This window comes from Ruegeria sp. S84 (assembly GCF_056583445.1).
The window spans coordinates 3434440-3658977 of the sequence record NZ_CM152618.1 but is presented as its reverse complement, the minus strand read 5'-3'; the positions used below and the strand labels follow the sequence as shown (position 1 = coordinate 3658977).

The window sequence follows — 224538 nt, the reverse complement described above, 5'->3', positions numbered from 1 at the left end:
CTCCCGTATTTCAGATGGGAATGCGCCGTCGATAAAAATTGCCTCAAAGTCGATGACCGCGCAAATAGACAGCGCAGCTTTGGCCAGTTCCTGCGCGGTGGTACCGATCCATGGTTCGACATAGCGCGAAATGCTGCTCCAGTCCTGCGGCTTTTTCCACAAAATTCCCGGATCAACACCCGCTTCTATCAACCTGTCCTCGAGCAGGAACAGCGATGCAGTGTCAATCAGTTGCTGGCTTTCACCCAAAGGACCCGTCGTTCGCATGGCACCCAAGGCACCGGCATTGCCTTGGTTGCCCTCAAATACGGTGCCATTCAATGCAACGCCTCCGCCAATCATTGAGCCTATGAAGAAATAAAAATAGTCTCGATACTCAGCCCCGCGGCCATAGAGGTGCTCCGCGTGACACGCGGCAGTAGCATCATTGACCACAAAGACCGGCAGTTCGCTGAACTTGGCCACCTCGGAAAAGAAGTTCACGTTTCTCCAGGACCTGAATTTCTGAGCCGCAAGCCCAGAAAGGTCGTGCCACTTCCACAGCTCGAACGGTGTTCCGATTCCAATCCCGCATACACGGTCCCGAAGTTTCTGGGGTTCATTGGCCAGAAGCTCTTCCAATCCTACCTCCAGAAACCCGAACACTGCTTCGGGTAGCGGGTAGTCATAAGTCGTCGAGAGCTGTTGGCGTGGCTTACCGGTGAAGTCGATCAAAAGAAGATCGGCGCTGCGGCGACCGATCTTCATTCCCACCGACAGAATGCCTTCGGGATTGAGCTCCATGGGGATCGAAGGTTTCCCAACTTTGCCCTTCAACGGCGTCCCACGTTTGAGAATCTCGTCCTTTTCGAGCTTACGCAGAATGATCGACACGGTCTGGGGTGACAGGCCCGTCAGCCGCGCGACGTCCGCCCCGGCAGCAGGTCCATGCCGTTGTAAAACCGTCAGAATGAGGCGTTCGTTATGATCACGAACACCGCTTTGGCTTACCCCGCCGGTTAGTATTTTCAACGCCTCTCTTTCCATAACCTTAAACATAAACACCTTGTTTTCTTATGAAAAGATACGTGGGCAAATTAATAAATAAACTTTATTTATTTATTGACACAGAGGCTAGAATCACGGTTTCTTGAACGGGACCTTCATTGGAGGATGGAGGCCCGCCTTGTCGCTATTCCGCGCGGGGCCACAACAGTTTTCTGGGAGGACAACATGAGAAATCTACTCAAGCTCGCCGCATCCGCGACTGCGCTGACTTTGGCCGCTGCATCCGCGCAAGCGGCTGGTGAAACCGTCTGCCTGATTACCAAGACCGACACCAACCCCTTTTTCGTTAAGATGAAGGAAGGCGCAACCGCCAAGGCAGAAGAGCTGGGCATGACGCTCAAGGCGTTTGCCGGCAAGGTCGATGGCGACCATGAAACTCAGGTTCAGGCTATCGAGACATGTATTCTCGATGGCGCAAAAGGCATTCTGCTGACGGCATCCGACACCAGCTCGATCGTTCCTGCGGTTAAACAGGCGCGAGATGCAGGCGTTCTGGTCATTGCGCTGGATACGCCGCTGAGCCCGATTGACTCGGCGGACGCGACATTCGCGACGGACAACTACAAGGCCGGTCTGCTGATCGGTCAATGGGCTAAGGCCAAAATGGGCGACGCCGCAGCCGATGCCAAGATCGCGACGCTGGATCTGAACGTCAGTCAGCCGACAGTGGACGTTCTGCGCAATCAGGGTTTCCTCGACGGGTTCGGCGTGGACCTGGCGGACCCAAATGTCATCGGTGACGAAACCGATGCGCGGCTGGTTGGCAGTGACGTGACCGACGGTAATGAAGAAGGCGGGCGCCGCGCGATGGAAAATCTTCTGGCCAAGGATTCATCCATCAACGTTGTTCACACGATCAACGAACCGGCTGCTGCGGGCGCATATGAGGCGCTGAAATCCATCGGGCGTGAAAACGACGTACTGATCGTTTCGGTTGACGGGGGTGCCCCGGCGTCCAAAACGTCGAAGCCGGTGTGATCGGGGCGACAAGCCAACAATACCCGCTATTGATGGCCTCGCTTGGGGTTGAGGCCGTGAAAAAATGGGCCGAAGAGGGCGTGAAGCCCGAAAACACACCCGGCAAAGACTTCTATGACACGGGTGTGGCACTCATCACCGACCAGCCGGTTGATGGGGTCGAGTCGCTATCTGTCGCAGAAGGCCTGGATCTCTGCTGGGGCTAAAGGCAGCCCTACAAGGTGAGGCGCGCCGCAGCGCCTCATCAATCCTTTCACCAGCAAACCTAAACTTCCTGTAAACTGATTTCGTGGACGCGATGCCAGCCACGAAAAGGGGGAGAGATGTCTGAAGCAAACCAAAACGCCCAGGAATTCGAAACCGCCGCCAACGCGTCAGAAACCGTAGCGGAATTTGAAGATCACCGGCGTGGTGTTCTGGGGAAGTTGCAGCATCTTCTCCATGTCAACCCTTCCTTTGTGCCGTTGATCGTTCTGGTCGGCGCCATCGTAATTTTCGGCCTGCTGCTGGGGTCCAAATTCTTCTCACCCTTTGCGATGACGCTGATCCTGCAGCAGGTTCAGATCGTGGGCATCGTGGCCGCAGCGCAAAGCCTTGTCATTCTGACCGCCGGCATCGACTTGAGCGTCGGTGCGATCATGGTGTTTTCATCCGTCATCATGGGTCAGTTCACCTTCCGCTACGGTATCCCCGTGCCCATTGCTGTGATGTGCGGGCTGGCAATGGGAACGCTGATCGGGGCTCTTAATGGCTGGCTGGTCAGTCGCGTAAAGCTGCCGCCCTTTATTGTCACGCTCGGCATGTGGCAGATCGTTCTGGCGACAAACTTCCTGTATTCCGCAAACGAAACAATTCGCAGCCAGGATATCGAGGCCAACGCCCCGTTCCTGCAATTCTTTGGCACCAAATTCAGCATCGGTGGCGCGACCTTTACGGTCGGCGTGATATTCATGCTCGTACTGATTTTCGTGTTGGCTTACGCACTCAAACACACGGCCTGGGGCCGGCATGTCTATGCAGTGGGGGATGACCCTGAGGCGGCTGAACTATCCGGTGTGAACGTGCACAGAACGCTGATGTCAGTTTATATGTTATCCGGTTTGATCTGTGCCTTTGCGGGCTGGGCCTTGATCGGGCGCATCGGGTCGGTTTCACCTACATCCGGTCAATTAGCCAATATCGAAAGCATCACCGCGGTTGTGATCGGGGGCATCTCTTTGTTTGGCGGGCGGGGATCCATCCTGGGATCGCTGTTTGGCGCGCTGATTGTTGGCGTGTTCACTTTGGGGCTTAGGCTTCTGGGCGCAGACGCACAATGGACCTTCTTACTTATCGGACTTCTCATTATCGCTGCAGTTGCCGTCGACCAGTGGATTAGAAAGGTATCGGGCTAATGTCAGACTCAACTCCAGTCGTCCAAGGCCGCGGGATCGTAAAGCGCTATGGCCACGTTACCGCCATCGACCATTCCGACTTTGAACTGCGCCAGGGGGAAATCCTGGCAGTGATCGGAGATAACGGCGCGGGCAAATCATCCATCGTGAAGGCGATCTGCGGCGCCACAATCCCGGATGAAGGCGAGATTCTGATCGAGGGCAAAAAGGTTAACTTCACCTCTCCGATCGATGCGCGGAATATGGGGATTGAGATTGTCTATCAGCAGCTCGCCATGTCTCCTGCCCTTTCGATTGCGGACAACATGTTCATGGGGCGCGAAATCCGCAAGCAGGGGTTCATGGGTAAATACATGCGTAAGCTTGACCGTCCAGCGATGGAGAAGTTTGCCCGTGAAAAACTGACCGAGCTTGGGCTGATGACTGTACAGTCGATCAATCAGGCGGTTGAGACTCTCTCTGGTGGCCAACGCCAAGGTGTTGCCGTTGCTCGTGCCGCTGCCTTTGCAACCAAGTTTATCATCATGGACGAACCGACGGCTGCTTTGGGCGTCAAGGAAAGCCGCAAGGTGCTTGAACTGATCCAGGACGTGCGTGCGCGTGGCATTCCGATCATCCTGATCAGCCACAACATGCCTCATGTTTTTGAGGTTGCCGACCGCATTCATGTTCATCGGTTGGGCAAAAGGCTCTGCACAATTGATCCCAAGGATTACACGATGTCCGATGCAGTCGCCTTCATGACCGGTGCCAAGGAACCCCCAAAAGAGGACGCAGCGTGATCGAGCAGGACGTACAGCGCGTTTGCGACCTGATCTCCTCCCGGCGGCAAGTTGGAGTCCGGACGATTATCGCAATCGCCGGCCCCCCGCATCCGGAAAGTCGACCTTAGCGGAAGCCGTTGTGCAGTCGCTGAACACTCAACAGAGCTCGGCGGTTCCGTCAGCCACACTTGTACCAATGGATGGTTACCATTTGGACAACTGCGTGCTGGAAACGCGTGGATTGCTGGCGAGAAAAGGCGCGCCAGAGACTTTCGATGGGGTCGGGTTTTGCGCTGCAATCAGAGAGCTTCAATTTACGCGCCACGAGTCCTTTCATCCCAAATTCGATCGCACAATGGACCTCGCTATTGCCAACGCCATTGCGGTTCACCCGGCAACTCCGGTCGTCGTCGTTGAGGGTAACTATCTTCTGATGGACAGCGACCCGTGGAGAAACCTAACGGATGTCTATGCTGCAACGGTTTTTGTCAGCCCAACTTTGGAAGAGCTTGAAAACAGGCTGCAAAACCGCTGGATCAGCCATGGATTTGACCCGCAAACCGCGCTGCAACGCGCAATAGCGAACGATCTGCCAAATGCAGAACTCGTCATCAGCGCTAGTCGAAATGCCGACCTAAGATTAAACCAGAACTACACCGAATTCGGGACGCACCACGCGTTCTGAATTTACGCCCTGGACCCCGCCATCCGTCGATGCAGCTCCTCTGGGTGAATTCACGTGCAACCAAAATTAGTTCACACACATGAGGAAAACTCATGAAGTTTTTTGCGGATACTGCAGAAGTAAGCGAAATCAAAGACCTGATAGACTTGGGACTTCTTGACGGCGTCACCACCGATCCAGGTCTGATTGCGAGATCCGGCCGCGATTTATGAGAAATCATTGCAAAAATTTGCACTCTGACGCATATGTCGGTCTCTGCAGAAATCGCGGCATTGGATACAGCTGGAATGATCGCCGAAGGAGAGCGTCTTGCATCGATTGCAGACAATGCCGTTGTCGCACTTCCGCTGACCCCGGATAACCTCAAAGCATGCGTCCATTTCAAAAGGAATAGCATCAGAACGAACATCACGCTCTGTTTTTCACCAAAACAGGCTCTTTTAGCAGCAAAGCCCGGCGCGACCTATGTGTCTCCGTTTTTTTGGCAGATTGGATGATACTAATTTTGGACGGAGCTGATGCGGTTTGGGAAGCAGGCATAGAATCCGTGGCTGCAGAAATCGAAAAGACCCGGACCTTCTTTGATTTAGCAAAGCGCTTCGGTGGCCTCGACACCGCTCTTCGCCGAGGCACGGCCAACGGACACGGAAGTGGTGGAAACAATCCTTCAGAAATGCTCGATGATTCGCCTATTGCGAAGGAATTAGTGATTTTTTGGGGAGCCGTTGCAAGATCCCAGGAAAGAAGTTGAAAAGCACGATCCCGTCTCATCACGCTTGCAAATGATCATCGAGAGGTTGGTCATGGCTTTGAAAACGGGCTTTGCTTGGTGCCTAAAAAAGGCCAACCTAATTGTCGATACTGCGATCAAATGGGCAATCCCGGCAGGCGGTACGGGTTATCTAGCGCTACAACCTGAAAATCTCGAAGCGGTGATAGAAGTGGCGAAGCGACTCCTCGGCTTCCTTTGACAACAGCAGGCGTTGTCCTTCCATATTCTACCGTGTCTGCTCCCCGTCAGTTCACAATCTAATCGCATTCCACTAATAGCCTTCACCGATTATCACACAGCGAAATAACAAAAAAAATGAAGGGGCTATCGCCAGTAGAACGACTTTGGATGCCAAATGACAAAACCTTTGATTCTAGGTCATTCAATTTTCAGTAACCGCATAGGTTTTGCCGTTTGCGAATAAAAGCTTTTCCTCTCAGCTATCGATCCCGCTACCACACTCCTATTCAGGCTGAGAATAAAATAGTCTGGACCCCAGCGACTGGCAGCGCGGCGAGCAAAGCAGTCAATTTATGTAAGACCGGAAAAACATGGCGCTTCAAGAACCTTTCACAGACCTCAAAATAAGAACTCGGCGGACCGGCTTTTACAAAGGGTATTGCCTTCCGATTGCGCTGGTAAGCAAACTCTCGGTTTCTCTACTCGTTCTCTGGGCGCTGGTTTGGCCACTATCAGCCAATGATACACTGCGATCTTGGAAGTCAGGAATTCTGTCCGAGTTCAATACATTCTACAATCTTTCCGTTGGATTGTTTGTACTTTTCCTTTTCCTTATCGCGCTCATTCCTTCAACCGGCCGAATGAGGCTGGGTTTAGAAGATGAGAAACCGGAATTTTCTAACTTCTCTTGGTTTTCGATGATGTTTGGGGCGGGTCTGGGCGTGGGCCTAATGGTCTATGCAACCGCTGAACCACTTGGCCTTTGGGAAACCAATCCACTGACTATTTCCGGGGAAGTCACGCCCAAAAGCGAAGACGCGATTGAAGGAGCCTACCGCTATACTTTTTTGCACACCGGATTTCACGCCTGGGCAATATACGTCGTCACCGGCCTTAGCCTTGCCTACTACGCATCTACCAGAGGCATGCCGCTGACAATCCGCACCGCACTGACCCCGTTGCTTGGAGAATATTCAAATGGTGTTGCAGGCCATGTGATCGATATACTCGGAGTCGTTGCGACAATACTCGGCGTAGCGGTAACGATCGGTTATGGCGTTTCTCAATTGGTGGATGGTGCGTTTCTAATTACCGGAGCGAATTGGCTTGTGGAGAAAGAAGTAACCAATATGATCCCGTCAACCGCCGGCCTAATAACGGCGTTGATCGTTGTTATGATTATGTCGACACTCTCTGCCGTCTCTGGCGTCGGGCGTGGTGTCAAATACTTGTCAAATATTAATCTTCTCTTTTCACTGGTATTGCTGGTGGTATTCATTGCTTATGGCTCATTCGTGTTTGCGGCGACGACCTATGCTACAGCGCTGGTTGACTATATCAAAAATTTTGTCCCTCTGAGCTTCCAAGCTTTTCGACCGATTTCCGAAGTCGAGTTTGCCTCAGTATTGCCTGCAGAAGCGGCACCCTTTGTCGGCGAACTCTTTGCGGGTGCAACTGATCCATGGGGAACAAAAGCAACCTTTCTTGAGGGTTTGAGCAACGAAACAGCCGGTCTTTCTGATGCGACCAAGACTGCAGTTTATAACGCGGGTACAAGCGGAAGGTTGTTTGGATGGCAGGCCGGATGGACTACATTTTATTGGGCATGGTGGATCGCGTTTTCGCCCTTTGTCGGACTTTTCTTAGCGCGTATCTCAAGAGGGCGGACTGTGCGCGAATTTATACTTGGTGCGGTCATTACCCCGTCCCTGGTTTGTTTCGCATGGATGGCCATTCTGGGCGGGGCCGCCATCGATTTGGAACTGAATGGAGATGCCAATGGATCAATCATTGCGGCATCAACGACGGCAACACTGTTCGTCACCTTGGGGGAAATGATATCGGGTGACCTGCTCGCGGTAGTGAGTGTCATGTGTATTCTGTTAACCATGACCTTCCTTGTCACATCCGCCGACTCTGGCATCCTTGTGATGAACACGATCATGTCCGGCGGGTCTGAAGACACGGGCCTGCTTCATCGTATCCTCTGGGGTGTTCTTCTAACCCTTGTAATTGGAACTCTGCTGGTCGCGGGCGGCGGTGGATTAGAGGCATTGACCAATTCGATGATCATCGGGGCACTGCCGTTCAGTGTTGTTTTACTGCTTATGTGCGTCTCTTTGGCCAAAGCAATGATCAACGACTTGCGTCGATTTCACCATGAGACACAGACGGATTCGTGATTGACCGAAGTTAGTTCCTAGTCACTTAAGTCACCTGCACCCGCGGATCGACTATTGCTAAAGTGTTTTGGAAATATCGACTGCAGCACAAACAGGCAGATCTTCAAGGCCTCCGAGGGTTTGAAGATATCCGAATGCAAATGGTAGTCGTTCCAAAGCCCTTCCAACAAAGCAACCAACGCGTTTGTTGCAAGTTTGACGTCTATGTCCTCGTACTCGCCTTCGTCCTTTATTTGTTCCAACAGCTCCAGGATCATCGCGCGGAAACCTTTGTCTCGCGAGTCGATGAAAGGAAAAACGTTTGGGTTTGAGAGCGCTTCAGCCCGAAAGGAAAACCAGATCGAAACGTCCCGCGCATTAAGGACCAAGGGGTCGAAATCTGCCTTAATGATAGAGATTAGCTTGTCTGCCGGGTCTAACTCTGGATTGATTGCAATGGCCTTCCACTGCCCCGCGTAGCGGACTGACAGTTCCTCAGCCACCGCAAGCAGCAGCTTTTCCTTGGAGCCAAAGTGTAGGTTTATCATCCCTTGCGACAATCCCGACAACTCTTGGATTCTTGCCGCGGTTGTGCCGCGAATTCCGTATTTATAGATGGCGTCTGCAGCCGATTGGATCAACTGATTTCGGTTCTGCAACCTGCTGAGTTCCCGTGCGTTTGCTGGAGTATCGGGCTCGAGAGTAATTTTACTTGTCCTTTGCTGGGGTGCGCTTTCTTGATCTTTTCGCATTTAACAGAGCGGAGGTTCAAGGATTGACATTGAATGAATGCTTGTTCATTTTGTGATATATATTACATCACGGTGGCCTATGACCCTATCGAACTCCGACTTTCAATCCATACGCAATTGGGACAACGAGAACTTTCTGCACCCGTGGGAGGGCATGGCACATCTGGGCCAAAACGAACGGACCTTTGCCGAAAGCGGTCTTGGCGTTCACGTCGTGACAGAGGACGGAAAGCGCCTGATAGACGGCCCTGCTGGTATGTGGTGCATTCAATTGGGCTATGGAAACACCGAGATTGCCGACGCGATGGCGCAGCAGGCGAAAGAGATGGCGTATTTTTCGCCGTTCAATAATGCCAACTCGGCTCCGGCCCGGTTGGCACATGAAATTGCCCAGAGAACCCCGGGTGACCTGAACCACGTGTTCTTTACAACAGGAGGTTCAACGGCCGTGGATAGCGCTCTGCGGTTTGTGCAATTTCGCAATAACCTGCTGGGAAAACCTGAAAAGAAAATCGTGATATCGCGGCAGAAAGCTTATCACGGATCGACGTATCTGGCGGCCTCGGTGTCCGGAAAAGAGCGTGACAAAGGTTGGCTGGACCAGGCAAGTCAGCTGACGCGCTTCCTGCCGAATGTTAATCCGTATACTCGTCGCTTCGATCAGACGGTTGACGACTTTCTGGACGAAAAAATAGCGGATCTGGAAAACATGATCTTACAGACCGGCGCAGACAAGGTCGCTGCTTTCATCGCTGAACCGATCTTGTGCTCTGGTGGCGTCATTGTGCCTCCACAAGGATATCATCAGCGCTGTCTGGAAATCTGCCAGAAATACGATGTCCTGTATATTTCAGACGAGGTCGTGACCGGATTTGGGAGGCTTGGACACTGGTTTGCTTCTGAAGACGTCTTTGGAATTCAACCCGACATCATCACTTGCGCCAAAGGCATGACGTCCGGGTACGTACCTATGGGGGCGTGCATCATCTCTGATCGGCTGATTGCAGATGTGAGCGGAGACCACGGGCGGAACGCTACTTTTTCAAACGGCTTCACCTATTCGGGCCATCCAGTGAGCGCGGCAGCGGGATTGAAAACTATTGAAATCATGGAACGCGACCGCATTCTGGAACATGTCCGCGCAATCACTCCGCTTTTTGAAGAGCGCCTACAGGCTCTGGCCGACTTGCCACTGGTCGGCGATGCCCGCGGTATGGGGCTGGTTGGATGCGTTGAATGCGTTGCGGACGCCGAAGCTAACAATTTATTGGATCTAGATAAGTCGGTTGGCGCTATGATTGATCACCATTGCCAGGAAAACGGGCTGATCCTGCGGCCCATCATCAACATGTGTGTGTTCTCCCCTCCGCTGATCATCACGGAGGGCGAGTTGAACGAGATGTTTGACATCCTTGAAAAAGGAATCCGGCTGGCAACCGACGACCTGACGCGCCAAGGCGTATTCAGAACATAGGAGCAACCGCGAAGCCTGCCCTACCTGCAGCAGCGCTTACCCAGCGCGCATTGCATCACGGGGCAATTTGATCGGGAACTTGGACCGAACCTCTTCGTCCGCCTTGCTACCAAAGTAATTCGGGTAGTGATTGGACAGAATGTCATCCACTACGGATCGGCTACGCTCGAACATGTCCTGACGACCCGCTTTCTCCCAAGTATCAGTCAGCTCGCGGTCCATCAGTGTCGGGTAGACATACTCGGTTTCCATGTACTGCAATGTCTGAGTATTACCGAGGAAATGTCCGGGATCGATCGCGCATTCATGGATGACGTCGACTGAAAGCGTTTCATCACTCACCTCAATCCCGCGAAGCGTCCGTGAGATCATGCCCGCAGCTTCGTTGTCGATGACCATCGACTCAAAGCTACAGCCCATCAGGCTGCCGAGCATTCCGCCAAACTCGCAGAGCCGGTTGGCACCGGCATGAGCCGCCAAAGCGAATGTCAGAGCTTTTTCTAGACCATATTGCGCATCGGGGATTTTGGAATCCGTCATACCACATCCGACGCTGGTCGGCAGGTTGTAGAAATTGCCCATTTGGATAGCTGCCGCGGATATCAACGCCTGCTCACCACTGCCGCCTGTAAACGATCCAGTGCGCAGATCGGTAATAAACGGCCAAGCTGCAAAGACAACGGGGGTGCCCGGGTTAATCAGGTTGGCAATGGCGACGCAAGATAGTGTCTCGGCGACGGCTTGCGCCAAAGTCCCGGCCAGAGGCGCAGGCGACGTCGCCCCAGCTTGCGGTGGAACAGCCAAATCGCAGACAAGCCCCATCTTCGCTGTATCAATCAGGATCTCCAAATTTTCCCGCCCGAACCGGAGCGGGGACACTATGGGACAACCGCCAAAAATGACTGAGGGTTTCTCGAAGAATTTGCCCTCCCCGCCTGATGCCAGATCGAACAGATGAATCGCGTCCTGAATGTGCTCTCGAGTACGGAACGTCAGGCAAGATGGTTTTTCGCTACCCGCCAGAATGGCGTAGAGCATGCTCATGTCATGCTCGTAGTCCTGCGGCACATCCGTTGCCAGAACCGTATCACCGGTCATGTGGATGTTGTCGAGCCGGTCAACCAATCGGGTAAAGTCGTAAATGTCCTTGAGTGTTGATGGCCGGAAACTGCGAGTCTCCGCGTCGAAAGTTGTCACAGCAGTACCGGAGTTTGCGTAATACACCTTGTCCTTGGTGCAGTGCATGTCGTCCTTACCGGCTCGCGAGCCGCGTGCGTGGACATAGAACTCGCTGGCAGCCTTCGCCAAAAGGTCTTCCATCAACGCGCGAGGGAAGCACAACCTACCATGCTCGTTCACCATCGCCCCTTTGGGCAGCACGAGATCAAGAACTTCCTGCGTTGGATCACCGACACCCGTACGCTCCAGAATGCCAAGAGCGGCTTGATGGATGCGCGACATGTCAGCGTCTGAGAGGGGCTTGTACCGCCCACCCGAAATGCCCGGCCAGATTGCTTGCGAGGCGACGTTGCTGGTTCGCACAGCTGCACGTGCTTCACGCCCACCCCCGCGCCGTCTTGATCTGCGCTTCGTTAACTCTGTCATAGTATTTCTCCGAATTCTGAGCGTGTCAGATCATGCTGAAGTAATTGCGATAAAACCCGGGGATGCTCCACTCCATCTCGGACAACGGCCCTGGGACGAAATGGTGCGAGTTCACGCCTTCCTGATTGTGTCGTATGATCCGCTCGTCATCGAGCGACGTGACATGCCAAAGCCACGTCAGAGTATCCTTGTCATAGTCGCGACCCTCTTCAGCGCCTCCGCCTACGTACCAAACGATCTGAATATCCGTTTCCTGCAGGGCGCGAGGGACGAAGCGATACCCGACCATGTGATCTGCATAGACAAGGAAGTAGTTCAGTGTGCCGATCCCCAGATCAGTTGCTCCGCCATCGTGGGATTTCAGTTCGCCCAAAGGCGGCGCCAGAGGCGCTCCATCCTTGCTGCCGGTCACATAGCCGGGAAACAAAGGGTAGCGCCGCCAATAAACATCTGCGCCTGGCGCGTCCGCATTTTCTCCTGTCAGATCAAGTTCCTCGGTGGGCACTCCGGCTTCTTTCATCCGTTCATTCAATGCCCCGATAAACTCAAGAACCTGGGCTGGGTCTTTCAGGGAATGGCTACGCGAATAGTCCTGATGGGAAGGCGCGCAGTGATAGCATTCCAAGTAGTTCTCAAGGGCCAGTTTCCAGTTCGCCGGAACCGGGTATGATGCCTCGTGCGCGACTTTCAGGTTTTCAAAATCGAACGGCTTTGAAAGCGGGGCCAGCCTTTCCAGGGCAGCATCCAGCGGCGGAGCATCTTCTGCCGCGCAGACAAAGATCAGACCCTGAAAAGTCTTCACCTGAACAGGGAACAACCCGTACTGGCTAGGGTCAAAGTCCTGTCCCATCGATCGCCCGTTTCGTAGCTTGCCGTTCAGGTCAAAAGTCCATGCATGATAAGGGCATATGAAGTTGCGCACCTTGCCTTGCTGTTCAATGCAAACCCGCGATCCTCTGTGGCGACATACGTTCAAATGCGCTCGCACCTCGCCCTCACGATCCCGAACGACAATAATGGACTCGGGCCCATAGTCGAACAGGAAATAGTCGCCCGGTTCAGCGACCTGACTAACGTGGCCGACCCAGATCCAGTTACGGTTCCAGAACGCGTCCATATCGTTCTCGTATACTGCTTGAGACGTATAGAAGTGTCGAGGCAAGGCGAACCCCTCCTGTTGCGCGTCCATCAAGTCGCGCATTACTTGCAAGTCATCTTTTGGCATTACGCACCTCATGCAGATTCAAGGGAAACGATTTCCCGGCGGAAGAATTCATGGTCGATGTCGTCCGCATTACGTTCGAAATTTCGAGCAGCCATGTGACCCGAATATACAGCGTCCGCGATCAAGCCCGGGTTTGCGGCATCTCCGATTAATTCCAACGTACGCAGCGGACTTTCATTCAACCCGCAAAGCTCGTCGTAAAGGGCGGTTTCTCGCATTCGTTGCGTCACCAGAATGACGGAGCCGCATTCAATGAAATTCTCTCGCCCCGTGTAGACGCACTGCAATGTCGCCTGACCTGGCGCGACATCGACCAAGGTCTGGGACAGATTTAGGTGAACGCCTTTTTCCAACAGACTGCGTTGCACTTTAGTCTGCTCCAACGTCAATTCGGTAAACGGCGAAACTATTGAGGCCGGCGTCACAAAGAAAACCTCTCGCCCGGCCTGAGCCAAATGATCCGCCAAGACTCCACCGAGATAGGCTTGATCATCATCGTAGACCACAATCGAGCCGTCCTGCGGCATGACCCCGGCCATAACGTCATCCGGAGTGAAAACCTGAGAACCTGAATCGATTGACACACCGTGGAATGCAGATTTTCCGCGCCCGTCTCGTCGCCATTTTGCGCCCGTTGCAACAAAGACGTTCGGAATACCCAGTTCGACGACCTCACTGGCTGACAGACGGCTGTCGGTGAACAGATGAACGTTCCCGCGTTGTTGCAGGTCGTAAATTCTGTGATCTGTCACGCGCTTCCAGGCGGATAGCCCGATCAGGCTAGCTTCCTGCAACACGCGGCCGCCAAGCTCTTGCTTTGCTTCCGCCAGAGTTACCTCGTAGCCCCGACGCGCCAATTGCATGGCGCATTCAAGCCCGGCTGGTCCACTGCCGACAACGAGCGCAGCTTCCTCTTCTACCCGACGCTCAATGATCTCAGGATGCCATTTCCTCCGCCACTCTTCGCCCATAGTCGGGTTTTGGGTGCAGCGTATGGGGACGCCGAGAGAGTCAGATGAAACACAGATGTTACAACCAATGCATTCGCGGATTTCTTCGATGCGACCTTCCTTGATCTTGTTGGGCAGAAACGGATCAGCGATGGATGGTCGCGCCGCGCCGATAAAATCAAGGATACCCTTCCTGACCAGTGACGCCATCAAGTCCGGAGACGTTAGACGCCCGACGCCGACAACAGGCTTAGAGGTCACTTGTTTCACAAATTCGATATATGAGGTTTGAAAGCCGTCGCGGGGCTCGAACCGGGTCGTCGCAGAATCGTTGCTCCAATCCGCCACGTTAACATCCCAAAGGTCTGGAAGCTCGGCCAGCAATTCGACTACAGCACGGCCTTCTTCCTGTGCTTGCATGCCGTCTGGCCCAAGCATTTCATCAACCGCAAACCGCAGGGCAATGGCGCAATTGTCTCCAACCTCCTCCTTGGTTTCTTCCAGAAGCTCGCGGGTCAGTCGCACCCGGTTCTCCAACGAACCTCCATATTCATCCGTCCGATCATTGAACTGTGGCAGCAGAAAATGATGAGGCAATGTCATGTGATGCCCGGCATAGACATACACAATGTCGAATCCGGCTTCGCGCGAGCGACGAGCCGCAGCGCGATGCCACTTGCGGAACTCACGAATATCCGACTTGTCCATGGCCCTTGCCTGTTTCGGGTATGGGGTCTGCAGGACAAGTTCTGATGGGGCCAGCAAGGGCGCACGGGTCAGGTGGTTTTGGGCATGGTGACCGTTATGCGCCAATTGGATTGCCGCAAGCGAGCCCTTCTCATGAATTGAGTCGGTTATTAGACGCAGTGCGGGAATATCCTGATCGTCCCAAATTCGGTTTTCAGAATAAGGAGACAAATCCGAAGTTGGATGAATCTCGGCCTCCTGAGTGGATACAACCGCCCAACCGCCCTCGGCTTTCATCGCCCGCATGGCAGCTTCGGCCTGAGGTCGCAAATGACCCAAACCATTGCAGTGGGGCACTTGGTAGAACCGGTTACGAGCCGTTACTGGCCCGATCTGAACCGGTTCGAAGAAAACAGAATATCCGTCAGCGCCTGACATTACCGCGCTTCCTCCAAGAAAATCGGAATTAGTTTCGTGGGAATGGAAGGTTTCCTACGTCCCCACCATTCCCGGCTGTGTTGTAAGAGTGCCTTTAGAAGCCAGCTTTGATGCGCTCGAATTCCTTCAACATCTTGGCCTCCAACTCGGGGTTAACAGCGTCAAAGAAAAGGCTGCCTTCAAAGAAGCTGTCCACATCCGAGAACCCGTAGGTTTCGATCAGTTCCGGGTCAGCTTGGGCAAACGCGTCCTCGTTGGCGTGTGCGTATCCCCAGCTTTCGATGATGTATTTACCGCTTGCGGCAGAGCTGAGCGCGTTCAGCATGTCATAGACTTGCTCATCCGACTGTTTTGCAGATTTCAGATGCACATAACCGCAGACCCAAGTTGCGATACCTTTGTCCACATCACGCATCATGACCGCTGGCGTTTCGTTCCAGATCAGGTTCAGTTCCGATTGGTTCCATCCCCAACCCAACGTGACCTCACCGCTGGCAATTGCCTGATCCAGTTGGCCGGCGTCAGACCAATAAAAGCGTACGTTCGGATGAATCGCGCGCAGATAATCTGCAGCTTTCTGGAATTCCTCGTCGCTCATGTCGGTATAGCTGGAGGCGCCGGTTGCCAGTGCCGCCATTGCAAAGGCACTGGAGGCGGCGTCTGGAATGGCAACTTTACCCTGATAGGCGGGATCGGCAAGTAATTGCAGTGAAACATCGTCCGCCGAAATCATATCGGTGCGATAGATCAGGCCGGTGTTGCCCCATTCGAAAGGCACCATGTAGGTCTGCCCGTCAATCGTGATGCCGTCGACCTCTTTGATCTTGGGCATCAACTTGTCCCAGTTCTCTAGCTTGTTGGTGTCGATCGGCTTGAGCATATCCGCCGCCACCCATTTTCTCAGAGCGTCCGTGCAGGGATGAGCCAAATCGGCTTCAAACCCGGACTGAAGCTTGGTAAACGCCTCTTCCACGCTGCCGAAATAAGTATAGCTGGGCGCGCCGCCGTACTTTTCGACATAGTCGCCGTAGAAGCCCTGATCCTCGTATCCGGACCAGTCAAAAACGGTCAGATCAGCGGCATTTGCTAGCGCTTGGCTGGCGGTAAAGATGCCAACTACTGCTGCCGTAAGTGATGCTGTTTTACTCATTTGTCTCCTCCCAAAGACTAGCGTTTGCCCAAGTCGATCACCGAGGCGCTTTGAACGCCAAGCCAGACGGTGTCGCCGCGGTTGTGATCGACTGTGTGAAAATAGTTTGGCACTGCGACGGCGATGCTTTCTTTCAGACGATCGACGCGCACATAGTAGTGGACGCTCTCACCATAGAAGGCGACGTCCGAGACCTCGCCTTGAACAAGAGCATCGTACCCATCCGGTTTTTCCGCACTGATTTCCAATTGCTCAGGCCGAACGCCGACAAGAAGTTCTTTGTCATGCACCTGAACATTTGGGTTCACTCCGATCGTCATCTGCCCAAAGCCCTGAACGTTGACTTCCAGCGCTTCAGGGTTCTCTGCCGTTACCTCGGCATCGAGAAAGTTCATTCCGCCGATGAAAGAGGCCACTTCCCGGTTACAAGGTTGGGAATACAGAACCTCAGGCTTATCCACTTGCTTGAGCTGTCCAGCGAACATGACGCCGATCCGATCGGACATGGTCATCGCCTCGTATTGATCATGCGTGACCATCACGAAGGTAATTCCAAGCTTCTGCTGCAGACGGCGCATTTCCAACTGCATCGCTTCGCGCAGATTTTTGTCCAGCGCTGATAAAGGCTCATCCAGCAGCAAAACCTTCGGTCGCATGACAAGCGCACGAGCGAGCGCCACACGTTGCCGCTGACCACCGGATAACTCATTGGCCTTGCGGTCCTGCAATCCGCCAAGCTCAACCATCTCAAGCGCCTCGGCCACGCGTTCTTTGATTTCCTTCCGCGAGAGCTTTGTCTTGCGTAATCCAAAACCAACATTGTCGCCGACATTCAGGTGCGGAAAGATCGCGTAGCTTTGGAACACCATATTGGTGGGGCGCTTGTTGGCAGGCACCTCTCCCATCGTTCGACCATCGATTCGGATCTCGCCTTCTTCGTGATCTTGAAAACCTGCAATAATGCGCAACGCTGTTGTCTTACCGCAGCCCGAAGGCCCAAGCAGCGAAAAGAACTCACCCTCTTTCAAGGTCAGGTTCAGATCAGACACAGCCACAAAGGAACCAAAGCGTTTTTCGACGCCCTGAATTTCGATGATGTTCTGTTCGCTCATCTTACTCGTTTCCTTTGGCTTCAATCAGAGGATTGGATGGAACGGCGGCGGAAGTATTCGGCAATCAACAGCAGCAGGACTGAAGACAGTAAAAGCAGCGACCCCAGCGCCAACGTGTTGGGCAATTTTGCCGGAAAGCGGATCTGGCTCCAGATATAGACCGGCAATGTCGGGCTGTTCCCGGATAGGAAAAAGGCCAGGACAAATTCATCAAACGACACGGTGAACGTCACCAGCAGGCTGGCGATGATGCCGGGCGCGACGATTGGCAAGGTAACACGCCGAAACGTACCCACGACGCTTTCACCAAGGTCGAACGCGGCCTCCTCCAAAGACTGGTCGAAATCGTCAAATGCAGATTTCATGATCGACACGGAGAAGGGCAGTGCCACGAACACATGCCCAAGGATCACCGTTGTCAGCGATGGCTTCAAACCGATACTGATGAACAGAACCAGCATCGAGCTGGCGACAATGATACCGGGCACGACCAGCGGGAGCATGACCAGACCTTCGGAGAACTCCCGTCCTTTGAAACGGTACCGGACATAGGCGCGCGCGGCGAACAGGCCCAGAGACGTCGCCATCAAGGCAGTCACACTGCCGACGATCAGCGAATTGACCATCGCCTGCAGCAACGTGTCTTGCTGACCCAACTGCGCGTACCACTTCAACGTGAACCCCTTTAGCGGGAAAGCCACGATGGTTCCGTCATTAAATGAAAACAGCGGCAAGAGCAGAACTGGCAGGTACAGAAACACCAGATAGGCGATCGCGTAAACAAGCAACCATGGGATACGAATAGCCTTGGTCATCTGATCCTCCGCCCCAGTGCGGTGACGACCACCACAAACAGGATTGCGACGCAACCGACCGAAAGCATTGCAAGCAGGGACAGGGTTGCACCCAATGGCCAATTATTGGCCGCGCCAAACTGAACCTGGATCAAATTGGCCACCATTTTTCCCTGCGAACCGCCGACCAGGGCTGGCGTGACATAGTCGCCAACCGTGGGGATGAATATGATCAAGCAAGCGGCGATGATCCCTGGCGCCGTCAGGGGCAAAGTTACGCGCACAAACCGTTCCAACTTGCTGCACCCTAAATCGGTTGCGGCCTCCAAGAGGCTGCGGTCGATCTTTTGCAGCGACACATAAATCGGCAGGATCGCAAACGGCGCCCAGGCATGTGCAAGTGTAAGGACAACGGCGAATTCATTGTAGAGCAGGAATGTAAGCGGCTCCTCTATCAGCCCCAGCGAAATCAATGCTGAGTTCATCACCCCATTGAAGCCAAGGATCAATTTCCAGCTGAACACCCGCAGCAGGTAGCTGCTCCAAAACGGGATGGTAATCAGCAATAGCCAGAGGGTTTTTTTCTGCGTCCGAAATGCGATGAAGTAGGCAATCGGATAGGCCAGACCGACCGTCGCCAATGTCACTGCCCCCGCAATCGCGACTGACCGGACCATCAGATGTCGAACCAGCGGGTCGGTAAACGCCTCTTGGTAATTCGCCCAGGTCAGTGTGCGGTCAATCTCGACATAGGTCTGGGTCCAAAAGCTGTAGGCGACAAGAATGCAAAGTGGAACAGCCACGAGCAGGCCGACATAGAGCGTCGCAGGCGCGCTCAGTGCCAGGCCCTTGCCCGTTTCACTTCGTAGTACTCCGGCCATGCTTCCCTGCTGAGCTTCGTTTTCGGTGGCACGACAATGTCGATCACAAAATGGACAATTGTCCATTTAAATCTGGATTTTTTGGACTAGCTGTGTCAACTGATAATTTCGCAACTGGGGATGGCCAATTTCACACTGGCCATTAGAAGACACCGCAAGAGACTGAAAACAAACAGAGCCGCCTGATCCAATGACTGGAAGACGACAAGAAATACGCGAGCGAAACCGCCTTTCCCTGATCGAGGCAGTACTCGACTCGGTTGCAGAAAAAGGGATTTCCGAGACTTCCGTCAGCGAAATCATTCAACGCGCCGAACTGTCCCGCGGCATGATTCACCTTCATTTTGGCGGTAAAGACAATTTGGTTGACGAAGCGGCCCGCTATTCATCCGAACAATACTACAATGGAATTTATGACCTGTTGGAAACGACTGGGCAAACCGGACAAGAACATATTGAGATGATTGTTCGGGGCGACTTGAGTGAAGCCATTCTCAATAAGAAAAATGTTTCCATTTGGTACGCGTTTCGAGGCGAGGCCCGAAACAGAGCGGCAATCGCTGCGTTTTCAGATACCCGCGACGCTAAGCTTCGTAATCTGGTTTTCAACGCTTTCGCTCGAATTGCGAAAGAAGCTGGAACCGAACACCCTAATCAAGTTGCTAGGGATGCTACGCACGGCACACTCGCAATGCTGGAAGGCATGTGGACAGATTACCTACTCCACCCGGATTCATTCGATCGCGACGAAGCAATGAGAATTGTTTTTCGATTTCTGCACGCAATGTTCCCGAAACACTTTGACCTACAAGGGGCCCTTTTGTTTGAGTAAAACTTGCGACAAGCTTTCTTTCTGGCCACTTTAGAAGTGGATAGTATAAGTCTTTCAACCAGCGAGATGGATACATGGAAGTGGCACATAATGTTCATTCGAACAGGCTGCAACATTCAGCAAAAAAGCCGCGTACGATCTTCCGGCCGAGGCCTTGACGTTGACCTAACTGCCATCACCAACAGCGGTCTCAGGAACACGGTCGTCTCGAACCAACTAACGTGGCGGTTAGCCAAATTGAGTTTCTGAGAAGGTTCATGGCACAAAACGACGAAATTCTTGCTGCGTCTGAAGAAATTTGTTCGGCGCTGAATAGCGTGTTCAACAAGAATCCGAGACCAATGAGCAGCGTATGGTTACTTAGCCATGGCGTTACAGCGATGCGCCCCAATGGTGGGAGCGAAGTGGGCTTGGATGCTATTTGGATTGCATAGAAGAATGCCGCAGAATTTTTTTGAATGTGGGATGGTTGAAATGAAGGAACGCATCATCTTCACATTTGGTGACTTTGTTTATGAAGTTGAGTTAGAAAAAGGGACTTTCCTCCCTTGAGGCAAACGGGTCGAAGTCGCACACAGAGCCACAAACGTATTTCGCCGTATTGGGGGCAGTTGGACGATTGCCCATCACCACACAGACAAATCAGATGGCGCCATCAAAGTTTTTGAGAGCTTGTAAACTTGACTCTAATAGACTTTCGGTGATTGGAAGAGCCAAGACAACTCACCGCCTTTTGTCAAATGACTGGTCAGGTTGTCCGACCAAACAGTTCAGCACCCATGGATAGCTTGTAGTGACATAGTAACCATACTCACCATCCACAGTCATGCCATTGCACTCATCCAGATCGCCAGCCCCGGTGAACTCGTAGTCGTCGATATATGTCCCGTCCGGAGTGCCACCCGGCCCTTTAGGCGGAGCAGGTCTCGGCGTGGTTTTAAGTTCATAGCCAGAGATCGCCGGTCTAATTTTGCCTTCGCTGTCTTTGAATATCGTCCCGTAGATCGGAAAGCCGTCAGCTGCGAAGCCAATAACTGGTGACGGCTTATCAAGGTCGTGATCCAAAAACAGAGCATTTGGATTGGAATGGTAATGATACCTTCCGTCGGGCTGGGCGTGGGCATTGTGAAGATCCACACCAAAATACTGATCGTAGGACGGGGGATCGAGCAGCCAAGGATCCGTGTCTCGACACCCCGCCAAAACGTTGCCATTCTTGTCTGCTCGCGGCCCGCTTGGGCGATAACACCCGGCCGAGAGCAAATCAACCGGCACGCCATTCAACAAAATGGCATCATAACTCCGTTGCGACAGTGCAGTTTGTTTGGGGGCTTTTTCTGGATTTCTGGGAACCCGAAAAGTGCCTGATAATTCCTTTACATCGTTGGCGAAGTTGGCTGTAGGCCCGTTGAAATCATGGTTAGGAATGCCATTGGTCTTAAGAGTACACTGCTGACTATCTGCCGAGATTTCGAGTTCGGAGTTAAAATGTTGCTGGCGGGTGACGTCTTCCACTGAAGCGGAATACACGCCAGCATAGTCCGCGCAATCTGCTGATCGGTTACTGAGCAAGAGATTGGTAATGTCCCGAGCTGCGTTTTGCGCATGAGCCTGAACCGCCGTAAATCCTGTCAGAAGCGCACTGAATGTCAGAACTTTCAATCGCATGGCTCAATCTCCTTGGGCTTTCGTAAACTCCAAAAAAATGTTGGTCGAAGAAAGTAGTCATTGGTCATCCTACCTTCAGAAAGCGACGCGGTCTCCGCCTTTCAAGTCCAGAATTTCCCTTGCTTCATCAGGGGTCGCGACCTGACTGCCCAGATCTTCTACAATACGTCGGATTTTAACGACTTGCTGAGCGTTGCATTCGGCCAGTTTTCCACGAGAGATAAATAGGCTGTCTTCAAGACCGACCCGAAGGTTACCACCCATCTGGCTTGCCGTCGTGGCAAGGGACATCTGTGCTCCACCTGCTCCCAAGACCGACCACCGATAGTCGTCACCGAACAGCCGGTCGGCAGTACGTTTCATGAAGATCAGATTGTCGACTTCGGGTCCAATGCCCCCGAGAATGCCAAAGATGAACTGAATGAAAATGGGTGCCTTAAACAGCCCGATATCCATGCAGAATTTCAGGTTATACAAGTGGCCCACATCGTAGCATTCATGTTCGAACTTGATGTCGTGCGGCGCAAGCGTTTCCGCCGCCTCGCGAATGTCCCGGAACGTATTGCGAAAGATGTTCTGATCGGAGTTCGCGACGTAGTCCTTCTCCCAATCAAACTTCCAATCGTCATCGCCATATCGGTGAGCCAGCGGATGAAACGAGAAGTTCATCGAACCCATATTCATCGAGCACATCTCGGGGCTGAAAGTCTTGGCCGGGTTGATCCGGTCTTGAATGGATAATGTCAGCGATCCACCGGTCGATAGGTTCACAACCGCGTCGGAGGCCTGTTTTATGCGCGGCAGGAATGGCGCAAAGTCATTAGGTTCAACCGATGGCGACCCGTCCTCAGGGTTTCGGGCATGCAGGTGTAGGATCGACGCACCGGCCTCGGCGGCTTCGATCGCCTGCCGCGCGATGTCATCATAAGTGTATGGCAGCGCCTCTGACATGGTGGGCGTGTGGATTGCTCCTGTTACAGCGCATGTGATGATCGTTTTTTTCTGACGAGCCATGGGTTCAGTTTTCCTTGGATTGCCCGATGTGCTTTACGCGATAGCCCAGCGGGAAAAGTTGCAGATCATAGCGGCTACGGATCGCGCCCCAGATGCCTTTTGGTGCCTTGAGCATGACGACAATTGCGACCACGCCGAGAACGATCAGGTAAGTTGTTCCTAGGTCGGCCAGCGTTTCGCGCAGCGCAAAGAAGACGAGTGTGCCGATGATCGGTCCTTCGATGGTGCCAATACCGCCGATCACAACGATGAATATGACGAAGGCGGTCCAGTCATTGACGCTGAACGCCGCATCCGGTGAAATGCGCAGCTTCTGAAGGAAAATAAGAGCGCCGATCATTGCCGTGAATGCCGACGTGACGACGTACACTATGAACTTCGTTCGCCAGATATCGATGCCGAGGCTACCGGCAGCCAATTCGTTGTCCCGAATTGCCGTCAACGCCAAACCTTGGCGCGAACGCAGGAAGAGATACACGGCGGTTACAACCAGCACGGCGGCCCCGAGTGCCAGCCAATAGCTCAGCGCCTCACGCATCGCGCGCCCGGACGCCAGTGATTTCACGATGGCAACGGGCAGCGAAGATCCTGACCCTCCGCCAAGCGTTGAGATTTGCGCGAAGCTCAGCCGGAAGACTTCAGCGATGACCCAGGTGCCTATTGCAAAATATGCCCCCCGAAGCCTGAAGATCAGGACGGCGACCGGGATCGAGATCAACGCTCCCAGGACCCCTGCGGCTGCGATAGCAACCAATGGATGCAAACCGCCCAGCATCGTCAATGCAAACAGCATATAGCCACCGAAGCCGACATAGGCCTGCTGACCGACCGACACGAGACCAGCGTAACCCGCCATGAGGTTCCAAAGGGTGGCGAGGGATAGGTAGAGGAAAAGTTCACCCATCAGGCGCATGTCCGCGCGACCTGCCCACCATGGGGCTGCAATTAAAACAAGCAAGCTGATCGCGGCCAGGATCGCAGCAACGCGGGCTGGTTTCGAAGAACGGGAAACCGAATATTCTTGCAGATTCATCCGGAAACCCTCGGGAACAGGCCGTTCGGACGAACGGCAAGAATGACAAGGAAAGCAATATGGCCGGCCAGCACTTGCCAGCCCGGATCAATCTTGGCTCCGATGGTTTGCGCGACACCAAGAATGACGCCACCAATGAGCGTGCCCCAAAGGTTGCCAAGCCCACCGATAATGACAGCCTCAAAGCCAAAAATCAGGCGACCGCCACCAATGGACGGATCAAAGCTGGTCCTAATGCCAAGCAGAATACCGGCGATTGCTGTCACTCCGAGGGCCAGCGCCATGGCCAGTCCAAAGATGTGCCGACGATTGAGGCCCATAAGCTGTGCGATGTCTTGGTTATCGGACACAGCTCGAAATGCACGACCAAGTGCGGTGTGATAGAAAGTCCATTGCAGCCCCCAGATCACCGCGATAGCGATCCCAAACGTCAGAAGCGGAAGGATTCCAAGTGTAAGCCCTCCGACGGCGACGCTTGCCGTTTCCAATGCGCCGGCATCAAGGTCCTGCGGGTCGGCGGTGTAGACCTCAAGCAACCCGTTCTGGATGATTACGCTCAGTCCGAAGGTGACAAGCAGGGGTGGAAGAATATCATCGCCCAGAGTTTGGTTCAGCAGGCCCCGTTGAAGGGCGTACCCGATCAACGCCATGGCGGGTACGACGATCACCAGCGCCGCCATCGGATGCATCCCCGTTGCGGTTGTGACGGTCAGGCCAAGGTAAGCGGCCAACACAATCAGATCGCCATGGGCAATATTGACGAGCCGCATTACTCCAAAGATCAACGACAGACCCGCAGCAAACAGCGCGTATAGCCCACCCAGCAAAGTTCCCTGCACGATAGCGTTCAGCCATTCCATATTATTCGATCCCGAAATACGCGCGCGAAATGTCTTCGCGCGAAACGGTGTCAGACGCGCTTTCCAGCGAAACGCGGCCCTCTTGCAGGCAATAGACCCGGCTTGAAACCGACAGTGCCTTGGTTATGTCCTGTTCGACGATGATTGCACTCATGCCCTCGCCGATGATGCCGGGCAGCGCTTCGTAGATGTCTTTGATGATGATCGGTGCCAGTCCGAGGCTGATTTCGTCGAAGAGGATCAGATCGGGGTTGGCCATCAGCGCACGCCCAATTGCAACCATCTGTTGCTGGCCACCCGAAAGCGATGTTGAGGCCTGATCTTTGCGCTCATCCAGGATCGGAAACAGGTCGTAGACAGCTTGCAGATCCCAGGGACCTTTGCGCCCAACCTGAGCACCGATCATTAGGTTTTCTTTGACCGATAAAGACGGAAACAGCTGACGACCTTCGGGCACCATCGCCAGACCTAATTCGGCGACTTCATCTGCGCGTAGGCAGCTGATGTCCCTGCCCCTGTATTGGATCTGCTCCGGTTGGTTCGCAAGCAACCCGGTGATGGAACGCATCAGGGTTGTCTTGCCTGCACCGTTCGCACCGATGATGGCCAGAACCTCGCCCTCGCCGACGTCCAGATCGACCTCATAAAGCGCTTGGAAATCACCATAGTAAGAATTCAAACCGCGTGTCTGGAGGATCGGATCAGGCATCAGCTTCGATCCCCAGATAGATTTCTTTGACTTCGGCGCTTTCCATGATTGCCTGCGGCTCTCCCTCGGCGATCTTCTTGCCAAAGTCGATAACGATCAGGCGGTCAACAACGGCCAGCAGCGCATGAACGACATGTTCGATCCAAATGATGGTAACGCCAGAGGCATGGATATCTTTGATGGTCTGAACCAGTGACTTGCACTCGGCTTCGGTCAAACCACCTGCAATCTCATCGAGCAACAGCAGTTTGGGCTTGGCACACAAAGCACGTGTCAGTTCCAGGCGTTTCCGTTCCAGCAATGTCAAGCTTCCGGCAAGAACGTTTGCCTTGGGCAGCAGCTCTGTCTGGTCCAGAACTTCCAGACAAAACCGTTCTGCCTGATGCCCACGCATGCCAGCTGATTGCGTGGCGGCGATCATCGCGTTCTCAAAAACGGTCATTCCCGAAAATGGCTGCGGGACCTGAAAAGAACGTGCAATACCAGCATGGCTGCGCTTTGCCGCGCTCCATTTCGTAACGTTCTGCCCACTGAATTCTATCACCCCGGAATTTGATTTGAGCGTCCCAGTGATCAGATTGAACATCGAGGTTTTGCCGGCACCATTGGGGCCGATTACCCCAAGCGCTTCGCCTTGTTGGACTTCATAGCTCATAGCATCGGCGACAGTGACTGCGCCAAATGCCTTGCTCAGGTCCTGGAGTTTCAAGATCGTCGTCATGCGTCTCTCGGATAGAGGGTTCGGCATCAAGTTTGGTGCCGAATTCCTGGTCAACCCAGCAGTTTCATGTCTGCTGTCACCGGCACTTCGGGCGCGGTGCTGTTTGCTACGATTTGCAGCTCATAGGCGTCTCCGGACTTCTGCCACTGGCCACCGACCAACGGAGTTTTGGTGACGTTGTTCATCGGCCCATCACCCCAGTTCACCGGCCCCACAATTGTGTTCAGGTTGGTGGATGTGATTGCCGAAATGATCGAAGACGGGTCTTCCAGATCATCAGCCCGTTTGATGACGTCCGCGACGACCTCGAACAGAGCGTGTTTAAAGCCAAGGGGTTGAGTCCAAGGACGGCCCGACTTTGCCGTATAACCTTCGGCAAGGTCCTTCGCAGAAATACCTGTGAGTGAGGACGAGAACGGATGATGCGGTGACCACCAGACCTCGGTCGATAGCCCGTCACCACGGTCACCCAGCGACTCAATGACGGATGGGAACAGAAGTGCCTTGCCAATGGTCACGACCTTGGGGTTGAAGCCTTGCTGGGCGGCCTGGCTCCAGAACGTTGCGAAATCGGGGGGGATCATGTTGCCAGTGACGATTTCGCAGCCAGCAGCCTTGAACGCTGCGATCTGGTTTGAGAAGTCATCGGACAGAGGCTGATAGCGACCGGGATCGGTGAGCGAGTATCCGGCGGCGGCGAGCGGTTTAGGCAGGCCCAGTTCCGCATCGCCCCAAGCATTACCGTCGGCATCGTTGGGGAAAAGACCACCAACTGTCTTGTTCACGCCAGTTTTGTCCCACATATCAAGGAATGCGGCGATCACATCCTCAAGGCCCCAGAAGAAGTGATAGGTGGTTTCAAAACCCTCACCGGGAACGCCGTTGCGACCAAAGAAATACGGCTGCCACGGACAGTCGGTAGTGATGCAGGGAACTTCGTTGATCTCTGCCTGGTCGGCGACAGGGTTCACTGTGTCCGGAGTTGACGCCGCCACGATGATATCAACTTCATCACCTAGGATCAGGTCTGCGGCGACTTCTGCTGCTCGGTTCGGGTTGGACTGGCTGTCTTTCGAGATGATCTCGACATTCCAAGTTTTTCCGTTGTTGTCCAACCCGGCTGAGAACACTTGTTGGATGGCCTGAAGCACGTATTCATCAGCCTCGGCAAAACCAGCCAGCGGTCCGGTGCGCGGGCTGACATTGCCGACACGCAAGGTCGGGTTCGCAGCATAAGCACGCGTCGCCCTCAGGATTGCCGGTGCCGCAATTGCTGCCGTTGCCCCGGCGATGAAACTACGCCTGGTGGCCGTTTTGAATGTCCTTGTCATTGCGTCCTCCCTTCACCGGCCTCCCGCCAGTGTTTGATTGATCTAACAAAGTCTTTTCGAGATTTTTCAGATGTTTCGCGACACGTTGGCGAACCTGATCTGCCTCGCCCTCGGCCCATGTCCTGAACCCTTCGCCGGATTTCATGCCCAGCTTGCCCGCTTCGACAAGCGACTTAAGATAGGATGAAGGGCCCCTTTGTGCCTCAAGATCGTGCAGCACGTTTTCGTGGATATCGAGCGTCAGGTCAGTGCCGACCAGATCCGCGTTCTCCAGCGGACCAAGAACAGCAAGCCTGCGCCCGAAGCTGGACTTGATCACGGTATCGACGGCTTCGGCGTCACAAATACCGTTTTCCACCAGACTGACCGCTTCGCGCCACAACGCATGTTGAAGGCGATTGCCGATAAAGCCGGGCACATCTTTTTCGACCATAACCGGCGTTTTCCCGGCATCTTTCAGCAGATCGAACATCGTCTGTGCGATCTCAGGGTCTGTCCACTGGGTCTTGATGACCTCGACCAAAGGGATCATGTGCGGCGGGTTCCACCAATGGGTTCCCAATGCTCGGTTTTTCAGCCGCAAACCGGACATGATCTGGGTGATTGGCATGACCGAGGTATTCGACGCGAGTATGCAAGTTTCTGGTGCATGCGCCTCGATCTCTGCAAAGATCGCTTGCTTGAGCTCGAGCTTTTCGGGTGCGGCTTCGAACACAGCATCAGCGTTTCGCACAGTACCTTCCGTCGTCGCAAAAATCTCAATCATCTTGAGGGTTTTCGTGATTGTAACCTCATCATCCCCCATTGCGGCCATACTGGCGCGAATGCGGTTGGGCACGGTGACGCGCGCTTCTTCCACGGGATCGGTAATGGCGACATATTGGCCCGCCTTCGCCAAGGTAAGGGCAATGCCGTGACCCATCAGGCCAGCACCAATCACTGCCAATTGCTGTTTCTTACGCACCATCCCTTAGCCCGCCGTATATCCGCCATCGGCATGCAGGATATGCCCGGTGTAAAAATCAGATGCGCGCGACGCGAGAAACAGGAGCGGACCCGCAAGATCTTCTGGCTCACCCAGCCGCCCCTTAGGAACACGGGTCAGGAAACCATCGCGCACTGCCTTCGCTTCGTCGGTGTCTTCAAACATCCAAGCCGTCAAAGGCGAACGGAACACTGTCGGTGCGATCGCGTTGACGGTGATCCCTGTCGGACCCAGCTCACATCCCAAGGCTTTGGTTATCCCGTTCACGGCGGCCTTTGACGCGCAATACGCCGTGTATCCGGCAGGGTGCCCAAGGATGCTGCGCGCGGAACTGACGAATATGATCTTGCCATATTCGCTTTGCTTCATGTGCGCTGCCGCTGCGCGCGCCAACAGCCAGCTTTGGTTCACGTTGGCGTCCATCACTGCACCAAAGGTTTCCGGCGCCATGTCGTTGATCAGAGCAACTTTGTTCATACCGGACGCGACAACGAGAATGTCGAGCTTGCCAAAGGTGTTGACGGCCTCATCAACCAATGCGTCACACGATGCTTCATCGGTCGGTCGGGTATTGATGGTCACGACCGTTGCACCAAGTGCCTCGCACTCTTTGGCAATGCTATCGAGCGCCTCTTGGTTTCCCGCCGCCAAAAGAAGGTTGCAACCAGCCCCGGCCAAGACGCGTGCCGCAACCATTCCAAATGCGCCCGAAGCTCCGGTGATCAATGCGACGTTGTCTCTGACGTCAAACATCTTGAGTGGATCAGACATTCTTTTCGTCCTTAGCTTTCTGGCGGATACGGAATGACCACCAGCATTTTGCAGGTGTGGTGGGCGCGGTTTTCAATTTTGCGCACTTCACCCGGTGCGATCGTGCAGCTGTCCATGGGTCCAAGACTGGTTTCTGTGCCGTCAACGATAACGGTCATTTCACCCTCCAGAACGATGTAGACTTTCTCAAAAGGCGTAGAGTCCGGCCCTGCGCCACCGCCCGGAAGGAACTGACTGAAGCCGACCCACTGATTTGTCGGCCCGCCTTCTTCAAACCCCTGCAAGCGAAGCCCGTGACATCCGAAGTGGCTCGGTGCTTCGTAAGGTTGGGCGTCCTGAAACCGCTTCAGATGCATGTCCGTCTCCGCTCAGTTGCAATGGCGGCCGCCGGCGAACCGGCGACCGGTCCGTGAGTGTTCAGAAATCTTCGCCAGCCTCGATGCGGTAGGATTGGTTCTTATCGATCATCGCCACCAGTCGGATAATGCAGCCATCGCCGCGGTCCCAATTCCACGGAAAGAACGCGAAGGTACACCGCTTGCCGGTCACCGCATCCAGATCCCCACCAACATTTTCGATGCCGAGAATGCCTTTGGAAAACAGCATATTGTGAACCGGTTCCCACTCAGGGAAATCAACCTCCCATGGCGTGCCGCCTGACCACTCAAGATACTCTTTTTCGAGGTGTGGCATGATCGGACCGTTTCGCTGCGGACCGATGGCAGTTGCCAGCGGGTGATCGTTCGCCTGGGTATCGTGGCCAACGACTTTCACACCTTTCTCGATCATCCACTCGGCAGCAGAAGGAACGAGACCCGGGCAATAAGCAAAATAGTCACCGTCTTCGTACTGCTTATGCCAACCGGTGTTGATGATCAGAACGTCGCCCTTGCGGATTGAGTGCCCGCAAGCCTTCTCCAGATCATCTCCCGTGATTTGCTCCCACTTCTTCTTGGGAACCGAGACTACCAATCCCGAACCGAAGAAATGCGGCAGCGGCACTTCGTCGATGAACGGCGTTCCCTGAACAACATGGGCCGGTGCATCAATATGAGTGGTAACGTGCATCGTCGTCGTAATCGTCTGAGACAACACGCCTGACTTGGCCATGTAGTGCTTTCGGTCGATCTGGACGTCCTTGAAATACGGCCAGTTGGGGCACTGAAACCCGTATCTGTGGCTCAGGTTATAAAACTCAAGCCCCATGTCGTTGTCGGTGTTTGCCTGAAACTCAATGCCACGGATTTCGACCATTGGGCACATCTCCTTTGTTCGCCGACAACGCGGCGGTGTTCGCTTTTCAATTGTCTGGGTGGCCTCCCCACCTGTCCCGTATGATGATGCATACGCACCGCATTATGGTCAACATAAAAACTCACTATACGGTTGACTTGCACCGCATTGTGATACAACACTAAAAAATCGCTAGGTATCCAGAGCTACGATACCAAGGCAGGATGAGGTAGGTTAAATGTCTGAAAAAGCGGATAAAGGTGGCATTCAGGTTATTTCCAGAGCGGCCTCGATTTTGCGTGTTCTGAAAGAAAACCAATCCGGAATGAGCTTGGGAAAAATCGCCGAGCGTGTTGACCTGCCCCGCTCTACGGTACAGAGAATCACAAGCGCTCTTGCCGAGGAAAACCTTGTCATAGCGGATGCAAATGGGGGTGGTTTGAGGCTCGGTCCCGAACTAAGCGCTCTCGCGGGCGCGGCGCAGTACAGCATCGTCGAACACTGCCGTCTGCTTTTGACGGAACTGACCCAAAAGACCGGGGAAACCACAGACCTAGCCGTCATGCGCGGTATCGGCATGGTTTTCTTAGATCAGGTCCCAGGCGTCTATCGATTGACGACCGTTTCGCAAGTGGGTGAGGTTTTTCCACTGACCACCACTGCAAATGGGAAAGCTTGTCTCGCTCAACTCGATGAAGGAGATGCAACAAAGCTTATTCAAAACGAATGGGAACGGAATGGTATCCAAAGAAACTTGGATGAGTTCCTTTCCGAACTGGACATGGTCCGCGAACGGGGCCTAGCTTATGATTTGGACGAGCATTCTGCTGGTGTATCGGCTATCGGGTTTTCTTTTGTCGACTGGGTGGGAGACCTGCACGCGATCTCAATTCCAGTACCAACGACGCGATTTGCACGGCAAAGAGCAACCATCGAACAAGCGCTAATTGAGACGTCCACAAACATTCATCAAACCTTCCAATAAGCTTGTGAAGCTGACTTGAGGCAGGTTGGGTCTCACGACCGATCTTGTCTGGCAGCCCGCGCTTCCAACGGAAAAAGTTCATACGTTGCAACCAACGGATTGCGGCTAGTTCCGCATGGTCGCGTAGGTTGAAATTCGTCTTGAATCGCAAGTATTGCAACCATTGGATATTTTGTGCCACCATAACGAACCATGAACATAGCAGAGCGGGTGTTATGTGAAGCGATCTCTGGTTGAGTGGTCCGTCCACAGCCTACCGGCCCAATCACCTAACACCACATTGAGCGGCTTTTTCCCGCCCCATTGATCTTGTTCGCTCAGTCCGATATTCAGACCGGCTGCGTTTTCGGCCGTCTATCCGAGCCCAGCCCAAAACCAACGAGCCAACCGATGGAGGGTGCCATGTAGTTCAGAAACTGCATGAAAGGCCAATGACATGGCCCATTACAAACGCAAACGTCCCCGTACCGTACTTGGGAACGGGGACTCACGCCTAGGTCTGAGCCATCGTCTCGGAAAAGACCCGGATGATGTCCGATGGCTTGGCAATTGGCCACGCTTTCACGACATCACCTGTCAAACGCGTCCGACGAGACACAAATCCAAGGCTCTTGCGTTCGGCATCCTGAAAGGCGCTGATCCTGACGACCTAGTCTGGCCCGATGGGCGCAAAGACGCTGCCTTCCCCCTCGGGCAACCCTATTAGACAAAACCGTGTCCTCGGCTACGCCTGCGGGCCGCACCACTATTGTCGAATAGCATTGCCTCGCCCCCATCCGCGTTCGCCACGTGGCAGATCAGCAGGAACAGGCGCCTTCGGCGTCTGATCTGCAAATCAGCCCTGATTTTCCCAAAAGGAAGTCAGGATCAATGAAATCAGTTTAGGTGCTGGATGAAGGAAGTGAGGCGAAAATGGCAAGGTTCTGTCGCTGGTGGCAGAACTATGTGTCGCCTTACAAAAAGGAAAGTGGCGGACCGAGGAGGATTCGAACCCCCGACCCCTTGATTCGTAGTCAAGTACTCTATCCAGCTGAGCTATCGGTCCGCGTTGGTGAGGCGGTATTTAGACCTGAGGCCGAGGGCGCGCAAGTCGATTCTTCAAAAAACTTCAAAAAGTCATATCACCGCGTGGAAGCCTTATTTCAAAGGTGGTTCCATCAGGCCCTGTGTCTTTCAGAAACAGATCTCCGCCGTGACCCCGCACCAATTCTTGCGAAATCGCGAGCCCAAGTCCCGAGCCGCCTTTGCGAACACCACCCTGAAATGGTGTAAACAGATTCTCTCGGGCCTTAGGAGGCAGGCCTGGACCCGTATCGCTGATTTCGATGCACCAGTCGGTATCAAGTTCGGATGCCGACACGGTTACACGACCCGCCTTGCCCGACGTCAGAAGCGCCTGCCGGGCATTGCGCACAAGGTTCATGATAACCCTGAAAATCTGTTCTGGGTCGGCACGGATAACAAGATCTTCGGGTACGTCGTTCACAATCTCAACGCAGGCATCGGCAATGGCGAGTTGCTCGCTGGCGACAACATCTGCGGTAACGTCCCGCAAGCGCACCATGGTCAGGGTTGGGGCTGGTTCTTCGGCGCGTCCGAACGCCAAGGTGCTTTCGCACAAGGAAACCGCCCGCGTGATCGAATTGACAAGTTTGGGTGCCATTCGCGCCACCAGGGGGTCATTGCTGGCCTCAATTCGATCGGTAAACAGCTGAGCAGACGTCAGAATGTTGCGCAGATCGTGGCTGACCTTAGCCACCGCCCCGCCCAACTGGGCCAGACGTTCACGTTGTTTCAGGGCCTGGGTCAGATCGGTTTGAAGCATCTGCAGGGCCTCTTCGGCCTCGCGCAGTTCGGTCACCTTGGAATTGGGGGAGATGATGCCGCGCGCATCCTCAGGTGCGCTGGCATAGCGCTGCATGTAGCCAACAACGCTTTTGATCGGACGCACCAGTACCACGCGCACAGCCAGAAACAGGAACGAGGCCGTTATGATTGAGATCACAAAGGACAGCCCAAGGATGCGGAGCCCATAATCCGTCATGGCCATGCGCAAGGGCTCGCTGTCCATTGTCACCTCGATCAACAGTCCTGCGTCTTTGACCGGCGCGCCGATCACACGAATGACCTCGTTTTCGGGGGTAAACAGCCTCGAGACAGCATCACGGATTAGCACCCAAGCGCTGGCATTACGCAAATCAAAGGTCTTGGTGATCTGGGTCGGGATCGGTGAAGACAGCATGAGCTGACGCACCTCGTCGCGGCGCAATACGACGTTATAGACCCCCGCATTTGACAGCAATTCCGCTTCAAGCTCATCAGCCAGCATATCGTCGGCCAACAAAGCAAGCGAGGCGATCTGGGCGCGTTCCAGCCGGTTCAGCAGAAAATCTTCACGGAAACGCGCGATCGAGGGCACAAAGATCAGTACTTCGGCCAACATGACGAAGACCGTCGTCAGGATCAGAAATCGGCCCGACAGCGAGTTCACTTTGCGCTCCTCCTTGGGTCAGGGAATCCAGCGCTGGACGAACCTGACCACTCGTTTAACCATTTGATTCTCAAACAGCCTTGGAGAGAAATAGGCTCCTGCCACACGTTTGTTAAGCTCTCCGACCGTTGGGTAAGGCGAAACCATCGCTGCGATCTGACCCATCTTGAGATTATTGGCCAGCGCCAGCGACCACAAGTTGATCAATTCTCCGGCCTGATATCCGACGATTGTCGCGCCCACAGGTCGGCCCTTTACGACCATCACCTTGATGAACCCCTTGGTCTTGCGCTCGGAAACTGCGCGGTCATTGTGGTGATAGTCGAACCGGGCAACCTCCACCGCGTCGCCATGCTGTTCACTGGCTTGCGCCTCGGTCAGGCCGACCTGCGCCAGTTCGGGATCTGTATAGGTGGCCCAAGGGATATGAGCGGTCTTCGCTTTCGACGGAAGCCCAAATAAGGCAGAGCGGATGATGATCCCCGCATGATATCCGGCGACATGGGTGAATTGCAGCCCACCTGCGACATCACCAATGGCATAGACCTTGCGATTGCTCGTGCGCAAAGAGTCGTCCACCTTGATGCCTGCCCGCGTGCTGTCGATCCCGGCAGCGTCGAGGTTCAGACGGTCGATATTGGTCTTGCGCCCGACGGCCAGCAACAGATGAGAGCCCGCGTAGACCTCATCATTTACAGTGACCACCTCAATGGTGCCTGCATTTTCTCGGATCTGGGACACCATGGCGTTTTCATGGATTTCGACACCTTCAGTCCGAAGGCTGTCCAGCACGACGGCTGCAGCTTCGGGGTCATCCTTGACTAGCGCTTTCAGACCTTCGATCACGGTCACTTTGCAGCCCAGCCGGATATGCGCCTGCGCCATTTCCATGCCGATGGGACCTCCGCCGATGATCAAAAGGTGTTCGGGCTTGTCGCGCAGGTCGAATATTGTCTCGTTGGTGTAATACGGCACCTGATCCAACCCGGGCAGTGGCGGTACCAAGGGCGATGAACCGGTGGCCACCACGACGCGTCGGGCGGTGATCAGATGATCTCCGGCCTGTACCTGCGTGGGTGAGATGAAACGACCGTACTCCCGGATTACCTTGACGCCAAAGCCCTCAAAACGCTCCTGACTGTCCATGGGTTCGATTTGAGCGATGACGTTTTGCACGTGTTCTTTGGCGGCTGCATAATCCACCCGTGGCGTCACATCCGCGACACCAAAAGCCGACGCGTGGGCCTGAGCATATGCAGCCTTGCCGCTGGCGATCAGAGCTTTGGATGGGACACAGCCGAAGTTCAGGCAATCCCCACCCATCTTGTGGCCTTCCAGCAGGATGACATCCGCACCCATCTGGCTGGCCCCTGCGGCTACAGACAACCCGCCTGACCCGGCCCCGATCACCAGGATATCGGTTTTCAACTCTTGCATGGATCAGGAACCCTTTCGACCACGGAGGGATTTGATGACAATCGGCAGCGCTGCCAGCGCGCACAAGCCAATAATTGGCCCGATCACGAAGGGTTCCCATAACAGCGAGACATCCGGGGTTTCGCCGCGATCAAAGACACCACCCAGCCCAACACCGATCCAGGTATAGACAATCCCACCAGGGATGATGCCCAGCGCCGTCGTAATCAGGAAGTTTCGGAACTTTACCCCAACCAATGCGGGCACCAGATTGGCAACGAAGAAGGGCACCACAGGTACAAGACGCAGCAGGAACAAAACCGAGATTTCATTCTCACGCAGCCCGTCCTTCAGTTTCTTGACCGTCCCTTCCGAGGCTTCAAGCTTGGCGGTCAGAGATTCACCCAAACCCCAGCGTGCGGCTAGAAAGATCGTCGAAGCGCCTATGGTTGCGGCAAAAACATTAAAAGCCGTTCCTGCAAGCAACCCGAACAGGAACCCACCGGTCATCGAAGCGACCGCAGCGCCAGGCAGCGAGAAGGCAACAATAATGATGTAAATCCCCACGAAAGCCGCAGCCATCGCCCAGTAGTTTGAATCGCGCCAGGCCAGCAAAGCCTCGCGATTGTCACGCAGGGTTTCAAAGGTCAGATAGTCGCCCAGCGCAAAGAACCCCACGGCGGCAACGGCAAGAATCACCGCTAAAGGGATATGACGCGCCAGCCCGTTGCGCGGGATCTTGGTGGTTTCGTTCATCTGGGTAGCAGGTTCTTGTTCATTCATCTTGCCCACAACATGCGCCGCCCGCGCGCGCTGCAACAGAGGCCTCACGGGGCCTTGATGTTTATGGCACTTAATGTGAGGGATACGCGCTCTGAACCCGGTTTTTGAAATCTTTTGCCCGGGCAGATTACAGATTTGTTGCAAAACGCACCAAAACCCCCACCTAGGGGTTTGACTTACCCCCCGCTACCCAGTAGAGGACGGGCTTCGAACACTAGGGCCAGGCGAATCCGCGCCGCACCCACCGCTATAGATTGGAGACGGAGCGATGAAACGCACCTATCAGCCTTCTAACCTGGTTCGCAAACGCCGCCACGGTTTCCGCGCGCGCATGGCCACCAAAGCCGGCCGCAAAATCCTGAACGCACGTCGCGCACGCGGCCGTAAGTCGCTGAGCGCATAAACCGCTCGACCTTTCAGGTTATGAACATGACGCCGCCGGAGGCCCCTGAGGATGGTAACAACCAGCCGAGGGTGATGCCCCCGGCGGCGTCCGTTTGCTCATCTGAATCATTGACCGTACTGCAGAATCGCTCGGACTTTCTGAAGGCCGCGCGGGCCAAACGGCAAGGCACTGCATCAATGATGGTGCAGGCGCGTAAACGTGGCGCTGATGAGGCTGCGGGTATTCGCATCGGGTTCACCTGCTCAAAGAAGGTCGGCAATGCCGTCGCCCGCAACCGCGCCAAACGCCGCCTGCGTGAAGCCGCGCGGGCCGTATTACCTATTCATGGGCATGCGGGCTGGGACTACGTATTGATCGGCCGCGCCGAGGTTACCGCCACCCGGCCCTTTGATGCGCTGAAAGACGATTTGCGCTATGCGCTGCGCAAAATACACGGGGGTGGCAAATGAGCCTCTTTGCCCATCTCCTCGCCCTGCCCGTCCGGGCCTACCGGTTGATCTTCAGCCCCTGGGTTGGATTTAACTGCCGCTATCAGCCGACTTGTTCCGCCTATGCACTGGAAGCGCTTGAAAAACACGGCGCCATCAAGGGCGCATGGCTGGCGGCGCGCCGGATCGGGCGCTGCCATCCGTGGGGTGGCGATGGCTATGACCCTGTGCCCGACGACGAACGACCCTGACCCTTGCCCGGTTCACCCAACTGCGATAGGCCCCGCCCATGTTTGATGAAGCCGACGATATCCATCCGCTTTTTACCGGTGCGCCTTCAACCACCGAGTTCAAGAAGCTGCGCAAGCGCATCGTGCGCCAGACGCGCGAGGCCATTGAGCAGTACGGCATGGTGGACCGCACCGCCGAAGGTAAAACACCCCGCTGGTTGGTCTGCCTATCGGGCGGTAAGGACAGCTATACCCTTCTGGCGGTGCTATACGAACTGAAATGGCGCGGTCTGCTGCCCGTGGATCTTCTGGCCTGCAATCTGGATCAGGGGCAACCGGGGTTCCCGGCAACAGTCCTGCCAGAATTCCTAGACCGTATGGGGGTGCCACATCGGATTGAGTATCAGGACACCTATTCCGTTGTGATGAACAAAGTTCCGCAGGGCCGCACCTATTGTGCGCTGTGTTCACGCCTGCGTCGGGGCAACCTCTATCGTATCGCGCGCGAGGAAGGTTGTTCCGCAGTTGTGCTTGGCCATCACCGCGATGACATCCTTGAAACCTTTTTCATGAACCTGTTCCATGGCGGTCGTCTTGCAACCATGCCACCAAAACTGGTGAATGAAGAAGGTGATCTGTTCGTCTATCGCCCGCTGGCCCATGTGGCCGAGGCGGATTGCGAGAAATTCGCCAAGGCGATGAACTATCCCATCATACCCTGCGATCTTTGCGGCAGTCAGGACGGGCTGCAGCGCCAGCAGGTCAAGCAGATCCTCGATCAGTGGGAAAAGAACAGCCCCGGTCGGCGGCAAGTGATGTTTCGGGCATTGACCAATGCGCGGCCTTCGCATCTTCTGGACCCAAAACTGTTTGATTTCGCAAATCTTTCGATCGATCCGATTCAAAAAGACGAAAATTCAGACGAAATTCCCCAGTTACGTTAACGCCTGACTCAGATTGATTTCCTACGGTTGGCTTGCGCGATCCTAGCCCAAGCTGAAGGCCGTAAAATCTATGCGGAAATTCCTGTTTGTCGACCGTTGTTCCGAAACGCTGCGGATACTTCTCACCGGACCGCAGGTTCTGGCCTTTATTCCTGCCGCGTGTTTAGCCGCCTTCTGGTTGGGCGGTGAACGTGCACTTGTTACCACGGCTTTGGGTTTGCCCCTTGCTTTTGCCGTCATCGGAAATTGGGGAAGCCGTTCTTATACAGCCCGCAGTTCAGGTATGCGCCCCAGCGGCCTGGTTCCATATGACGTATTCCAATCAGAGTTGGAGGCGTTGAGTGAATCGGTCCGCAAATCAGGTGAGAATGCCGCCTGTATCGCAATTGCTTTGGACGGCTATGCCGAGCTTCAGGATCTGCACGGTCAGGCTGCCGCCACTCATGTAAAGCAGCAATTCAGTGATCGTATCCTGTCGATCATCCGAAATCAGGACATCTTTTCGCAAATCGATCAGAACCGGTTTCTCATTGGCCTGCATCCCTCCCCACATCTTGATCTGGAAGCTTGCATTCAAATGTCCGGCCGCATCCAAAGCGCAGTCGAAGAGCCGCTTTTGTTGAATGGCACAGGAGTTTACCAATCCTGCTCGATCGGGTTCTGCCTGCATTCAGACCTGCGACAGGTCGAGGCTGATGAGTGGATTGGCGCCGCCACCGCTGCACTGTCCGAAGCGCAAAGAAGCGGTCCCTCGACCATACGCGCCTATTCAACCGGGACCCGTCGGCGATCCCTGGTCCGAGCCAATTTGAGAAAAGAGTTCGAGGCGGCATTGGACAATGGAGAGATTCGGCCCTGGTTTCAGCCTCAGGTTTCAACGGATAATGGGAACATCACAGGGTTCGAGGCTTTGGCAAGGTGGGAGCATCCAATAAAAGGTGTTCTCAGCCCGCAGGTATTCCTGCCCTTCGCCGAGCAAGCCGAACTGATGGAGCGGCTAGGTCAAATCATGCGTCACTATGCTTTTGAAGCGATGCAAGCTTGGGATCGTGCAGCATGCGTTGTGCCCCGGATCGGTATCAATTTCTCATCCGATGAGTTGCGCAATCCCGGCTTGATCGACCGCCTGAAATGGGAGTTGGATCAGTTTGATTTGACACCGGATCGGCTGGCGGTTGAGATTCTGGAAACCGTGTTCTCGCGCAGGCCGGATGACGTGATCACGCGGAATGTAACCGGCATGGCTGCGCTTGGATGCTGTATCGACCTGGATGACTTTGGAACCGGCCATGCCTCGATCGCCTCGATCAAGCGGTTTGACGTCTCGAGGATCAAGATTGATCGGACATTTGTCACCAAATCGGATCAAGATCCCAGCCAGCAGCAACTGGTCAGCGCCATTCTGACCATGGCTGAACGTCTGAACCTCGAGACGCTCGCCGAAGGCGTGGAAACGCCCGGCGAGCACGCGCTGATGGCGCAATTGGGCAGTAACCACGTTCAGGGGTTCGGAATTGCAGAGCCAATGCCATTTGAGCAGACCCTGGATTGGATCGCGGCGCATCGTGCCAAGATCAGGGGTGCATCCAAGATCGGTCGCAAAATGGGATGAAATCTGCAATTACGGTGCGCCAAATCCAGCGCTGGAGCGATTTGATGGGCGATTCCGCTTGACCTTTGGGGCTGCACTCTGTTGAACCCACCGGGTGTGTTTCACTGCTCAAGGTGGCTGTCCCCGATGGACGATCAGAACAAAAATCTCATCCTTGCAACCGCGCTCAGCTTTCTGGTGATCCTTGTCTGGTTCGTGCTGTTCCCACCGCCGGAATCAACCACGACGCAGGACGCTGCAGAAATTGCAGCTCTGGAAGGCGACGAGGTGCAAACACCCAGCGCGACCAGCACCGTGGGTGAAGCCACAGCGACCGCCGAGGAAACACTGCCAGAGGAACAAGCCCCTCGCGTCAACATCGACACCCCCCGTCTGAAAGGCAGCCTGTCCCTGTCCGGCGGGCGGATCGATGAGCTGTTTCTGAAAGATTATAAAGTCTCGATCGAAGAAGGCGCGCCTATTGTTGAGCTGCTGTCTCCGGTTGGTTCGGAATCGGCTTATTATGCCCTTTACGGCTGGGCACCGGGTACAGGAGTTGCAGGTGCGGATGTCCCGGGCCCCAACACGCTCTGGACATTGGAAGAGGGTGAGACGCTTGGCGTAGACAACCCCATCACGCTGGCCTGGGACAATGGCAATGGCCTGACTTTCCGCCGCACCATCGCGGTCGACCAGGACTACATGTTCACAGTTACCCAATCGGTTGAAAACGCGACCCAATCCGAGGTGGGCATGGCCCCCTATGGCATTCTTGCACGCCACGGTATTGGTGAAGATGGCGACCTTCCGGGCCTGAAAAACTTCTTCATCCTGCATGAGGGTGTGATCGGCATGGCGGACGGCACGCTGTCAGAAGTTGACTATGGTGATGTCCGCGATTTTGACATCGACCCGAACGAACGGGCGCAGGCCGAGGTCTATCAGGTCAAGGAAGATGGCTGGATCGGCTTCACGGATCACTACTGGATGACCACGCTGATCCCAGAGCCGGGCTCGACCTTCAAAGCAGCCGCAAAATATGACTCGCGCCGCAAAATCTATCAAACCGAAACGGTGCTGCCGACGCTGACTGTAGCGCCGGGTGAGACTGCCGAAGTGACCACACGCCTGTTCGCTGGTGCCAAGGAATGGGAAGCCATTCGGGAATACCAGGCGGAAGGCGTACAGAAATTCATCGACAGCATCGACTGGGGCTGGTTCTTCTTCCTGACCAAGCCGATCTTCTGGCTGCTGCACAACATCAATCTGTTGATCGGCAATATGGGCTGGTCGATCATCGGCCTGACCCTGATCATCAAGGCGATTCTGTTCCCGCTGGCTTTCAAATCCTACGTCTCGATGGCCAAGATGAAGGAACTGCAGCCCCAGATGGAAGCCTTGAAAGAGGCCGCAGGGGATGACCGCCAGAAGATGCAGCAAGGCATGATGGAGCTGTACAAGAAGGAAAAGGTTAACCCGGCCGCAGGCTGTTTGCCGATCCTGATGCAGATCCCCATCTTCTTCTCGCTGTACAAGGTGATTTTTGTCACCATCGAACTGCGGCAAGCCCCATGGTTTGGCCCGTTCCAGGACCTCAGCGCTCCGGATCCGACCTCAATCTTCAACTTCTTTGGTTGGCTGCCTTGGGCGGCACCGCAGCCTGAAAGCTTCATGGCGCTGATCTTTATCGGTATCCTGCCACTGCTGCTGGGTATCTCGATGTGGCTGCAGCAGAAACTGAACCCGGCACCGACCGATGCAACACAGGCGATGATCTTTGCCTGGATGCCATGGGTGTTCATGTTCATGCTGGGCGGATTTGCCAGCGGTTTGGTGGTCTACTGGATCGCGAACAACACGATCACATTTACCCAGCAATACCTGATCATGCGGAGCCAGGGCTATACGCCCGATGTATTCGGCAACATCAAATCAGGCTTCAAACGCACGCCAAAGACGGACGACAAATGAGCGGTTCGGTCACCAGCATTTGGCGGCACCCGATCAAAAGTCACGGGCGTGAACGCCTTGATCGCATTACCATGATCCCCGGGCATACCATGCCCGGGGATCGTGTTTGGGCGGTTGCACATGAGGCGTCGAAAGCGGATGGATCGGAATGGGCACCCTGCGCCAATTTCAGCCGAGGCGCGAAGGCCCCTCAGTTGATGGCAATCTCGGCGCAGCTGCAAGGCGACTCGGTCACGCTGAGCCATCCCAATCGCCCCGATCTAAGCTTTGAGCCCGACGCGCATCAGGACACCTTTCTGGACTGGGTCAAACCGCTGATGCCTGCAGATCGCGCTGCGTCTGCCCGCATTGTCCGCGCCGCTAATCGCGGCATGACGGACAGCGATTTTCCTTCGATCAGTTTGTGCAACATGTCGTCGCATCGGGCGGTCGAGCAGAAGCTAGGCAGGGATCTTTCTATCGCTCGCTGGCGCGGAAATATCTGGTTCGATGGCCTGCCGCTGTGGAATGAGCTCGACTGGATTGGCCGCGACATCCGGATCGGCGAGGCCGTTTTTCATGTGCGCGAACGCATCACGCGGTGTTTGGCGACAGCCGCCAACCCTGATACGGGTGAGCGGGATGCCGACACACTGGGTGCGCTGAGCAGCTGGGATCATCAGGATTTTGGCGTTTATGCCGAAGTTCTGGAAGGCGGCACCATTCACACCGGTGACGAGGTTCAGGTTCTATGACCCCACTTCCCTTTCCACTAGCTGAAACGCCAGATGAATTCGCAACGGAAACCGGTCGAAAGCTGTTTGCCGGGCCATCCGAATTCGTCAAAGGCGTCGTTGCCATGGATGGCCTGCCTGCCCCCGATCGGCTGGAGGTATGTTTCGCCGGGCGTTCGAATGTCGGTAAATCCAGCTTGATCAACGCGCTAACGGGCACCAAGGGGTTAGCACGTGCCTCGAACACGCCGGGGCGTACTCAAGAAATCAACTTTTTCACGCAAGGGCCTGAACTCTATTTGGTCGACCTGCCTGGGTACGGGTATGCGAACGCGCCGGTGAAGGTCGTGGAAAAATGGCAACGTCTGCTGAAACAGTATCTGAGTGGACGTCAGACCCTGCGCCGTGCCTTCGTCCTGATCGACTCGCGCCACGGGGTGAAACCTGTGGACGCCGAGATCATGAAGCTGCTGGATACCAGCGCAGTGACCTTTCAGTGCGTTCTGACAAAGGCCGACAAGGTCAAAGCAAAAGACCGGGAAAAAGTGCTGGACCAGGTGCGCGCCGCGCTTTCGAAACATCCTGCGGCCTTCCCCGAGATCGTGTTGACCTCATCCGAGAAGGGCGACGGCATTCCGACCCTGCGTTCGATCATTGCGCATCTGGAGTGACGTTGTTCAGCAATATCCAAGTCATGAGCTAAGGAAGCCGGGCTGCGCCCATCGGGTACGGCCCGTTCAGATTGGCTGTTTCCGCGATCCGGTCTTGGCACCATCCTCCAAACGCCCTAACACAGGGTCCCAGAGGGACACTCAGCCATGAAGACACGAGATATGAACCGGGATTGGATCGCCACCGCCGCCACATTGAACAGCGCCCTGCCCTATCTGCAGCGATACGACGGTGCGATTGTCGTCATCAAGCTAGGTGGCCACGCCATGGGCAGCGACGAAGCCATGGAAAGCTTTGCGCGCGATGTGGTGCTTATGCGTCAGGTTGGCGTAAACCCGGTCGTCGTGCACGGCGGTGGCCCAATGATCAATGCGATGCTCGACAAACTGGATATCCAGTCCGAGTTTGTGGGTGGTAAACGCGTGACGGACAAAGCCACAGTCGAAGTGGTCGAAATGGTCCTGTCGGGCCTTGTGAACAAGCGGATCGTGCAGGCGATCAATGCGCAGGGTGGCATGGCTGTGGGTCTGTCGGGCAAGGATGCCCATTTGATGATGTGCGAACAGACCGACGCCTCGCTCGGGTTTGTCGGCACACCGTCCGAGATGAACCCCAAAATCCTGCATGACCTGTTTGCGCATGATGTTATCCCTGTGATCGCGCCGCTGGGCGCAGGTCGGAATGGCGAAACCTTCAATGTGAATGGCGACACTGCAGCCGGGGCGATCGCCTCAGCTCTTAAGGCAGACCGCCTGCTACTGCTGACCGATGTAGCGGGCGTCAAGAACGCAGCAGGCGATGTCGTGACCGAGCTCAAAGCTGGCCAGATTCGTGAGATGACGCGTGAAGGCACTATTGCGGGTGGTATGATCCCAAAAACCGAAACTGCGCTGGACGCGCTGCATAATGGCGTTCGGGCGGTCGTTATTCTGGACGGGCGCGCGCCTAATGCGGTGCTGCTAGAGCTGTTCACCGAACACGGTGCCGGTTCTCTGATCCGACCTGACTGAGACGTCGGAGGTGGTATGGCGCGGCAGAGCGGGCATAATGCGGTAACAATGATGCCAATCACCGAACCCTATCGAATTGTTGAACAAGCTGCTCAGGATGTGGGTCTTATGGTCATGGGTGCACTTCATCCAAGGCCCAGTGAAGCAAAGCAACTTGATGACGGAACCCTAATCCTTCTGGGGGCTGCGGGGGCATTCTGGCCCGCTCTGAAGGCCTCGGCTGAGTGGCAGGATGGCCAACCCGACCCGGTTGATCGCTGGTCCAGACGGGTGATCGGCCAGCTTGCGCGGGACATGAGGGGCACCGCCTACTATCCGTTCGGCGACCCACCATACGCACCCTTCATTGACTGGGCACTTAAGTCCGGTCGCACCTTCAGCAGTCCGGTCGGGGCCCTGGTGCACGATACGGTAGGGATGATGATGTCATTCCGTGGTGCGTTGCATTTTGCGGATGAGTTCTCAATTCCATCCGTTTCTCAATCGTCACCCTGCACAGAATGCCCCGCGCCTTGTGCAACAACCTGTCCGGTTGGGGCATTGAACACCCACAGCTTCTATGACGTGGCAGCCTGTCATGATCATCTCGATACCAAAGCGGGACACAGCTGCATGAATAAAGGCTGCCTTGCCCGGCTCGCCTGCCCTCTCAGCGCCGGCGCAGAGCGCCAGCCAGAGCAATCTGCGCATCACATGAAAGCATTTCACCGATCATGACCCGCACACTGATCCTAATGCGCCATGCCAAGTCCAGTTGGGGCGATCCCTTTGCCGAAGATCACGACCGCCCGTTGAACAATCGAGGACGCAAATCGGCCCCCGCGATTGGGGCGTGGCTGCAAAGCAATGGCTGGCTGCCGGATGACGTTATCTGCTCAAGCGCCAAGCGCACCCGGGAAACGTGGGACAGATTGGGGCTGAGCACCCCGGAAATCCGCTTTACCCCCGCCTTGTATCTGACAGGCCCCGATGAGATGTTCGCCGAATTGGCCACAGCCACCGGCAATACCGTACTAATGCTGGGGCATAATCCCGGCATCGCTGCATTTGCAAATCGGCTGGTACGCAACCAGCCCGATCATTCGAGATTCTACGACTATCCGACTTGTGCAACGACTGTAATCCGGTTCGATATCCCCGACTGGAATGCGCTCGAATGGCATCAGGGTGAGGTTCTGGGCTTCACGATCCCACGCGAGCTGCTGGAATAGAAAAAGGCGAGGTCGACACCCCGCCTTCTTGGTTTTCTGATCCGAATTTAGTGTCCCAGTATCTGGCTGAGGAACAACTTGGTCCGTTCGCTCTGCGGGTTGTTGAAGAACTCTTCCGGTTCGTTCTGCTCCACAATCTGACCGGCATCCATAAAAATCACGCGGTTGGCGACCTGGCGGGCAAAGCCCATCTCGTGGGTCACACACAGCATGGTCATGCCTTCCTCGGCCAGTTCGATCATGGTGTCGAGCACCTCTTTGATCATCTCAGGGTCCAGCGCCGATGTAGGTTCATCGAACAACATGATCCGCGGCATCATGCACAGCGAGCGGGCAATCGCCACACGCTGCTGCTGACCACCCGATAGCTGACCGGGATACTTGTCGGCCTGCTCAGGGATCTTCACCTTTTCCAGGAAATGCATCGCGCGCTCTTCGGCCTCTTTCTTGGGCGTCTTGCGCACCCAGATCGGGGCCAGCGTGCAGTTTTCCAGAATGGTCAGGTGCGGGAACAGGTTGAAGTGCTGGAACACCATGCCAACCTCGGACCGGATTTTGTCGATGTTTTTCAGGTCATTCGACAGCTCGGTCCCATCCACAATGATCGTGCCCTGCTGGTGTTCCTCCAGCGCGTTCAGGCAGCGGATCAGGGTAGACTTGCCCGACCCCGACGGCCCCGCGATCACAATCCGCTCGCCCTGATTGACGGTCAGATTGATATCGCGCAGCACGTGGAAGGCACCGTACCACTTGTTCATATTGGTGATTTCGATGGCGATTTCGTCGCTCACCTGCATTTTGGAGCGGTCGATTTCGCGTTCAATTGCAAGTTCAGACATGTGTTGAACTCCTTAACGGTGGCCAGTCTGAAGCTTGCGCTCCAGGTACATGGAATAACGGGACATGGAGAAGCAGACGACAAAGAACAGAACGCCGATAAAGGCAAACAGTTCCCAGTAGACGCCGTTCCAGGCGGTATCGGCGCGGATGCCGTTGGTCAGGCCGATCACGTCAAACAGACCGATGATCGAGACCAAAGTCGTATCCTTGAAGATACCGATGAACGTGCTCACGATGCCCGGGATCGAGATTTTCAGCGCTTGTGGCATGATGATCAGCCGCTGCGCCTGCCAGTAGTTCAGGCCCAGACTGTCTGCACCCTCGTACTGACCCCTTGGAAGGGCAGCCAGACCACCCCGGATCACCTCGGCCATATAGGCGGCCGAGAACAGGGTCATCATGATCATCACCCGCAGGATGATGTCAAAATTGGTGCCCGGCGGCAGGAACAGGTTCAGCAGCAGCGATGCCACGAACAGCAGGGTAATCAGCGGCACGCCCCGAATGAACTCGATAAAGCCCACGCACAGGTATTTGACGATCATCAGATCGGACTGACGACCCAGCGCCAGTACGATACCGATCGGCAGCGAGACACCGATGGCCACAACACCCAACAGGATCGCCAGCATGAAGCCACCAAAGTCGCGGCTTTCCACCGACGCGATGCCAATCGGAATGACCGAATTGATCGCGTCTGCAACCAAACCAGAAGCAAACAGCCACCAAAGGATGGGCAGTGCGATCGAAAGGATGATCGCGGCAAGAGACCCGGCAACCGGAAGCGCAAACTTGTAGGCGAAATACCCGATGGCAAATCCGGCGGCGACCATGAGCGGCCCCCAGATCGACCCACCCCACATCAGCCAAGGCAGCAGGAACGGATAAGCCGCTGTTACGATCAACAGCTTCCGCGGCACCTTGGTGAACAACACCGGCGCAATAGCAACCAACAACAAGATGAAGGTCAGGTTCGGTCGGAAATATGCCGGCCAGCCGCCAGATTCGGGCGGGTTAGACCACGTCGCGTCCGGGTGCGCCGGATAAGGCGGATAAAAACCGTATAGCAACTGCAGCCAACGGTCCTTGATAACACCCCAGCAGGCATGACCATGGGTATCACCCCAGGTGGCCATCATGATCTCGCGACATTCCGACAGGGAATTGGCGTTCCAGACGGATTGGAACGTCCAGGCCAAAATGTTGGACAACACGTAGTAAATGAGGATCAAAGAGATGATCGTCAGGATCGCGTTGAGCCAGCTTGAGAACAGATTGTGCCTGATCCAGCCCAGTACACCGACCTCAGAGGCGGGCGGTGCCTTTTCCGGCAACATTTCTGTGCGGACAAATGAAACATCACTCATATTACCGCTCCACCAGTTTGACACGGTTGTTGTACCAGTTCATCACCGCCGAAATGCTCAGCGAGATGGACAGATAGACCAGCATCAGCAGCAGAACGCATTCCAGCTCGCGGCCGGTCTGGTTCATGGTGATGCCACCCAGCGTACCCGTGATGTCCATATATCCGACCGCGATCGCCAGCGACGAGTTCTTGGTCAGGTTCAGATAGTTCGAGATCATCGGCGGGATGATAACCCGCAGCGCTTGCGGCAAGATCACAAGGCGCATGGTCCGGCCCGGGCGCAAGCCCAGTGCGGATGCGGCCTCGGTCTGACCCTTGGAAATAGCCAGAATACCAGCACGCACGATCTCGGCGATGAAAGCCGCAGTATAAAGCGACAAGGCCAGCCAGAGGGCAATCAGCGAGTTCCGCAGATGGGTGCCGCCGGTGAAGTTAAAGCCTTTCAACTCAGGATAGCCCAAGTGAAAACCCAGCACGCCCAGCAGGATGGCCGACGGCACGAAGAAAATGCCCAGTTGGATGCGCCAGATGGTCGGGCGATCACCGGTCGATTCCTGCGTTGCATTGGCCCAGGCCGAAACCTTGCGCATGGCAAAGATGCTGCCGCCAAAGACGATCAGGAAAGCGATCAGGTCAAGCGAGACATCAAAGCGCAGGCTTGACGTGCCGAACAGGTGAATATCTCCCAATCCGCGCGAGAACAGAAACTCGGGGATATAGACCCCGCGATTGGTCACAGCGACTGTGCCAAAAAGATCCATTGTGGCTTCTGGGTTTTCACCCCGGAAGGCGCGCGGAGCGGGCAGGCTTTCGATCAGGATCGCCATGGCGAACACGATCCAAAGCAGCACTGGCACGTTGCGGAACATCTCGACATAAACCGTCATGATCCGCGCGATCAGCCAGTTATTCGACAGGCGCAAAACACCGACCATGACGCCGATGATCGTTGCTGTGATACAGCCCAGAACTGCAACAACCAGAGTGTTCAGCAGGCCTATGAACGCCGCGCGCAGATGGGTATCGCGCGAGTCGTATTCCAGCAGGCGTTGGTTGATGTCATAGCTGGCCGGTTCGGCAAAAAAGTCGAACCCGACTGTTCTGCCTAGCGTCTCAAGGTTCTGAATGGTGTTGTTGATAATCCAGGCTGCCAGAAGCATGAAACCGATCATCGCTATGACCTGAATGGTCGCAGATCGGTACCGCGTATCGTAAAGGAGCATGGACAGCCGGAAGTGCTCCTTCGGCGGGTCAGTGAGTGTCGTCATGACCTATGTATATCCCCGTGCATCCCGGATGTTGGCAGAGTTTGCCTCTGCTCAGATCGTTCCGGGCGTGTTTCTTATGGAAGGAAAAAGGGCGCGGGTTCCCCCGCGCCCTTTTCCGTGGATCTTAGCGGAAAGGCGGTGCGTACAGCAGGCCACCATCGGTCCACTGTGCGTTCAGGCCGCGTGCCAGACCGATCGGGGTTTCCTCGCCGATGTTCTTGGCAAACACTTCGCCGTAGTTACCGCCGACTTTGATCGCGCGCTGTGCCCAGTTCGCGTCCAGACCCAGCATCTCACCCAGCGTACCTTCGGTACCCAACAGGCGGTTTACCTCTGGGTTGTCGGTGGCACCGCTGGACATCTCGTCGATGTTCGCCGAGGTTACACCCAGCTCTTCCGCTGCGATCAGTGCGTTCAGGGTCCAGCGGACCACATCGCCCCACTCGTGATCGCCATGACGGACCAGCGGGCCCAGCGGCTCTTTCGAGATGATTTCGGGCAGGATCACGTGGTCGCCTGCGTTTTCAAAGGTGGCGCGCGTAGCAGCCAGACCCGATGCGTCGGTAGTGTAAACGTCACAGGCACCAGCCAGATACTGCTGCTGCGCTTCGGCGTTGGTTTCGATCGGAACCGGCTCGTAGCTCATGTTGTTGATGCGGAAGAAATCCGCCAGGTTAAGCTCAGTTGTGGTGCCGGTCTGGATGCAAACGGTTGCACCGTCCAGTTCCTTGGCCGAGCTGACGCCCAGTGCCTTGGGAACCATGAAGCCCTGACCATCGTAGTAGTTGATGCCGACGAATTCGAACTTCAGGTCGACGTCGCGGCTGAAGGTCCACGTGGTGTTACGGGCCAGCATGTCAATCTCGCCCGAAGCCAGCGCGGTGAAACGTGTTTTACCGGTGGTTGGGATGAACTCAACGGCGCTTGGGTCGTCCAGAACGGCAGCGGCTACCGCGCGGCATACGGCCACGTCAAAACCCTGCCACTCACCATTGGCATCGGGGCTGGCAAAGCCGGGTACGCCGGTTGCAACGCCGCAGTTCAGCTTGCCGCGGGCTTTCACGTCGTCAACGGTACCCGCTGCAGCTGCGCCAGCAGCCAGGCCGGCAATGGTTGCCACGCCCAAAATTACGGATTTTTTCATTTTTACCTCTTCCTGATTTTCCATCCCTGAATGGAACGGTTCGATCCGGCGCATAGGCGCCAGAAAGGTTACCCAAAAGGTGTCTCCCCTTTAGTGGCCCGAGTTTGGGCGTATTCATCAACAAACGTCAAGGGCTGGATCAGGGAAAACGATAGGTCTTTTCTGCCAGAATCGGACACAAATTCACGATTTGACGAGAATCCGTCTCAGAACGAGAGGTCAAAGAACTGCTTTGCGTGCAGAAAGGCGGCCCGTTTCACTTCGGCGGCAGCATGTGCCTCATCGTCGTGGCCCCATTGTTCGATCTGCCAAAGCTCGTCCAGCCGAGAAATGCGCCATATCTCGTCCGGTTTGCGCCAATTCTGGGCTGCCGCGAAACCAAGAATCAATGATCCCGACAGGCTGACGAGGTCATGAAACGCTGCCAGTTGGAACGCATTCAGTCCATGCACCCGGTCACGCAGGCCTTGCAGCACCTCGGCAGCTTGCGGTTGATGCACCACCCCTGCACGCGGGATCAACCGCGCGCCCAGGGCGTCCGCAGCCCAATCCAATGCAGGATCCCAGGCCTCGGACTGCCGCTGCTGCAACGTTTCGGGATGGGTCGCCCGATAACACAGCAGATCCGAGTCGCCGTAATCGGCCAGCATATCGGCAACCTCACCATGCTGGTGCCGCACCTTGTCGATCGCCGCATTGGCCGAACGGGTGAATGGCATCGTGGTCGGGTCGATTTCCTTTTCCTGTGCATCCCATTCCCGTGCAACGGCCTCGGCCATGGCACGCGTGGGCAGGTCTAGCGCAGCCTTGGCGGGCGTTTTGACCCGCCGACCATCCAGTTCAACCGTATAGCCCACGTCGGTCTCAACGACCGTGCTTGTCGTCCAGAAGCGTTTGGGTTTCCAGTCGCTCATCTCTTTAGCCCCAGATCTTGGCCAGTGCGCCTGGCAATTCTTCGAATGTTTCGATCACATGTGTCGCAGCCGTCAGTACCCGACGATCGTGATAACCCCAGCTGACACCGATCCCGGCAACCTGCGCGGCTGCGGCCATATCCATGTCAAAGCTGGTGTCGCCCACCATGACGGCTTGCGCAGCCGGCACGCCCGTTTCAGCCAAAGCTGTTTCTATCATCGACGGGTGCGGCTTGGACGGGTGGTGATCTGCAACCTGACGAGTAATAAAATGCTGCTGCAACCCATGCCCTTCAAGCAGCGCATCAAGCCCGCGCTGAGACTTGCCTGTGGCCACTCCCAAAAGTACCTCGGGCTGAGCGTGAAGAGCGTCAATCACTTGGCGCGCACCGGGATAAAGCGGCGAGCTTGCGGCGCCCTGCTCCAACCTTTGCGCGTGATAGGCCTGCTTATAACCGTCAACCAATGCGTCTTGTATCCGTTCGGACTGATCTGCTGCCAGACGCGCCATTGCATGGGGCAGAGATAAACCGACGATGGACAGGATCGCGTCACGATCCGGGACCGGCAGTGACTGCGCCTGAAAACAGGCGGTCATTGCCGAAACAATGGCACCCTGACTATCGACCAGAGTGCCATCCACATCAAACAGGACCAGCCGCAATGGAGCGTTCATCGCAACTCCTCAAACGGATCATCTGCAGCGAGGTCTTCGGTCCAGCCCAGCGTATCCCAGCTGTGTTTCATATGATCCGGTAAAGGCGCCGTAAGCGAGATGGGTTTGCGGGTCATCGGGTGTTCAAAGGACAGGCTGCGGGCGTGGAGGTGCAGCTTTTTGCTGATGATACCTCCCAACTGCGCGCCCCAGCCATCGCCGAGGTTTTCCTGCCCCGAGCCGCCATATTTCCCATCGCCAATGATCGGGTGGCCGATCGCCGCCATATGTGCGCGCAGCTGATGGGTCCGCCCCGTCACCGGCTCCATCGCGACCCAGGCTGCCCGCCCTGCAACGCGATAGAGCGTTGCATAGAGCGTATGCGCGCGTTTCGCGCCGGGCGTATCGTTCACCTCGCTCGGATGAACAGCGATCATCTTCTCGCCTTCGCCATGCTTACCATGCCCCGGTGCCTTGACCAGCCCGGTCTTGATTTCGCCCAGGTACGGAGTTGGAACACCAGCTACCAGCGCCCAATAGATCTTTTGGGTGTTACGATGCCGGAACGCAGCGGTCAGCCCCTTGGCAGCCTCGCGCGTGCGGGCCAACAGCAGTACGCCCGAGGTGTCTTTGTCCAGCCGATGCACAAGGCGCGGGTTCTCGTCATACCCAAAGCGCAATGCCTCAGACAGGCTATCCACATGGCGGGTCTGACCACTGCCACCTTGAACCGGCAGACCATGCGGCTTGTTCAGCGCCAGCACGTGATCGTCTTTATAAATCACGCAAGACTGGATCATCTTTGCGTCAGCGTCCGAAACGCGATGCTTCACGACTGCGGGCTTGTGATCCGCGTCCGGCAGCGGCGGCACGCGCACGGACTGCCCGGCCTCTAGCCGCGTCGAAGCTTTGACCCGACTGCCATCTACGCGCAGTTCACCCTTGCGGCACATCTTCTCGATCCGGCCCTGGCTGACATGAGGAAACAGGCGGCGCAGCCAACGATCCAGCCTCTGGTCGCCATCGCCCTCTGCTACGGTGATCACCTGTACGCCGCTCATGCCATTGCCCCTTGTTCCGCACGGCTGATCCGCCCGGATTGTGCTTGTTTCAGTGCCTTAGAAATCATGCGCGTCTGTCGCGCGCATCGGGTGCAGAGTCAAGTCTAGCCCTGATTGCGTTGCGTTCTCAGCTTGGCGAAGTATTCCAGCCGTTTTTTCAGCTCGCGCTCAAAACCACGCTCTACCGGCTGATAGAGAACCGGGCGCTTCATATCATCCGGGAAATAGTTCTGACCCGAGAACCCATCTTCGGCATCGTGGTCATAGGCATACCCTGCACCATATCCCTGATCCTTCATCAGCGATGTCGGAGCGTTCAGGATATGTTTGGGTGGCGGTTCACTGCCCGATTGCTTGGCCAGCCGCATCGCCGCCTTATACCCCACATAGGCCCCGTTCGATTTCGGAGCGAGCGCCAGATACACCAACGCCTGCGCCAGTGCCAACTCGCCCTCGGGCGAGCCCAGCCGTTCATAGGCTTCCCAACTGTGCAGGCAGATCGATTGCGCCTGAGGATCGGCCAAACCGATATCTTCAACCGCCATCCGCGTGATCCTCCGCGCCAGATAGCGCGGGTCTTCGCCGCCGGTCAGCATCCGCGCAAACCAATACAGCGCCGCGTCAGGGTCCGATCCGCGCACCGATTTGTGCAGGGCCGAGATCAGATTGTAATGCTCATCCCCCGATTTGTCGTATTTTGCGGCCCGTCGCATCAGGCGCGTCGACAATGCATCCGGGTCCAGATCGGCGTCCACTTTCCAAGCAGCAACCTGTTCAATCAGGTTCAGTAGTGCGCGACCGTCGCCATCTGCCATCTCCTGCAGCGCTTCGCGGGCGGCAGACGTTAGCGGCAAGGCGCGGTCAAGCTCATTCTCGGCGCGTTGTGTCAAACGCTCAAGATCAGCAAGGCTAAGGCGTTCCAGAACCAGCACCTGAGACCGGCTGAGTACCGCCGCGTTCAACTCGAAGGAAGGGTTTTCGGTCGTCGCGCCAACCAGGAGGATCGTGCCGTCCTCCATATGCGGCAGAAACCCGTCCTGTTGCGCTTTGTTAAAACGATGGATTTCGTCAACAAATAACAAGGTGCCCTGCCCGTTCTGACGACGGATTTTAGCAGCCTCAAATACCTTCTTCAGATCCGGCACACCGGTAAAAATCGCGCTGATCTGCACGAAATGCAGATCGGTTTCCTGCGCCAGCAACCGGGCAATGGTTGTCTTTCCCACACCCGGCGGGCCCCAGAAGATCAGGCTGGACAGGCTACCTGACGCGAGCATCACCCCCAATGGCGCATCTAGTCCCAAAACCTGCTTTTGCCCGATCACCTCAGACAGGGATTGTGGGCGCAAGCGATCCGCAAGCGGCCTGTGCGGCGAAGCGGTTGGTTCCGCAGAACCGGTATCGAACAAATCACTCACGGATCACAACCGAAACCGCAATGAGATTAACCGGCTTCCCCGCTCAATCTCCATCTGTACCCGGCGACCTGGATCGGTCAGGGCCTGAACGATATCCTCCGGTGTCTCGGTTCTGGTTCCGTTGATACCTTTTACGACATCGCCCACACGCAATCCTGCGCGGCCGCCATAGCGGTTCGGATCAACCACTACGACGCCGGTCTGAGACAGCGACAAGCCAAGCTTTACGATCACCGCCGGATTTACACCCGAAACGATCAGACCTGGCATGACCGTATCCTCGTCCAGCGTAGTCTCATCCGCCGCAGGCGTTTCAGGCGGTTTGATCAGCGCCACTTCAATATCCGAGCGGTCTTCGCCCCGCAGCCGAGTCAGGACCGACTTTCCACCCACCCCGGCAACAGCCATGCGAAATTTCATCTCGGCCGGAGAATTCACCTCGTCTCCGTCGACATGAGTGACAACGTCCCCGACCCGCAGACCCGCTTCTGCCAGCGGACTCAGTTCATGTAAGTCAGAAATCACCACCCCGAGAGGGATGGCCATACCCAGAGACTCGGCTATATCCGCGCTCATGTGTTGACCGGCCATTCCTGCCCAAGGACTTACGAAGCTTTCGTTGCCTGCCTGCGCCTGCCGCAGGAATTCGGCCACCAGATTGGCCGGAATGGCAAATCCGATACCGTTCGATCCACCTGACCGTGTCAGGATTGAGGTGTTTATACCAATCAGATCGCCATTCACATCGATAAGCGCGCCACCGGAATTGCCCGGGTTGATCGCCGCATCGGTTTGAATGAAGTACCCTCGTGCATTTCCCGTCGCTGTTCCGGTACGCGCCAGCCCTGAAATAATTCCTGATGAAACAGTTTGGCCTACGCCGAACGGATTTCCGATCGCCAGCGTCAGCTCTCCTACTTCAACCTGATCGGAATCGCGCATCTGCAGGAACGGCAGATCGTTTGCCTCTTCCAACCGCAAGATTGCAATGTCGCTTTCTTTGTCACCCAGAACGACTTCGGCAGTGAATTCACGACGGTCGGTAGTCACGACCTGAATTTCCGATGCCATCCCCACAACGTGGTAGTTTGACACCACATACCCATCACCTGTGAGGATCACGCCAGAGCCGAGCGAATTCTGCACACGGGGGCGTGGCGTCCCAAATCCACGGCCAAAGAAGTCCTGAAAGAACGGGTCAGAAAATAGCGGATTTGCCCGCCCTTCGCGCACAATCTTGGCGTAGATGTTCACAACCGCCGGGGCAGCCTGCTTTACGACAGGGGCGAACCCGAGGCCGATTTCGGTCTGGCTTTTTGGTACCTGCGTCTCTGCGGCTGCCGGTATTGCGCCCATCAGCAATACTAGGGAACACAATAGTCTTAGCATCATCGGCCCTCCGGCAATATCGCCAACCGGATATGCGGGGCCGGTGCAAAGATTGCAAGCGACATAACCCGCTGCCTTCGACAATGCCGAGGACCTACCGCTTTCTTTTGAGCTATTCGCACAAATACACAGCTTCAGCATTATGGCTTCGCAAAGCGTTGCAAAAGTTTCACAGGGAGTTGTGTTATGTGTTGGACTTGGCGCTGAATCCAATCAGAGGGAACGACCATGCACAAAGACCGGGAATTGACCTTTGCAACGGCCCTTGCCTCTCATCATCAAAAAAAGAGCTTTGTGCGGGAAGAGCACGCCCACGAGTATTACCAGGCCTCACTACTGAGTGCCGTCATGCAGGGGGTCTATGATGGGACTGTTTCCATCGGTCAGCTGCTGGAACACGGAGATTTCGGTCTCGGTACCTTCAACGCCCTGGACGGAGAAATGGTGGTGCTGGATGGTGTCGCTTATCGCCTGGATGGGGAAGGCAAAGCGACAATTGCGGATAACGGCGCGCTGACACCATACGCAGCCGTCATTGACTTTGAACCGACGATTTCGCTTGCGTTGGATTCTCCTGTTAACAAGTCCGATTTCGAGGAGGGTTTGGATGACATGGCCGATGCAAAGAACTTGTTTTATGCGGTTCGTTTCACCGGATTGATCAAACACAATAGGTATCGAAACGTTTTGAAACAGGAACGGCCATACAAACCTTTGCTGGAAGTGGTCAAAACGCAGGCCGAGTTTGAATTGGAAAACGTGGAGGGAACTATTCTCGGGTTCCGTTGCCCTGACTACGCAGTCGGGATCGGCGTACCGGGTTACCACTTGCATTTCATCTCTGACGACCGGACCACCGGTGGGCACGTACTTGATTACACATTGACCCGGGGAAAGATCGAAATCGATCACACCTCGTCTCTTCATCTGGAATTGCCAGAGACAGAGGATTTCTCTGACGCCAATTTGTCCGCGGGAGCGTCAGCGGATGGTATTCTGAAAGCCGAAAGCAATTAAATTTAGGCCGACTTGGATTTTCACACGGAGCAAAAGAAAACCCCCGCGTCTGCGACGCGGGGGCTGAGACTCAGATATAGCCAAGGCTTATTCTTCGTCTGCGGCCTCTTCGGCGGCAACACGAGCTTTGTCGGCCGCGCCTTTGGCGTCGATGTCGCGGTCAACGAATTCGATGATCGCCATCGGTGCCATGTCACCATAGCGGAAGCCAGCTTTTAAGATACGGACATAACCGCCCTGACGCTCGGCGTAACGAGGGCCCAGAACTTCGAACAGCTTGGCGACGTCTTTGTCTTCTTTCAGCTGTGCTGCGGCCTGACGGCGGGCGTGCAGGTCGCCGCGCTTGCCCAGAGTGATCAGTTTTTCAACGATCGGGCGCAGTTCTTTTGCCTTGGGCAGAGTTGTTTTGATTTGCTCATGCTCGATGAGCGAGCCAGCCATGTTTGCAAACAGAGCTTTGCGGTGCTCATGAGTACGGTTCAGGCGGCGATAACCACGTGCGTGACGCATTTTCTAGTTCCTTCTTTCGCGTTTTGCTTTGTCTGGCCGGCGATGCGTGTCACCGGCTCTCCTTGGGGCGGAAGTGCCCATATGGTCCCCGGCAGCCCGGGCATTTGTGAAGACGCGCTTAGAACGCGTCTTCGAATTTCTTGGCCAGATCTTCGATGTTGTCGGGCGGCCAGTCCTCGACATCCATGCCGAGGTGCAGACCCATGCCGGATAGCACTTCCTTGATCTCGTTCAGCGACTTGCGGCCGAAGTTCGGAGTGCGCAGCATCTCGGCTTCGGTCTTCTGGATCAGATCGCCGATGTAAACGATGTTGTCGTTCTTCAGGCAGTTTGCCGAACGGACCGACAGTTCCAGCTCGTCCACTTTCTTCAGCAGCAGCGGGTTGAACTCCAGACCATCGTCCTCGTCCTGGCGGCCAGCCGATTCCGGCTCGTCGAAATTGACGAAGATTGACAGCTGATCCTGCAGGATGCGTGCGGCAAATGCCAGCGCGTCTTCCGGCGTGATCGAACCGTCGGTGTCGATCTTCAGGGTCAGCTTGTCATAGTCCAGAACCTGACCTTCACGGGTCGGCTGAACGTCATAGGCAACCTTTTTGACCGGCGAGTAGATCGCGTCGATCGGGATCAGACCGATGGGCGCGTCTTCGGGCTTGTTCTTCTCAGCCGAGACATAGCCCTTGCCGGTGTTGACGGTCAGTTCCATGAACAGGTCTGCGCCATCATCCAGGTGGCAGATGACGTGATCACGGTTCAGAACCTCGATGCCAGCGCTCTCGCTGATGTCGCCAGCGGTAACTACTGCGGGGCCTTTGGCATTGATCGACAGGCGCTTGGGGCCTTCGACTTCCATGCGCAGGGACACGCCTTTGAGGTTCAGGATGATGTCGGTGACGTCTTCACGCACACCTGCGACCGAGCTGAACTCGTGCAACACGTTGTCGATCTGAACGCTAGTGATGGCCGCGCCTTGCAAGCTGCTCATCAGAACGCGGCGTAGCGCGTTGCCCAGTGTCAGACCAAAGCCACGTTCCAGCGGTTCGGCAACCAGGGTTGCCTGACGTGCGGGGTCGTTGCCCGGCTTGCCGTCAAGCTGGGTCGGCTTGATCAATTCTGCCCAATTCTTATGGATCATGTAATCCCTCCATTCCTGTCCGCGCCCCATGACCAACAAGGTGCAGACGCCCGAGGTTCAAAATGACGTGCTGGGGCCGTGCAGAAACACAGCCCCAGCTCAATTCAAAATCGCTTAGACGCGACGACGCTTCGGCGGACGGCAGCCGTTGTGAGCGATCGGTGTCACGTCGCGGATGGACGTGATGTTGAAGCCCACTGCAGCCAGCGCACGCAGAGCCGATTCACGACCCGAACCGGGGCCCTGAACTTCGACTTCGAGCGTCTTGACGCCATGTTCCTGCGCCTTTTTGCCTGCATCTTCTGCAGCCATCTGAGCGGCGTAGGGTGTCGATTTCCGCGACCCTTTGAAGCCCATGGTACCGGCAGACGACCATGCAATGGCGTTGCCCTGTACGTCCGAGATCAGGATCTTGGTGTTGTTGAAGGTCGAGTTCACATGGGCAACGCCCGATGCGATGTTCTTACGCTCTTTGCGCTTAACGCGAGTCTTGTCACGTGCCATCGGTCAGACCCTCCCTTATTTCTTCTTACCGGCAATGGCCTTTGCGGGGCCTTTGCGAGTACGAGCATTGGTGTGGGTACGCTGACCGCGAACCGGCAGGTTGCGGCGGTGACGCAGACCGCGATAGCAGCCCAAGTCCATCAGACGCTTGACGTTCATCTGAACTTCACGACGCAGGTCACCTTCGACGGTGAAGTTTGCATCGATGTGCTCGCGGATGGCCAGAACTTCTGCGTCGGACAGTTCGTTGACGCGACGGTGCGCTTCAATGCCTACGGCTTCGCAGATCGCTTTGGCCGAGGTGTTTCCGATACCGGTGATATATGTGAGGGCGATTGGTACCCGCTTTGCAGTCGGGATGTTTACGCCGGCAATACGTGCCACGTGTCACTTTCCTTTTTGTTGCGGTTCCGTAGCTCCGGAACCTTTTTTCACAACACTTGACCGTGGCAGTGACGCCAGAGGGTCCAGTATTATTCGAGGTGGTCGGGGCAATTGGGACGAATCCCGCATGCGGTCTTGATTCCCTTTAGGGATGGGGGTGCGTAGAGACTTTTAAGAGGATCGTCAAGCCATACAAAGTGAGGTTGGAATTTCATTCCCTCACCACATCGACCCGATGCGACATATCGTGGCAAATCCGGAGGCCTTGATCCGAAAATTTACATTGTATCTCTTCACGCTCTGCACTGAGTTTCCCTCCAAAAAATCTAAAAGCAAGGAATGGAAGAGAAAATAAGATGGCAACCGATATTGTCGATTTGAGCGGTGGAAAGAAACCGAGTATCGGACCAAACATAAAGATAGCCGTAAACACACAAATAGCAGGCAAGGTTCGTTGCCTGAACGTAGTGCTTTCCGCCTTTATAAGCTCTCCATATCTTTCGAATGCTTCTTCAAGATCTTCAGGAACCGGAACAGTCGTCGACTGCATCACCCCAAAACAGCTTCAATCGACGCCGTAACTTCCTTGATATCCGCCAGCCCGTTCACCGGACGCAGATCGCCTTTGGCGTAGTAGTAACCAATCAGCGGAGAGGTCTTTTTATAGTATTCCATCAACCGCGTGCGCAGGCTGTCTTCGTTGTCGTCGGCGCGACGGACAAAGTCATTCTCCTTGCCGCAATTGGTGCATTTGCCATCCGCAGGAATCGGCTTGGTGTTGTCGTTATAGACCTCACCACATCCGCCGCAGGTTGACCGCGCCGTGATCCGGTCCACCAGCGCGTCATCGTCCACACGCATCTCGATCACCGTATGCAGCGACTGGCCCAGCTTGGTCAGCAGAGCCGACAGCGCGTCTGCCTGTGCCAGCGTCCGGGGGAAGCCGTCAAAGATGAAACCGGCACCTTTTTCGGTGGTCAGTTTCTCTTCAATCAGGCCGATCACGATCTCATCGGTGACCAGCTTGCCCGCGTCCATGATCGCAGCAACCTTCTGGCCCATTTCCGTGCCCGAGGTTTTCGCCTCGCGCAGCATGTCTCCGGTGCTGAGTTGCACCATACCGCGGGTTTCAACCAGGTGACGCGCCTGCGTTCCTTTGCCTGCCCCCGGGGGGCCGAGAAGAATGATGTTCATCGACGAGCAGCTCCCTTTCTGCCGCGTTTCTTGCCTTTGCCGCGCAGCTGGGACTTTTCAATCAGCCCTTCGTATTGATGCGCCAGCAGGTGGCTCTGGACTTGTTGGATCGTGTCCATGGTCACAGAGACGATAATCAGAACCGAGGTGCCGCCGAAATAGAACGGGATAGCAAACTGGCCCCGCAGGATTTCAGGCAGCAGACAAACGGCCGCCAGATAGGCCGAACCCAGAACCAGCACGCGGTTGACGACGTATTCCAGATATTCGGCGGTTTTCTTGCCCGGACGGATACCCGGTACAAAACCGTTCTGCTTTTTCAGGTTGTCCGCCACATCGTCCGGCTTGAACGACACGTTGAACGTGTAGAAATAGGCGAAGAACACGATCATCGAAGCGAAGAACAGCAGATAAAGCGGCTGTCCGGGGCCGAAGTTGGCCAGCAGCCACGACATCACCGGGCCATTTGTGGCGCCCGACGAGAAGGTCGAGATCGTTACCGGCAGCAACAGCAGCGAGCTTGCAAAGATCGCAGGGATCACACCCGCCGGGTTCACTTTGACCGGCAGGTGGCTGGAGCCGCCTTCGTAGACTTTCATACCAGCCTGACGGCGCGGGTATTGGATATGGATCTTGCGCAGGGCCCGCTCCATGAACACCACAAAGGTGATCACGGCGATGACCATGATGATCACACCCACGATCACGGCGGGGCTGATTGCACCGCTGCGGCCCGAAGCGAAGAACTGCGCCAGAGCGGCGGGAACCTCGGCAATAATGCCAACGAAGATGATTAGAGAGATACCGTTACCGATGCCGCGTGCGGTGATCTGCTCGCCCAGCCACATCAGGAACATGGTGCCGCCGACCAAAGTGATCATGGTCGACATACGGAAGAACATGCCCGGATCGGTCGCAAGATCGCCCGATTCCAACGAAACCGCCAGACCATAAGCCTGAACGGTGGCCAGAGCCACGGTACCGAAACGGGTGTATTGGTTGATCTTCTTGCGCCCTTGCTCGCCCTCTTTCTTGAGCTGTTCGAGCGCGGGAACCATTGATGTCAGCAGCTGCACGATGATCGAGGCCGAGATATAGGGCATGATGCCGAGGGCAAAGATACCCATCCGCCCCAGCGCCCCGCCGGTGAACATCGAAACCATGCCGCCGATGCCCTGCCCCGCTTGCTCCATGAACTCACGCAGGGCTTGCCCGTCGATACCTGGGACCGGAATGAAGGTGCCCAGACGATAGACGATCAACAAACCCAGCGTGAACAGGATGCGGTTGCGCAGATCGGTGGCTTTGCCCAAAGCAGCCCAGCTTGTGTTGGCTGCCATTTGTTCTGCTGCTGATACCATAAATCGGTCTCTCTTATGAAAACACCGCCCGGAACCGTTTTCCGGCTCGGGCGGCGTCTTGGAAAACTCTGAGGTCTATGTAAGCGGGTCTGCGCCCGCTCACAAGCGCTTACTCTGCCGCAGCAGCTTTTGTGACCGTCAGTGAGCCGCCCGCTTTCTCAACTGCCTCAACAGCAGATTTCAGAAGCACCGGTGACTTCCAGGTTCACTTTGGCGGTGATTTCACCTTTGGCCAGAACGCGAACACCGTCCAGCTTGCGGCGGACCAGACCGGACGCAACCAGCGCGTCCTCGGTGATCGCAGCTTTGGCGTCCAGCTTGCCGGCGTCGACGAATTTCTGGATCAGGCCCAGATTGATAACGGCGAATGCCTTGCGGTTCGGCTTATTGAAGCCACGCTTGGGCAGGCGCTGGTACAGCGGCATCTGGCCGCCTTCGTAGCCATTGATGGCCACACCCGAACGGGATTTCTGGCCTTTGATACCACGGCCACCCATTTTACCTTTGCCAGAACCGGGACCACGGCCAACGCGGGTGCGTTTAGGTGCGGCGCCAGGATTGTCGCGCAATTCGTTCAGTTTCATTTCGCTTCTCCTAAGCCGGATGTGACCCCCGAAGCGTGATGGGCCAAACACGGCATTTCTTGATTTTGATTCTCGTGGATGGAAATCCACCGGAGCGCTCTACAGCGTTGTGCCCTGCGTTGCAAGGTTTGATCCATCACAATTGCCAAAACCAAAAGAGGCGCCAGATTGGCGCCTCTTCAACGGTGAGTGGTTCAGGTGTTACGCGCAATATGCGTGGTCGCGTGCAATATCTGCGATATCACAACGGCGAACGCCGATATCGTCCAGCTCGCGATTGCTCAGGCTTTGCAGTTCGCGATAGGTGCGGCTGTATTCTGCAGCCCGAGCGCGGTTTTCTTTTACGCGCTCAACAAAGCTCGCAATACGAGCACTCAGGTTGAAACCGCCATGTGTCAGTGTTGCTGTATGTGCCATATCTAATTTCCTTTCTGTTCCGAGGCGTATTCCCCGGGCGTTTCCATTTGTTCCTTTGTGGACAAGGCTCAGATAGGAGTGTTCGATATCGCTAACAACGCGCGTTTTGGTCTAGCCGATATGCGGTGGGGGAATGGCAAGCGGGAGTACGCAGGCTACTCTGAATGCAACGTATGTCCACTTTGCGGACAAAACCGACCTTGACTCCGTCGGATTTCACACGTCTTGATTTTTTAGGCACCTAATCACTGAGGCTTCAAGTAGTTCGCGATTCAACGGCATACTTTCGGCAGATGTGCCTAAGAGGACAAAAGCCGTCTTCCAAGTCGCATCGCAAAACCCGGATGCATTCATCCATGCAACAAAGGCAGCGAACCGCATTCCATTGAGTTGTATCTCGTCAGGTTCATAGCTCGTTTCAATCGGAAACAATTCCAAGTTCGGCGGTTGGCCTTGGGCGACGTCCAGAGCAAGCTGTAGCCCAACGCCATCAATCGTATCGTTGATATCACCATCTTTCGTTTCCGAAATCAGATATTCCAAAAACTCTTGAAGTGTTTCCTCTTTGGATTCTGGGCTCTCAAGCAGCTTTGTAAAAGTAAGCAGTCTTCTTTGTTGGTATCCGTCCGGCTCAAGACGTTGTGCGAAGGTGCGAAGTAGTTCGGAATCTCCGACTGCAATCGGCATATAGTATTGGCTTATTAGTGAGTTAGGTGTTGCGGCAAGTAATTCCAGCGCTTTCTCGACGCACCCGTTCAGCCAGTAAGCTGCGATGATCCTGCTTTGGTCTCTGGGGTTTGAGCGGGAAAAATCAATGAGTTGAATGACATCGTAAAGCGACCCGTCTTGTAGTTTCTTTCTTAGTGCCCCTTTATCGCCATCGAACTGCAACAAAGCCGTACGCATCAAAAGACGCTGTAACCCATCCCGCTGTTCGTGGGCGGGTTCTTTAGACATAAGCAACATATTCAAGCTGGCCCGCCTAACGTCTTGCTCCGTGCCATCGCCCAAACCGTCCAAAAATGACTGTGTAAGAGGTTCGTCATGCCATGTTGGCGTATCAAAGCATTCCGCAAACGCGGGCATGGTGGAGCACGTTGTTCCTAGAGCCACCAATAGGGTTCGAAAATTCATAGCGATATCATCCCGAATAAGTTTACCCCTATTACCAATGCGGAGGTTGGTACGCTATGGGCTCAAAGCGGACAAACACAATCGCAAACACGAAAAAAGCCCCCGAAACTTCGGGGGCCTTTCAATTCGCGAAAGAGACTGCGCTTAGCCGCGCTCTTCGATGATCTCAACCAGATGCGGGATCTTGTTGACCATGCCGCGGACCGAAGGAGTATCTTCCAGTTCACGGGTTTTGTTCATCTTGTTCAGGCCCAGACCGATCAGGGTTGCGCGCTGTTCGGCGGGGCGACGGATCGGGGAACCGATCTGCTTGACGACGATGGTTTTTGCCATGGGTCGCTCTCCTTATGCTTCTGCTTCAGCTGGGGCTTCGTCCCGCTTGGGCAGGATGTCAGCAACCTTTTTGCCACGACGCTGTGCAACCGAACGCGGGCTCTGCTCTTTCTGCAGGCCGTTGATGGTTGCGCGGATCATGTTGTACGGGTTCTGCGAGCCCAGCGACTTGGACACAACGTCCTTGACGCCCAGCATTTCGAACACAGCACGCATCGGACCACCGGCGATTATACCAGTACCTTCAGGTGCGGTGCGCATAACCACTTTACCGGCGCCGTGACGGCCTTCGATATCGTGGTGCAGCGTACGACCTTCGCGCAATTGCACGCGGATCATCTGACGCTTTGCTTGCTCAGTTGCCTTACGGATGGCTTCAGGTACTTCTTTCGCTTTACCTTTGCCAAAGCCGACGCGGCCTTTCTGATCGCCGACAACCACGAGAGCGGCGAAGCCAAAGCGCTTACCACCTTTTACGGTTTTCGACACACGGTTGATCGCAACCAGACGATCTGCGAATTCCGGAGTTTCGTCGCGGTCACGACCACGGCCCCGGCGGTTATCACGTTCTGCCATTTTGGCATCCCTTATACTGTGGCGCTATCGGCGCCGTTTGTTCAATCCAAGTGAGCCCCGACTGTTGCCGAGGCCCCCGGATCATCGGGGCAGCCGCAAAGCTGCCCGCAAGTCTTAGATCTTCAGACCACCTTCACGCGCAGCGTCGGCCAGAGCCTTCACCTTGCCGTGGAACAAGAAGCCGCCACGATCGAAATAGGCCTCTTCGACGCCTGCCTTCTTGGCACGCTCGGCGATGGCCGCGCCCACTTTGGTGGCCGCTTCGACGTTGTTCTTGCCAACGATGCCCAGATCTTTTTCCAAGCTCGAGGCCGAGGCCAGGGTCACGCCGCGCACGTCGTCGATCAGCTGAACAGAGATATTCTTGTTCGAACGGTGTACGGACAGACGCGGACGACCCGCGTTGACCTTGCGAAGTTTGTTCCGAACGCGCAGGCGGCGCTTCAGAAACAGGGTTCTTTTGCTGTTTGCCATTGTCTGCGTCCTTACTTCTTCTTGCCTTCCTTGCGGAAGATGAACTCGCCCTTATAGCGGATGCCCTTGCCTTTGTACGGCTCGGGACGGCGCCACTCACGGATTTTGGCCGCGACTTCGCCCACCTGCTGCTGGTCGATACCTTCCACAACGATCTCGGTCTGCTTCGGTGCGGTGATGGTGACACCTTCCGGAGCAGTGAAATCAACATCGTGGCTGTAACCCAGGTTCAGCTTCAGGGTATTGCCCTGCATCTGAGCCCGGTAACCAACACCCTGGATCTCCAGCTCTTTTTTGAAGCCGTTGGTCACGCCTTCAACAAGATTGGCGACCATGGTGCGGCTCATGCCCCACTGCTGGCGCGCGCGCTTGGACATCCCACGAGGGTTGATCTGCACAACGTTGTCTTCGACCGACAGCGTTACGTCATCGGTTGCGGTGAAGCTGCGGGTGCCTTTCGGACCTTTAACTTCGATGGTCTGACCCGACACAGCAGCAGTAACGCCGCTGGGCAGCTCGACCGGTTTTTTACCAATACGAGACATTGCAGACCTCCTTAGAAGACGGTGCAGAGCACTTCGCCGCCAACATTGTTGGAGCGTGCGTTCTGGTCCGACATCACACCTTTCGGAGTGCTGACAATCGACACGCCCAAGCCCTGACGGACCTGCGGGATGTCATTGACGCCCATGTACACGCGACGACCGGGCTTCGAGACCCGCTTCAGTTCGCGAATAACAGGGGTGCCTTCGTAGTATTTCAGGCTGATTTCGATGGCCGGATGACCGTTTTCACCGGTCGTCGCTTCGTAGCCACGAATGTAACCTTCGTCCGCCAGCACGTCCAGAACCCAACCGCGCAGCTTGGAAGCCGGGGTGGAAACGGTGGACTTGCCGCGCATTTGCGCGTTGCGGATACGGGTGAGCATATCGCCGATAGGATCGTTCATATCATTCTCTCCCTTACCAGCTCGATTTCACCATGCCGGGGATCTGACCAGCAGAACCCAGCTCGCGCAGCGCAATACGGCTGACCTTCAGCTTACGGTAGTAAGCGTGGGGACGGCCGGTGAGCTGGCAGCGGTTATGAAGACGGGTCGCCGAGCTGTTGCGCGGCAGTTTCGCCAGTTTCAGACGCGCTTTGAAACGCTCTTCCATCGGCTTGCTCTCGTCATTCGCGATTTCTTTCAGCTCGGCACGCTTTGCGGCATATTTGGCCACCAGGCGTTCGCGCTTCTTCTCGCGTTCGATCATTGCTTTTTTAGCCATGTCTCAATCCTCCCGGCGCTTACGCGTTGAACGGCATGTTGAATGCTTTCAACAATGCCTTTGCTTCAGCGTCGGTTTTCGCTGTGGTGGCAATTACGATATCCAGGCCCCAGACCTCGTCGACTTTGTCGAAGTCGATTTCCGGGAACACGATGTGCTCTTTCATGCCCATGGCAAAGTTGCCACGACCATCGAAAGACGGCTTCACACCGCGGAAGTCACGAACGCGAGGCATCGCGATGGTGATCAGACGATCAAGGAATTCGTACATCCGGTCGCCGCGCAGGGTCACTTTCGCACCCAGCGGCATGTCTTCTCGGACGCGGAAACCCGCGATCGACTTCTTCGCCTTGGTTGCAACGGCCTTCTGGCCAGCAATCGCAGTCAGATCCTCGACAGCAGCTTTCGCTTTCTTCGAGTCTTTGACGGCTTCAGCACCACAACCGATGTTCAGAACGATTTTTTCCAGCTTGGGCAGCTGCATGTCGTTCTTGTAGCCGAACTCTTCTTTCAGAGCGGCACGGATGGTTTCGGCGTACTGAGCCTTCAGACGCGGGGTGTAGGTTGCGTTATCAAGCATCGATCACGTCCCCTGTGGTCTTGGCGAAGCGCACCTTCTTGTCGCCTTCCATGCGGAAGCCAACGCGGGTTGCTTTGCCGTTTTTGTCCAGCAGTGCCAGGTTCGACAGCTCGATCGGGTTTGCCTGAGGCAGGCGACCACCTTGCGAGGTTTGCGACTGACGGGTGTGGCGGATGGCGATGTTGATGCCATCGACAACAGCTTTACCGGCTTTAGGGTCAACCGAGGTGATAGTTCCCTCTTTGCCCTTGTCCTTGCCGGCCAGCACGACGACCTTGTCGCCTTTGCGGAGTTTAGCAGCCATGATTACAGCACCTCCGGAGCCAGCGAGATGATTTTCATGAAGTTCTTGCCGCGCAGTTCACGTACAACGGGGCCAAAGATACGGGTACCTACGGGCTCGTTGTTGTTGTTCAAGATGACGGCGGCGTTGCGATCGAAACGGATCGCGGTGCCGTCTTCGCGACGGACTTCCTTGGCGGTGCGTACGACGACGGCCTTCCGGACGTCCCCTTTCTTCACGCGGCCGCGCGGGATGGCTTCCTTCACCGAGACGACAATGATGTCGCCTACGGAGGCGTATTTACGCTTGGAACCACCCAGGACCTTGATGCACTGAACTCGGCGTGCGCCGGAGTTGTCAGCGACATCCAGATTGGTCTGCATCTGGATCATGTGGTTTCTCCCGACCTGTGGGGGCTGGTCTCGTTAAATCCCCCAGGGTTTCGACAAATGGAAAAATCCCGGAAGCTTACGCTTCCAGAACTTCCCAACGTTTCGTCTTCGATTTCGGCGCGCATTCGATGATGCGTACGGTGTCGCCGACTTTGAAGGCGTTCTTTTCATCGTGAGCCCGGTATTTCTTGGACTTACGGATGGTTTTCTTCAGAACCGGATGCGTAAAGCGGCGCTCGACGGATACGGTTACGGTCTGTTCGTTGGCGTCGCTGGTCACGGTGCCTTGCAGGATACGCTTGGGCATCTGATTACTCCTCGGATGCCGCAGCAGCGGCCTTTTCGTTCAGAATGGTTTTGACACGGGCAGCATTGCGGCGGGCCGCTTTGATGCCGGCTGTGTTTTCCAGCTGACCGGTTGCCTGCTGAAAGCGCAGGTTAAAGCTTTCTTTCTTCAGGTTGGCCAGTTCCTCGCGGAGCTGGTCCGGGGTCTTGTCACGCAGTTCTTGGGCGTTCATCGCCTTTTTCCTTTGCTCAAAACACCAGAAGGCCCCCTTACAGGGTCACCTTTGACCTGGTGGATGAATGATAGACATACGAATCGCCCGACAACGCCGGGAGATCGCAGGATGCCGCCGTATAAGGGTTTGGGGAGTGGGTGGCAAGGGAAAGTTTCAAACCGTGTTCGGGCAGATGAAACTACCTGTTTCCAAATTACCGCCGCCCTCTGAAACCGGGCAGCAGATCACTACTGCGACCTTTCTGGATCCCGACAAACGCGGCCAAGTGCTCAGGCACCTTTCTCCTGCATTTTCCGAACCATTTTCAGGCGCGCGCGTCGCGGCAGCAACGGCATGACCCAACCCAGCACAAACGCGAGCGACTTATCGTTGATCACCGTGAGCTTCCCATCGATCATGGCGTCATAGCCGACTTTGGCCACGGCCTCAGCGGTCGCCCCTTTTTGGGCAACAAGCTTCGTGCCCTCAAGATTTGCCGCAGCAGCAAATTCGGTCACGACATAGCCCGGCTCCAGCGCCGTCACAGTGACGCCCTTACCTTTCAGCTCCTCCGCGAGCGCCTGACTGAAACTCGAAACATAGGCCTTGGTGGCAAAATAGGTCGCCTGCAATGGACCCGGCATATGCGCCGCAGTCGAACTGACATTCAGTATCTTTCCGCCACCGCCACTGATCATATCCGTGCCGAACAGATGACACAGAGAGACAAGGGCTTCGACGTTCAGCCGGATCATATCCAGATCGTCCGAAAGGCGGCGATCCAAAAAAGCCCCATGCCCTCCGAATCCAGCATTGTTGATCAGGTAGTCGACCGTCAGGTCTTTGCACTTGACGGCCTCATAAAGTTTTTCCGCGCCTCCAACAGCACCCAGATCAAGCGGAATGGCAGTGACAGTAACATCGTGGGCTGCCTCAAGCTCTGATCTGAGGGCATCTAACGCATCTCCGCGTCGCGCACTGATGATCAGATTGCCGCCTCGCGACGCATGATAACGTGCCAATTCCCGACCAATTCCGGCTGATGCGCCTGTGACGAGAGCTGTTTTGGTCATAGTATCCTCCGACGAAGTAGCTGGAGCGCTTTCACCTTGACGCTTTAAGACGCTTCACTCCCATTTATAGTTGAAGCTAACAGAAATCCGCTCGTCCTCAGCCATATTCATCGGCACCTCGTGGCGCAGCCAGCTTTCCCACAGCAGGACGTCGCCCACCTGTGGCTTCATGTAGATGAAAGGCTGTAATTCCCGACGCCCGCCTTTCAGCCTCGTCGGGGCGGCCATCATACGGCCCGAACGTGGGTCTTCCAGTTTCAGTGCACTGGCCCCTTCCGGCATGGACACATAGGTCGTGCCCGAAATGACACTGTGAGGGTGCAGGTGACTGGCATGCATTCCGCCCTCGGGCAGGATATTGATCCACAGATCCTCAAGCTTCAACGCGCGGTCGTCCAGATCAAACTCCAAATCCTTGGCGAAAGCCGCGACGTGCTGATCCAGCACTTTGACAAGATCGGCAAATATCGGAAATCGCCAAGGCAAATCGGTCAGCGAAGCATAACTGGTGTAGCCGGGATACGCGTTCGCTTCACACCAGTCCTGCCCGGCCTCATCATCTTCAGCAATAACAAGGCATGAGCTTTCCAATTCCTCCACGTCGATCCTGGGATCGAATTCGGACAAGTTTGCGCGATAGAGACGGGTGACGAAGAGTGATTCAATCTGTGCCATGGGCTGGGCATACCCCAGCCCTCTCGGCAAGACCAGCCGCTTAGGTCTTGATGGGCCCTTTGCCACAGCGTGGTATCGGGCGACCTCCGTCGGCATAGGCGAGGCACAGCACGATCTCATCCGGTTTCGGCGCATCTGGGATGTTCAGCGTCATCGTGTCGAAATGATCGAACGACCACGGATTGTCCTTGTGCCCCAGCGGAAGATCAATCGCGCAACCCGGCGCGCCCAGCTTGGCGTTGGACGGTATCACCGCCTCACCTCCGCCCACCGCAGCGCGCATGGGCGCACCGAGTTTGGGGTGGATCACCGCCCCGCCCTGCTCAAGATCGCCGTTCATGCCGACAATCGCGGCTTTGCCGTACGAAACCGGCGGCCCATCAAGCTGAGAAACTGCCTCAGCGGCGAGTTCCGAACCCAGAATGGCGCCGATCTCGAACAACTCTGAAAGATCGTCCGAAAATTGCCCGGCCAGAGGGTTCTTCATCACCGCCAGCGCTGCAACCCGACTGATCGGATCACAAGGCTGGCCCAACTGGTCGGTGGTTATGACTTCCTTAATGAGCATCTTTTTGCGTAGCTGAACCATAGGACCCTCCCATTCCTGCAAGCTAGCCTAGGGGTGCGGCAGAGGGAGGTCGACGTTTTTCACGATCCACGAAGCACGGGCTGCCGAACCAAAAGAAAACCCCCGTCGGTTTCCCGACGAGGGTCAATCTTGTGACGAGCGGGGTCAAAGCCCCAATCGCTTACCAGTCTTCGCGGACCACAACGCGGGTCTTAATCGGCAGCTTCATCGCGGCCAGGCGCAGAGCCTCGCGAGCGATGTCGTCATTGACGCCATCGATCTCGAACATCACACGGCCGGGCTTTACTTTCGCTGCCCAGAAGTCAACGGAGCCCTTACCTTTACCCATACGGACTTCGGTCGGCTTCGAGGTCACGGGAGTATCCGGGAAAATCCGGATCCAAACGCGGCCCTGACGTTTCATGTGACGGGTCATGGCACGACGTGCAGCTTCGATCTGACGCGCAGTGACGCGCTCGGGCTGCAGTGCTTTCAGACCGTAGGTGCCAAAGTTCAGATCGGAACCGCCTTTGGCGAGCCCCTTGATCCGGCCTTTGTGCATCTTGCGGAATTTTGTACGCTTTGGTTGAAGCATATCTTTCCCTCCTTAGCGACGACCGCCACCAGCACCACGAGGTGCAGGGCCGTCCTGGAGTTCCTGTGCTTTACGGTCACGTGCCTGCGGATCGTGCTCCATGATCTCACCTTTGAAGATCCAGACCTTGATCCCGATGATCCCGTAAGGAGTCATCGCTTCGGCATGTGCGTAATCGATGTCGGCACGCAGGGTGTGCAAAGGCACGCGGCCTTCGCGGTACCACTCGGTCCGTGCGATTTCGGCACCGCCCAGACGACCAGCGACGTTCACCCGGATACCCAGGGCGCCCATGCGCATGGCGTTCTGAACAGACCGCTTCATCGCGCGGCGGAACGAGACGCGGCGCTCGAGCTGCTGAGCGATGGACTCGGCAACCAGCTGCGCGTCAAGCTCGGGCTTGCGCACTTCGACAATGTTCAGGTGCAGTTCGCTGTCGGTCATACGAGCAAGCTTTTTGCGCAGTACTTCGATGTCTGCACCTTTCTTGCCGATGATGACACCGGGACGTGCTGTGTGGATCGTAACGCGGCACTTCTTGTGCGGACGTTCGATGATCACACGGGCAACACCGGCCTGCTTGCACTCTTTGTTGATGAACTCACGGATCTTGAGGTCTTCCAGCAGAAGATCACCGTAGTCCTTGGTGTCGGCGTACCAGCGGCTGTCCCAGGTGCGGTTGACCTGCAGGCGCATGCCGATCGGATTGACTTTATGTCCCATTAGGCTTGCTCCTCAACTTGACGCACCTTGATGGTGATCTCCGAGAACGGCTTCATGATCTTGCCGAAACGGCCACGGGCACGCGGACGACCGCGCTTCATGACCAGGTTCTTGCCAACCCAGGCTTCGGCGACGATCAGTTCGTCGACATCCAGGTTGTGGTTGTTCTCGGCGTTGGCGATTGCAGACTGCAGGCACTTCTTGACGTCCTGCGCGACACGCTTGTTCGAGAAAGTCAAGTCGGTCAGAGCCTTCTCAACTTTCTTGCCGCGGATCATCTGCGCAACCAGGTTCAGTTTCTGCGGGCTGGTACGGAGCATGCGCGTTTTCGCCATTGCTTCGTTTTCGGCCACGCGGCGGGGGTTCTTTTCCTTGCCCATGACTTACTTCCGCTTCGCTTTTTTGTCTGCGGCGTGACCGTAATAGGTCCGAGTCGGAGAGTATTCACCGAACTTCTGACCGATCATGTCTTCCGAGACGTTGACGGGGATATGCTTATGGCCGTTGTACACACCAAAGGTCAGACCCACGAACTGGGGCAGAATGGTGGAACGACGCGACCAAATCTTGATGACTTCGTTGCGGCCCGACTCGCGCGCTGCTTCGGCTTTTTTCAGCACGTAAGCATCGACGAAAGGACCCTTCCAAACAGAGCGAGACATAGATTAACGTCCCTTCTTCTTGGCGTGCCGCGAGCGGATGATCAGCTTCTGGGACGCTTTGTTCTTGTTGCGGGTACGCTTACCCTTGGTGTCCTTACCCCACGGAGTAACCGGCGTACGGCCACCCGAGGTACGACCTTCACCACCACCGTGCGGGTGGTCGATCGGGTTCATTGCAACACCACGAACCGACGGGCGAACGCCCTTGTGGCGCATACGACCGGCTTTACCGAGGTTTTGGTTGCTGTTGTCGGGGTTGGACACGGCACCAACGGTGGCCATGCATTCCTGACGGACCATGCGCAGCTCGCCCGAGCTCAGACGGATCTGAGCGTAGCCGCCATCGCGACCAACGAACTGAGCGTATGTACCGGCCGCACGTGCGATCTGACCGCCTTTACCAGGCTTCATCTCGATGTTGTGGACGATGGTACCGATGGGCATGCCCGAGAACGGCATTGCGTTGCCCGGCTTGATGTCGGCCTTGGCGGATGCCACGACTTTGTCACCAACAGCCAGACGCTGCGGAGCCAGGATATATGCCTGCTCGCCGTCTTCGTATTTTACCAGTGCGATGAATGCGGTCCGGTTCGGGTCATATTCGATCCGCTCGACGGTTGCCGCGACATCAAATTTGTTCCGTTTGAAGTCAACGATCCGGTAGAGACGCTTTGCGCCACCGCCGCGGCGGCGTGAAGTGATCCGTCCGGTGTTGTTCCGGCCGCCCGATTTGGTCAAACCCTCAGTGAGAGACTTGACCGGACGTCCTTTCCAAAGCTCCGAACGGTCGATCAGCACCAGCCCGCGCTGGCCCGGCGTCGTCGGCTTGTACGACTTGAGTGCCATGCTTTCTGTCTTCCGTTTAGCAAGTGCAGGGAGTTTCCCCACTATGTGATAGGCCCCCGTAGGTGCCAAGGGTATAGGGCCCCGAAGGTCCCCGGTTACAAATATCAGAGGCCCCGGAACGAATCCGAGGCCGCAAGATTGGGAGCGTGTAACAGGGTTGGGGGTGGGTGTCTATAGGTAGCGACTCATCTTTCACCAGAAATCAAAGCCTACTCGTAAAACGATTAATACGTCTTTCAGTCGTGGGTTCCTTCAAAACGCAGTGGCTTGGAATACTCCGAGTCAAAAACCTCATGGGCACGCTTGAGGACCATCGCCACTGTCAAAAGAAAATGTGAGTAGATTCCAATTAATAATCCGGCTTCCACGCTGCATGGAACTGGCGCAGCAAAGAAAACTAAGAATGTCGTAACGGCCACGCATGAAAGCAATATCAAATAGGAAACGTTCGCGTTGACCTCTCTCAGCAACTCACGCGCATTCTGAGCCTCCACCTGCGCATCAGCCTCTAAGATCGCATCGCCAGTCGCTTTTCTATCTGCGCGAAAAACACCGTACATCGCAACTTGAGCACTAAACAAAAGCGCCGAGAAAATAGAGAAAACGGAGATCGAGACGCTATATACTTCATCAGACAAACGCGCGCCGAAATACCATGCGATCAAACCAAGTAACGCGGGAATGGCAAAGAAGATCGTTAAATCAAGCTTGCTAACTTCGTTAGCACCGACATTACGCAGCGTTGCAATATGAGCATTGACGATGGCTCCAACCGAAATCTTCATTACAACATCCCATATTCTGCGCGAAAGTCAGTAATGACATTTGTCGCGACTTCCGAAATAGAGTCGAAAGAAGGATGCTGATCCTCATCCAAATCAACGTCTTCGGTGATGTCGATGACACCTGCGTTGTTTGAAGGACCAACAATACCAACTTTTCGATAGGTTTTTCCGATGCTGATCAGAGCGCTTGCTTCCTCAAACTCGATACCCTCAAACAAAAACGCCGTACCCCCTTGAGCCGCGCGAATTTGTGGGGCTACATCGGAGTACGTTCCGAACAATCCTGACCTGCCCGCAGAGAACGAAAGCTCAACATTGAGTTCTTCTGGAGGCAAGTTTCTCAAAATCTCAGCCCTGTCTTTTGGCACCCTCTTTTTCGATAATATAAGCTTCTTGACTGGAGAGTTTCGATACGCGTCATCGGAGGTCGGCATTACCTTTCTCGTTGTCAACCTAAGATGCTCAAATCTGTCGCTGAAATCCTTAGTTAGATCACCCAATACCTGAGACACACATGAACGCTCTCGAAAGGACTGGAGCGCTGCAAATCCATAGTTTCCAAAATCAGGAACCCAGAACTGATAATATAGCGGAATCTCTTCAACGTCCCCGGCAGTTCGGTCGTAGAGAACTTCGCTATTCGCAGGATTAACTATCTTGGAGCTAAATCCATAGGTGCCGTAATGAACAAGTCCATGACGACTACGCCCTTGATCTTCTTCCGGTTCCAAGCGCCAGCTTCTCTCAATGTTGTTATTTTGGAGGGTTGTGAACTTAGAAGCAACAAACTGCGGAAGAAATTCATGTAACTCCGATCCAGTCCCAGCATCAGAAAACGGAACCGACTGGTAGTTGTCTTTTCGACTAAGCATCAATTGATAATCATAAAGGCCAATTTTGCTCATAGGGCCCTCTCAACAAATTTAATATCAAGACTTGATAACTCTTAGGTCGAGATACGCAATACTTCCTCAACCTAAAGGAAAATTCGTCACACCCATTCTGCCCGTAGTTAACAAAAAACCCCCGCTTTCGCGGGGGCTTCTATCTCTCTCCAAAGACAGGTCCGATCAAAGACCAGTGGATACGTCGATGGTGTTAATCTCTTCCAGGGTCACATATGCTTTTTTGACGTCTATCCGACGGCCCTACTGGCTGCAGAACCTGCCTCTCACCCATAAAGCGCGCGCGCCTCGGCGAAGGATAACAGGCGACGACTTTGCTCATCCCACAGATGCAGCCGCGCATTGGCGAGGCTCTCGCGGATGGTCATCTGATTGCTGTTGGCCAGTTCGTCGTGATCCCGCAGCACCTCGGTCAGGCGGTAGAACGGAATGCGGCTGTACAGATGGTGCACGTGGTGGATGCCGATATTGGCGCTGAACCACTGCAACACGGACGGCAGAATATAGTGCGAGCTACCGTGAAGGGCCGCCTCATGCAGTTGCCAATCGTCGTCCGAATCCCAATGCGTTTCTTCGAATTGGTGCTGTACATAAAACAGCCATACTCCGGCAGTTGCCGCAATCAGGGTTGATGGCAGAAAGATCAGCAAGACCGGCATTATGCCGCCAAAGTAGTAGACGGCCAGAAGAGCGGCCAGGATGGCAACATTGGTGCCCATCGCGCTGACCCAGAACCTCACACTGCCCGTCAAACCCAGCGGGAGGCGGTTCTGGAACAGGAACAAATAACCGGGGCCAAGCACGAACAGAGTAATGGGATTTCGGTAAACGCGATACCAGAACCGGTTCATGGGAGACTTGGATTGGTACTCAGCCACTGTCAGCGTGTGGATATCCCCCATTCCCCGCTTGTCCAAGTTACCCGAACTGTTGTGATGGTAAGAATGAGTGCGGCGCCAGACATCATAGGGTGTTAGGGTCAGCACCCCGATCACCCGTCCAACCCAGTCGCTGACTGTCCGGTTCTTGAAGAACGCCCCGTGCCCGCAATCGTGTTGGATCGCAAACAGGCGCAGCAGGAAGGCCGCATTCAGGACCGCAATGGCAAATGCCAGCCAGTAGCTGATGGATAATGCCATCCAGGACAGCGCCCAAAGCACAAAGAATGGGATAATGCTGACACCCAGCTCAAAGGAACTGCGCCATTGATTAGGTTCGCGGTATTTGGCAAGCGTCGAAACCCAATCCCGCGCGGCAGTTCTATCCGGGTTTTCCCGGGTCGAGAGAGAGGTTTCGGTCATGCGCCTGCCATGTCTTTTGCTTGTTGGAAGCCGGATAGACTACCCGCGCGACATAGCAAGCGAATTGTGCAAAATATGAGAGTTTAGTGCTCAAAATTTTGTGTCGCCGCGTAAGAACAACCCCCATGAGCACGCCACTTACCTCTCCCCAAAGACGCGTCCAATCACGGACCGCCGGATATATCGATGTGTGGCCTCTCTTCCAGGGTTGCACGTGCTTCTGACGCGTTTCTGATGAGTCAACGAAACTCTTAGCCCAACGACCGCCTTCTGCAGAGCGGCTCAGACTCTACCGCGATACGTTGCTTGAGTTGGATATGACCCAAAACCTTGCGAAATGCGCGGTGCTTGGGTTTGCCTTCCAGATAATCCGCCAGTTTGAGCAGGTTGATCGGGTGCTTCGTAATTAACGTCTCGATCCGCTGCACCGCTTCGTCCAGCACGTAGTGATCCACATACTGGCAGGCCACCTGTGTAGGCGTCAGGAGACAGTAATCCTGCGGGCGTTTCTCAGTATAGCGCGTGATGTCGAAGGGCGACGCACCGAGGGCGTGGAACTTGGGGATGTGCACACGCATCTCGGCCTCGACGTGTTCCAACACCGTACCCGAGGTCTGGCGAAACCCCAGCGGACCAAGCTTATCGACCACATGATTGCGCATCGCCGGAGAGATCATGTCCACATCCGCCCGGTCGTATTTCAGATCGTCGAAAACCGACAAAAGCCCCAGCTTTTCATCGGCGATCTGAAAATAGGGCTCGGCGCTGAAAGCCCGCATCTTCTCCAACACCTGCGCACGCGCAGTTTCAGGGTCTAAAACGAAATCGGCCCCGGCGGGTTGAACCGCCGGGGCCGTGAATAGTCGCAGTAAGCGTCGGATCAAAGACCGGTGCTCACGTCGATTGTGTTACCCTCTTCCAGGGTCACATATGCTTTTTTGACGTCTTTCCGACGGCCCAGCTGGCCGCGGAACCGCTTGACCTTGCCTTTGGTCACGGTGGTGTTCACCGCTTTGACCTTCACACCAAACAGAGCCTCAACGGCCTCTTTGATCTGCGGCTTGTTGCTATCGATCGCCACTTCAAAGACAACTGCGCCGTTTTCGGACGCCATGGTCGACTTTTCAGTGATGATCGGCTTGCGGATCACGTCGTAGTGTTCTGCCTTCGCGCTCATTTCAGACGAGCCTCCAGTGCTTCGACAGCCGCTTTGGTGAGCACCAGGGTGTCACGCTTGAGGATGTCATAGACGTTTGCGCCCATCGACGGCAGGATATCCAGACCTTCGATGTTCTTGGACGCTTTCAGGAACCCTTCGTTCACGGTCGCGCCGTCGATGACCAGAGCACGTTTCCAGCCCAGGTTTGCAACCTGTTTGGCCAGAGCGGCGGTCTTGCCTTCGGCTTCGGCGTTCTCGATCACGACCAGTTCACCTGCCTTGGCTTTGGCCGACAGAGCGTGGCGCAGGCCAAGCTTGCGGAACTTCTTTGGCAGGTCATGACCATGCGAACGCACGACGGGGCCTTTGTAGATACCACCACCACGGAAGATCGGCGCATTACGGTCACCATGGCGTGCACCACCGGTGCCCTTCTGGCGATAGATCTTCTTGGTCGAATAGCTGGTTTCCGAGCGGGTCTTGACCTTGTGGGTGCCGGCCTGCGCATTGTTGCGCTGCCAACGGACCACACGGTGCAGGATGTCCGCGCGCGGCTCGAGACCGAACAGGTCTGCATCCAGCTCGATGTTGCCGGCTTTGCCGCCGTCCAGTTTGATTACATCAAGTTTCATGCTTCACCACCTTCCGCGGGAGCTTCTTCCGCAGGTGCTTCAGTTGCAGCACCTTTTACGGCTGCCGGGAAAGGCAGACCTTCGGGTGCTTTCTTCTTGACGGCGTCCTTGACGGTGACCCAGCCCGATTTCGGTCCGGGAACGGCGCCTTTGATGAAGACCAGGTTCCGGTCGGCGTCGGTTTTGACAACTTCCAGGTTCTGGGTGGTAACACGGGCAGCACCCATGTGACCGGCCATCTTCTTGCCTTTGAACACCTTGCCCGGGTCCTGACACTGACCTGTCGAACCGTGCGAACGGTGGCTGATCGAAACACCGTGCGAGGCGCGCAGACCACCAAAGTTCCAACGCTTCATTGCACCGGCAAAGCCTTTACCGATCGAGGTGCCTGAAACGTCAACTTTCTGACCTTCCAGGAAGTGTTCTGCCGAAATCTCGGCGCCCACATCGATCAGGCCATCTTCGGAGACGCGGAACTCGGCCAGCTTACGCTTGGGCTCGACCTTGGCAGCGGCATAGTGACCGCGCATGGCCTTCGAGGTGCGTTTTGCTTTGGCAGCACCGGCGCCCAGCTGAACGGCAGTGTAGCCGTCTTTGTCAGCGGTGCGCTGTGCAACGACCTGCAGGTTGTCCAGGTGGAGAACGGTCACAGGGATCTGCTTGCCGTCTTCCATGAACAGGCGGGTCATGCCAACTTTTTTTGCGATAATACCAGAGCGCATAATCTATACCCTCCGATCTTACGACTGCAGCTTGATCTCGACGTCCACACCAGCAGCGAGGTCGAGCTTCATCAGCGCGTCAACGGTCTGGGGGGTCGGATCAACGATGTCCAAGAGACGCTTGTGCGTGCGGATCTCGAACTGGTCGCGGGATTTCTTGTCAACGTGAGGGCCACGGAGAACCGTGAACTTCTCAATCTTGTTCGGCAGCGGGATCGGGCCGCGCACGTTCGCGCCGGTCCGCTTGGCAGTGTTGACGATCTCTTGCGTGCTGGCATCCAGAACGCGATAGTCAAATGCCTTCAGCCGAATACGGATGTTTTGGCTTTGCATAGATACAGCCTTTTATCAGGCGTTGAGGTTGAGAGGAGGACAGACGCGCATCGCCAACCCTCTTCGAACCCAAAAGGCGGGAATCATCCCGCCTTGATGTTCTTGATGAGAACTCGCGCGTATTAGTGGGGTTGGTGGGATTTGGCAAGGCCTATTTGATTGGACTTTCACCTGAAGTGTGCTTCTTAATCTGCTCTTCAGTGATGAGTTCTTCCGCAAGCGCACTCGCGAGACTATCAGCCACCCTCCAGCACTGAAAAAGCTCTTCATGCAACTCTTCTAAGTCAGCGACCATATCATCCCGCCCCACTTCGGACTGAATCTTAAAGTTATGACGCTCAAAAAACCCGTGAAAAAGTTTGTTTCTTGCGACCAAGCCTCGTTTGAACTGTTTGATGATTAGATCGTCTTCAAACCGCAATTCTTGTTTTAGCATTTCCAGGACTCTGCCCAACGTGCTGCATTCAATAACTTCTAGAGCCCTTGCGGCCGCATTTGGGTCCTGTTCGCTGTACCAATTGTTGTTATGTCCCTTGCTCGCCAACACAACAGTTCCGAGCGCAGTCTCGAATAGCTGTGCCGCTTCCGCAGTAATTCCGAACTTTGCATAAAGCTGATCTCTACTCGCCATACAAAAATCTATTTCAACTTCAGAAGCTGATTACAAGAAAAAGGCCGCCCCGAGGGACGGCCTTCTTGATTTCCTCACTGAGTTGCTCTCGGCAGATTTTTCCATGGAAAATCGCCTGCCGCAACCAGGTGCGACAAGCGCGCCTTTCTCGATGATTTTCGATACTACACCGGCGCCGACGGTGCCGCCGCCTTCGCGGATCGCGAAGCGCAGACCGTTTTCCATCGCGATCGGTGCCATTAGCTCAACGCCGAACGATACGCATGTCCACCTCGGCTCCATTTTCGGTCTGTTTCAATCAAAACTTAACCTAATTCCTCACTAACCAAGGATCTTCTACCTTCATGCCTTGATAAACCGCGTGCAGGAAAAGATGAGCAATCACAGGGTCATTTGAAAATGGCGAGAATTGCAAATTGCCCTCTCTGACGCCCTCCTCAGCTTCATAGACAACCTCATCCCCTTTGACAGTCACCAGCACCTCAAGTTCAGCCAGAGTCTCCGGATCGACTGCCGTGGGATCATCCGACAGGATCACAAAATCCGCCACTTTGCCGACCTCAATCGAGCCCTTCTCATCTTCCTCAAAATGCTGCCATGCAGGCCAGATCGTCATTGCCTTCAATGCCGTCATGACATCGACCCTCTGATACGGCCCCAGAATGTCACCTGACCGCGTGCGACGCGTGACCGTAGCCGCAAGAACACGCATGCTATCTGGAAAGGCCACCGGCGCATCGTGATGCGTGCCGAACATCATGTCACGTTCGCGTAGCCATCCTGTAGGAGAGATATTGTCTGCATTGACCGGCCCAACAGTATGATCTCGGTGCCAATCGCCCCAATAAAACGTATGCATCGGGAATAACGACGGAAACACACCAAGGCGCTTAAAACTGGCAACCTGATCCTCTCTTAGAAACTGACCGTGCACCAGAACGGGCCGGTTGCCAGGGTCGCCATACTTGATCTGCGCCTCTTCGAGCGCAGCAATCAGCATGTCAGATGCTCCTTCGCCGTTGGAATGCACAAGGATCTGGAAATCATTCTCGTAACACCAGTTCACAGCGTCCTGGAGTTGTTCCATGGTTATGGCGGCATAACCTGCGTACCCCGCGGCATAGTTTCCAACCGGATCATAGTAGGGTCGATCCCGCAAAGCCGTGAAGCCCTGCGGCGAACCGTCAATTGTCAGCTTGCAGCCCCCTATCCGAACCCGGTTGTCATAATCCGCCGAGGTGTTTGCTCCGATATACTCCCTCGACTCGAGAACATCCGGAAACGCTACAACGTCGATAGGAAGCCCTTCTTCTGCGGCAACTTTCTTAAGAACTTCGACGATTTCACCTGAAGATCGACCTTCTTGTCCGGTCGTATATCCAAACTTTGCCCAGAGTTCGGTCCCAGCTCGGGCAAATGCTGCCAGACCTTCCTCACCCAAATTCCCCAGCATCGGCACGAGAACCGAAAAGAACGCGTACTCCTCCAGAACACCGTTTGGCTCTCCGGCCTCATCGCGTTGGATCACCCCGCCCGGAGGTGCTTCGGAAGCCGCCGTTATACCAGCCAATTCCAAAGCTTTCGAGTTTGCGACACCTATATGCCCAGACTGATGAATAATGACGACCGGCAAGTCCTCAGACACAATGTCCAACTCTTGTCGTGTTGGGTGACGGAGTTCCTTTAACTGAGCATTGTCGTAACCAAAGCCGATGATCATTTTGACCTGCTCAACGGCTTGCGCATTCTCCTCGGCCCAGTCAGTCAGTGTGGATTGCAGACTGGCGATATCAATGACATCCCCGTCCGGTGGCGCAAGAAGGTTAGCGGACAGGGCTTGCAGGCCGCCCATGACGACATGTCCGTGGCTATCAACGAAACCCGGAAGCATCGCGCGCCCTTCCAGATCATAGGTTTCGGTTTCCTCACCCTGATGCACCGACAAGTCAGATAGCGACCCGACCGCAAGAATGCGCCCGTCTTTGACTGCGACAGCTTCGGCGGACGGAGCCGTATCGTTCATCGTTACAATTGGTCCGCCCAAATAGATCCGATCCGCAATCTGTTGTGAGGACGCAGAGGTAGATGAGAAAGCAACCGCTGCGACAAGACAAACTGAACGCGCCCAAAAGTGCATCTTATGACCTCTTTCTAATTGCAATGTCTCAATACGAAAGAAGTTAGCATTACTGTTGGCTTAGGCAAAAACGAAAAAGGGCGCCCCGAGGGACGCCCTTTCTTTGTATATTCGCTTACGCGAATTACTCGATGATTTTCGAGACGACGCCGGCGCCGACGGTGCGGCCGCCTTCGCGGATCGCAAAGCGCAGGCCGTCTTCCATCGCGATCGGGGCGATCAGCTCGACGGTGAAGCCGACGTTGTCGCCGGGCATAACCATCTCGGTGCCAGCCGCCAGGGTCACGGTGCCGGTCACGTCAGTTGTACGGAAGTAGAACTGCGGACGGTAGTTCGCGAAGAACGGGGTGTGACGACCGCCTTCTTCCTTGGTCAGGATGTAGGCTTCGGCTTCGAACTTGGTGTGCGGTGTAACCGAACCCGGCTTACACAGAACCTGGCCACGCTCAACGCCGTCACGGTCGATACCGCGCAGCAGGGCGCCGATGTTGTCGCCCGCTTCACCGCGATCCAGCAGCTTGCGGAACATTTCAACACCAGTACAGGTGGTTTTCTGAGTGTCACGGATGCCGACGATTTCGATCTCGTCGCCAACATTGATCACGCCACGCTCAACGCGCCCCGTAACAACCGTACCACGACCCGAGATCGAGAACACGTCTTCGACCGGCATCAGGAACGGCTTGTCAACTTCACGCTCAGGGGTGTCGATGTAGTCATCAACAGCCGCCATCAGTTCCTTGATCTTCTCTTCGCCGATTTCCGGGTTGTTGCCTTCCATCGCGGCCAGAGCCGAACCTGCGATGATCGGAATATCGTCGCCGGGGTATTCGTAGCTGGACAGCAGTTCGCGAACTTCCATCTCAACCAGTTCCAGCAGCTCTTCGTCGTCAACCTGGTCAACTTTGTTCATGAACACGACCATCTTCGGGATGCCAACCTGGCGGCCCAGCAGGATGTGCTCGCGGGTCTGCGGCATCGGGCCGTCAGCTGCGTTCACAACCAGGATCGCGCCGTCCATCTGAGCGGCACCGGTGATCATGTTCTTGACATAGTCGGCGTGGCCGGGGCAGTCGACATGCGCATAGTGGCGGTTGTCGGTCTCGTACTCCACGTGGGCGGTCGAGATGGTGATGCCACGTGCTTTTTCTTCAGGCGCGCCGTCAATCTGGTCATACGCTTTGAAGTCACCGAAATACTTGGTGATTGCTGCGGTCAGCGTGGTCTTGCCGTGGTCAACGTGGCCAATCGTGCCGATGTTGACGTGCGGCTTATTACGCTCAAACTTTTCCTTTGCCATGATGGCCTCCTTTTTCGGTAATGAAGGGAGCGCGTTAGCCGCGCTCCCTCAAATCTTCGCTTATGCGTATTTCGCCTGAATCTCGTCCGAGATGTTCTGCGGAACCGGATCGTAGTGATCGAACTGCATGGTGAACTGGGCACGGCCCGACGACATCGAACGCAGAGTGTTGATGTAGCCGAACATGTTGGCCAGCGGAACAAACGCGTCGATCGCGATTGCGTTTCCGCGCGGTTCCTGACCAGATACCTGGCCCCGACGCGAGGTCAGATCACCGATGATACCGCCGGTATATTCTTCCGGGGTGATCACTTCGACCTTCATGATCGGTTCCAGCAGTTTCGCGCCAGCTTTGCGCATGCCTTCACGCATACACATCCGCGATGCGATCTCGAACGCCAGAACGCTCGAGTCAACGTCGTGGAACTTACCGTCCAGCAGGGCAACCTTGAAGTCGATCACGGGGAAGCCAGCCAGCGGGCCGCTGTCCATGACCGAGTTGATACCTTTTTCAACACCGGGGATGTATTCCTTCGGAACGGCACCACCAACGATGCGGCTTTCGAACGAATAGCCTTCGCCTGCCTCGGTCGGCTGGATCTCCAGCTTGACTTCCGCGAACTGACCCGAACCACCCGACTGTTTCTTGTGGGTGTAGGTGTGCTCGACCGGCATCGAGATGGTTTCACGATAGGCCACCTGAGGTGCACCGATGTTCGCTTCAACCTTGAACTCGCGCTTCAGACGGTCAACCAGGATGTCCAGGTGAAGTTCGCCCATGCCCTTCATGATGGTCTGACCGGATTCCAGATCAGTTTCCACACGGAAGGACGGGTCTTCGGCGGCCAGACGGGCCAGACCCTGAGACATCTTCTCTTGGTCGCCCTTGGTTTTGGGCTCAACCGCGATCTCGATAACCGGATCGGGGAAGGTCATGGTTTCCAGAACCACCGGATCTTTCGCATCACACAGAGTATCACCGGTGGTGGTGTCTTTCAGACCTGCCAGCGCGATGATGTCGCCTGCAAACGCTTCTTCGATCTCTTCCCGGTTGTTCGAGTGCATCATCATCATACGACCGATGCGCTCTTTCTTACCTTTGGTCGAGTTCAGGATCGAGTCGCCCTTGTTCATGGTGCCCGAGTAAATCCGGGTGAAGGTCAGCGAGCCAACGAAGGGGTCGTTCATGATTTTGAACGCCAGACCCGAGAAGGCCATGTCGTCGTCTGCACGACGGGCGATGTCACGAACTTCTTCCTCGTCGCCGGGTTTGAAGCCCATGTAATCAACAACGTCCAGCGGGCTGGGCAGATAGTCGATCACAGCGTTGAGGAGCGGCTGAACGCCTTTGTTCTTGAACGCCGAACCACCCAGAACCGGAACGAACGCGATTTCCAGAGTACCTTTGCGCAGCAGGGCGCGCAGGGTCGGAACGTCGGGCTCATTGCCTTCCAGGTATTCCATCATCGCGTCGTCGTCCATTTCGACGGCCGCTTCGATCATCTTGCCGCGCCATTCGTCAGCCATGTCTTTCAGGCTGTCGCGGATAGGAGCTTTGATCCAGCTTGCGCCCAGATCTTCGCCCTGCCACAGCCACTCTTCCATGGTGACCAGGTCGATCAGGCCTTCCAGCTCGGACTCGGCACCGATCGGAATACCAACCGGAACAGCGCGTGCGCCGGTGCGGTCTTCGATCATGTTGACGCAGTTGAAGAAGTCAGCGCCGATCTTGTCCATTTTGTTGACGAAAACCATACGCGGAACCTTGTAGCGGTCAGCCTGACGCCACACGGTTTCGGTCTGGGGCTCAACACCGGCGTTTGCGTCCAGAACGCAGACAGCACCGTCGAGAACCGCCAGCGAACGCTCAACTTCGATGGTGAAGTCAACGTGGCCGGGGGTGTCGATGATGTTCAGGCGGTGCTTAGGAGTTTCTGCGGTCTGACCGTCCTCGGTGCGTTCCCAGAAAGTGGTGGTCGCAGCCGAAGTGATGGTGATGCCGCGTTCCTGCTCCTGCTCCATCCAGTCCATGGTGGCTGCACCATCGTGCACCTCACCGATGTTGTGGGATTTACCAGTGTAATACAGGATACGCTCCGAGCAGGTGGTCTTACCTGCGTCGATGTGCGCCATGATACCGAAGTTACGGTACAGTTCGAGCGGATATTCGCGTGCCATTGGTCTAAGCCTCTCGGATTACCAACGATAATGGCTGAAGGCTTTGTTCGCCTCGGCCATCTTGTGGGTGTCTTCGCGTTTCTTGACGGCAGTACCGCGGGACTGAACGGCGTCCAGCAGCTCGCCTGCAAGGCGCTCTTCCATGGTGTTTTCGTTGCGGCCGCGCGCAGCAGTGATCAGCCAGCGGATGGCCAGTGCTTCGCGGCGCTCAGGGCGCACTTCGACCGGAACCTGATAGGTTGCACCACCAACGCGGCGCGAGCGAACCTCGACCGACGGTTTGATGTTGTCGAGCGCTTCGTGGAACACTTCGACAGGAGCGCGCTTTACCTTGTTCTCAACGCGGTCAAACGCGTTGTAAACGATGCGCTCTGCGACCGACTTCTTGCCGTCGATCATCAGGTTGTTCATGAATTTGGTCAGTACCTTGTCGCCAAATTTGGCGTCAGGCAGGACTTCGCGTTTTTCGGCGGCGTGACGACGTGACATATCAGCCTCTCCTTCTTACTTGGGACGCTTCGCGCCGTATTTCGAACGACGTTGCTTACGATCTTTGACGCCCTGAGTATCCAGAACACCGCGCAGGATGTGGTAACGCACACCGGGAAGGTCTTTTACACGACCGCCACGGATCAGAACAACCGAGTGTTCCTGCAGGTTGTGGCTTTCACCCGGGATGTACGAGATGACCTCGAACCCGTTGGTCAAGCGCACCTTGGCAACCTTACGCATAGCTGAGTTCGGCTTCTTAGGTGTGGTGGTGTACACGCGGGTGCAGACGCCGCGTTTCTGCGGGCACTGTTCCAAGTGCATGGACTTCGAGCGTTTTACTTTGGGCTGCCGCGGTTTGCGGATCAGCTGTTGAATAGTTGGCATTCCGGTTTCTTCCCCGTTTTGCAACACACATGACATGCACGCGCGTTGCGTGCGGTTAAATTCGCTGCACTCATGCGTCCACAAGCGCAAAACCCGCGAGCGTTCCCATTCCGAGGTGAACGTCGCGGTTTGTTATCAGAGGGCGCGAACGATAAAAGTGTTCGGGCCTTGACCAGTTCATTACTGAAATCGGTTATGGGGCGGCCCCCGGTACCGAGATGTCGCGCGTATTAAGGGGAGTCGGCCCGAGTGTCAACAGCCCAGCAGGAAAGGCGTGTTGTACATAAGAGCTCCGGCCGTCTATCAGGAACTAATGGAGATTCCCACTGCGCCGACGCATTGCAGCACTCCGGCACCGGATGCATAGTGAGCATGCCCCGCAAACCATTGGATGCCCCATGCAAGTCTTTGGCCTGTGCCGATTTTCATTCCCTGCTCTGGGCGATTTCCAGATCGAACATGACACGGTCGCAGATCGGCGCGCCCATCTCTACAACCCTGCTCGTCTGGAAGAGCGGTTCCGCCTGTTCGAATCTGTGACGTTGCCCAGCTTTCGCGCGCAGACAGATGGGGACTATCAGCTTCTGGTCGTTGTTGGGGACTGTCTGCCGCGAAAGGCGCTCGACCGGCTTAAGGACCTCACCGCTGACATCAAGCAGGTACGAATTGTCCAAAGACCCGTCGAACCAAGCCATAAACACCGGCAGGTCATGAAACGAATCCTTCAGGAAGCGCGTTCAAACCCGGACCGGCCCTGTCTTCAATTTCGCCATGATGACGACGACAGCATTTCGATTGATTTCATCGAAAGACTGCGCGAGTCCGCCGATGATGTTGCCGGGCTGATTGGAAAAAATCAGGCCATAGGCCTCGATTTCAACAACGGATACCAGGCCAGCTTTGGGCCGAATGGGGTTCGGGCGGCACAAGTCTACAAATCTCTGCTTGGGGTGGGCTTGGGCATGCTTATCGCGGGCGGGTGCGACCACACGATCATAAGTTTTACCCACAACCGGATCGGGCGTTTCATGCCAGTGGTCAGTTATCCTGATCGCCCGATGTGGATCAGGACATTGAACAACTCCAACGACTCGCCGCGCGCTGAAAAGCAGAAGGCGCAGCTTGCGCCGATCACGCCCGAAATCGAGACCGATTTTGCCACGCGTTTCGCGCTAAACCCCGGTTTCGTACGTTTGCCTCACTTCTCCGCCTGACGCGACCGTTCGCGAAACAGAGTGAACATCCCTGCCCCAACTACCAATGCACCACCCAGCATTGTGATCGCGTCCGGCCAGTCACCAAACACAGCCCACCCCAGTCCCAGTGCCCAAAGCAGGCTGGAATAGCGAAATGGCGCAACAAAACCGACCTCGCCCACGCGCATCACCATGACACTGAACAGATAGCCTATCAGAACAAAGACCGCAGCGCTGGCGATCATCGCTCCAGATGCGGTCGAGACCGGCACCCATCCTTCAAACGTGGAGACGATGATCGCTGCCAATGTGATAGTGAGGGATGTCGCCAGTGTTACCACCACAGAAGGTACTTCAGCTGACATTCGGCGGGTGATCAAATCGCGAACTGTAACGGAAGCAACCGCAATCAATGCGTAAATCGCATAGATGCTGAACCCTTCAGGACCGGGCCGAACGATCAACAACATACCGACGAACCCAAGCGCAATTGCAGCAATACGTCTCCATCCAATTACTTCACCGAAGAATAAGGCAGCACCCAAAGTCACGGTCAGCGGCAACGCCTGTAGAACTGCCGTAACGTTGGCAAGCGGCATGTGCATCAGAGCCGTCAAAAAGAAGATGGTCGCCGCCAACTCTGCCAGGCAACGTAATGCGATAAGCCATTTGTCATGGAGGGGAAAATTCAGGTGGAGCGCCCCAAGATAACGGGCCATTATCAACACAAGAACTGTCGCCAAAACTCCGCGCATGGCCACAAGTTGGAACAGAGGCAGATCTTGCCCCACCACTTTCACCAACGCATCATTGACGGTAAAGGCCGCCATACTGCCCGTCATCAGCAGCGCGCCTTTAACGTTAGGACTCATTTAATCAACACCCGGTCTTCAATATATTGTCGTATTCACTGTTCAATTGATCACGAATTCAATTTGCGCCTGACAATCCTACAGTAATAGTTCCGACGAGCTACACAAACTGTCGACTTTTCAGTCGTTTCAATCTGTCATCTGGGCGGAAGGCGTAGATTTCGAGATCTCGATCTCATCATCCGTCATCTCCTCTTCTACGCCATCAAACAATGGTGTCGAAAGGTAACGCTCGCCCGTATCTGGCAGCATTACCAACATGACGGAACCTTCCGGAGCAGTCTCGGCCAGTTTCATCGCGACCGCAAAGGTCGAGCCACCAGAAATACCGGTAAAAATCCCCTCTTCCGCGGCCAAACGGCGCGACCATGCAATACCGTCGCTACCGGGAACGGGAATCAACTCATCATAGTAAGAGTTATCAATGGCCTCCTGCAGAACCCACGGAATGAAATCAGGCGTCCAACCCTGTATCGGATGCGGTTCGAAGTTCGGGTGGCTCTCGGTCGGCTGGTGTATTTCGTTGCGGGTGTTTACATACCCCGACGACACAATGGCTGCATTGGCAGGCTCGGTCAGGATGATCTTGGTCTCAGGGCGCGCTTTCCTCAGCACCCGGGCCACGCCCGAGACCGTCCCGCCAGTGCCATAGCCCGTAACCCAATAGTCGAGAATCTGCCCATCAAAGTCACCCAAGATTTCGTTCGCGGTGGTATTTTCGTGAATATCGGCATTGGCTGCGGTTTCAAACTGGCTGGCCAGGAACCAACCGTTCTGCTCGGCCAGTTCCTTAGCTTTTGTATACATGCCGAACCCCTTTTGTGCGCGGGGTGTCAGGACAACTTTTGCCCCCAAAAACCGCATCAGCTTGCGCCGCTCGACCGAGAAACTGTCGGCCATCGTCACAACCAAGGGATAGCCTTTGGCCGCACAGACCATCGCCAGCCCGATACCGGTATTCCCCGAGGTCGCCTCAACTACTGTCTGACCGGGTTTTAAGCTACCGTCGCGTTCTGCCGCTTCGATGATGTTGAGGGCAAGGCGATCTTTGACAGAACTGGCCGGGTTAAACGCTTCGAATTTTACGTAAACCGTCACGTTTGAGGGCGCGATCCTGTTTATTCGTATGCTTGGCGTGTCTCCGACGGTGTCCAAAATACTGTCATACAGTCGCTTTCGCCCATGCGTTTGACGAGTTGTCATTGTGGCCCCCTCCTCTGTTGACGAAAGCATGCCACAAACCGGATCACATTAGTAACTATCTTTGTGAGAGTTCGCCTCGGAGCGCTCACAACAAGAAAGGCCCCGCGAAATCGCGGGGCCTTTCTTAGTTATTGAGGGTGCCTATTCGCGGCTTTCCGGTGTTTCCACCAGAACGTCCAGCTCATCACCGACCATGTCGTCGTCGAAGGTCGGAGCAGCCAGAGCAGCGGCCGCTTCGGCCTCTTCCCGGCGGGCTTCGATGACCACATTGTCACGCGATTGCGCGATGTGGCGGACGGCCTGAGTGGCACCACCGGTCCCGGCGGGGATCAGACGACCAACGATTACGTTCTCTTTCAGGCCAACCAGCTTGTCTTTCTTGCCCTGAACCGAGGCTTCGGTCAGCACGCGGGTGGTTTCCTGGAACGACGCCGCCGAGATGAACGAACGCGTCTGCAGCGAAGCTTTGGTGATCCCCAGAAGGATCGGCTCACCCTGAGCCGGACGACCGCCACGCGAGATAGTCTTCTCGTTGGCTGCGTCGAACTCTTGCTTGTCGACATGTTCGCCTTTCAGCAGGGTGGTGTCACCTGAATCCAGGATCTCCCACTTCTGCAGCATCTGGCGCACGATGACCTCGATGTGCTTGTCGTTGATCTTAACGCCCTGCAAGCGGTAGACGTCCTGCACCTCGTCGATCATGTAATCCGCCAACGCTTCGACACCCATAATCGACAGGATGTCATGCGGAGCCGGGTTACCGTCCATCAGGTATTCACCCTTCTGGATGAAGTCCCCTTCGGCGACCGGGATGTGCTTGCCCTTGGGTACCATGTATTCGATGGTCTCCATGGACTCGTCAGCCGGTTCGATGCTGATGCGGCGCTTGTTCTTGTAGTCGCGGCCAAAGCGCACGTAACCATCGGCTTCTGCGATGATCGCGTGATCTTTCGGACGACGGGCTTCGAACAGTTCGGCCACACGTGGCAGACCACCGGTGATGTCCTTGGTCTTGGCGCCTTCACGCGGGATACGCGCAACAACGTCACCGGCTTCGATGGTCTGACCATCTTCGACGGACAGGATCGCATCCACCGACATCGGATAGTGAACCGGGTTGCCCGCATCGTTGCGGACCGGCTCGCCATCTTCACCGACCAGAATGATCTCGGGCTTGAGGTCGCTGCCTTTGGGGGCGGCGCGCCAGTCGATCACGATCTTCTGGGTCATACCGGTTGCATCATCGGTCTCATCCCGGACAGCAAGGCCCGAAACAAGGTCAACGTATTTCGCAGTGCCGGCTTTCTCGGCGATGATCGGCAGGGTGTAGGGATCCCATTCGAACAGCTTGTCGCCACGAGCAACCTTGGTGCCGTCCTTGACGAACAGCTTGGAGCCATAGCCCAGCTTGTGGCTGGCACGCTCTTCGCCGTGTTCGTCGCTGATCACCAGCTTCATGTTCCGGCCCATAACGAGGCTTTCGCCTGCGGCATTGACCAGAATCTGCGGGTTCTCGAAGGAAACGACGCCTTCCTGGCTGGCTTCCTGGAACGACTGCTGACCACCTTGCGCAACACCACCGATGTGGAAAGTACGCATCGTCAGCTGCGTACCGGGTTCACCAATGGACTGCGCGGCGATGATGCCGACAGCCTCACCTGTGTTCACCATGGTGCCGCGTGCAAGGTCACGACCGTAGCAGGTGGCGCAGACGCCTTCCTCGGACTCACAGGTCAGAGGCGAGCGGATGCGCATCGACGCAACACCAGCTTCGTCAATAGTGTCCGCCATGCGTTCGTCGATCAACTGACCAGCGGCCACGATCACCTCATCCGTGCCCGGACGCAGAACATCGTCAGCCGCCACACGACCCAGCACACGTTCGGCCAGCGAGGCAACAACCTCACCGTCATTCACGGCGGCTTCGGCTGTGATCGCACGCTCAGTACCACAGTCGATCTCGCGAACGATGCAGTCCTGTGCGACGTCCACCAGACGACGGGTCAGGTAACCCGAGTTCGCCGTCTTCAGAGCGGTATCCGACAGACCCTTACGGGCACCGTGGGTCGAGTTGAAGTACTCGAGAACGGTCAGACCCTCTTTAAAGTTCGAGATGATCGGCGTCTCGATGATGTCACCGTTCGGCTTGGCCATCAGGCCGCGCATACCGCCCAGCTGTTTCATCTGAGTGACCGAGCCACGCGCACCGGAGTGGGCCATCATGTAGACCGAGTTCGGTTCCTGATCCGACCCGTCTTCGGCCTTGGCAACGTCCGAGATGGTGCTCATCATCGCTTCGGTGACGCGGTCGTTACACTTCGACCAGGCATCGACAACTTTGTTGTACTTTTCGCCCTGAGTGATCAGGCCGTCCATGTACTGCTGTTCGAAGTCCTTCACCTGACCGCGGGTGTCATCAACGATGCCCCACTTGTCATCCGGGATGACCATGTCGTCCTTACCGAACGAGATGCCCGCCTTGAACGCTTCTTTGAAGCCCATCGACATGATCTGGTCACAGAAGATAACCGACTCTTTCTGACCGCAGTAACGGTAGACGGTGTCGATCACCTGCTGCACTTCTTTCTTCCGCAGCAGGCGGTTGACCAGCTCGAACGGGGCTTTGTTGTTCATCGGCAGCAATGCACCCAGACGCAGACGGCCCGGAGTGGTTTCATAGCGCTTCTGAACTTCGTTGCCTTCGTCGTCGATCTGCGTGATCCGCGCGGTGATTTTCGAGTGCAGATGCACCTCACCCGCGTCCAGCGCGTGCTGAACTTCTTCGATCGAACCGAAGACCTTGCCTTCGCCCGGCATGCCTTCGCGTTCGAGGGTCACATAGTACAGACCCAGGATCATATCCTGCGACGGAACGATGATCGGCGCGCCGTTTGCAGGCGACAGAACGTTGTTCGTCGACATCATCAGAACGCGCGCTTCCAGCTGGGCCTCAAGGCTCAGCGGGACGTGAACAGCCATCTGGTCCCCGTCGAAGTCGGCGTTAAAGGCCGAACAGACCAGCGGGTGCAGCTGGATGGCTTTACCTTCGATCAGGACCGGCTCGAACGCCTGAATACCAAGACGGTGCAGCGTTGGCGCACGGTTCAGCATGACAGGATGTTCGCGGATCACCTCGTCGAGGATATCCCACACTTCGGGACGTTCTTTCTCGACCAGTTTCTTCGCTTGCTTAACAGTCGAAGACAGACCCTTGGCTTCAAGGCGCGAGTAGATGAACGGCTTGAACAGCTCCAGCGCCATCTTCTTTGGCAGACCACACTGGTGCAGTTTGAGTTCCGGACCGGTCACGATGACCGAACGGCCCGAGAAGTCGACGCGCTTACCCAGAAGGTTCTGACGGAAGCGACCCTGCTTACCTTTCAGCATGTCCGACAGCGATTTCAGCGGGCGCTTGTTGGCGCCGGTGATCACGCGACCACGACGGCCGTTGTCGAACAGAGCGTCAACGGATTCCTGCAGCATCCGCTTTTCGTTGCGGACAATGATGTCAGGCGCGCGCAGTTCGATCAGACGCTTCAGACGGTTGTTCCGGTTGATGACGCGGCGATACAGATCGTTCAGATCCGAGGTCGCAAAGCGGCCTCCATCCAGCGGAACCAGCGGACGCAGTTCCGGCGGAATGACCGGGATCACGGTCATCACCATCCACTCAGGCCGGTTGCCCGACTCGAGGAAGGATTCGACAACCTTCAGACGCTTGATGATTTTCTTGGGCTTCAACTCGCCGGTCGCTTCAGCCAGATCAGCGCGCAGCTGCTCGGCTTCGGCTTCCAGATCGATCTGGGCCAGCATCTCACGGATAGCTTCGGCACCAATGTTCGCGGTGAACGCGTCCATGCCATAGGCATCCTGCGCGTCCATGTACTCTTCTTCAGTCAGCATCTGGCCGTAGGTCAGGTCGGTCAGACCGGGCTCGATGACGACATAGTTTTCAAAGTACAGAACGCGTTCCAGATCGCGCAGCGTCATGTCCAGCATCAGACCGATGCGGGACGGCAGCGATTTCAGGAACCAGATATGTGCGACGGGCGCGGCCAGTTCGATATGGCCCATACGCTCGCGGCGGACTTTCTGCAGGGTGACTTCCACACCGCATTTCTCGCAGACAACACCGCGATACTTCATCCGCTTATATTTGCCGCACAGACATTCGTAATCTTTGATCGGGCCAAAGATACGCGCGCAGAACAGACCGTCACGTTCGGGCTTGAACGTCCGGTAGTTGATGGTTTCGGGTTTCTTGATCTCGCCATAGGACCAAGACAGAATCCGCTCGGGCGACGCCAAGGAGACTTTGATCTCGTCAAAGACTTTCGGCGGCGTCAGCGGGTTGAACGGGTTATTGGTGATTTCCTGGTTCATTTCAATTCCTTTCCCGGTGCAGCGCATTCAAACTCATGCCAGGAGTTGTGAAATCTGATCACGGTCGTTTCAAACTTCGTTAGCGCAAGGGCACCACATGCATCGGCGGCGGCGGATTTAAGTTGCACTTCGCTGTAACCAAAGGTTTCGATGAACCCAGTCGCAGCGAAGCCATCAACTTTTTCGAGCAAAATCTCGATCTTTTTACCGGGGGCCAGCAAGAACCCACCAACAAAAGCAGCAAAAACTGCAAAGATCGAGAATACTAGCTTCACTCATCCACCTCCGCATCCAGGAGTTCCATATTCAGGCCGAGGCCACGGACTTCTTTCACCAGAACGTTGAACGATTCCGGTACGCCCGCTTCAAAGTTATCCTCGCCCTTGACGATCGACTCATAGACCTTGGTCCGGCCGGCGACGTCATCCGATTTCACGGTAAGCATCTCCTGCAGGGTGTAGGCAGCGCCGTAAGCTTCCAGAGCCCAGACTTCCATCTCACCAAAGCGCTGACCACCGAACTGCGCCTTACCGCCCAGCGGCTGCTGGGTAACCAGGCTGTACGGCCCGGTCGAACGCGCGTGGATTTTATCATCCACAAGGTGGTGCAGTTTCAGCAGGTACTTGATGCCCACGGTCACCGGACGAGCGAATTGCTCACCCGTACGACCGTCGAACAGAACCGACTGACCGCTTTCCGAGAAGCCCGCACGCACCAGCGCGTCGTTGACGTCAGCCTCTTTGGCACCGTCAAAGACCGGGGTCGCGATCGGAACACCACGGGTCACGTTGCCCGCAGCCTCGATCAGGTGATCCTCGTCCATGCCAACGATGCCTTCTTCATAGACATCTTCGCCATAGGCCAGTTTCATCGCTTCGCGAACCGGGGTCAGGTCGCCGGAACGGCGGTATTCACCCAGAGCGTCGTCGATGTTCAGACCCAGACCACGCGCAGCCCAGCCCATGTGGGTTTCAAGGATCTGACCGACGTTCATACGCGAAGGCACACCCAGCGGGTTCAGACAGAAGTCAACCGGCGTACCATCTGCCAGGAACGGCATGTCTTCCATCGGAACAACCTTGGAAATCACACCTTTGTTCCCGTGACGACCGGCCATCTTGTCACCCGGCTGAAGCTTACGCTTCACGGCGATGAAGACTTTGACCATCTTCATCACACCCGGCGGCAGGTCGTCGCCACGGCGGACTTTCTCGACCTTGTCTTCGAAACGGGCGTCCAGAGCACGCTTTTGTACTTCGTACTGCTCGTTCAGAGCCTCGACGATCTGTGCATCCTGCTCGCCTTCCAGCGCCAGTTGCCACCACTGACCACGGGTCAGGGTTTCCAGCAGATCCTCGGTGATCACCGAACCTGCCTTGACGCCTTTCGGGCCTTTGACAGCGGTTTTACCCAGGATCAGACCTTGCAGACGCGCGTAGATGTTGCGGTCAAGAATCGCCAGCTCGTCGTCCCGGTCACGGGCCAGACGTTCGACTTCCTCACGCTCGATCTGCAGCGCACGCTCGTCTTTCTCGACGCCGTGACGGTTGAAGACGCGGACCTCAACGACCGTTCCGTAGTCACCCGGCTTCACGCGTAGCGAGGTGTCGCGCACGTCAGATGCTTTTTCACCAAAGATGGCGCGCAGCAGCTTTTCTTCCGGGGTCATCGGGCTTTCGCCCTTCGGAGTGATCTTGCCAACCAGAATATCGCCCGGCTCAACATCCGCACCGATGTAAACGATGCCCGCCTCGTCGAGGTTGCGCAGCGCTTCTTCACCGACGTTCGGGATGTCGCGGGTGATCTCTTCCGGGCCCAGCTTGGTGTCACGGGCGGCGACTTCGAATTCCTCGATATGGACCGAGGTAAAGACGTCATCACGCGCGATACGTTCCGAGATCAGGATCGAGTCTTCGTAGTTGTAACCGTTCCACGGCATGAACGCGACGACCACGTTCTTACCAAGCGCCAGTTCACCCATATCGGTCGACGGACCGTCGGCAATGACTTCGCCCTTTTGGACGGTGTCACCCACCTTGATCAGCGGACGCTGGTTGATGCAGGTGTTCTGGTTCGACCGCTGGAATTTGCGCAGACGATAGATGTCAACGCCAGCGTCGCCCAGTTCCAAATCCTCGGTGGCGCGAATAACGATACGCTGGGCATCGACCTGGTCAATGATACCGGCGCGTTTCGCCTGAATCGCAGCGCCCGAGTCGATCGCAACCTTTTCCTCGATCCCGGTACCGACCAGCGGCGCTTCGGCGCGCAGCAGCGGAACCGCCTGACGTTGCATGTTCGAGCCCATCAGAGCGCGGTTAGCGTCGTCATTTTCAAGAAACGGGATCAGCGATGCAGCAACCGAGACCAGCTGTTTCGGCGACACGTCGATCAGGTCCACATTCTCGCGCGGGGCGAGGGTGTAGTCACCGGCCTGACGGGTCGAAACCAGATCGTTGATGAACTTGCCATCGGCATCCAGCGTCGCGTTCGCCTGCGCCACGGTGTGACGCATTTCTTCGGTCGCGGACATGTAGTGTACCTCATCGGTCACCTCGGCGTCTTTGACGACGCGGTAGGGTGTTTCGATGAAGCCATACTTGTTCACGCGGGCAAAGGTGGCCAGCGAGTTGATCAGACCAATGTTCGGACCTTCGGGCGTTTCAATCGGGCACATCCGACCATAGTGGGTCGGGTGTACGTCGCGCACCTCAAAGCCCGCACGCTCACGCGTCAGACCACCCGGGCCAAGCGCCGAGAGACGGCGTTTGTGGGTGACTTCCGAAAGCGGGTTGGTCTGGTCCATGAACTGCGACAGCTGCGATGAGCCAAAGAATTCACGAACAGCAGCCGCAGCTGGTTTCGCGTTGATCAGGTCCTGCGGCATGACGGTGTCGATCTCGACCGACGACATACGCTCTTTGATAGCGCGCTCCATGCGCAGCAGGCCAACGCGGTACTGATTTTCCATCAGTTCGCCCACTGAACGCACACGACGGTTGCCGAGGTGGTCGATATCGTCCACGTCGCCTTTGCCGTCACGCAGTTCCACCAGCGCCTTGATGCAGGCCACGATGTCTTCGCGGCGCAGCGTGCGCAGGGTGTCCGGCGCGTCCAGAGCCAGACGCATGTTCATCTTCACACGACCAACGGCGGACAGGTCATAGCGCTCGCTGTCGAAGAACAGGGTGTCGAACAGAGCCGACGCAGCCTCGACGGTGGGAGGCTCGCCCGGACGCATGACGCGGTAGATGTCCATCAGCGCGCTTTCACGGTTCAGGTTCTTGTCCTGAGCCATGGTGTTGCGCATGTAGGGGCCAACGTTGACGTTGTCGATGTCCAGAACCGGGATGTCGGTGATGCCCGCATCCATCAGGTCCTTGACGGTGCCGCCGATCAGGTCGCCGTCTTTATCATACTCCAGGGTCAGCTCATCACCGGCTTCGACATAGATCGCGCCGTTTTCTTCGTTGATGATGTCCTTGGCGACATACTTGCCGACGATGTTGTCGAAGGGCACCAGCAGGTCGGTAACAGCACCTTCGTCGATCAGCTTCTTGACCGCGCGCGGGGTGACTTTCTTGCCCGCTTCGGCAATCACTTCACCAGATTTCGCGTCGATCAGATCATATGTCGGACGGGTGCCGCGCACACGCTCGGGGAAGAAGGGCGTGACCCAGCCTTTCTTCTTGTCCAGCTTGTAGGACACGGTGTTGTAATACGCGTCCATGATCGCTTCCTGATCCAGACCCAGCGCGTACAGCAGGGTGGTCACAGGCAGTTTGCGGCGACGGTCGATACGGGCGAAGACGATGTCCTTGGCGTCGAACTCGAAGTCCAGCCAGCTGCCGCGATACGGGATGATGCGGCAGGCAAACAGCAGCTTGCCCGAGGAATGGGTCTTGCCCTTGTCGTGATCAAAGAACACACCGGGCGAACGGTGCATCTGGCTGACGATCACACGCTCGGTACCGTTCACGATGAAGGTGCCGTTCGGTGTCATCAGGGGCATGTCGCCCATGAACACGTCCTGTTCTTTGATGTCTTTGACCGATTTCGCGCCGGTGTCCTCATCGACATCAAACACGATCAGGCGCAGTGTGACCTTCAGCGGCGCGCTGTAGGTCATGTCGCGCTGCATGCACTCTTCGACGTCGTATTTGGGTTTTTCCAGATCGTATTTCACGAACTCCAGAACGGAGGTTTCGTTGAAATCCTTGATCGGGAAAACCGACTGGAACACACCTTTGATGCCTTCGCCGTCTGTGGGCTGTTCTGCATCGCCGGAGCGCAGGAAAAGATCATAAGAAGATTTCTGCACCTCAATGAGGTTCGGCATCTCCAGCACTTCGCGGATTTTGCCGTAATATTTACGAAGACGTTTCTGGCCAAGGAACGTTTGAGCCATGTCAGATGTCACCTTTCGATGTTCTCAGCGGGCAAAGACACCGTCGGGCCCCGGCATCTTGCACAATCGAGACGACACGTCCGGATCAATTCGTGACCACCGTCCCGAAGGTGGCCTCCCGATCCGAAAACCGTGTCTTAGAAAACGCCCCAGACAATGAGGCCCTTTCTAAGACAGGTTCGGCTGGACCCGGATTTCTCCGGACCCAGCCAAATTTTGCGGCGCATCAGCGATGCACCTGTCGGTTGGCTTAGGCCAGCTCGACTTCGGCGCCAGCTGCTTCCAGCTTGCCTTTGACTTCCTCGGCTTCGTCTTTCGACACGCCTTCTTTGATCTTGCCGCCAGCTTCGACCAGCTCTTTGGCTTCTTTCAGGCCCAGACCGGTGATGCCGCGAACTTCTTTGATCACGTTGATTTTCGAAGCGCCGGCGTTCTTCAGAACGACGTCGAATTCGGTTTTTTCTTCCTCAGCTGCGCCACCGGCGTCGCCACCAGCTGCAACCATTACGGCGCCGCCAGCTGCAGGCTCGATGCCGTATTCGTCTTTGAGGATAGTTTTCAGTTCTTGTGCTTCCAGCAGGGTCAGACCCACGATGCTTTCTGCGAGTGCTTTCAGATCAGCCATTTTATCAGCTCTTTCCGTTTACAGTGTGTGTTCCAACGTCAGGGTATTTACCCTACGCAGATCATTCAGTGCCAACCGCTTACGCAGCTTCCGCCTTCTCTTCGATGGTGGAAAGGATGCTTGCGATGTTGCTTGCAGGTGCGCCAATCGCGCCGGCGATGTTCGAAGCAGGTGCGCCAATGCAGCCCACGATCGAAGCAATAAGCTCTTCACGAGACGGCATTTTCGAAACGGCTTCAACGCCTTTGCGGTCCAGAGCGTTCTCGCCCATTGCACCGCCGAGGATTTCAAAATTCTTGTTATCCTTGGCGAAGTCCTCGGCCACCTTGGCTGCTGCCACGGGATCCTCGGAATAGGTCAGAACGGTCATCCCTGTCAGCAGGTCGGCCATGCTTTCACACGGCTTACCCTCAAGGGCGATTTTGGCGAGCCTGTTCTTGGCAACACGCACGGCACCACCCGCGTCACGAGCACGTGCGCGAAGGTCCTGCATCTCGGCAACTGTCAGACCGGCGTAGTGCGAAACCACTACGACGCCAGAGCTTTCGAAGATTTGGCCGAGTTCCTCGACCACTTTCTCTTTCTGGGCTCTATCCACAGTTCTCTCCAAGTTAGGGGCGATATCTCACCCCGGCTCATATTTGCCGCAGCTTTCGCTCCGGCGTTCAGGTCCGTTGTTACGGGATTGGCCAAAATGCGCCCGAGGATCGTGACCCTCAGAATTCTTTGGTCTTACCCGTCTCAGGCAGGGAATTAAGGGGCCAGATGAACCCACCCACCGTCTTGGACGAAACAAAATAAAGCGCACGACGAATCGCACGCTTTATTCCGTGGCTCTACTTAGGACAGATGGGCCGGGTTTCCAAGGGGTAAATTTAGGTGACTCGCGTCTTCTGCGCAGAGGAAGCCACATAGCTGGAAATGTTCTGAGACCTCTTGGTTATTGGGAAACAAGCCGACATTAAGGCTTGCAGAATCCGCTGCGCACAAACCATAGCCTCACCCCTCCCGCGACAAAGCGCATATCCCTACATTGATCTGGTCAGGCATACCCCTGACTTACCCCCTTGGCACAAATGTGATTGCAACTTGAGGGCCTATGGCGCGGCGCTTTCAACCGATACTAAAGTCGCGCTGACACAAAGGTGCAAACTTACGGCGCGCCCGTCGCCAATGGAAATGAAAAAGCGGGTCCGGTATCCGCCAATTGTTACCGTAACTTTGGGCCAGCAATGCAGGCGCGTCCTGTGGCAGCATGATTTCACCACCGTTAAGCGATTTGAGTGGGAAAATCGCGCTTTCCGGCAGATCATCAAGTGAGTACGGATACACGCTAAAGCGCCCGTTTTCCGTCCAAGCCGGAAACAGATCGATATCAATACCCAAGTTATTTTTGACTTTGAAGATAGGAATGCTGTTTTTCAGCGAATTGTCATCCAAGCAATCGCTGTCCAGCAACTTTCGCTGATAATCAGCCCATTTTTTTGCGACGCCTTCAAGCGTGGACTCACCCAAATACACCGCAAAATCGACATCGTCATCGTGACCGATCAATCCACCCTCGCGAACATGACCCAACAATGCGCCAGCGTACAGCATGATCGGCTTTCCTAAACGGATTACGGGTTCAAGCTCGGCGTCAAGTTTTGAAAAGATATCATCGCCAGTCTTTTCCCCGAATGTTCTGTTATAGCCATGCGGTGTAATGAAATCGGGGTATAGCGTCTGCTTCACCCGCTCAAAGAACGAGGCAAAGCGCGCCTCTTTGCCCTGATCCGCATAGCGAGTCTCCATATGCTTTAGCCTACCGTGCGTCCGGGCAGGCTTTGTTCTCCCATGGCAGCAAAGAAGGATATAGGTCTCTTCCCAGTCATCAAATAGCGCCTGGTTTTCCAAGCGCTTTATTGGTTCCTTTAGCGAATTGACAGCCAAGCGCGTTTTACGAGGCCGTGGTAGTGCAGTTTGTGCCGCAGCATGGGTGAAAACATGCTCTCGAAGTGAGGCAAGCTCCTTGATTAACTCTTCTTCTGTCATTGTGTTTTTTCATAGATCGCGCGGGCGACGATCGCATCTTCTGTTTTATATTTTGCGAAACCACTGCCTTCGACGCCATAACACTTTCGGAATTCTGAGGCTTCCATTTTTGAATCCAGATCCGTCGCACTTACGTATCGCCGGAAATGCGGCGCCGCAATTTTCGTTGTGGCTCGGTCCGCCAACGTTCGATATTCGAACGCTACGACATCGCCAGGCCTGCACTCGCTCCGCAGCGCCCGGATCAGAGCATCTTCTTCATCATCTGTGATCGCATGCAAAAAGAACCGAGCATAAACGCAAACGATTTCAGATCGTCGCTCGGACAACACACGCTCAATCAATCCATCTTCGAGATTGGTCTGAACAAATTCAAGATCGTCGCCGCCCTGCTTTTGTGCATGCTTTTGCGCTGACGCAATCGCTGCCTCAGACGCATCCATGCCGGTCACTTTGAACCCGTGTCGTGAAAAGAAAAAACTGTCACGGGCATTCCCACACCCTACGTCAATGACATGTGACTGCCGATCAATCTCATTTGCCACAAACGCTGCGAATTGCGACGGCAAGGTAAGCTCCCATGACCCTGCCGATTTCGCATAAAACTGGTCCCAAAAGGCGCGTCGATCTTCTGGAAGTGATTTCTGACGAATATTTTGGTTCATTGATGGGTATTCTCGAACAGCTACTACACGGCAATGGGGGAACTGTGTCAGACCGCACCCCCTAGTTCAATCGCTTCTTTAGCCACCGCTGCTGAAGCAGTGAATCTATGTTTGTGCGTATCGCTGCTTTTTAGTCAGCTTAGCTGTAACCGGGTTTGAAATTGGCAAAACTTCAAGATTTCAATTGAGGTGCAAGCAACCGCGCTATCACACAGCTACAGCCTGTTTCTCATGTGGTGCGCAATAAAAATCCCGGGCAGTTCTCACTACCCGGGATCAAGTTCTCAAAGCTAAACGCTAAGGCTTATTCGCCCGCAGCAGCCGCCACGTCCAAAGTCACACCCGGGCCCATGGTCGAGCTCAGCGCGATTTTCTTCATATAGGTGCCTTTGGCACCCGACGGTTTGGCCTTCGCAACAGCCGAGATGAAGGCACGGACGTTTTCGACCAGCTTGGCTTCGTCGAAGGACGCTTTGCCAACGCCGGCGTGCACAACGCCGCCTTTTTCCGCCTTGAACTGAACTTCACCACCTTTTGCTGCTTCCACAGCCGCTTTCACGTCCATAGTCACGGTGCCAACTTTGGGGTTCGGCATCAGGTTGCGGGGGCCCAGAACTTTACCCAAACGACCGACGATCGGCATCATGTCCGGGGTTGCAATGCAGCGATCAAATTCGATGGTGCCGCCCTGAATGGTTTCCATCAGGTCTTCCGCGCCAACGATATCTGCGCCCGCTTCTTTCGCTTCGTCTGCCTTGGGGCCACGAGCAAATACAGCAACGCGCATCGCTTTGCCGGTACCGTTCGGCAGGCCAACAACGCCGCGAACCATCTGGTCTGCGTGACGAGTGTCGACGCCAAGGTTCAGAGCGATCTCGATGGTCTCGTCGAATTTCGAGGTCGCATTGCCTTTGACCAGGGAAACGGCTTCTTCGACCGACAGGTTTTCCTTGCCAGCGACAGCTTCGCGCGCAGCGCGGGTACGTTTACCGAGTTTTGCCATTTTACTTCACCTCGATGCCCATTGAGCGGGCCGAGCCCAGGATGATCTGCATTGCGCCTTCGACGTCGTTGGCGTTCAGATCTTTCATTTTGGCTTCGGCGATTTCACGAACCTGCTTCGAGGTTACGGTTGCCACGGTCTCACGACCTGGGTTTTCCGCACCACGAGGACGGTTACGCTTGCCAACCGGCTTCAGACCAGCCGCTTTTTTCAGGTAGTAAGACGCGGGCGGCGTCTTGATGTCCATGGTGAAGGACTTGTCCTGATAGTAGGTGATCACGGTCGGGCACGGAGCGCCAGGCTCCATGTCTGCGGTCTTGGCGTTGAACGCCTTGCAGAATTCCATGATGTTGATGCCGCGCTGACCCAGCGCCGGACCAACTGGCGGCGACGGGTTCGCCTGACCTGCAGGAACCTGCAGCTTCATTGTACCAGCAAGCTTCTTGGCCATTTGGTTTTCCTTTCAACTTAGGTGAAACGCGTTTCACCCAGACTATGTTGCGTGGTCCGATCCGGGATCGCGATCCCAGCAACCTCCCACGAGAGAATCTCGCCCGAAGACGATAGGGGCGGCACTTACAGCGGAACGGCGGGGTTGGCAAGTGGCCTGCCCTGCTCTCACACATCGAATCAAGCCCCCAAGTGGGTCTCATACGCTCACGGCGTACAGATCGTTACTAACAAGGTGCGACTGACAACTCTTAAGAAATTAATATCAATGCAGAATCTAGGCGGTGGTTGCGGGATGGTCGGGTTTTCGCCACCCCCATCACCTCAATACTCGCAGCTGTGCTATACTCGACGAAATTAGTATTTTTGGTGGAGGTTAATTATGATCATTCGTTTATTAATAACAGTTGGCATCGCGCTGTCATTTGCGGCGTTTTCTCCTCAGACCGCGCGGGCCGATGCTGGCGAGATACTGGGCGGTGCTGTGGTTGGTGGCGTCATCGGCTACGCTATCGGCCGGGATCAGCAGAGAAAGCAGCAGGCCCGGACGAGGTCAACAACAACACGCACTTATCGCCCCGGAATTCCGTCGACCACACAAGGGGCGCAAACCCAGACCGCGCTCAACTATTTCGGCTACAACGCCGGTCGCGTTGATGGTCAGGTCGGTCGTGGCACGCGGTCTGCGATCGAACGCTATCAGGTCTCGATGGGCTACCCCGTGAATGGCTATGACTTCCAGCCCTATCAGCGCGACTTCCTGATGCAGGCCTATTACTGGGCGACAAGCGGCGGTCAGACGACAACCCAACTCGCAGGCCAACCGCTTTTGATGGAATACCGTCGGCAGATACAAACCGGCTCTGCCCTGGCTGCTGCCCCTCAGGCACCAGCACAAGCCCCAGCAACCACGATTCCGGTTGTGGTTCCTCAAGCTCAGGAACCAGAGCCCGAGGCCAATACAACTGAAACAGCCTCTGCCAGCCTGCCAAGCCTGTTTTCCGGCGGGACCGGCGGCCCATCGCTGGCCAATCGGTGTAGCGGGGTGATGCTGCAGACCTCGACCAACGGGGGCTACACGACACTGTCAAATATGACGGATGCCGATTTTGCCCTCAGCGAACAGTTCTGCCTTGCTCGCAGCTATGCAATGGCGCGTGGCGAAGATCTGATGGCGGATATCCAGGGGCTGACGCCGGATCAGGTGAGCGCACAATGCGACTCGTACGGTGAAATGTTGGCACCGCAAGTTGATGCGCTGTCGATCAGCTCGAAGGCAGAAGCTGAAACCCAGGTACGCAAGCTTGCGCTGGACTCGGGCCTCAGCCCCGCTGATCTTGCCGCGACAAGCAAAGTCTGTCTGTCGATGGGCTACCGTCAGGACAACATGGACACGGCAGTCGGTTCCGCATTGATGCTAGTCGCGATGGGTGAGCCTGCCTATGGAGAGTTGATCGGCCACCATCTGCGCGAAGGCTTTGGTGTGCAACAGCGTCGCGATCTTGCGATGCAGTGGTACGATGCGAGCCTTTCGGCGCTGGATGCCGGTTCGCAGGCCGTCTTCCTGCCATCCCAGACCGACCGCCCGCAACTGTTGCGAGCCGCTATGGTTCAAGCGCAGTAAGTCGCGCACTAAGTCGCTTCAGCCACTGCGAGGCTGATACAAATAACGCCGCGGTGTCTGTTTGCATCGCGGCGTTCTATATTGAGGGTGCCATTATGCCGACCCCACCGGAACCGATCTCAAAACATGACAAGATCGACGCTCTGATCGAGTGGATGGTTGACGGTGCCCGCCCAGCTGGAAATGCGGTCGATATCATCGAAGGTATCTGTACTCGTCTGCTGGATGCCGGTGTGGCCATCGATCGGTTCGGTTTGTTCATCTGGACGCTGCATCCCAATCTGATGGGTCGACGTTTCCTGTGGAAAGCGGGCGCTGGCGTTGATCGTGTCGACGCGCCGTCTCAATTGTTCACCGAGGCGATCTACACCGATAACCCCCTTCCGCATGTGATTGAGCGTCAGCAACCCGTCCGCCGCCATCTGGAAGATCCCAACTGCCCCGAGGATTACATCATTGTTGGCGAATTGCGCGAGCAGGGCTTCACCGATTACCTGGCGCAACCGCTGATCTATCTCAACGGCGATACCCATGTCTGCACCTGGTCAAGTGCCACGCCCGGTGGGTTTTCAGAGAGTGATCTGGCGATCCTGAACCGGGTTCGCGGTCCGCTCGCCCGCCTGACCGAAACCTATATGCTGCGGCTCGACGCGACCTACCTGCTGTCGACCTATGTCGGCCGTAACAGTGGCGCCCACATTCTGGACGGTAAAGTACATCGCGGTGATGGCAGCAAAATCGAGGCCGTTATCCTGTTTGCGGATCTCAAGGGATTTACCCGCCTTTCGAATTCGGTTTCCGGCGATACGCTGGTCCGGCTGCTGAATGACACGTTTGATTGCCTTGTCCCGTCGGTCATGGACCACGGCGGAGAGATTCTGAAGTTCATGGGCGACGGCTTTTTTGCCATCTTCCCTACCAGCACGGATCTTCCGCCAAAGGTGCAGATTCAGGCCGCCATCGCAGCGGTGCGCGAGGGTGTGGCGTCGCTGGCCGAGGCCGATTTCCAGCATAAGCTTGGCGTGCGCACTGCAATTCATCACGGTCGTTTCCACTATGGCAATGTAGGTGGCGGGGATCGGCTGGATTTCACGGCCATCGGTCCAGACGTCAATTTGGCGGCTAGACTTGTAGCGGCGGCCACAGACTTGGATTGCGACCATGTCCTTTCGGATACAGCCGCAGCATTTCTCCCGACACTCTGCGAACCGGTCGGAACTGTATCACTTAAAGGTTTTGGTGCGGATCAAACTGTCTGGCAGATAAGCACGCCCCAAACGTAAAAAGGGTGCCCATAAGGCACCCCAAACGATGGTTCGATGGAAACCAATCAGCTCTGCTTTGTGACCTGCGTAAAGTCCAGCTCGACCGGTGTTTCGCGGCCAAAGATCGAAACCGAAACTTTCAGTTTCTGGTTCTCGTCGTCCACACCTTCGACCATGCCGTCGAAATCCTCGAACGGGCCGTCGTTGACCTTGACCTTCTCGCCGACCTCGAAGCTGATCATCAGCTTGGGCGCTTCTTCACCTTCCTGAACGCGGTTGAGGATCTGGTTCACCTCGGCATCGCGCATCGGCATCGGGCGGCCCTGGGGGCCCAGGAAGCCGGTAACGCGATTGATCGAGTTGATCAGGTGATAGCCCTGATCCGACATTTCCATGTGTACCAGCACGTAACCCGGCATAAAGCGGCGTTCGGTGGTGACCTTCTTGCCCCGGCGCACTTCGATCACCTCTTCGGTGGGCACCAGAACCTCGTCGATATCGTCTTCAAGGCCCTGCTCAGCCACCGACGTGCGGATCTGCTCTGCGATCTTCTTTTCGAAATTCGAAAGAACGCTGACCGAATACCACCGTTTCGCCATGAACCTGTCGTCCTTGTTTGCCTTTGGGCTGCGACGCATCGCGCCCTTCGTTGAAATCCTATTGCGTCACCCGGAATAAAAAGCGGCGCGCAGCCCGATTCTGCCGCACGCCCATTCCGAATAGTCATGTCACCTACTCTGACATCGCAAGCTGTGCAAGGGGGCAGTCGCGTTTCGGCTTGCCCAAACCGGCTTAGCTAAACGCGCCGAGTACCAGTTGCAGACCGCCGCGAATGCCCAGATCAACCAGCGCAAAGAACACAGCCGTCAGCGCCGCCATTATGAACACCATGACCGTGGTCAACAGAACCTCACGACGGGTCGGCCAGACGACCTTTGCGACTTCGGCGCGGACCTGCTGAATGAACTGGATCGGGTTTAAGGTTGCCATGAGGCTACAATCTCTCTTCTAGCGGATGGGCCGGACATAGCCGGGCATTGCGGCAATTTCAAGGGCTGTTGACGCCTCTGTCAGGGCTTGGGCTTGTCATCCCATTCGTCGCTTAGGATACGGCGCGCATCGCCTTCCGGATCCTCATACTGGTTCGAGCGGACCGTGTAGATAAACGCAACCAAGCCAACCCCGCCCAAAAGCAGGGAAATCGGGATCAGATAGGCAAGCACTTCCATCAGAGTTACCTCAGCCGCAAGGCGTTCAGCGAAACAGTAATCGACGAGGTCGACATCGCCAATGCCGCAATAAGGGGTGTCGCCAACCCGGCAACGGCCAGCGGGACCGCGATGATGTTATAGACAGTGGCGATCCGGAAATTCTCGCGAATCCGACGCGTCGCCCTGACGGCTGTATCGCAAGCCTCAGCGATCGGGGACAGATCATTGCCCAGTAGCACGATATCCGACGCCACCCGCGCGGCATCCAAGGCGCTGGCCGGAGAAATCGAGACATGCGCCGCCGCCAATGCCGCCGTATCGTTCAGCCCATCGCCGACCATCAGAACGTGCCGACCTTGATCACTCAGCTCCTGCACCTTGGCGGCTTTGTCTTGAGGCAAGGCCTGGGCGATCCAGTTCTCAATGCCAAGCTTGCCCGCCAAGGCCTGAACCGCGCCTTGCGTATCGCCCGAAATCAGGATGACGTCTTTGCCTGCCGCACGGAAAGCCGCGACCGCCTCGGCAGCGCCTGCGCGCAGACTGTCGGTAAAAGTAAAGCGCGATGGCGTCCGCGATCCGATTGCGAGCCAGGCTGCGGTCTGCTCACCATCTTCGCCGCCGACCCAGGCCGCTCGACCCAGCCGGACCTGCTGATCACGGTAAACGCCCTCAGTGCCATATCCCGGCACCTCAACAACATCGTGCAACTTGGCAGGCTTGATCCCGGCTTCACGCGCAGCCTTTGCAAGGGCAAGAGACAAGGGGTGCGAAGACGCTTCGGCCAATGCCAGAGCCACTTGCAAATCGCTACGCGAATGATCACCAAGGTTGGTCAACTCAGGCGCACCGGATGTGAGGGTTCCGGTCTTGTCGAACACCACCGTATCCACTTCGGCCAACCGTTCTAACGCGGTCGCGTGTTTGATCAGCATGCCACTGCGGAACAATCGGCCTGATGCTGCAGTGGTTACCGCCGGCACTGCCAAGCCCAGCGCGCAGGGACATGTGATGATCAAAACCGCCGCAGCGATATTCAGCGCCGTCCGGATATCGCCCGAATAAATATACCATCCTAAGAAGCTGAGCGCGGAGAGTATATGTACCCCCGGCGCATAAAGCTTGGCCGCCTTGTCTGCCAGCGAGGTATACCGTGACCGGCCCGATTCAGCGATGGCTACCAGATCCGCCATACGGTGCAGCGAGGTATCTTCCCCGACTGCCGTCGCACGGATGGTCAGAGGGCCGGTCAGGTTAACCTCACCTGCACTGACGTTCAGCCCGGCCTCGACAAAGACCGGGAGGGTTTCCCCGGTCAGCAGCGACCGGTCCAACTCGGACTGGCCCGAGATGATTTCGCCATCCACTGGCATGCGCCCTCCGGGGCGAACCAGAATCAGATCACCCACGTTAAGGCTCGCCACCGCCACTTCCGCTTCGGTCCCATCCACGAGCCGGATGGCGCGCGGGACCTCCAGCGCGGTTAGTTCTTCGGCAGCCGAACGTGCCGCGGCACGGGTGCGATAGTCCAAATACCTGCCCGCTAGCAGGAAGAATGTCAGGGTCAAAGCCGCGTCGAAATAAGCATGTTCACCGCTGAGTGCAGTTTCCCAAAGCGACGTGACCAGAGCCAGCAGTATCGCCAAAACAATCGGCACATCCATATTCAACCGGCGTACGCGCAGCGCGCTCCAGGCGTTGGAAAAGAAAGGCTGGGCCGAGAATGCGATTGCAGGCAGCGCAATCGCCGCCGATATCCAATGGAACATGTCGCGCGTCGCATCGGTGGCGCCGGACCAGACCGACACCGATAACAGCATCACGTTCATCGAAGCAAAACCCGCCACTGCCAACCGCATCAGCAGATCGCGCCCGGCCTTATCGGTTTGCGTAGCCGAAAGCGCACCCGGATCCAGTTCGTGGGCTTCAAAGCCAGCGCGCTCCAGCACCGGGATCAGATCGGCGGCGCGCGTATCCGGTGCCGCCTTGATCATCGCGCGTTTCAGCGTGAGATTGACCCGCGCGTCTTCAACGCCGGGATGGGCATTCAACTCACGCTCGACCGTAGAGATGCAGGCCGAGCAGTGGATGCCCGGCAGCGACAGCGCGATCTGCACATCCTCTGGGATTGGCCGCGCCGCTTCTGCCGGGGCTGCGATGCAGCCAGGACAGGCTGCCCGAGATGGGGTGGCTTGCGCAACCATCTCTAACCTTTCACATACAGGGGCACACGTTGCGCGAACTCGGCACCATCTTTTGCTTTGGCCACAAGGCGAATGTTCCAGTTCCCTTTGCCCAGGGCAGCCGGAGCGGCATAGGCGATGCCATCAAAAGTAAAGTCCGGCGAGAAGTCTTCCTTCACATGGGTGGCGCGCCCCACCACGGCCTGCAGATCTGCCACTTCAACAGGGGAACCGGTCTGATCGGTTATGTATAGCACCAGCAGCCCTCCGGTCAGCTCGGCCTTGATATTCCAACCCAAGGCCTGCTGTTCCTTCAAACGTTCATTGAACTCCTGGCTGGCTACATAAGAGTTCTTCACCTCAAGCCCCGGAAAGGTCTTGATTGCACTATAAGCCAAGACGAGGTTCACCGTGATGATCACGCCAAAGGCCGCGACAAATACCGCCAATGCGTGTTTGCCTGTGAATTGACGTTCTGCCATTCTCAGCTTCCTCGTCCGTTGAAACTGGTATCCTTGTAGGCCCGCTCACCACTTTCCAGATCTTCGACCCAGATGCGAACCGAGGTGCTGTCAGCCGCCGCAGGGGCAGTACCCTGCGGAGCGGTGATATAGACGCGGGTCAATTGTGCCGTATCTGCAGTGACATTAACAGTCTCGCCTTCAACACCTTCGATTTCAATCTGCAGCGATGGATCGCCCGCAATCGTCAGTTTGAATGGCCGATCCTCGCCATGTTTGTTGCGCAGGCGTACATCATAGGTGTTACGGATCGTGCCATCTGAAAGGGTAACGAAAGTCGGATTCCGCACCGGCGCAACCGTCAAATCGATATCCGAACGAATAAACAGCGCAAAGAGCAGTGCAAATCCGACCAGTGACCATAGCGCCGTGTACAGGATCGTGCGCGGACGCAGGATGTGTTTCCAAACGTTTTTGGGTGGCTGACCTTCGCGTTCGCGGGCCTCATCACTCAGCGCCATATAATCGATCAGACCACGGGGCTTGCCTATCTTGGCCATCATGTCATCGCAGGCGTCGATGCAAAGCGCACAGGTAATGCATTCCAGTTGCTGACCGTCTCGAATGTCGATCCCTACCGGGCAGACATTGACGCAAGCCATACAATCGATGCAATCGCCCAGCTCGCTGTCAGCCGTACGTTTGCCTTTGCCGCGTGGTTCACCCCGCCATTCGCGATATCCGACGACGAGGGTGTCCTCGTCCATCATCGCGGCCTGTATGCGCGGCCATGGGCAGGCATAGATGCAGATTTGTTCGCGTGCAAAGCCACCGAAGAAAAACGTGGTGCCGGTCAGAATCAGCATCGTCGTATAGGCCACTGGATGCGCGTTTCCGGTGACCAGATCACGCGCCAGAATTGGTGCATCCGCAAAATAGAAAACCCAGGCGCCACCAGTTGCGAGCCCGATGAAGAACCAAGCGACCCACTTGGTCAGGCGCAGCCGCGCCTTGCGGAAATCCAGCTTTTTCTGCCTGTGCAGACGCAGGCGCGCATTACGATCGCCCTCGATCCAGCGCTCTACAAGGATATACAGGTCCGTCCAAACCGTCTGCGGGCAGGCATACCCGCACCAGACCCGCCCAAGCGCCGAGGTGAACAGGAACAAACCCAAACCCGCCATGATCAGCAGCCCAGCGACAAAATAGAACTCGTGCGGCCAAATCTCGATCCAGAAGAAATAGAAGCGGCGGTTCGCCAGATCCAGAAGAACGGCCTGATCCGGAAGGCTTGGACCGCGATCCCACCTGATCCAAGGCATCACATAGTAAATGCCCAGCGTCACCGCCATGATGATCCATTTCAATTTGCGAAACGGGCCGGACACACGTCTCGGGAAAATCGGCTCTCTGGCGGCGTAGAGACTGGGGGTGGGATTGGAATCGCTCACAGGCTGGCTCCGCAACTGGCTATTCTGAGTGTGTGTTCTTCCAGATCACGAGGCAAGGGACTTTGACATGGGTCAAAACGCGCATCGTGCAGACACCTTTAGACGCGTGAATTACTGCTGGCTTCGCGCTTCGCGCCTCAGCCAGTTGATGAAGGTTTTCACGGATCGCCTAAGAGCTTGTTTTTGCGTAACTATATGATACCCGCGCGTATCCGGCTCGGCAAACAGTTCGACGATGCGGCCCGCTTTAATGTCCGCTTCGACGAATTGTCGCACAGTGACGGTGACCCCTTGCCCAGACCGCAAACCATCCAGCAGCAGGTTACCGGGAAGCTGCGTACGCCCCGCGCCGCGTTCGGGTCCGGCACCTCGCTCAGTCAGCCATTTTGTCCCCTCAGTCGTGCCAATTTCCTCAAGCCACGGCAACTGCGCAAGTTCTGCCGGGGACCAATCGGTCTTGTTACCCAATAGTGTGGGTGAGGCGACGATGACCATCGGCGTCTGCAACAACATCTCACACTCCACCCCTGGCCAACCGCCAGCGCCATAACGGATTGCCACATCCACCCCACCCGGTTGCAGCTCGACCACCTCAAAGGTTGGATCGAGGATCAGGTTTACGTCGGGATGCGTCGCGCGGAAACTCGGCAGTCGCGGCATCAGCCAAGATGCAGCGAAGGAAGACGTCAGCGACACATGAACCGGGCGGTCCTGAGCCGAGCGAGCCAGATCACCCACAGCAGCCTCGATCGCACCAAATCCAAGCTGCAGGGCACGGGCCAGATGCTCACCTTCCGCGGTAAGTGTCAGCGCTTTGCCCGTTCGGTCCAGCAGAGCCGCGCCCAGATGTTTCTCGAGCGCGCGAAGCTGCTGGCTGATTGCAGCGTGGCTAACATTGAGCGCAGCACCGGCCTCGACAACACTTCGCTTCTCAGCGAAGGCTGCAAAGGCCCTGAGAGAGGCCAACGGCGGCAGTGATAGCCAGTCCATATGTAAACCCTACTTACACATTGAAATGGTAATTGAGTCGCATTCGGCGTGCGAAAGGTCAATCTTAAAGCTCAGAAACAACTCTGCACAGGAGGGAAACCATGCTGACCGTATTCGCCAGATCTTTTTTGAACGCGACACGCATCAATACGCCTCACATCTACGATGCGCCAAAGCCGGGCCGTCGCAAGCGGCGCTGGCTGCCCGAACATCATTGGTGGAGAGAAAACCCGCGCGATGTAAATCTGAACGATCTTTGATACTGGTTTGAATGCCGTATCTGGACCGGCAGAGATTGCAGCCCTATTGTTTGAAAATCGGCACCGGCTGTTCTGGAAACGCGCGAACAGATGGAACAGCCGGTGCCTAGACCTTCGGGCGGGAGACCGCCCGGAGGTGTTCTTTTAACCCTTACTGACCGCCACCCAACTGGTGGACATAGGCCGTGACAGCGCGAATCTGCGCGTCGGTCAGGCGATTCTCCCACGGGGGCATCACACCAAAGCGGCTGTAGGTGACCGTCTCGGTCAGGGCCTCTTGGCTGCCGCCGTAAAGCCAGATCGCATCGGTCAGATTCGGCGCGCCCTGGGAAACGTCGCCTTTGCCGTCATCACCGTGGCAAGCCGCGCAATTGTCTTCGAACACAACCTTGCCTGCCTGCGCCGCCGCGTCATCGGTCTGGGCGTTAGTCAGGGACATGACGTATTGAACCACTTGCGTGATCTCATCCTTTTCGAGGATCTCACCAAAGGCCGGCATCTCGGAATAGCGCGCGTCGTCGCTTTCCTCGTTCCGGATGCCATAGGCGATGGTGTACTCGATATCCTCAAGCGAGCCGCCCCACAGCCAGGCATCATCCAGCAGGTTCGGGAAACCCGGCGCACCCTGCGCGCCCGATCCGTGGCACTGCGCACACCAGGTTCGGAACACAGCGCCACCAGAGTTAACTGCGTATTGTTGCAGCTCTGCGTCGGCCGAGATTTCTTCCAGCGGTGTTTCCACCAACTTGGCATTCCACGGCGCATTCGCTTCTTCGAACGCGACCATTTCCTGCTGCACCAGCTCGCGCGAGGACCAACCCAGCACACCGGCGGTTGCCGATTGAACCAAGGGCCATGCGGGGTACATGATCGTGTAGATCACGCCCCAAATGATGGTCGCGTAAAAGGTCCAAAGCCACCAGCGTGGCATCGGATTATCGAATTCCTCGATTCCGTCCCAGCTGTGACCCGTGGTGTTAGGATCGCCCGGCTGTTTTTCAGGTGTCTTACTCATTGCCGCGCCTCCTTGGATGTGGCGGGTTTGTCGTCGCCCCGACGGGGCGCTGGGGCATCAGCGTGCCGGAACGGGATGTTGGCGGTGTCCTTGTATTCCTTGCTGGCACCAGGGCGGAAAACCCAGATGATGATGCCAATAAAAAACGAGAACAGGAGCAGCAACATCCAGCTATCCGCGAACTGCCTTAGAATTGTGTATAGTTCCATCACACCCTCCTTTAACGGCTTGCGTCCGGGGTGAAGGTCGAGAAATCGACCAGCGTGCCCAGCATCTGGAGGTAAGCAACCAACGCATCCATTTCAGTCAGCTCGGGCTGACCGTCAAAGTTACGCACATTGACCTTGTCGCCATAGCGTTCCAACAATCCATCATAATCGCTGTCCGGATCGGCCTGCGCCCGAAAATCGGCCTGCGCCTGTTCAAGCATCTCGTCGGTATACGGGGTGCCGACCACGGCATTTGCCGCCATGATGTCACCGATATACTTGCCGTCTAGCTTACGATCCTCAAGGAAGCCGTATTTCGGCATCACCGATTCCGGCACCACCGATTGTGGATCGCGCAGGTGGTCCACCTGCCATTGATCCGAATACCGGCCACCGACGCGGGCAATATCCGGCCCGGTGCGTTTGGACCCCCATTGGAACGGATGATCATACATGGATTCAGCCGCCAGCGAGTAGTGGCCATAACGTTCAACCTCATCCCGCATCGGGCGGATCATCTGGCTGTGGCAAACATAGCAGCCTTCGCGCAGATAAACCTCACGCCCCGCCAGTTCGAGAGGGGTGTAAGGGCGCATGCCCTCCACCTTCTCGATGGTGTTCTCAAGATAGAACAGGGGCGCGATCTGTACGATGCCACCGATGGTCACGACCAGAAAGCTGAAGATCAGCAGGAGGGTCGCGTTGGTCTCGAGGATCTTGTGTTTGTCGAGAATTGCCATTGCTCCAGCCCTCCTTATTCAGCCGGGACCGCGACGGTCAGGCTGGCCTCTTTGGCCGGCGCTTTCCGTACAGTCATCCACAGGTTGTAGCACATGATCAGCGAGCCAGCGACGAACATCACGCCACCCAGCGCACGCACCACATACATCGGGAACTTCGCGGCAACGGTGTCAGCGAACGAATTCACCAAGAAGCCATTGGCGTCCACTTCACGCCACATCAGGCCTTCCATGATACCGGTGACCCACATCGACGCCGCGTAGAGAACGATGCCAATGGTGGCGAGCCAGAAGTGCCAGCTGACCAGCTGCAGCGAGTACAGGCGCTCACGCTTCCACAGAACAGGGACTAGGAAGTAAAGAGCACCAAAGGTGATCATACCGTTCCAGCCCAGCGCGCCCGAGTGTACGTGACCGATAGTCCAGTCGGTATAGTGGCTGAGGCTGTTCACAGCGCGGATCGACATCATCGGACCCTCGAACGTGGACATGCCGTAAAAGCCGACCGAAATCACCATCATCCGGATCACTGGGTCAGTGCGTAGTTTGTCCCATGCACCCGACAGGGTCATCAGACCGTTTATCATACCACCCCACGAAGGCATCCATAGGATCACCGAGAATACCATGCCAAGGGTCGAGGCCCAATCAGGCAGCGCGGTATAGTGCAGGTGGTGCGGGCCGGCCCAGATATACAGGAAGATCAGCGCCCAGAAGTGGATGATCGACAGCTTGTAGCTGAATACTGGACGCTCAGCCTGTTTCGGGATGAAGTAGTACATCATACCCAGGAAACCGGCAGTCAGGAAGAAGCCCACGGCGTTGTGGCCATACCACCACTGGATCATGGCATCCTGAACACCAGACCAGACGATGACCGATTTCGATCCCCAGATGCTGACCGGGATGGTCATGTTGTTGACCAGGTGCAGCATGGCGACAGTCACGATAAAGGCCAGATAGAACCAGTTTGCCACGTAGATGTGCGGCTCTTTCCGCTTGATGATCGTGCCCAGATAAACAGCCAGATAGGCAACCCAGACAACGGTCAGCCACAGGTCAACGTACCATTCAGGTTCGGCATATTCTTTCGACTGCGTTCCACCAAGTATATAACCGGTTGCCGCAAGCACGATGAACAGCTGATAGCCCCAGAACACGAACCATGCCAGGTTTCCACCCCAAAGTCGCGCAGCGCTGGTGCGCTGTACGACATAGAACGAAGTTGCGATCAACGCGTTACCGCCAAAGGCAAAGATAACCGCCGATGTATGTAACGGCCGCAGACGCCCGAAATTAAGATAGCCCTGCGCCCATTCGAAGTTCAGCGCCGGAAAGGCTAGCTGGAACGCAATAAAAGTCCCCGCCAGGAACCCGACTACCCCCCAGAATGCGGTTGCGATCACGCCGTAGCGGATCACGTCATCCATATACTCACCAGAGCGGTCGACGAGGATATCTGGCTCTTCCGTGTTTCTAAGCGTCCAGATGAACAGACCGCCGGCGATCAACATCACCAGAATTGCGTGCACCTGATACGCCAAATCCCGTGCGTAGTTAGAGCCGATGGCTGCGAACAGCACCACCAGCCCAAGCACGATCAGCTTGATGTAATTTGACATATTGCGTCCCTTTGCCATGCCTCGCGCGATTCTTCGTGTCACGCGAAACCTTTTTGACTGCATGCTGTAATGCAGCGAGGTCGCCTTTGACGCTTTGATCTGCATCAAGACAAGCCCCTGTTTTCTGTGAGAGGTATTTTGCAGAAACAGACACGCGCTGGCAACGGACAGCGCCGGAAACATGAGGTCGACATGGCATTTAAATCTCTTCTTACGGTCATGACGGAAACCAAGCTTTCTCAGAACGCACTGGCACAAATGGTGGCATTGGCAGAAGGGCAGGACGCCCATGTCGAAGCGTTGTGTCTTGGCGTCGATCGCAGTCAGACCGGTTATTATTATGCCGGTGCAAACGCTTTGATCCTGCAGGAGACCCTGAGCCGCGCCAATGCCGAGGCGGACGAGATACTCGCCTACGCTCAGGATTATCTGGGTAAGTCGGGCGTGCGCTGGTCCGCTGAAAACGGGGTAGCTCAGATCGCTGATCTCGGGCGACATGTCGCACGTCGCGCGCGCTTTTCGGATCTCGTGGTATTGCCGCGACCTTATGGAAAAGACCGCGACGCAGAAGCTGAACCCATCGTCGAGGCCGCCATGTTCGAAGGCCATTCGCCGGTGCTGTTAGTGCCCGATGATAACAAACCGATTTCGGCCCCTAAAACCGTCATGGTGGGCTGGAACGAAAGCGTCGAAGCGATGCGCGCCATCCGTCGCGCGTTGCCATTCTTGAAGCAGGCCGAACTCACACGGATTGTTGTGATTGATCCACCGCGTCATGGGCCGGATCGATCGGACCCGGGCGGTCTGCTATCTCAGATGCTGGCACGACATGGGGTGAAGTGCGAAATCGACGTGCTCAGCAAGACCATGACGCGCGTCTCAGACATCCTCAATCGCCACGCTGCCGATACCGAGGCCGATATGATCGTTATGGGGGCCTATGGCCATTCGCGCTTTCGCGAGGCCATTTTGGGCGGTGCGACCCGCAATATGCTGGAGCAATCAGAAATCCCCGTGTTTCTGGCTCACTGACGACGCCAACAAACGCAAAAGCCGCCCGTCTCTGGTGCGGCTTTATGTCTTGCGGATCAGGCCGATCAGGAACAGCAGGATCACCGCGCCGATAGTGGCAAAGAAGATCGAAGAGATGAGCCCTCCGCCAACCGCAAAGCCCAGGGCGGGAAAGATCGTGCCCGCCAGAAACGCACCGACAATCCCGACTATAATATTCCCGATCAGGCCGAACCCACGCCCTTCCATGATTTTTCCCGACAGCCAGCCAGCTATCGCGCCGATGAACAGCATGGCGAGTAAACCGCTAAATTCCATAAGGGACTCCCAATTGTTCGAGGGCGGCGGGCTGAGGCATCAGACCAGAAATCCGCCATCGGTATCGTCGCCCGCCTCTTCCATTAGGCGCCCCATATCGGGGATTGTTACATGGCGTTTACCTTCCAGAGTAATGACCTGATCTTTCTTCAAGGCGGAAATCTGCCGGCTGACAGTTTCCAGGGTCAGCCCAAGATAGTCGGCCATCGCCTCGCGCGTCAGTGGCAGGTCAAAGACAATCGGAGCTACCATTCCGGCTTGATGAATCGATGCGTCCCGGCGCGCGATGATCGAAAGCAGGCTGGCAATCTTTTCCCGCGCCGTCTTGCGCCCAAGCACCAGCATCCACTCACGGGCCGCATCCAATTCGTCCAGCGTCATTTCCAGCAGACGCTGCGAGATGTGCGGCGTTGTGATCATCATGTCTTCGAACGGCTTTTTGCGGAAACAGCACATCATCAGATCGGTGGTTGCAACCACGTCATAAGGCGCGTTGTCTCGTCCAGGGCGACCCACGAAATCACTAGGCAGCAGCAGGCCGACCATTTGCCTGCGCCCATCCTCCATCGTCTGTGTCAAAGACGCGATTCCCGACACGACCGAGCCGACAAAATTCATCGGATCGCCGGACCAGATGATCGTCTGCCCCGCCTCAAAGCTGCGGTAGTACTTGATGTTCTCAAGCTCTTCCAGCTCGTCCTTTTCGCAATGCGCGCACACCGCACGATGCCGGATCGGGCATTCTGCGCAATTGGTGTGGTCGAATTGGGCCTTGAGTGTCATTCGCGCTTCCATTTGATTTCGGTCAAAGTACCCTGGGCCCTCCAGCTATAGTCATATCTTTATGACACTGAAACCTCAACTGGCACGGCTTGGACTTTTTGACGCGAAAGTACCGCGTTACACAAGCTATCCCACCGCACCCCACTTCAGCAATGACGTTGGGGCCGATCTGTTTAGCGACTGGATTTCCGGGATTGCTCCGGGCAGTTCAATCTCGCTTTACATCCACGTACCCTTCTGCCGTCGGCTGTGCTGGTTTTGCGCCTGCCGGACACAAGGCACCCAGACTGATAACCCGGTCATTGCCTATGTCGACGTGCTAAAGGCCGAGCTGGACCTGCTGGCGGCACGCCTGCCAGAGGGTGTTAAATTGTCGCGGCTACACTGGGGCGGCGGTACGCCGACGCTGTTGAATGCAGACCTGATGCGGGATCTGGCCGCGCGAATCCTTGAGATTGTGCCTTTAGGCCCAGACGCCGAGTTTTCCGTCGAGATCGATCCGAATGAGATCGACGAAGCTCGGCTGGATGCACTGGCCGAAGCCGGGATGAACCGCGCATCGATCGGCGTTCAGGATTTTGACGACGAAATCCAGAAAACCATCGGTCGCATTCAAAGCTATGACACCACCCGCGAAGCTGCCGAGATGATCCGAGCGCGTGGTATATCCAGCCTGAATGCGGACATCCTTTATGGCCTGCCCCACCAGACCAAGGCACGCATGACCGAAAGTGTGCAAAAGCTGTTGTCGCTGAACCCTGACCGGGTCGCACTCTATGGCTACGCGCATGTGCCGTGGATGGCCAAGCGCCAGCAGTTGATTCCATCAGATGCCCTGCCCACACCGGAACAGCGACTGGAACTTTTTGAAACCGCCCGGCGACTGTTCCTATGGGACAATTATGCCGAGATCGGGATCGACCACTTTGCAACGCAGGACGATGGACTGACCCACGCGTTGCGCGCGGGTCGCCTAAAACGAAATTTCCAGGGCTATACAGACGATCAAGCTCCTATTCTGATTGGCTTGGGTGCCAGCTCGATCTCACGCTTCCCGCAAGGATATGCGCAGAACGCACCGGCAACCTCGGCTCATACGAAGGCCATACGCGAAGGGCGGTTCTCGACGTCGCGCGGGCATTTGTTCAAAGATCAGGATGTTCTACGGTCTCGTCTGATCGAAGCATTGATGTGCGATTTTCAGATCAACTCGGCCGAGATTCTGCGCGATTATGACATTTCAACTGCGGAACTGCAGCAAATGTACGCAACGGCAAACGCGGCCTTCGACGGGTTGCTACGCGTGGATGAAAACGGATTGTTCATACCGCCCGAAGCACGTGCGCTGACCCGCATGATCGCGCGCAGCTTTGACACGTATGATCTGAGTAAGGCTGGGCATAGTTCCGCGATCTGAACACTCTTCGGCAGGTCGTTTTTCGCGACCTTCCCTTACAAACCGGCACGGGGGCTTGACGCATGCCTTCGGTTTTCTCCACACTCAAGGGGTGGAGAGACCCACCTCTTCACAGCCTGAGGCAGGCAAACGCAGACAGTTCTTGCCGACGCGCATGCGTTCGACAGCCCTTTTCGTGCAGCCATACTGCAACCTGAAAGAGGGACAGCACTCATGCGCGTTTTCACCGTCCTCGGCCCCAGCCAATCGGGCAAATCCACCTTGGTCGAAGCGATCAGCCGCCTCGACGGGCGGCCCACCACATTCGATGTTGCCGGAACCGTGCATCTGCACGGTTTTTCTTATTTAAACGAACCGTGGTGCGCTGTGGACGTAGACGGAGGCGGCGATGCGCTGGCCTATGTCGGCCCGGCCATGGCGATCTCGGACGCAGCAGTTGTGGTTGTCCCACCTGACCCCGATGCTGCCGTTCTGTGTGCCCCGTATCTAAGGTTGGTCGAAGAGGCCGGCATTCCCTGTTTTTTATTCATCAACCGCATGGACAGCCCCAACGGTCGCATCCGCGACATCGTTGCTGCACTGCAGACCTATTGCACCCACCACATCGCTCTGCGGCAGGTGCCGATCCGGGACGGAGACACCATTATCGGCGCAGTCGATCTGATCTCAGAGCGCGCCTGGAAGTATCAGGAGGGGCAGCCCTCGGCCCTGATCGAGCTACCGCAATCAGCGGAAGACCGCGAACAGGAAGCACGCACCGAGTTGTTGGAGACCCTATCGGATTTCGATGACAATCTGCTGGAGCAACTGATCGAGGACAAACAGCCCCCCAGCGAGGAGGTCTACGAGCTGGCTGCACAGGTTTTGCAGAACCATCAGCTGATCCCGGCTTGTCTGGGTGCAGCGAGCCATGGCAACGGTCTGACCCGTTTGATGAAAGCACTGCGCCATGAAGCGCCGGAATTCAACATTGCAGCTGACCGGGATGAGGCCGAAGAAAACGCCCGTGCCATTGCCGGCTTTGCGGATGTGAAGAAGCATATCGGCAAGATCACCGTTTTGCGCGGTCTGGGCGACGGCGTGAAAGCACATGAATCCCTTGGTGGCGAAACTGTTGGAAATCTGACAACCTTGGACGCCAAGACACAGATCAGCGCGCTTGAAGCCGGACATGTTGGCCTTGCTGTCAAATCCGACCACCTTAATCCTGGCTTCATCTATGACAGCGCGGCGGCAACGCCGTTGCCGGAATGGGCCTCATCCCATCCTGCCGCGCATCGTCAGGTCGTATCACCTGCGCATGAGCGAGACGACGTGCGCCTGTCGAATGCGTTGACCCGACTGGTTGAGATCGACCCCGGCCTGCATCTGGAGCAAGACGAGCTGAGCGGTCATTCCATTCTGGGCTCACAAGGTCCGCAGCATATGCGGCGCGTGACCGCCAAACTCGCCGAGGATTTTGGCATCGAGATCGAGGCCGAGGTCGCCGGAACCGCCTATCGCGAAACCATTCGCACAAAGGTCGATCATCGCCATCGCCACCGCAAGCAATCCGGCGGTGCGGGGCAGTTTGCCGATGTGGTCATATCCATCGCTCCGCTGCCGCGCGGCTCGGGGTTCCAGTTCGAGGAAGTGGTGAAAGGTGGGGCCGTACCCCGGAATTACATTCCTTCGGTTGAACACGGGGCCAAAGACGCATTGATCGAAGGGCCTGAAGGCTTCCCAGTTGTGGACGTCAAGGTGACACTCAGCGACGGCAAACACCATAACGTGGACAGTTCCGACTATGCTTTCCGCACCGCTGGCAAGAATGCCGTGCGCGAAGCGCTACCCGAGGCGAAGCCCGTCGTCCTGCAACCTATCCTGAACGCCGAAATCCATCTGCCCTCAACCTTTGTCGGCGATCTTGTCCCGACGATCAGCTCGCTGCAGGGGCAGGTTCTTGGGTTTGAAGGCAACCCCAACGCTTCAGGCTGGGAAATCTTCAACGCGACCCTCCCCGCCGTGGCCGAGGATGAACTGCACCGCACACTTGCCAGTGCTACCCGCGGGACCGGTTGGGTCAAACTACAATTCGATCACTATGAAGAGCTGCGCGGCCCCGTTCCCGCGTCAGCCAAAAACAAGGAAATAGCCTGACATCAAAGGCGCGGGTTGCCTGTCAGCCCGCCGCCGCGATCAGTTCGCGGGTGTAGTCGGTCTGGGCGTGTTCGAACAAATCTTCAGCAGCGCCCATTTCGACCACATCACCGTTTCGCATGACGATTACGTTATGTGACATCGCGCGCACGACCTTCAGGTCGTGGCTGATAAACAGGTAGGCCAGCCCGTATTTTCTTTGCAGGTCACGCAGCAGGTCAACGATCTGCACCTGCACGGTCATGTCCAGCGCACTTGTAGGCTCGTCCAGAACCAGCAGCTTGGGCCGCAACACCATGGCGCGGGCGATGGCGATCCGCTGGCGTTGCCCGCCGGAAAACTCATGCGGATAGCGGTCCATCGCAGAGGGGTCCAATCCGACCTCGTTCATCACTTCGGCCACCAGATCGCGCGGGGCGCGATGAGGATCGACCTTATGGATGGCCAGCCCCTCGGCGATGATCTGCATGCAGGTCATCCGCGGGCTGAGGCTGCCGTACGGATCCTGAAATACGATCTGCATGTCCTTGCGCAATCGCCGCAACTCGCGCGTTGACCAGCGGCGCACATTCTGGTCGCGGAAAGTGATCCCGCCCTCGGACGCGATCAGACGCATGATCGCCAGCGCCAGCGTCGTCTTGCCCGAGCCGCTCTCCCCCACGATCCCAAGCGTTTCCCCGGCACGGACGCTGAGGGTCGCGTCGTTGACGGCCTTCACATAGCCTACGGTCCGTTTCAGGAAACCGCGCTGGATCGGGAACCAGACTTTCAGGTGATCGGTGCGGGCTACCTCTTCGGCATCCGGGGCCACCGGGTCGGGGTGCCCGGACGGCTCGGCCTCCAGAAGCTTGCGAGTATAGGGGTGTTGCGGGTTGTCGAAAATCTCCGTTGTCACTCCGGCTTCGACAATTTCACCGTCCTTCATCACGCAAACCCGGTCGGCGATGCGGCGGACGATGCCAAGGTCATGGGTGATGAACAACATCCCCATGTTCTCGGACTTTTGTAGTTCGGCCAGCAATTCGAGAATCTGTGCCTGAATGGTGACGTCCAGCGCCGTTGTCGGCTCATCCGCGATCAAAATGTCCGGCTTGTTCGCCAACGCCATCGCGATCATCACGCGTTGACGCTGCCCGCCGGACAACTGGTGCGGATAGCTGTCCAGCCGCTCCTCGGGGTCTCGGATGCCGACCTTGGTCAGCAGTTCTACAATCCGTTCCCGCGCCTCATCGCCGGTAACGCCCTGATGCAGAGCCAGCGATTCCGCCATCTGTTTCTGGATCGTGTGCAGCGGGTTGAGCGAGGTCATCGGCTCCTGAAAGATGAAACTAATGTCGTTGCCGCGCACGTCCATCAACCTGTCTTCGGACGCGCCGATCATCTCTTGCCCTTCATAAGTGACCGAGCCTTCGACAATTGCGCTATCACCCAGCAGCGACACAGTGCTCAACGCCGTCACGGATTTGCCCGAGCCGGATTCGCCCACCAAAGCCACCGTTTCACCCCGGTCGACGGTAAAGGACACGCCCTTGACTGCCGCACTCACCTGCCCGTCCTGCCGGAACGAGACCTTGAGGTTGTTCACATCCAAAAGGCTCATGAGAAGGTCTTTCTGGGATCAAACGCATCGCGGACGCCTTCAAAAATGAAGACCAACAGCGACAGCATGATGGCAAAGGTGAAGAAGGCAGTGAAGGCCAGCCACGGTGCCTGAAGGTTCTGTTTCGCCTGCAAAGTCAACTCTCCAAGCGACGGGGCAGAAGACGGCAAACCGAAGCCAAGGAAGTCCAGCGAAGCCAGCCCACCGATGGTTCCGGTCACGATGAACGGCATGAAGGTCAGCGTGGCGACCATCGCATTAGGCAGCATGTGGCGAAACATGATCGTCATGTTACCCACGCCCAGCGCCCGCGCGGCACGGACATACTCCAAATTTCGTGCCCGCAGGAATTCAGCGCGCACGACGCCCACCAATCCGGTCCAACTGAACAGGATCATCAGAATCACCAAGAGCCAGAAACTTCGCCCAAGAATCGCGAACATGATGATAATGACATAAAGCGAGGGTGTCGCCGACCAGATCTCGATAATACGTTGGAAGATCAGATCCAGCCAACCGCCAAAGAATCCCTGAATGGCCCCTGCAAAAATGCCGATCAGACTGGCCACGCCTGTGACGAGTAAAGTGAACAGGATCGACAGGCGGAAGCCATAGATGACACGAGCTAGCACATCTCGCTTGGTGTCGTCAGTGCCGAGCAGATTCTGACCATTAGGCGGCAGCGGTGCAGCGCCTGGGCGGTCCACGCTGGTGTTGAAGGAATACGGGATTGGAGGCCAGATGGCCCAGCCTCGCTCAAACCCATCCGCTTCGAACGTGCCCGCCTTGATTTCTTCGATGATACCTTCGGGGTCGTCGAAGCACTGATCCAATCCGCCGCTATCGATCAGGCACATGACCTCGGGGTCGCGATAGATCGCCTCGGTCTGGAAATCACCGCCGAACTCAGTCTCGGCGTAAAAGTTGAAGACTGGCGTGTAGATTTCACCCCGGTATTTTACCAGGATCGGTTTGTCGTTGGCGATGAACTCGGCAAACAGCGATAGGCCGAACAACACCGAGAAGATGATCAGCGACCAGAACGCCCTGCCATTGCGCCGGAAGTTGCGCCAACGGCGCTGATTGAGAGGGGAGAGTGCCATTTACCCCTCCCGCTTTTCGAAATCGATACGTGGGTCAACGAGCACATACATCAGATCGCTGATAATGCCGACGACCAGCCCCATCAGGCCAAATATGAAAAGCGTACCAAAAATCACCGGATAGTCGCGCGCCACTGCGGCCTCAAAGCCCAGACGCCCAAGACCATCGAGCGAGAAAATGGTTTCGATGATGATCGATCCACCGAAGAACACACCAATGAATACAGCAGGGAAACCTGCAATCACGATCAGCATCGCGTTGCGGAAGACATGACCATACAGCACCTTGCTTTCACTCAAACCCTTGGCGCGAGCGGTCATCACGTACTGCTTCTTGATCTCATCCAGAAACGAGTTCTTGGTCAGCAGCGTCAGCGTCGCAAAGGCCGAGATGGTCAGCGCGATTATCGGCAAAGCGATGTGCCAGAAATAGTCAGTAATCTTTCCAAACAGGCTGAGGGTGTCCCAGTTGTCCGAGGTCAAACCCCGTAGCGGGAAAATCTGCCAGTAAGAGCCACCGGCGAACAACACCAGCAGCAGAATGGCAAACAGGAAACCGGGGATAGCATAGGCCACGATGATCGCACCGCTGGTCCAAGTATCAAAGCTCGACCCGTCCTTGATCGCCTTGCGGATACCTAGCGGGATCGAGACCAGATAGGCGATCAGCGTCGACCACAGACCCAGCGAAATAGACACCGGCATCTTTTCCAGCACCAGATCAATCACACTGATCGAGCGGAAATAGCTCTCGCCAAAATCCAGCGTCAGGTAGTTGCCCATCATGCCCAGAAAGCGTTCCAGTGGCGGTTTGTCGAAGCCAAACTCTTTTTCCAGTTCAGCGATGAATTCGGGCGGAAGGCCACGCGCACCGACGTATTTGTCATCAAAGGCACCACCTGCGGGCTCGGCCCCAGCTCCGGCATCGCCTCCACCAGCGAACCCAGCAAAGACGTCGCCCTGCCCTTCGATCTGCGCGATGATCTGTTCAATGGGACCACCGGGCACGAACTGCACCAGCGTGAAGTTGACGATCATGATGCCCAGAAGGGTCGGAATGACCAGCAACAGGCGTCTTAGGATATAGGCGCCCATGTTATCGCAGCGCGCCTTTGGCTTTCAGGTCAGCCTCTTTCTCGGGGTTGATCCACCACAGATCGAGATACCCAAGCGAGAATGGAGGCAGGTTTTCAGGGTATTCGTACATGTCGTAATAAGCCGTCCAGTAATCCGCCACATACCCATCGGGAATGACGAAGAACTCATAACGCAAGACACGATCCAACGCCATCAGCGCAGCATCCTGTTCTGCCTGATTTGTCGTGTCGAATGACGCTTCGATCACAGCGTCAACAAGCGGGCTGGCAAGACCGGCAGGGTTGAACAAGCTGAACGCGGCTTCTTCCGATCCGTACATCTGACTGAGACCCCCGCCGGTCGACAGGAACGAGCCGTAGCGGTTCGAATATACCATATCATAATCACGCTCACGCCGCCGCAGGGTGAATTGAGAAGGATCTACCTTCTCTGCCGAAGCATCCACACCGATCGACTGCAGGTTCTGCACATAGGTCTCGATCATGGTGGCGGTCGAGGTTGGAATGCTCGACGCATACGGAATATTGACCTTCAGCGTCTGCCCATCGGCATTGCGGCGCAGATTGCCGTCGCCGACGGGCCAACCAGCCTCGTCCAGCAGTTTCGAGGCTTGCCGCAAATTGCGACGGTCGTTCAACCGAGCTGGATTGGATTCGTGGACGACAAGCGCAGGCTCGCTGAACACCTCGGCCGGAACCACGTCACCCAGCGTTTCCAGAAACGCCAGTTCGGCACCCTCCGGCACGCCTGTCGCTTCAAGATGTGTCCCCTGCACAAATGAACTGCGCGGTGCGTTCAGACCGAACATCAGCGATTCATTTGCCCATTCGAAATTGAACGCCAGCGCCAGCGCTTTACGCACATTCTTGTCGGCAAATTGAGGCTTGCCCAGATTGAAAACGAAACCCGACGGCGTCGGTGGGCTACCATCCACGATCTCGTCCTGCACGACAAACCCTTCGCTGAGTTTCGGGAAATCGTAACTAGAGGCCCAGAGCTTGGGGTCACTTTCGATACGCATCGTGTATTCGCCCGCCTTGAACCCTTCGAAGGCGGCGGTTTGATCCGCGAAATACTCGATCCGGATAGTGTCGTAATTGTTGCGGCCTATGTTGATCGGCAGATCCTTGCCCCAATAATCGTCGCGACGCTTGTAGACGATACGACGGTTGATGTCATAGCTGTCCAGTTTGTAAGGACCTGAACCAACGGCGACCTCCAGCCGCGGTTCGTCCAGACGACGGCTTTCATCGGCCTCGAACCAGGCTTTTGAAAATACCGGGGTCGACCCGACGGTTTCGATCAACCCGCGCCGGGTGACATCCGGACTAAAAGTAAATTTTACAGTGTGGTCATCCAGAGCTTCAGCCCCTGTAACCATGCGCCCGACGGCCTGCGCATAAGACGGCAAACCCTGCTCAATGAACAAACGATGACTATAGACGACGTCTTCGGCAGTCACCGGGGTGCCATCCCAGAACATAGCTTCGGGGCGCAGATTGAAGATCACATAATTGCGCCCTTCGTCATATTCCATACTTTCCGCAACAACCCCATAATACTGCCCGACACTGTCCGCGGTGCTTTCGATCAGCGGGTCATATTGAAGCGTAGTCAAAGCGCCTGCCCGCCCCTTGCGCGAATAAGGGTTCAGGGAATCAAACGTACCTGAGCCCGCCAAAGACAGCTCTCCGCCCTTTGGTGCGTCTGGGTTGACGTAGTTCAAGTACGGATAGTCGGCCGGATAATCCAGATTGCCGAAATAGGAATACCCGTGGCTGCGCGTGACGCCCTCTTCATTGGCACGGGCAGGATCGCTGCTGCCCAGAACCAATGTCGCCAAAATCCCCAAAGCCGCAGCCCAAGCGTAAATTCCGGTAAAGCGCATCTGGGGCAGAAGGGGTTTCATCAGGCTCGTCCTCTGAATTTCTGTCATCTTCATTGTCGTGCCCGCCAGCTAAAGGTCCAGCACTGTCAGTTGCAAGTTTAGAATGCGTGAACGCTTTGTGAAGTTCTTCTCAGACAAAAAATAAAGCCGCTGCGCAAGGCAGCGGCTTTCAATCCTGCAAATCTGACCAACAGATCAGTTGCCGATGGTCTGCAGATACGCAATCAGATCGGCGCGTTCTTGTGGTTTTTTCAGGCCAGCAAAGCTCATCGAAGTGCCCGAGATATAGGCGCTTGGGCGTTCTAGGAACGCGTCCAGGGCTTCGGGTGTCCAGTTGCCACCATGCGCCTGCATCGAGGCCGAATAACCGGTAAAGCCTTTAGCTGAGGCAACCGGGCGATCTACGACACCATAAAGGTAAGGACCTGTACCATTGGCGCCGTCTTCCAGTTTGTGGCAAGCGGTGCACTTGCGGAATACGCGCGCGCCTTTTTCCGGATCGGCTGCAGCCAACATATCTTCAAAGACTACTTCTTCGCCGTCCGCGCTTTCGCCCGAGCTTTCGGTTTCGATAATGTAAGCAGCTTCGGCAAGATGGCTGTCAGAGCTATAGAGGACATCCGCCCCCCATTTTGCCAGAAGCAACACCAGGAAGGTGCCAAACAAGCCGGCTGCGGCTTTGGTAACTGTCATCGTGTCGAACATTTTGATCGCGTGTCCATTTCAGCTGTCTGCGGGGTGTCTAAGGCTTCCCCTGAGAAGACGCAAGGTATAGACACCGCGACTAAACGCCCAATTCAAGAACTTGTTGCACGGAAACGACCAAATGACCAATCGCATAGCATTTCAGGGAGAACCCGGCGCATACAGTCACGAAGCCTGCCGGAACGCGCGACCGGATATGGACGCCCTGCCCTGCCGCACTTTCGAAGATGTGATCGAATCAGTGCGCTCAGGTGAGGCTGATCTGGCCATGCTACCGGTGGAAAATACCACCTATGGTCGTGTGGCCGATATTCACCGCCTGCTTCCGCATAGCGGGCTGCACATCATCGACGAAGCATTTGTGCGCGTGCACATCAACCTGTTGGGCGTACCGGGCGCGACTCTGGAGGATATCACTGAGGCGCATTCCCACCTCGTCTTGCTACCACAATGCGCAGGTTTCCTGAAGCAACACGGAATTCGTGGCAGGGTCAGCCCGGATAATGCTCGTGCCGCACGCGAGGTCGCCGAGATCGGCGACAAACACTCCGCAGCGTTAGCCAGTGAGCTGGCAGGTGAGATTTACGGCCTCAACGTTTTGGCCCGTCACATTGAGGATCAGGGCGACAACACGACCCGTTTTCTGGTGATGTCTCGTGAGGCCGATGAATCGCGCCGTGGTGATCACGGCATGATCACAAGTTTTGTCTTTCAGGTGCGTAACATCCCGGCAGCGCTGTACAAAGCGATGGGCGGATTTGCCACCAACGGAATCAACATGACCAAGCTGGAAAGCTATATGGTCGACGGGTCCTTCACCGCGACCCAGTTCTATGCCGATATCGTGGGTCATCCAGGCGATCGAAATGTGCAACTGGCGATGGATGAGCTTGAGCATTTTACCACCAACGTAGAGGTCCTCGGCGTTTATCCGGCGGCGCAACCTCGTGGTTAGTGCAGGCAATCGGCTCGCCCCTTCAAAGGAACGGCCTAGATAGGCGGGGCAGCTACGCTTGCAGCTTAGAACGGTAGCTAGAGTCCTTCGGTGCGACATCCTGAAAGTGCGGCGGACTACGGGTTGGTCACTCCGGTCCCCATGCGAAAGACCTTGCATATCGCGCCATCCATCTGCCGGTACTCTCTGAATCCCATCGCCTCATAATAGCCAAGGCCGTCGGAATTATTGGCCCCGATCGTAGCATCGATAGCGGGCAATCCCTGCTGCCTAGCGGCTTGAAGAGAACGTTTGAACAACGCCCGACCGATACCACATCGCGCAGCGGACGGTTTGATATGCGTCCCAATGATGCCCCACCCGACCGCAACGCCATACGGGTTGTTTCGGGTGGCAAGCTTCAACGACTGGAAACCCAGTATCTGTCCGTCCGGCGCAACGGCAAGGCTACACTGAATCCGCTCAGGGTCGCAGATGTAATGCGTCAGTGCAAAGGCGCTGTCGGCGGGCTTGGTCCGCTTTCCAGCCGCTACAAGCGCTGTTAGCACACCGGACAAGCCATCCGCATCGGCTTCGACAGCGTCGCGTATGATCGGTCTCGTTAAAGTGCTCATCTACTTCTCGGTTGTCAGACACCATGGAGGTGTCGTCCCTCCATATCGCGCGCGAATTCGCTGAGACGGGTCTGGAACTGCCGCCTGAATCGGGATTGCCCTAACTTCAGGGATTGAAGCAATAGGCGGGCGGGCAGCGTTTTCGCACCCAGCGATGTTTCAACGCGCAGCCGTGTCCGACGTTGGGAAAGCGCCAAAAGCTCGATCACCGTGTCGCCGTTCATTCCCTTGCTGCTGGACTGGAACCGCATCAAGGACGGGCGGTCGCATTCAGTCATCTCGATAATGATATGACGTGGCTTGCCACGTATCTTGAATTCGGTCTCCCAGGTTATTCCGGCCTGCGGCACAACCGACCCCGTGACCCGACGCACATCAACCCCGCGCCGCAAGGCTTTGCGTTCGAAGCGTTCAAAATCCGAGACCATGGTGAAGACCGTCTCGATTGGGACATCGATATCTTCCTGCGCTGAAAACTGCATGTTTGCTTTTCTCTGCCCTAGATTGGGTTCAGTTTCTCGTCAGTCCAACGTGTCTGCAAGCCAGTGTTGCAACAAAAAGTGCGCAATCGCACCTTTTCGGGCAGGCAACAGCTTAGGGTGATCCCCAGCGAAGGCCTGCATCATCTCGGTCCGTGTGACCCAGATCGCATCCTCGATCTCGACCGGATCGATCTGGATATCGCGCGATAACGCCTCGCCTGCGCATCCAAACATCAAGGATGCGGGAAAGGGCCAGGGTTGGCTTGCGAGATAGCTCACCGCACCCACGGGCACGCCCGCCTCTTCCATCACTTCGCGCCGCACAGCAGCTTCCAGCGTTTCACCGGGCTCAACAAAACCAGCCAAAAGCGAATACATGCCTTCAGGCCAGCCCGGAGAGCGCCCCATCAGCACCGAATTGCCATGGGTAATCAACATGATGACCACAGGATCGGTGCGCGGGAAATGCTGGCCGCCGCAGGCCGGGCAACTGCGCTGCCATCCACCCTGAGACATCTCGCTGCGGGCACCACATCGGGCACAGAATTGATGCGTTTCGTGCCAGCCGATCACCGCCTTGGCGGTTGCCGCAATCTCTGCGTCTCGTGGGTTGAGGCGTGTCATGATGCGGCGCAGTTCGGCAAAAACATACCCCTCGGGCAGGTCAGGGTGCTGCTGTTCGCTGCGGTCGACAAAATCTCCGACACCGGACAAATCCAGCCCTTCAGCCGCCCAGCCCGAGATGTCCATGGCAAACAGCGGCGATCCATCCTCGAATTTTCCAAGGAAAATCGGTTGCTCGATCACACCGCCCGCTCCCTGTTCGAGAATCTTGTGCTTCATCGGAAGCCGGACGAGCCGGTCCAGTGCCTCGCCCTCAACCAACAGTTTGCCGCGCCACAGCAACACACATGTTGCCAAAGGGTCACGATAAACCTGTGCCAGTTTGTCCGCGTCGCCGCGCAGCAAACCCGCCCGATCCAGTGCCGAGCCGCCAAATGTCACCTGTTCTGCGCGTTTCATGCCTGCCGTTCCTGACTGCCGCGCAAAGGGCTGCCACGTCTTACCTGATCGTGCAACGGGTATCGACCAAACATTTTTCGACCCTGCCGCGGAATAACCGCGGCATCGCCCCGGAAATTGCATTAAATCGACCTCATGGTGAAAGCGTTGGCACACTGACAGCTAGAAGTTTAAAATATTGAAATCAAATCATTTAATGCGACAACGAAGAGATGCGGATGATAGCGCACGGATGCGAATCCTTGCTACATCCGATCTACACATGCACCTGACGTCATATGATTACTATTCGGATCGCCCCGAACCTGCGATTGGTTTGACCCGTACCGCCAGCCTGATTCACGAGGCGCGCAGACAGGCTGAACGCGATGACGCCCTTGTGCTGTTGTTTGACAATGGTGATAGCCTGCAGGGAACGCCATTTGGCAACTGGGCAGCTGAAAACGTGCCAGACGCCCATCCCCTGCCACGCGCGTTCAACACGTTGAACTATGACGCGATCGGATTGGGCAATCACGATTTCGGATTTGGGCTGGAACTCGTCAATCGCATCGCTCGCCAAACCGCCTGCCCAATGATTTGCAGCAATATGCAAACCACTCAGACCGAACAAGGTTGGGATGCACACACGATTCTGCATCGGGTTGTCAGACTAAATGGACAGGACACCGCAATCCGCATCGGGGTTCTTTCTGTTTTGCCCTCTCAAACCGCACAGTGGGAAGCACATCTGCTAACGGACCGGGTCGTGGTAACAGACATTCTGGCCGCTGCGCGGCGCGCTGCTGAATATCTCAGCGTGCAAGGTTGCGACCTGATTGTCGCCCTTGCGCATACCGGACTGGGATCGGCAATGGCCGAGCCGGATATGGAAAACGCGATCATCCCGCTGGCCGAGATGCCGCTGATTGATGCCGTCGTCGCAGGCCACACCCATCTGACACTGCCCGGAAAGGCGCATGATGGTTATCCATTCGTCGACAGTACGCGGGGGCTTGTGCATGGAACGCCGGTTGTCATGCAGGGTTGGGCCGGGTCTCATCTTGGGATCATTGATCTGACACTGCAAAAAGATACCACCGGCGATTGGCGCATTACAGGCAGCCATGTCGAAGCGCGGGCAATCGCTCAATCGGGCACAGAAATACCCGAATGCCAAAGGATCACAGAGCTGTTTGCGACCGGCCACGCTGCGACGCGCAAAAGGGTGACCAGGCCAGTGGGCACAATCCCACACACGCTGCACAGCTACTTCTCATATTGCTTACCGGATCGCGGTCTGGCCTTGGTTGCGGCGGCTCAGGCCGCTGCCCTACGCCCGCATTTGGTCGATACCGACTGGGCAGATTTGCCTATCATATCGTCAGCCGCCCCGGCAAAGTTCGGCGGGCGCGCAGGAAGCAAGTACTACACGGATATCCCCTCAGGCGAGATTTCAGTTCGACATATCGCCGATCTCAGTGTCTTTCCTAATGAATTGCGCGCGGTGCTGGCCTCAGGTTCTCAGATTCGGGACTGGCTTGAGATGTCAGCCGGGCTGTTCCATCAACTTGGATCAGACGCCCCGATCGATCTTGCCGATCCTCAGCGCACAGGCTTCAACTTCGATGTCCTGCATGGCGTCACCTACCAGATCGATCTTTCGCAACCGGCGCGGTTCGATACGCTCGGTCGAGTGATTGATCCGGCATTTTCCCGCATACGCAACCTGGAATTCGATGGGCAGCCGATTGCGCCTGACCAGAGTTTCCTTGTCGCCACCAATAACTACCGCGCCAATGGCGGTGGTCATTTTCCAATTGCGCGACAAGCCCGTATGATTGACCTGCCTCAGATCAGCATACAGGATATTCTATGCAAATACGTCGCGGGCACATTGCCCGCCGACCCACTCGCGCATGCACCGCGCCCCTTTTCTTTTGTACCAAACCAAAGGCAGGGCGCGATCCTGACAACGGGGCCGCGCGCGCTACACCATGTTGCAGAGCTTGCTGAGTATCATCCACGCATTCTGCCCGACGATGCGGATGGTTTCATGCGTATTCATCTGACCTTCTGACGGGTTGCCATTTTCAGGGGATGCACCTATATCGGCTTTGAGAGGTTGGCGCGGGCGAGCGCCTCGCCAACCTGGTCAGGTCCGGAAGGAAGCAGCCACAACGAGCCCCGCTTGGGTCGATGTCCAACCTCTCACTTAGAACCCATCAGCCGCAGGAGGGCGTTTATGATTGTAGCAAATTCCCTTCGGGCAGACCGGTTCTGATCCTTTCCGATCAACTGACTGCCTGAACACATCACCAGCGGATGCGCGATTGCCATCCGGCGGGATTGCTGTTTCTGATCACAGGCAGACCAATGTTACTTTCCTTATCGGACCTCGGATGGTCCTCTCATTTCGCGGCTCAGCATACGGCTGATCCGTCACTTCTACCGTATCGCATCTCGGCCGTACACCGGGATCGACTGATCGGGCTGAGCCCTGAAGGTGAATCGCCTTTGTTATCTCTGGATCAATCAACCGGCGCATATGCCGTTGGGGATTGGGTTCTGGCGGATGAAAACAAACGCATACGCCGCGTGCTGGACCGGCGCAGCCTGCTGCAGCGCCGGGCCGCAGGTACAGGGGCAGCGGCGCAGCTGATCGCTGCAAATGTTGATGTGCTGTTCATCGTCAGTTCCTGCAACGCCGATTTCAATCTGCCACGTTTGGAGCGGTATCTTGCGCTGGCGCATCAGGCAGGCTGCTATCCGGTGGTCGTTCTGACCAAGTCGGACATGTGCGATGATCCGAGCCTTTATGTAGATCAGGCCCAATCGCTCGCCCCGTTTCTGACGGTACTTGCGGTCAACGCGCTGGATCACGGCGGTCTCGAACAAGTTCTGTCGTGGTGTCCGAAAGGACAAACCAGCGCCTTGCTTGGATCATCCGGCGTTGGGAAAACGACGCTCGCCAACGGGATGACGGGGCAGGATCAGGCCACCGCAGGTATCCGTGAAGACGATGCGCGCGGCAGGCACACGACAACGGCACGCGCCTTGCATCGCATGCGCAACGGCGGTTGGCTGATCGATACGCCCGGCATGCGCGCGTTACGTCTGCTAGATGCGCAAGAGGGGTTGGATGAGGTGTTCTCGGACATCTCAGACCTCAGCCTGGATTGCCGCTTCTCGGATTGTCAGCACGAGTCTGAGCCCGGATGTGCGGTGCAGGCGGCAATCGACGCTGGTACGCTTGATCCCGCGCGGCTGGACCGCTGGCGCAAGCTGCGGCGCGAAGACCAACACAATTCCGCTTCGGTGGCGCAGGCCCGCGCCCGTGACAAGGCTTTCGGCAAGATGGTGCGCAGCGTGATGCACGAGAAAAAATCCCGTAAAGGGCTATAACGAAGCTGGGCACCGACCTACCGGTGCCCAGCGCTATCAGGCGATCAGCCTAGGCCAGACTGCCGCATTCCGTCTTGCGAATGCACCGATATGGCCGATCTTGGACACTCCGAATTCGCTTGGTGCAAGCAGATGGCGCCCGGCTTTGGGTCCATAGAGATCGGCAAGACGCCAGACAGCATCCGGCGGCACCATTTCATCATCTGCGAAGGTAAACAGATCGACACGTTTGCCCAAATCTTTCCAGCGGGCGGCGGGCAGTGTCGTGCTGATCTCTGGCACATAGCTTTTGGGGGCGGTGCACCATTTGCGCCATTGCCAATAGACTTGGGCAGGCAGGTCCGATCCAAACCCGACCAACCGCCCGGGCAGGTAGCCAAGCGCCTTGACCACCAGCGGCGCGTGACCATACCAGAACAACGCCGCCAAAGCGCGATAAGGCCAAGGGTGATCCGCCAGCGTTACCAGACCCGAACAGACACAGATCATCCTGTCAATCTGATCGATATCGGGTTGGATCGGGCCAAACATTCCGCCCAAGGAATGACCGATGCTCCATAGCTTGGCCTGCGGAAACCGTCGGCGCATCTCGGCCCGGGCGGCTGGAATGTCGATCAACGCCCAATCGGCCATGGTGACATTTGACCGCTTTTGCGAACCCACCAAAGAGTGACCAAAATCCCGGTAGTCATAGGTCAGGCAGGCCATGCCCTGTTCTTCGGCAAGCCATCGGGCGAAGTACTGATAGTAATCCCTCGGCACCCCAGTCGCACCGTTTATGACGACCACCTTTTCGGGGTCGGCAACCGGACGGTAAAGCCGCGCCGACAACATTGCCGGGTCGGACGGGATCTGAAAATCCTCGGTCACAACCGCCAGCTGCGTGACCAACATGGTGCCCTCCAATACCGACTGAACTGATCAGTTCACCCGAAGCGCCTCAAGTCAAGGTTGACGTGGCTGGACCGTACGTCACTTGCCTGACGCAATCTTCTTGACTCGGGCACGGCGCAGCCGCTAGCCATGGCGCGATGGTTCTCGCGCCCAATCGGGCCGGGATGAAAAGGGAACACGGTGCGGTTCTGCCCGGATAAATCCGGAAAGAACCTAGTCCGAGACTGCCCCCGCAACTGTAAGCGGAGAGCAATGCCGAGATACCACTGGCCTTGAAAGCTGGGAAGGTCGGCAAAGCGATGACCCGCAAGTCAGGAGACCTGCCATCGGATGTAGAACCGAAACTCGGGCGGGGTGTCCGGGACGGGTTTGATCGTGCTCCGCAACGACCAACCTGTGCCACGCCCTAGCCTTGCGCGCGGAGGGCGCATTGATGATCTGGAAGACCAAAACACACGAATTCACGGCGACCGTGTGCCAACGTACTGGCGCACCCTGCCCCGCATTGGCGCAGATGGCGCGGGCTCTGACGCAGGCCATGTCGTCTGCACAGCCGATCACAAAACCTGAGTTCGAAATTGAAGGCAGCATAGACCTGTCGCACTGCCCAGAGGGGTGTACCGCCCGCTTTCGCGCCCAATGTGATCAGATCCGCGTATTCTGCGGCGCCGATCCTGAAACTGCGATCGACCGGCTTGATGACTACGCTGACATGATGTTCGGGACCGAGTTCAGCAGCCTGCCCTCTGACCTGCTGAGGAACCATCCGTGCGCCATGCTTGAGGCTTCGCTTCTGGTACCACATACCGGTGGCGAAATCTCGCCACATGTTGGTGTCTAGGCCGTCAAACGGCTTGAACACGGGCCGGTTCAACGGCCCAAAGCATCTGGGCATTTGTCTCGACTGCGCAAGGACGCACCGTACGCAATCGCTTCAATGCCGCCTCAGGCCGTTCACCGCATTCAACCATCAGACGCAGAACCACCATCCCGGATCGGCCACAGCCACCACGGCAATGCACTAGCACACGGCCACCACCTGACAACGCCTGACGGGCAGTCGCGCCAACGCGGGGCCAGCGCTCCACAATCTCCTTGGGTGGCGTGCCAAAATCTTCGATCGGCAAATGCACCCATCTGCTGGCACGCCCCTGAATATCAGCGCCAAAATTCCGCGCACCATCCTGAATCATCTCAACCTCAGTCGTCATCGAGATCACAAGCCCGGGCTTCCAGTCTGCGATAAGATCAAGGTCTTCTGCATACGTTCCTCCACGCCCAGGCATCGAGGACAAGGCCAAGGTGCCTCCGCCGACCTGCAACGCATAAACCACCAGTTGCGACATAATCTCCCCCCAAACAAACTTCACCCAACAACATACTGGTCCAGTAAATAGAATAGAGTGGATTTTAGCCGCATACCCACGCATTCCAAAATGAAAATCGTCCCGGCTGGCTGTGGACGCGGGCGGCGGGGGCCTCTACGCTGCGGCGTAACGCGAATCCGACAGAGCAGACATGACCGAGACGCCCAGCCCCGCCTACCAGGTTCTTGCCCGCAAATACCGCCCCGAAACCTTTGCCGATCTGGTCGGTCAGGACGCCATGGTGCGCACTCTAAAAAACGCCTTCGAGGCGGACCGGATCGCGCAGGCCTTCATCATGACCGGCATCCGCGGTACCGGCAAGACGACGACCGCTCGGATCATAGCCAAGGGTATGAACTGCATCGGTCCCGATGGCAGCGGCGGCCCTACCACCGAACCCTGCGGTCAATGTGAACACTGCGTAGCCATCATGGAGGGCCGCCATGTCGATGTGATGGAGATGGACGCCGCCAGCCGCACCGGTGTCAATGACATCCGCGAGATCATCGACAGCGTACGCTATCGCGCTGCATCCGCGCGCTACAAGATCTATATCATCGACGAGGTTCACATGCTATCGACCAGCGCTTTCAACGCGCTGCTCAAGACGCTGGAAGAACCCCCCGAACACGTGAAGTTCATCTTTGCCACCACCGAGATTCGCAAGGTCCCGGTGACCGTCCTGTCCCGTTGCCAGCGCTTTGATCTGCGCCGGATCGAGCCGGAGGATATGATCGGACTGCTGCGCAAGATTGCAGATGCCGAAGGGGCACAGATTGCCGAGGATGCGTTGTCGCTGATCACCCGGGCCGCCGAGGGATCGGCGCGGGATGCGACCTCGCTGCTTGATCAGGCGATCTCGCACGGGGCCGGTGAAACCAGCGCGGATCAGGTGCGCGCGATGCTGGGGCTGGCCGATCGGGGCCGGGTGCTGGATCTGATGGATATGATCCTGCGCGGCGATGCTGCAGGCGCGTTGACCGAGCTGAGCGGGCAATATGCCGAAGGGGCTGATCCACTCGCCGTCTTACGCGATCTGGCTGAAATCACGCATTGGGTTTCGGTGGTCAAGATCACCCCGGATGCCGCCGAAGATCCCACCGTTTCCCCCGACGAACGCGCCCGAGGTCAACAAATGGCCGAGGCTCTGCCCATGCGAGTCCTTACACGCATGTGGCAAATGCTGCTGAAAGCGCTCGAGGAAGTTTCCGCCGCACCCAACGCAATGATGGCTGCGGAAATGGCCGTGATCCGCCTGACCCATGTGGCCGACTTGCCTAGCCCGGAGGAGCTGATCAAGCGTCTGCAAGATACGCCTCCGCCGCCCAATGGTGGCCCCGGCAAGGGAATCGGTGCGCCGGGACATGCTCCTGCCGCGCCACAGGCTGTGGCCCGATCGGTCTATGCCGCATCGGGAATCGGCGGCAACGCAGGCGGGCCAACAGCTGCGCTGGCCCAAGATGTGCAGGCAGCGCTGGCACGCTATCCAACATTTGAACATGTGGTCGAACTGATCCGAGCCAACCGGGACGTGAAGTTGTTGGTCGAGGTCGAAAACGGCGTGCGTCTGGTATCCTACCAACCGGGTAGGATCGAGTTTGCCCCAACCGACAACGCCCCGACCGACCTGTCACAACGATTGGGCGCGTCGCTGCAGCGTTGGACAGGCAACCGGTGGGCCGTTTCTATTGTCGCTGAGGGCAACGCACCGACCATTGCCGAGGTACGGGACGCTGCAGACTTGGCCCTGAAAGCCGAGGCTGAACAGCATCCTCTGGTGCAAGCAGTGCTGACTCATTTCCCGAAAGCGCGGATCAAGAGCATCGAAACCGCAGAACAACGCGCCGCTCAAGTCGAAACCGAAGCCCTGCCCGAGGTCGAAGACGAATGGGACCCGTTTGAAGAGGACTGACTTTCGAGCATAAGCGCACCTCAACCAAATGCTCCCGCACCCGCCACGGGCCATCGGCTGGCGCCGATACCCCTGAGCGGCTTTGGGCCCGGCAGCGCGCCTTGCGCGCTGCCGGGCCCAACGGGAGGAAAGGTCTTGCCAAAGACCTTGACGACGGGCGGGAGTATCCTGACCTCTTGTGCCGCACGGTTACGCTTCGTATCTAGGCCACAAATCGAGTGACAGGAGATTACCGATGCTAAAAGGTTTAGGCGGCCTGGGTGACATGGCCAAGATGATGAAATCCGCGCAGGATCTGCAGACCAAGATGACAGACATGCAGGAAGAGCTGAACACCATCATGGTTGTCGGCGAATCCGGTGCCGGGCTGGTCAAGGCCACCGCGACCGCCAAGGGCGAGTTGAAAGGTCTGGATATCGACCCGTCGATCTTTAACGGTGACGATAAGGAAGTGGTCGAAGACCTCATCCTCGCCGCGATCAAGGACGCCCAAACCAAGGCGCAGGAACGTTCACAGGCAGAAATGGCCAAGCTGACCGAAAGCATGGGCCTGCCCGCAGACATCAAGCTGCCGTTCTGATACACCCTCCTGACGGATCTATGGCCGGGGCGTGTTTCCCCGGCCCAATTGCGAGGGTCTCACGGTGAGTTCGAACAGCGACATCGACAATCTGATCGACCTTATGGCCAAGCTGCCCGGTCTCGGCCCCCGCTCGGCCCGCCGTGCAGTGCTGCACCTGATCCGCAAACGCGCCCTGCTGCTGACGCCGCTTTCTGACGCCATGCAGCAGGTGGCCGTCACCGCCCGTGAATGCCTGAACTGCGGCAACGTGGGCACCACCGATATCTGTGACATATGCAACGACGAAGCCCGCGCAACCGGGGAGCTGTGCGTGGTCGAGGACGTCGCCGACCTTTGGGCGATGGAGCGCGCCGGGGTCTTCAAGGGTCGCTATCATGTTCTGGGCGGGACTTTGTCTGCTCTGGACGGGGTCGGCCCGGATGAATTGCGTATCCCCCGGTTGAAGGACCGGGTTGTGGCGGAAGGTATCACCGAGATCATCCTCGCCCTGAACGCCACCGTCGATGGCCAGACCACCGCCCATTACATTGCTGATCAGTTGGAGGGGCAGGTTCGTCTGACATCCCTGGCGCAGGGTGTACCGATTGGGGGAGAGTTGGACTATCTGGATGATGGGACAATTACTGCGGCATTGCGGGCGCGGAAGGAAATTTAGTCTTTCCCGGGTAATGTGTTAAGAAAAGTTTGCCTTTTCTTGGTTTGGAGCATTATGAAACGCATATTCTGTTTTGCCATTGCAACATTGGTCATCACCATCCAGAGCGCGACCGGGATTGCTGCTGCCGACAACCCGGATAAGCTTACGCTTATGGTGTTGTCTGAATTGGATAGGGATAGCCTAGACGCATTTTACAGCGAAATTGCGCTTAGGAACCCTAAGTTTGACCCGAATAAGAGGCCGGAAGAAATAGAAGATGCAGACATAGTCGTGTTTTTATTGAAGGATTGGAAGAATCTAGATCTCTATATAGGAGGTGCGCTTCCCCCAATATTGAAGCAGATTCAAAGTGCTCCACCAAACATGACAAGAGCTTATGTGAAATCAAACAAACGCGATGGTTCTCCAGTCCATTTTGTCTTCTATTCCTATGGCAGCGAGAAAAACAAAGGCCTAGCCTGCTATGCTGAAAATGTTGCTACTCTATTAGATGAACACTCTGACGAGTTGACTCCCGATAGCTGCATTTGATCCAAAGAATGACCGCCAAAAATATATAGCTAGGCCTAAAGTGTCGACCCCGTAGTCATATGCAATAATTACCATTGATTTTCTTCGTCGCGGCAAAGGCTTTACTAAGACCATCTCATCAATTCAGACTTTGAGGATCAAGTCCATGCGCCACCTTCTCGCCCTCACCCTCGCCGCCTTCACCGCCACTGCAGCCCTGTCGCAGGAACTCATCGACAAAGGTTTTGTCGAAGGCTGGAACATCATGATGGACCCCAACCTCGGTAATGGATGCCTGATCCAGACGGTGTATCAGGACCTCTCGGTCGTGCGGCTGGGCTATGACGCGCTGGACGACCGCGGATACTTCACCGTCTACAACAAGGCTTGGGGCGACATTAAACCGGGGGAAAAATATCCGATCCGGTTCGAGCTGGACGGCAAGAGCTTTGATGCCACCGCCATCGGGTTCAAGCAGGATCGTGTGCCTGGCGCGACGGTGTTCTTTACGGACCGGAGTTTCGTCACTTCAATCGCGCAGAACAAGACCATGACGGTCTATAACCCGGAAGGTCAGACCGTCATGGCGATTAATCTGAAAGGCACCGCCAAAGCGCTCGACTATGCGCGCGACTGCCAGAACAAAAAGCTTTAACGAATCGGATCAAACACCGCGTCTTTGGCGGTGCAATCGCGGATCACGTCGCGGCCACAGGGCACCGGGTCAAGATCGCGGGACAGGCACAGGCGGACCTCTTCGATATAGCCTTGCTTGCAGGTGATGGTGATCATGTCGGGCTCAAGCGTCGGATTGGCCTTGAGAAAGGCCTCTTCCACCACCGAAGCGGGCAGTTTGACCGTGGCGTCCAGCTTGCGGAACACTTCGGGGCGCGCAACACCTGCATAAGCCTGCCGCGACAGGGCGAAATAGTCGGGTGCACTGAGGCCCGAACAGGTGCCGTGCTTTTTCCATTGATGCCAGGCCAACCCGGATGAGCCCTGAATATCCTCCATTTCCCGCGTCATGCGGCGTGTGGGTGGCGCTTCGGACGTGCGACAATACGAAGGCCAGCCCTGATGGAATTGCGGCCAGAGCCCATGCAATATCCACCCATGATCGTGTCGCGTGTCGCACTGATCCGAGCCGCGCGCATCGCCTTCGCGGGCGCACCAATTGGGCGACCAGCTGAGCGACAGGACGTAGTAGTCAAAATCGCCCGCCTTTTCGCCCTCGGCCATCGCAGCCATGGCACTCAGCACCCACAAAATCGCCCAGCGCATTCGCCTCTTCCCTTCTTTAGCTGTCGCGACTATATAGGCCCCAAGTTCCCCGACAACGGAAACCTGCCCCATAGCTTCGGGGCCGCCGAATTCCGGCGACGGGACAGATGTATTTATAGGAGACGGGCTGATGGCAAAACCGCTTATGGCCAAGGCAACCGCCGTATGGCTGGTGGACAACACCACGATCAGCTTCAAGCAGATCGCGGATTTCGTAGGCATGCACGAGCTGGAAGTGCAGGGTATTGCGGATGGTGATGTGGCTGCAGGTGTCAAAGGGTTTGACCCGATTGCCAACAACCAGCTGACTCAGGAAGAAATTGACACCGCGCAAAACAACCCGCTGCACAAACTGAAGCTGAAGTTCAATCCGGCGGCATCAGGCGAAGAGAAACGCCGTGGTCCGCGCTACACCCCGCTGTCCAAGCGTCAGGACCGTCCGAACTCGATCCTGTGGCTGGTCAAGTTCCACCCGGAACTCAGCGACGGCCAGATTGCCAAGCTGGTCGGCACCACCAAGCCGACCATCCAGTCGATCCGCGAGCGGACGCACTGGAACATCTCGAACATGCAGCCGATCGATCCGGTTGCCCTGGGACTGTGCAAACAGTCCGAACTGGATGCCATCGTGCAAAAGGCCGCGGCCAAGAAAGCAGCCGAAGGTGGCGTGATGAGCGATGATGAGCGTCGCAAACTGGTGTCGACCGAACAGTCGCTTGAGATGGATTCAGCGCCCAAGATCCCGACCGCGATCGAAGGTCTCGAGACATTCTCGTTGTCCGAGGACACCAACGAGAAGGAAGACGAAGAGCCCATCGTCGATGCGGATAGCTTCTTCAACCTACCCAAGGGTGGTGGTGATGAAGAAGACGAAGACGATCTGCGCCCCTGAGATGCGCATGGTCCCGGCCTCGAATAGCCGGGACCCGATTTTTGGGTGATTTGATGCTAAAGGTTCTATCCTTATTCTTCGACGCGCATCGTGCCGTTTCAATCTATGTGTTCCTGAAATCCTGGTGGTTGGCCATTACAGGTGCCGTCGTGATGATTGCAATAGTCGCTGGCTTGCTGTTGCTGAATGACGACGGCAATCACGAGCACGAGGCGTTTCTCACCGTCGCGGTTTTGTCGGCGACACCGATCAATGGCGATCTCAAGAACGGGGTCATTGCTTCGGTGCGCTTGCCGGATGGCACAGCAGCATCAATCACCTCGACCGAAGGGCCGATTGCTCAGACAGTTGGAACCCAAGCCTGTATCGAGAAACGGGTTTTCGTTGAAAGTGGAGAGCCAAGGTATCGGTTCAAACTGCCACGATATTGCGAAGCGAGCTAGAAAAGCAAAACCGCCCGATGGCTCAACCGGGCGGTTTTTTGTTCAGATCATCTGAAACAGGATGCCTGCTACGATAGCGCCGCTGATGCCCAATCCCAGATAGGTGGCAAAGACGCGCGGTTTCACCAGTGACCACACGGCCGCCATCGCAGGTATCGAACTGACGGCACCGGCCACCATGAATGACATCGCAGCACCCGCACTCATACCCTGCTCCATCAGACCCGCAAGAAGCGGTGGTGCGACGTAAGAGTTCAGATAGGCAGGCATTCCGACCAAGGCTGCGATGACGATTGGTACAACACCCTCACCACCAACAACCCGGGCGATCAGGTCTGCCGGAACATAGCTGACCAGCAGCGCCTCGAGCACGTAGGCGAACGCTAGCCATTTGAGCAAGAACAGACCGTTATGAACGAATTCGGCCCGAAAGCGCGTCCGACGGTCAGGGTCTTGCCAGAAATTCCAGACGGGTTTGTCATCTTGCTTTGGTCCGCAACCGCAGCAACCAGCGGGTTTGTATTCACGCAACGGCTGCGCAAAGGCACCTCCCCGCATCAGGGTGCGCACCGCAAACCCGCCGAACAAACCCAACGCGACAGCGGCAACCGCTTTACCAATAGCAAACGGCCAACCCAGCGCACCCGCAGTAATCAGCAACGTCGGGGGGTCGATCAACGGTGAACTGAGCCAGAATGCCATCACGGCCGACAATGGCGCACCCAGAGCCAGCAAGCCTGCGATGAATGGGATCACTTCGCAGGAACAAAATGGGGCCAACCCGCCAAACAACGCAGCCAGAAAGATCATCCGTGTCTCGCGACCCTCAAATGCACGGGCGACCATGACTTCGGCCCCGGTTGCCTTCAGGTATGATAGCAGCAGAACAGCAAACAGGATGTACTGGCCCGTATGCGCAAGCGCTTTGGCTGCAAAACTCACAACCTCGGTCCAGTTGCCCGGATCAAGAATGGCCACCAGTGCCAGTATGACCACGATCAGAGCCCAGGGCGTTTTGATCAGGTCGATCAGGTTTCTGGAAAGTGGCTTGGGGTTTTGGGTCAGTTCAGCCATCGTTTGCGGCCTTTCCGATTTCGTCTGCGCAGCATTCACTAAGGATGAACTGCGCCAGGTTTCTCAATTCGTCAAAGCACGCGCGGTTGATCGTGCTACGCCCGATCTTCTCTTGCTCAACTACTCCGCCAGCAGCCAGAAACCGCAGATGATGCGCCAGAGTCGAGGGCGCGATTCCTGTCCTCGTCTGAATTTCTCCAACGGTCAGGCCTGCTTCCCCAGCACGAACCAAGGTCTTAAGAACCTTCAATCGGGCTTCCGAGCCCATGGCAGAGAAACCTGCGGCAGCTTCTTCCCACATCCTTTATCTCCATTAAACTAGATTTCTGGTTATTTAGTTTAATTTGTATCCTGCGTCAACCACACGTGTGCGTAAAACTCCCAACATGGTTCGCAGGGCCATAAGTCCAGATTGCCACCGCCTTAGGTCCAACCTATAACGATGCAATGGGTATTTCGGTCGACACATTCTTTTTGGAACGCAATGGGCAAGGCACCTTACAGGCGCAGCTGCAACAGCTGATTGCCGAAGGCATTCTGTCAGGACGCTTCCACGTCGGGGAAAAGCTGCCCTCGTCCCGTAAACTTGCTGCCCATTTGGGTGTCAGCCGGATTACGGTCACGCTTGCCTATACTGAACTGCTGGCCAATGATTACCTGACCGCCAAAGGCCGGTCGGGATACTATGTTTCAGAAAATGCGCCAGTGCCGCCGACCTACACGCCAGTGCGGCGCGACACCGAAGTGGTTGACTGGGATCAGGCGTTTGCCCGCCGTTTCTCGGGCGGTGATGTGCTGACAAAACCCAGCAACTGGCGTGACTACCGCTATCCCTTCATTTATGGCCAAGTCGACAGAAAGCTGTTCGATCATGCAAACTGGCGTCTCTGCGCAGTTCGGGCGTTGGGACATAAGGACTTTGATTCTTTGACCGGAGACTATGTCGATCAGGATGACCCGCTGCTGCTTGAATTCATCGCCCGGCATACTCTTCCCCGCCGCGGAATTGTAGCCCGGCCCGAAGAAATCTTGATCACCCTGGGCGCTCAGAACGCCCTTTGGCTGGCGTCTCGCATATTGCTGAACCGGAACCGTAGGGCAGCGATCGAGGACCCCTGCTATTACGCCCTGCGCGATCTTCTGATTCACTCGGAATGCAAGCTGTCTTATCTGAAGGTCGACCGGGACGGGTTGCCCCCGGAAACGATCCCAGATGATACCGACGTCATATTCACCACCCCCAGCCACCAGAGCCCGACAACCGCGACCATGCCGGTGGACCGCCGACATGCACTGCTGCGTCGTGCCCGCGAATTGGATGCCATGATCGTCGAGGATGACTATGAATTCGAAATGTCATTTCTCGGGGCCCCGTCACCGGCGCTCAGGTCAATGGATCGCGATGGGCGGGTGATCTACGTGGGCAGCTTTTCCAAGTCGCTGTTTCCGGGGCTTCGATTGGGCTACATGGTCGGGTCCGAACCCTTTATCCGTGAAGCGCGCGCCCTGCGATCTCTGGTCTTGCGTCACCCTCCTGGCCACATGCAGCGAACTGCAGCCTACTTCCTATCGCTCGGCCACTATGATGCTCAGATCCGGCGCATGTCTAAAACGCTGCAACGCCGTCGCGAAGCGATTGAGGAGGCGATTGGACAATATGGTCTGACTGTTGCTGGGCGCGGGATGCTGGGCGGATCATCGATCTGGATGCAAGCGCCGCTGCATGTAGACACCAGCAAACTGGCCCGAGACCTGCAGCGCCAAAGCGTCCATATCGAACCGGGTGAGGCATTTTTTTCAAGCCAGAACAGGCCAAAGAACTTTTATCGGCTGGGCTACTCTTCAATCTCGTCGGATCGTATCGAACCGGGAATCCAACAGATTGCTGAAGCGATCCGGCGTTCTTAAGCACTCTGGACTTAAACCGCTACCGGTTTTGGCCCTAACGCCACAGACACCCGTACGCCAAAACCGATCAGAAAACTGGGTGCAAAACCCCCGTTCCATCCTTCTATGATCGGAGATTACGCAGATGAAGATGACCACCGAAGAAGCCTTTGTAAAAACCCTGCAGATGCATGGCATCGAACATGCGTTCGGTATCATCGGCTCGGCCATGATGCCGATCTCCGACATCTTTGGCAAAGCAGGCATCACTTTCTGGGATTGTGCCCACGAAGGGTCCGGCGGCATGATGGCCGACGGCTATACCCGCGCAACCGGCAAGATGTCGATGATGATCGCCCAGAACGGCCCCGGCATCACCAACTTTGTGACCGCCGTCAAAACTGCCTATTGGAACCACACTCCGCTGCTGCTGGTCACTCCGCAGGCCGCAAACAAGACCATGGGTCAAGGTGGTTTCCAGGAAATGGAGCAGATGCGCATGTTCGCAGACTGCGTTTGCTACCAGGAAGAGGTGCGCGACCCCAGCCGTATGGCAGAGGTTCTGAGCCGGGTGATCATGAACGCCAAGCGCGCCTCGGCACCTGCGCAGATCAACGTTCCGCGCGACTTCTTCACTCAGGTGATCGACATCGAGCTGCCTGCTGTTGTTGAGTTTGAACTGCCTTCGGGTGGTGCAACGGCCGTGTCCGAAGCTGCAGCTCTGCTGTCGAACGCAAAGAACCCCGTTATCCTGAACGGTGCAGGCACCGTTCTGTCGAAAGGCGGCATCGAAGCGTCGAAAGCACTGGCCGAGCGTCTGGACGCTCCGGTCTGCGTTGGCTACCAGCACAATGACGCTTTCCCCGGCTCGCACCCACTGTTCGCTGGCCCACTGGGCTACAACGGCTCAAAAGCCGGTATGCAGCTGATCAAGGAAGCAGACGTTGTTCTATGCCTCGGCACCCGCCTGAACCCCTTCTCGACCCTGCCGGGTTACGGAATGGAGTACTGGCCTGCAGATGCAAAGATCATTCAGGTCGACATCAACCCCGACCGCATCGGCCTGACCAAGAAGGTCTCGGTTGGTATCGTGGGCGATGCGGCGACCGTTGCCACCAGCATCCTGAACCAACTGTCCGACACAGCCGGTGACGAAGGCCGCGACGCGCGCAAGGCTAAGATCGCCGAAACCAAATCGCGTTGGGCGCAAGAGCTGACCTCGATGGACCACGAGCAGGACGATCCGGGCACCACGTGGAACGAACGCGCGCGCGCTGCCAAGCCGGACTGGCTGAGCCCGCGCAAAGCATGGCGCGCGATCCAGTCCGCGCTGCCGAAAGAGGCGATCATCTCGTCCGACATCGGCAACAACTGCGCCATCGGCAACGCCTATCCTTCGTTTGAAGAAGGCCGCAAGTATCTGGCCCCCGGCCTGTTCGGCCCCTGTGGCTATGGCCTGCCTTCGGTCATTGGCGCGAAGATCGGCTGCCCGGATGTACCAGTTGTCGGCTTCTCTGGCGACGGTGCCTTTGGCATTGCAGTCACTGAACTGACCGCCATCGGTCGCGAAGAATGGCCAGCCATCACTCAGGTTGTGTTCCGCAACTACCAGTGGGGTGCGGAAAAGCGCAACTCGACCCTGTGGTTCGATGACAACTTCGTCGGCACCGAGTTGGACACAAAAGTGTCCTATGCCGGCATCGCCAACGCCTGTGGCCTGAAAGGCGTCATCGCACGCACTCAGGATGAGCTGACTGCGGCGCTGAGCCAGGCGATCGAGGATCAAAAGAACGGCATCACCACCCTGATCGAAGCAATGATCAACCAGGAACTGGGTGAACCCTTCCGTCGCGACGCGATGAAGAAGCCGGTTGAGGTTGCAGGTATCGACGCAAGCGACATGCGTCTGCAGCAGGTTTGATTGCTGTCAAAAACATAAGTCGGACCGGGTTCAACCGGTCCCCTTAAAAAAAGCAGAGGAAGGGGGTGCCTGCACTCTCTTCCTCTATATGGTTGAGCCCGGTGTGCTTACGCTCCAGTGTGTTCAACACGTACAGGTACCAAGGCGATCCGCCACAGGGAGAGACAGCGTGAATCAACAACCGAACCTCAACCTATCCCCACCCGTGTCAGACGAGATCCGCCGGACTACATGCTACATGTGTGCCTGCCGCTGCGGTATCAACGTGCACATGAAGGATGGGAAGGTCGCCTATATCGAAGGCAATCGGGATCATCCGGTAAACAAGGGCGTTCTCTGCGCCAAAGGCAGCGCGGGGATTATGCAGGTGAACGCCCCGTCGCGCCTACGCGCACCGCTCAAACGCGTCGGCCCGCGTGGGTCTGGCGAGTTCGAAGAGATCAGTTGGGACGAGGCGCTCGAGATCGCTGTCGGTTGGCTAAAACCGATCCGCGAAGACAACCCTGAGAAACTGGCCTTTTTCACCGGCCGTGATCAGAGCCAGAGCTTCACCAGTTTCTGGGCACAGAATTTCGGCACCTGTAACTATGCGGCCCATGGCGGGTTCTGTTCGGTCAACATGGCAGCCGGTGGCATCTACACGATGGGCGGTGCATTCTGGGAGTTCGGTCAGCCCGACTGGGATCACACCAAGCTGTTCATGCTGTTCGGCGTTGCAGAAGACCACGACAGCAACCCGATTAAAATGGGCATCGGCAAGATCAAGGCGCGCGGTGCCCGGGTGATTGGGGTAAATCCGATCCGCTCGGGCTATAACGCCGTGGCAGATGATTGGGTCGGCATCACCCCCGGTACCGATGGCCTGTTCATCTTGTCGATGATCCATGTGCTGATGAAGGCAGGCAAAATCGATCTGGATTACCTAAGTCGCTACACCAACGCGCCGGTCCTGATCAACGCATCCGACGGTCCGGAAAAGGGTCTGTTCCTGAAAGACGATGACGGCAAGCCATTGGTCATCGACCGCAATACCGGCAAGCTGACTGCTTTCGACACCCCCGGCGTCCGCCCTGACCTATCAGCGACCTACGAAAAGGACGGTGTCACCCACCGCCCCGTCTTCCACCACATGGCAGAACGGTATCTGGCGGATGAATACGCCCCCGAGGCAATCGCAGAAAAATGCGGCGTACCAGCGACCCGCATTCGCGCGATTGCTGGCGAGCTCGCCCGTGTGGCCTTTGATGAAGCGTTCGAACTGGACCATGAATGGACCGATTTCCGGGGCGAGAAACACTCGAAGATGATTGGTCGCCCCGTCGCGATGCACTCGATGCGCGGCGTTTCGGCCCACGCGAACGGTTTCCAGACCTGCCGCGCCCTGCATGTGTTGCAGATCCTGCTTGGAACGGTCGAAGTCCCCGGCGGCTTCCGCTTCAAGCCGCCCTACCCCAAGCCAGTTGAGGCGCATCCGACTCCGCATTGTAAGGTGACTCCGAATACACCTCTGGACGGGCCGCATCTGGGGTTTGTTCGCGGCCCCGAGCATCTGGCGCTTAAAGAAGACGGCAGCCCGGCGCGGATCGACAAAGCGTTTACATGGGAAAACCCGATGTCCAGCCACGGGCTGATGCATATGGTGATCTCGAACGCACATGCGGGCGATCCCTACAAGATCGACACGTTGTTCATGTACATGGCGAACATGTCCTGGAACTCGACCATGAACACCAAGGGTGTCATGGAGATGCTGACGGACAAGGATGAGAACGGCGACTACGTGATCCCGCATATCATCTATTCCGATGCTTATTCCTCGGAAATGGTGGCCTATGCCGACCTTATCCTGCCCGACACAACTTATCTGGAGCGACACGACTGTATCTCGCTGCTGGACCGCCCGATCTGCGAGGCCGAGGCAGCGGCAGACGCGATCCGTTGGCCGGTGATTGAACCCGACCGCGACGTACGCGGCTTCCAGTCGGTGCTGATTGATCTGGCCAATCGCATGGATCTGCCCGGCTTTACCAACGATGATGGCAGCGCCAAGTGGACGGATTACGCCGACTATATCGTCAACCACGAACGTAAGCCGGGCATTGGACCGCTTGCCGGTTTCCGGGGCGAAAACGGCGACAAGGAAGGTCGTGGCGAGGTTAACCCCAACCAATTGAACCAATACATCGAGAATGGTGGCTTCTATGTCGCGCATATTCCCGAAGGTGCGGATTACTACAAACCTTGGAACACTGCCTATCAAGACTGGGCTGTGGGCATGGGTATCTATGACAGCCCACAGCCCTATCTATTCCAGCTCTATTCCGAGCCGATGCGTAAATTCCAACTGGCCGCCGAAGGCTACGGGGAACGCCAGCCCCCAGATCACCTGCGCGCGCAGATCCAAGATACAATGGACCCCCTGCCCATTTGGTACGAAACCGATCAGACCAGCAATGAAGGTTTCACCGTCAACGCTCTGACCCAGCGGCCAATGGCGATGTATCATAGTTGGGGCACACAAAACGCCTGGTTGCGTCAGCTGCATGGGCGCAACCCGCTATACGTCCCGACCAAGCTGATGCGTGAACACGGGCTGCAAGACGGCGATTGGGCCAAAGTCAGCTCTCCACATGGCGAGATCACGGTACCCGTCATGGAGATGGCTGCGCTGAACAACAATACCGTGTGGACTTGGAATGCCATCGGAAAGCGCAAAGGGGCCTGGGCCTTGCAGAAAGACGCCCCCGAGGCCACCAAGGGTTTCCTGCTCAACCACCTGATCCACGAGCTGCTGCCCCCCAAAGGTGACGGCCTGCGCTGGGCAAACTCTGATCCGATCACCGGTCAGGCCGCCTGGTTCGATCTGAAGGTAAAAATCGAAAAGGCCGCCGCTCCAAGCGATGCTGAAAGCCAGCCAGAATTCGCTCCAATCAAATCGCCGGTCGGGCAGGGGCCAAAGGATTTGGCCTGGAAGGTGGGCAAATGACCCGATCCGTTCTTCATCTGGCTATAAATATCTCGGGGTCTGGGGCAGAGCCCCAGCCCGCCCTGACCACAATCGCAGAGGCAAGGCAGTCATGACCCAGCTCCCCCAATCAACCGAACGCAAGATGGGTCTGGTCATTGATCTGGACACCTGCGTTGGCTGCCATGCCTGCGTCATTTCATGCAAAGGCTGGAACACCGAAAACTACGGCGCGCCACTGTCGGATCAGGATGCTTATGGTGCTGACCCTTCAGGCACCTTCCTGAACCGGGTGCACTCTTACGAGGTGCAACCCGCCGAAGGGCATGCCCAATTGATCCACTTCCCAAAATCCTGCCTGCATTGTGAAGACGCACCCTGCGTGACCGTCTGCCCCACCGGTGCCAGCTACAAGCGGGTCGAGGACGGAATCGTTCTGGTCAACGAAAATGACTGCATCGGCTGCGGCCTGTGCGCGTGGTCCTGCCCCTATGGCGCACGCGAACTGGATCAGGCCGAAGGCGTTATGAAGAAATGCACGCTTTGCGTCGATCGGATTTACAACGAGAACCTACCCGAGGTGGATCGTGTGCCCTCTTGTGTGCGCACCTGCCCGGCAGGTGCCCGACACTTTGGCGATCTCGGCGACCCTGACAGCGATGTCAGCAGGTTGGTCGCCGAGCGTGGCGGCATGGATCTGATGCCTGAACAGGGCACCAAGCCCGTCAACAAGTACCTGCCGCCCCGACCCAAGGACAAAATTGAGGAGCAGATTGACATCCTAGCCCCTCTGCTGGCCCCGGTCGCCGAAGAGCCCAAGGGTTTCCTCGGCTGGCTCGACAAGACCCTGGAGAAGCTCTGATGCACCCGGCACCTTCCGTTATCATCTTTACCACCCTGTCCGGCCTCGGATTTGGACTCTTGTTCTTCCTGGGGCTCGGCATACCTGACGTCTCGGGCTGGGTCGCGTTTGTGTTTTTCGCAATTGCCTATGGCTTGTCCGTCGGAGGTTTGCTCGCGTCGACCTTCCACCTCGGCCACCCCGAGCGCGCCTGGAAAGCCTTCACCCAGTGGCGCTCAAGCTGGCTCAGCCGCGAGGGCTGGTGCGCGGTCATCGCGCTGCTCGTCATGGGGCTTTATGCTATTGGTGCGGTCTTTCTAGGCCAACGCTGGGGTGTGCTGGGCTGGATCGGGGCGGCATTCTCGCTGGCCACGGTCTTCACCACATCGATGATCTACACGCAGCTCAAGACCATCCCTCGCTGGAACATGAACCTGACACCGGCCATGTTCTTGTCGTTCAGCATTGCAGGCGGTGCTTTGTTGGCCGGAGCGGAAGCGCTTGCCCCTTGGTTGCTGGCTATTGCCGGCGCTGTACAGCTTGCCTATTGGGCCAAGGGCGACGATGCGTTGTCCCGATCGGGAACCACGCTCGCAACCGCGACAGGGCTTGGTGAGCGAGGCGCTGTCCGCGCATTTGAACCACCTCATACAGGTACAAACTATCTGCTGCGTGAGTTTGTGCATGTTGTCGGTCGGAAGCATGCGCAGAAACTACGGATGATATCTTTTGGTCTGGCTTTTGTGCTGCCTTTACTGCTGCTTCTGATCCCCTTTGGCAGCGTTCTGATCAAGCATGTCTTTGCGCTGGTGGCGGTGCTGTCGCATCTCACCGGCGTCGCTGTTTCACGCTGGTTGTTCTTCGCGCAAGCAGAGCATGTGGTTGGGTTGTACTACGGCAAGCGTTGATGGGGGCTCTGCCCCCGTCGCGGCAAGCCGCGCCTCCCCCGAGGTATTTCTAGCCAGATGAAGTTTGGATCCCGAATTAAGAAAGGGCGGCGCTCGATCTTCGAGGCCGCCCTTACGAGTCCGTATATTGATTTCAGATTAATCCAGCATGCGCCATTGCTGCTTCGATCGCAGCTTTGGTGCTGTCTTCCAGCTCGGTCAAAGGCGAGCGCACTTCGGTGCTGCACAGGCCAAGTTTGCTGAGCGCGTATTTTGCGCCAACCAGACCGGGCTCGATGAAGATCGCTTCGTGCAGGGGCATCAGGCGGTCCTGATACTCCAGCGCCATTTTGTAGTCGCCATTCAGCGTTGCCTGCTGGAATTCAGCACAGAGCTTCGGAGCCACGTTTGCGGTGACCGAGATGCAGCCCACTCCGCCATGAGCATTGAAGCCCAGTGCAGTCGCGTCTTCCCCGGACAGCTGGCAGAAATCCGCACCACAGCTTGCACGCTGCTGGCTGACGCGCGCCAGATCTCCGGTCGCGTCCTTGACTCCGATGATGCGCGGCAGTTTCGCCAGCTCACCCATCGTTGCAGGAGTCATGTCGATGACCGAACGACCCGGGATATTGTAGATGATGATCGGGATATCGGCACTGTCATGCAGAGTTTGGAAATGCGCCAGCAGCCCCTTCTGGGTCGGCTTGTTGTAATAGGGGGTTACGACCAGCGCCGCATCCGCACCGATTTTTTGCGCAAACTGAACAAACCGAATTGCCTCGACAGTATTGTTGGAGCCCGCGCCTGCGATGACAGGCACGCGACCTGCTGCAGCCTTCACCACTTCGGCGATAACCGTTTCATGTTCTTCATGGCTGAGGGTCGGGCTTTCGCCGGTCGTACCAACCGGAACCAGACCGGTCGAACCTTGCTGTATTTGCCATTCCACCAGGTGTTTGAGCGTTTCCAGGTCCAACGCGCCGTTGCTGAACGGGGTGACCAGGGCTGGCATTGAGCCTTTAAACATGGAACGCTCCTTAGGTGTTTTTTGCGCACCGGTCTGTCACGATTAAGGGTTTGTGAGTTGATCCCGGCGGCGCAAGGTTTATCCTGCATGGCTGTATCCTTGGTTTGTTGGGGAATGCAAGGGATGAGACGTATTCTGTCGCTTGGAATAGCGATGATTCTGGCGCTGATGCTACAGCTGCATGCCACTCGGGCGGATGCGACGCAGGATTTGCGCGCGGGGCTCTATGAGATGCGCAAGGGCGATTGGAATGCCGCGCTGCGCGTTGCAGGCCAGCGTGGATCGGTGGCGCGTGACATTATTGTCTGGCATTGGCTACGCGAAGGTTTTGGCAGCTCGGGCGATGTGCTGGTGTTTCTTGAGCGGCGCCCGGATTGGCCCGGTTTGGCCTGGCTGCGCCGTAAAAGCGAGCCATCATTCACCGGGGCCGATCCGAATCGAGTTCTGAAATTCTACGAAGGGATGCCTCCGCAAACAGCAGAAGGTGCTTTGAATTATGCCGTGGCTTTGAAAAGCCAAGGCCGCAATGGTGAAGCAGAAGCCGACGTCGTAACCGCTTGGCGGACCATGCCGATGGGGTCGGGCCTGCAAAAGGATTATCTTGAGAACTTCGGGAAACTTCTGAGACCACATCACGAGGCCAGGTTGGATCGGATGTTGTGGGATGGGCATCTGGTCAGCGCCGGGCGGATGCTGCCCCTGGTCAACTCTGATCAGCGCAAACTGGCCGAGGCGCGCATTGCCCTGCAAAAGCGCGAAAACGGAGTGGACGGCAAAGTCGCCGCAGTGCCGGAATCACTGGCCAAAGACCCTGGCCTGGCATTTGATCGTTTCGTGTGGCGGGATCGCAAAGAACTGGACGACAGCGCCATTGATCTGATGTTGGCACGCTCGACCGGACCGAAATCGCTGGGTGAACCCGACAAATGGGCGGAAGGGCGACGCAGACTGGCACGTCTTGAGATGCGCACGGGAGATGCCGAACGCGCCTATGCGATTGCCGCCAATCACCACATGACCCCCGAAATGGGCTATGGCTATGCTGATTTGGAGTGGCTCTCGGGATTTCTGGCGCTGCGCAAGCTGAATGATCCGGCCACGGCGGTGCGGCATTTCCAGAATTTCTCGGAGGCGGTGCAATCGCCGATTTCGAAGGGTCGCGGTGGATATTGGCTGGGCCGCGCCTATGCGGCGCAGGGGGATGCTGACAAGGCGCACGAGGCTTATGCCGAAGGCGCGAACTATCAGACCTCGTTCTACGGGTTGCTGGCGGCGGAACAAATCGGCCGTCCGTTTGACAGCGAATTGGCCAACCCACGCCGCGCGCCGCATTGGAAACAAGCCGCATTCGCTGACTCAAGCGTGTTGGAGGCTGGATTGCTGTTGCAGCGCGCAGGAGAGGGAAACCTTTCAGAACGGTTTCTGACCCATTTGGTGGAAGGTCTCGATCAAACCCAGGCCGCTCAACTGGGTGACCTGGTGATCGAACTGAACGAACCGCATCTGGCCGTCATGATCGCCAAGCGCGCGGCAACAACCGGTGTTGTTTTGCCTGCCGCTTATTACCCAGTGCACCCGGTCGCAGATATGGGACTTCCCATGGCGAAGGAAATGACGCTGGCAATTGCCCGACGCGAAAGTGAGTTCGATCCGGTAGTCATCAGTGGCGCAGGCGCGCGCGGTTTGATGCAGGTCATGCCCGCTACCGCCAAACTTGTGGCTCAGGATTTGGGTATTCTGGGTGGCCATAAAACCGCGCGCCTAACCTCGGACTGGCAATATAACGCAAAGCTGGGGGCGAATTATCTTGCAACGCTTGCAGAGGACTTCAACGGCAATGTCGTGATGATGGCCGCTGGATATAACGCGGGGCCAAGACGGCCGATTTCGTGGATGGAACGCTATGGCGACCCGCGCCGGGGCCAGGTGGACGTGATCGACTGGATCGAGACCATTCCTTTCAAGGAGACGCGCAACTATGTCATGCGTGTCGCCGAAAGCCTGCCGGTCTATCGCGCTCGGCTTGGGCAGCCAGCTTTACCAGTGCCATTCTCAAAGGAACTAACCGGTTCGACCCTTTCGTCGTTCGCGCCATAAGGTGAACAGGCCCGCCGCGATCACCAAAGCTGCGCCCAGAACAACCTCGGGGCGCAGGGTCTCGTGGAAGATCGTGATGCCCAGAATTGCGCTCCACATCAGATGGAAATAGGCAAAGGGTTGCACGGCGCTGGCCTCGGCCATTTCGTAGCACTTAATCAATAGCCAGTGTCCCAGAGCGCCCGCGATGCAAAGCAACCCCATCCAAAACCAATCGCTGCTGGCCATGGGTTCCCAAAACCAGACACCAACAGCAGTCATTGCGACTGCACCAGCCACCCCAGTCCAGAAAAAACTGGTCGCAGTACTGTCACGCCGAGCCGCATACCGTGTCAGCAGGCCATAAATCGCGAACATAAACGCCGAGATCAGCGGGATTACAGCCCAAGGGTTGAACACACCGGCACCGGGCTGCAGGATGATCAACACCCCGATGCAGCCGACCCCGATGGCGGCCCAGCGACGCCAGCCGACTTTCTCACCCAGAACCGGACCGCTGAGGGCAGCGATCAGCAGCGGATAGCTGATGAAAACGGCCTGGCTTTCAATCAAGCCCAGAATGGTAAAGCTGAAAACGGCGACACAAATTTCTGCGGCCAGTAACACACCCCGGAATATCTGGAGTCCCAACTGGCTGGTTTGCGCCGCCGCCCGCAAACCTCCGCTAGATCTCGCAGCCAGAGCAATCACGAATGCGGCAAAGAACCAGTACCGGATCATCACCACCATATACGTATTGTAGGTACCGGCCAGATGGCGCGAAATCCCATCCTGCAAAGCAAACACGATCGTCGCGCTGACCATAAGCGCTATACCGGCGTTGACGTTGTTCTTCTGGCTCATTGCTTCACCGCCCGGGTCATGTGCCGTTTACGGCCAAAGCCGGGGCTGCGGGTAACATCAAAACCTGCGTCGGATAGGCCCCGACGCACGAAACCCGCGGCAGTATAGGTTGCCGCTGTACCGCCTTGAATCGTGTGCTCCGCCACCTGCTGCATCAGTTCAGCCTCCCACAGCTCGGGGTTTTTTGCGGGTGAGAAGCCATCCAGAAACCACGCATCTGCCTCACCTGCCCATGTGGGCAAGGTCTGGCGCGCGTCTCCGACGTTGACCTCAAGATGCAACGTGTCCAGCACGCATTTCTGCCCATTCCATGTTTTCAGAAAGCGATCGGCCCACGGTGTCATCTCGGGGAAGGCGGCTAAAGCACGCGCCATATCGTCAGGCGCCATCGGAAAGGCCTCGAAGCTGGTGAACCGTAAAGGTGTAGTCTGCCCTGCTGCTTCCCAGGCCGACCACGCGGTCAACAGATTCAGGCCGGTGCCAAAGCCTAGTTCAGCGATGTGAAACCCCGGTACAAAGCGCGTTGGCAGATCGTTGCCTGCCAGAAACACATGACGCGTTTCCTCTAACCCGTTCTGCAACGAGTAATAGGGGTCATCGAACCGATTCGAGACCGGGATCTGGTCTTCCGTCCAAGTAAGTTCGGCACGCTGGTCTGCCATCGGGGAATCCTGTAGCTAAGCGGCGCGACACTGAACAACGAAAAGGGGATTGGCAATGGTCGATGTGACGGTGCGGGGCGCAGGAATATTTGGCCTCTCCATCGCCTGGACCTGCGCACGGCGCGGCGCGAAGGTTCAGATCGTCGATCCATTTGGTCCGGGCGCGGGGTCCAGTGGAGGGCTTGTTGGCGCGCTGGCCCCACATGTGCCCGAAAACTGGAACACCAAAAAGGCGTTCCAGTTTGAAAGTTTAATCATGGCTGAACCGTTCTGGAAACAGGTCGAGGCCACCGGTGGTGTGTCGCCCGGCTACGCACGTCTTGGGCGTCTGCAACCCATACCAGACGCACGCGGTTTGGAGCTGGCCCAAGCGCGTGAACAAACCGCTGCAACACTCTGGCAGGGTCAGGCTGATTGGCGCGTCCGGTTGGTAGATCAGATTGGTGCCTGGTGCCCACCCAGCCCGACGGGATATGTCGTCCACGATACACTAAGCGCGCGCATGCACCCAAGGCGTGCCTGCGTGGCGCTGGTGGCCGCGCTTGCCGTAATGGGAGTAGAAGTTACCGCCGAAGCGCCCGACAAGGGACAAGTCGTACACGCCACTGGACTTGCGGGTCTGCAAGAGCTCAGCAAGGCGTTTGGCAAGACAATCGGTAACGGCGTGAAAGGACAGGCGGCGTTGCTGCGATTTGATGCGGGTGACGTACCACAGTTGTTTGCCGATGCCGTTCACATCGTGCCTCATGCCGATGGTACGCTGGCCATTGGCTCGACATCAGAACGCGAATACGACGATCCGACTAGCACAGATGCCGCTCTGGACGATGTACTGGACCGCGCCATGCGTGCCGTGCCGGTCCTGCACGGGGCGGAAGTAATCGAACGCTGGGCCGGTGTCCGCCCCCGCAGCAAAAGCCGCGCGCCGATGCTGGGCGCGCATCCCCTGCACAAAGGGCAGTTTATCGCCAATGGGGGATTCAAGATCGGTTTTGGTATGGCACCGAAGGTGGCCGAGGTCATGGCCGACTTGATGCTGGAAGGACGCGATAGAATCCCGCAGGATTTTCTGCCCGAAGCTTCACTCTGATTGCGGTATTGCCTTGGCTGACATGCATTGTCGGCCTCCGGGTCCACGCACCCAAAACTCCTGACCATCCCGACACAGGGTCGCCGATTCGAAATGCATCAGCGGCGACGATGCGCGAAACGTAAACTCCGCCAGAGGCCCCATCAGATCGGTTGCGAACAACATGAGGAATTGGGCCAGCAGAGGCCCATGGACAACCAGCCCGGCATAGCCTTCCACGTCGCGTGCATAGTCAAGATCGTAATGGATCCGGTGTCCGTTAAACGTCAGCGCCGAATAGCGGAACAACAGGGTTGTATCAAATTCAACAATGCGGTGATCCAACTCATCCGTTCGAGCCATCGGAACTTTTGGAGCCGGTGCGTCTGATGAGGGATCTTCACGATAAACCAGATCCTGCCATTCGGTCACGCTCAGCGCGCCCTTTTGCCAAATCTCGTGACGCAGTGTGACAAATGCCAACGGTCCGCTACGTCCTGTCTTTGCCACGGCGCTTTCTCTGACCGTCCGACGCTCGGCTGCGACCCCTGCCACAAAGGGCTGATGAAACTGCAGTCGCCCACCTGCCCACATGCGCCTTGGTAGTCCCATATCGGGGATCAGACCTTGGCCTACCCGAGGATGTCCATCACGCCCCAGATCGCTCGGCACATGCGGCGACCAGAAATAGAGCTGATGAAAGAAGGGAGGTAGTACTGAGCCTGCCTCAATCGTCGGTTCCCGCCCCAATGCTACCTGCAGTGCAGCCGCTCGGGCAGGATCTACGACATCGGCCTGAGTCTCTATCTGGTCTTGATCCTTCATCCGCATAACCTAGAAGTTGCGGTGCAGACCGGCAAGCAAAGGTGATTAAAACCCGGCCTCTGCCCGCAGCTTTTGCATCAGGTTATGCAGCGTATGCTCGTAGCGGTCGTTAGACAGCCGCCCGCCTGCATCAAATTCATTCGAGCTGTCCGCCAAGTGAAGCTCGGGACCTTGCAGAATGCGTGGCTGAAAGGGGACCATGAAGGACCGCAAGATCATTTGCGCCCGCTCCCCCCGGCCCGGCCCGCAGCCGCAGACATGACGGCGAGCGGTTTATCCATCCATGGCTTGCCTTTCGTCCGACTGACCCAGTCCAGCGCGTTTTTTAGAACACCCGACGGCCCTTTGTTGTATTCCGGCGTTGATATGATCACCGCGTGGGCCTGGGCAATCTGATCGGCCAAAACCTGCACGGTTTCAGGTATGCCTTCGCCAACTTCGAGATCGCCGTCATAAAGCGGCAGATTGAGATCAGCCTCAATGAACGTGCCGGGTTCGAACAGGCGTGCAGCTTCGCGCAGCAATTTACGGTTGGTCGCATCCTGCCGTAGCGAGCCGGAAAGGCCAAGAAGGATCGGTTGGGACATGGGGAAACTCCGCTTTGGTGTTTCTCCCTTAGTTATCCCGAGACACCATCGAACCAAAGGCCCGATGACGCGCAGTCATTGTGCGCGAGACGCGTGATCAGGTGTTGTCGCTGGGAACCACCACAATCTCGACCCGCCGGTTCTGGGCTTTCCCCTCGGGTGTCAGGTTCGATGCGATCGGGTTGTTTTCACCTTGCCCGACAGTAGTGATACGGGCGTAGCTGACACCATTGGCCTGCAGAATATCAGCCACCGCATTGGCGCGGCGTTCAGACAGTCCGAGGTTGTAGGACGCCTCTCCGTCACTGTCAGTATGACCGATAATCTGGACATTCGAATTCGGGTAGTTAACCAAATTCTGCCCCACCTTCACCAAATCGGCACGCAAGGCCGGGCGCACGGTGGAACTGTCGGTGTCAAAAGTGATGTCATTCGGAACCGTGACGATCAGGCGATCCCCGGCGTTGACGATCGTTATGCCGTCATTGGCCAGTTGCTGCCGCAGCTCTGCCGCCTGCCGGTCAAGCTGGTTGCCGATCACGCCACCGCCTGCAGCACCGATGGCCCCACCGGCCAACGCCCCCAACAGTGGGTCAGAGTCATTGGCAATTGCGCCCACACCAGCGCCGATCAGACCACCCAGCAACGCGCCTTGCTTGGCATTCTGGTTGGGATCGTTCTGCACGCTGAGGGTGCCCGGGTCGGTACACGCCCCCAAAAACAGGGCTGAACACAGTCCAACCGTCAGTACACATTTGGAAATCGTCATTGAATCACCTTCTGCTCACGTACCCGTTCACCGGGTTTGTTTCGTTACGCTTAGTATAACACAGTGAGAACAATGGGCCTCAAGCAACAATTGAGTGAAATAGGCGAATACCCGCCATTCAGGCCACCCCTGCGGAGTTATCCCAGGTGTTCTGCTCTTGCCAGATTGCACGCAGTAGTTCCCCTTGCCCGCAGAAATGATCCTCGGTCAGTTCGCATGCCCAGATCCGATCTGTGCGGAAATGGCGAAACCCGTTTCGCAGCTCGCACCACGCGGCCAGCATAGTGCATTCTATGTGGTAGATCAGGGCGACGGGCCGCACCGTGCGTTCGGTACGTTCGCCTTCCGAATTCACGTAGGTGATGCGTATTTTGCGTTCAGCCCGGATCGCTTCGCGGTAGTTTACGACCGGCACACAGCCCTTTTCCGGATCATCCATCGGCGCGCCCCAAGGCGCAACCTGAAGCCAGTCAGCTGGCGCGCGCAGGGCTTCGATCTTACGACACACCCGGTCAGCGGCCTGTTGCAGGGTACTGTCACCAGTGCGGGCCAGCATCGACAGGCCCACCCACAGGGCCTCAACCTCTTCCGCATCGAAATTCAATGGCGGCAGATCATAGCCGCGCCGCATCAAGTAGCCAACACCCGCTTCGCCTTCGATTGGCGTACGCTGGGCCTGCAACGCGGCAATATCGCGGTAGACGGTGCGCACCGAAACCTCGAGCTTGGAGGCCAACGCATCGGCCGTCACGGGCGCTTCAGCAGCACGCAAGATCTGAATGATTTCGAACAGACGTGTCGATCGGCGCATCCGGGTCTCCTAAAGATCTGCTGACAACTTAGCACACCCCCCTGACAAGGTGGTGTCAGGAGTGTTGGGCGAAGATTGGGCAATTGCAATTCAGGAGAGTGACCATGCCCTACCTCGACAATCACGTCATGATGACCTTGAAACTGGATCGCTGGTCCCAAGATCACGTTTTGCGCGGATTCGAAATCGAACGTGAAATTGCTGCCGCACGGGAACGCCAAGTTATACGCCCGGTCAAACGCACCAGGCGGTTTTCGCTGGGAAACCTGAAGATGCTTTGGACCAGTAACGCTTAGAATCAGAACTCGGCTGGCGCGCGAAATTTCATCGACACCCCGCCTTCGGGATTTTTGAGGCGCAGTTCTTCCGAATGAAGCATCAACCGCGGGAAGTCGCGCGCCGCGCCATCGGCATAAAACGGATCACCCAAGATAGGATGCCCCAGCGCCTGCATATGAACCCGCAACTGGTGCGATCGTCCGGTCTTGGGAGACAGGCGAACACGCGTTGTCTCGCCCTCGAATTTAACCACGCGCCAATCCGTAACAGCAGGCTTGCCGGTGTCGTGACAAACCATCTGACGGGGGCGATTGGGCCAATCGACGATCAGCGGCAGATCAACCGTTCCCGTTTTTGGTTCTACCCGCCCCCATACGCGCGCGACATAAGTTTTGCGGGTCTGGCGATTTTCGAACTGTAGCCCCAGATGCCGCTGGGCATGCGGCGTCTGTGCAAACACCATTACACCGGATGTATCCCGATCCAACCGATGCACCAGCAACGCTTGTGGAAACGCAACTTGCACGCGGGTTAGTAGACAATCAGCAAGATGCGCGCCCCGCCCCGGCACCGATAACAAACCCGCCGGCTTGTTCAGCACGATCAATTGCGTGTCTTCAAACAGCACATCCAGAGGGGAGTTTGGGGGATCATAGGTTTCGCTCATGCGCGCTTGCCTATCTCAGGCGGCCCCCTCCCGCAACGTCGTCCTTGCGTGAGTGAAAAGGTTCAGCAACTCTTTGGTCAACAAGAGGGAAGACGGTATGCACCCGACGATCAAACGAATGCAAGAAGTGGTGGCCAAAGGCGATGAAGGCCTGATCCAAGGGTTGCTGGCCGAAGATGTGCGGTTTTCACCACCCACTTACTACAGCACCTGGACCGGGCGTGAACCTGTTGCAGCGGTTCTGGGTCATGTGGGTCAGGTGTTTTCCGAATTTCAGTATCGTCGGATCATGGGCGACGGCGACGATTGGGCATTGGAGTTTCAATGCAAAGTCGGTGCCTTGGACGCCGTGGGTGTAGACTTGATCACGCTGAACGCAGACGGACTTATTCAGGAATTTGAGGTCGTCATGCGTCCTTACAAGACCGTCGGAGCCTTGCGCGAAGCCATGATGGCACGAGTCATGAAAGATGCGCGCTTTCTAAAGTTCAAAGATGCGCTGAGCTAACGGTTCCTTTGCCTGTTGCCGCCGATCAGATTCTCAGAATTCCGCTTTTGCCTATTCTGGCAATTCAGGGGTTCGCGGTAAGACGCAATGCGCAATTTCTGCCAGAACCGACTGGTCCCCGCCAAGGGTGTGCAGGGCGCGGGCCCAGACTGCGCTTGTTGATCACCGGGGACAGCTCGGCCGCTGGCGTTGGGGCGGGCACCCTAGGCCAGGCGCTATCCGGGCAACTGGTCGGCCAATTGGCAAAGCGTTATACCGTGGAATGGCGGCTTGAAGCGACCACCGGGCATACCACTCAAAACACTATTGAGCAGCTGCAAGGGCTTTCCGAACAGTTTGATGTGGCCGTAACGGCGCTGGGTGTGAACGACGTGACCCGAGCGGTAAGCAGACAAAGCTTTGAGGACCGACAAACCCGGCTATTGGATCTTCTGACCGGGCCGATGAAAGCCAGGCGGGTGATCGTGTCTGCGGTTCCTCAGATGGCGCGTTTTCCCGCTCTGCCTCAGCCGCTCGCCTGGTTTTTGGGGCAACAGGCTGCAAGGCTGGATCACGGCTTGCAGACGGTGGCTGCAGCATATCCGCAAGTTTCACATCTGGCGCTGAACCTGCCCGATGACCCGGCGCTCGCCGCGCCGGACGGATACCATCCAAGTCCCAAGGCCTATGCAATCTGGGCGGAGCAGCTTGCCCAGCTCATTCGCTAGGCCTGAGACCGTATTTGCCGGATCATCGGGATCGAATATACAATCAACCCGGCCCAGATCAGAGGGAACGCGATCAATCTTGCCTGATCAATACGCTCTCCGAACAACGTGATCGCGGTGATAAAAATCATCGTGGGCGCGATGTACTGCAGGATACCCATCGTCGACAGACGCACCAGTTTGGCCCCATTGGCATAAAGCAGCAACGGAATTGCAGTCACCAGCCCCGCGCCTGCAAGCAGCGCAGTGTCTGACACGGCTGCTCCAAAATGCCCGGCACCACTTGTTCCAAGCCAGGTGACGTAGGCCAGGGCGGGTATCAGTAGAATCAGGACTTCCAACAAAAACCCTTGGTTGGGCCCAATTGGGAGTGAGCGCTTGAAGAACGCATAAAACCCCCAGCTGAACATTAAGCCCAAAGCCGCCCAGGGTAAGCTTCCCGCCTGAAACACCAGTACCAACACCCCCAAAGCGGCCAACCCGACCGCAACCAACTGTGTTCGGTTCAGAGGTTCGCGCAGCAATATCGCACCCAACGCAATGCTGAACAAAGGGTTGATATAATAGCCCAAAGCCGCGTCCAGCGCATGCCCCGATGAAATCGCCCAGACATAAATCGCCCAGTTGACTGAGATCAGCGCCGCTGTAATTGCCGCCATACCCAACATTTTGGGATTGCGAAGTGCAGTTTTCAGATCGCCGGTCCGCCCGAGCGCTATCAGCAGCAGCCCGGCCACTGGCACCGACCAGATCACCCGATGCGCGACTACCTCGATCGGGCCGATATGTTCCATTGCTTTCATGTAAAGCGGCAGGAAGCCCCAAAGCACATAGGCCATCACAGCCAACGCCAGCCCTTTAGGCGTATCGGTATTGTTTGGTGGTACGCGGGTGTCTGCCACAGAGAGTCTCCGACTGATACCGTGTTTCTCTACGGCAAATCAGATGGGCTTGGGAACTATCAAAACTGTGAAGCAGGGCATCAAAGTTTCTGATAGGTCGCGCGTTCTGCAGCCAACCTACATGCGAAGCGCTGTCTCACGCTCATGGATATTGTTGGCCAGATGAGCAGGTGATCCCTTGTTGATCTGGCCAAAAATACTCTCGCGCGCGTCGCCCGTTACGGACGGTGGGGCAGAGCCTACCCCTGTCGATGTTTTCTAGACTTTGACCCGCTCGGATTTCGCATCGTACATCGGTTTCAACGACGCCTCTGCCTGGACTTTCACACCACAGACATCGATCTCATAGGTCGAGGCAAGCACATCTGCAGGCTTTTCGCCCTCGCATGGCACATAGCCCAGACCAATGGCACCACCCAGCGTGTGACCATAATTGCCCGAGCTAAGGTAACCTACATATTCACCATCGCGCACGATTGGTTCGTTGTGGAACAACAGTGGTTCGGGATCAGTCAGTCTAAACTGGACAAGCCGGTTCTTGGGCCCGCTTTCCTTTCGGGCCATCACCGCCTCGCGACCGATGAAATCGCTGCCTTTGTCCACTTTGACGGCAAATCCCAATCCCGCGTCGACCACGTGATCCTCGCAGGTGATGTCATGACCGAAATGGCGAAAACCCTTCTCGATCCGGCAACTGTCCATCATGTGCATGCCGCAGAGTTTCAGGCCCATATCTTGTCCGGCTTCGTGCAGCGCCTCAAAAACATGACCTGCCATGTCGGACGACACATAGATCTCCCACCCTAGCTCACCCACATAGGTCACCCTGTGGGCGCGAGCGAGACCCATACCGATCTCAATCTGTTGTGCTGTGCCAAAGGGGTTAGTCCTGTTCGAGAAATCAGCGGGCGAAACCTTTTCAAGCAATGCACGCGCATTCGGCCCCATGACGGCCAAAACGCCCTCGCCAGCGGTGACATCGGTGATAACAACACTGAAGCCGCCTGCATGACGCATCATCCATGTCTGATCCGCCAATCGGGTCGCCGCGGGGGTGACGACCAGGTAGGCGGTCTCAGTCAACCGTGTGACCGTGACATCTGCTTCGATCCCACCGCTACGGTTCAGAAATTGGGTGTAGACGATCTTGCCATTGGGCACTGAATAATCGCCGCCGCCGATATAATTCATGAATTTCTCGGCATCCGGCCCTTCGACGCGGATTTTGCCGAAGGACGACATGTCATACATGCCTACATTTTCGCGCACGGCACGGTGTTCGGCAGCCGAATTCTCGAACCAGTTCTGCCGATTCCAGCTGTATTGATACTCCCGTTCCTGCCCTTCGTTGGCAAACCAATTGGCGCGCTCCCACCCAGCCAATTCGCCCATCACGGCACCCTGTTCGATCAGGTGATGGTGAAACGGTGTCCGGCGCACACCGCGCGCGGTGGTCTTTTGGCGATAGGGATAGTGGTCGGCATAAAGCAGGCCGAGCGTCTCTTTCGAACGCTCAAAGAGGTACTGCTTGTTGCCCTGAAACGGCTGCATGCGACTGATGTCAACATCGCCCAGATCGAACGGTTTCTCGCCCGAGTCCATCCACTCGGCCAGTGCCATACCAGCACCACCCGCCGACTGAATACCGATCGAGTTGAACCCCGCAGCGACCCAAACGTTATCCATCTCGGGGGCGAGTCCCAAGTGATAGGCATCATCCGGCGTAAAGGATTCGGGGCCGTTAAAGAAGGTGTGAATCCCCGCCTCGGCCAACATCGGCATCCGATTGCAGGCCGCTTCGAGTATTGGTTCAAAGTGATCGAAATCCTCTGGCAACTGGTCGAATTCGAAACTGTCGGGGATGCCGTTCATCGCCCAGGGTTTTGCATTTGGCTCAAACGCGCCCAGCAGGATTTTGCCGGCATCCTCTTTGTAGTAGGCACATTCATCCGGTACGCGCAGCACCGGCAGTTGGGTCAGCCCGTCGATCCCTTCGGTCACGATATAGAAATGTTCGCAGGCGTGAAGCGGCACGTTCACACCTGCCATCTTACCAACCTCGTGGCCCCACATGCCCGCACAGTTCACCACCATGTCGCATTCGATATGGCCCGAGGAACTGCCATCGTCCGCAATCCAGTCCACGCCGGTGACTTTACGACCCTGCTTGACGATGTCGGTGACTTTCACACGTTCTTTGACGACGCCACCGCGCTGACGCGCACCTTTAGCCAAAGCCAGAGCGATATTCGCTGGATCACCCTGCCCGTCCAAAGGCAAATAAACCGCCCCCTTGACCCCTTCGAGGTTGAGATGGGGATACAGCTCTTGCACACGATCATTGCCGATCTCTTCGACCTCAACCCCGAAAGCACGTGCCATGGCGGCCTGACGATAGATCTCTTCCTTGCGCTCTTCAGTCAGCGCCACCGTGATCGATCCGCAACGCTTGAACCCTGTGGCAACGCCAGTTTCTTCCTCAAGTGCGCCATATAGTTCCTGACTGTACTTAGCCAGCTTGGTCATGTTTGCGGTCGCGCGCAGCTGCGCAATCAGACCTGCAGCATGCCATGTGGTGCCGCTGGTCAGTTGCTTGCGCTCAAGCAGCACAACATCGGTCCACCCTTTCTTGGTAAGGTGATACGCGACCGAGCATCCGATGACGCCGCCGCCGATGATGACCACACGGGCCTTGGTGGGAAGATCAACCATCCTGATGTCTCCGCTGTCTCAGGTTTTTTGCAAAATGCCATGAAGGATCGACAAAAAAAGCGTCAAAAACGTCATCTCAATCGCGAAAATCACCTATATTCTGCACGTCTTTTTTGACGTCTCAGAACAAACGGAGTGACGCCAAAGACGCTTTTGTAAACGGATGAGAATCCGTTTGGAAAGCCGCACACCAAGCCGATTTCCCGCACGCTCATCGTTGTGTTCAAAAGCAAGTTGTTGGCTTTGGCCAAGCGCATTTCTCGGTAGAATCCGTTTGGAGTGGTTGCGAAAGTTGCCTTGAACTTGCGCTCAAGCGATCTGTTCGACACGTGTAACATGTCAACGATCTGATTGATCGGTAACGGTTCTTCGATATTCGCCTGCATCAGCTTGATACATTGATCCAGCTTTGCGTCACCTGTGGCTGTATTCCGAGCGCCCGAAAACGGCTGCATGGATGAGAAATCGCGGATGTTCTCGTGCAGCATGATATCCGCAACTGTCATCTTGGCGGCACCCGAAATGTGCCGCCCAATCACCGCCAGTGCCACATCCGTCGTTGCCTCCATTCCTGCGCAGGTGACCACTGAACCCTGTTCGGTCGCAATTGAAAGCTTGGCCTCAAACCGCGCGCCACGTTCGCGCAAGAAAGAAGCGTTTTCCCAATGGGTTGCCATATGGTCAGCGCCGTTTTCGTCGATGTACCTGCTTGCCGCTTCGGCCAGCAAAAAGACCTGGGCTCCCCGGTACGTATAGTCGGGCACGACGCGACCTAAAGAAAGCTCTGGCTGATCCGGATCCGAGTTTCCGATCACAAACAGATAATCCGCATCGGGCTGCGCAGGTATGGTTTCGGTCGACACCGTCGCGCAACTGCTGCTTTCAACAGGTCCCCCCTTTCGGGACCGGTATGTGAATGTGAACGGAGGATGCGCGCATACCCGGTTGGCCAGGCGCAACACATCGACCAACGAGGCCAATTCAAGCAACACGAAACCGGGTGCAACCAGAATATCGAAATGCTGTTGATCCCGATCTTTTCGCCGTTCAGGTTTGTTGCGGATCGACATGAGGCACACTCATACAATTGTGTGCCCGGCCGCGCGTAAACTGTCGGCAAGGGTTTCGATATGATCTGGCCCAACTTCGCAGCAACCGCCAACGATCGTCGCGCCCTGCGCCACCCAGCCCATGGCATGCTGCGCATAGGCGTCAGGGTCTAGGTCATGACGGCTTTCCAGAGAGTCAACCGTCGGGGCTTCCTTCAAAAAACCGTCTTTGATACCAGTAAAGCCATTGGCATAAGCGCCGAATGGGCGACCCAGCTTTGCGATGATCTCAAGTGCAGCCGGAATCGCTTCCGGGCGCGCGCAGTTGATCAAAACGGCCTCGGGGGCGTAACGCGCAACAAGCGGGGCGATGTCCTCCAGCGCTTCGCCTGACCGCAATCGCGTGCCGTCATCATCCATAACCGACAATGCCAGCCAGACGGGTTTGCCGCAATTCTCGGTACCGCGAAGCGCACCTTCGGCTTCCAGAACCGAGGACACGGTTTCGATCAGGAACAGATCAACCCGGTCTGCCATCAGTTGAGCCAGCTCGGCAAATTTTTCAGCCGCATCGTCTGGGTTGGGGTTCAGATCGGGCCGGTAGCTGGCCAAAAGCGGACCAAGCGCACCAGCGATACGACCGTCAGTTCCCGCGCGAGCCTGCTCGGCCCGCGAAAGAGCAGCCTCGATCAGACGTGGCATCTGGTCTTCGATCCCCTCACGCACCAGCCGCGAGCGGTGAATGGCATAGGTATTCGTGGTGGCAATCGTCGCGCCACTGCGGAAATAGGCCGCGTGAACTTCGGTCAGCAAGTCAGGTTTGTCGATCATCACCCGCGTTGACCACAAAGGCGTGGGCTGGTCACCGCTGCGTTTCACCAGTTCCTGCCCGATCGAACCATCTAAAAGCGTAATGTCAGCCATCTACCCCCCTTTCACGGTATTAATACCAGTTTCCCGGGCAAGGTCTTGGACATAAAATCCTCTTGCGCCTGAACAATGTCACGCAACGGGTAGGTTTTGAGACCAAAGGCCTGATCCGACCTGCATTCATCAGCACAACAAGTCGGCCAAAGACTTCGGGAGGCTGATGGGTGCAGCCATGGATTGTGATGTCGCGCAGATAGATGTCTCGCAAATCGGCGCTTACGATGGGGCCAGCGATTGCACCTGACACCGCATAATGCCCTCCGGGTTTCAGCGCCAGTATGAGATCGGGCCAAGCCGAGCCGCCCACCACATCGATGACGACATCGAACATATCCTTCGGCAGTTGCGCATCCCGGTCAAAGGTTGCCGACGCCCCCTGCGCTTTGACCACATCCGTTTTGGCAGCGCTTGTCACCCCCCAGACCGTCGCTCTTCGTAGCGCCGCGAGTTGGACCGCGGCGAGCCCCACACCGCCTGAAGCCCCTGTAATCAGCACTGTGTGGCCTGCCGACACACCAGCGCGAGTCAGCAGGTTTTCTGCGGTCCCAAACGCGCAGGGAATAGCGGCGATTTCCACGTCTGATAGGGGCGAGGCGGTCACATCATAAAGATCACCCGCGTCGACCAGACAGTATTGGGCAAACGCTCCGTCGATTTCTGAACCAAGCGCGATAAAACCATGCGGTCTACCCGGCCCCGGGCGCGGCAAGTTGATAGGACAGGTCACGCGTTGGCCGGGCTTGAACGCTGCCCCCGGTCCAGCCTCTTCAACAATCCCACACAGATCACCGCCTTGGATGCGGGGGAAGTGCAGCGCACCTCCCCACCCGCCGGCTTCAACCTGCTGATCTACCGCATCCGTCGCTTCTGTAACATCCGGCGAGTACCAGCCGATCCGCGTGTTGATGTCGGTGTTGTTCACCCCGGCAGCGGCGACGCGCACCAGAACCTGCCCTGGATCGGGGGTCGGAACGGGGACGTCTTCCCGCCATTCCAACACCTCAGGACCTCCATGGCCAGTCAGATATACGCCTTCCATCTGCCGGGTCATATCAGCGCCTTTCTGTCGTAGGGGTCAGGCCCTCAACCGTTCATTTGCAGGATCCCAGAGCGGCTGATCCTCCTGAACAACAGCACGACATTTCTGACCGTAGATTTCAACCTCTAGCTCAGTTCCCGGGACAGCCAGATCTGCGCGCACCATGCCCAGCGCGACCGAGGCACCAATGCGATACCCCCACGCACCCGATGTGGTTTCACCCACGATCTCATCACCGCTCCAGATGCAGGACATGTAAGGCGCATCGACCTCACCTGCGTCCACGATCAGAGTGACAAAGGACTTTTTAACGCCTTGCTGTTTTTCGTTCTGAATGGCTGCTTTGCCAACAAAATCCTGCGGTTTATCGAGCTTGACAAAGCGCCCCAAGCCACCTTCCAGCAGAGAGTAATCCGTGCTTAGATCGCCTTTCCACGCGCGATAGCCTTTCTCGATCCGCAGCGAATTCAACGCATACATGCCAAAAGGTTTCGCTCCGGCAGCCAGCACAGCTTCGTAGATGGCGGGCATCGCATCATTTTCAGCATGGATTTCCCAACCCAACTCACCCGCGAAAGATACACGGATCAGGAAGGCATCCTGCCCGGCAACTTTGGCGAATTGGTGGGTCAGCCACCCTTGCTGCAAATCTGCATCGGTGATGCCGGACAATACATTCCGCGTCATCGGTCCGGTCACGATCAGTGTGTCGCGCTCGGTTGTGGTTTCCCGAACGGTCACACCTTCGGGCACCGAATTGCGGATCAAATCACCATCGTGCCACTGTGCCGTGGCAGCGGTGATTAGGACGAAATTGTTCTCAGCCAGACGGATACAGGACAGCTCGGTCAGAATGCGCCCTCTTTCATCCGAGACATAGATCAGATTCATGCGCCCTGCTTTAGAGATACCTCCGGTACAGAAGCCACGCAGCCAGTCATCCGCCCCCTCGCCTTGTATCCAGAACCGCGAGAAGCCCGGCAGATCCAGCACCCCGCAGTGATCGCGCACGGCTTCGCATTCTTCTTTGACCCGTTGCTCCCAGGGGCCCGAACGTCCCCAGGTATGGGTGGCTTCCAGTGACGTGTCATCGCCGGTTTGCGCAAACCAGTTTGCGCGTTCCCAGCCGTTGTACGCGCCCATGACACCGCCCAATTCCTTGACCTTGGCGTGCACAGGCGAGACCTTCTTGTCGCGTGCGGCAGGCCATTCGTGATGTGGGAAATGCATGGCGTATTCGTTGCCGTAGACTTCCATCCCTTTCTGATTGCAGTAGTCCTGATCGGTGTAGTCGGTGTAACGACGCGGATCGACGGCCCACATATCCCATTCGGTGTGACCATCGACGATCCATTCGGCCAGAACTTTGCCTGCACCACCACCTTGGGCGATACCGAAAGTAAAGGTATGAGCCTCGAACGCGTTTGTCACACCCGGCATCGGGCCAATCAACGGCAGACCATCTGGTGCATAGGGGATCGGGCCATTGATGACGCGACCAACGCCCGAGGTTGCCATCAGCGGAACCCGTTCCATCGCATCGGTCACGATATCCTCGATCCGGTCCAGATCATCGTTCCACAGTTGGAAGCTGAAATCCTCGGGCATCGGGTCATCCTCGGTCATCCAGTGGCCCTTGCAATTGGGCTCATAAGGGCCAAGGTTGAAGCCGTTCTTCTCCTGCCGCAGATAGTACGAGATATCGACATCGCGCAGCAGCGGTAGCTTCTTGCCACCGTTTTCTTTCGACCACGCTTCGATTTCAGGAACTTCGTCGGTCAACAGATACTGATGGCTCATGACCATTGCCGGGACGGTTCGGCCGCCAAAGGGTTTGAACCATTCCCCTACGCGCTGCGCATAGTAACCGGCGGCGTTCACCACATAATCGCAGGCAATATCACCCTTTTCGGTATGCACGGTCCATGTGCCGTCGTCCTGCTGTGTCACACCGGTTGCCGGGCAGAATCGGATAATCTTTTGCCCCATATCCCGCGCTCCCTTGGCCAGAGCCTGAGTCAGCTGCGCCGGGTCAATGTCACCATCGGTCGGGTCATACAGAACGCCTTCAAGATCATGGGTCTCCAGGAAAGGATAGCGTTCCTTGGCCTCTTCCGGAGTCCACATCTCCATCGGGATGCCTTGATAGCGGCCCATAGACATGGCCCGTTCGAATTCCTGCATCCGCTCCTTGCTGTGCGCCAGACGAATTGACCCGGAAACGTGGTAGTTCATCGGATAGTCGACCTCGTCCGCGAGGCGCGAATACAGTTCGGTCGAATAGCGCTGCATGTTCATGATCGCCCACGAGGTCGAAAACGTCGGAACGTTACCCGCCGCGTGCCATGTCGAGCCTGCGGTCAGTTCGTTCTTTTCCAGCAGAACACAATCCGTCCAGCCCTTCTTGGCCAGATGATACAGCGATGAACAGCCCACAACGCCGCCGCCGATGATGACCACACGGGCCTTGGTTGGAAAATCACTCATGTGTTTGGTTCCCTATTAGTGTGCCCGCTGGGGCAGGTCGTCTTTGATGTCATAGTAATCGCCCTTGTCCGCAACGAAGATGTGCTGGGCGAGTTTCAACCCGGTCGGCTCATCCAATGAGCCCACGGAAATTGCGATCGTGTCCTCGTCATTGTGCTGCCAGAAGAGGAACGAGCCACAAGCGCGGCAAAATCCGCGCTTGGCAATGTCAGAGGCGCGATACCAGCCCAGCGTTTCGCTGGTGGTAAAGCTGAGATTGTCCTGTTGCGTAACGGTCGAGGCCCACAGGTGACCCGACTGTTTGCGACACTGCCCGCAATGGCAGGCATTTGGTGGCGTGAGGTCTCCGTCAACAACAAAAGCGACCGCGCCGCACAGGCAGGAACCGGTATGCATATCCTTACCCCCTCGCTGTCGGCGTCGAACTGGCACCCAGCAAAACGCCATAAATGATGAAACAGGTCGCCATCACGCGGCGTACCCAGATATTGAACACCGCCCCCAACGCAGCCTTGCCCATCAGCGCCCCCAGCGAGGTGAACCCGGTATAGCTGAGCGTCGTGATGACCAGTGCCGTCGGCATGATCACCGCCATCTGCTGCCAGATGGGTACATTCGGCTGCACAAATTGCGAAAACGCCGCAAGGTATCCGGCGACGCTTTTGGGGTTGATCGTGGCAACAGCCAACGCGTGAAAGTAAACATGTCGCGCCGGACGCTCTGACGCCGGAGCGGGTTTCGCTGCGTTCATCCAACCGCGAATGCCCATCCAGATCAGAAACCCGGCCCCGATCAGCTTGGCGACAAAGAAACCTGTTGGCGACGCGGCAATCAACGCTGTGATTCCCACAGCCGAGAGGATCAGGAACACACTCGCCTGAGTCAAAATAGCCAAGACACCCAACATAGCCTTGGAGAACGGCAGGCTCATCCCATTTGAGATGCAATTGACCGCATTAGGCCCCGGGGTGGTAACGAACACCACCCAGAACAGGGCGAATATGGTCCAGGCCTCGAAACTCATCAGTACACCGGTGGGGCGATAACCCAGATGGCCACAGCGGGCTCATCAAAGGGGTTGGACCAAGTGTAGGGCTCGTGCTTGATCCGGAAGCTATCGCCGGGGCCGACCTGAAAGCTGCGCGAGCCGATCGTCAGTTCCAGACGGCCTGAAACCATATAGCCGACTTCCTGCGTCGGCCGGTTTGCCGGGGTCTGCATCTGCGAATGCGGCTCAAAGGTCGAATGCACCATCTCGAAATCATCGGTCAGGTCAGGCGAAAGCAGTTCTTCGATCAACCCTTCTTCACCAGAGCCCATCGGGCGACGGGACCCTGCCCGCACAATATACCCTTGCTCATCCGCCGGCGCAGCGGAATGGGCAAACAGCATCGACATCGGCACACCCAGACATTCGGCAATCTGGCGTAGATCCGAAATCGACGGCTCGGACATGTCACGCTCGACCTGGCTGAGCCAGCCAACGGACCGATCCAATCGGTTGGCGAGCTCAGTCAGAGTCAGCCCACGCGCCTTGCGCAGTGCGCGCAGATCGGCTCCGAGGGATGCGCTATGAGGGGCTTGCGAATTCAAGTTGCGCTCCGAGTCTGCGTGAAATTTTCTGTTACTTTTTCACGGTGCCTCGAATCGGTGAAATTTCCAAGCATTTTTTCACTTGGGTCTGCAAATTTAGTTGGCTATGCACGGTCCATGTGGATTGCCGTAATCTATCTTTGGGCCATTAATGCCCTGACTTTGATGGCGTTTGGCTGGGATAAGCTGCGCGCGCGCCGTAGAAGGCGACGCATCCCCGAGCGGCGCTTGTTATGGTTGGCGGCACTAGGTGGCAGCTTGGCCGCGCTACTGGGGCGCTGGATCTTCGGGCACAAGACCCGCAAGCGCGGTTTCTCGGCTTGGCTATACACGATCACAGCGTTTCAGGCCGGGCTTTGCTATCTGATTATGTCCCGAGATCTTGGCGCATTTTTGCGATAGGTCGGAACCCTCTAACGCGCAAATACATCCGTTAGAATAGCACCAAGTGCAGTCGCATCATCTTTGGTAAACGCGTCGGGCTGGTCGCTGTCGATATCAAAGACAGCGATCACGTTACCATTCGCATCCCGCACTGGTAGAACCAACTCGGACCGAGTGGATGACGCACAGGCGATATGGCCGGGGAAAGCATCTACATCCGAAACCAATTGCACTTGCCCTGTACGGGCAGCCGCACCACACACACCGCGTTCAAAAGGGATTACAAGGCAGCCATGCCCCCCTGATAAGGCCCGATCTTTAGCACCTCGGGCTCAGTTACGCGGTAGAACCCTGTCCAATCGAAACGGTCGTCGGAGTGATGCACTTCGCATGCAACCGTGGCCATCAGCGCAACCTCGTCGGTTTCACCTTCGGTCAAGGCGGCAATGGTTTTGGCGAGTGTGTCGTAGTCGGCTTTCATGTTGGTAGACCTTGCATCCGAGGAACTGCGGGCGCTGCCGCCAATTCCCCGGAGTATTTGCAAAAAGACAAAGCGTCAAACGCGTTCTATTGCGATGGCCGTCCCTTCTCCGCCGCCGATGCAGATTGCCGCGACACCGCGCTTGAGGTTCCGCTTTTCTAACGCATTCAGCAGCGTGACCATGATCCGCGCCCCAGAAGCGCCAATCGGATGGCCAAGCGCACATGCGCCGCCATTCACATTCACGATCTCACGCGACAAGCCCATTTCGTGCATGAAAGCCATGGGCACAACGGCGAAGGCTTCGTTGACCTCCCACAGATCGACATCTTCTTTTTTCCAACCGACACGATCCAACAATTTCTGCGCTGCCGGAACCGGAGCAGTTGTGAACAGCCCCGGTGCCTGCGCGTGACTGGCGTGGCCGAGAATTCGTGCGCGCACGGTCAGGCCCTGCTGTTCTGCCGCCTCTGCCGAGGCAAGCACAAGGGCGGCTGCGCCATCCGAGATCGAAGAAGAATTGGCTGCCGTAACCGTTCCGTCCTTGCGAAAGGCTGGTTTCAGTGTGGGTATCTTCTCGGGTCGCGCCGATTTTGGTTGCTCATCCGCCTCCAGCACAACCTCGCCTTTACGGGTTTGAAGCTTGACCTGTGTAATTTCCTGGTCGAACGCATTATTTTCCTGCGCGGACAGCGCGTTCGAAAGCGATCGCAGGGCGTATTCGTCCTGCGCCTCGCGCGTGAACTGATAGGATTCGGCACAGTCCTCGGCAAACGTGCCCATAAGCCGACCTTTGTCATAGGCGTCTTCGAGCCCGTCCAGAAACATGTGATCGACGACCTGCCCATGTCCGATCCGGGCGCCACCGCGCATCTTGGGCAGCAGATAGGGCGCGTTGGTCATGCTCTCCATCCCGCCAGCGACCATGGTCTGAGTATGGCCCAAAGCGATCTGATCAAACGCGATCATTGCGGCCTTCATGCCTGAACCGCACATTTTGTTGAGCGTTGTGGCAGGTACATCTTCTCCCAGACCGGCGGCAAACCCAGCCTGACGCGCCGGGGCCTGTCCCTGGCCGGCAGGCAGGACGCAGCCCATCAGCACCTCATCCACGGTCCGAGTGCCAGCACCCTCCAGCGCTGCGCGGATAGCAGCACCGCCCAGATCAGCAGCGGCGACGCCGTCAAACATGCCCTGAAAGCCGCCCATTGGTGTACGCGCGGCACCTGCTATCACAACCTCGTTCATCCGAAATCTCCTTGAACTTTCCAGCCTATGGATACCGAATGGTAAGAATTACCGTCTAGCGTATTTCTACCATCATTTTGCATTGCCAAAGGCGGACGAACATGGGGCTCAGCAGCGAGATCACTGGCGAGACACAGATAATATCCGTTCATTGTGATCGAATTGATGCCGCGATGGCGATTCAATTCAAGGAAGATATGCGCGCGGAAACCCAAACCCATGCCAAACGGGTGGTGTTGGATTTGTCTTCTGTTGAATTCATCGATTCCAGCGGTCTGGGCGCCATTGTCGCCTCGATGAAACAATTGGAAAAAGGGCGCAGATTGGATCTGGCCGGCTTGCGCCCGATCGTTGAAAAAGTGTTCCGCCTGACCCGCATGGACACCGTGTTCAGACTGTTCAAATCGCTGGATGAGGCGATCGGCGCTGGTGCAGACTGACGATCGGCAGAGGTGGAACCGCGTGTGCTCGAATTGCAAACAAAACTGCCAGGAGGTGAGCTTTCCCGCGACACAAGTGCAGGCCAGCGCAGGGATCGCGGCGTTAAGCGTACGGCTGGCGGCGCAGGGATTGCCGGAAAGCAAAGCAGATGACGTAAGAATCGCGCTGACCGAAGCGATCAACAACGTGGTCGAACATGCCTATGCCGGGGTGGCCGCCGCTGACATTCAAATCGATTGCTCATTATGTGCAAAGAAGTTGGTGATTCAGATCATCGATACCGGCGACCCGATGCCCGAATTGCGGATACCGAGCGGCACTCCACCATCTGTCGACACTGCTTTGCAGGACCTGCCCGAGGGCGGCTTTGGCTGGCACCTGATTCATCAACTTGCCAGCGACATACAATATGAACGCAAAAGCGGCGGGAATCTGCTCTGCTTGCGGTTCGACTTTGACGAGATGCCCTAGCAGGCATCAAATGGCCACAATAAGGCCTAGATCGAACCATTGTCGCGCCGCAAACAAAGGTCATAAGTAAGGGGTAGCTCAGATAGCTTCCCTCGGCGCCTAGCGTCACAGCCCCCACCCAGTGAGCGGCGCCGAGGACCTCCTTCCTCTGATAGCATTGGACAATTCCCAGCTGCGGCTTAGTGTCTGCGTGTTTGCAGAAGGAAAGACCCATGCGCGATTTTCACAAGACAGGCCGTTCTGAAGTTTTGGCAACCGAAGGGATGTGCGCAACGTCCCATCCGTTGGCCGCCAAAATCGCGCTGGATATTCTGCAGCAGGACGGCAATGCCATGGACGCAGCCATTGCAGGCGCGGTGCTTCTGGGAATTTGCGAGCCGCAAATGACCGGCTTGGGCGGAGATTGCTTTGTTCTGTACAATCGCGCAGGCGAGCAGACTGTTCGCGCACTAAACGGTTCGGGTCGGGCCGCGGCAGCAGCGGATGCACAGGCATTGCGGGATCGCGGTTCAAATTCGGTTCCCGAGACCAGCCCGGATGCCGTGACAATTCCCGGAGCGGTTGAGGCATTCTGCCGTCTAGCAAAAACCGAAGGTCGGCTGGGCCTGGAAGCAATCCTGCAACCCGCAATCCATTATGCCGAGTCAGGTGTTCCGGTGGCTCCTCGCGTTGCCTTTGATTGGATGAACAGCGCATCCACCCTGCAAGGCGCGGCCCGTGATCATTACCTGATTGACGGCAAACCCCTGCAAACCGGGCAGGTTTTTCGCGCACCCGGTCAGGCAGAAGTTCTTCGGCGCGTGGCCCAACACGGTCAAAAGGCATTTTATTCTGGTGAGATTGCCGATGACATGCTTGCGGCCCTGTCCGATCTGGGTGGAGTACAGACTGCGCAGGATTTCGCGGCCGTGCAAAGCGATGAAACTGTGCCCGTCAGCGGAGATTATGGCGGTGTCGAACTGGTCGAGCACCCACCGAATGGTCAGGGCGCGACGGCAATCCTGTTGCTGAATATCTTGAAGCACTTCGATCTGGCCGCAATGGACCCTTGGGGGGCTGAACGCATACATATCGAAGCCGAGGCTAGCAAACTGGCCTACGACGCACGCAATCGTTTCATCGCCGATCCCGACCACAGCACGCGGATGGCTCATTTTCTTGCACCTGAGACAGCCGCCCAACTTGCCGCGCTGATCAATCCGAAACGCGCCATGGCTGCCGCCGCTCCCTTGACCGAATCTGTTCACAAAGACACCGTCTATATCACCGTGGTTGACCGGGATCGCATGGCCGTTTCACTTATTTATTCGATCTACCACGGGTTCGGGTCGGGCATCGCTTCGGAAAAGTTCGGCATTTTGCTGCAGAATCGGGGTGCTGGTTTCAATCTCGAACCCGGTCATCCAAATGAGCTTGCCGGTGGAAAGCGACCAATGCACACAATCATACCGGGAATGTTGCGCGCCCAAGGCCGCATCGCGATGCCCTTTGGTGTCATGGGAGGTGCCTATCAACCAACCGGACACGCTCGGCTAGTGTCAAATCTCACGGATTTCGACATAGAGCTGCAGGAAGCCATCGATGCGCCTCGGGCATTTGCAGATGGGGGTGTTCTGAAAATTGAGCGAGGCTATTCCGATGCCGTTCTGCAACAATTATCCGATATGGGGCACACTGTCCAAATACCGGAAACGTCTCTGGGTGGTGCGCAAGCCATTCGAATCTGTTCAAACGGAGTTCTGGAAGGTGCTAGCGATCCCCGTAAAGATGGTTGCGCATTAGGCTACTGACACACGCCATTATGACGGACATATTCAGTTCAACTGAAAGTGCAGCGGATAAGATCCATCCTGAAACGGGCCGAACATGTTGGGGATATCGGGATGGTCTACCGGCTCACCCGATTGATCCTCAACCAGATTTTGTTCTGAAACATAAGCGACATAGAAGGATTGATCATTCTCAGCCAGCAAATGATAGAACGGCTGGTCCTTCAGCGGGCGACTATCTTCGGGAATGGCCTGATACCATTCCTCCGAGTTCGAGAATTCCGGATCGACATCAAAAATAACCCCTCGAAAAGGGTGTCTACGGTGTCGAACCACCTGTCCCAGGCGGTACTTGGCTTGTGTCTTTAGCATTGTTTCGGCCCCCAAAGCATTTAGTACATCTTTTCGGGCAGAAAAGCCAACCAATGAGCTGAAATTCGGGGAAACAGTCTGTGAACCTACTCCTAACAGTGTTCGAAATCGTTGCCCCAGTGTTCCTTCTGGCCGGGATCGGGTTTGCGTGGGTCAAGCTTGGGTTCGAGTATCGGTTACAATTTGTCACGAGGTTTGCGGTGACGCTTGCAGTGCCCAGCCTGATCTTCGTAGCTTTGATGCAAACCGACATTCCTGGCGGTGAATTGACCGTTTTCACGCTCGCTGCGATTGCATCACATGTTGCTTTGGCGGTGGTTTTCTGGGTCTTTGTACGTGCCTCAGGGCTTGAGCAGCGGACCTATCTGTCACCTCTTATCTTCGGTAACACTGGGAATCTGGGCCTGCCTTTGTGCATCTTTGCCTTTGGGCAGGCTGGGTTGGGTTTCGCGGTGATCTTTTTGGCCGTTACCGCTCTGTTTTCTTTCACTTACGGTATCTATCTGGTCGCGGGGCGCGGCGCCTTTGGCAGGGTTCTGCGCGAGCCCATGGTCTGGGCCACGCTGCTGGGGGCATTGTTTCTGTGGCGTGGATGGCAGACGCCACTGTTTCTAACCAACACGCTGGAACTGTTGGGCCAGATGGCGGTGCCTATGATGCTGATCACCCTTGGGGTCGCAATTGCACGCCTGACAACACAGAATCTGCAACAGGCTGTATGGTTGTCCTTGCTGAAACTCGCGGTGTGCTTCGGGTTGGGCTGGGCTCTTGCCATCAGTTTTGGACTGGGTCCTGTAGCTTTCGGAGTTCTGGTTTTGCAAATGTGTGCGCCGGTCGCCGTCACCTCATACCTGCTGGCAGAGCGGTTTGATGTGGATTCCGACGCGGTTGCAGGCATGGTCATGGTCTCGACAGTATTGTCGGTCGCCGCATTACCGATAATTCTCGCTATTATTCTGTAACGATTGTGATTTCCTCAGAGCTCAATCTGCGCTAGAATAAAGAAAAAAGGCACGAGGCACATGAGCAGAATTCTTTTCGTACTCTTCGGGGTGCTGCTTTTGGCATCCTGTGGTGGCGGGTCCAAACAGCCACCGAGCAGACTAAATGACGCGTGCAGCATTGCGCGCGAAAAACCCGATTATATCAAGGCCTTCAAAAGCACCGAGCGCAAATGGGGTGTCCCCGTTCACGTTCAGATGGCCACGATTTACCAAGAAAGCCGTTATCGCGCAGATGCGCGCACACCGCACAAATACGTGCTGGGCGTCATCCCGATGGGTCGCCAAAGCAGTGCTTACGGCTATGGTCAGGCACTTGATGGCACGTGGGAGCAGTATCAACGCGAAACCGGCAAACGCCGCGCCAAGCGGGATCGCATCCGTGATGCGTCGGATTTCATTGGCTGGTACATGAACAAAAGCTATGAGCGGAACGGGATTCATCCCACCGACGCGCGTAACCAATACCTGGCCTATCACGAAGGGCAAACCGGCTACGCGCGCGGCAGCTACAACAGCAAATCTTGGCTGTTGAACGTTGCGAATGATGTAGACGCCCGAGCGCAACTGTATCAGGCGCAGCTGGCGAACTGCCGTTACTAAACAAACCCTGTCAGGTCAGCGATCGTCTGACCTGATACGGGTTTTGCTTGAAAACACGCTGGAATCGAGGTTTCCGCCTTCAGTCAACGGCCCCAGCAGTACGGTCGTTTGACTTCCAGCGTTATCGTGGATCACCCATTTGCGCAGCTCGACCGGATTGGATGTGAACATTAACTCGATCCGCCCGCTTTCCGGATTCTTGGGGTCCTGAGCCGTCACAACCGTAGCGGTACCGTCAAAATCGTGCCCAACAACCATATTGGCTTGCCCCAGATTGACATTCCGCGCCAACACCAGTGACAGCGGTGTGCGTTTCAGCGGGTACTGTTCGGGCGGCTGATTGGATTTCGGGTCAAAGATCTGCACCGTCCCCGACCGCGCCAAAACTACCGCGCTGTTGGGCGGATCATATTCGAACCGCATTTTTCCGGGCCTCTCGAGCCACAGCTTACCGGTGCTAAGCGATCCGTCATCATTCACCTGCGTGAATGTGGTCTGAACCGTCTTCATCTGGTTCAGGTAGTTAGAGATTTGCGACAGTGGCAGCTTTTCAGCCGCCCACGCGACGGGCGCAGCCAGTGTCAGAGCAAGGGCAAAAGCAATCTGTTTCATAGGACCCAGATAGGCGTTCTACCCTTGTTATTAAATATCTTACTGCTCGGGGACGAGGATTTCGCGTTTTCCAACGTGATTTGCTCCGGAAACAACGCCTTCGTCCTCCATCTGCTCAACAAGCCGCGCAGCTTTGTTGTAGCCAATGGCAAGTTTTCGCTGAATGTAGGACGTCGAGCATTTGCGATCTTTGATCACAATCGCCACTGCCTGATCATAAAGGGCGTCTTCTCCGTTCGTGTTGCCACCCGTGTTCAGGCCCAGAACAGCGTCGATATTGTCAGCCTTTTCCTCGGCCGGGCCATCGACCACGCCGCTCATGTAGGCCGGCGGACCGAACTGTTTCAGGTGGTTGACGATTTCTTCGACCTCTTCATCCGAGACAAACGGACCGTGGCAACGTGTGATCTTCGCCCCGCCCGCCATATACAGCATGTCGCCCTGCCCAAGCAGTTGCTCGGCACCCATCTCGCCCAAAATGGTGCGGCTGTCGACTTTCGAGGTCACCTGGAACGAAATCCGCGTTGGGAAGTTCGCCTTGATCGTCCCGGTGATCACGTCAACAGAGGGGCGCTGAGTGGCCATGATCAGGTGAATGCCCGAGGCCCGCGCCATCTGCGCCAGACGTTGAATGCAGGCCTCGATCTCCTTGCCCGCGACCATCATCAGGTCGGCCATTTCGTCGACGATCACAACGATATAAGGCATTGCTTCGGGCGCGAATTCTTCGGTCTCGAACATTGGCTCGCCAGTTTCATCGTCAAAGCCGGTCTGGACCGTGCGGCTGAACATCTCGCCCTTGGACAGCGCATCCTTCACGCGGCCATTGTAGCCCGCGATATTGCGCACGCCCATTTTGGACATTTTGCGATAGCGATCCTCCATCTCGCCCACGACCCATTTCAGGGCCACAACCGCCTTTTTCGGGTCGGTCACAACAGGCGAGAGCAGGTGCGGGATACCGTCATAGACCGACAGTTCCAGCATCTTGGGGTCGATCATGATCAGGCGGCACTCATCCGGCGTTAGCTTATAAAGCAGCGACAGGATCATCGTATTGATTGCCACCGACTTACCGGAACCGGTCGTACCAGCGATCAAGAGGTGAGGCATTTTTGCCAAGTTCGCCACTACGGACTCACCGCCGATATCCTTGCCTAACGCCAAGGGCAGCGCATGGTTACCATCGCCGAAATCGCGACTGGCGAGGATTTCGCGCAGCACCACCATCTCACGGTTTTCATTGGGCAGTTCAATGCCAATAACCGAGCGCCCCGGTAGAGTTGAAACCCGCGCGGACAAAGCCGACATTGAGCGCGCGATGTCGTCGGCCAAACCGATCACACGGCTGGCTTTTAAACCCGGTGCAGGCTCCAATTCGTACATGGTCACAACCGGACCGGGGCGGACGCTGACGATCTCACCCTTGACGCCGTAGTCATCCAGCACGTTTTCCAGCATCCGCGCATTTTCCTCGAGCGCCTCATCGCTTAGGTGATGGCGTTGGATGCTTGCAGGGTTGGACAGAAGGCCCAGCGGTGGCAGTTCGAAATCGGAATGCCGTTCCTCGAAAGAAAGTGTCGGCTGTGCTTCGGCTTGCGCCCTGCGCGAAGGCGGAGGAGTGCGTCGGACCGGTTGAGCTACTACAGGTTTACGCGGCTCAGCGACAGGAATCTTGACAGCCTGTCGCGGTTGGAGCGCGGGTTCGGAGGCATCATCAAACACGGCCTCATCATCATAGTCCGGTTCGGAAACATAGTCCTGCTGCATCCAATTATCAGCCTCGGAGTCAGCCGCCAGCGTCTCAACATCAGATCCTGCTGTCAGCGGTGGTTCGGGTGGCAAACCTGCAGAGGTCATCGGGGGTTCGGGCGGCAACTCGTCTGCCGCGCCAGAGTTTAAAATCAACGGGTCCGGACCCCTGCCCCGCCCTTTGGTCAATGGCAAGTTGGGATCGGGTTCGGGCGTTAGCACACCAGCGGCCACTTTACGATTGCGTACAGCGGCGGAAATCTTGGACCGGATGCGATCCTCACCCGGCATGTCGTAATACCCTTCGACCGCAACGTTTTCGACCAACTCAGGCTCGGGCATTGGGTCAGGACGACGGATCAGGGAAGGCATCCGAGCCAGAAGGCCTGTCTTGGCGACAGGTTCCTGCGCTTCAATCTCAGGGTCTTCAAAGACCGGATCAGCGTAGGCCAGGTCGTCGTCAAAATCCGCCTGAACCGGAACTGCACGTTCGGCCTTGCGCTCGGCCCATTGGGCCTTCCGGTCCCGTGCTGCCCGCGCTGTCGCCGATGCCCCGCGTCCCAGCGCGTTCATCAACAGATCATAGGCCATGACCAGTCCCAACAGAAACGCCCGGAAGCCATTGCGAACGTCCGCTTTGCCGAAACCCAACACAAATACACCCAGAGCCAGCATACCGACCGCCATCGCCAGCGACATCAGCTTGACCAGGAAATGCGATGAGATCGGCAACAACGTCAAAATCGCGCCCATCACTGTATCGCCGAATAGACCGCCCAAGCCATAGCTGTGCGTCGCCCGCCATTCGGCACCCGGTACCAGAGTCGCTGCATAGACAGCCAGAACGGCGATCCAGATCGGCGCAAAAATCAGGCGGGCAATGGCACGGTCTTCACCTAAATGACCTGCAAATCGAACGCCCCAAGTGATCAGCACCAAGGCGACACCCAAGCTGCCCCAACCCACGATCATAAACAACGGCGCGGCAATCGAGGCCCCAATGCGCCCCATCCAGTTTTGCACGGGCGCATCGGTCGAAACCATCCAGTTTGGATCATCGGGCGTATAGGACCAGATCATCGCTGCAGCGGCCAACCCCAACAGGATCAAAGCGATCCCGATCAGTTCTTTGCTACGCCGTTCAATGGCGGCTTGCGTGTTGCTGTCCAGCAGCGGGTCACGGTTTCGCGCGTTATATGATGCCATTTTGCCCTCGTACCTCACGAATAGATGCAGTCGCGGAGTGTAATCAGCCCGCGCTTCATCTCTGTTTTTGGGGCCACCATCGCGACCCGGATAAATTGCTCGCCCGGGTTTTGCCCCGGATCACCTTGAGAAAGATATGCGCCCGGCAGAACCCGAACACCGGTTTCCTGCCAAAGCTTCAATGCGGTTTCTTCACCGTTTTCGACCGGCAGCCACAGGAAGAACCCGGCCTCGGGCGGCATGTAGCCTTGTACGCCTGCGAAAACCTCATCCGCGACGGCGTATTTCTCCTGATACAGCGCGCGGTTTTCCTGCACATGCGCTTCATCCGCCCAAACCTTGGCGGCGGCGGCCTGCAGCGGGGCGGGCAAAGGCGCACCCGCATAGCTGCGCAACAGTTTGACACGGCTGATTGTTTCAGGTCCACCTGCGATCAGCCCCGACCGCAGCCCGGCCAAGTTCGACCGCTTGGACAGAGAGTTGAACAGCGTGACACGTTCGGGGTCAGCACCCAGTTCCTGCGCAACGGTCAGCGCGCCAACCGGCGCGGCGTCGCGGTAGATTTCGGAATAGCATTCATCGGCAAAGATGCGGAAATCGTACTTTTCAGCCAATTGAATCAGCTCGACCCAGTAATCGCGCGAGGCGACCGCCCCCTGAGGGTTCGCGGGCGAGCAGATATAGGCTACAGCAGTACGGTTCAGAACCTCTTCGGGCAGGCCTGCATAGTCTGGCAAATGGCCAGTGGCAGCGGTTGCCGGCACGAAATATGGCTGCGCACCGACCGAAATCGAGGCAACCATGTAGACCTGATAGAAGGGGTTCGGGCACAGAATGATCGGTTGCTGCCCATTTTTCTGCTCGGGGCAGAGCGCCATTGCAGCGTTATAAAGACCCTCGCGCGTACCGTTCAGTGCCATCACACTGGCATCTGCATCCATCGACACACCATAGCGGCGGTTGATCCAACCCGTGATCGCTGCGCGCAATTCAGGTGAGCCTTCGTTCGGGGGATAGCCCTGAAACCCGGCGGCGTTTTCCATGATCACGTCAGTCACCCAAGATGGGAAATCATGCTTGGGCTCGCCAATGGTCATGTGAACGACTTCACCACCCGGCTGATGATGATCCAACAGGGCGCGCAGACGCGGAAATGCGTATTCCGGTAGGTTCGAAAACCGCTCGGGGAAATTCATGATACTGCCTCAATTTCGGGGTCATTTTGCGCCCCGTTTTATGGCAGATTACAGATCGACCCGGGCTTCGTCCAGACAAAGAGGTGCCGAATCAGGGGATTGTGGCATTCAGGTCAAAGCGCTTTCGGCTGCTGACCCGAGCCGTAACAAGGCCTCTTCCGACCCCGGATAGCCCAACATCATCAGCCCGCAACTGGGTGTTCCCGTGGGCAAAGTCAGTGCCGCAAGCCCCATCAGATTGCCGATCCGGGTGTTGCGGAGAGCCAAGAGGTTTTCGGTAACATAGTAGTCATGATCATTCATCAACCGGTCGAGATTGGGCGGTAGGATCGGGGCCGTCGGCGCAAGCACGGCGTCAAAGCCCGCAGTGGCCGCATCCCAAGCCTGTCGACAAGCGGTTAGTTTCGACCAAGCAGCCACGTAATCGGGGCCGGAATAGGCCTTGCCCATTCGGAACCGTTCAAGGATTTCGGGATACATCGCCTCGGGGTTCGCTTCGATCACATCTCGCCACAAGCCGTAGGCTTCGGTTGTATAGAGCACACCCGACAGGCTCATCGCTTCGTTCAGCTCAGGCACGTCAAGCGGAACGATCTCGGCCCCGGCCTCTTTCAGGCGCGCCAGCGCCTCATCATAGGCGTTGGCTGGAGCTTCGCGCAGATCGTCCTTGGCGACGTTCTGTAAATCAGCAAAGCGGCGACCGCTCAATGACGCCCCGCGCAGATCAGCCGGGGCGGTGCCCTCAAGCGCGGCAAGCATATGTGCGGCGTCCTCAACTGATCGCGCCAGCGGCCCAACGGTATCGAATTTCAGACACAGCGGCACGACGCCCTCAAGGCTAACGCGCCCCGCCGTGGTTTTCAGCCCCACCAGATCGTTCCAGGCCGAGGGAATCCGCACCGATCCACCCGTGTCCGAGCCAACGCCGCCTGCAGCAAGCCCCCAAGCCACCGAAGCTCCTGCACCTGAAGATGAGCCGCCCGGCACTGCGTCTTCGTCATTCACGCATGGAGGCGTAGCCGTCACAGGGTTTAGACCCAAACCCGAGAACGCCAATTCGCTCATATGCGTTTTACCCAGACAGACCGTACCCATCGCGGTCGCGTTCCGCACCACCTGCGCATCGGATTCGGGCACGCGGCCTTCCAACAGGGCCGAACCGGCCTCGGTCCCTACGCCTGCCGTGTCAAACAGGTCTTTCCAGCTGATCGGGACGCCATCCAACAAAGACCGACGCAGGCCAAGCTTTGCCCGCTCTTGCGCCGCAAGGGCCTCGGCGCGGGCGCGATCGTGGGTCACCCAGGCATAGATCCGATCGCGATGTGGATGGGCGTCAATCGCGCTTAGATAAGTTTCTGTCAGTTCAACCGGATCGATCTGCCCCATTCCGATACCACGGCCCAAATCACATGCCGTCATGGTCAGCCAGTCTTGCATCCGGTCCCCTCCCGAGTAATTCCGTGATCGGACGGTAGCGACAGGACCGCACATGGACAATCCCGAAAGGGCGCGCATATTGCAGCACATGGAACACAGATCCGATATCCTGATCGTTGGTGGTGGCCTGAACGGCCCTGCCCTTGCGCTGGCGCTGGCCCAGACCGGGCATTCAGTCACGGTTGTTGACGCTCTGGCAGAGAAAGTGCGCAAGAATGCGGCCTTCGACGGGCGCGCCTATGCGCTTGCATTGGCGTCGCAACGTCTGCTCGACGCGATAGGCGTTTGGAAAAAGGTGGAAAAGCACGCCCAGCCTATGCTGGAGATCAAGGTAACGGATGGTCATGCCGGTGCCGGACCTTCCCCGTTCTTTATGCATTTCGACCATGCCGAGATCGAAGAAGGCCCGATGGGCTATATGGTCGAAGATCGCCACCTGCGGCGGGCTTTTCTGGAGGCCATGACCGAACAAGACGGGATTACCGAAATCAGCGGCAAAACGGTCGTGTCTCAGGACATCTCGGCAAACGGGGCAACACTTACACTGGATGACGGGTCCACCTTGTCCGGCAGCCTTCTGGTGGGTTGCGATGGCCGCCGCAGCGGGACCGCTATGCGCGCCGGAATCAAGCGAACCGGCTGGGACTATGGCCAGACCGCTCTGGTCTGCGCCATTGAACACGAGCTACCGCATCACGGTATCGCCCATCAGTTCTTCATGCCCCCCGGCCCGTTGGCGATTCTGCCGCTGACAGGGAACCGCAGTTCCATCGTCTGGAGCGAACGCACTGAGACGTCCGCGCAGATCAATGCGCTGCCCGAGGCAGATTACCTACAAGTTCTGCGCCCGCGCTTTGGCGATTTCCTGGGGGATATCCGCCTGCAGGGTGACCGGTTCACATACCCGTTGAACCTGACCATCGCCAATTCCTTCATCTCGGACCGGTTGGCTTTGGTCGGAGACGCCGCCCATGGCATGCACCCCATCGCCGGGCAAGGCCTGAACGCAGGCCTGCGTGATGTCGGTGCATTGGCCGAGGTTCTGACCCTTGCGGGACGACGTGGCGAGGATATCGGATCAACGCTTGTGCTGGAGCGCTATCAAGAGTGGCGCCGGTTCGACACAGCCTCGCTTGCGATGGCGACTGATGTGTTCAACAAGCTGTTTTCGAACGATAATCCCCTGCTCCGCATAGGTCGGGATATTGGAATGGGTATCGTCGGATCGCTGCCCGGGCTGCGCCGAGGTTTCGTGCGCGAGGCTGCAGGTCTGACCGGAGATCTGCCGAAACTGCTGCAGGGACACCCGATCTAGTCCAGCTCTCGGGCCTCATCCACTAGCATCACTGGAATACCGTTGCGGATTGGAAAGGCCAGAGCGGCGGCTTTTGACACCAGCTCTTGCCGTTCGGCATCATAGTGCAGCGTCGTGTGGGTCTGCGGACAAATCAACGCCTCAAGCATATGGCGGTCAAAGGCGTGTTCGGTATCGCTCATTGCAGTTTTTCCTCATTCGATCCGCCGCGCATGGCGAATTCAATCAATGTCACCAATGTCTCGCGCCGGGTGCGCAGGCAGGGGGCCTCAAGCAGGGCTTGCTTTTCCTCGGGGTCAAACTCTAGCATCATTGACAGGGAATTGACCAAAAGCTCGTCATCGGCATCTTTCATCGTGTCCCAATCGGTGGACAACTGACGGGACGAAAAAAACCGTTCCAACAGCCGCAGGAACCTGTTCCGATCAAAACCGTCATCCACCTCGGCCTTGCCGAGATCTCGGTCAAACCCGTCCCAGGACACCGAAACCCGGCGATACGGGGTGAAACTGTCCAACTCTGATTTGACCCTGAACCGAGAGATTCCCGTCAGCGTAATCAGATACCTGCCATCTTCGGTCTCGGAAAACTGGGTGACCCGTCCAGCGCAGCCGATCTGGTGCAGCTTGGTTTCGTCGCCCTGACAGGTATTCGGTTGCACCATCCCGATCAGGCGTTCTTGCGTTTTCAGCGCGTCGTCCAGCATCTGTAGGTAGCGCGGCTCAAAAATATGCAGCGGCAGGCGAGACCGTGGCAGCAGCAGCGCTCCGGGCAAAGGGAAAACGGATACCGTTTCCGGCAAATCGGCAGGATGCATCATGTACCCGAGTTTAGTTCTGATCGGGGATTAGGCAAATATCATCGAGCTGAGCTTGCGCCGCCCGTTCAGAACAATCGGGTCATTGGGCTTGAGCGCATCGAAAATTGTGAAGAGCTGCGCCTTTGCTGCCCCATCATTCCACTCGCGATCGCGGCGGAACAATTCCAACAGTTGAGCCACTGCCTCTTCGACATCGCCATTGGCATGCAGGGCCTGCGCCAGATCGAAACGGGCTTGATGGTTGTCTGGCTCGGCCTCAACTGTTGCAGTCAACTCACCTACCGGACCAGCATCTGCAGCCTGCTTGGCCAATTCCAGTTGCGCATGGGCCGCTTCAACCTCGGGTGAAGTGGAAATCTCGGCAGGAGCGCCATTGAGGATCGCCTCAGCCTGATCCAGATCCCCCGATGCGATATGCGCGCGCACCAACCCGCCATAAGCGGCAGCGTGATTGGGGTCTTCACCCAGTATGGCGGCAAAAGTCTGTGCCGCGTCTACAGCGGCCCCCTCGGTCAACATTTCTTCGGCAGCTTGCACAGCATCATCTAGTTGACCACCCGGGCTTTCACCGCCCGCGGCTTCGATCACACGATCTATGAAGGCCTTGATCTCGGACCCTGGCAAAGCGCCCTGAAACCCGTCGATCGGTTGGCCTTTGTGAAATGCATAGACCATCGGAATCGACTGGATGCGCAGTTGCCCTGCAATCATCTGCGCTTCGTCCACGTTGATCTTGACCATCTTGACCGCACCTTTGGCAGCGGTCACGGCCTCTTCCAACGCCGGGCCCAGCGTTTTGCAGGGACCACACCAAGGCGCCCAGAAGTCAACGATGATCGGCGATTCTTGTGAAGCTTCGACCACATCGGCCATGAAGGTGGCCTCGGTCCCGTCTTTAATCAGATCAGTGGCTTGGGGGCTGCCTGCGCCGTTCAGAAGGTCCATGGCTTATACTCTCTGGTTCGAACTTGCGCCCTATATGCAGTCCAATGCGGCAGAAACCAAGGGGAGAGTTCGGCGAATTTGCTTCGGTCAGACGTCAAACGTAGCAAATACCGGGGCGTGATCACTGGGTTTTTCCCATCCGCGCGCGTCGCGCAGAATGCGGCTGGAATGACCCGCGTTCGAGATATCGGGCGTAGCCCACACATGATCCAGCCTGCGTCCCTTGTCGGCGGCATCCCAATCTCGTGCCCGATAAGACCACCAGCTGTATAGCTGGCCCTCGGGAATATCCTGCCGGGTGATATCGACCCAGCCACCTGCATCCTGAGTCTCGGCTAGCGTTTCAACCTCGATCGGCGTATGTGAAACCACCTTCAGCAACTGCTTGTGCGACCAGACATCATCTTCGCGGGGCGCAATATTCAGATCGCCCACCAGAATGGACTTTTTCGGCTTTTCCGCATGGAACCAATCGCGCATGTCAGCGAGGTAATCCAGCTTTTGGCCAAACTTCTCGTTCACTTCGCGATCCGGCACGTCGCCCCCAGCGGGGACATAGAAATTATGAATGGTCACGCCATTCTCCAACCGCCCCGCAATGTGTCGCGCATGACCCAAACCCGCGAAATCCTTATCCCCTACTTCCTCAAGCGGAAGGCGCGACAGGATGGCGACGCCGTTATACCCCTTCTGGCCCCGCGCAATCATATGCGTATAGCCCAGCTCGGCGAACCCTTCGGTTGGGATTTTGTCGACCGGCGATTTGCATTCCTGTAGACACAGCACATCCGGTGCCTCTTCCTGCAGCAATTTCAGAACGATAGGCTCGCGCAGGCGGACCGAATTGATGTTCCATGTGGCAAGGGTGAAGGGCATATCCGGGGGTTCCTTTGTCGAAGTTGCCGCAGGTTAGCGCGGCGCCAAGCGAGGTGCCATCGAAAAACAAAGCAATGTTGCCTGACCCGGCGGTGACGGAAACTTGCAAAGTTTCCGGTCCGATTTCATTGAATGAAATCGGATGCCCGGTGCCGATATCGCCCTGCACGATACAGTTGCACCCTACAAAAAAAAGCCGGGCCATCAGGCCCGGCAGTCCAACAGGGAGGTGCATATCATAACCCGGACATGCGCGGGTTGGGAGTAATCTAAAGATACCTACAGAGTATCACTTTGATCCAAGTCAATCCACCATTAGTCAAGCAACAAGGCGATATCCGCCCGATTCTGTGACCAAAAGGCGCGCATTCGACGGGTCGGGTTCAATCTTCTGACGCAGACGATAGATATGGGTTTCAAGCGTGTGCGTTGTAACGCCTGCGTTGTAACCCCAGACCTCATGCAAAAGAACATCACGTGCAACGACGCCGTCAGTTGATCGATAGAGGAACTTGAGAATGTTAGTCTCTTTCTCGGTCAGGCGGATCTTGCGATCATCTTCGGTCATCAGCATCTTCATGGCCGGTTTGAAGGTGTAGGGCCCCAGAACAAAGACCGCATCCTCGGATTGTTCATGCTGGCGCAGTTGGGCCCGAATCCGGGCCAGAAGAACCGGAAATTTGAAAGGCTTGCTGACATAATCATTAGCGCCAGCATCAAGGCCCAGGATCGTGTCAGCATCGCTGTCGTGCCCAGTCAGCATCAGCACCGGGCTTTTGACGCCCTGCTTGCGCATCAGGCGACACAGCTCACGGCCATCGGTATCCGGCAGGCCGACATCCAGAATCACCAGATCGTATATTGCTTCGCGCGCGCGTTCCATTGCCGACGCGCCATCGGACGCCTCGAACACGTCAAAGTCTTCGGTCATGACAAGTTGCTCGCTGAGCGCTTCGCGCAGGTCTTCGTCGTCATCCACCAGCAGGATTTTCTTGAGCTGAGCCATGTACGGTCCTCCTAAGCCTTTTCCATCACTTGCGTATGAAGAATGCAATCAGCAAGATTTACTGCAGTCGTCTCACGCCCTCGTGTCTGACGCCGAGGAAATGTTTCACATTTTCCAGTGATCGGGGTAGGACAGGGTCTGATCGTTTCAAGGTAAACTGCATGAGTCTCACTCCCGACATCACCGAATTGCTGGCACGGGCGCGGGCTGACCTGCGTATGGGTGTTCCCGTTGTTCTGACCGACGAACTGGGATTTGGAGTACTCGCATTCGCCACCGAGACCCTGAGCCCGCAAAGGTTGGCCGATTTGCGCGGCTTGGGCGGGGATCCCGTTGTCGCCATAACGGTTCGGCGCGCCGAAACACTGAAAGCGCGAGCCTATGACGGCGATCTTGCTCGCGTCATGATCCCGGCGGATGCTGGGCTGAGTTGGGTGCAGGCGGTGGCCGACCCGTCCGACGATCTGAACGCCCCGATGAAGGGCCCGCTGATGACCGAACGACAAGGCAGCGCAAATCTGCACCGGATCGCTATTGCGCTGGCCAAGTCGGCGCACTTGCTTCCGGCCGCCGTCGTCGCCCCAATTCAAGATGGGCGCGAATTTGCGGCAGATCATGGTCTGACCTGCATTGACCATGCCCGGGCCGCGCCACATCTGACAGATCGCAGCGCTCTGCACCCTGTCGTCGCCGCACGCCTGCCGATGGAAGTGTCGGAGGCCGGGCGCCTACATGTATTCCGCCCCGAAGATGGTGGAGAAGAACACTATGCGGTTGAAATCGGTCGCCCTGACCGCGACAAGCCCGTCCTCGCGCGGCTGCATTCGGCCTGTTTCACGGGCGATCTCATGGGCAGCCTGAAATGTGACTGTGGCCCGCAACTGCGCGGGGCCTTGGCCCAGATGGGGGACGAGGGTGCGGGCGTCCTGCTCTATCTGAATCAAGAAGGGCGTGGGATCGGGCTTGCCAACAAGATGCGCGCCTATTTTCTTCAGGATCAGGGATTTGACACTGTCGAGGCTAACCACCGGCTTGGATTCGAAGACGATGAACGGGATTTCAGGCTCGGCTCGGATATCCTGAAATCGTTGGGCTTCAATTCGGTCCGTCTGCTGACCAACAACCCTGCAAAAATCGCAATGATGGAACGCACAGGTATCGCCGTCACTGAACGGGTTCCGTTGAAAGTAGGTGAAACAGATTTCAACCGTTCGTATCTGGCGACCAAAGCAGCAAAGTCAGGCCACCTGCTGTGACACCAAGCGATCTGGTTTTGACACCGCGTGGCGTTCGGTTTCTCGGGCACCTGTTCCCCTGCGCTATAGGCAAAGGGGGCTTGAGCCCAACCAAGCAGGAAGGTGACGGAACAACACCTACAGGTGCGCATCACATTGTGGGTATGCTCTATCGCGCAGACCGAATGCCACGGCCGGCGCATTGGGCACGACCGATCGGACCCCGCGATTTATGGTCTGATGACATAGAGGACGATGCGTATAACCATTTGGTGCGCGCGCCTCATGATTTCAGTCACGAAAAACTGCGTCGCCCAGATCCGCTTTATGACCTGATCTTGATAACCGATTGGAACTATCCCAATTCAGAACCCAGCCGGGGATCGGCCATCTTCCTGCATCAATGGCGACGCCCACGGTTTCCGACCGAAGGCTGCATCGCATTCAGGCGCGACCACCTACGTTGGATTGCCCAAAAAATCACGCCGGGCACACGGCTGATCATCCCTGAGGCTTAACCCGCGCCCCGAAAATGGCAGACCCAACACGGACGTGTGTGGCACCCAAGGCGATTGCCGATTCAAAATCACTGCTCATTCCCATCGACAAACCCTCCAGCCCATTCCGCTCTGCGATTTTTGCCAATAACGCGAAGTGCAACGCGGGTTCTTCTTCAACCGGTGGAATGCACATCAAACCTCGGACGGGCAGGTCCAGGCTGCGGCACTCAGCAATGAACGCATCAGCATCTTGTGGAAGACTACCGGCTTTCTGATCCTCTTCGCCTGTGTTGATCTGTATAAAAAGATCAGGGCACTTACCCATCTCTTGCGCCAATCGCGCCAATGTTTTGGCGAGCTTTGGTCGATCAACTGAATGGATGGCATTGCAAAGCTCAATCGCCTGCCGTGCCTTGTTTGTTTGCAATGGACCGATCAGATGCAGATCGATGTCCGGAAAACTCTCGCGAAATGCAGGCCATTTGCCAGCGGCTTCCTGCACACGGTTTTCTCCGAAACACCGGTGGCCCTGCTTCAATACGGCTTCGACCCGGTCGTTAGGTTGCACCTTGGAAACCGCGATTAATTGCACCGAGCCTTCGGCGCGTCCTGCCGCAGATTCAGCTTTGGCTATTCGATCGGTGATTTCTTGCAGCGACATGGGTCCCTCATTCTGCGTTTGCAGCAGCAAAACACCATGTGGCGGCAAAAGAAAAGGGCAGGTCCGAAGACCTGCCCTTGAACCTTGTGGTTCAGATCAACTTAGAAGTTGAACTGAGCACCAAAGTCGGCACGCAGCTGGCTGTCGCCGTCGCCACGCTTCTGGTTGCCGATACCACCGCGCAGCGATGCACCGCCACCCAGGTCGTAGATGGCACCGATGCCGTACTGCTGCAGATCGTCGTCTGCCGAACCGTCACCGTAAGCGAAGGTCAGAGTGGTTGCCGCGCCCAGGTTGTAGGCTGCCGACAGACCGTATGCGGTGCCGTTGCGGTCATCGTTTGCAACGTCATCGTCTGCGACGAACAGAGTACCGGAGAAGTCACCGAATTCTGCACCCAGGGTCAGAACGGTCAGGCTCTGCTTGTCGGCGTCGCCCAGACCGCTGGTCTGACCGTAGGCCAGAGCGGCAGTTACGTTACCGAAGGTGTAGGTCGCGCTGATGTCCCAGCGGTCTGCATCATCAGTGTCTGCACCCGCAACAGCTTCGTCAGCAAATGTGCGCTGGTCATACGACGCGCCGAAGGCGAAGTCGCCGACTGCGTACTGGAAGAACACAGCGTTTGCGCCCGAACCGGTCGACGAGTACGCCAGGAAGTCATAGTCGACGCCCGAGTACTGACCAATGAAGCTTTCCAGGCCAGGCTCGTTACCGTAGTAGTTTGCCAAGTTGTCGAACGAACCGGCTACGTTACCGGCGTCAACACGCAGACCACCGAAGATGACCGAGAAGCGTGCGCCGTTCAGGCCAGCGGAGTTTGCTTCGCCGTTGCCGGCATCTTCGTCTGCCTGCAGACGAACACGGCCTTCAAAGCGAACGCCACCGTCAGTTTCAACGATTCCGTCGATGTTCAGACGGAAGCGCGAGACCAGGATGGTTTCGTCGGTTTCTACGCCGGTCGCTTCACCACCACCAATTGCGTCAACGGTACCTGTACGGTCTTCCAGGTATCCCAGACCAAAGCGGCCGTAACCGCTGAACTTTACTTCGGCCGCTGCAACACTTGCGGTTGCAATCAGTGCGGTCGTTGCGAAGAGAACTTTTTTCATCTTGTTTCCCTCGGTTTCAAAGATTTTCTACTCGACACATGCAAAGCACGCGTCTCAGCACGGACACCGTTTCGCTTTTTTTGCCCCCGTTGCGCAAGCTTGGCATAAACGCAAAGACGTCATTCGGCCCAAATTGGTGCAAGGATGCCACAGTCGAATTCAACGGATCGTGCGGTTCGCGCGAGTCGATCATAAAAGAATAGGGTTGTTGCTGTACGGGTCCTTGTCTAGGAGTATCACTCGACAGAGCAAAACAAGTGACACGGGACCTTCCAACGATGCGCCGTATTACGATTCCAGGTTTGATCATGGTAACGGCTGCCTTATCAGCCTGCGGAGGGCCACCGCCTGGCGATGCAAGTGTGTTGACCGCTGATGGCAGCTCGACAGAGGAACGCGAACTGAATGACCCGAATCGTTCGACGATTTGGGATGTATTTGGCCCGAACACCTCAGAGCAGGTCACTCAGGTAAATCGCTATCTGTGGGCCGCATCGCTGGATGTACTGAATTTCTTGCCGATCCAAGAGGTCGATCCGTTTACCGGAGTGATCGTAACGGGTTATGGCACACCGCCCGGCGGCGGGCGTTCCTATCGCGCGACAGTTCACATCAGTGATCCTGCTTTGGAAGCGCGTTCCTTGTCCGTAGCTCTTCAGACCAGTGGCGGTTCTCCGGTCAGCGCTGCAACGTCGCGCGCCGTCGAAGATGCGATCCTGTCTCGCGCGCGCCAGCTACGCATTGCGGACAACAAGTTCTAGAAACCCGACAAAAATCACACTATTACCACGCCGGGTTCCTACCCGGCGTTTTCATTCACGAAGGACCGCATGATGTCGCGCTACTCGGCCAACGAAATCGAAGCAAAATGGCAGGAGGCCTGGGACAAGGCCGGAATCTTCACCGCCAATCACAAGGCGGACAAGCCGAAATACTATGTGCTTGAGATGTTCCCCTACCCGTCTGGCCGTATCCACATGGGGCATGTACGCAACTACACGATGGGTGACGTGATCGCCCGCCACAAGCTCGCAACCGGTCATAACGTGCTGCACCCGATGGGCTGGGACGCGTTCGGGATGCCTGCGGAAAACGCCGCAATGGCCAGTGGTGGCCACCCCAAAGATTGGACCTACGGCAATATCGCCGACATGCGCGGACAGATGAAGCCGCTGGGCCTGTCGATCGACTGGTCTCGTGAATTCGCCACCTGTGATCCGGAATACTACGGCCAGCAGCAGGCTTTGTTCCTGGATATGCTCGAGGCCGGTCTGGTTTATCGCAAGAACGCCGTGGTTAACTGGGACCCGGTCGATATGACCGTTTTGGCCAATGAACAGGTAGAAAACGGCCGTGGCTGGCGTTCAGGCGCCTTGGTTGAGCGTCGCGAGTTGACTCAGTGGTTTTTCAAGATTTCCGATTATTCCGAGGAACTGCTCGACGCGCTGGATACGCTGGATAACTGGCCCGCCAAGGTACGCCTGATGCAAGAGAACTGGATCGGCAAGTCCCGTGGCCTGCAATTCGGGTTCGAACGCACCGATGGAGGTGAGCCGATCACCGTCTACACGACACGGCCCGATACGCTGATGGGCGCGTCGTTTGTTGGCATCTCGCCCGATCATCCGATTGCCAAGCAGCTTGAGGCAGAAAACCCGAAAGTCGCTGAATTCGTTGCCGAATGCCGCAAGGGCGGCACCACCGAAGAGGCGATCGAAACCGCCGAAAAGCTGGGTTATGACACCGGCATACGTGTAAAACATCCACTCGACCCCAGCTGGGAGCTGCCGGTCTGGATCGCCAACTTTATCCTGATGGACTATGGCACCGGCGCCATTTTTGCCTGCCCAGCTCATGATCAACGTGACCTCGATTTCTGTCGCAAATACGGCCTGCCTGTGGTCGACACATTCTTTGCACTGGATGATGACACTCCGGTCGACAAGATCGCGTTTGTTCCACCGAAAACCGAAAAAGTCCGCTGGGTGAATCATTTTGCGGGTCTCACCGAGGCAACGGGTGACGAGGCCATCAATGCCACCGTTGATTTCGCCGAAAAGGCCGGTTGGGGTGAAGGTGTTACCAAATACCGCCTGCGCGATTGGGGGCTCAGCCGCCAGCGCTATTGGGGCTGCCCGATTCCTGTTGTGCATTGTGATCAATGCGGCACGGTCCCCGAGAAGAAAGACAATCTGCCGATCGAGCTGCCTTATGATGACGGCAACAGCAAACCCATAGATTTTTCGATCCCCGGCAACCCGCTGGACCGCCACCCCAGTTGGCGCGACACCCCTTGCCCTTCCTGCGGCGCTCCAGCCAAGCGGGAAACTGACACGATGGACACGTTTGTCGATTCGTCGTGGTACTTCGCCCGTTTCACCGCCCCGCGCGCTGAAACACCCACCGATCTTGCCGAAGCCGAGTATTGGATGAATGTCGACCAATATATCGGTGGGATTGAGCATGCGATTCTGCACCTGCTCTATTCGCGCTTCTTCGCGCGGGCGATGAACATCACTGGTCATTTGCCGAAGAAAGCGATTGAGCCGTTCAACGCGCTGTTCACTCAAGGCATGGTGACTCATGAAATTTATCAAACACGCGACGCCAACGGTCGCCCGGTCTATCACCTGCCCGAGGACGTGACCGACGGCAAACTGACCGACGGCACCGTGGTTGAAATCATCCCCTCAGCCAAAATGTCCAAGTCGAAAAAGAACGTCGTCGATCCGGTCAGCATCATCTCGGCCTTTGGTGCGGATACTGCGCGCTGGTTTGTTCTGTCCGACTCCCCACCTGAGCGCGACGTGGAATGGACCGCGTCGGGCGCCGAAGCCGCGTTCAAACATCTCAGCCGCGTGCACCGGATCGCCGCAGAAATCGCAGAATCGGACTTGCCGGCCACAGCAGATGACGAAACGCTGCTACGTGAGATGCACAAAGCCATTCATGACGTATCGGGCGGGGTCGAATCCTTTGGCTTTAACGCATCTATCGCAAAGCTTTATGCATTCACCAACGCGCTTGCCAAATCCAAAGCGGGCTCTGCAGTCAAGCGCGAGGCAGCCAAGACATTGGCGCAGCTGATGTCGCCGATGACGCCACACCTGTCCGAAGAACTTTGGCAGATGCTGGGCGGCGAAGGCCTGGTTGCAACCGCGCCCTGGCCCATCGCGGATGAGACGATGCTGATCGATGACACCATAACCCTGCCGATTCAGATCAACGGCAAGCGTCGGGCCGAGATCAGCGTAGCCAAAGATCTGGATAAAGCAGAGGTTGAAAAAATCGCCCTCAGCACCGAAGCTGTGCAAAAGGCGCTGGATGGCGCTGCACCGAAGAAAGTGATCGTTGTTCCGGGCCGGATCGTTAATGTCGTCGTTTGATCGTAGAACCCTGTTATTGATGCCGCTGGCGCTCGCCGCTTGCGGGTTCGAGCCGGTTTATGCGCCCGGAGGATCAGGCTCGGCCTTGGATGGCAAGGTCGAGGTGTCAGCGCCGAATACCGTCGAAAGCTTTCTGCTTGTCCAGAATCTGGAACGCAAATTAGGTCGAAGCGCGACCTCGGGCAACGAATACAAGCTGGATGTGGGGGTTTCGACGGTCACCCGCAGGGCCTCGATCACCACAGCAAATGAAACCAATCGCTACACCATCGACGGGAACGCGACTTACGCGCTGAAATCCAATGCGACCGGGCAAATCATCGCCTCGGGCAACGTTACCGAATTTGTCGGCTATTCTGCTGCGGGCTCAACAGTGTCGACGCTGGCCGATGAGCGTGATGCGACCGAGCGGCTGATGGTGATTCTAGCCGATCAGATCGTGAACCGCCTTTACGCCACGCCGGGCCTGTCCACATGAAGTTGAGCCCGCGTGAGGCTGAAGGGTATTTTTCCAAGCCGGACGCGGACAAAGCCGGATTGCTGATCTACGGGGCGGACGCGATGCGCGTTGCGTTGAAGCGTCAACAGGTGCTGGCGGCTTTGCTGGGACCTGGCGCCGAAGAGGAAATGCGCCTGACCCGCATTCCCGGAAGCGATCTACGCAGCGATCCGGCCCTGTTGCTGGACGCGGTCAAGGCTGTCGGATTTTTCCCCGGTCCCCGCGCGGTGTTTGTTGAAGACGCCACCGATGTCGCAGCGCCTGCGATTCTCACAGCCCTTGAAGACTGGGATCATGGCGATGCACAGATCATCGTGACGGCCGGGCAGCTCAAACCCAGCTCGAAAATCCGCAAAGCATTCGAAGCGAACCCTGCCGCATACGCTGTTGGCATCTACGATGACCCGCCCTCGCGTGCCGAGGTGGAGCGCATTCTGGCGCAAGCCGGATTGAAGAATATTCCGCGCGATTCGATGTCGGCGCTTAGCGAACTTGCAATGGCGCTCAGCCCTGGTGATTTCACTCAATCAGTTGAGAAACTGTCGCTTTACAAACGCGGTGACGCCGGTGAACTGACGATTGAAGACATTGAAGCCTGTGCGCCTCGGTCGACCGAGGCGGCGCTGGATGATGTATTGAACGTCGTTGCCGAGGGCCGGGCACAGGAAATCGGCCCCCTTATCCGACGCCTGCAGGCGCAGGGCACCAACGGGGTCACCTTGTGTATTGGGGCGACGCGGCATTTCCGAACGCTCTATGCCTGCGCATCCGACCCTGGAGGCGCGGCGCAGGGAATCGGCAAGCTGCGTCCTCCGGTCTATGGCAAACGACGTGACCGGATCCTGAGGCAGGCTCAGGGATGGGGGGCGCCCAAGCTGCAGACCGCTTTAACCGTCCTTACAGATACGGACCTATCCTTGCGCTCGGCAGGTCAAACCGCACCTGCGATGGCACTGGTCGAGCGTGCCATGATCCGTCTGGCGATGCTGGCCCGATCGGGTTAAGGCCTAGCGCGCCAACCACGTTGCCGCCGACTGACCGGCCCAACGTCCCGTCGCCAGACAGGCGGTCAGAAGATAACCACCGGTCGGGGCTTCCCAATCCAGCATCTCGCCCGCGCAAAAAACGCCCGGACATGCTGTCAGCATCAAACCGCTGTCCACGGCACCCAATGCTACCCCGCCAGCGGTTGAGATCGCCTCATCCATCGGGCGTAGCCCAGCATACCTGATGGGCAGGTTTTTCAGCGCACCGATCCATTGCGTTTGCTTCAATGCGCGGCCCTTAGTCATTTCGTGGAACAAAGCGATCTTTTGCGGAGACAGACGCAGACCATTCTTCAACCAATGCGAAAGCGTTGCCTTTGATTTCTTCGCGTCCAATCGCGCCTGCATCCCTTCAGCCGTCACATCCGGGACCAGATCAACAAACAGCGGCGCCCCCGTCCGCAGCGCAGGGGTCAGGGCATACATACCGCCACCTTCCAGGCCTTTTGCGGAAATAATGGCCTCACCACGGCTATCCAGATCGCCCGCCATCCACCGCACCGATTTGAGCGCCGCGCCAAAATGTGGCTGCATATAGGGGCTCCAATCGACTGACAGAGCGGCGTTAGCCGGTGCAAACGGTGTTAGATCAACTCCGCTGTCCGCAAGCCATTGGGCCCAAGCCCCATCCGAACCCAACCGCGCCCAGCTGGCACCTCCCAATGCCAAAACCGTCGCGTCGGGCGAGCAAAACTGCATGCCATCTGGCGTCTCAAAAGCCAACGCGCCACCTTGCCATCCCTGCCAGCTCCAGCGTGTCCTGATCTGAACACCGGCCTGATCCAATCTGGCCAGCCAGGCCCGCAGCAAGGGTGAGGCCTTCATGACTTTCGGAAACACGCGCCCGGTAGAGCCCGTGAACATCTCTTGCCCAAGATCACCGGCCCAAGCCTTCACCGCCTGTGCGTCAAACGCTTGTATCATCGGATGCAACCAATCCTTTGCATCCCCGTATGCGCCCATAAGCATGTCAAAAGGCTCATCCTTGGTCAGGTTCAGGCCGGACTTCCCCGCCATCAGGAATTTACGCGCGACAGACGGCATGGCTTCGGCCACTACAACCTCGTGCCCGGCGGCGGCAAGCTGTTCGGCGGCCATTAGCCCCGCTGGTCCTGCCCCGATAACCATGGATTGCGCCATTGTGTCCCTCTTGCCCTGTACACGCATCAGCGCGAAGTTAGGTCATGGCAAATTCCGATCCGATCTGCCCGCTCTGCAACCGTCCGATCCCCGAAGGTGGTGGAAGCCTGCACCATCTGATCCCAAAGCTTAAGGGAGGCAAGGGCGGGCCCACCGTTTTATTGCATCAGATATGCCACAAAGAGATCCACGCGACACTGACCGAGGCCGAACTGGCGCGTGACTTCCACACTGTCGATGCACTGCGCAAACATCCGAGGCTTGAGAAGTTCCTGAATTGGGTGCGCAAACGCCCGCCGGGGTTTCGCTCAAAAGTGCCGGGAAAACGACGCGGGCGATGATCAGGCAGGAAGCCAGGGATCACCGAATGCATCCTTTTTCGGGTCAGCCAGCCCTTCAATTTCGATCCCAAGATAGTCCGGCACCGGTGCAAACCGGGCATTTGGGATGTGTTGGTATTCCAACGTGGTATATGGGCGCTTCCACAGCCATTCGCGATTCTCAACCGCCCAGAGATCGGGGTTGGGAGGCTCCTCTGCGGTGAACGCATAGAAATGCAGATCGAACCCGTGAGGTTCGACATCCTGCAGAGACAGCAAAGACAGTCCCATGGATCGGCAAAACGCATCTTCGGCGACAATATCGCCGGTTCGCAAAGTGATCTGGCCGATACAGGCCTTCGCGAAGGGGGCGTCCGGGCTTGTAGCATCAACCGGTCGTTTGCCCTCGAAATCCTGCTGCAGCAGTTCGATGGCAAACCCTTCGGGGTCATTCAGATGGCACATATAGCCGATATCCAGAAACTGCCGCGGCGCGCTGACCGGGATACCCTTCTGGCGCAGGTGTTCTGCGGCAAGATCAACATCCGGCAACGTGATCCCGATCTTCCAATACCGCTGCCCCGGATCATGGCGGTAGCCCCCGCCGCCCGGCATCAGCAACAGATCGGCATCCTGACCGGAATATCCAAGACGACGATTGGCGCCTTCAACCCTGACAGACATGCCAAGCGCATCACGATAAAACGCCGCCAACGCATCCGGGTCCGCCACCCGCAATCGGAGCGCGGCCAACCTCATGGGCACAATCCGGCTATGCCCGCAGCAACCGACGGATCTGCGGACAGGCTGTCGGCTACAAGTTCTTGTGCAGTTGGTATCAAATGTTCGGGCTCAACCACCCGATCAACCAGCCCAAAGCTATAGGCTTCTTCTGCAGAAATCTTCTGTCCAGCCATCAGTATAAGCCGGGTTCTGGCCGGACCGATCAACTCTGCCATCCGCTTGGGATCCGAGGGCTGCGGCAAGAATCCCAGCTTCATGACCGGGTAAAAGAACTTGGCCGAGGGCACTGCGATACGCAGGTCACAGGCCAGCACCATACCGTTCGCTCCACCGGCCAAAGTGCCGTTGAGCGCGGCCACCGTCAGGCAGGGCAAGGCGGCAATGGCACCCGACAACCTCTCCCAAAGATCGGATGTCGCAAGGCCCGCCCGCGCTTCTTCAAGATCGGCGCCCGCACTGAAGACCCGGCCCGCCCCCGTCAGGATCAATGCACGTGCCTCGGTTGCCGCCTCTGCGATGCGTACCAATTCGCTAAGCATCGCTGAGGTCAGCGCATTGGCCTTATCCGGATTGTTCAACGTGACGGTCCACAGCCCATTATCCTGTGTCAGTTCGATCACGTCAGCCCAACCCTTTTTCGGATGTCTTCGTTGCGCAGCGATATCTCGGTCCCCAAGAACTCATCCGCATCTGCCGAGCACATCCACATCAACGCCCGCGCGGGCCAGTCTGCGGGGATGTGATCGTCCCAATCCAGCTGACTTACTGGATTGATTCCGCTGGCCTTGATCACCCGCTGCATATCTGTGGCCACAGTTCCCGGGGACAGGCCCATTGCGCGAATACCGTGATGCGCCTCTTCCAGATGCAGGCATTCGGTCAGCATCTTGGCCCCGGCTTTTGATGCACAATAGTGGCTCCAGGCTTCGACCGGGTTCGACGCGGCACCGGACGAGACTGTCAGAACGGTCCCGCCGCCTGCTGCCCGCATGATGGGCAGGACGGCACGCATTCCATAAAAGACACCCTTCAAGTTGATGTCGATTGCTTGGCTCCAGGCCCGGGTGTCGGCATTCGAAAGATGAAAGATCGGATCAATGACGCCCGCGTTCCCGATTAGCACATCCAGCTTGCCGAACCGGTCGATGCAATCGGCAACTGTCTGTTCGACCTGGGAAAAATCGCTGACGTCGCAGGCCAGCGCCATGGCATTTTCACCCAATGCCGCAGCCAGAGCGTCAATCTGATCGCGGCTGCGTGCGACCAAGGCCACATTGGCCCCAGCTGCGGCAAAAACGCGCCCGGCTTCCGCTCCGATGCCTCGGCTTGCCCCTGTGATCAGTACCGTTTTCCCTTGCATATGCATCGTTTAAATCCCCGCATTTGAAATTGTCTTAACTCGTACCCTGCAAATGGGGAATTGGTCCACCCCTTCCCCCTTGACGCTGGCCGCTACAGGCACGACCATGCTGGCAAATTGATCAAGAAGGGTTCTCTTATGACTGTTTTCCTTCGCCGTAGCTGCGGTGCAGCTTTGGCCTATGCTGTTGCAACCAACGGCGCGTTTGCAGATGTTACCGCCAATGATGTCTGGGCCGATTGGCAGGCTTATCTGGGCGGCATGGGCTATGACGTCACTGGCGATCAGAGCGTTTCCGGCAACGTCACCACCATCGCGAACATGACGATGGCCATGGCCATTCCGGACACCGAAGGCACCTTCGACATGGTCATCCCCGAGATGACGTTGACCGAAAATGGCGACGGTACAGTCAATATCGGCTTTCCTGCCAGCTTCCCGATGACAATTTCGGGTGAAGCCGAGGGCGAGACATTTTCGGCTGATCTGATGTACGCTCACGACGCCTTGGAAATGGTCGTTTCGGGTACCCCCGAAAACATGACATATGACTATACGGCGAACAGCCTGAATCTGTCGATGGACTCGATGGAGTTTGATGGCGAAACCGTATCCAGCGACATGTTTGCCTTGAACGTTCAGATGAACGAAATCGCAGGCACATCGCAGATGCAGATCGGCGAGATGCGCGATATCGTGCAGCAGTTCACGGCCAGCAGCCTGTCCTATGATGTGGCCTTCAACGAGCCCGAAAGTGAAGACACGGGCCGGATCAGCGGTAAATTGGATGGTTTGAAATTTGATGGCGATACAATCATCCCACCCGGTATGGACGTCGCCAACATTGAAGACATCTACAAGGCCGGGTTTGCCGCGTCTGGCACATTCACATACGCCTCGGGCAGCACCGAAATGGCAGGCACTGCCGAGGGTGAGCCATTCTCGCTCAGCAGCAGTTCCGAAGGAGGCAGCTTTACCGGCAGCATCGATGCACAGCGCCTTGTCTACGATCTTGCGCAGAACAGCACCAAACTAGCCGTCACCACGTCGGATCTGCCTTTTCCAATCGAAATCGCGATGGCAAATGCAGGGCTGAAATTCGAGCTTCCGGTGCAGGCCTCGGAAGAAATCCAGCCATTTGGATTTGGCATGAACCTGACGGATTTCACCATGTCCGACGTGTTGTGGAGCATGTTCGACCCTGCTAGTGCGCTGCCGCGCGATCCGGCGACCATCGCGTTGGATGCAACCGGCACCGCCAAAGTTTTGGTCGATTTCATGGACCCAAAAGCCGTCGAAGAGCTTGAGACATCTGATATCGTTCCGGGCGAACTGCATTCGCTGAAGATCAACAAGCTTCTCGTATCATTGGTCGGAGCCCAATTGAGCGGTGATGGCGACTTTGCGTTCGACAACTCCAACACGGAAGAGTTTGATGGCCTGCCTGCCCCGTCGGGTGTCGCCAACTTGAAACTTGTTGGGGCCAACGCTCTGCTGGACAAGCTAATCGGCATGGGCTTTGTGTCGGAAAACGACGCGCTGGGCGCGCGTATGATGATGGGTCTGATGGCTGTTCCGGGCGAAGAACCGGACACGTTGAACTCGAAAATCGAGTTTACCGAGGATGGGCAGATTCTGGCCAACGGTCAGCGTATCAAGTGACAAACAAATCGGGAAAGGCCGCGGCGCTGGCCTTTCCCGCCCGAGGCACATAAAGCCAGTGGGCTGCAGGCCTTGCGGGACAGGCTATCCGAGGCTAGGTCCAGAACAACAAGACCGGAGGCCTCATGACGCGAACACCTCAAACAATCAGTGAAGAGCTGCTGAATGCAGCCCGCAAGGCAGGTGCCGAGGCAGCGGATGCCATAGTAATTGATGGCTCATCCGTTTCTGTGGAAGTACGTAGTGGTGCATTGGAACATGTCGAACGCTCGGAAGCGACCGATCTGGGGCTGCGGGTCTTCCTTGGCAAACAGCAGGCAATCGTATCCAGTTCGGATAGTCGCCCCGATACGCTTACCGCGATGGCCGAGCGCGCCGTGGCCATGGCACGGGAAGCGCCCGAAGATCCGTTCACCGGCTTGGCCGCGCCTGACCAATTGGTCGCCGACTGTAATATCGACGAACTGGAGCTGTTTGACCCAGCCCCTGAACCCAGCGCTGAAGCTCTGATGCAGGATGCGCTGGCGGCCGAGGCAGCAGCGCTGGACGTTGCGGGAGTCTCACAGGTGTCCGACGCTGCGGCCGCCTATGGTACCCACCGGGTCCATCTTGCCGCAACAAACGGCTTTTCGGATGGCTACATGCGCAGCAGCCGTTCAACCTCATGCGTCGCCATTTCCGGCGAAGGGACGGGAATGGAGCGTGACTATGACGGTGACAGCCGGACTTTTCAGTCTGACCTGCGCAGCCCCGCCGAGATTGGTCGCACGGCTGGTGAACGTGCGGTTCAGATCGTCGCAGCACGCAAGCCCCAGACCGGCAGTTTTCCGGTGGTGTTCGACGAACGGATTTCATCATCCCTGATCGGCCATCTGCTGGCCGCCAGCAATGGCGCGGCGATAGCCCGCGGGGCCTCATGGCTGAAGGAAAGCCTTGGGCAACAGGTTCTACCGGCACATTTGTCTTTGATTGAAGACCCGTATCGCCCGCGCATTTCGGGCTCGCGCCCGTTCGATGCCGAAGGGCTGGCAACACGGCGCAGGGCGATCGTTGAAGATGGCGTTCTGACCGGTTGGACGTTAGACCTGTCCAGCGCCCGCAAATTGGGAATGACCTCGACCGGCAACGCAGCGCGCGGCGTATCCGGGCCGCCGTCGCCCAGCAACTGGAACCTAAGCCTGACGCAAGGCGAGAAGACCCGCGCCGAGTTGTTGCGCGACATGGGTACCGGGCTTTTGGTCACTTCGATGATCGGATCGACCATCAATCCGAATACCGGCGACTATTCACGCGGCGCTTCGGGATTTTGGGTTGAGAAAGGCGAGATCACCCATCCCGTCAACGAGTGTACCATCGCTGGCAATCTTCGCGACATGCTGATGCGAGATCATTCCGGCAAACGATGCGCGGCCTTACCTATCGCGCGTTGTACCCTCGCTGTTGATCGAAGGGATGACACTTGCCGGCAACTGACCTGCCCCTGCTGATAGACGCTGCGCTTGAGGCCGGAAAGATCGCCACGCGCTATTCGGGTCCTGATGCCCAGCGCTGGGATAAACCCGAAGGCGCAGGCCCGGTGACCGAGGCCGATCTGGCCGTCAACGCGATGCTTGAACGTGATCTGCAGGCGGCCCGCCCGGATTATGGCTGGCTGAGTGAAGAGACCGAGGATTCCCCCGACCGTCTGACGTGTGATCGGGTCTTCGTCATCGATCCCATCGACGGCACCCGCAGTTTTGCCGAGGGGTCGCGCACATGGGCCCATTCGCTGGCCATAACCGAGAACGGAGAGGTCACGGCAGCCGTTATCTACCTGCCGCTACGCGATCTGCTTTATGCGGCCGCGAAAGGGCATGGTGCAACGTTGAACGGCGTGGCCATCCAAGTGTCAGAGCAAGCACAGCTGCCCGAGGCCGAGATTCTGGCGGCAAAACCCAATCTCGATCCGCGCCACTGGCAAGCCGGGGCTGCCCCGGACTTTCGCCGTGTATACCGCCCGTCACTGGCCTACCGGATGGCGCTGGTTGCGCAGGGACGGTTTGACGGGATGCTGACGCTGCGACCCAGTTGGGAATGGGATATCGCCGCCGGAGATCTGATCATACGCGAGGCAGGCGGGCTCTGTACCGATCGTTTGGGGCAACCTCTGCGCTTCAACAATACCCACCCGCGCCTGAACGGCGTGGTGGCGGCAGGTTCAGCGGTGCATTCGGACCTTCAGGCCCGGCTTGACCCGAATGGGGCCGGAATTCCGGCATGAGCAAGCCGCGATCTCTGAGCCTTGCGGCCTATCGGGTCCTGTCCTGGGGCGTCCCGCAAAGCACGGGCCACCCCGAGATTGCGCGCCCGGAAGGTGAACTTCTGTGGGTCCATGTCAGTACACCCGATCGGTTGCGAGCCGTCGACAATATTTGCCGTCGGCTGCTGTCTGTGCGACCAGGACTTTCGCTGTTACTGACCGTCCCACCCGATGTTGATCTGAAGGATTGGGAAGATTGCGATACCCCTATCACGATGCTGCCCGCCGAGCATACCGGCGCGGCGCGCACGTTCTTGGATCACTGGCGCCCTGATATGGGGCTGTGGTTTGGCGGTGGGCTGATGCCCAACGTCATAACACGCGCACAGGAGCGGGGCATTCCGCTAATTTTGCTTGAGGCTGTGGTCGACGTGAAAACCGCAAGGGGTGGACGTTGGCTACCTGATATCACGCGATACACGCTGGATTGCTTTACAGCGATACTTGCGCCCAATGATGACAGCGCACGCCAAATCAGACGCCTGGGAGTGAACTCGGCAAAAATCTCGGTCGCGCCACCACTTCATATCAGCCCCAACCCAGAGCCCTGGCCCGAAGATGAATTGATCGAGACCACTCACACAATGGCCGGGCGCCCAGTTTGGCTGGCCGCATGGGTTCAGGACAAGGAATTCATCTCGGTTCTGACGGCCCATCGTCAGGCCTTGCGGATGCTGCCACGTCTGGCTTTGGTCCTGCATGTGGCGGATATGTCCGAGGCATCGCCCCTGTTTAAACGCCTCGAAGCGATGGACCTTCGATGCGCCAACTGGGATGAAGGCCATCCAATCGAAGACACCACACAAGTGATTCTAACAGCCGAGCCCGAGGATCTGGGCCTTTGGCATCGTGTATCCGCAGTTACCTTCATGGGAAGTTCACTGGAACGCGGGGCGCGGGGGCACGACCCTCTGACCGCAGTCGCCTTGGGATCTGCGGTAATCCATGGGCCTCATGTCAGCAAGCATCGCAGTCTCTATGACAGATTGGGGCAGGCAAAAGCCGCGTTGAAGATACGAACCGCAACAGAGTTGGGCGATGGCGTTGTCGAATTGTTGGCACCTGACCGCACAGCAGACATGGCATTGGCCGGATGGCGGATTGTCACCGAAGGGGCTCCACAGGCGGACCAACTGATCGATATGGTACAGGATACACTGGACCGGCGAGGGCGTGACGATGCGGGCACCTGACTTCTGGAACTCAGCCCCTGATCGGTTGGATCTGCGCGCCAGGCTGTTGGCGCCACTTGGTCGCCTCTATGCCGCTGCAACCGCCCGTCGCGTGGCGAGCGGGCAAGGCATCTCGCCGGGCGTACCGGTTATCTGCGTTGGCAACCTGAATGCCGGTGGCACAGGGAAGACACCGACGGTGATCTGGGTTTTGGAATATTTGAGGGATACCTGGCATCAACCTCATGTCGTGACCAAAGGCCATGGTGGCTCGCTGGAAGGCCCGGTGCAGGTCGACCCGCGCAAACACACAGCGGCTCAGGTCGGGGACGAACCCCTGTTGCTCGCCGCGTTTGCCGAGGTCTGGGTCGCCAAAGATCGTGCAGCAGGCGCGCAGGCAGCCGCAGCGGCAGGGGCGACCGCGATCGTGCTGGACGACGGTTTTCAGAACCCCGCAGTTGCCAAGGATTTTTCCATCATCGTGGTGGATGCGCAGCGCGGATTTGGCAATGGCCTTTGCCTTCCTGCTGGTCCACTGCGAGAGCCCGTGGCCGTTGGATTGAAACGTGCTGCTCTCGTGTTGTCGCTTGGGGACGCCGCAGCGCAATCAACATTTTCAGAAAGATGGGAACCTGCCCTGACGGTCCCACACGCCACCGGCGAGGTGTGTCCGCTCCAAACCGGAATGGACTGGAACAATACACCCGTTCTGGCTTTTGCGGGCATAGGCTATCCGGATAAGTTCTTTGGAACTCTGCGACAGCAAGGCGCGAAACTGCTGCGTGCTGAAGCATTGGATGATCACCAACCACTGACTTCAGCGCTGATGACGCGGCTTGAGAACGAGGCCAAAGCACTGGGCGCGCAACTGGTGACAACCGAGAAAGACGCCGTGCGCCTGCCCGCCACTTTCCGCAGCAAAGTTCTGACCCTACCGGTTCGGTTGCAAATCAATCAGGATGACAAAGTCAAAGAGTTGTTGGCGAAGGCCGCGCCTTCACCTTAGGCAGATGGCCAGCCCAAAACAGGCTGACCATTCAGGATTTAGCTGCCAAGCTCGGCTTCGATCAGCGTCTTGAAGTCGTCATACGGCTGATTTTCAACCTTCTTCCCATTCACGACGAAAGTAGGCGTCGCCTGAATTCCATCGCGTTCGGCATTTTCCTGATACCAGGCTACCAGTGTCTGCGCGCGGGTACCGTCCTGCAGGCAAGCCTCAAGCTGATCATTGTCTATGCCAGCGAGACGCCCGATCTTGCGCAGTTCATCAACGATTTCGGCAGGACCTCCGGCCCGAGTCCATTCCGACTGGCCTTCATACAGCAGGTCGGTGATGCCAAAGAACTTTTCAGGTCCTGCACAGCGCGCGACCATCGAGGCCCACAGGCCATAGCGGTCGAAATACACCTCACGGTAAGTGAACTTTACCTTGCCGGTATCGATGAAGTCCTTTTTGAGCTGCTTGTACGCGCCCTGATGGAAATTCGCGCAATGCGGGCAGGTGTACGATGCATATTCGATGATCTCGACTGGCGCGTCTTCGGCCCCCTGCACCATCTCGACGATGGTCGAGGTGTCCAAATCCGCCTCTTGCGCCTCAGCAGCACCAACAAGCGGGTTCAGAAGGGATCGTGTTACTCGACGTTGTCAGCCAATAGCCGCCAGCGGCCACGGCGACAGCCGCACATATTACGGTTGCAATCCGGCTCATTCATCAGCCCTTTCTTAGCGTTTCTGTCTGGATAAAACGTTGCGGCCCAAACGTTCAAGGGCCGCGCGCAAATCTTCATCATCAACCGCGCGCGACACATTGTCGGCCTCAGCTGCGATTTCTGGTGAAACAACCGGTTTCGTCTGTTTCGGTTTGTGATCGAAACTCGCCTGCCCCTCAGCAAATCCGGTAGGCGCGGTCTGGGTGATACGCACCCGATTGATCGCGTTGTAACCATAGACCGCATTCACTTTGTCGCGCAGCTGTTCTTTCTGCATCTCTAGCATTGGCGCCTGCGGCCCGGTTGTCAGCACCGTCAGTGTCGCGCCAAAGCCACCCTTGGCGTATCCCACATTCACCGGCCGGGCGATCGACGCGATGTCCTGGCCCACAATCTCGGCCCAATGGGTCAAAAGGCGCGAGACGGCAAATCCCCGGCTTTCCCCGGCCTGCCTGATCCGGTCGTTCAGCAAAGTGGCGGTGCGCTTGAACCCGCGGGTCGAGGAACGTCTGCGTTGCATCTGGTTTCCAACTCCTGCGTCGCTATTGTAATAGGCTGATACCCGGACGCCAGCGAAACCCGACAGAGAGTTAAATAAAACTTGCGTGACTGCACCGAATCTGACCTGAGCAATACGCTGCTGGATTGGTACGACCGCCACGCACGTGAAATGCCTTGGCGTATCGGCCCGGCAGCGCGTGCCGCAGGCGTAGCACCAGACCCCTACCGCGTCTGGCTATCCGAAGTGATGCTGCAACAAACGACCGTTGCCGCCGTTCGCGACTATTTTGTTCGTTTCACCACGCGCTGGCCAACCGTCGAGGCCCTTGCCAATGCGCAAGATGATCAGGTCATGGGGGAATGGGCTGGCCTGGGCTACTACGCCCGCGCCCGCAACCTTCTGAAATGCGCGCGGGTGGTTGCGTCCGCGCATAACGGGCAGTTTCCCGACAATTACGATGCACTACTGGAACTGCCGGGCGTTGGCCCCTACACGGCGGCGGCCATCGCAGCCATCGCATTTGATCGGCCCGAAACTGTCCTGGACGGCAATGTCGAACGGGTCATGGCAAGGCTCTATGATATTCACGAACCCCTGCCCGCCTCAAAAACCCTGTTAAAGAAAAAAGCCGCGGCATTGACCCCGCAGCACCGACCGGGAGACTACGCGCAGGCTGTCATGGATTTGGGTGCAACGATCTGTGCTCCAAAATCTCCGACTTGCGGTATTTGCCCCCTACATGCGGCCTGTCTGGCGCGGAAGGCGGGGACGCAGGTGGAACTGCCGCAAAAAACGCCCAAGAAGCCCAAACCCACCCGGCTGGGCCACATCTACATCGCCCAACGCGGAGATGGTGCCCTGCTGTTGGAACGCCGCCCCGATAAGGGTCTGCTGGGCGGAATGTTGGGCTGGCCCGGCTCGGACTGGTCCGAAACACCGCTGGAAAGCCCTCCGTTCCCGGCGCGATGGCACGAAATCCCCGGTGAAGTGAGACACACCTTCACCCACTTTCACCTGATCCTGCGTATTTGGACAACCGAATTGCCAGACGGTTTCGATCCGAACGGTCTGACTGTCATGGACAAACACCAATTCAGGCCCAGCGACCTGCCCACGGTTATGCGCAAGGCTTTTGACCTCTGGCGCGGCCAATAGACTGCTGGGCAAAGCCCAGTGCGCAGTCTACGGTGCCGCCAACGTTTCGGAGCCTCAACATGATCGCATCTGACACCCTGTCCCGCTGGCAATCCGCCCTTCCCTTTTGGGTCTCATATCTCCTGATCCCACTGATCTGGATGACCACCACGGCAGGCGGATGGTGGGTCCTGCTGGTACCGCTTTCGACATGGTGGGTCTTTGCGGTGCTTGACCGGCTGACCGGCCTAAACCTTGAAAACGCCGACCCGGATACGCCAGATGCGGGGCTGCAATGGTATATCTGGCTGACCAAAGCCTGGGCACCGGTGCAATTCCTCACGCTCTATGGGCTGATCTGGTACACTACCCGAGCCGTAGATATGAGCTCGGTCGAAAAAATCGGCGTGTTCTTCGGCATGGGCGTCCTTTCCGGAACGATCGGGATCAACTACAGCCACGAGCTGATGCATCAGAAAGGCAAACTGGAACGCTGGCTGGGCGATTTCCTGTTGTCGATGGTCCTTTATTCCCATTTCCGGTCCGAGCACCTGCTGGTTCACCACCGCTACGTCGGAACTCCGCGCGATCCGGTAACCGCGCGCTACAACGAAGGTTTCCACCGGTTCTATCCGCGCGTTCTGCGCCAAAGCCTCATCTCAGCCTTTCGCGCCGAGCTGGAAAAACTGGCCCGCAAAGACCGCCCGTGGACCGACCCGGCAAACCCGTTCTGGCGCTATTGGAGCCTGCAAGGAGCCATGCTGCTGCTAGCATTTCTGATCGGCGGAAGGGCAGGGCTAGGCCTGTTTTTAATACAGGCCGGCACCGCGATCTGGCAGCTTGAACTTGTTAACTATGTCGAGCACTACGGGCTGACGCGCAAATATCTGGGCGATGGCAAATATGAGCATGTGCACCCGCGCCATTCCTGGAACGCGTCACAAAAGGCCTCAAACTGGCTGTTGATCAATCTGCAACGCCACTCGGATCACCACTACAAGCCCAACCGCCGCTTCCCATTGCTGCAACACCATACGCAGGACGCAGCGCCGCAACTGCCTCATGGATATCCGGTCATGACCCTTGCTGCGATGATCCCGCCCTTGTGGCGGCGTATCATGAATCCGAGGGTCCGCGCTTGGCGGCGTCAATACTATCCCGAAATCACCAACTGGAAGCCTTACAACAAAGCGCACAACCCTGCCCCTCGCACCTGACTGCAGCGCGCTGCCCGGCCCAACGGGAAGGATCGCATCTTAGATGCGGTGCTGACAGGCGGGAGCCCTGGTTGCTACAGCACCCAGACATCCATCGGGGCTGTAACACCGCGAACAGGCTGGTCCGAGTGCTGTGCAAACCCGGTCATCATGTCTTGCGCATTTGGCGTCTCGCTTAGGGCCTGAGACCGCAATGCATCACTGACAATGATGCGCGCTTGAAAATCGCGCGTCAGGGCCTCTAGCTTCGCAGCAACATTCACCGCATCGCCGATCACTGCAAATTCCAGCCGGTTTGCACCGATATCCCCCAGTACGACCGAGCCATAATGAACCCCGACCCCGATCCGAATCTCTGGCTCACCCGCGCGCTTGCGCTCCAAATTCCAACGGTCGATCATCTCGACCATGGACCGCGCGCATGCCAGCGCATTGCTTGCATCCAGCTCTCCGGGTACGGGGGTTCCAAACGTGGCCATCAGCCCATCGCCCAAGTATTTGTCGAGTGTTCCGTGATGGCGAAACACCTCGGTCTCCATTCGGGCGTGGAAACCACGCAAAACTTCAATAACCTCATATGGATCACGGCCAGCCGAGAACTTGGTGAAGCCAACGATGTCGATAAATAGAACCGCGATATCCTCTTTGCGGACCTGCTTCAGAGGTTCGTCGTTCTGGCTCAGCTCATCCACCACATTCGGCGAAAAGTATCGAGACAGATTCGCGCGTTCACGTTCAAGCCCAGCATTGGACATCAGCAAGCGATTGAGGCGGCGCATCGACACCCCAAGCGTCACTGCGACCATGACAAAAACGATCACCTGCTGGATGCGTAGGGTTGGCATGAAACTGTTGGGATCCATGAACTCGGCCACATCCGGGTAGCCTGACAAAGCCTCGGCCACACGCTCGCTAATCCCGGGGATCGGGGTGGCGACCCACCAAGCGATCACCCATCCAGCCGTCCACATCATCGCCGTCCACGAACCGATCGCAATGACAGTGCGCCAAGAATAGGCAAGCGTCCCTGCTGCCAGGATAATGAAGAAATATTGAAAATTGTCGAACCGATACTGCATCGCCAGTGGTCGCACATCGTCGCTGAACGGGTTTGGCACAATCATCCCCAGCGTCATGATCAGCAGATCGACAAAGATCAAAAGCAACTCGGTCCGGGATTGCCCCACACGACCCGCGCGTTGGATCAGCCAACCATTGGCGCAGATCAGAAGCAGGATGAAATGGTACCATAGGACCTCCCACTGGGGATTCAGATAGATCAGCAACAGCCCGGTCAACGCCATCGCGATCCACCGTGCACGAACAGCCAGTTCAAGCCCCTCTCGCTTGTGTCGTTCCAGTGCTGCCTCGGTATATTTGTTGTCCAGATCGAAGTTGTCCGGTTGCGTAACAAAGAACCGGCTGAGGCGGGATTGACTGGCGGTGGTCTCGGTCATTGCCTTTATCTCCCACAAGGGCTGTCAGGGGCTGCCCTATGCAATCATCTCACAGGCAAAAACAAAAGACCCCGCCGGTAACGGCGGGGCAAGGCGTAGTGCCTTGTGTCAGGCCACAGGCACCGGCGGTATTCAGTTATGCAATTCGGCCCTGATCTGCTGACGCAACACGTCGATGGGCACGGTTTTGCCATCGCGTTTGAAGCACCAATAGGTCCAGCCGTTACAAGACGGTGCATTTTCCAGATGCGCGCCAACCTGATGGATCGAACCTTTGACGTTCTGCCCTACCAGAGTCCCGTCGGCGCGGACCTTGGCCTTGTGGCGTTGGTTCATCGAATACAGTTCCTCACCCGGGCGCAGCATGCCGCGTTCGACCAATTGGCCGAAGGGCACGCGCGGCTCAGCGCGCTTGCTAGCGCTGACTTCCAACGCTTCGCGGTCAAACTTACGGACCTTAGAGATACGCTTTTCAGCCACCTTGCGATAACTTTCTTCGCGCTCGATCCCAATGAACTCACGCCCCAGCATTTTCGCTACAGCACCTGTGGTGCCCGTGCCAAAGAACGGATCCAGCACCACGTCACCGGGATTGGTCGAGCCAATCAGGACACGATGCAGCAGTGATTCCGGTTTCTGTGTCGGATGCGCCTTGTCGCCGTTTTCGTCCTTGAGCCGTTCATGCCCGGTGCAGATCGGCAGTACCCAATCGCTGCGCATCTGCACGCCTTCGTTCAGCGCTTTCAGTGCTTCGTAGTTAAACGTGTATTTGGCCCCTTCGCGCTTGGACGCCCAGATCATTGTTTCATGCGCATTGGTAAACCGCTTGCCACGGAAGTTCGGCATCGGGTTCGACTTGCGCCACACAACGTCGTTTAAAATCCAATAGCCCGCATCCTGCAGGGCGGAACCCACGCGGAAAATGTTGTGATAAGACCCAATCACCCAGATCGCACCATTGGGCTTCAGCAGACGATGCGCAGCCTTCAACCATTCCCGCGTGAACTGGTCATAAGCCCCAAAGCTGCTGAACTGATCCCAGTGATCATCGACCGCATCGACCTGAGAATTATCGGGCCGGTGCAATTGACCTTTCAACTGTAAATTATACGGGGGGTCCGCAAAAATCAGGTCAATCGACGCCTCGGGCAGACTGTTCATCGCCTCGATGCAGTCACCGGATAGAATCGTGTTTAAAGGGAGCGCGGCTGCGCCCTTTGTCTTGATTGTGGTCATATCACTGCCTCAGTTCCACGGCGCTTTTGCGCTCATTTGGTTGAGACAAGGATGAGTCAAAGATGATTCGCCGTCAATTTCTTTTTTGAATCAGCGACTTACGATTTACTCTTGATACAAGATATTGTGGACCGGTTTGAACGAACGTCTATGGTGTGGGGTCACGCCAAGATTTTGCAACGCCTCGCGGTGCTGTTTTGTCGGATATCCGGCATTCGCCTCCCACCCATAGCCGGGATGCTGTTGCGCCAAATCCACCATCAGCTGATCACGCCAGATTTTTGCAATGATCGACGCTGCCGAAATCGACACCGACCGTGCGTCGCCCTTCACCACCGCCTGCGAAGGCAATTTCATACCGCGCGGGATCATGTTGCCATCAATCAGCAAGAAATCCGGAGCCGGGTCCAGCGCAGCTACCGCGCGTACCATCGCCAGATGCGAGGCGCGCAGGATGTTGTGCTGATCGATCTCTGCAACCGTGGCTTCGGCCACCGCGACCTCTGCCCGGTCGCGCAATATCTCATCCAAACCGCCGCGACGCTTGGCCGTCAGTTTTTTTGAATCGTTCAACCCAGCGGGAATGTCATCCGGGTTCAAAATAACCGCTGCGGCTACAACCGGGCCGGCCAGCGGACCGCGCCCAACCTCATCCACCCCGGCAATTCGGACATATCCGCGTGCCAGCAAAGCCCGTTCGAGTTCATAATCAGGTGTCGTCATACCCTTGGCAAATCGCGTTTCGTAGCGCTTCGCAAGAAAAAGAGAGGGCAGCTTGCGCCACCCTCTCCCGCGCGGCGCTTCTATGGCGCCACTCCTGCTCGAAACCTGTTACTGGTAAACGACACGGTATCCTTTCTGGCGCAGGCAGGCGGGTTCGTATGCCCGTTTTACCTTTTTACCATTCCAGAAACCAACCTTGCATTGGTGTGGCAGGCTATCGGCATGTTTATAGTACTTCTTCAGGCAATTCGGCCCAAGCAGCGGACGCTTGTTCGAATAGGCATTGAACGTGCGCAGGCAACGCTGCGGTAGGTCATACCGCGCCACCCGCTTTGGCAATGGGCGTACAGCATGTTTTTCTTGGCCTTCTTCGCCTTGGCTTCAGCCTGCTTGTGACGCTTGCGGCGCTCTGCCTCTTCGTCGCGCTTTTTCTCCTGATGATAGTGGTTGACCGCAGCACCTATGAGCGCGATCGCAGCCAATCCGCCGAGTATATCTCGGGTATCTGCTGCGCGCGACTGTGACGCTGAGATCCCCGTGATGGCGACGGCGGTTGCTATGATCAGAGCGATAAATTTCCGGTGCATGATGCGTGTCCTTTCGGATAATGGGCAGGCCGGTTACCGACCGCGAATTTGATAACCTGACACTGCGACCACCCCGTTCAGACAAGCAATAACGGCATACTGTTATTCAATATCAGCACCACAAACCCCCTGAGGTTATTGAATATCCACCCAACCCATGCGCAGGATGCAGCCCATGAAACAGATCCTCTCTTCTCTGGCTCTGACGGCCCTGATATCGGTTGGGTCGCAAGCCATCGCGGCAGATTGCTATGCCGACTACAAGGCCAAGCAGGACAATCCCTTACGCCTGCACTATGGCGTCATGCAGGTCTCAAGCTGCGATAAAGGCTCGGCCCGGAAAGAAGTCGCCAAGCGGCTGAAATCAAACGGCTGGACCCTGCTGAACGTGATGACCGTTTTCGAGGCGGGTGGATTGGATCAAAGGAAGGCCAATGCCGGAAAATACTATCTCCGTTACTGAGGCGCGTCGTTCGGGGGTTCGGCTGGTTGGTCTGGGGATTGCGGCAATCGTCGCGATCCTGGTGACTGCAGCGGTTTTCCTGTTCTGGACGCTACCGGACGCAAATGCCTTCAACGCGCGGGTTGAACGGCTGTTTGTCGAGGCTGACCTGACCTCGCAATCGGAAATCCGTCTGCTCGAGATTCTGGCGCAATCGGGCACCGCCTTTGCCGATACGCTATCCAGCTATCGAATGGTCATCTTCGTGCTGTTGGTCTTTGCCAGCGCCATGCTTATCACCGCACTTGTTTTTCTGGTCATGCTGGTTCTACTGAACCGCCGCATGGCCCAGATTGAACGGACGGGGATCCAGGTAACATCCCTGCTGATCAGCCGTGAAGAGAATACCGTTTATCTCAACAACATGGATTTTAAGTTGACCCCCGCCGCGATGGAAACGCTTTCAGTTCTGGCTGAATCCCGGCTTGATGACGAGGTCCTGTCGGGTGCCCAGATCGAAGCGATGATCTCGGGCAGAAACGCTGCAGATTGCGATGAGGCCGCTGGGGCAACCCGGATCAAACGCCTGCGCGACGCCTTGGGAAATCAGATGGTCAGTGAGCTGCTGGTGAAGAACATCGCCAAGAAGGGCTATATGCTATCGATTGAGAAAGACGTCATTCAAATGGTCTGAGGATGCCATTGCGGTAAAATCTACGTGCGCATCTTGGAATTCTCGCCCTCAAGACCCATGATATAAGGGCTTGGCCAAGGGAGGTTGCAGATGAACGTCCATGCCACACCGAATGTCAAAGGCTATGGGATATCCGTTGAGCCGCTGCAGGGACGGATCGCGATCTACCGTGGTGATATACTGCTGGCCGAAAGCCACAACGCCAAAGTCATGTACGAAACGCGGCTACCTCCCGCGATCTATGTTCCGCGCGAAGACCTGTGCGTCGAACTCGGCCCTGAGACCGAATTGCAGACGTTCTGCCCCTTCAAGGGTACCGCAACCTATCACGACATTAGCCTACCGGAAGAGCGCCTTACGAACTCGATTTGGGCTTATGAAGACGCCTTCCCTGAAAGCGCGGCCATTCAGGGCCATATTGGATTCATGCCGGATACCGCGACGCGGATCGACCTCGGCGACAACCAACTGCGTCAACCCGACGATGGCAATATCAGCGGCCCCCTGATCGATTGGCTGATGCGCGGTGCGTCCGAAATTAACACTCCTGATGCCTTTACAAAAACGCTGGCCGAGAAAATGCTGGAACATGGCATCGCTATTCAACGCCTAAGCATTCTGGTCTGGTCGCTGCATCCGCTGATCGCAGGCAAACACTATATCTGGGAGAAAGACTCGGCTGAGATTTCGACCCACACTCCGACCTATGAAATTCATGATCACCCTGCCTTTACCAATAGCCCTCTGCGTCACGTTTCAAACGGGTTGGGTGGTGTCCGCCAGCGCCTGAACAACGACAATCCGCATAACAGCTTTCCGATCATCGAAGACCTGCGCGCAAAAGGGGCCACCGATTACGTTGCCATGCCACTGCCTTTCTCGGATGGGCGGACGAATGTCCTGACCCTGACTTGCGATCATCCCGATGGGTTCACGACCGAGAACCTGGGTCTGGTTTTTGAATGCTCTACTGTCATCGCGCGGTTCTACGAGGTCTTCATGCAGCGCGAAAACGCGCAGGTTCTGCTGGAAACCTATGTAGGCAAGCGCAGCGGTGCGCGCGTTCTGGGGGGCGAGATTCGCCGCGGTGATGGCGATGACATAGATGCGGCGATCATGTTTTGCGATCTTCGAAATTCAACCGCATTGGAAGAAAAACTGGGGCGTGATGACTATATCGAGCTACTGAATGCGTTTTTTGAGACAGTTTCAGGGATCGTGCACGACCATGACGGAGAAGTTCTGAAATTCATCGGCGACGCTGTTCTTGCCGTCTTCCCGGCGGGTGACGATGCCGCCAAAGCCCGATCCAGCGCGCAGCTTTCGGCAACTGAGATCGTCGAAAAACTGGGTGAATTGCGCAGTGACGGAAGTGATCATGATTTCGACTGCTCGATTGGTGTCGCATATGGCCGCGTCACCTATGGCAATGTGGGCTCGCGCGAACGGTTAGACTTTACCGTGATCGGTCAGGCCGCCAATGTCGCTGCCAGATTGGGCGAATATGGCAAAACCGTCGGACATAGAATTGTTGTCTCGCAAGATATCGAACCTGTTTGCAAACAGGCGATCCCTTTAGGGGCGATCAAGCTGCACAACGTCTCGCAACCGATCAAATCATTTGCCCTGCAAACTTCAGCCGATGCCTGATTTGGCAGTTCACTTCGCAAGAGTTGAACCTCAAATTGTGCCACCCACTATCTCGGATCGGTCAACCTATGGCCTTGCGCGAGATACCGTACACACCGTGTCTGGTTGACATCAATGGTTCAAAAACCACCGCCCAGCAGGATCAGAGCCGTCTGCGCAGGTGAGATCGTCTGTTGGATTTGATTGATCTGATTGCGGGCCAGATACGTGTCGGTCAGTTTGTCGATTGCCTCACCTTCAGTGAACTGCGCCAAATCGGATGACCCTGTAACGCGCTGCAATCGATCTTTGAACACCTCAAGCTGCTTGTCGATATCCAGTTGTGCAAATGCTGCAGGCAGCCCCAATGCCGTTTCCATCATGCGGCGCAAGGGAGGCAGCCCCATCAGATCAAACCACCTTCTGTCGTCACTGCCACCCTGGCCAGCCAGATCGCGCAATGCATGCAGGGTGTACAACGCGATTCGCATCGATTCATCTGCTTCACCAACCGAGATTTCAAATCGCGCAATCAAGTTGTCGTCAGCGATCTTTTCCATGGCGTCCACCAATCCGGTCTTGCGCACATCGCCAGGACCAAGCCCAAAGGCGTTGGCAAAATCTCGGTACCTGCCGTCGGCCAGCCTGTTCGCAAGTGCATCGTCGGCCTGCGTTCCATCCGACAAGATTTTTTGGATAAAATACCGATTGTCGAGATCACCTTCCAAGCCAAAAGCACCCAATGCCACCTGCAACAACCGTCGGTCCGAAACCAGATCCTCGGCCGTCTGGACCTTGCCGATATTGTCTAGAAAGTACCTTGAGTCCCGTTCATTGATCCCCGAGGTGGAATAGCTTTGAAGCTGCGCATCATAAGTACGCTGCAAAAAACGCCAGCCAACCAGACCACCTGAAGGTATGACCGGCTGGAAGGTCACTGCTGATACGCCATCAGACGTTCTTCGCGCGGCAACAGTGAACGCAAGGCCTTTAAACACTTATAGTATTGCTCTGCCACCAATGCTTCAGTTGCGTTGGCCAGGACCCGGCGACTGTCGGCATCCGTGAAAACCTGGCTCAGCTCTTCCACGCGCCGCAGAAGTTGCTGGCGCGCCCGCTCAGGTTCGGTTTCGCCTGACAGAACCAACTGCGCGGCATAGCAGACACGGCGTACCGGCGTGTTGACCTCTTCCGGGTGAATGGCATCGCGCAGGCGCAGGACATTTGCCTGAGGTGTCATGATCGAAAACCGACTGCGTCGATCCCCGTTTTCGATTACAACACCATTGATCAGAACCCGTTCCTTTGGGGCAAGTTTCAGGACCAGACCCCCCATCAGTTGCCCCTCATATGACGTAGCCCGCGCAACACGGCCATGTTGATCTCAAGCAGCGGCTCAACGGTCGCCTTGTTCGCCAGCACCTGGCTGCTGTGTTGTTCGGTAAACTCAGCCAAATAGAAAATCCGCGCACGCAGATTGCTCGGCAGCCCGTTATCCGCATCCGCCACATCGGTTGCCAGCACAGTCCAAAGCCGGCGATTTTCGTGCAAGGCTTGAACGAACCCTCGGAAATCAGCCGCTTTCCGCGTGGAAGCAGCCTTCAACCGATGTGTAATCCTGGAAATCGCCTCATACTCTGTGTCCCGAGGTGTTCGCGTCGGTGCAGCAGATTGCGCATAAGCGCGGTGAGCAAGCGTTTGCGGTGTCACTTGAAATCCTTCCAATTGTCCTTCAACGGGCGATTAAGTCCGGGGCACAGCGTGCGTGCCCCGGATCAGTTCCAAAGTTAGCGGAACAGCGACAGGATGGACTGTGGCGCCTGGTTCGCGATCGATAGCGATTGGGTTGCCAGCTGTTGCTGGACCTGCAACGCTTGCAGTCGCGCCGAGGTTTCTTCCATGTCAGCGTCAACCAACGAGCCGATACCGGATTTAAACGAGTCAGACAGGTTCGAGATGAACTCTTTCTGGGTCTCGATCCGACCCTGCGCCGAACCAAAAGCCGCCGAGGCATCAATCGCAGTATCGATGAGGCCTTCGATCGCGCCAAGCGCTGCGGATGCGCCGGCAGAAGTCGACACATCAATCGAGGCCAGAGCGCCTAGACCGCCAGTGTTCGCATTGGCATATTGACCGCTGATCTGCAGCGAATCCGACCCTTCGTTGGTGATATCGAGTTGCGCAGCATTCGTACCCGGATCATAGACGACCGAAACATTGGCATCCGAAGCTTCGATGGCAGCTTTTAGCCCCGCAGCGATGATCTCTTCGGGCGCGTTGCCTGCGGCGATATCCTCAGCCCGGACTGTATAAGACGCGACATCGTCGCCCAGTCGGACCGTGAAAGTATCACCAGCGGACAATGTGCCCGGATCAGCGATCACGATGCTTCCATCATCATCGCTTCCGCCGTTTCCATCCAACGAAAATCCGAATGCGTCGGCCGTATCCGCAGTGACCCCGTCAGTTCCAGTGAACACGTCGGCAGCAGTGTAACCACCTGTCGACAGGTTTTGCGCCGATACACTAATGGAAGACGCTGTCACGTTGCCTGCATTGTCTCGATCCAAAGAGGACAGAATGCTTGCGCCAGCCCCACCGTTCACCAGATTGAGGCCATTGAACTGGGCAGCGCCGACAACCGATTCGATCTGATCCCTAAGCGCGGCCACATCGGTGTTGATCTTAGCACGATCAACGTTGTCTTCCTGCGCCGCAACGATCTTGCCTTTCATCTGGTTCAGCAGATCCGTCACAGTTTCTGAGGCGTTTCGAGCAACTGCGACAGTGGATTCACCCAAGGCCAGGCTGTCCTTGATCGCATTGAAGCCGTTGACGTCTGATTCCATCACCTTTGAGATGGCCCAGACAGCCGAGTTATCCTTGGCTGTAGCCACATCCTTGCCGGTCGAGATCGCGTTTTGCGTCTGGGCGAGGTTCTTGTTGACCGATTTGAGAGTTTGTAGCGCAACCATTGCGCCATTGTTCGTCAGAATGCTGGACATATTTGTCATCCTCTTAGCGTTCGGGCGCGTTTGACGCCCATGTTGGACCCACCAAACCGGCAGGCATTCTGTCGTTCTGACCCGTGCGTCGTGCCTTGTGGCCTTCGCGCCACCCGTTGTTTCAGGTGCATCGCCACATTTGACCCCGATCTCCTAACGGAGTGCTAAGACGGGCAAATCCGAAATCTCGGATTTGAATCAAACCTGATGCTATGCCCGTTTTTCCAGCTTTGCCCGCGATCGCAAAGCAAACCCGCTACGCTGCCCCGAGGCGTCATAAGTGCTGAACTCCTGTCGGACCTGTTTCAGTTCCGCCATTCGGTCCGCCACAGTCCGAATACCCTCGGCCGCACTGTTCAAAAGGGCTTGGTTGCGCACGACCTTCTTCTGGATCCGGATCAGATCATCGCTTTCCAACACCTGCAGATCATTTATTGCACCGATCAAATTTTCTTTTTCAGGCACCAATCGATCCAGATCGGTCAAATCCCCCTGGACCAGGGCCGTGCGCTCCAGATCCAAAAGGTCTTCCAGTGCCTGAATCGGATCTTTATCCATCAAACTTCTCCATCATTGCATTGAACAAAATTTCGGAAAGGCCGATTCCACCCGCCTTTGCCATTTGCTGTGCCTGCTGTTGCACCAGAAACGAAGCAAATTGATCTTCGCCTGCGCCACCGCCAAAAGAACTTCGTGTTTGGCCGAGGCCTGCAGACTTGAGCATTTCAGCCAGAAAAGCGGCTTCCAGCTCAACAGAGGCGGCTTTCATTTTCTGTGGAATCTGGGCGGAATGCATGGTCGCACTGGTAGATGTAATCGTCATCGGATTCTCCGAAAATTGCTATGAACTTTCTCGATCAAAGGGGAAAGCGGTTAAAATAAACGTAACTTCCTGTGGGCACAGTGCCGGCCAGATCAAAGAAACCCCGGAGCGAAAAATGACCAACCCGCTGACGATCATGTCGCCTGCATCTGCCACGGGTGACAAACCGGGGGCATCTCAGGGTAAAGAGCGTGATACCAAAGGTGGGTTTGCCTTTGAGGAAGTGCTCAATGAGGATGTCGAACAAATCGAGTTGAAGGATGTAGATCCGTTTGTGGCTGATTCAAACCTGCCACCCAAACAATCAGAAATTCCATCTGTTTCTACGGCAGATTCAACCGAGACAATCAAAACCGACGAACTAGAGCCCGCCCAACTGCA

The 224538-nt window shown here is 56.7% G+C and carries 229 protein-coding genes, 1 tRNA gene, 1 other RNA gene, 10 pseudogenes and 1 riboswitch (2 of these 242 cut by a window edge); of the genes and pseudogenes, 80 read left to right on the top strand and 161 right to left on the bottom strand.

Going from position 1 to position 224538, the window contains the following annotated elements:
• A protein-coding gene (locus tag AC1DFB_RS18375; RefSeq protein ID WP_480886903.1) for an ROK family transcriptional regulator crosses the window boundary here: on the bottom strand, nucleotides 1-1026 show its 5' portion. It extends 174 nt beyond the left edge of the window; the window shows 1026 of its 1200 coding nt (coding positions 1-1026); its start codon is at nucleotides 1024-1026; its stop codon lies beyond the left edge, outside the window.
• Nucleotides 1027-1212: 186 nt separating this feature from the next.
• On the opposite strand from AC1DFB_RS18375, the pseudogene AC1DFB_RS18370 reads away from it, so the two are divergent.
• The 8 genes and pseudogenes from AC1DFB_RS18370 (at nucleotide 1213) to AC1DFB_RS18335 (ending at nucleotide 8003) form a co-directional block, all read left to right on the top strand.
• A pseudogene (locus AC1DFB_RS18370) lies at nucleotides 1213-2231 on the top strand (substrate-binding domain-containing protein).
• Nucleotides 2232-2348: 117 nt separating this feature from the next.
• On the top strand, nucleotides 2349-3419 hold the full coding sequence (locus AC1DFB_RS18365; RefSeq protein ID WP_170392953.1) for an ABC transporter permease: 1071 nt from the start codon (nucleotides 2349-2351) through the stop codon (nucleotides 3417-3419).
• On the top strand, nucleotides 3419-4201 hold the full coding sequence (locus AC1DFB_RS18360) for an ATP-binding cassette domain-containing protein (RefSeq protein WP_170402609.1): 783 nt from the start codon (nucleotides 3419-3421) through the stop codon (nucleotides 4199-4201). The genes AC1DFB_RS18365 and AC1DFB_RS18360 overlap by 1 nt, the downstream gene beginning before the upstream one ends.
• 121 nt (nucleotides 4202-4322) lie before the next feature.
• Nucleotides 4323-4868 (top strand): nucleoside/nucleotide kinase family protein, encoded by a 546-nt coding sequence (locus AC1DFB_RS18355; protein WP_480901434.1) that lies wholly within the window; start codon nucleotides 4323-4325, stop codon nucleotides 4866-4868.
• Nucleotides 4869-5113: 245 nt separating this feature from the next.
• Nucleotides 5114-5365, top strand: a complete 252-nt coding sequence (locus AC1DFB_RS18350) for a transaldolase family protein (RefSeq protein ID WP_480921816.1) — start codon at nucleotides 5114-5116, stop codon at nucleotides 5363-5365.
• Nucleotides 5366-5373: 8 nt separating this feature from the next.
• Nucleotides 5374-5619: a hypothetical protein gene (locus tag AC1DFB_RS18345; RefSeq protein WP_480921815.1), complete on the top strand. Its 246-nt coding sequence runs from the start codon at nucleotides 5374-5376 to the stop codon at nucleotides 5617-5619.
• Nucleotides 5620-5671: 52 nt separating this feature from the next.
• Nucleotides 5672-5839, top strand: coding sequence for a hypothetical protein (locus AC1DFB_RS18340; protein WP_170402615.1), 168 nt, complete (start codon nucleotides 5672-5674; stop codon nucleotides 5837-5839).
• 352 nt (nucleotides 5840-6191) lie between these two features.
• On the top strand, nucleotides 6192-8003 hold the full coding sequence (locus tag AC1DFB_RS18335) for a BCCT family transporter (protein ID WP_480761547.1): 1812 nt from the start codon (nucleotides 6192-6194) through the stop codon (nucleotides 8001-8003).
• Between the two features lie 17 nt (nucleotides 8004-8020).
• On the opposite strand, the gene AC1DFB_RS18330 is transcribed toward AC1DFB_RS18335, so the two are convergent.
• Entirely contained in the window at nucleotides 8021-8623 is a 603-nt protein-coding gene (locus tag AC1DFB_RS18330) for a TetR family transcriptional regulator C-terminal domain-containing protein (RefSeq protein ID WP_480886901.1), read from the bottom strand.
• A 190-nt stretch (nucleotides 8624-8813) separates the two neighbouring features.
• On the opposite strand from AC1DFB_RS18330, the gene AC1DFB_RS18325 reads away from it, so the two are divergent.
• Entirely contained in the window at nucleotides 8814-10208 is a 1395-nt protein-coding gene (locus tag AC1DFB_RS18325) for an aminotransferase (RefSeq protein WP_480921814.1), read from the top strand.
• Nucleotides 10209-10244: 36 nt separating this feature from the next.
• On the opposite strand, the gene AC1DFB_RS18320 is transcribed toward AC1DFB_RS18325, so the two are convergent.
• From AC1DFB_RS18320 to AC1DFB_RS18290, 7 genes are all read right to left on the bottom strand, one after another.
• A complete protein-coding gene (locus AC1DFB_RS18320; protein WP_480921813.1) occupies nucleotides 10245-11813 on the bottom strand; it encodes a trimethylamine methyltransferase family protein in 1569 nt (522 codons plus the stop codon).
• Between the two features lie 25 nt (nucleotides 11814-11838).
• On the bottom strand, nucleotides 11839-13038 hold the full coding sequence (locus AC1DFB_RS18315; RefSeq protein WP_480921812.1) for an aromatic ring-hydroxylating oxygenase subunit alpha: 1200 nt from the start codon (nucleotides 13036-13038) through the stop codon (nucleotides 11839-11841).
• An 8-nt stretch (nucleotides 13039-13046) separates the two neighbouring features.
• On the bottom strand, nucleotides 13047-15113 hold the full coding sequence (locus AC1DFB_RS18310; RefSeq protein WP_480921811.1) for an oxidoreductase: 2067 nt from the start codon (nucleotides 15111-15113) through the stop codon (nucleotides 13047-13049).
• Between the two features lie 94 nt (nucleotides 15114-15207).
• Nucleotides 15208-16263, bottom strand: a complete 1056-nt coding sequence (locus AC1DFB_RS18305; protein ID WP_480921810.1) for an ABC transporter substrate-binding protein — start codon at nucleotides 16261-16263, stop codon at nucleotides 15208-15210.
• Nucleotides 16264-16280: 17 nt separating this feature from the next.
• Nucleotides 16281-17375, bottom strand: coding sequence for an ABC transporter ATP-binding protein (locus AC1DFB_RS18300; protein WP_480886767.1), 1095 nt, complete (start codon nucleotides 17373-17375; stop codon nucleotides 16281-16283).
• A 20-nt stretch (nucleotides 17376-17395) separates the two neighbouring features.
• Complete coding sequence (locus AC1DFB_RS18295) at nucleotides 17396-18190, bottom strand: ABC transporter permease (RefSeq protein ID WP_170402644.1); 795 nt, start codon at nucleotides 18188-18190, stop codon at nucleotides 17396-17398.
• Complete coding sequence (locus AC1DFB_RS18290) at nucleotides 18187-19050, bottom strand: ABC transporter permease (protein WP_170402647.1); 864 nt, start codon at nucleotides 19048-19050, stop codon at nucleotides 18187-18189. The genes AC1DFB_RS18295 and AC1DFB_RS18290 overlap by 4 nt, the downstream gene beginning before the upstream one ends.
• Nucleotides 19051-19240: 190 nt before the next feature.
• Here AC1DFB_RS18290 and AC1DFB_RS18285 point away from each other — a divergent pair, with 190 nt between their 5' ends.
• From AC1DFB_RS18285 to AC1DFB_RS18275, 3 genes and pseudogenes are all read left to right on the top strand, one after another.
• Complete coding sequence (locus AC1DFB_RS18285) at nucleotides 19241-19882, top strand: TetR family transcriptional regulator C-terminal domain-containing protein (RefSeq protein WP_170402650.1); 642 nt, start codon at nucleotides 19241-19243, stop codon at nucleotides 19880-19882.
• A gap of 257 nt (nucleotides 19883-20139) precedes the next feature.
• A complete protein-coding gene (locus AC1DFB_RS18280) occupies nucleotides 20140-20316 on the top strand; it encodes a hypothetical protein (protein ID WP_170513124.1) in 177 nt (58 codons plus the stop codon).
• A gap of 160 nt (nucleotides 20317-20476) precedes the next feature.
• Nucleotides 20477-20560 (top strand): annotated as a pseudogene (locus AC1DFB_RS18275) (hypothetical protein); the annotation flags it as partial.
• 45 nt (nucleotides 20561-20605) lie between these two features.
• Here the strand turns inward: AC1DFB_RS18275 and AC1DFB_RS18270 are convergent.
• The 11 genes from AC1DFB_RS18270 to AC1DFB_RS18220 all read right to left on the bottom strand — a co-directional run bounded on the left by AC1DFB_RS18270 (nucleotide 20606) and on the right by AC1DFB_RS18220 (nucleotide 30228).
• On the bottom strand, nucleotides 20606-21550 hold the full coding sequence (locus AC1DFB_RS18270; RefSeq protein WP_480921809.1) for a YHYH protein: 945 nt from the start codon (nucleotides 21548-21550) through the stop codon (nucleotides 20606-20608).
• A 75-nt stretch (nucleotides 21551-21625) separates the two neighbouring features.
• Nucleotides 21626-22564: a 3,5-dioxohexanoate:acetyl-CoA acetone transferase gene (gene kce / locus AC1DFB_RS18265; protein ID WP_480921808.1), complete on the bottom strand. Its 939-nt coding sequence runs from the start codon at nucleotides 22562-22564 to the stop codon at nucleotides 21626-21628.
• A 4-nt stretch (nucleotides 22565-22568) separates the two neighbouring features.
• A complete protein-coding gene (locus AC1DFB_RS18260) occupies nucleotides 22569-23597 on the bottom strand; it encodes a branched-chain amino acid ABC transporter permease (protein WP_480921807.1) in 1029 nt (342 codons plus the stop codon).
• On the bottom strand, nucleotides 23594-24457 hold the full coding sequence (locus AC1DFB_RS18255) for a branched-chain amino acid ABC transporter permease (protein ID WP_480921806.1): 864 nt from the start codon (nucleotides 24455-24457) through the stop codon (nucleotides 23594-23596). Before AC1DFB_RS18255 ends, AC1DFB_RS18260 begins: the two co-directional genes overlap by 4 nt.
• 1 nt (nucleotide 24458) lies before the next feature.
• A complete protein-coding gene (locus AC1DFB_RS18250; RefSeq protein WP_170424709.1) occupies nucleotides 24459-25166 on the bottom strand; it encodes a branched-chain amino acid ABC transporter ATP-binding protein in 708 nt (235 codons plus the stop codon).
• Nucleotides 25159-25887 (bottom strand): ABC transporter ATP-binding protein, encoded by a 729-nt coding sequence (locus AC1DFB_RS18245; protein ID WP_170402672.1) that lies wholly within the window; start codon nucleotides 25885-25887, stop codon nucleotides 25159-25161. The genes AC1DFB_RS18250 and AC1DFB_RS18245 overlap by 8 nt, the downstream gene beginning before the upstream one ends.
• 50 nt (nucleotides 25888-25937) lie before the next feature.
• On the bottom strand, nucleotides 25938-27218 hold the full coding sequence (locus AC1DFB_RS18240; RefSeq protein WP_170402675.1) for an ABC transporter substrate-binding protein: 1281 nt from the start codon (nucleotides 27216-27218) through the stop codon (nucleotides 25938-25940).
• Complete coding sequence (locus AC1DFB_RS18235) at nucleotides 27184-28185, bottom strand: 3-hydroxyacyl-CoA dehydrogenase family protein (RefSeq protein WP_480921805.1); 1002 nt, start codon at nucleotides 28183-28185, stop codon at nucleotides 27184-27186. Before AC1DFB_RS18235 ends, AC1DFB_RS18240 begins: the two co-directional genes overlap by 35 nt.
• A 3-nt stretch (nucleotides 28186-28188) precedes the next feature.
• Entirely contained in the window at nucleotides 28189-28974 is a 786-nt protein-coding gene (locus AC1DFB_RS18230) for an SDR family oxidoreductase (protein ID WP_170733656.1), read from the bottom strand.
• Between the two features lie 11 nt (nucleotides 28975-28985).
• Nucleotides 28986-29330: a cupin domain-containing protein gene (locus AC1DFB_RS18225; RefSeq protein WP_480921804.1), complete on the bottom strand. Its 345-nt coding sequence runs from the start codon at nucleotides 29328-29330 to the stop codon at nucleotides 28986-28988.
• 61 nt (nucleotides 29331-29391) lie between these two features.
• The gene (locus AC1DFB_RS18220) at nucleotides 29392-30228 is read right to left on the bottom strand and encodes a cyclase family protein (RefSeq protein ID WP_480707254.1); all 837 of its coding nucleotides are present in this window, start codon (nucleotides 30226-30228) and stop codon (nucleotides 29392-29394) included.
• A 217-nt stretch (nucleotides 30229-30445) separates the two neighbouring features.
• Between AC1DFB_RS18220 and AC1DFB_RS18215 the strand changes: the two genes are divergently transcribed.
• Nucleotides 30446-31192 (top strand): IclR family transcriptional regulator, encoded by a 747-nt coding sequence (locus tag AC1DFB_RS18215; RefSeq protein WP_480921803.1) that lies wholly within the window; start codon nucleotides 30446-30448, stop codon nucleotides 31190-31192.
• Nucleotides 31193-32160: 968 nt separating this feature from the next.
• Here the strand turns inward: AC1DFB_RS18215 and AC1DFB_RS18210 are convergent.
• The 4 genes from AC1DFB_RS18210 to AC1DFB_RS18195 all read right to left on the bottom strand — a co-directional run bounded on the left by AC1DFB_RS18210 (nucleotide 32161) and on the right by AC1DFB_RS18195 (nucleotide 35855).
• A tRNA-Arg gene (locus tag AC1DFB_RS18210) sits at nucleotides 32161-32237 on the bottom strand.
• A 63-nt stretch (nucleotides 32238-32300) separates the two neighbouring features.
• Nucleotides 32301-33683, bottom strand: a complete 1383-nt coding sequence (locus tag AC1DFB_RS18205; RefSeq protein ID WP_480886695.1) for a sensor histidine kinase — start codon at nucleotides 33681-33683, stop codon at nucleotides 32301-32303.
• 18 nt (nucleotides 33684-33701) lie between these two features.
• Nucleotides 33702-35120, bottom strand: coding sequence for a dihydrolipoyl dehydrogenase family protein (locus AC1DFB_RS18200; protein WP_480921802.1), 1419 nt, complete (start codon nucleotides 35118-35120; stop codon nucleotides 33702-33704).
• 3 nt (nucleotides 35121-35123) lie between these two features.
• A complete protein-coding gene (locus AC1DFB_RS18195) occupies nucleotides 35124-35855 on the bottom strand; it encodes a TVP38/TMEM64 family protein (RefSeq protein ID WP_170392949.1) in 732 nt (243 codons plus the stop codon).
• Nucleotides 35856-36150: 295 nt separating this feature from the next.
• Here AC1DFB_RS18195 and rpmH point away from each other — a divergent pair, with 295 nt between their 5' ends.
• From rpmH to AC1DFB_RS18140, 11 genes are all read left to right on the top strand, one after another.
• Entirely contained in the window at nucleotides 36151-36285 is a 135-nt protein-coding gene (gene rpmH / locus AC1DFB_RS18190; protein ID WP_005980833.1) for a 50S ribosomal protein L34, read from the top strand.
• A 26-nt stretch (nucleotides 36286-36311) separates the two neighbouring features.
• On the top strand, nucleotides 36312-36737 hold the full coding sequence (gene rnpA / locus AC1DFB_RS18185) for a ribonuclease P protein component (RefSeq protein WP_480921801.1): 426 nt from the start codon (nucleotides 36312-36314) through the stop codon (nucleotides 36735-36737).
• Nucleotides 36734-36967 carry a membrane protein insertion efficiency factor YidD gene (gene yidD / locus AC1DFB_RS18180; RefSeq protein ID WP_480567775.1) on the top strand — a complete coding sequence of 78 codons (234 nt, stop codon included), beginning with the start codon at nucleotides 36734-36736 and terminating at the stop codon, nucleotides 36965-36967. The genes rnpA and yidD overlap by 4 nt, the downstream gene beginning before the upstream one ends.
• 38 nt (nucleotides 36968-37005) lie before the next feature.
• Complete coding sequence (gene ttcA / locus AC1DFB_RS18175; RefSeq protein WP_170733984.1) at nucleotides 37006-37890, top strand: tRNA 2-thiocytidine(32) synthetase TtcA; 885 nt, start codon at nucleotides 37006-37008, stop codon at nucleotides 37888-37890.
• A 70-nt stretch (nucleotides 37891-37960) separates the two neighbouring features.
• Entirely contained in the window at nucleotides 37961-39502 is a 1542-nt protein-coding gene (locus AC1DFB_RS18170; protein ID WP_480921800.1) for a putative bifunctional diguanylate cyclase/phosphodiesterase, read from the top strand.
• 126 nt (nucleotides 39503-39628) lie between these two features.
• Nucleotides 39629-41452: a membrane protein insertase YidC gene (yidC, locus tag AC1DFB_RS18165; RefSeq protein WP_170737482.1), complete on the top strand. Its 1824-nt coding sequence runs from the start codon at nucleotides 39629-39631 to the stop codon at nucleotides 41450-41452.
• Nucleotides 41449-42186 (top strand): MOSC domain-containing protein, encoded by a 738-nt coding sequence (locus AC1DFB_RS18160; protein ID WP_170402759.1) that lies wholly within the window; start codon nucleotides 41449-41451, stop codon nucleotides 42184-42186. The genes yidC and AC1DFB_RS18160 overlap by 4 nt, the downstream gene beginning before the upstream one ends.
• Complete coding sequence (yihA, locus tag AC1DFB_RS18155; protein ID WP_170402761.1) at nucleotides 42183-42836, top strand: ribosome biogenesis GTP-binding protein YihA/YsxC; 654 nt, start codon at nucleotides 42183-42185, stop codon at nucleotides 42834-42836. The genes AC1DFB_RS18160 and yihA overlap by 4 nt, the downstream gene beginning before the upstream one ends.
• 147 nt (nucleotides 42837-42983) lie before the next feature.
• On the top strand, nucleotides 42984-43847 hold the full coding sequence (argB, locus tag AC1DFB_RS18150) for an acetylglutamate kinase (RefSeq protein ID WP_170392876.1): 864 nt from the start codon (nucleotides 42984-42986) through the stop codon (nucleotides 43845-43847).
• A gap of 15 nt (nucleotides 43848-43862) precedes the next feature.
• A complete protein-coding gene (locus AC1DFB_RS18145) occupies nucleotides 43863-44564 on the top strand; it encodes a ferredoxin (protein WP_480761626.1) in 702 nt (233 codons plus the stop codon).
• Complete coding sequence (locus AC1DFB_RS18140) at nucleotides 44561-45058, top strand: SixA phosphatase family protein (protein WP_170508743.1); 498 nt, start codon at nucleotides 44561-44563, stop codon at nucleotides 45056-45058. The genes AC1DFB_RS18145 and AC1DFB_RS18140 overlap by 4 nt, the downstream gene beginning before the upstream one ends.
• A gap of 47 nt (nucleotides 45059-45105) precedes the next feature.
• On the opposite strand, the gene AC1DFB_RS18135 is transcribed toward AC1DFB_RS18140, so the two are convergent.
• The 9 genes from AC1DFB_RS18135 to AC1DFB_RS18095 form a co-directional block, all read right to left on the bottom strand.
• Nucleotides 45106-45897 carry an amino acid ABC transporter ATP-binding protein gene (locus tag AC1DFB_RS18135; RefSeq protein WP_304621965.1) on the bottom strand — a complete coding sequence of 264 codons (792 nt, stop codon included), beginning with the start codon at nucleotides 45895-45897 and terminating at the stop codon, nucleotides 45106-45108.
• A 12-nt stretch (nucleotides 45898-45909) separates the two neighbouring features.
• Nucleotides 45910-47265, bottom strand: coding sequence for an amino acid ABC transporter permease (locus tag AC1DFB_RS18130; protein ID WP_480921799.1), 1356 nt, complete (start codon nucleotides 47263-47265; stop codon nucleotides 45910-45912).
• A gap of 1 nt (nucleotide 47266) precedes the next feature.
• Nucleotides 47267-48535, bottom strand: a complete 1269-nt coding sequence (locus AC1DFB_RS18125) for an amino acid ABC transporter permease (RefSeq protein WP_480921798.1) — start codon at nucleotides 48533-48535, stop codon at nucleotides 47267-47269.
• A 124-nt stretch (nucleotides 48536-48659) separates the two neighbouring features.
• Nucleotides 48660-49679, bottom strand: coding sequence for an amino acid ABC transporter substrate-binding protein (locus tag AC1DFB_RS18120; protein WP_170392882.1), 1020 nt, complete (start codon nucleotides 49677-49679; stop codon nucleotides 48660-48662).
• A gap of 206 nt (nucleotides 49680-49885) precedes the next feature.
• Complete coding sequence (locus AC1DFB_RS18115) at nucleotides 49886-50593, bottom strand: ATP12 family protein (RefSeq protein WP_170392883.1); 708 nt, start codon at nucleotides 50591-50593, stop codon at nucleotides 49886-49888.
• A gap of 4 nt (nucleotides 50594-50597) precedes the next feature.
• On the bottom strand, nucleotides 50598-51269 hold the full coding sequence (locus AC1DFB_RS18110) for an HAD-IA family hydrolase (protein ID WP_170737479.1): 672 nt from the start codon (nucleotides 51267-51269) through the stop codon (nucleotides 50598-50600).
• Entirely contained in the window at nucleotides 51266-52309 is a 1044-nt protein-coding gene (locus tag AC1DFB_RS18105; RefSeq protein WP_170424555.1) for an RluA family pseudouridine synthase, read from the bottom strand. The genes AC1DFB_RS18110 and AC1DFB_RS18105 overlap by 4 nt, the downstream gene beginning before the upstream one ends.
• 104 nt (nucleotides 52310-52413) lie before the next feature.
• Complete coding sequence (locus AC1DFB_RS18100) at nucleotides 52414-53727, bottom strand: replication-associated recombination protein A (protein ID WP_480921797.1); 1314 nt, start codon at nucleotides 53725-53727, stop codon at nucleotides 52414-52416.
• Nucleotides 53728-53730: 3 nt separating this feature from the next.
• A complete protein-coding gene (locus AC1DFB_RS18095; RefSeq protein WP_170508756.1) occupies nucleotides 53731-55116 on the bottom strand; it encodes a trypsin-like peptidase domain-containing protein in 1386 nt (461 codons plus the stop codon).
• Nucleotides 55117-55344: 228 nt separating this feature from the next.
• Here AC1DFB_RS18095 and budA point away from each other — a divergent pair, with 228 nt between their 5' ends.
• Nucleotides 55345-56133 (top strand): acetolactate decarboxylase, encoded by a 789-nt coding sequence (gene budA / locus AC1DFB_RS18090; RefSeq protein ID WP_480921796.1) that lies wholly within the window; start codon nucleotides 55345-55347, stop codon nucleotides 56131-56133.
• An 87-nt stretch (nucleotides 56134-56220) separates the two neighbouring features.
• Here the strand turns inward: budA and rplQ are convergent, their stop codons facing one another.
• The 44 genes and pseudogenes from rplQ to rpsL form a co-directional block, all read right to left on the bottom strand.
• The gene (gene rplQ / locus AC1DFB_RS18085; protein ID WP_170392888.1) at nucleotides 56221-56643 is read right to left on the bottom strand and encodes a 50S ribosomal protein L17; all 423 of its coding nucleotides are present in this window, start codon (nucleotides 56641-56643) and stop codon (nucleotides 56221-56223) included.
• Between the two features lie 118 nt (nucleotides 56644-56761).
• Nucleotides 56762-57778 (bottom strand): DNA-directed RNA polymerase subunit alpha, encoded by a 1017-nt coding sequence (locus AC1DFB_RS18080; protein WP_010437127.1) that lies wholly within the window; start codon nucleotides 57776-57778, stop codon nucleotides 56762-56764.
• Nucleotides 57779-57892: 114 nt separating this feature from the next.
• Nucleotides 57893-58282, bottom strand: coding sequence for a 30S ribosomal protein S11 (rpsK, locus tag AC1DFB_RS18075; protein WP_093965380.1), 390 nt, complete (start codon nucleotides 58280-58282; stop codon nucleotides 57893-57895).
• Between the two features lie 15 nt (nucleotides 58283-58297).
• Nucleotides 58298-58666 carry a 30S ribosomal protein S13 gene (rpsM, locus tag AC1DFB_RS18070; protein ID WP_008757392.1) on the bottom strand — a complete coding sequence of 123 codons (369 nt, stop codon included), beginning with the start codon at nucleotides 58664-58666 and terminating at the stop codon, nucleotides 58298-58300.
• A 549-nt stretch (nucleotides 58667-59215) separates the two neighbouring features.
• A complete protein-coding gene (locus tag AC1DFB_RS18065) occupies nucleotides 59216-59860 on the bottom strand; it encodes an adenylate kinase (protein ID WP_170424551.1) in 645 nt (214 codons plus the stop codon).
• Nucleotides 59857-61221, bottom strand: coding sequence for a preprotein translocase subunit SecY (gene secY / locus AC1DFB_RS18060; protein ID WP_170392890.1), 1365 nt, complete (start codon nucleotides 61219-61221; stop codon nucleotides 59857-59859). The genes AC1DFB_RS18065 and secY overlap by 4 nt, the downstream gene beginning before the upstream one ends.
• A gap of 109 nt (nucleotides 61222-61330) precedes the next feature.
• A pseudogene (gene rplO, locus AC1DFB_RS18055) lies at nucleotides 61331-61805 on the bottom strand (50S ribosomal protein L15).
• Between the two features lie 201 nt (nucleotides 61806-62006).
• The gene (locus AC1DFB_RS18050) at nucleotides 62007-62222 is read right to left on the bottom strand and encodes a DUF1127 domain-containing protein (protein WP_170402789.1); all 216 of its coding nucleotides are present in this window, start codon (nucleotides 62220-62222) and stop codon (nucleotides 62007-62009) included.
• Between the two features lie 216 nt (nucleotides 62223-62438).
• The gene (locus AC1DFB_RS18045; protein ID WP_170402792.1) at nucleotides 62439-63356 is read right to left on the bottom strand and encodes a hypothetical protein; all 918 of its coding nucleotides are present in this window, start codon (nucleotides 63354-63356) and stop codon (nucleotides 62439-62441) included.
• Nucleotides 63357-63500: 144 nt separating this feature from the next.
• The gene (gene rpmD / locus AC1DFB_RS18040) at nucleotides 63501-63689 is read right to left on the bottom strand and encodes a 50S ribosomal protein L30 (RefSeq protein WP_170402795.1); all 189 of its coding nucleotides are present in this window, start codon (nucleotides 63687-63689) and stop codon (nucleotides 63501-63503) included.
• Nucleotides 63690-63701: 12 nt separating this feature from the next.
• The gene (rpsE, locus tag AC1DFB_RS18035; RefSeq protein WP_480921795.1) at nucleotides 63702-64265 is read right to left on the bottom strand and encodes a 30S ribosomal protein S5; all 564 of its coding nucleotides are present in this window, start codon (nucleotides 64263-64265) and stop codon (nucleotides 63702-63704) included.
• A gap of 114 nt (nucleotides 64266-64379) precedes the next feature.
• Nucleotides 64380-64739 (bottom strand): 50S ribosomal protein L18, encoded by a 360-nt coding sequence (rplR, locus tag AC1DFB_RS18030; protein WP_037311722.1) that lies wholly within the window; start codon nucleotides 64737-64739, stop codon nucleotides 64380-64382.
• Between the two features lie 11 nt (nucleotides 64740-64750).
• On the bottom strand, nucleotides 64751-65284 hold the full coding sequence (gene rplF, locus AC1DFB_RS18025) for a 50S ribosomal protein L6 (RefSeq protein WP_480921794.1): 534 nt from the start codon (nucleotides 65282-65284) through the stop codon (nucleotides 64751-64753).
• Nucleotides 65285-65295: 11 nt separating this feature from the next.
• Nucleotides 65296-65688 carry a 30S ribosomal protein S8 gene (rpsH, locus tag AC1DFB_RS18020; protein ID WP_008757119.1) on the bottom strand — a complete coding sequence of 131 codons (393 nt, stop codon included), beginning with the start codon at nucleotides 65686-65688 and terminating at the stop codon, nucleotides 65296-65298.
• Between the two features lie 13 nt (nucleotides 65689-65701).
• Nucleotides 65702-66007 carry a 30S ribosomal protein S14 gene (gene rpsN, locus AC1DFB_RS18015; protein WP_010437098.1) on the bottom strand — a complete coding sequence of 102 codons (306 nt, stop codon included), beginning with the start codon at nucleotides 66005-66007 and terminating at the stop codon, nucleotides 65702-65704.
• A gap of 19 nt (nucleotides 66008-66026) precedes the next feature.
• Nucleotides 66027-66587 (bottom strand): 50S ribosomal protein L5, encoded by a 561-nt coding sequence (gene rplE, locus AC1DFB_RS18010; protein ID WP_170392897.1) that lies wholly within the window; start codon nucleotides 66585-66587, stop codon nucleotides 66027-66029.
• The gene (rplX, locus tag AC1DFB_RS18005) at nucleotides 66580-66891 is read right to left on the bottom strand and encodes a 50S ribosomal protein L24 (protein ID WP_010437096.1); all 312 of its coding nucleotides are present in this window, start codon (nucleotides 66889-66891) and stop codon (nucleotides 66580-66582) included. The genes rplE and rplX overlap by 8 nt, the downstream gene beginning before the upstream one ends.
• Before the next feature lie 2 nt (nucleotides 66892-66893).
• Nucleotides 66894-67262 carry a 50S ribosomal protein L14 gene (rplN, locus tag AC1DFB_RS18000; protein ID WP_008757934.1) on the bottom strand — a complete coding sequence of 123 codons (369 nt, stop codon included), beginning with the start codon at nucleotides 67260-67262 and terminating at the stop codon, nucleotides 66894-66896.
• 76 nt (nucleotides 67263-67338) lie between these two features.
• A complete protein-coding gene (gene rpsQ / locus AC1DFB_RS17995; protein ID WP_068340771.1) occupies nucleotides 67339-67569 on the bottom strand; it encodes a 30S ribosomal protein S17 in 231 nt (76 codons plus the stop codon).
• 4 nt (nucleotides 67570-67573) lie between these two features.
• A complete protein-coding gene (gene rpmC, locus AC1DFB_RS17990) occupies nucleotides 67574-67780 on the bottom strand; it encodes a 50S ribosomal protein L29 (RefSeq protein WP_010437082.1) in 207 nt (68 codons plus the stop codon).
• A 272-nt stretch (nucleotides 67781-68052) separates the two neighbouring features.
• Nucleotides 68053-68835 (bottom strand): SDR family NAD(P)-dependent oxidoreductase, encoded by a 783-nt coding sequence (locus AC1DFB_RS17985; RefSeq protein ID WP_480921793.1) that lies wholly within the window; start codon nucleotides 68833-68835, stop codon nucleotides 68053-68055.
• A 54-nt stretch (nucleotides 68836-68889) separates the two neighbouring features.
• Entirely contained in the window at nucleotides 68890-69510 is a 621-nt protein-coding gene (locus AC1DFB_RS17980; RefSeq protein ID WP_170567436.1) for a 2OG-Fe(II) oxygenase family protein, read from the bottom strand.
• A gap of 40 nt (nucleotides 69511-69550) precedes the next feature.
• Nucleotides 69551-70099 carry an amino acid synthesis family protein gene (locus AC1DFB_RS17975; protein ID WP_480921792.1) on the bottom strand — a complete coding sequence of 183 codons (549 nt, stop codon included), beginning with the start codon at nucleotides 70097-70099 and terminating at the stop codon, nucleotides 69551-69553.
• A gap of 160 nt (nucleotides 70100-70259) precedes the next feature.
• Nucleotides 70260-70673, bottom strand: a complete 414-nt coding sequence (rplP, locus tag AC1DFB_RS17970) for a 50S ribosomal protein L16 (protein ID WP_039538270.1) — start codon at nucleotides 70671-70673, stop codon at nucleotides 70260-70262.
• Between the two features lie 12 nt (nucleotides 70674-70685).
• The gene (gene rpsC, locus AC1DFB_RS17965; protein WP_008758042.1) at nucleotides 70686-71396 is read right to left on the bottom strand and encodes a 30S ribosomal protein S3; all 711 of its coding nucleotides are present in this window, start codon (nucleotides 71394-71396) and stop codon (nucleotides 70686-70688) included.
• Nucleotides 71396-71776, bottom strand: coding sequence for a 50S ribosomal protein L22 (rplV, locus tag AC1DFB_RS17960; RefSeq protein ID WP_039538267.1), 381 nt, complete (start codon nucleotides 71774-71776; stop codon nucleotides 71396-71398). The genes rpsC and rplV overlap by 1 nt, the downstream gene beginning before the upstream one ends.
• Before the next feature lie 3 nt (nucleotides 71777-71779).
• Complete coding sequence (rpsS, locus tag AC1DFB_RS17955) at nucleotides 71780-72058, bottom strand: 30S ribosomal protein S19 (protein ID WP_010437056.1); 279 nt, start codon at nucleotides 72056-72058, stop codon at nucleotides 71780-71782.
• Nucleotides 72059-72061: 3 nt separating this feature from the next.
• Nucleotides 72062-72904, bottom strand: a complete 843-nt coding sequence (gene rplB / locus AC1DFB_RS17950; protein ID WP_008757664.1) for a 50S ribosomal protein L2 — start codon at nucleotides 72902-72904, stop codon at nucleotides 72062-72064.
• A gap of 236 nt (nucleotides 72905-73140) precedes the next feature.
• Nucleotides 73141-73689 (bottom strand): hypothetical protein, encoded by a 549-nt coding sequence (locus AC1DFB_RS17945; protein WP_170402810.1) that lies wholly within the window; start codon nucleotides 73687-73689, stop codon nucleotides 73141-73143.
• Nucleotides 73689-74594 carry a hypothetical protein gene (locus tag AC1DFB_RS17940; protein WP_480921791.1) on the bottom strand — a complete coding sequence of 302 codons (906 nt, stop codon included), beginning with the start codon at nucleotides 74592-74594 and terminating at the stop codon, nucleotides 73689-73691. Before AC1DFB_RS17940 ends, AC1DFB_RS17945 begins: the two co-directional genes overlap by 1 nt.
• A gap of 165 nt (nucleotides 74595-74759) precedes the next feature.
• Nucleotides 74760-74837: pseudogene (locus tag AC1DFB_RS17935) on the bottom strand (50S ribosomal protein L23); the annotation flags it as partial.
• 23 nt (nucleotides 74838-74860) lie between these two features.
• Entirely contained in the window at nucleotides 74861-75895 is a 1035-nt protein-coding gene (locus tag AC1DFB_RS17930; RefSeq protein ID WP_170402816.1) for a fatty acid desaturase, read from the bottom strand.
• A 251-nt stretch (nucleotides 75896-76146) separates the two neighbouring features.
• On the bottom strand, nucleotides 76147-76779 hold the full coding sequence (locus AC1DFB_RS17925; protein ID WP_170737458.1) for a hypothetical protein: 633 nt from the start codon (nucleotides 76777-76779) through the stop codon (nucleotides 76147-76149).
• The gene (locus AC1DFB_RS17920) at nucleotides 76776-77072 is read right to left on the bottom strand and encodes a 50S ribosomal protein L23 (protein ID WP_008757532.1); all 297 of its coding nucleotides are present in this window, start codon (nucleotides 77070-77072) and stop codon (nucleotides 76776-76778) included. Before AC1DFB_RS17920 ends, AC1DFB_RS17925 begins: the two co-directional genes overlap by 4 nt.
• The gene (rplD, locus tag AC1DFB_RS17915) at nucleotides 77069-77686 is read right to left on the bottom strand and encodes a 50S ribosomal protein L4 (RefSeq protein WP_010437039.1); all 618 of its coding nucleotides are present in this window, start codon (nucleotides 77684-77686) and stop codon (nucleotides 77069-77071) included. The genes AC1DFB_RS17920 and rplD overlap by 4 nt, the downstream gene beginning before the upstream one ends.
• On the bottom strand, nucleotides 77683-78408 hold the full coding sequence (rplC, locus tag AC1DFB_RS17910; protein ID WP_039538255.1) for a 50S ribosomal protein L3: 726 nt from the start codon (nucleotides 78406-78408) through the stop codon (nucleotides 77683-77685). The genes rplD and rplC overlap by 4 nt, the downstream gene beginning before the upstream one ends.
• Nucleotides 78409-78426: 18 nt before the next feature.
• A complete protein-coding gene (gene rpsJ / locus AC1DFB_RS17905; protein ID WP_008756422.1) occupies nucleotides 78427-78741 on the bottom strand; it encodes a 30S ribosomal protein S10 in 315 nt (104 codons plus the stop codon).
• A gap of 151 nt (nucleotides 78742-78892) precedes the next feature.
• Nucleotides 78893-79372, bottom strand: coding sequence for a hypothetical protein (locus AC1DFB_RS17900; RefSeq protein ID WP_170402823.1), 480 nt, complete (start codon nucleotides 79370-79372; stop codon nucleotides 78893-78895).
• A gap of 147 nt (nucleotides 79373-79519) precedes the next feature.
• Nucleotides 79520-79633: pseudogene (locus tag AC1DFB_RS17895) on the bottom strand (EF-Tu C-terminal domain-related protein); the annotation flags it as partial.
• A 49-nt stretch (nucleotides 79634-79682) separates the two neighbouring features.
• Nucleotides 79683-81395: an amidohydrolase gene (locus AC1DFB_RS17890; protein ID WP_480886685.1), complete on the bottom strand. Its 1713-nt coding sequence runs from the start codon at nucleotides 81393-81395 to the stop codon at nucleotides 79683-79685.
• A 238-nt stretch (nucleotides 81396-81633) separates the two neighbouring features.
• Complete coding sequence (tuf, locus tag AC1DFB_RS17885; protein WP_010441214.1) at nucleotides 81634-82809, bottom strand: elongation factor Tu; 1176 nt, start codon at nucleotides 82807-82809, stop codon at nucleotides 81634-81636.
• 60 nt (nucleotides 82810-82869) lie between these two features.
• Nucleotides 82870-84987 (bottom strand): elongation factor G, encoded by a 2118-nt coding sequence (fusA, locus tag AC1DFB_RS17880; RefSeq protein ID WP_170328783.1) that lies wholly within the window; start codon nucleotides 84985-84987, stop codon nucleotides 82870-82872.
• A gap of 18 nt (nucleotides 84988-85005) precedes the next feature.
• Nucleotides 85006-85476 carry a 30S ribosomal protein S7 gene (gene rpsG, locus AC1DFB_RS17875; protein ID WP_010441203.1) on the bottom strand — a complete coding sequence of 157 codons (471 nt, stop codon included), beginning with the start codon at nucleotides 85474-85476 and terminating at the stop codon, nucleotides 85006-85008.
• Between the two features lie 15 nt (nucleotides 85477-85491).
• A complete protein-coding gene (gene rpsL, locus AC1DFB_RS17870; protein ID WP_005621086.1) occupies nucleotides 85492-85863 on the bottom strand; it encodes a 30S ribosomal protein S12 in 372 nt (123 codons plus the stop codon).
• Nucleotides 85864-86261: 398 nt separating this feature from the next.
• Between rpsL and AC1DFB_RS17865 the strand changes: the two genes are divergently transcribed.
• Complete coding sequence (locus AC1DFB_RS17865; RefSeq protein WP_170398559.1) at nucleotides 86262-87077, top strand: glycosyltransferase; 816 nt, start codon at nucleotides 86262-86264, stop codon at nucleotides 87075-87077.
• On the opposite strand, the gene AC1DFB_RS17860 is transcribed toward AC1DFB_RS17865, so the two are convergent.
• The 9 genes from AC1DFB_RS17860 to AC1DFB_RS17820 form a co-directional block, all read right to left on the bottom strand.
• Nucleotides 87062-87931, bottom strand: a complete 870-nt coding sequence (locus AC1DFB_RS17860) for a DMT family transporter (RefSeq protein ID WP_480921790.1) — start codon at nucleotides 87929-87931, stop codon at nucleotides 87062-87064. The two genes, AC1DFB_RS17865 and AC1DFB_RS17860, sit on opposite strands and share 16 nt — an antisense overlap.
• 129 nt (nucleotides 87932-88060) lie before the next feature.
• Nucleotides 88061-89134 (bottom strand): PLP-dependent cysteine synthase family protein, encoded by a 1074-nt coding sequence (locus AC1DFB_RS17855; RefSeq protein ID WP_480921789.1) that lies wholly within the window; start codon nucleotides 89132-89134, stop codon nucleotides 88061-88063.
• Nucleotides 89135-89275: 141 nt separating this feature from the next.
• The gene (rpoC, locus tag AC1DFB_RS17850; RefSeq protein ID WP_170406489.1) at nucleotides 89276-93517 is read right to left on the bottom strand and encodes a DNA-directed RNA polymerase subunit beta'; all 4242 of its coding nucleotides are present in this window, start codon (nucleotides 93515-93517) and stop codon (nucleotides 89276-89278) included.
• Nucleotides 93514-93792, bottom strand: a complete 279-nt coding sequence (locus AC1DFB_RS17845) for a hypothetical protein (RefSeq protein ID WP_480921788.1) — start codon at nucleotides 93790-93792, stop codon at nucleotides 93514-93516. Before AC1DFB_RS17845 ends, rpoC begins: the two co-directional genes overlap by 4 nt.
• Entirely contained in the window at nucleotides 93789-97925 is a 4137-nt protein-coding gene (gene rpoB / locus AC1DFB_RS17840) for a DNA-directed RNA polymerase subunit beta (RefSeq protein WP_480921787.1), read from the bottom strand. The genes AC1DFB_RS17845 and rpoB overlap by 4 nt, the downstream gene beginning before the upstream one ends.
• 250 nt (nucleotides 97926-98175) lie before the next feature.
• Nucleotides 98176-98550, bottom strand: coding sequence for a 50S ribosomal protein L7/L12 (gene rplL, locus AC1DFB_RS17835; protein ID WP_010441182.1), 375 nt, complete (start codon nucleotides 98548-98550; stop codon nucleotides 98176-98178).
• Nucleotides 98551-98629: 79 nt separating this feature from the next.
• Complete coding sequence (gene rplJ, locus AC1DFB_RS17830) at nucleotides 98630-99148, bottom strand: 50S ribosomal protein L10 (protein ID WP_170406495.1); 519 nt, start codon at nucleotides 99146-99148, stop codon at nucleotides 98630-98632.
• A 515-nt stretch (nucleotides 99149-99663) separates the two neighbouring features.
• The gene (locus tag AC1DFB_RS17825) at nucleotides 99664-100584 is read right to left on the bottom strand and encodes a LicD family protein (protein ID WP_170406498.1); all 921 of its coding nucleotides are present in this window, start codon (nucleotides 100582-100584) and stop codon (nucleotides 99664-99666) included.
• The gene (locus AC1DFB_RS17820) at nucleotides 100581-101153 is read right to left on the bottom strand and encodes a class I SAM-dependent methyltransferase (RefSeq protein WP_480593435.1); all 573 of its coding nucleotides are present in this window, start codon (nucleotides 101151-101153) and stop codon (nucleotides 100581-100583) included. The genes AC1DFB_RS17825 and AC1DFB_RS17820 overlap by 4 nt, the downstream gene beginning before the upstream one ends.
• Nucleotides 101154-101164: 11 nt before the next feature.
• On the opposite strand from AC1DFB_RS17820, the gene AC1DFB_RS17815 reads away from it, so the two are divergent.
• Nucleotides 101165-101314, top strand: a complete 150-nt coding sequence (locus AC1DFB_RS17815; RefSeq protein ID WP_480439580.1) for a hypothetical protein — start codon at nucleotides 101165-101167, stop codon at nucleotides 101312-101314.
• Nucleotides 101315-101553: 239 nt separating this feature from the next.
• On the opposite strand, the gene rplA is transcribed toward AC1DFB_RS17815, so the two are convergent.
• Both rplA and rplK read right to left on the bottom strand, forming a co-directional pair.
• The gene (gene rplA, locus AC1DFB_RS17810; protein WP_010440987.1) at nucleotides 101554-102252 is read right to left on the bottom strand and encodes a 50S ribosomal protein L1; all 699 of its coding nucleotides are present in this window, start codon (nucleotides 102250-102252) and stop codon (nucleotides 101554-101556) included.
• A gap of 1 nt (nucleotide 102253) precedes the next feature.
• Nucleotides 102254-102703, bottom strand: a complete 450-nt coding sequence (gene rplK, locus AC1DFB_RS17805) for a 50S ribosomal protein L11 (RefSeq protein WP_010440985.1) — start codon at nucleotides 102701-102703, stop codon at nucleotides 102254-102256.
• 381 nt (nucleotides 102704-103084) lie between these two features.
• On the opposite strand from rplK, the gene AC1DFB_RS17800 reads away from it, so the two are divergent.
• Nucleotides 103085-104326, top strand: coding sequence for a peptidoglycan-binding domain-containing protein (locus AC1DFB_RS17800; protein ID WP_170406505.1), 1242 nt, complete (start codon nucleotides 103085-103087; stop codon nucleotides 104324-104326).
• A 95-nt stretch (nucleotides 104327-104421) separates the two neighbouring features.
• A complete protein-coding gene (locus tag AC1DFB_RS17795) occupies nucleotides 104422-105609 on the top strand; it encodes an adenylate/guanylate cyclase domain-containing protein (protein WP_480921786.1) in 1188 nt (395 codons plus the stop codon).
• 47 nt (nucleotides 105610-105656) lie between these two features.
• On the opposite strand, the gene nusG is transcribed toward AC1DFB_RS17795, so the two are convergent.
• The 7 genes from nusG to AC1DFB_RS17760 all read right to left on the bottom strand — a co-directional run bounded on the left by nusG (nucleotide 105657) and on the right by AC1DFB_RS17760 (nucleotide 111884).
• Nucleotides 105657-106190: a transcription termination/antitermination protein NusG gene (gene nusG / locus AC1DFB_RS17790; RefSeq protein ID WP_152459924.1), complete on the bottom strand. Its 534-nt coding sequence runs from the start codon at nucleotides 106188-106190 to the stop codon at nucleotides 105657-105659.
• A gap of 193 nt (nucleotides 106191-106383) precedes the next feature.
• The gene (gene secE / locus AC1DFB_RS17785) at nucleotides 106384-106581 is read right to left on the bottom strand and encodes a preprotein translocase subunit SecE (RefSeq protein ID WP_170398600.1); all 198 of its coding nucleotides are present in this window, start codon (nucleotides 106579-106581) and stop codon (nucleotides 106384-106386) included.
• A gap of 80 nt (nucleotides 106582-106661) precedes the next feature.
• A complete protein-coding gene (ccoS, locus tag AC1DFB_RS17780) occupies nucleotides 106662-106820 on the bottom strand; it encodes a cbb3-type cytochrome oxidase assembly protein CcoS (protein ID WP_074737762.1) in 159 nt (52 codons plus the stop codon).
• 5 nt (nucleotides 106821-106825) lie between these two features.
• The gene (locus tag AC1DFB_RS17775; RefSeq protein WP_480921785.1) at nucleotides 106826-109003 is read right to left on the bottom strand and encodes a heavy metal translocating P-type ATPase; all 2178 of its coding nucleotides are present in this window, start codon (nucleotides 109001-109003) and stop codon (nucleotides 106826-106828) included.
• 2 nt (nucleotides 109004-109005) lie between these two features.
• Entirely contained in the window at nucleotides 109006-109464 is a 459-nt protein-coding gene (locus AC1DFB_RS17770; protein WP_170398607.1) for a FixH family protein, read from the bottom strand.
• Between the two features lie 2 nt (nucleotides 109465-109466).
• Nucleotides 109467-110894, bottom strand: coding sequence for a cytochrome c oxidase accessory protein CcoG (gene ccoG, locus AC1DFB_RS17765; RefSeq protein WP_480921784.1), 1428 nt, complete (start codon nucleotides 110892-110894; stop codon nucleotides 109467-109469).
• Between the two features lie 111 nt (nucleotides 110895-111005).
• Nucleotides 111006-111884: a LysR family transcriptional regulator gene (locus AC1DFB_RS17760; RefSeq protein ID WP_480921783.1), complete on the bottom strand. Its 879-nt coding sequence runs from the start codon at nucleotides 111882-111884 to the stop codon at nucleotides 111006-111008.
• A gap of 101 nt (nucleotides 111885-111985) precedes the next feature.
• On the opposite strand from AC1DFB_RS17760, the gene AC1DFB_RS17755 reads away from it, so the two are divergent.
• The gene (locus AC1DFB_RS17755; protein WP_170398617.1) at nucleotides 111986-112144 is read left to right on the top strand and encodes a hypothetical protein; all 159 of its coding nucleotides are present in this window, start codon (nucleotides 111986-111988) and stop codon (nucleotides 112142-112144) included.
• A 151-nt stretch (nucleotides 112145-112295) separates the two neighbouring features.
• Here the strand turns inward: AC1DFB_RS17755 and ccoP are convergent, their stop codons facing one another.
• The 4 genes from ccoP to ccoN are packed head-to-tail and all read right to left on the bottom strand — an operon-like array spanning nucleotide 112296 to nucleotide 115730.
• Nucleotides 112296-113159 (bottom strand): cytochrome-c oxidase, cbb3-type subunit III, encoded by an 864-nt coding sequence (ccoP, locus tag AC1DFB_RS17750; RefSeq protein ID WP_170398621.1) that lies wholly within the window; start codon nucleotides 113157-113159, stop codon nucleotides 112296-112298.
• Complete coding sequence (locus tag AC1DFB_RS17745) at nucleotides 113156-113368, bottom strand: cbb3-type cytochrome c oxidase subunit 3 (protein ID WP_170398624.1); 213 nt, start codon at nucleotides 113366-113368, stop codon at nucleotides 113156-113158. The genes ccoP and AC1DFB_RS17745 overlap by 4 nt, the downstream gene beginning before the upstream one ends.
• An 11-nt stretch (nucleotides 113369-113379) precedes the next feature.
• Nucleotides 113380-114108, bottom strand: a complete 729-nt coding sequence (gene ccoO / locus AC1DFB_RS17740; protein ID WP_170398627.1) for a cytochrome-c oxidase, cbb3-type subunit II — start codon at nucleotides 114106-114108, stop codon at nucleotides 113380-113382.
• Nucleotides 114109-114122: 14 nt separating this feature from the next.
• On the bottom strand, nucleotides 114123-115730 hold the full coding sequence (gene ccoN / locus AC1DFB_RS17735) for a cytochrome-c oxidase, cbb3-type subunit I (RefSeq protein ID WP_170398630.1): 1608 nt from the start codon (nucleotides 115728-115730) through the stop codon (nucleotides 114123-114125).
• Nucleotides 115731-115922: 192 nt separating this feature from the next.
• On the opposite strand from ccoN, the gene AC1DFB_RS17730 reads away from it, so the two are divergent.
• Complete coding sequence (locus tag AC1DFB_RS17730) at nucleotides 115923-116762, top strand: universal stress protein (RefSeq protein WP_170398633.1); 840 nt, start codon at nucleotides 115923-115925, stop codon at nucleotides 116760-116762.
• A gap of 42 nt (nucleotides 116763-116804) precedes the next feature.
• Here AC1DFB_RS17730 and AC1DFB_RS17725 read toward each other — a convergent pair whose 3' ends face one another.
• Together AC1DFB_RS17725 and fnrL are read right to left on the bottom strand one after the other, a co-directional pair.
• On the bottom strand, nucleotides 116805-117059 hold the full coding sequence (locus AC1DFB_RS17725) for a GlsB/YeaQ/YmgE family stress response membrane protein (protein ID WP_170398637.1): 255 nt from the start codon (nucleotides 117057-117059) through the stop codon (nucleotides 116805-116807).
• 39 nt (nucleotides 117060-117098) lie between these two features.
• Nucleotides 117099-117842 (bottom strand): transcriptional regulator FnrL, encoded by a 744-nt coding sequence (fnrL, locus tag AC1DFB_RS17720; protein WP_170406526.1) that lies wholly within the window; start codon nucleotides 117840-117842, stop codon nucleotides 117099-117101.
• A gap of 61 nt (nucleotides 117843-117903) precedes the next feature.
• Between fnrL and hemN the strand changes: the two genes are divergently transcribed.
• Both hemN and AC1DFB_RS17710 read left to right on the top strand, forming a co-directional pair.
• Nucleotides 117904-119259: an oxygen-independent coproporphyrinogen III oxidase gene (gene hemN / locus AC1DFB_RS17715; protein WP_170406528.1), complete on the top strand. Its 1356-nt coding sequence runs from the start codon at nucleotides 117904-117906 to the stop codon at nucleotides 119257-119259.
• Nucleotides 119260-119472: 213 nt separating this feature from the next.
• Nucleotides 119473-121398 carry an elongation factor G gene (locus AC1DFB_RS17710; protein ID WP_480921782.1) on the top strand — a complete coding sequence of 642 codons (1926 nt, stop codon included), beginning with the start codon at nucleotides 119473-119475 and terminating at the stop codon, nucleotides 121396-121398.
• 22 nt (nucleotides 121399-121420) lie between these two features.
• On the opposite strand, the gene AC1DFB_RS17705 is transcribed toward AC1DFB_RS17710, so the two are convergent.
• The 5 genes from AC1DFB_RS17705 to AC1DFB_RS17685 all read right to left on the bottom strand — a co-directional run bounded on the left by AC1DFB_RS17705 (nucleotide 121421) and on the right by AC1DFB_RS17685 (nucleotide 127792).
• Nucleotides 121421-122998 (bottom strand): ABC transporter ATP-binding protein, encoded by a 1578-nt coding sequence (locus AC1DFB_RS17705; protein ID WP_480921781.1) that lies wholly within the window; start codon nucleotides 122996-122998, stop codon nucleotides 121421-121423.
• Nucleotides 122995-124101, bottom strand: a complete 1107-nt coding sequence (locus tag AC1DFB_RS17700; protein WP_170663194.1) for an ABC transporter permease — start codon at nucleotides 124099-124101, stop codon at nucleotides 122995-122997. Before AC1DFB_RS17700 ends, AC1DFB_RS17705 begins: the two co-directional genes overlap by 4 nt.
• On the bottom strand, nucleotides 124102-125196 hold the full coding sequence (locus AC1DFB_RS17695; protein ID WP_480921780.1) for a microcin C ABC transporter permease YejB: 1095 nt from the start codon (nucleotides 125194-125196) through the stop codon (nucleotides 124102-124104).
• 1 nt (nucleotide 125197) lies between these two features.
• A complete protein-coding gene (locus AC1DFB_RS17690) occupies nucleotides 125198-127108 on the bottom strand; it encodes an extracellular solute-binding protein (RefSeq protein ID WP_480921779.1) in 1911 nt (636 codons plus the stop codon).
• 174 nt (nucleotides 127109-127282) lie between these two features.
• Entirely contained in the window at nucleotides 127283-127792 is a 510-nt protein-coding gene (locus tag AC1DFB_RS17685) for a c-type cytochrome (RefSeq protein WP_170398660.1), read from the bottom strand.
• 121 nt (nucleotides 127793-127913) lie between these two features.
• Here AC1DFB_RS17685 and AC1DFB_RS17680 point away from each other — a divergent pair, with 121 nt between their 5' ends.
• Entirely contained in the window at nucleotides 127914-128747 is an 834-nt protein-coding gene (locus AC1DFB_RS17680; RefSeq protein WP_170398663.1) for a prephenate dehydratase, read from the top strand.
• 116 nt (nucleotides 128748-128863) lie between these two features.
• Here AC1DFB_RS17680 and AC1DFB_RS17675 read toward each other — a convergent pair whose 3' ends face one another.
• From AC1DFB_RS17675 to nudC, 3 genes are read right to left on the bottom strand one after another with little or no spacing between them, the layout of a single operon-like run.
• A complete protein-coding gene (locus tag AC1DFB_RS17675) occupies nucleotides 128864-129361 on the bottom strand; it encodes a GNAT family N-acetyltransferase (RefSeq protein ID WP_170406540.1) in 498 nt (165 codons plus the stop codon).
• A gap of 14 nt (nucleotides 129362-129375) precedes the next feature.
• Nucleotides 129376-129843: an SRPBCC family protein gene (locus AC1DFB_RS17670; RefSeq protein ID WP_480921778.1), complete on the bottom strand. Its 468-nt coding sequence runs from the start codon at nucleotides 129841-129843 to the stop codon at nucleotides 129376-129378.
• Nucleotides 129844-129882: 39 nt separating this feature from the next.
• Nucleotides 129883-130866 carry an NAD(+) diphosphatase gene (gene nudC / locus AC1DFB_RS17665; protein ID WP_480921777.1) on the bottom strand — a complete coding sequence of 328 codons (984 nt, stop codon included), beginning with the start codon at nucleotides 130864-130866 and terminating at the stop codon, nucleotides 129883-129885.
• 232 nt (nucleotides 130867-131098) lie between these two features.
• On the opposite strand from nudC, the gene AC1DFB_RS17660 reads away from it, so the two are divergent.
• The 3 genes from AC1DFB_RS17660 to rsgA all read left to right on the top strand — a co-directional run bounded on the left by AC1DFB_RS17660 (nucleotide 131099) and on the right by rsgA (nucleotide 134250).
• Entirely contained in the window at nucleotides 131099-132925 is a 1827-nt protein-coding gene (locus tag AC1DFB_RS17660) for a bifunctional 2',3'-cyclic-nucleotide 2'-phosphodiesterase/3'-nucleotidase (protein WP_480921776.1), read from the top strand.
• A 38-nt stretch (nucleotides 132926-132963) separates the two neighbouring features.
• Nucleotides 132964-133062, top strand: an RNA gene (ffs, locus tag AC1DFB_RS17655) — signal recognition particle sRNA small type.
• Nucleotides 133063-133221: 159 nt separating this feature from the next.
• Entirely contained in the window at nucleotides 133222-134250 is a 1029-nt protein-coding gene (gene rsgA / locus AC1DFB_RS17650) for a ribosome small subunit-dependent GTPase A (RefSeq protein WP_480921775.1), read from the top strand.
• 36 nt (nucleotides 134251-134286) lie between these two features.
• Here rsgA and AC1DFB_RS17645 read toward each other — a convergent pair whose 3' ends face one another.
• Nucleotides 134287-135144, bottom strand: a complete 858-nt coding sequence (locus tag AC1DFB_RS17645; protein WP_480921774.1) for an alpha/beta hydrolase family protein — start codon at nucleotides 135142-135144, stop codon at nucleotides 134287-134289.
• Nucleotides 135145-135265: 121 nt separating this feature from the next.
• Nucleotides 135266-135486: riboswitch (cobalamin riboswitch) on the top strand.
• A gap of 91 nt (nucleotides 135487-135577) precedes the next feature.
• Between AC1DFB_RS17645 and AC1DFB_RS17640 the strand changes: the two genes are divergently transcribed.
• On the top strand, nucleotides 135578-135985 hold the full coding sequence (locus tag AC1DFB_RS17640) for a hypothetical protein (RefSeq protein ID WP_170406558.1): 408 nt from the start codon (nucleotides 135578-135580) through the stop codon (nucleotides 135983-135985).
• Between the two features lie 4 nt (nucleotides 135986-135989).
• Here the strand turns inward: AC1DFB_RS17640 and AC1DFB_RS17635 are convergent, their stop codons facing one another.
• A complete protein-coding gene (locus AC1DFB_RS17635; RefSeq protein WP_170736294.1) occupies nucleotides 135990-136490 on the bottom strand; it encodes a phosphatase domain-containing protein in 501 nt (166 codons plus the stop codon).
• 172 nt (nucleotides 136491-136662) lie between these two features.
• Between AC1DFB_RS17635 and AC1DFB_RS17630 the strand changes: the two genes are divergently transcribed.
• From AC1DFB_RS17630 to AC1DFB_RS17610, 5 genes are all read left to right on the top strand, one after another.
• Nucleotides 136663-138423 carry a DNA polymerase III subunit gamma/tau gene (locus tag AC1DFB_RS17630; RefSeq protein WP_480921773.1) on the top strand — a complete coding sequence of 587 codons (1761 nt, stop codon included), beginning with the start codon at nucleotides 136663-136665 and terminating at the stop codon, nucleotides 138421-138423.
• 235 nt (nucleotides 138424-138658) lie between these two features.
• Nucleotides 138659-139003, top strand: a complete 345-nt coding sequence (locus tag AC1DFB_RS17625) for a YbaB/EbfC family nucleoid-associated protein (protein WP_170398693.1) — start codon at nucleotides 138659-138661, stop codon at nucleotides 139001-139003.
• Between the two features lie 64 nt (nucleotides 139004-139067).
• Entirely contained in the window at nucleotides 139068-139661 is a 594-nt protein-coding gene (gene recR / locus AC1DFB_RS17620) for a recombination mediator RecR (RefSeq protein WP_170609198.1), read from the top strand.
• A gap of 54 nt (nucleotides 139662-139715) precedes the next feature.
• Nucleotides 139716-140195, top strand: coding sequence for a hypothetical protein (locus AC1DFB_RS17615; RefSeq protein ID WP_480921772.1), 480 nt, complete (start codon nucleotides 139716-139718; stop codon nucleotides 140193-140195).
• 145 nt (nucleotides 140196-140340) lie between these two features.
• Nucleotides 140341-140829, top strand: a complete 489-nt coding sequence (locus AC1DFB_RS17610) for a hypothetical protein (protein ID WP_480921771.1) — start codon at nucleotides 140341-140343, stop codon at nucleotides 140827-140829.
• On the opposite strand, the gene AC1DFB_RS17605 is transcribed toward AC1DFB_RS17610, so the two are convergent.
• Nucleotides 140826-141455, bottom strand: coding sequence for a ribonuclease T2 (locus AC1DFB_RS17605; RefSeq protein ID WP_170732497.1), 630 nt, complete (start codon nucleotides 141453-141455; stop codon nucleotides 140826-140828). The two genes, AC1DFB_RS17610 and AC1DFB_RS17605, sit on opposite strands and share 4 nt — an antisense overlap.
• Before the next feature lie 130 nt (nucleotides 141456-141585).
• On the opposite strand from AC1DFB_RS17605, the gene AC1DFB_RS17600 reads away from it, so the two are divergent.
• On the top strand, nucleotides 141586-142347 hold the full coding sequence (locus tag AC1DFB_RS17600; RefSeq protein WP_170398707.1) for a DUF1013 domain-containing protein: 762 nt from the start codon (nucleotides 141586-141588) through the stop codon (nucleotides 142345-142347).
• Nucleotides 142348-142400: 53 nt separating this feature from the next.
• A complete protein-coding gene (locus AC1DFB_RS17595; protein ID WP_480921770.1) occupies nucleotides 142401-142790 on the top strand; it encodes a hypothetical protein in 390 nt (129 codons plus the stop codon).
• 42 nt (nucleotides 142791-142832) lie between these two features.
• On the opposite strand, the gene AC1DFB_RS17590 is transcribed toward AC1DFB_RS17595, so the two are convergent.
• Nucleotides 142833-143864: a permease gene (locus AC1DFB_RS17590; protein ID WP_480921769.1), complete on the bottom strand. Its 1032-nt coding sequence runs from the start codon at nucleotides 143862-143864 to the stop codon at nucleotides 142833-142835.
• Nucleotides 143857-144165 (bottom strand): ArsR/SmtB family transcription factor, encoded by a 309-nt coding sequence (locus AC1DFB_RS17585; protein WP_170398716.1) that lies wholly within the window; start codon nucleotides 144163-144165, stop codon nucleotides 143857-143859. Before AC1DFB_RS17585 ends, AC1DFB_RS17590 begins: the two co-directional genes overlap by 8 nt.
• Before the next feature lie 146 nt (nucleotides 144166-144311).
• Between AC1DFB_RS17585 and pdxR the strand changes: the two genes are divergently transcribed.
• The 5 genes from pdxR (at nucleotide 144312) to AC1DFB_RS17560 (ending at nucleotide 152386) form a co-directional block, all read left to right on the top strand.
• On the top strand, nucleotides 144312-145772 hold the full coding sequence (gene pdxR / locus AC1DFB_RS17580; RefSeq protein ID WP_170398719.1) for a MocR-like pyridoxine biosynthesis transcription factor PdxR: 1461 nt from the start codon (nucleotides 144312-144314) through the stop codon (nucleotides 145770-145772).
• 124 nt (nucleotides 145773-145896) lie between these two features.
• Nucleotides 145897-147672 (top strand): sulfoacetaldehyde acetyltransferase, encoded by a 1776-nt coding sequence (xsc, locus tag AC1DFB_RS17575; protein WP_170514751.1) that lies wholly within the window; start codon nucleotides 145897-145899, stop codon nucleotides 147670-147672.
• Nucleotides 147673-147910: 238 nt separating this feature from the next.
• Nucleotides 147911-150658 carry a molybdopterin oxidoreductase family protein gene (locus AC1DFB_RS17570; protein ID WP_480922629.1) on the top strand — a complete coding sequence of 916 codons (2748 nt, stop codon included), beginning with the start codon at nucleotides 147911-147913 and terminating at the stop codon, nucleotides 150656-150658.
• 91 nt (nucleotides 150659-150749) lie between these two features.
• A complete protein-coding gene (locus AC1DFB_RS17565; protein WP_170406588.1) occupies nucleotides 150750-151499 on the top strand; it encodes a 4Fe-4S dicluster domain-containing protein in 750 nt (249 codons plus the stop codon).
• Nucleotides 151499-152386 (top strand): dimethyl sulfoxide reductase anchor subunit family protein, encoded by an 888-nt coding sequence (locus tag AC1DFB_RS17560; protein ID WP_480921768.1) that lies wholly within the window; start codon nucleotides 151499-151501, stop codon nucleotides 152384-152386. Before AC1DFB_RS17565 ends, AC1DFB_RS17560 begins: the two co-directional genes overlap by 1 nt.
• 133 nt (nucleotides 152387-152519) lie before the next feature.
• Here the strand turns inward: AC1DFB_RS17560 and dapA are convergent, their stop codons facing one another.
• Nucleotides 152520-153392 (bottom strand): 4-hydroxy-tetrahydrodipicolinate synthase, encoded by an 873-nt coding sequence (gene dapA, locus AC1DFB_RS17555; protein ID WP_170398734.1) that lies wholly within the window; start codon nucleotides 153390-153392, stop codon nucleotides 152520-152522.
• 123 nt (nucleotides 153393-153515) lie between these two features.
• Here dapA and AC1DFB_RS17550 point away from each other — a divergent pair, with 123 nt between their 5' ends.
• Entirely contained in the window at nucleotides 153516-155489 is a 1974-nt protein-coding gene (locus AC1DFB_RS17550) for a transglycosylase SLT domain-containing protein (protein ID WP_480921767.1), read from the top strand.
• Here AC1DFB_RS17550 and AC1DFB_RS17545 read toward each other — a convergent pair.
• A complete protein-coding gene (locus AC1DFB_RS17545; RefSeq protein ID WP_170596824.1) occupies nucleotides 155454-156332 on the bottom strand; it encodes a DMT family transporter in 879 nt (292 codons plus the stop codon). The two genes, AC1DFB_RS17550 and AC1DFB_RS17545, sit on opposite strands and share 36 nt — an antisense overlap.
• Entirely contained in the window at nucleotides 156329-156994 is a 666-nt protein-coding gene (gene mnmC2, locus AC1DFB_RS17540) for a tRNA (5-methylaminomethyl-2-thiouridine)(34)-methyltransferase MnmC2 (protein ID WP_480921766.1), read from the bottom strand. The genes AC1DFB_RS17545 and mnmC2 overlap by 4 nt, the downstream gene beginning before the upstream one ends.
• Before the next feature lie 55 nt (nucleotides 156995-157049).
• Here mnmC2 and AC1DFB_RS17535 point away from each other — a divergent pair, with 55 nt between their 5' ends.
• Nucleotides 157050-158084, top strand: coding sequence for an NAD(P)/FAD-dependent oxidoreductase (locus AC1DFB_RS17535; RefSeq protein WP_170636368.1), 1035 nt, complete (start codon nucleotides 157050-157052; stop codon nucleotides 158082-158084).
• Here AC1DFB_RS17535 and AC1DFB_RS17530 read toward each other — a convergent pair.
• From AC1DFB_RS17530 to AC1DFB_RS17515, 4 genes and pseudogenes are all read right to left on the bottom strand, one after another.
• Nucleotides 158076-158888: an HTD2 family dehydratase gene (locus AC1DFB_RS17530; RefSeq protein ID WP_480454454.1), complete on the bottom strand. Its 813-nt coding sequence runs from the start codon at nucleotides 158886-158888 to the stop codon at nucleotides 158076-158078. The two genes, AC1DFB_RS17535 and AC1DFB_RS17530, sit on opposite strands and share 9 nt — an antisense overlap.
• A 45-nt stretch (nucleotides 158889-158933) precedes the next feature.
• Nucleotides 158934-159475 (bottom strand): annotated as a pseudogene (locus AC1DFB_RS17525) (NADPH-dependent FMN reductase).
• A 97-nt stretch (nucleotides 159476-159572) separates the two neighbouring features.
• Nucleotides 159573-160244, bottom strand: coding sequence for a YiaD family glycine zipper/OmpA-like lipoprotein (locus AC1DFB_RS17520; RefSeq protein WP_170398755.1), 672 nt, complete (start codon nucleotides 160242-160244; stop codon nucleotides 159573-159575).
• Between the two features lie 118 nt (nucleotides 160245-160362).
• A complete protein-coding gene (locus AC1DFB_RS17515) occupies nucleotides 160363-161055 on the bottom strand; it encodes a helix-turn-helix transcriptional regulator (RefSeq protein ID WP_170398758.1) in 693 nt (230 codons plus the stop codon).
• 104 nt (nucleotides 161056-161159) lie between these two features.
• Between AC1DFB_RS17515 and AC1DFB_RS17510 the strand changes: the two genes are divergently transcribed.
• Nucleotides 161160-161351, top strand: coding sequence for a hypothetical protein (locus tag AC1DFB_RS17510; RefSeq protein WP_170398761.1), 192 nt, complete (start codon nucleotides 161160-161162; stop codon nucleotides 161349-161351).
• 2 nt (nucleotides 161352-161353) lie between these two features.
• Here the strand turns inward: AC1DFB_RS17510 and AC1DFB_RS17505 are convergent, their stop codons facing one another.
• Complete coding sequence (locus AC1DFB_RS17505; protein WP_480921765.1) at nucleotides 161354-162001, bottom strand: RluA family pseudouridine synthase; 648 nt, start codon at nucleotides 161999-162001, stop codon at nucleotides 161354-161356.
• Between the two features lie 97 nt (nucleotides 162002-162098).
• Here AC1DFB_RS17505 and AC1DFB_RS17500 point away from each other — a divergent pair, with 97 nt between their 5' ends.
• Both AC1DFB_RS17500 and AC1DFB_RS17495 read left to right on the top strand, forming a co-directional pair.
• Entirely contained in the window at nucleotides 162099-162509 is a 411-nt protein-coding gene (locus tag AC1DFB_RS17500) for a nuclear transport factor 2 family protein (RefSeq protein ID WP_480921764.1), read from the top strand.
• Between the two features lie 155 nt (nucleotides 162510-162664).
• Nucleotides 162665-163216, top strand: coding sequence for an SGNH/GDSL hydrolase family protein (locus tag AC1DFB_RS17495; RefSeq protein WP_480921763.1), 552 nt, complete (start codon nucleotides 162665-162667; stop codon nucleotides 163214-163216).
• Here AC1DFB_RS17495 and rarD read toward each other — a convergent pair.
• The 9 genes and pseudogenes from rarD to AC1DFB_RS17450 all read right to left on the bottom strand — a co-directional run bounded on the left by rarD (nucleotide 163213) and on the right by AC1DFB_RS17450 (nucleotide 173928).
• Complete coding sequence (rarD, locus tag AC1DFB_RS17490) at nucleotides 163213-164055, bottom strand: EamA family transporter RarD (RefSeq protein ID WP_480922628.1); 843 nt, start codon at nucleotides 164053-164055, stop codon at nucleotides 163213-163215. The genes AC1DFB_RS17495 and rarD overlap by 4 nt on opposite strands.
• 321 nt (nucleotides 164056-164376) lie before the next feature.
• A complete protein-coding gene (locus tag AC1DFB_RS17485; protein ID WP_480887384.1) occupies nucleotides 164377-166830 on the bottom strand; it encodes a GcvT family protein in 2454 nt (817 codons plus the stop codon).
• An 89-nt stretch (nucleotides 166831-166919) separates the two neighbouring features.
• Nucleotides 166920-167900, bottom strand: a complete 981-nt coding sequence (locus tag AC1DFB_RS17480) for a GlxA family transcriptional regulator (RefSeq protein WP_170406633.1) — start codon at nucleotides 167898-167900, stop codon at nucleotides 166920-166922.
• 9 nt (nucleotides 167901-167909) lie between these two features.
• Nucleotides 167910-168803, bottom strand: coding sequence for a homocysteine S-methyltransferase family protein (locus AC1DFB_RS17475; protein ID WP_480921762.1), 894 nt, complete (start codon nucleotides 168801-168803; stop codon nucleotides 167910-167912).
• A gap of 11 nt (nucleotides 168804-168814) precedes the next feature.
• Nucleotides 168815-169860, bottom strand: a pseudogene (locus tag AC1DFB_RS17470) (alcohol dehydrogenase family protein).
• A 24-nt stretch (nucleotides 169861-169884) separates the two neighbouring features.
• The gene (locus AC1DFB_RS17465) at nucleotides 169885-172335 is read right to left on the bottom strand and encodes a GcvT family protein (protein ID WP_480921761.1); all 2451 of its coding nucleotides are present in this window, start codon (nucleotides 172333-172335) and stop codon (nucleotides 169885-169887) included.
• A 15-nt stretch (nucleotides 172336-172350) separates the two neighbouring features.
• Nucleotides 172351-172731 carry a GFA family protein gene (locus AC1DFB_RS17460; protein WP_170406643.1) on the bottom strand — a complete coding sequence of 127 codons (381 nt, stop codon included), beginning with the start codon at nucleotides 172729-172731 and terminating at the stop codon, nucleotides 172351-172353.
• A 4-nt stretch (nucleotides 172732-172735) separates the two neighbouring features.
• Nucleotides 172736-173359, bottom strand: coding sequence for a LysE family transporter (locus AC1DFB_RS17455; RefSeq protein ID WP_170406646.1), 624 nt, complete (start codon nucleotides 173357-173359; stop codon nucleotides 172736-172738).
• A complete protein-coding gene (locus AC1DFB_RS17450; RefSeq protein WP_170398796.1) occupies nucleotides 173359-173928 on the bottom strand; it encodes an XRE family transcriptional regulator in 570 nt (189 codons plus the stop codon). The genes AC1DFB_RS17455 and AC1DFB_RS17450 overlap by 1 nt, the downstream gene beginning before the upstream one ends.
• 117 nt (nucleotides 173929-174045) lie before the next feature.
• On the opposite strand from AC1DFB_RS17450, the gene AC1DFB_RS17445 reads away from it, so the two are divergent.
• The gene (locus tag AC1DFB_RS17445; RefSeq protein WP_170406651.1) at nucleotides 174046-174330 is read left to right on the top strand and encodes a DUF1294 domain-containing protein; all 285 of its coding nucleotides are present in this window, start codon (nucleotides 174046-174048) and stop codon (nucleotides 174328-174330) included.
• Between the two features lie 11 nt (nucleotides 174331-174341).
• Here the strand turns inward: AC1DFB_RS17445 and AC1DFB_RS17440 are convergent.
• A pseudogene (locus tag AC1DFB_RS17440) lies at nucleotides 174342-174793 on the bottom strand (GAF domain-containing protein).
• 75 nt (nucleotides 174794-174868) lie between these two features.
• On the bottom strand, nucleotides 174869-176041 hold the full coding sequence (locus tag AC1DFB_RS17435; protein ID WP_170406658.1) for an acetyl-CoA C-acyltransferase: 1173 nt from the start codon (nucleotides 176039-176041) through the stop codon (nucleotides 174869-174871).
• A gap of 101 nt (nucleotides 176042-176142) precedes the next feature.
• On the opposite strand from AC1DFB_RS17435, the gene AC1DFB_RS17430 reads away from it, so the two are divergent.
• The 3 genes from AC1DFB_RS17430 to ggt all read left to right on the top strand — a co-directional run bounded on the left by AC1DFB_RS17430 (nucleotide 176143) and on the right by ggt (nucleotide 178743).
• A complete protein-coding gene (locus AC1DFB_RS17430) occupies nucleotides 176143-176481 on the top strand; it encodes an STAS domain-containing protein (RefSeq protein ID WP_170398809.1) in 339 nt (112 codons plus the stop codon).
• Between the two features lie 55 nt (nucleotides 176482-176536).
• Complete coding sequence (locus AC1DFB_RS17425) at nucleotides 176537-176953, top strand: ATP-binding protein (protein ID WP_480762989.1); 417 nt, start codon at nucleotides 176537-176539, stop codon at nucleotides 176951-176953.
• A gap of 212 nt (nucleotides 176954-177165) precedes the next feature.
• Nucleotides 177166-178743 carry a gamma-glutamyltransferase gene (gene ggt / locus AC1DFB_RS17420; RefSeq protein WP_170508883.1) on the top strand — a complete coding sequence of 526 codons (1578 nt, stop codon included), beginning with the start codon at nucleotides 177166-177168 and terminating at the stop codon, nucleotides 178741-178743.
• A gap of 24 nt (nucleotides 178744-178767) precedes the next feature.
• Here the strand turns inward: ggt and hspQ are convergent, their stop codons facing one another.
• Nucleotides 178768-179094, bottom strand: coding sequence for a heat shock protein HspQ (hspQ, locus tag AC1DFB_RS17415; protein WP_170398818.1), 327 nt, complete (start codon nucleotides 179092-179094; stop codon nucleotides 178768-178770).
• 80 nt (nucleotides 179095-179174) lie between these two features.
• Here hspQ and AC1DFB_RS17410 point away from each other — a divergent pair, with 80 nt between their 5' ends.
• Nucleotides 179175-180056 carry an AEC family transporter gene (locus AC1DFB_RS17410; RefSeq protein ID WP_480921760.1) on the top strand — a complete coding sequence of 294 codons (882 nt, stop codon included), beginning with the start codon at nucleotides 179175-179177 and terminating at the stop codon, nucleotides 180054-180056.
• A 60-nt stretch (nucleotides 180057-180116) separates the two neighbouring features.
• Nucleotides 180117-180698 carry a transglycosylase SLT domain-containing protein gene (locus AC1DFB_RS17405; RefSeq protein WP_170425842.1) on the top strand — a complete coding sequence of 194 codons (582 nt, stop codon included), beginning with the start codon at nucleotides 180117-180119 and terminating at the stop codon, nucleotides 180696-180698.
• Nucleotides 180699-180713: 15 nt separating this feature from the next.
• Here the strand turns inward: AC1DFB_RS17405 and AC1DFB_RS17400 are convergent, their stop codons facing one another.
• The 4 genes from AC1DFB_RS17400 to AC1DFB_RS17385 form a co-directional block, all read right to left on the bottom strand.
• Nucleotides 180714-181310 (bottom strand): LolA family protein, encoded by a 597-nt coding sequence (locus AC1DFB_RS17400; protein ID WP_480921759.1) that lies wholly within the window; start codon nucleotides 181308-181310, stop codon nucleotides 180714-180716.
• A 39-nt stretch (nucleotides 181311-181349) separates the two neighbouring features.
• Entirely contained in the window at nucleotides 181350-184268 is a 2919-nt protein-coding gene (locus AC1DFB_RS17395) for a DNA translocase FtsK (RefSeq protein ID WP_170508888.1), read from the bottom strand.
• Nucleotides 184269-184282: 14 nt separating this feature from the next.
• Nucleotides 184283-185464 (bottom strand): aminotransferase class I/II-fold pyridoxal phosphate-dependent enzyme, encoded by a 1182-nt coding sequence (locus AC1DFB_RS17390; protein ID WP_170801489.1) that lies wholly within the window; start codon nucleotides 185462-185464, stop codon nucleotides 184283-184285.
• Between the two features lie 108 nt (nucleotides 185465-185572).
• Entirely contained in the window at nucleotides 185573-186901 is a 1329-nt protein-coding gene (locus AC1DFB_RS17385) for an amidase (RefSeq protein WP_480921758.1), read from the bottom strand.
• 52 nt (nucleotides 186902-186953) lie between these two features.
• Here AC1DFB_RS17385 and AC1DFB_RS17380 point away from each other — a divergent pair, with 52 nt between their 5' ends.
• Nucleotides 186954-188216, top strand: a complete 1263-nt coding sequence (locus AC1DFB_RS17380; protein WP_480921757.1) for an FAD-dependent monooxygenase — start codon at nucleotides 186954-186956, stop codon at nucleotides 188214-188216.
• Here AC1DFB_RS17380 and AC1DFB_RS17375 read toward each other — a convergent pair.
• The 5 genes from AC1DFB_RS17375 to AC1DFB_RS17355 form a co-directional block, all read right to left on the bottom strand.
• The gene (locus AC1DFB_RS17375; RefSeq protein ID WP_170398842.1) at nucleotides 188213-188398 is read right to left on the bottom strand and encodes a Trm112 family protein; all 186 of its coding nucleotides are present in this window, start codon (nucleotides 188396-188398) and stop codon (nucleotides 188213-188215) included. The two genes, AC1DFB_RS17380 and AC1DFB_RS17375, sit on opposite strands and share 4 nt — an antisense overlap.
• Complete coding sequence (locus AC1DFB_RS17370) at nucleotides 188395-189036, bottom strand: LON peptidase substrate-binding domain-containing protein (protein ID WP_170398861.1); 642 nt, start codon at nucleotides 189034-189036, stop codon at nucleotides 188395-188397. Before AC1DFB_RS17370 ends, AC1DFB_RS17375 begins: the two co-directional genes overlap by 4 nt.
• A gap of 27 nt (nucleotides 189037-189063) precedes the next feature.
• Nucleotides 189064-189981 (bottom strand): tetratricopeptide repeat protein, encoded by a 918-nt coding sequence (locus AC1DFB_RS17365; protein ID WP_480921756.1) that lies wholly within the window; start codon nucleotides 189979-189981, stop codon nucleotides 189064-189066.
• An 87-nt stretch (nucleotides 189982-190068) separates the two neighbouring features.
• Nucleotides 190069-190857 (bottom strand): exodeoxyribonuclease III, encoded by a 789-nt coding sequence (locus AC1DFB_RS17360; protein WP_170425855.1) that lies wholly within the window; start codon nucleotides 190855-190857, stop codon nucleotides 190069-190071.
• A gap of 319 nt (nucleotides 190858-191176) precedes the next feature.
• Nucleotides 191177-191863: a response regulator transcription factor gene (locus tag AC1DFB_RS17355; RefSeq protein ID WP_170398869.1), complete on the bottom strand. Its 687-nt coding sequence runs from the start codon at nucleotides 191861-191863 to the stop codon at nucleotides 191177-191179.
• Between the two features lie 161 nt (nucleotides 191864-192024).
• Between AC1DFB_RS17355 and ribA the strand changes: the two genes are divergently transcribed.
• Together ribA and AC1DFB_RS17345 are read left to right on the top strand one after the other, a co-directional pair.
• Nucleotides 192025-193119: a GTP cyclohydrolase II gene (ribA, locus tag AC1DFB_RS17350; protein ID WP_480567910.1), complete on the top strand. Its 1095-nt coding sequence runs from the start codon at nucleotides 192025-192027 to the stop codon at nucleotides 193117-193119.
• Nucleotides 193116-193616, top strand: a complete 501-nt coding sequence (locus tag AC1DFB_RS17345) for a L,D-transpeptidase family protein (protein ID WP_480921755.1) — start codon at nucleotides 193116-193118, stop codon at nucleotides 193614-193616. Before ribA ends, AC1DFB_RS17345 begins: the two co-directional genes overlap by 4 nt.
• Here the strand turns inward: AC1DFB_RS17345 and AC1DFB_RS17340 are convergent.
• Both AC1DFB_RS17340 and AC1DFB_RS17335 read right to left on the bottom strand, forming a co-directional pair.
• Nucleotides 193600-194259, bottom strand: a complete 660-nt coding sequence (locus tag AC1DFB_RS17340) for a YggS family pyridoxal phosphate-dependent enzyme (RefSeq protein WP_480921754.1) — start codon at nucleotides 194257-194259, stop codon at nucleotides 193600-193602. The genes AC1DFB_RS17345 and AC1DFB_RS17340 overlap by 17 nt on opposite strands.
• A gap of 101 nt (nucleotides 194260-194360) precedes the next feature.
• Nucleotides 194361-195368 carry a porin gene (locus tag AC1DFB_RS17335; RefSeq protein ID WP_170398881.1) on the bottom strand — a complete coding sequence of 336 codons (1008 nt, stop codon included), beginning with the start codon at nucleotides 195366-195368 and terminating at the stop codon, nucleotides 194361-194363.
• A 278-nt stretch (nucleotides 195369-195646) separates the two neighbouring features.
• Between AC1DFB_RS17335 and AC1DFB_RS17330 the strand changes: the two genes are divergently transcribed.
• From AC1DFB_RS17330 to holA, 4 genes are all read left to right on the top strand, one after another.
• The gene (locus AC1DFB_RS17330; protein ID WP_170398884.1) at nucleotides 195647-196129 is read left to right on the top strand and encodes a DUF3576 domain-containing protein; all 483 of its coding nucleotides are present in this window, start codon (nucleotides 195647-195649) and stop codon (nucleotides 196127-196129) included.
• A gap of 72 nt (nucleotides 196130-196201) precedes the next feature.
• Nucleotides 196202-198754 (top strand): leucine--tRNA ligase, encoded by a 2553-nt coding sequence (leuS, locus tag AC1DFB_RS17325; RefSeq protein WP_480921753.1) that lies wholly within the window; start codon nucleotides 196202-196204, stop codon nucleotides 198752-198754.
• Nucleotides 198741-199232 (top strand): LPS assembly lipoprotein LptE, encoded by a 492-nt coding sequence (lptE, locus tag AC1DFB_RS17320; RefSeq protein ID WP_170398890.1) that lies wholly within the window; start codon nucleotides 198741-198743, stop codon nucleotides 199230-199232. Before leuS ends, lptE begins: the two co-directional genes overlap by 14 nt.
• The gene (holA, locus tag AC1DFB_RS17315; protein WP_480562302.1) at nucleotides 199229-200257 is read left to right on the top strand and encodes a DNA polymerase III subunit delta; all 1029 of its coding nucleotides are present in this window, start codon (nucleotides 199229-199231) and stop codon (nucleotides 200255-200257) included. Before lptE ends, holA begins: the two co-directional genes overlap by 4 nt.
• 3 nt (nucleotides 200258-200260) lie before the next feature.
• Here the strand turns inward: holA and AC1DFB_RS17310 are convergent, their stop codons facing one another.
• Nucleotides 200261-201439 carry a TIGR03862 family flavoprotein gene (locus AC1DFB_RS17310; protein ID WP_480921752.1) on the bottom strand — a complete coding sequence of 393 codons (1179 nt, stop codon included), beginning with the start codon at nucleotides 201437-201439 and terminating at the stop codon, nucleotides 200261-200263.
• A gap of 44 nt (nucleotides 201440-201483) precedes the next feature.
• On the opposite strand from AC1DFB_RS17310, the gene AC1DFB_RS17305 reads away from it, so the two are divergent.
• On the top strand, nucleotides 201484-201780 hold the full coding sequence (locus AC1DFB_RS17305) for an HNH endonuclease (RefSeq protein WP_170406707.1): 297 nt from the start codon (nucleotides 201484-201486) through the stop codon (nucleotides 201778-201780).
• On the opposite strand, the gene AC1DFB_RS17300 is transcribed toward AC1DFB_RS17305, so the two are convergent.
• From AC1DFB_RS17300 to AC1DFB_RS17290, 3 genes are read right to left on the bottom strand one after another with little or no spacing between them, the layout of a single operon-like run.
• Nucleotides 201781-202518, bottom strand: a complete 738-nt coding sequence (locus tag AC1DFB_RS17300) for a VOC family protein (RefSeq protein ID WP_480921751.1) — start codon at nucleotides 202516-202518, stop codon at nucleotides 201781-201783.
• Nucleotides 202515-203123, bottom strand: a complete 609-nt coding sequence (locus AC1DFB_RS17295) for an enoyl-CoA hydratase/isomerase family protein (RefSeq protein ID WP_170425866.1) — start codon at nucleotides 203121-203123, stop codon at nucleotides 202515-202517. Before AC1DFB_RS17295 ends, AC1DFB_RS17300 begins: the two co-directional genes overlap by 4 nt.
• Complete coding sequence (locus AC1DFB_RS17290; protein WP_170398908.1) at nucleotides 203120-203869, bottom strand: SDR family oxidoreductase; 750 nt, start codon at nucleotides 203867-203869, stop codon at nucleotides 203120-203122. Before AC1DFB_RS17290 ends, AC1DFB_RS17295 begins: the two co-directional genes overlap by 4 nt.
• Nucleotides 203870-204001: 132 nt before the next feature.
• Here AC1DFB_RS17290 and AC1DFB_RS17285 point away from each other — a divergent pair, with 132 nt between their 5' ends.
• The 5 genes and pseudogenes from AC1DFB_RS17285 (at nucleotide 204002) to lpxK (ending at nucleotide 210002) form a co-directional block, all read left to right on the top strand.
• Nucleotides 204002-205525, top strand: coding sequence for a DUF2125 domain-containing protein (locus tag AC1DFB_RS17285; RefSeq protein WP_480921750.1), 1524 nt, complete (start codon nucleotides 204002-204004; stop codon nucleotides 205523-205525).
• 125 nt (nucleotides 205526-205650) lie between these two features.
• Nucleotides 205651-206998: pseudogene (locus tag AC1DFB_RS17280) on the top strand (TldD/PmbA family protein).
• Entirely contained in the window at nucleotides 206985-207785 is an 801-nt protein-coding gene (locus AC1DFB_RS17275) for a 3'(2'),5'-bisphosphate nucleotidase CysQ (RefSeq protein ID WP_480921749.1), read from the top strand. Before AC1DFB_RS17280 ends, AC1DFB_RS17275 begins: the two are co-directional and overlap by 14 nt.
• Nucleotides 207782-209017, top strand: a complete 1236-nt coding sequence (locus AC1DFB_RS17270; protein ID WP_170398920.1) for a glycosyltransferase N-terminal domain-containing protein — start codon at nucleotides 207782-207784, stop codon at nucleotides 209015-209017. The genes AC1DFB_RS17275 and AC1DFB_RS17270 overlap by 4 nt, the downstream gene beginning before the upstream one ends.
• Nucleotides 209004-210002 carry a tetraacyldisaccharide 4'-kinase gene (gene lpxK, locus AC1DFB_RS17265; RefSeq protein ID WP_480921748.1) on the top strand — a complete coding sequence of 333 codons (999 nt, stop codon included), beginning with the start codon at nucleotides 209004-209006 and terminating at the stop codon, nucleotides 210000-210002. Before AC1DFB_RS17270 ends, lpxK begins: the two co-directional genes overlap by 14 nt.
• Nucleotides 210003-210040: 38 nt before the next feature.
• On the opposite strand, the pseudogene AC1DFB_RS17260 reads toward lpxK, so the two are convergent.
• Nucleotides 210041-210707 (bottom strand): annotated as a pseudogene (locus tag AC1DFB_RS17260) (DsbA family protein).
• Nucleotides 210708-210721: 14 nt separating this feature from the next.
• Nucleotides 210722-211228, bottom strand: a complete 507-nt coding sequence (locus AC1DFB_RS17255; RefSeq protein WP_170398930.1) for a DUF721 domain-containing protein — start codon at nucleotides 211226-211228, stop codon at nucleotides 210722-210724.
• Between the two features lie 81 nt (nucleotides 211229-211309).
• Here AC1DFB_RS17255 and mutY point away from each other — a divergent pair, with 81 nt between their 5' ends.
• Together mutY and AC1DFB_RS17245 are read left to right on the top strand one after the other, a co-directional pair.
• The gene (gene mutY / locus AC1DFB_RS17250; protein ID WP_480921747.1) at nucleotides 211310-212365 is read left to right on the top strand and encodes an A/G-specific adenine glycosylase; all 1056 of its coding nucleotides are present in this window, start codon (nucleotides 211310-211312) and stop codon (nucleotides 212363-212365) included.
• A gap of 59 nt (nucleotides 212366-212424) precedes the next feature.
• Nucleotides 212425-213561 carry an alkane 1-monooxygenase gene (locus AC1DFB_RS17245; protein ID WP_480921746.1) on the top strand — a complete coding sequence of 379 codons (1137 nt, stop codon included), beginning with the start codon at nucleotides 212425-212427 and terminating at the stop codon, nucleotides 213559-213561.
• Between the two features lie 74 nt (nucleotides 213562-213635).
• Here AC1DFB_RS17245 and AC1DFB_RS17240 read toward each other — a convergent pair whose 3' ends face one another.
• The 4 genes from AC1DFB_RS17240 to AC1DFB_RS17225 all read right to left on the bottom strand — a co-directional run bounded on the left by AC1DFB_RS17240 (nucleotide 213636) and on the right by AC1DFB_RS17225 (nucleotide 217564).
• Nucleotides 213636-215018, bottom strand: coding sequence for an adenylate/guanylate cyclase domain-containing protein (locus tag AC1DFB_RS17240; RefSeq protein ID WP_170398937.1), 1383 nt, complete (start codon nucleotides 215016-215018; stop codon nucleotides 213636-213638).
• Between the two features lie 132 nt (nucleotides 215019-215150).
• The gene (locus tag AC1DFB_RS17235) at nucleotides 215151-216254 is read right to left on the bottom strand and encodes a site-specific DNA-methyltransferase (protein ID WP_170406740.1); all 1104 of its coding nucleotides are present in this window, start codon (nucleotides 216252-216254) and stop codon (nucleotides 215151-215153) included.
• 105 nt (nucleotides 216255-216359) lie between these two features.
• Nucleotides 216360-216977, bottom strand: coding sequence for a ribonuclease HII (locus AC1DFB_RS17230; protein WP_170465546.1), 618 nt, complete (start codon nucleotides 216975-216977; stop codon nucleotides 216360-216362).
• Between the two features lie 239 nt (nucleotides 216978-217216).
• Complete coding sequence (locus tag AC1DFB_RS17225; RefSeq protein ID WP_480921745.1) at nucleotides 217217-217564, bottom strand: hypothetical protein; 348 nt, start codon at nucleotides 217562-217564, stop codon at nucleotides 217217-217219.
• 175 nt (nucleotides 217565-217739) lie between these two features.
• Here AC1DFB_RS17225 and AC1DFB_RS17220 point away from each other — a divergent pair, with 175 nt between their 5' ends.
• The 3 genes from AC1DFB_RS17220 (at nucleotide 217740) to AC1DFB_RS17210 (ending at nucleotide 220350) form a co-directional block, all read left to right on the top strand.
• Nucleotides 217740-218027, top strand: a complete 288-nt coding sequence (locus AC1DFB_RS17220) for a hypothetical protein (RefSeq protein ID WP_170398948.1) — start codon at nucleotides 217740-217742, stop codon at nucleotides 218025-218027.
• Entirely contained in the window at nucleotides 217999-218700 is a 702-nt protein-coding gene (locus AC1DFB_RS17215; RefSeq protein ID WP_170398951.1) for a winged helix-turn-helix domain-containing protein, read from the top strand. The genes AC1DFB_RS17220 and AC1DFB_RS17215 overlap by 29 nt, the downstream gene beginning before the upstream one ends.
• Before the next feature lie 90 nt (nucleotides 218701-218790).
• The gene (locus AC1DFB_RS17210) at nucleotides 218791-220350 is read left to right on the top strand and encodes a DUF427 domain-containing protein (protein ID WP_223117148.1); all 1560 of its coding nucleotides are present in this window, start codon (nucleotides 218791-218793) and stop codon (nucleotides 220348-220350) included.
• Nucleotides 220351-220469: 119 nt separating this feature from the next.
• Here AC1DFB_RS17210 and AC1DFB_RS17205 read toward each other — a convergent pair whose 3' ends face one another.
• The 6 genes from AC1DFB_RS17205 to AC1DFB_RS17180 all read right to left on the bottom strand — a co-directional run bounded on the left by AC1DFB_RS17205 (nucleotide 220470) and on the right by AC1DFB_RS17180 (nucleotide 224130).
• The gene (locus tag AC1DFB_RS17205) at nucleotides 220470-221267 is read right to left on the bottom strand and encodes a DUF1217 domain-containing protein (RefSeq protein WP_480921744.1); all 798 of its coding nucleotides are present in this window, start codon (nucleotides 221265-221267) and stop codon (nucleotides 220470-220472) included.
• Nucleotides 221264-221665 (bottom strand): flagellar biosynthesis repressor FlbT, encoded by a 402-nt coding sequence (gene flbT / locus AC1DFB_RS17200; RefSeq protein WP_480921743.1) that lies wholly within the window; start codon nucleotides 221663-221665, stop codon nucleotides 221264-221266. The genes AC1DFB_RS17205 and flbT overlap by 4 nt, the downstream gene beginning before the upstream one ends.
• Nucleotides 221665-222039, bottom strand: coding sequence for a flagellar biosynthesis regulator FlaF (gene flaF, locus AC1DFB_RS17195; RefSeq protein ID WP_480921742.1), 375 nt, complete (start codon nucleotides 222037-222039; stop codon nucleotides 221665-221667). Before flaF ends, flbT begins: the two co-directional genes overlap by 1 nt.
• Before the next feature lie 77 nt (nucleotides 222040-222116).
• Entirely contained in the window at nucleotides 222117-223334 is a 1218-nt protein-coding gene (locus AC1DFB_RS17190) for a flagellin N-terminal helical domain-containing protein (RefSeq protein WP_480921741.1), read from the bottom strand.
• Between the two features lie 210 nt (nucleotides 223335-223544).
• On the bottom strand, nucleotides 223545-223892 hold the full coding sequence (locus AC1DFB_RS17185) for a flagellar biosynthesis protein FlgN (RefSeq protein WP_170406760.1): 348 nt from the start codon (nucleotides 223890-223892) through the stop codon (nucleotides 223545-223547).
• Nucleotides 223885-224130, bottom strand: coding sequence for a rod-binding protein (locus tag AC1DFB_RS17180; RefSeq protein ID WP_480887409.1), 246 nt, complete (start codon nucleotides 224128-224130; stop codon nucleotides 223885-223887). Before AC1DFB_RS17180 ends, AC1DFB_RS17185 begins: the two co-directional genes overlap by 8 nt.
• 142 nt (nucleotides 224131-224272) lie before the next feature.
• Here AC1DFB_RS17180 and AC1DFB_RS17175 point away from each other — a divergent pair, with 142 nt between their 5' ends.
• Nucleotides 224273-224538: the start of a flagellar hook-length control protein FliK gene (locus tag AC1DFB_RS17175; protein ID WP_480921740.1), read on the top strand. Its footprint extends 964 nt past the window's final position; 266 of the gene's 1230 nt are visible here — the first part of the coding sequence; it begins with the start codon at nucleotides 224273-224275; its stop codon lies beyond the right edge, outside the window.

Excerpts from the sequence above, each read along its gene's own strand:
- rpsJ (WP_008756422.1), bottom strand. The coding sequence starts at position 78,741 with ATGCAAAGCCAAAACATCCGTATTCGGCTGAAGGCATTTGACTATCGC.
- rplL (WP_010441182.1), bottom strand. The coding sequence starts at position 98,550 with ATGGCTGATCTGAAAGCACTCGCAGAAAGCATCGTGGGTCTGACCCTG.
- AC1DFB_RS18320 (WP_480921813.1), bottom strand. The coding sequence starts at position 11,813 with ATGACAGAGTTAACGAAGCGCAGATCAAGACGGCGCGGGGGTGGGCGT.
- AC1DFB_RS17385 (WP_480921758.1), bottom strand. The coding sequence starts at position 186,901 with ATGCAAGACTGGCTGACCATGACGGCATGTGATTTGGGCCGTGGTATC.
- AC1DFB_RS17590 (WP_480921769.1), bottom strand. The coding sequence starts at position 143,864 with ATGGCTGAACTGACCCAAAACCCCAAGCCACTTTCCAGAAACCTGATC.
- AC1DFB_RS18065 (WP_170424551.1), bottom strand. The coding sequence starts at position 59,860 with ATGAACATCATTCTTCTCGGCCCCCCGGGGGCAGGCAAAGGAACGCAG.
- AC1DFB_RS18290 (WP_170402647.1), bottom strand. The coding sequence starts at position 19,050 with ATGGCCGGAGTACTACGAAGTGAAACGGGCAAGGGCCTGGCACTGAGC.
- AC1DFB_RS17210 (WP_223117148.1), top strand. The coding sequence starts at position 218,791 with ATGAACGTCCATGCCACACCGAATGTCAAAGGCTATGGGATATCCGTT.
- AC1DFB_RS17560 (WP_480921768.1), top strand. The coding sequence starts at position 151,499 with ATGCACCCGGCACCTTCCGTTATCATCTTTACCACCCTGTCCGGCCTC.
- AC1DFB_RS17215 (WP_170398951.1), top strand. The coding sequence starts at position 217,999 with ATGCCGGAAAATACTATCTCCGTTACTGAGGCGCGTCGTTCGGGGGTT.
- AC1DFB_RS17945 (WP_170402810.1), bottom strand. The coding sequence starts at position 73,689 with ATGAAGATTTCGGTTGGAGCCATCGTCAATGCTCATATTGCAACGCTG.
- AC1DFB_RS18080 (WP_010437127.1), bottom strand. The coding sequence starts at position 57,778 with ATGATCCATAAGAATTGGGCAGAATTGATCAAGCCGACCCAGCTTGAC.
- AC1DFB_RS17510 (WP_170398761.1), top strand. The coding sequence starts at position 161,160 with ATGCCCTACCTCGACAATCACGTCATGATGACCTTGAAACTGGATCGC.
- nudC (WP_480921777.1), bottom strand. The coding sequence starts at position 130,866 with ATGAAACGCGCAGAACAGGTGACATTTGGCGGCTCGGCACTGGATCGG.
- yidD (WP_480567775.1), top strand. The coding sequence starts at position 36,734 with ATGAGCCTCTTTGCCCATCTCCTCGCCCTGCCCGTCCGGGCCTACCGG.
- AC1DFB_RS17745 (WP_170398624.1), bottom strand. The coding sequence starts at position 113,368 with ATGGAACTATACACAATTCTAAGGCAGTTCGCGGATAGCTGGATGTTG.
- AC1DFB_RS17330 (WP_170398884.1), top strand. The coding sequence starts at position 195,647 with ATGCGCCGTATTACGATTCCAGGTTTGATCATGGTAACGGCTGCCTTA.
- rnpA (WP_480921801.1), top strand. The coding sequence starts at position 36,312 with ATGACGCCGCCGGAGGCCCCTGAGGATGGTAACAACCAGCCGAGGGTG.
- hspQ (WP_170398818.1), bottom strand. The coding sequence starts at position 179,094 with ATGCTAAAGACACAAGCCAAGTACCGCCTGGGACAGGTGGTTCGACAC.
- AC1DFB_RS17255 (WP_170398930.1), bottom strand. The coding sequence starts at position 211,228 with ATGCAACGCAGACGTTCCTCGACCCGCGGGTTCAAGCGCACCGCCACT.
- rplB (WP_008757664.1), bottom strand. The coding sequence starts at position 72,904 with ATGGCACTCAAGTCGTACAAGCCGACGACGCCGGGCCAGCGCGGGCTG.
- AC1DFB_RS17900 (WP_170402823.1), bottom strand. The coding sequence starts at position 79,372 with ATGGCGAGTAGAGATCAGCTTTATGCAAAGTTCGGAATTACTGCGGAA.
- AC1DFB_RS17600 (WP_170398707.1), top strand. The coding sequence starts at position 141,586 with ATGGCAAAACCGCTTATGGCCAAGGCAACCGCCGTATGGCTGGTGGAC.
- AC1DFB_RS17645 (WP_480921774.1), bottom strand. The coding sequence starts at position 135,144 with ATGTTGGTCACGCAGCTGGCGGTTGTGACCGAGGATTTTCAGATCCCG.
- yihA (WP_170402761.1), top strand. The coding sequence starts at position 42,183 with ATGACCCCACTTCCCTTTCCACTAGCTGAAACGCCAGATGAATTCGCA.
- AC1DFB_RS18130 (WP_480921799.1), bottom strand. The coding sequence starts at position 47,265 with ATGAGTGATGTTTCATTTGTCCGCACAGAAATGTTGCCGGAAAAGGCA.
- AC1DFB_RS18170 (WP_480921800.1), top strand. The coding sequence starts at position 37,961 with ATGCGGAAATTCCTGTTTGTCGACCGTTGTTCCGAAACGCTGCGGATA.
- AC1DFB_RS17890 (WP_480886685.1), bottom strand. The coding sequence starts at position 81,395 with ATGAACGATACGGCTCCGTCCGCCGAAGCTGTCGCAGTCAAAGACGGG.
- AC1DFB_RS18295 (WP_170402644.1), bottom strand. The coding sequence starts at position 18,190 with ATGACCAAGGCTATTCGTATCCCATGGTTGCTTGTTTACGCGATCGCC.
- AC1DFB_RS17860 (WP_480921790.1), bottom strand. The coding sequence starts at position 87,931 with ATGAGTCCTAACGTTAAAGGCGCGCTGCTGATGACGGGCAGTATGGCG.
- AC1DFB_RS17930 (WP_170402816.1), bottom strand. The coding sequence starts at position 75,895 with ATGACCGAAACCTCTCTCTCGACCCGGGAAAACCCGGATAGAACTGCC.
- secE (WP_170398600.1), bottom strand. The coding sequence starts at position 106,581 with ATGGCAACCTTAAACCCGATCCAGTTCATTCAGCAGGTCCGCGCCGAA.
- AC1DFB_RS18285 (WP_170402650.1), top strand. The coding sequence starts at position 19,241 with ATGACTGGAAGACGACAAGAAATACGCGAGCGAAACCGCCTTTCCCTG.
- mnmC2 (WP_480921766.1), bottom strand. The coding sequence starts at position 156,994 with ATGGCAGACCAGCGTGCCGAACTTACTTGGACGGAAGACCAGATCCCG.
- AC1DFB_RS17770 (WP_170398607.1), bottom strand. The coding sequence starts at position 109,464 with ATGGCAGAACGTCAATTCACAGGCAAACACGCATTGGCGGTATTTGTC.
- AC1DFB_RS18250 (WP_170424709.1), bottom strand. The coding sequence starts at position 25,166 with ATGCCTGATCCGATCCTCCAGACACGCGGTTTGAATTCTTACTATGGT.
- AC1DFB_RS17815 (WP_480439580.1), top strand. The coding sequence starts at position 101,165 with ATGACCCTGCCGATTTCGCATAAAACTGGTCCCAAAAGGCGCGTCGAT.
- AC1DFB_RS18140 (WP_170508743.1), top strand. The coding sequence starts at position 44,561 with ATGACCCGCACACTGATCCTAATGCGCCATGCCAAGTCCAGTTGGGGC.
- rpsN (WP_010437098.1), bottom strand. The coding sequence starts at position 66,007 with ATGGCTAAAAAAGCAATGATCGAACGCGAGAAGAAGCGCGAACGCCTG.
- AC1DFB_RS17940 (WP_480921791.1), bottom strand. The coding sequence starts at position 74,594 with ATGAGCAAAATTGGCCTTTATGATTATCAATTGATGCTTAGTCGAAAA.
- AC1DFB_RS18145 (WP_480761626.1), top strand. The coding sequence starts at position 43,863 with ATGGCGCGGCAGAGCGGGCATAATGCGGTAACAATGATGCCAATCACC.
- AC1DFB_RS17360 (WP_170425855.1), bottom strand. The coding sequence starts at position 190,857 with ATGCCCTTCACCCTTGCCACATGGAACATCAATTCGGTCCGCCTGCGC.
- rplQ (WP_170392888.1), bottom strand. The coding sequence starts at position 56,643 with ATGCGTCACGCACGTGGTTATCGCCGCCTGAACCGTACTCATGAGCAC.
- rpoB (WP_480921787.1), bottom strand. The coding sequence starts at position 97,925 with ATGGCTCAAACGTTCCTTGGCCAGAAACGTCTTCGTAAATATTACGGC.
- AC1DFB_RS17825 (WP_170406498.1), bottom strand. The coding sequence starts at position 100,584 with ATGACAGAAGAAGAGTTAATCAAGGAGCTTGCCTCACTTCGAGAGCAT.
- hemN (WP_170406528.1), top strand. The coding sequence starts at position 117,904 with ATGACACTGAAACCTCAACTGGCACGGCTTGGACTTTTTGACGCGAAA.
- AC1DFB_RS18335 (WP_480761547.1), top strand. The coding sequence starts at position 6,192 with ATGGCGCTTCAAGAACCTTTCACAGACCTCAAAATAAGAACTCGGCGG.
- ccoP (WP_170398621.1), bottom strand. The coding sequence starts at position 113,159 with ATGAGTAAGACACCTGAAAAACAGCCGGGCGATCCTAACACCACGGGT.
- AC1DFB_RS17190 (WP_480921741.1), bottom strand. The coding sequence starts at position 223,334 with ATGTCCAGCATTCTGACGAACAATGGCGCAATGGTTGCGCTACAAACT.
- AC1DFB_RS17725 (WP_170398637.1), bottom strand. The coding sequence starts at position 117,059 with ATGGAATTTAGCGGTTTACTCGCCATGCTGTTCATCGGCGCGATAGCT.
- AC1DFB_RS17515 (WP_170398758.1), bottom strand. The coding sequence starts at position 161,055 with ATGCGCCGATCGACACGTCTGTTCGAAATCATTCAGATCTTGCGTGCT.
- AC1DFB_RS17530 (WP_480454454.1), bottom strand. The coding sequence starts at position 158,888 with ATGAAGGATCAAGACCAGATAGAGACTCAGGCCGATGTCGTAGATCCT.
- AC1DFB_RS18255 (WP_480921806.1), bottom strand. The coding sequence starts at position 24,457 with ATGGAATGGCTGAACGCTATCGTGCAGGGAACTTTGCTGGGTGGGCTA.
- AC1DFB_RS18125 (WP_480921798.1), bottom strand. The coding sequence starts at position 48,535 with ATGACGACACTCACTGACCCGCCGAAGGAGCACTTCCGGCTGTCCATG.
- AC1DFB_RS17475 (WP_480921762.1), bottom strand. The coding sequence starts at position 168,803 with ATGGCTGACATTACGCTTTTAGATGGTTCGATCGGGCAGGAACTGGTG.
- AC1DFB_RS17500 (WP_480921764.1), top strand. The coding sequence starts at position 162,099 with ATGCACCCGACGATCAAACGAATGCAAGAAGTGGTGGCCAAAGGCGAT.
- rpsE (WP_480921795.1), bottom strand. The coding sequence starts at position 64,265 with ATGGCAGAACGTGATAACCGCCGGGGCCGTGGTCGTGACCGCGACGAA.
- rplD (WP_010437039.1), bottom strand. The coding sequence starts at position 77,686 with ATGAAACTTGATGTAATCAAACTGGACGGCGGCAAAGCCGGCAACATC.
- AC1DFB_RS17430 (WP_170398809.1), top strand. The coding sequence starts at position 176,143 with ATGGGGCTCAGCAGCGAGATCACTGGCGAGACACAGATAATATCCGTT.
- AC1DFB_RS17980 (WP_170567436.1), bottom strand. The coding sequence starts at position 69,510 with ATGGCACAGATTGAATCACTCTTCGTCACCCGTCTCTATCGCGCAAAC.
- rplX (WP_010437096.1), bottom strand. The coding sequence starts at position 66,891 with ATGGCTGCTAAACTCCGCAAAGGCGACAAGGTCGTCGTGCTGGCCGGC.
- AC1DFB_RS18110 (WP_170737479.1), bottom strand. The coding sequence starts at position 51,269 with ATGAACGCTCCATTGCGGCTGGTCCTGTTTGATGTGGATGGCACTCTG.
- AC1DFB_RS17300 (WP_480921751.1), bottom strand. The coding sequence starts at position 202,518 with ATGAGGTTGGCCGCGCTCCGATTGCGGGTGGCGGACCCGGATGCGTTG.
- rarD (WP_480922628.1), bottom strand. The coding sequence starts at position 164,055 with ATGGCCTATGTGCTTTGGGGCTTCCTGCCGCTTTACATGAAAGCAATG.
- rplE (WP_170392897.1), bottom strand. The coding sequence starts at position 66,587 with ATGCTTGATAACGCAACCTACACCCCGCGTCTGAAGGCTCAGTACGCC.
- AC1DFB_RS17775 (WP_480921785.1), bottom strand. The coding sequence starts at position 109,003 with ATGGTTGCGCAAGCCACCCCATCTCGGGCAGCCTGTCCTGGCTGCATC.
- AC1DFB_RS17355 (WP_170398869.1), bottom strand. The coding sequence starts at position 191,863 with ATGGCTCAGCTCAAGAAAATCCTGCTGGTGGATGACGACGAAGACCTG.
- AC1DFB_RS17460 (WP_170406643.1), bottom strand. The coding sequence starts at position 172,731 with ATGCATACCGGTTCCTGCCTGTGCGGCGCGGTCGCTTTTGTTGTTGAC.
- AC1DFB_RS17975 (WP_480921792.1), bottom strand. The coding sequence starts at position 70,099 with ATGGTTCAGCTACGCAAAAAGATGCTCATTAAGGAAGTCATAACCACC.
- AC1DFB_RS17700 (WP_170663194.1), bottom strand. The coding sequence starts at position 124,101 with ATGGCACTCTCCCCTCTCAATCAGCGCCGTTGGCGCAACTTCCGGCGC.
- AC1DFB_RS17390 (WP_170801489.1), bottom strand. The coding sequence starts at position 185,464 with ATGAATTTCCCCGAGCGGTTTTCGAACCTACCGGAATACGCATTTCCG.
- rpmC (WP_010437082.1), bottom strand. The coding sequence starts at position 67,780 with ATGAACGCCCAAGAACTGCGTGACAAGACCCCGGACCAGCTCCGCGAG.
- rpsL (WP_005621086.1), bottom strand. The coding sequence starts at position 85,863 with ATGCCAACTATTCAACAGCTGATCCGCAAACCGCGGCAGCCCAAAGTA.
- AC1DFB_RS17680 (WP_170398663.1), top strand. The coding sequence starts at position 127,914 with ATGACCAATCGCATAGCATTTCAGGGAGAACCCGGCGCATACAGTCAC.
- lptE (WP_170398890.1), top strand. The coding sequence starts at position 198,741 with ATGTCGTCGTTTGATCGTAGAACCCTGTTATTGATGCCGCTGGCGCTC.
- leuS (WP_480921753.1), top strand. The coding sequence starts at position 196,202 with ATGTCGCGCTACTCGGCCAACGAAATCGAAGCAAAATGGCAGGAGGCC.
- AC1DFB_RS18325 (WP_480921814.1), top strand. The coding sequence starts at position 8,814 with ATGACCCTATCGAACTCCGACTTTCAATCCATACGCAATTGGGACAAC.
- AC1DFB_RS18095 (WP_170508756.1), bottom strand. The coding sequence starts at position 55,116 with ATGCTAAGACTATTGTGTTCCCTAGTATTGCTGATGGGCGCAATACCG.
- AC1DFB_RS17340 (WP_480921754.1), bottom strand. The coding sequence starts at position 194,259 with ATGTCGCTGCAAGAAATCACCGATCGAATAGCCAAAGCTGAATCTGCG.
- rpsQ (WP_068340771.1), bottom strand. The coding sequence starts at position 67,569 with ATGCCCAAGCGTATCCTGCAAGGCACCGTGACCAGCGACGCCAACGAA.
- AC1DFB_RS17395 (WP_170508888.1), bottom strand. The coding sequence starts at position 184,268 with ATGGCATCATATAACGCGCGAAACCGTGACCCGCTGCTGGACAGCAAC.
- secY (WP_170392890.1), bottom strand. The coding sequence starts at position 61,221 with ATGGTATCAGCAGCAGAACAAATGGCAGCCAACACAAGCTGGGCTGCT.
- AC1DFB_RS17705 (WP_480921781.1), bottom strand. The coding sequence starts at position 122,998 with ATGAGCCTTTTGGATGTGAACAACCTCAAGGTCTCGTTCCGGCAGGAC.
- rpsS (WP_010437056.1), bottom strand. The coding sequence starts at position 72,058 with ATGTCTCGCTCTGTTTGGAAGGGTCCTTTCGTCGATGCTTACGTGCTG.
- AC1DFB_RS17800 (WP_170406505.1), top strand. The coding sequence starts at position 103,085 with ATGATCATTCGTTTATTAATAACAGTTGGCATCGCGCTGTCATTTGCG.
- AC1DFB_RS17670 (WP_480921778.1), bottom strand. The coding sequence starts at position 129,843 with ATGCAGTTTTCAGCGCAGGAAGATATCGATGTCCCAATCGAGACGGTC.
- AC1DFB_RS17685 (WP_170398660.1), bottom strand. The coding sequence starts at position 127,792 with ATGTTCGACACGATGACAGTTACCAAAGCCGCAGCCGGCTTGTTTGGC.
- rplN (WP_008757934.1), bottom strand. The coding sequence starts at position 67,262 with ATGATCCAGATGCAGACCAATCTGGATGTCGCTGACAACTCCGGCGCA.
- AC1DFB_RS17635 (WP_170736294.1), bottom strand. The coding sequence starts at position 136,490 with ATGTCGCAACTGGTGGTTTATGCGTTGCAGGTCGGCGGAGGCACCTTG.
- AC1DFB_RS17240 (WP_170398937.1), bottom strand. The coding sequence starts at position 215,018 with ATGACCGAGACCACCGCCAGTCAATCCCGCCTCAGCCGGTTCTTTGTT.
- AC1DFB_RS18045 (WP_170402792.1), bottom strand. The coding sequence starts at position 63,356 with ATGAATTTTCGAACCCTATTGGTGGCTCTAGGAACAACGTGCTCCACC.
- AC1DFB_RS18245 (WP_170402672.1), bottom strand. The coding sequence starts at position 25,887 with ATGACGACGATCTTGAAACTCCAGGACCTGAGCAAGGCATTTGGCGCA.
- AC1DFB_RS17625 (WP_170398693.1), top strand. The coding sequence starts at position 138,659 with ATGCTAAAAGGTTTAGGCGGCCTGGGTGACATGGCCAAGATGATGAAA.
- AC1DFB_RS17985 (WP_480921793.1), bottom strand. The coding sequence starts at position 68,835 with ATGACCAAAACAGCTCTCGTCACAGGCGCATCAGCCGGAATTGGTCGG.
- AC1DFB_RS17270 (WP_170398920.1), top strand. The coding sequence starts at position 207,782 with ATGAGCAAGCCGCGATCTCTGAGCCTTGCGGCCTATCGGGTCCTGTCC.
- AC1DFB_RS17865 (WP_170398559.1), top strand. The coding sequence starts at position 86,262 with ATGCAAGTCTTTGGCCTGTGCCGATTTTCATTCCCTGCTCTGGGCGAT.
- AC1DFB_RS18260 (WP_480921807.1), bottom strand. The coding sequence starts at position 23,597 with ATGAATCTGCAAGAATATTCGGTTTCCCGTTCTTCGAAACCAGCCCGC.
- AC1DFB_RS17695 (WP_480921780.1), bottom strand. The coding sequence starts at position 125,196 with ATGGGCGCCTATATCCTAAGACGCCTGTTGCTGGTCATTCCGACCCTT.
- AC1DFB_RS17445 (WP_170406651.1), top strand. The coding sequence starts at position 174,046 with ATGTGGATTGCCGTAATCTATCTTTGGGCCATTAATGCCCTGACTTTG.
- AC1DFB_RS17585 (WP_170398716.1), bottom strand. The coding sequence starts at position 144,165 with ATGTGGGAAGAAGCTGCCGCAGGTTTCTCTGCCATGGGCTCGGAAGCC.
- AC1DFB_RS17400 (WP_480921759.1), bottom strand. The coding sequence starts at position 181,310 with ATGAAACAGATTGCTTTTGCCCTTGCTCTGACACTGGCTGCGCCCGTC.
- AC1DFB_RS17185 (WP_170406760.1), bottom strand. The coding sequence starts at position 223,892 with ATGGATAAAGATCCGATTCAGGCACTGGAAGACCTTTTGGATCTGGAG.
- AC1DFB_RS17485 (WP_480887384.1), bottom strand. The coding sequence starts at position 166,830 with ATGGTTGATCTTCCCACCAAGGCCCGTGTGGTCATCATCGGCGGCGGC.
- AC1DFB_RS17640 (WP_170406558.1), top strand. The coding sequence starts at position 135,578 with ATGATCTGGAAGACCAAAACACACGAATTCACGGCGACCGTGTGCCAA.
- AC1DFB_RS17220 (WP_170398948.1), top strand. The coding sequence starts at position 217,740 with ATGAAACAGATCCTCTCTTCTCTGGCTCTGACGGCCCTGATATCGGTT.
- AC1DFB_RS17675 (WP_170406540.1), bottom strand. The coding sequence starts at position 129,361 with ATGAGCACTTTAACGAGACCGATCATACGCGACGCTGTCGAAGCCGAT.
- AC1DFB_RS18230 (WP_170733656.1), bottom strand. The coding sequence starts at position 28,974 with ATGTCTGATCCACTCAAGATGTTTGACGTCAGAGACAACGTCGCATTG.
- ccoN (WP_170398630.1), bottom strand. The coding sequence starts at position 115,730 with ATGTCAAATTACATCAAGCTGATCGTGCTTGGGCTGGTGGTGCTGTTC.
- AC1DFB_RS17690 (WP_480921779.1), bottom strand. The coding sequence starts at position 127,108 with ATGAAACCCCTTCTGCCCCAGATGCGCTTTACCGGAATTTACGCTTGG.
- fusA (WP_170328783.1), bottom strand. The coding sequence starts at position 84,987 with ATGGCACGCGAATATCCGCTCGAACTGTACCGTAACTTCGGTATCATG.
- AC1DFB_RS17570 (WP_480922629.1), top strand. The coding sequence starts at position 147,911 with ATGTGTGCCTGCCGCTGCGGTATCAACGTGCACATGAAGGATGGGAAG.
- ribA (WP_480567910.1), top strand. The coding sequence starts at position 192,025 with ATGAGTCTCACTCCCGACATCACCGAATTGCTGGCACGGGCGCGGGCT.
- AC1DFB_RS17230 (WP_170465546.1), bottom strand. The coding sequence starts at position 216,977 with ATGACGACACCTGATTATGAACTCGAACGGGCTTTGCTGGCACGCGGA.
- AC1DFB_RS17535 (WP_170636368.1), top strand. The coding sequence starts at position 157,050 with ATGGTCGATGTGACGGTGCGGGGCGCAGGAATATTTGGCCTCTCCATC.
- AC1DFB_RS17755 (WP_170398617.1), top strand. The coding sequence starts at position 111,986 with ATGCTGACCGTATTCGCCAGATCTTTTTTGAACGCGACACGCATCAAT.
- xsc (WP_170514751.1), top strand. The coding sequence starts at position 145,897 with ATGAAGATGACCACCGAAGAAGCCTTTGTAAAAACCCTGCAGATGCAT.
- tuf (WP_010441214.1), bottom strand. The coding sequence starts at position 82,809 with ATGGCAAAGGAAAAGTTTGAGCGTAATAAGCCGCACGTCAACATCGGC.
- AC1DFB_RS17455 (WP_170406646.1), bottom strand. The coding sequence starts at position 173,359 with ATGAGTTTCGAGGCCTGGACCATATTCGCCCTGTTCTGGGTGGTGTTC.
- rpsK (WP_093965380.1), bottom strand. The coding sequence starts at position 58,282 with ATGGCACGTGACAAGACTCGCGTTAAGCGCAAAGAGCGTAAGAACATC.
- AC1DFB_RS17550 (WP_480921767.1), top strand. The coding sequence starts at position 153,516 with ATGAGACGTATTCTGTCGCTTGGAATAGCGATGATTCTGGCGCTGATG.
- AC1DFB_RS18160 (WP_170402759.1), top strand. The coding sequence starts at position 41,449 with ATGAGCGGTTCGGTCACCAGCATTTGGCGGCACCCGATCAAAAGTCAC.
- nusG (WP_152459924.1), bottom strand. The coding sequence starts at position 106,190 with ATGGCGAAACGGTGGTATTCGGTCAGCGTTCTTTCGAATTTCGAAAAG.
- AC1DFB_RS18270 (WP_480921809.1), bottom strand. The coding sequence starts at position 21,550 with ATGCGATTGAAAGTTCTGACATTCAGTGCGCTTCTGACAGGATTTACG.
- AC1DFB_RS17730 (WP_170398633.1), top strand. The coding sequence starts at position 115,923 with ATGGCATTTAAATCTCTTCTTACGGTCATGACGGAAACCAAGCTTTCT.
- AC1DFB_RS17545 (WP_170596824.1), bottom strand. The coding sequence starts at position 156,332 with ATGAGCCAGAAGAACAACGTCAACGCCGGTATAGCGCTTATGGTCAGC.
- AC1DFB_RS17795 (WP_480921786.1), top strand. The coding sequence starts at position 104,422 with ATGCCGACCCCACCGGAACCGATCTCAAAACATGACAAGATCGACGCT.
- pdxR (WP_170398719.1), top strand. The coding sequence starts at position 144,312 with ATGGGTATTTCGGTCGACACATTCTTTTTGGAACGCAATGGGCAAGGC.
- AC1DFB_RS18310 (WP_480921811.1), bottom strand. The coding sequence starts at position 15,113 with ATGTCAGGCGCTGACGGATATTCTGTTTTCTTCGAACCGGTTCAGATC.
- rplF (WP_480921794.1), bottom strand. The coding sequence starts at position 65,284 with ATGTCTCGTATTGGTAAAAAACCGGTCGAGCTGCCCAGCGGCGTTACT.
- AC1DFB_RS18365 (WP_170392953.1), top strand. The coding sequence starts at position 2,349 with ATGTCTGAAGCAAACCAAAACGCCCAGGAATTCGAAACCGCCGCCAAC.
- AC1DFB_RS17520 (WP_170398755.1), bottom strand. The coding sequence starts at position 160,244 with ATGACGATTTCCAAATGTGTACTGACGGTTGGACTGTGTTCAGCCCTG.
- AC1DFB_RS17305 (WP_170406707.1), top strand. The coding sequence starts at position 201,484 with ATGGCAAATTCCGATCCGATCTGCCCGCTCTGCAACCGTCCGATCCCC.
- AC1DFB_RS18315 (WP_480921812.1), bottom strand. The coding sequence starts at position 13,038 with ATGCCAAAAGATGACTTGCAAGTAATGCGCGACTTGATGGACGCGCAA.
- AC1DFB_RS18280 (WP_170513124.1), top strand. The coding sequence starts at position 20,140 with ATGGCACAAAACGACGAAATTCTTGCTGCGTCTGAAGAAATTTGTTCG.
- AC1DFB_RS17365 (WP_480921756.1), bottom strand. The coding sequence starts at position 189,981 with ATGGACCTTCTGAACGGCGCAGGCAGCCCCCAAGCCACTGATCTGATT.
- ccoS (WP_074737762.1), bottom strand. The coding sequence starts at position 106,820 with ATGGAAGTGCTTGCCTATCTGATCCCGATTTCCCTGCTTTTGGGCGGG.
- AC1DFB_RS18135 (WP_304621965.1), bottom strand. The coding sequence starts at position 45,897 with ATGTCTGAACTTGCAATTGAACGCGAAATCGACCGCTCCAAAATGCAG.
- AC1DFB_RS17565 (WP_170406588.1), top strand. The coding sequence starts at position 150,750 with ATGACCCAGCTCCCCCAATCAACCGAACGCAAGATGGGTCTGGTCATT.
- AC1DFB_RS17370 (WP_170398861.1), bottom strand. The coding sequence starts at position 189,036 with ATGATGCATCCTGCCGATTTGCCGGAAACGGTATCCGTTTTCCCTTTG.
- AC1DFB_RS17245 (WP_480921746.1), top strand. The coding sequence starts at position 212,425 with ATGATCGCATCTGACACCCTGTCCCGCTGGCAATCCGCCCTTCCCTTT.
- rplA (WP_010440987.1), bottom strand. The coding sequence starts at position 102,252 with ATGGCAAAACTCGGTAAACGTACCCGCGCTGCGCGCGAAGCTGTCGCT.
- rpsC (WP_008758042.1), bottom strand. The coding sequence starts at position 71,396 with ATGGGACATAAAGTCAATCCGATCGGCATGCGCCTGCAGGTCAACCGC.
- ggt (WP_170508883.1), top strand. The coding sequence starts at position 177,166 with ATGCGCGATTTTCACAAGACAGGCCGTTCTGAAGTTTTGGCAACCGAA.
- AC1DFB_RS17660 (WP_480921776.1), top strand. The coding sequence starts at position 131,099 with ATGCGAATCCTTGCTACATCCGATCTACACATGCACCTGACGTCATAT.
- AC1DFB_RS18120 (WP_170392882.1), bottom strand. The coding sequence starts at position 49,679 with ATGAAAAAATCCGTAATTTTGGGCGTGGCAACCATTGCCGGCCTGGCT.
- rplP (WP_039538270.1), bottom strand. The coding sequence starts at position 70,673 with ATGCTTCAACCAAAGCGTACAAAATTCCGCAAGATGCACAAAGGCCGG.
- AC1DFB_RS17465 (WP_480921761.1), bottom strand. The coding sequence starts at position 172,335 with ATGAGTGATTTTCCAACCAAGGCCCGTGTGGTCATCATCGGCGGCGGC.
- AC1DFB_RS17605 (WP_170732497.1), bottom strand. The coding sequence starts at position 141,455 with ATGCGCTGGGCGATTTTGTGGGTGCTGAGTGCCATGGCTGCGATGGCC.
- rsgA (WP_480921775.1), top strand. The coding sequence starts at position 133,222 with ATGTTACTTTCCTTATCGGACCTCGGATGGTCCTCTCATTTCGCGGCT.
- AC1DFB_RS18240 (WP_170402675.1), bottom strand. The coding sequence starts at position 27,218 with ATGACAAGGACATTCAAAACGGCCACCAGGCGTAGTTTCATCGCCGGG.
- lpxK (WP_480921748.1), top strand. The coding sequence starts at position 209,004 with ATGCGGGCACCTGACTTCTGGAACTCAGCCCCTGATCGGTTGGATCTG.
- AC1DFB_RS17180 (WP_480887409.1), bottom strand. The coding sequence starts at position 224,130 with ATGCATTCCGCCCAGATTCCACAGAAAATGAAAGCCGCCTCTGTTGAG.
- rplK (WP_010440985.1), bottom strand. The coding sequence starts at position 102,703 with ATGGCCAAGAAGCTTGCTGGTACAATGAAGCTGCAGGTTCCTGCAGGT.
- rpmD (WP_170402795.1), bottom strand. The coding sequence starts at position 63,689 with ATGGCAAAAACCATCGTCGTCAAGCAGATCGGTTCCCCGATCCGTCGC.
- ccoO (WP_170398627.1), bottom strand. The coding sequence starts at position 114,108 with ATGGCAATTCTCGACAAACACAAGATCCTCGAGACCAACGCGACCCTC.
- kce (WP_480921808.1), bottom strand. The coding sequence starts at position 22,564 with ATGGCTCGTCAGAAAAAAACGATCATCACATGCGCTGTAACAGGAGCA.
- AC1DFB_RS17285 (WP_480921750.1), top strand. The coding sequence starts at position 204,002 with ATGACTGTTTTCCTTCGCCGTAGCTGCGGTGCAGCTTTGGCCTATGCT.
- argB (WP_170392876.1), top strand. The coding sequence starts at position 42,984 with ATGAAGACACGAGATATGAACCGGGATTGGATCGCCACCGCCGCCACA.
- AC1DFB_RS17710 (WP_480921782.1), top strand. The coding sequence starts at position 119,473 with ATGCGCGTTTTCACCGTCCTCGGCCCCAGCCAATCGGGCAAATCCACC.
- rpsH (WP_008757119.1), bottom strand. The coding sequence starts at position 65,688 with ATGAACGATCCTATCGGCGATATGCTCACCCGTATCCGCAACGCGCAA.
- rpsG (WP_010441203.1), bottom strand. The coding sequence starts at position 85,476 with ATGTCACGTCGTCACGCCGCCGAAAAACGCGAAGTCCTGCCTGACGCC.
- AC1DFB_RS17505 (WP_480921765.1), bottom strand. The coding sequence starts at position 162,001 with ATGAGCGAAACCTATGATCCCCCAAACTCCCCTCTGGATGTGCTGTTT.
- AC1DFB_RS18220 (WP_480707254.1), bottom strand. The coding sequence starts at position 30,228 with ATGGTCGAAATCCGTGGCATTGAGTTTCAGGCAAACACCGACAACGAC.
- AC1DFB_RS18340 (WP_170402615.1), top strand. The coding sequence starts at position 5,672 with ATGGCTTTGAAAACGGGCTTTGCTTGGTGCCTAAAAAAGGCCAACCTA.
- fnrL (WP_170406526.1), bottom strand. The coding sequence starts at position 117,842 with ATGACACTCAAGGCCCAATTCGACCACACCAATTGCGCAGAATGCCCG.
- AC1DFB_RS18215 (WP_480921803.1), top strand. The coding sequence starts at position 30,446 with ATGTCTGAAAAAGCGGATAAAGGTGGCATTCAGGTTATTTCCAGAGCG.
- dapA (WP_170398734.1), bottom strand. The coding sequence starts at position 153,392 with ATGTTTAAAGGCTCAATGCCAGCCCTGGTCACCCCGTTCAGCAACGGC.
- rplV (WP_039538267.1), bottom strand. The coding sequence starts at position 71,776 with ATGGGCAAGGAAAAGAACCCCCGCCGCGTGGCCGAAAACGAAGCAATG.
- ttcA (WP_170733984.1), top strand. The coding sequence starts at position 37,006 with ATGTTTGATGAAGCCGACGATATCCATCCGCTTTTTACCGGTGCGCCT.
- AC1DFB_RS17225 (WP_480921745.1), bottom strand. The coding sequence starts at position 217,564 with ATGCACCGGAAATTTATCGCTCTGATCATAGCAACCGCCGTCGCCATC.
- AC1DFB_RS17480 (WP_170406633.1), bottom strand. The coding sequence starts at position 167,900 with ATGTCGATCCGCAACAAACCTGAACGGCGAAAAGATCGGGATCAACAG.
- AC1DFB_RS18200 (WP_480921802.1), bottom strand. The coding sequence starts at position 35,120 with ATGCAAGAGTTGAAAACCGATATCCTGGTGATCGGGGCCGGGTCAGGC.
- AC1DFB_RS17380 (WP_480921757.1), top strand. The coding sequence starts at position 186,954 with ATGGACAATCCCGAAAGGGCGCGCATATTGCAGCACATGGAACACAGA.
- AC1DFB_RS18235 (WP_480921805.1), bottom strand. The coding sequence starts at position 28,185 with ATGGTGCGTAAGAAACAGCAATTGGCAGTGATTGGTGCTGGCCTGATG.
- AC1DFB_RS18115 (WP_170392883.1), bottom strand. The coding sequence starts at position 50,593 with ATGAGCGACTGGAAACCCAAACGCTTCTGGACGACAAGCACGGTCGTT.
- AC1DFB_RS17235 (WP_170406740.1), bottom strand. The coding sequence starts at position 216,254 with ATGACCACAATCAAGACAAAGGGCGCAGCCGCGCTCCCTTTAAACACG.
- AC1DFB_RS17310 (WP_480921752.1), bottom strand. The coding sequence starts at position 201,439 with ATGGCGCAATCCATGGTTATCGGGGCAGGACCAGCGGGGCTAATGGCC.
- rpmH (WP_005980833.1), top strand. The coding sequence starts at position 36,151 with ATGAAACGCACCTATCAGCCTTCTAACCTGGTTCGCAAACGCCGCCAC.
- yidC (WP_170737482.1), top strand. The coding sequence starts at position 39,629 with ATGGACGATCAGAACAAAAATCTCATCCTTGCAACCGCGCTCAGCTTT.
- AC1DFB_RS18105 (WP_170424555.1), bottom strand. The coding sequence starts at position 52,309 with ATGAGCGGCGTACAGGTGATCACCGTAGCAGAGGGCGATGGCGACCAG.
- AC1DFB_RS17855 (WP_480921789.1), bottom strand. The coding sequence starts at position 89,134 with ATGACAACTCGTCAAACGCATGGGCGAAAGCGACTGTATGACAGTATT.
- AC1DFB_RS17595 (WP_480921770.1), top strand. The coding sequence starts at position 142,401 with ATGCTAAAGGTTCTATCCTTATTCTTCGACGCGCATCGTGCCGTTTCA.
- AC1DFB_RS18050 (WP_170402789.1), bottom strand. The coding sequence starts at position 62,222 with ATGGCACATACAGCAACACTGACACATGGCGGTTTCAACCTGAGTGCT.
- AC1DFB_RS18225 (WP_480921804.1), bottom strand. The coding sequence starts at position 29,330 with ATGCATCTGAAGCGGTTTCAGGACGCCCAACCTTACGAAGCACCGAGC.
- AC1DFB_RS17615 (WP_480921772.1), top strand. The coding sequence starts at position 139,716 with ATGAAACGCATATTCTGTTTTGCCATTGCAACATTGGTCATCACCATC.
- AC1DFB_RS17290 (WP_170398908.1), bottom strand. The coding sequence starts at position 203,869 with ATGCATATGCAAGGGAAAACGGTACTGATCACAGGGGCAAGCCGAGGC.
- AC1DFB_RS18305 (WP_480921810.1), bottom strand. The coding sequence starts at position 16,263 with ATGAGTAAAACAGCATCACTTACGGCAGCAGTAGTTGGCATCTTTACC.
- rplC (WP_039538255.1), bottom strand. The coding sequence starts at position 78,408 with ATGCGCTCTGGTATTATCGCAAAAAAAGTTGGCATGACCCGCCTGTTC.
- AC1DFB_RS18300 (WP_480886767.1), bottom strand. The coding sequence starts at position 17,375 with ATGAGCGAACAGAACATCATCGAAATTCAGGGCGTCGAAAAACGCTTT.
- AC1DFB_RS17630 (WP_480921773.1), top strand. The coding sequence starts at position 136,663 with ATGACCGAGACGCCCAGCCCCGCCTACCAGGTTCTTGCCCGCAAATAC.
- flbT (WP_480921743.1), bottom strand. The coding sequence starts at position 221,665 with ATGGGGGGTCTGGTCCTGAAACTTGCCCCAAAGGAACGGGTTCTGATC.
- AC1DFB_RS18195 (WP_170392949.1), bottom strand. The coding sequence starts at position 35,855 with ATGAACGAAACCACCAAGATCCCGCGCAACGGGCTGGCGCGTCATATC.
- AC1DFB_RS17920 (WP_008757532.1), bottom strand. The coding sequence starts at position 77,072 with ATGAGCGCGAAGGCAGAACACTACGACGTGATCCGCAAGCCGATCATC.
- AC1DFB_RS17435 (WP_170406658.1), bottom strand. The coding sequence starts at position 176,041 with ATGAACGAGGTTGTGATAGCAGGTGCCGCGCGTACACCAATGGGCGGC.
- AC1DFB_RS18360 (WP_170402609.1), top strand. The coding sequence starts at position 3,419 with ATGTCAGACTCAACTCCAGTCGTCCAAGGCCGCGGGATCGTAAAGCGC.
- AC1DFB_RS17760 (WP_480921783.1), bottom strand. The coding sequence starts at position 111,884 with ATGGACTGGCTATCACTGCCGCCGTTGGCCTCTCTCAGGGCCTTTGCA.
- rplR (WP_037311722.1), bottom strand. The coding sequence starts at position 64,739 with ATGGCAAACAGCAAAAGAACCCTGTTTCTGAAGCGCCGCCTGCGCGTT.
- rpoC (WP_170406489.1), bottom strand. The coding sequence starts at position 93,517 with ATGAACCAGGAAATCACCAATAACCCGTTCAACCCGCTGACGCCGCCG.
- AC1DFB_RS18350 (WP_480921816.1), top strand. The coding sequence starts at position 5,114 with ATGTCGGTCTCTGCAGAAATCGCGGCATTGGATACAGCTGGAATGATC.
- AC1DFB_RS17375 (WP_170398842.1), bottom strand. The coding sequence starts at position 188,398 with ATGAGCGATACCGAACACGCCTTTGACCGCCATATGCTTGAGGCGTTG.
- AC1DFB_RS17335 (WP_170398881.1), bottom strand. The coding sequence starts at position 195,368 with ATGAAAAAAGTTCTCTTCGCAACGACCGCACTGATTGCAACCGCAAGT.
- holA (WP_480562302.1), top strand. The coding sequence starts at position 199,229 with ATGAAGTTGAGCCCGCGTGAGGCTGAAGGGTATTTTTCCAAGCCGGAC.
- budA (WP_480921796.1), top strand. The coding sequence starts at position 55,345 with ATGCACAAAGACCGGGAATTGACCTTTGCAACGGCCCTTGCCTCTCAT.
- AC1DFB_RS17610 (WP_480921771.1), top strand. The coding sequence starts at position 140,341 with ATGCGCCACCTTCTCGCCCTCACCCTCGCCGCCTTCACCGCCACTGCA.
- AC1DFB_RS17405 (WP_170425842.1), top strand. The coding sequence starts at position 180,117 with ATGAGCAGAATTCTTTTCGTACTCTTCGGGGTGCTGCTTTTGGCATCC.